At 68.0% G+C, this 183,384-nt stretch carries 177 protein-coding genes, 3 tRNA genes and 1 other RNA gene (1 of these 181 running past the window's edge); 79 read left to right on the top strand and 102 right to left on the bottom strand.

Annotation, left to right across the window (positions count from 1 at the left end):
- Positions 1–207: 207 nt before the first annotated feature.
- The 7 genes from ACFCV3_RS07165 to ssd form a co-directional block, all read right to left on the bottom strand.
- Positions 208–588: an Rv3654c family TadE-like protein gene (locus tag ACFCV3_RS07165; protein ID WP_376027009.1), complete on the bottom strand. Its 381-nt coding sequence runs from the start codon at positions 586–588 to the stop codon at positions 208–210.
- 71 nt (positions 589–659) lie between these two features.
- Entirely contained in the window at positions 660–1,010 is a 351-nt protein-coding gene (locus tag ACFCV3_RS07160; protein WP_376027006.1) for a TadE family type IV pilus minor pilin, read from the bottom strand.
- A gap of 69 nt (positions 1,011–1,079) precedes the next feature.
- A complete protein-coding gene (locus ACFCV3_RS07155; RefSeq protein WP_376027003.1) occupies positions 1,080–1,313 on the bottom strand; it encodes a DUF4244 domain-containing protein in 234 nt (77 codons plus the stop codon).
- Between the two features lie 105 nt (positions 1,314–1,418).
- Positions 1,419–2,132 carry a type II secretion system F family protein gene (locus ACFCV3_RS07150; RefSeq protein WP_376027001.1) on the bottom strand — a complete coding sequence of 238 codons (714 nt, stop codon included), beginning with the start codon at positions 2,130–2,132 and terminating at the stop codon, positions 1,419–1,421.
- Positions 2,129–2,917 carry a type II secretion system F family protein gene (locus ACFCV3_RS07145; protein WP_376026999.1) on the bottom strand — a complete coding sequence of 263 codons (789 nt, stop codon included), beginning with the start codon at positions 2,915–2,917 and terminating at the stop codon, positions 2,129–2,131. The genes ACFCV3_RS07150 and ACFCV3_RS07145 overlap by 4 nt, the downstream gene beginning before the upstream one ends.
- An 18-nt stretch (positions 2,918–2,935) precedes the next feature.
- A complete protein-coding gene (locus ACFCV3_RS07140; RefSeq protein WP_376026997.1) occupies positions 2,936–4,093 on the bottom strand; it encodes a TadA family conjugal transfer-associated ATPase in 1,158 nt (385 codons plus the stop codon).
- Positions 4,090–5,157 carry a septum site-determining protein Ssd gene (ssd, locus tag ACFCV3_RS07135; protein ID WP_376026995.1) on the bottom strand — a complete coding sequence of 356 codons (1,068 nt, stop codon included), beginning with the start codon at positions 5,155–5,157 and terminating at the stop codon, positions 4,090–4,092. Before ssd ends, ACFCV3_RS07140 begins: the two co-directional genes overlap by 4 nt.
- 208 nt (positions 5,158–5,365) lie before the next feature.
- Here ssd and ACFCV3_RS07130 point away from each other — a divergent pair, with 208 nt between their 5' ends.
- Positions 5,366–7,099: a glycosyl hydrolase family 18 protein gene (locus ACFCV3_RS07130; RefSeq protein WP_376026992.1), complete on the top strand. Its 1,734-nt coding sequence runs from the start codon at positions 5,366–5,368 to the stop codon at positions 7,097–7,099.
- A gap of 28 nt (positions 7,100–7,127) precedes the next feature.
- A complete protein-coding gene (locus ACFCV3_RS07125) occupies positions 7,128–8,669 on the top strand; it encodes a cellulose binding domain-containing protein (RefSeq protein WP_376026989.1) in 1,542 nt (513 codons plus the stop codon).
- A 46-nt stretch (positions 8,670–8,715) separates the two neighbouring features.
- On the opposite strand, the gene ACFCV3_RS07120 is transcribed toward ACFCV3_RS07125, so the two are convergent.
- The gene (locus ACFCV3_RS07120) at positions 8,716–9,603 is read right to left on the bottom strand and encodes a LysR family transcriptional regulator (protein WP_376026986.1); all 888 of its coding nucleotides are present in this window, start codon (positions 9,601–9,603) and stop codon (positions 8,716–8,718) included.
- A gap of 71 nt (positions 9,604–9,674) precedes the next feature.
- Between ACFCV3_RS07120 and ACFCV3_RS07115 the strand changes: the two genes are divergently transcribed.
- The 4 genes from ACFCV3_RS07115 to ACFCV3_RS07100 all read left to right on the top strand — a co-directional run bounded on the left by ACFCV3_RS07115 (position 9,675) and on the right by ACFCV3_RS07100 (position 13,860).
- Complete coding sequence (locus ACFCV3_RS07115) at positions 9,675–10,874, top strand: MFS transporter (RefSeq protein ID WP_376026985.1); 1,200 nt, start codon at positions 9,675–9,677, stop codon at positions 10,872–10,874.
- Complete coding sequence (locus tag ACFCV3_RS07110; RefSeq protein ID WP_376026983.1) at positions 10,871–11,320, top strand: aminoacyl-tRNA deacylase; 450 nt, start codon at positions 10,871–10,873, stop codon at positions 11,318–11,320. Before ACFCV3_RS07115 ends, ACFCV3_RS07110 begins: the two co-directional genes overlap by 4 nt.
- 84 nt (positions 11,321–11,404) lie before the next feature.
- Positions 11,405–12,799 carry an MFS transporter gene (locus ACFCV3_RS07105; protein ID WP_376026980.1) on the top strand — a complete coding sequence of 465 codons (1,395 nt, stop codon included), beginning with the start codon at positions 11,405–11,407 and terminating at the stop codon, positions 12,797–12,799.
- The gene (locus tag ACFCV3_RS07100) at positions 12,796–13,860 is read left to right on the top strand and encodes an FAD-dependent monooxygenase (protein ID WP_376026977.1); all 1,065 of its coding nucleotides are present in this window, start codon (positions 12,796–12,798) and stop codon (positions 13,858–13,860) included. Before ACFCV3_RS07105 ends, ACFCV3_RS07100 begins: the two co-directional genes overlap by 4 nt.
- On the opposite strand, the gene ACFCV3_RS07095 is transcribed toward ACFCV3_RS07100, so the two are convergent.
- Together ACFCV3_RS07095 and ACFCV3_RS07090 are read right to left on the bottom strand one after the other, a co-directional pair.
- Entirely contained in the window at positions 13,849–14,766 is a 918-nt protein-coding gene (locus tag ACFCV3_RS07095) for a helix-turn-helix domain-containing protein (RefSeq protein WP_376026974.1), read from the bottom strand. The genes ACFCV3_RS07100 and ACFCV3_RS07095 overlap by 12 nt on opposite strands.
- Positions 14,766–16,448 (bottom strand): chitinase, encoded by a 1,683-nt coding sequence (locus tag ACFCV3_RS07090; protein WP_376026972.1) that lies wholly within the window; start codon positions 16,446–16,448, stop codon positions 14,766–14,768. Before ACFCV3_RS07090 ends, ACFCV3_RS07095 begins: the two co-directional genes overlap by 1 nt.
- 484 nt (positions 16,449–16,932) lie before the next feature.
- Between ACFCV3_RS07090 and ACFCV3_RS07085 the strand changes: the two genes are divergently transcribed.
- Entirely contained in the window at positions 16,933–17,757 is an 825-nt protein-coding gene (locus ACFCV3_RS07085) for an HAD family hydrolase (RefSeq protein WP_376026969.1), read from the top strand.
- 289 nt (positions 17,758–18,046) lie between these two features.
- On the opposite strand, the gene ACFCV3_RS07080 is transcribed toward ACFCV3_RS07085, so the two are convergent.
- Entirely contained in the window at positions 18,047–18,820 is a 774-nt protein-coding gene (locus ACFCV3_RS07080; protein ID WP_376026968.1) for a cell filamentation protein Fic, read from the bottom strand.
- A 24-nt stretch (positions 18,821–18,844) separates the two neighbouring features.
- On the opposite strand from ACFCV3_RS07080, the gene ACFCV3_RS07075 reads away from it, so the two are divergent.
- The 4 genes from ACFCV3_RS07075 to ACFCV3_RS07060 all read left to right on the top strand — a co-directional run bounded on the left by ACFCV3_RS07075 (position 18,845) and on the right by ACFCV3_RS07060 (position 24,653).
- Complete coding sequence (locus tag ACFCV3_RS07075) at positions 18,845–20,881, top strand: CDP-glycerol glycerophosphotransferase family protein (protein WP_376026965.1); 2,037 nt, start codon at positions 18,845–18,847, stop codon at positions 20,879–20,881.
- Between the two features lie 93 nt (positions 20,882–20,974).
- A complete protein-coding gene (argS, locus tag ACFCV3_RS07070) occupies positions 20,975–22,642 on the top strand; it encodes an arginine--tRNA ligase (RefSeq protein WP_376028692.1) in 1,668 nt (555 codons plus the stop codon).
- A gap of 20 nt (positions 22,643–22,662) precedes the next feature.
- A complete protein-coding gene (locus ACFCV3_RS07065) occupies positions 22,663–23,691 on the top strand; it encodes an alpha/beta hydrolase-fold protein (RefSeq protein WP_376026963.1) in 1,029 nt (342 codons plus the stop codon).
- A complete protein-coding gene (locus ACFCV3_RS07060) occupies positions 23,688–24,653 on the top strand; it encodes a GNAT family N-acetyltransferase (protein ID WP_376026962.1) in 966 nt (321 codons plus the stop codon). Before ACFCV3_RS07065 ends, ACFCV3_RS07060 begins: the two co-directional genes overlap by 4 nt.
- Here ACFCV3_RS07060 and ACFCV3_RS07055 read toward each other — a convergent pair.
- On the bottom strand, positions 24,552–26,051 hold the full coding sequence (locus tag ACFCV3_RS07055) for an MFS transporter (RefSeq protein ID WP_376026959.1): 1,500 nt from the start codon (positions 26,049–26,051) through the stop codon (positions 24,552–24,554). The genes ACFCV3_RS07060 and ACFCV3_RS07055 overlap by 102 nt on opposite strands.
- A gap of 125 nt (positions 26,052–26,176) precedes the next feature.
- On the opposite strand from ACFCV3_RS07055, the gene ACFCV3_RS07050 reads away from it, so the two are divergent.
- Positions 26,177–26,755: a TetR/AcrR family transcriptional regulator gene (locus ACFCV3_RS07050; protein WP_376026956.1), complete on the top strand. Its 579-nt coding sequence runs from the start codon at positions 26,177–26,179 to the stop codon at positions 26,753–26,755.
- On the opposite strand, the gene ACFCV3_RS07045 is transcribed toward ACFCV3_RS07050, so the two are convergent.
- Together ACFCV3_RS07045 and ACFCV3_RS07040 are read right to left on the bottom strand one after the other, a co-directional pair.
- A complete protein-coding gene (locus tag ACFCV3_RS07045) occupies positions 26,736–27,251 on the bottom strand; it encodes a dTDP-4-dehydrorhamnose 3,5-epimerase family protein (RefSeq protein WP_376026953.1) in 516 nt (171 codons plus the stop codon). The genes ACFCV3_RS07050 and ACFCV3_RS07045 overlap by 20 nt on opposite strands.
- Positions 27,248–28,468, bottom strand: a complete 1,221-nt coding sequence (locus ACFCV3_RS07040) for a DUF2786 domain-containing protein (RefSeq protein WP_376026950.1) — start codon at positions 28,466–28,468, stop codon at positions 27,248–27,250. Before ACFCV3_RS07040 ends, ACFCV3_RS07045 begins: the two co-directional genes overlap by 4 nt.
- A gap of 167 nt (positions 28,469–28,635) precedes the next feature.
- Between ACFCV3_RS07040 and ACFCV3_RS07035 the strand changes: the two genes are divergently transcribed.
- Positions 28,636–30,006 carry an FAD-binding oxidoreductase gene (locus ACFCV3_RS07035; protein ID WP_376026948.1) on the top strand — a complete coding sequence of 457 codons (1,371 nt, stop codon included), beginning with the start codon at positions 28,636–28,638 and terminating at the stop codon, positions 30,004–30,006.
- On the opposite strand, the gene ACFCV3_RS07030 is transcribed toward ACFCV3_RS07035, so the two are convergent.
- From ACFCV3_RS07030 to ACFCV3_RS07015, 4 genes are read right to left on the bottom strand one after another with little or no spacing between them, the layout of a single operon-like run.
- Positions 30,003–30,743 (bottom strand): SDR family NAD(P)-dependent oxidoreductase, encoded by a 741-nt coding sequence (locus ACFCV3_RS07030; RefSeq protein WP_376026945.1) that lies wholly within the window; start codon positions 30,741–30,743, stop codon positions 30,003–30,005. The two genes, ACFCV3_RS07035 and ACFCV3_RS07030, sit on opposite strands and share 4 nt — an antisense overlap.
- The gene (locus ACFCV3_RS07025) at positions 30,736–31,977 is read right to left on the bottom strand and encodes an AMP-binding protein (protein WP_376026943.1); all 1,242 of its coding nucleotides are present in this window, start codon (positions 31,975–31,977) and stop codon (positions 30,736–30,738) included. The genes ACFCV3_RS07030 and ACFCV3_RS07025 overlap by 8 nt, the downstream gene beginning before the upstream one ends.
- Positions 31,974–32,225, bottom strand: a complete 252-nt coding sequence (locus ACFCV3_RS07020; protein WP_132412838.1) for an acyl carrier protein — start codon at positions 32,223–32,225, stop codon at positions 31,974–31,976. Before ACFCV3_RS07020 ends, ACFCV3_RS07025 begins: the two co-directional genes overlap by 4 nt.
- A gap of 42 nt (positions 32,226–32,267) precedes the next feature.
- The gene (locus ACFCV3_RS07015; protein WP_376026941.1) at positions 32,268–32,426 is read right to left on the bottom strand and encodes a hypothetical protein; all 159 of its coding nucleotides are present in this window, start codon (positions 32,424–32,426) and stop codon (positions 32,268–32,270) included.
- A 104-nt stretch (positions 32,427–32,530) separates the two neighbouring features.
- On the opposite strand from ACFCV3_RS07015, the gene ACFCV3_RS07010 reads away from it, so the two are divergent.
- Positions 32,531–35,170, top strand: coding sequence for a hypothetical protein (locus tag ACFCV3_RS07010; RefSeq protein WP_376026940.1), 2,640 nt, complete (start codon positions 32,531–32,533; stop codon positions 35,168–35,170).
- Here the strand turns inward: ACFCV3_RS07010 and ACFCV3_RS07005 are convergent.
- The gene (locus ACFCV3_RS07005; RefSeq protein WP_376026937.1) at positions 35,167–36,732 is read right to left on the bottom strand and encodes a glycoside hydrolase family 10 protein; all 1,566 of its coding nucleotides are present in this window, start codon (positions 36,730–36,732) and stop codon (positions 35,167–35,169) included. The two genes, ACFCV3_RS07010 and ACFCV3_RS07005, sit on opposite strands and share 4 nt — an antisense overlap.
- A gap of 84 nt (positions 36,733–36,816) precedes the next feature.
- Between ACFCV3_RS07005 and ACFCV3_RS07000 the strand changes: the two genes are divergently transcribed.
- From ACFCV3_RS07000 to ACFCV3_RS06990, 3 genes are all read left to right on the top strand, one after another.
- Positions 36,817–37,305: a GNAT family N-acetyltransferase gene (locus tag ACFCV3_RS07000; protein WP_376026935.1), complete on the top strand. Its 489-nt coding sequence runs from the start codon at positions 36,817–36,819 to the stop codon at positions 37,303–37,305.
- Positions 37,302–38,354 carry a pseudaminic acid synthase gene (pseI, locus tag ACFCV3_RS06995; RefSeq protein ID WP_376026933.1) on the top strand — a complete coding sequence of 351 codons (1,053 nt, stop codon included), beginning with the start codon at positions 37,302–37,304 and terminating at the stop codon, positions 38,352–38,354. The genes ACFCV3_RS07000 and pseI overlap by 4 nt, the downstream gene beginning before the upstream one ends.
- Before the next feature lie 98 nt (positions 38,355–38,452).
- Positions 38,453–39,844, top strand: a complete 1,392-nt coding sequence (locus tag ACFCV3_RS06990) for a class I SAM-dependent methyltransferase (protein ID WP_376026931.1) — start codon at positions 38,453–38,455, stop codon at positions 39,842–39,844.
- Here the strand turns inward: ACFCV3_RS06990 and ACFCV3_RS06985 are convergent, their stop codons facing one another.
- The 4 genes from ACFCV3_RS06985 to ACFCV3_RS06970 are packed head-to-tail and all read right to left on the bottom strand — an operon-like array spanning position 39,845 to position 45,592.
- Positions 39,845–41,683, bottom strand: coding sequence for a hypothetical protein (locus tag ACFCV3_RS06985; protein WP_376026928.1), 1,839 nt, complete (start codon positions 41,681–41,683; stop codon positions 39,845–39,847).
- Positions 41,676–42,497, bottom strand: coding sequence for a hypothetical protein (locus ACFCV3_RS06980; protein ID WP_376026926.1), 822 nt, complete (start codon positions 42,495–42,497; stop codon positions 41,676–41,678). Before ACFCV3_RS06980 ends, ACFCV3_RS06985 begins: the two co-directional genes overlap by 8 nt.
- Positions 42,498–44,792 (bottom strand): glycosyltransferase, encoded by a 2,295-nt coding sequence (locus ACFCV3_RS06975; RefSeq protein WP_376026924.1) that lies wholly within the window; start codon positions 44,790–44,792, stop codon positions 42,498–42,500.
- Between the two features lie 47 nt (positions 44,793–44,839).
- Positions 44,840–45,592, bottom strand: coding sequence for an N-acetyltransferase (locus ACFCV3_RS06970; RefSeq protein WP_376026923.1), 753 nt, complete (start codon positions 45,590–45,592; stop codon positions 44,840–44,842).
- Between the two features lie 42 nt (positions 45,593–45,634).
- Here ACFCV3_RS06970 and ACFCV3_RS06965 point away from each other — a divergent pair, with 42 nt between their 5' ends.
- Together ACFCV3_RS06965 and ACFCV3_RS06960 are read left to right on the top strand one after the other, a co-directional pair.
- Positions 45,635–47,932, top strand: coding sequence for a hypothetical protein (locus ACFCV3_RS06965; protein WP_376026921.1), 2,298 nt, complete (start codon positions 45,635–45,637; stop codon positions 47,930–47,932).
- Between the two features lie 38 nt (positions 47,933–47,970).
- Complete coding sequence (locus tag ACFCV3_RS06960; protein WP_376026919.1) at positions 47,971–50,157, top strand: hypothetical protein; 2,187 nt, start codon at positions 47,971–47,973, stop codon at positions 50,155–50,157.
- On the opposite strand, the gene ACFCV3_RS06955 is transcribed toward ACFCV3_RS06960, so the two are convergent.
- Positions 50,142–51,149, bottom strand: a complete 1,008-nt coding sequence (locus ACFCV3_RS06955; RefSeq protein WP_376026917.1) for a PseG/SpsG family protein — start codon at positions 51,147–51,149, stop codon at positions 50,142–50,144. The two genes, ACFCV3_RS06960 and ACFCV3_RS06955, sit on opposite strands and share 16 nt — an antisense overlap.
- A 99-nt stretch (positions 51,150–51,248) precedes the next feature.
- Between ACFCV3_RS06955 and pseB the strand changes: the two genes are divergently transcribed.
- From pseB to ACFCV3_RS06905, 10 genes are all read left to right on the top strand, one after another.
- Positions 51,249–52,232: a UDP-N-acetylglucosamine 4,6-dehydratase (inverting) gene (gene pseB, locus ACFCV3_RS06950; protein ID WP_376026914.1), complete on the top strand. Its 984-nt coding sequence runs from the start codon at positions 51,249–51,251 to the stop codon at positions 52,230–52,232.
- Positions 52,232–53,356 (top strand): DegT/DnrJ/EryC1/StrS family aminotransferase, encoded by a 1,125-nt coding sequence (locus tag ACFCV3_RS06945; protein ID WP_376026912.1) that lies wholly within the window; start codon positions 52,232–52,234, stop codon positions 53,354–53,356. Before pseB ends, ACFCV3_RS06945 begins: the two co-directional genes overlap by 1 nt.
- A 10-nt stretch (positions 53,357–53,366) precedes the next feature.
- Positions 53,367–54,899: a hypothetical protein gene (locus tag ACFCV3_RS06940; RefSeq protein WP_376026909.1), complete on the top strand. Its 1,533-nt coding sequence runs from the start codon at positions 53,367–53,369 to the stop codon at positions 54,897–54,899.
- Positions 54,899–55,714: a hypothetical protein gene (locus ACFCV3_RS06935; protein WP_376026906.1), complete on the top strand. Its 816-nt coding sequence runs from the start codon at positions 54,899–54,901 to the stop codon at positions 55,712–55,714. The genes ACFCV3_RS06940 and ACFCV3_RS06935 overlap by 1 nt, the downstream gene beginning before the upstream one ends.
- A complete protein-coding gene (locus tag ACFCV3_RS06930; protein WP_376026905.1) occupies positions 55,702–56,439 on the top strand; it encodes a cytidylyltransferase domain-containing protein in 738 nt (245 codons plus the stop codon). The genes ACFCV3_RS06935 and ACFCV3_RS06930 overlap by 13 nt, the downstream gene beginning before the upstream one ends.
- A 38-nt stretch (positions 56,440–56,477) precedes the next feature.
- Positions 56,478–57,293: a class I SAM-dependent methyltransferase gene (locus tag ACFCV3_RS06925; RefSeq protein ID WP_376026903.1), complete on the top strand. Its 816-nt coding sequence runs from the start codon at positions 56,478–56,480 to the stop codon at positions 57,291–57,293.
- A 65-nt stretch (positions 57,294–57,358) separates the two neighbouring features.
- Entirely contained in the window at positions 57,359–57,700 is a 342-nt protein-coding gene (locus ACFCV3_RS06920) for a DUF485 domain-containing protein (protein ID WP_376026900.1), read from the top strand.
- A gap of 11 nt (positions 57,701–57,711) precedes the next feature.
- On the top strand, positions 57,712–59,343 hold the full coding sequence (locus ACFCV3_RS06915; protein WP_376028690.1) for a cation acetate symporter: 1,632 nt from the start codon (positions 57,712–57,714) through the stop codon (positions 59,341–59,343).
- Positions 59,344–59,534: 191 nt separating this feature from the next.
- Positions 59,535–63,113, top strand: coding sequence for a discoidin domain-containing protein (locus tag ACFCV3_RS06910; RefSeq protein WP_376026898.1), 3,579 nt, complete (start codon positions 59,535–59,537; stop codon positions 63,111–63,113).
- A 157-nt stretch (positions 63,114–63,270) separates the two neighbouring features.
- Positions 63,271–63,738 (top strand): hypothetical protein, encoded by a 468-nt coding sequence (locus ACFCV3_RS06905; protein ID WP_376026895.1) that lies wholly within the window; start codon positions 63,271–63,273, stop codon positions 63,736–63,738.
- Between the two features lie 305 nt (positions 63,739–64,043).
- On the opposite strand, the gene ACFCV3_RS06900 is transcribed toward ACFCV3_RS06905, so the two are convergent.
- From ACFCV3_RS06900 to ACFCV3_RS06870, 7 genes are all read right to left on the bottom strand, one after another.
- Positions 64,044–65,021: an ArsR/SmtB family transcription factor gene (locus ACFCV3_RS06900; protein ID WP_376026892.1), complete on the bottom strand. Its 978-nt coding sequence runs from the start codon at positions 65,019–65,021 to the stop codon at positions 64,044–64,046.
- Positions 65,022–65,252: 231 nt separating this feature from the next.
- Complete coding sequence (locus ACFCV3_RS06895; RefSeq protein WP_376026889.1) at positions 65,253–65,675, bottom strand: MarR family winged helix-turn-helix transcriptional regulator; 423 nt, start codon at positions 65,673–65,675, stop codon at positions 65,253–65,255.
- Positions 65,676–65,740: 65 nt separating this feature from the next.
- Complete coding sequence (locus ACFCV3_RS06890; protein ID WP_376026886.1) at positions 65,741–66,181, bottom strand: hypothetical protein; 441 nt, start codon at positions 66,179–66,181, stop codon at positions 65,741–65,743.
- Complete coding sequence (locus ACFCV3_RS06885) at positions 66,178–66,825, bottom strand: hypothetical protein (protein WP_376026885.1); 648 nt, start codon at positions 66,823–66,825, stop codon at positions 66,178–66,180. Before ACFCV3_RS06885 ends, ACFCV3_RS06890 begins: the two co-directional genes overlap by 4 nt.
- A 58-nt stretch (positions 66,826–66,883) precedes the next feature.
- Entirely contained in the window at positions 66,884–68,818 is a 1,935-nt protein-coding gene (gene acs, locus ACFCV3_RS06880; protein WP_376028688.1) for an acetate--CoA ligase, read from the bottom strand.
- A gap of 219 nt (positions 68,819–69,037) precedes the next feature.
- Positions 69,038–69,658, bottom strand: a complete 621-nt coding sequence (locus tag ACFCV3_RS06875) for a hypothetical protein (RefSeq protein ID WP_376026883.1) — start codon at positions 69,656–69,658, stop codon at positions 69,038–69,040.
- A 26-nt stretch (positions 69,659–69,684) separates the two neighbouring features.
- Positions 69,685–70,038, bottom strand: coding sequence for a winged helix-turn-helix transcriptional regulator (locus ACFCV3_RS06870; RefSeq protein ID WP_376026881.1), 354 nt, complete (start codon positions 70,036–70,038; stop codon positions 69,685–69,687).
- 51 nt (positions 70,039–70,089) lie between these two features.
- Here ACFCV3_RS06870 and ACFCV3_RS06865 point away from each other — a divergent pair, with 51 nt between their 5' ends.
- Entirely contained in the window at positions 70,090–70,701 is a 612-nt protein-coding gene (locus ACFCV3_RS06865; protein ID WP_376026879.1) for an NAD(P)-dependent oxidoreductase, read from the top strand.
- A 45-nt stretch (positions 70,702–70,746) separates the two neighbouring features.
- Positions 70,747–71,409 carry a sugar isomerase domain-containing protein gene (locus tag ACFCV3_RS06860; protein WP_376026877.1) on the top strand — a complete coding sequence of 221 codons (663 nt, stop codon included), beginning with the start codon at positions 70,747–70,749 and terminating at the stop codon, positions 71,407–71,409.
- 188 nt (positions 71,410–71,597) lie between these two features.
- Here ACFCV3_RS06860 and ACFCV3_RS06855 read toward each other — a convergent pair whose 3' ends face one another.
- A complete protein-coding gene (locus ACFCV3_RS06855; RefSeq protein WP_376026874.1) occupies positions 71,598–72,356 on the bottom strand; it encodes a GntR family transcriptional regulator in 759 nt (252 codons plus the stop codon).
- A 190-nt stretch (positions 72,357–72,546) separates the two neighbouring features.
- On the opposite strand from ACFCV3_RS06855, the gene ACFCV3_RS06850 reads away from it, so the two are divergent.
- From ACFCV3_RS06850 to ACFCV3_RS06835, 4 genes are all read left to right on the top strand, one after another.
- Positions 72,547–73,500 (top strand): glutathione S-transferase family protein, encoded by a 954-nt coding sequence (locus ACFCV3_RS06850; RefSeq protein ID WP_376026871.1) that lies wholly within the window; start codon positions 72,547–72,549, stop codon positions 73,498–73,500.
- A 65-nt stretch (positions 73,501–73,565) separates the two neighbouring features.
- The gene (gene nhaA, locus ACFCV3_RS06845) at positions 73,566–74,753 is read left to right on the top strand and encodes a Na+/H+ antiporter NhaA (protein WP_376026868.1); all 1,188 of its coding nucleotides are present in this window, start codon (positions 73,566–73,568) and stop codon (positions 74,751–74,753) included.
- Positions 74,754–74,784: 31 nt separating this feature from the next.
- Positions 74,785–75,177 carry a phage holin family protein gene (locus ACFCV3_RS06840; RefSeq protein ID WP_376026866.1) on the top strand — a complete coding sequence of 131 codons (393 nt, stop codon included), beginning with the start codon at positions 74,785–74,787 and terminating at the stop codon, positions 75,175–75,177.
- 113 nt (positions 75,178–75,290) lie between these two features.
- Positions 75,291–76,079: an alpha/beta fold hydrolase gene (locus tag ACFCV3_RS06835; protein WP_376026864.1), complete on the top strand. Its 789-nt coding sequence runs from the start codon at positions 75,291–75,293 to the stop codon at positions 76,077–76,079.
- Here ACFCV3_RS06835 and ACFCV3_RS06830 read toward each other — a convergent pair.
- Genes ACFCV3_RS06830 through nth form a run of 6 tightly spaced genes read right to left on the bottom strand, consistent with a single transcriptional unit; the run spans position 76,072 to position 80,520 of the window.
- Positions 76,072–76,683, bottom strand: a complete 612-nt coding sequence (locus tag ACFCV3_RS06830) for a hypothetical protein (RefSeq protein ID WP_376026863.1) — start codon at positions 76,681–76,683, stop codon at positions 76,072–76,074. The two genes, ACFCV3_RS06835 and ACFCV3_RS06830, sit on opposite strands and share 8 nt — an antisense overlap.
- A gap of 1 nt (position 76,684) precedes the next feature.
- The gene (locus tag ACFCV3_RS06825; RefSeq protein ID WP_376026860.1) at positions 76,685–77,179 is read right to left on the bottom strand and encodes a SigE family RNA polymerase sigma factor; all 495 of its coding nucleotides are present in this window, start codon (positions 77,177–77,179) and stop codon (positions 76,685–76,687) included.
- A 50-nt stretch (positions 77,180–77,229) separates the two neighbouring features.
- Positions 77,230–78,402, bottom strand: a complete 1,173-nt coding sequence (locus tag ACFCV3_RS06820) for a MarP family serine protease (RefSeq protein ID WP_376026858.1) — start codon at positions 78,400–78,402, stop codon at positions 77,230–77,232.
- Entirely contained in the window at positions 78,399–79,169 is a 771-nt protein-coding gene (locus ACFCV3_RS06815; protein ID WP_376026856.1) for an NUDIX hydrolase, read from the bottom strand. The genes ACFCV3_RS06820 and ACFCV3_RS06815 overlap by 4 nt, the downstream gene beginning before the upstream one ends.
- Positions 79,166–79,732 (bottom strand): TlpA family protein disulfide reductase, encoded by a 567-nt coding sequence (locus tag ACFCV3_RS06810; RefSeq protein ID WP_376026854.1) that lies wholly within the window; start codon positions 79,730–79,732, stop codon positions 79,166–79,168. Before ACFCV3_RS06810 ends, ACFCV3_RS06815 begins: the two co-directional genes overlap by 4 nt.
- Positions 79,729–80,520: an endonuclease III gene (gene nth, locus ACFCV3_RS06805; RefSeq protein ID WP_376026852.1), complete on the bottom strand. Its 792-nt coding sequence runs from the start codon at positions 80,518–80,520 to the stop codon at positions 79,729–79,731. Before nth ends, ACFCV3_RS06810 begins: the two co-directional genes overlap by 4 nt.
- A gap of 134 nt (positions 80,521–80,654) precedes the next feature.
- Between nth and ACFCV3_RS06800 the strand changes: the two genes are divergently transcribed.
- Complete coding sequence (locus tag ACFCV3_RS06800; RefSeq protein ID WP_355466031.1) at positions 80,655–81,332, top strand: Crp/Fnr family transcriptional regulator; 678 nt, start codon at positions 80,655–80,657, stop codon at positions 81,330–81,332.
- On the opposite strand, the gene ACFCV3_RS06795 is transcribed toward ACFCV3_RS06800, so the two are convergent.
- The 4 genes from ACFCV3_RS06795 to ACFCV3_RS06780 form a co-directional block, all read right to left on the bottom strand.
- Positions 81,329–82,108: an MBL fold metallo-hydrolase gene (locus ACFCV3_RS06795; RefSeq protein WP_376026849.1), complete on the bottom strand. Its 780-nt coding sequence runs from the start codon at positions 82,106–82,108 to the stop codon at positions 81,329–81,331. The genes ACFCV3_RS06800 and ACFCV3_RS06795 overlap by 4 nt on opposite strands.
- On the bottom strand, positions 82,105–82,950 hold the full coding sequence (locus ACFCV3_RS06790; RefSeq protein ID WP_376026848.1) for an NUDIX hydrolase: 846 nt from the start codon (positions 82,948–82,950) through the stop codon (positions 82,105–82,107). The genes ACFCV3_RS06795 and ACFCV3_RS06790 overlap by 4 nt, the downstream gene beginning before the upstream one ends.
- Before the next feature lie 133 nt (positions 82,951–83,083).
- On the bottom strand, positions 83,084–83,542 hold the full coding sequence (locus ACFCV3_RS06785) for a RidA family protein (protein ID WP_376026846.1): 459 nt from the start codon (positions 83,540–83,542) through the stop codon (positions 83,084–83,086).
- The gene (locus tag ACFCV3_RS06780; protein WP_132413438.1) at positions 83,539–83,700 is read right to left on the bottom strand and encodes a DUF4177 domain-containing protein; all 162 of its coding nucleotides are present in this window, start codon (positions 83,698–83,700) and stop codon (positions 83,539–83,541) included. The genes ACFCV3_RS06785 and ACFCV3_RS06780 overlap by 4 nt, the downstream gene beginning before the upstream one ends.
- Before the next feature lie 61 nt (positions 83,701–83,761).
- Here ACFCV3_RS06780 and ACFCV3_RS06775 point away from each other — a divergent pair, with 61 nt between their 5' ends.
- The 4 genes from ACFCV3_RS06775 (at position 83,762) to ACFCV3_RS06760 (ending at position 90,915) form a co-directional block, all read left to right on the top strand.
- Positions 83,762–84,712, top strand: a complete 951-nt coding sequence (locus tag ACFCV3_RS06775) for an ArsA-related P-loop ATPase (RefSeq protein ID WP_376026844.1) — start codon at positions 83,762–83,764, stop codon at positions 84,710–84,712.
- 112 nt (positions 84,713–84,824) lie between these two features.
- Positions 84,825–85,940, top strand: a complete 1,116-nt coding sequence (locus ACFCV3_RS06770) for an ArsA family ATPase (RefSeq protein WP_376026843.1) — start codon at positions 84,825–84,827, stop codon at positions 85,938–85,940.
- 87 nt (positions 85,941–86,027) lie between these two features.
- The gene (gene lon, locus ACFCV3_RS06765) at positions 86,028–88,379 is read left to right on the top strand and encodes an endopeptidase La (RefSeq protein ID WP_376026840.1); all 2,352 of its coding nucleotides are present in this window, start codon (positions 86,028–86,030) and stop codon (positions 88,377–88,379) included.
- A gap of 133 nt (positions 88,380–88,512) precedes the next feature.
- Complete coding sequence (locus tag ACFCV3_RS06760) at positions 88,513–90,915, top strand: penicillin-binding protein (protein ID WP_376026837.1); 2,403 nt, start codon at positions 88,513–88,515, stop codon at positions 90,913–90,915.
- On the opposite strand, the gene ACFCV3_RS06755 is transcribed toward ACFCV3_RS06760, so the two are convergent.
- Entirely contained in the window at positions 90,912–91,379 is a 468-nt protein-coding gene (locus ACFCV3_RS06755) for a GatB/YqeY domain-containing protein (protein WP_376026836.1), read from the bottom strand. The two genes, ACFCV3_RS06760 and ACFCV3_RS06755, sit on opposite strands and share 4 nt — an antisense overlap.
- 26 nt (positions 91,380–91,405) lie before the next feature.
- Between ACFCV3_RS06755 and ACFCV3_RS06750 the strand changes: the two genes are divergently transcribed.
- The 9 genes from ACFCV3_RS06750 to ACFCV3_RS06710 all read left to right on the top strand — a co-directional run bounded on the left by ACFCV3_RS06750 (position 91,406) and on the right by ACFCV3_RS06710 (position 96,941).
- Entirely contained in the window at positions 91,406–92,374 is a 969-nt protein-coding gene (locus ACFCV3_RS06750; RefSeq protein ID WP_376026833.1) for a metallophosphoesterase, read from the top strand.
- 8 nt (positions 92,375–92,382) lie between these two features.
- A tRNA-Pro gene (locus ACFCV3_RS06745) sits at positions 92,383–92,459 on the top strand.
- A 62-nt stretch (positions 92,460–92,521) separates the two neighbouring features.
- Complete coding sequence (locus tag ACFCV3_RS06740; RefSeq protein ID WP_376026832.1) at positions 92,522–92,872, top strand: hypothetical protein; 351 nt, start codon at positions 92,522–92,524, stop codon at positions 92,870–92,872.
- Positions 92,859–93,482 carry a lipoyl(octanoyl) transferase LipB gene (gene lipB / locus ACFCV3_RS06735; protein WP_376026831.1) on the top strand — a complete coding sequence of 208 codons (624 nt, stop codon included), beginning with the start codon at positions 92,859–92,861 and terminating at the stop codon, positions 93,480–93,482. The genes ACFCV3_RS06740 and lipB overlap by 14 nt, the downstream gene beginning before the upstream one ends.
- 18 nt (positions 93,483–93,500) lie before the next feature.
- A complete protein-coding gene (locus ACFCV3_RS06730) occupies positions 93,501–93,893 on the top strand; it encodes a hypothetical protein (RefSeq protein ID WP_376026828.1) in 393 nt (130 codons plus the stop codon).
- On the top strand, positions 93,886–94,587 hold the full coding sequence (locus tag ACFCV3_RS06725; RefSeq protein WP_376026827.1) for a carbohydrate-binding family 9-like protein: 702 nt from the start codon (positions 93,886–93,888) through the stop codon (positions 94,585–94,587). The genes ACFCV3_RS06730 and ACFCV3_RS06725 overlap by 8 nt, the downstream gene beginning before the upstream one ends.
- A 47-nt stretch (positions 94,588–94,634) precedes the next feature.
- Complete coding sequence (locus ACFCV3_RS06720; RefSeq protein ID WP_376026825.1) at positions 94,635–95,537, top strand: hypothetical protein; 903 nt, start codon at positions 94,635–94,637, stop codon at positions 95,535–95,537.
- Between the two features lie 10 nt (positions 95,538–95,547).
- Positions 95,548–96,309, top strand: coding sequence for a CoA transferase subunit A (locus ACFCV3_RS06715; RefSeq protein WP_132413459.1), 762 nt, complete (start codon positions 95,548–95,550; stop codon positions 96,307–96,309).
- Between the two features lie 2 nt (positions 96,310–96,311).
- On the top strand, positions 96,312–96,941 hold the full coding sequence (locus tag ACFCV3_RS06710) for a CoA transferase subunit B (protein WP_376026824.1): 630 nt from the start codon (positions 96,312–96,314) through the stop codon (positions 96,939–96,941).
- A 189-nt stretch (positions 96,942–97,130) separates the two neighbouring features.
- Here ACFCV3_RS06710 and ACFCV3_RS06705 read toward each other — a convergent pair whose 3' ends face one another.
- The gene (locus tag ACFCV3_RS06705; RefSeq protein WP_376026822.1) at positions 97,131–98,345 is read right to left on the bottom strand and encodes an alpha/beta hydrolase family protein; all 1,215 of its coding nucleotides are present in this window, start codon (positions 98,343–98,345) and stop codon (positions 97,131–97,133) included.
- A gap of 87 nt (positions 98,346–98,432) precedes the next feature.
- Between ACFCV3_RS06705 and ACFCV3_RS06700 the strand changes: the two genes are divergently transcribed.
- The gene (locus ACFCV3_RS06700) at positions 98,433–99,314 is read left to right on the top strand and encodes a carbohydrate kinase family protein (RefSeq protein WP_376026819.1); all 882 of its coding nucleotides are present in this window, start codon (positions 98,433–98,435) and stop codon (positions 99,312–99,314) included.
- Between the two features lie 81 nt (positions 99,315–99,395).
- Here ACFCV3_RS06700 and ACFCV3_RS06695 read toward each other — a convergent pair whose 3' ends face one another.
- Complete coding sequence (locus ACFCV3_RS06695) at positions 99,396–100,091, bottom strand: NUDIX domain-containing protein (RefSeq protein WP_376026817.1); 696 nt, start codon at positions 100,089–100,091, stop codon at positions 99,396–99,398.
- Positions 100,092–100,166: 75 nt separating this feature from the next.
- On the opposite strand from ACFCV3_RS06695, the gene ACFCV3_RS06690 reads away from it, so the two are divergent.
- From ACFCV3_RS06690 to ACFCV3_RS06680, 3 genes are all read left to right on the top strand, one after another.
- On the top strand, positions 100,167–101,153 hold the full coding sequence (locus tag ACFCV3_RS06690) for an SPFH domain-containing protein (RefSeq protein ID WP_376026815.1): 987 nt from the start codon (positions 100,167–100,169) through the stop codon (positions 101,151–101,153).
- A gap of 1 nt (position 101,154) precedes the next feature.
- Positions 101,155–102,015 carry a hypothetical protein gene (locus ACFCV3_RS06685; RefSeq protein WP_376026814.1) on the top strand — a complete coding sequence of 287 codons (861 nt, stop codon included), beginning with the start codon at positions 101,155–101,157 and terminating at the stop codon, positions 102,013–102,015.
- Between the two features lie 165 nt (positions 102,016–102,180).
- Positions 102,181–104,109 (top strand): CocE/NonD family hydrolase, encoded by a 1,929-nt coding sequence (locus ACFCV3_RS06680; RefSeq protein ID WP_376026812.1) that lies wholly within the window; start codon positions 102,181–102,183, stop codon positions 104,107–104,109.
- A gap of 98 nt (positions 104,110–104,207) precedes the next feature.
- On the opposite strand, the gene ACFCV3_RS06675 is transcribed toward ACFCV3_RS06680, so the two are convergent.
- Genes ACFCV3_RS06675 through ACFCV3_RS06610 form a run of 14 tightly spaced genes read right to left on the bottom strand, consistent with a single transcriptional unit; the run spans position 104,208 to position 119,154 of the window.
- Complete coding sequence (locus ACFCV3_RS06675; RefSeq protein ID WP_376026810.1) at positions 104,208–105,371, bottom strand: glycosyltransferase; 1,164 nt, start codon at positions 105,369–105,371, stop codon at positions 104,208–104,210.
- Positions 105,361–106,815, bottom strand: coding sequence for a glycosyltransferase (locus tag ACFCV3_RS06670; protein ID WP_376026809.1), 1,455 nt, complete (start codon positions 106,813–106,815; stop codon positions 105,361–105,363). Before ACFCV3_RS06670 ends, ACFCV3_RS06675 begins: the two co-directional genes overlap by 11 nt.
- Positions 106,816–106,862: 47 nt before the next feature.
- The gene (locus ACFCV3_RS06665; RefSeq protein WP_376026807.1) at positions 106,863–108,164 is read right to left on the bottom strand and encodes a nucleotide sugar dehydrogenase; all 1,302 of its coding nucleotides are present in this window, start codon (positions 108,162–108,164) and stop codon (positions 106,863–106,865) included.
- 25 nt (positions 108,165–108,189) lie between these two features.
- On the bottom strand, positions 108,190–109,323 hold the full coding sequence (locus tag ACFCV3_RS06660; protein ID WP_376026806.1) for an acyltransferase family protein: 1,134 nt from the start codon (positions 109,321–109,323) through the stop codon (positions 108,190–108,192).
- A 9-nt stretch (positions 109,324–109,332) separates the two neighbouring features.
- The gene (gene wecB, locus ACFCV3_RS06655; protein ID WP_376026804.1) at positions 109,333–110,385 is read right to left on the bottom strand and encodes a non-hydrolyzing UDP-N-acetylglucosamine 2-epimerase; all 1,053 of its coding nucleotides are present in this window, start codon (positions 110,383–110,385) and stop codon (positions 109,333–109,335) included.
- Positions 110,382–111,377 carry a Gfo/Idh/MocA family protein gene (locus tag ACFCV3_RS06650; RefSeq protein ID WP_376026801.1) on the bottom strand — a complete coding sequence of 332 codons (996 nt, stop codon included), beginning with the start codon at positions 111,375–111,377 and terminating at the stop codon, positions 110,382–110,384. Before ACFCV3_RS06650 ends, wecB begins: the two co-directional genes overlap by 4 nt.
- A 1-nt stretch (position 111,378) precedes the next feature.
- Complete coding sequence (locus ACFCV3_RS06645; RefSeq protein ID WP_376028686.1) at positions 111,379–112,470, bottom strand: DegT/DnrJ/EryC1/StrS family aminotransferase; 1,092 nt, start codon at positions 112,468–112,470, stop codon at positions 111,379–111,381.
- Positions 112,467–113,078, bottom strand: a complete 612-nt coding sequence (locus ACFCV3_RS06640) for a DapH/DapD/GlmU-related protein (protein ID WP_376026800.1) — start codon at positions 113,076–113,078, stop codon at positions 112,467–112,469. Before ACFCV3_RS06640 ends, ACFCV3_RS06645 begins: the two co-directional genes overlap by 4 nt.
- Positions 113,075–114,244: a hypothetical protein gene (locus tag ACFCV3_RS06635; RefSeq protein ID WP_376026797.1), complete on the bottom strand. Its 1,170-nt coding sequence runs from the start codon at positions 114,242–114,244 to the stop codon at positions 113,075–113,077. Before ACFCV3_RS06635 ends, ACFCV3_RS06640 begins: the two co-directional genes overlap by 4 nt.
- 10 nt (positions 114,245–114,254) lie before the next feature.
- Positions 114,255–115,046 (bottom strand): hypothetical protein, encoded by a 792-nt coding sequence (locus tag ACFCV3_RS06630; protein WP_376026794.1) that lies wholly within the window; start codon positions 115,044–115,046, stop codon positions 114,255–114,257.
- Positions 115,043–116,374, bottom strand: coding sequence for a glycosyltransferase (locus ACFCV3_RS06625; protein WP_376026791.1), 1,332 nt, complete (start codon positions 116,372–116,374; stop codon positions 115,043–115,045). Before ACFCV3_RS06625 ends, ACFCV3_RS06630 begins: the two co-directional genes overlap by 4 nt.
- Before the next feature lie 17 nt (positions 116,375–116,391).
- Positions 116,392–117,480: a glycosyltransferase family 4 protein gene (locus tag ACFCV3_RS06620; protein ID WP_376026789.1), complete on the bottom strand. Its 1,089-nt coding sequence runs from the start codon at positions 117,478–117,480 to the stop codon at positions 116,392–116,394.
- Positions 117,481–117,482: 2 nt separating this feature from the next.
- Positions 117,483–118,271: an ABC transporter ATP-binding protein gene (locus ACFCV3_RS06615; RefSeq protein WP_376026786.1), complete on the bottom strand. Its 789-nt coding sequence runs from the start codon at positions 118,269–118,271 to the stop codon at positions 117,483–117,485.
- Positions 118,272–118,287: 16 nt separating this feature from the next.
- Positions 118,288–119,154 carry an ABC transporter permease gene (locus tag ACFCV3_RS06610; protein WP_376026784.1) on the bottom strand — a complete coding sequence of 289 codons (867 nt, stop codon included), beginning with the start codon at positions 119,152–119,154 and terminating at the stop codon, positions 118,288–118,290.
- A 979-nt stretch (positions 119,155–120,133) separates the two neighbouring features.
- Between ACFCV3_RS06610 and ACFCV3_RS06605 the strand changes: the two genes are divergently transcribed.
- Positions 120,134–121,123: a helix-turn-helix domain-containing protein gene (locus ACFCV3_RS06605; RefSeq protein WP_376026781.1), complete on the top strand. Its 990-nt coding sequence runs from the start codon at positions 120,134–120,136 to the stop codon at positions 121,121–121,123.
- On the opposite strand, the gene ACFCV3_RS06600 is transcribed toward ACFCV3_RS06605, so the two are convergent.
- The 3 genes from ACFCV3_RS06600 to ACFCV3_RS06590 are packed head-to-tail and all read right to left on the bottom strand — an operon-like array spanning position 121,118 to position 125,254.
- Positions 121,118–122,878, bottom strand: a complete 1,761-nt coding sequence (locus tag ACFCV3_RS06600) for a glycoside hydrolase domain-containing protein (RefSeq protein ID WP_376026779.1) — start codon at positions 122,876–122,878, stop codon at positions 121,118–121,120. The two genes, ACFCV3_RS06605 and ACFCV3_RS06600, sit on opposite strands and share 6 nt — an antisense overlap.
- Before the next feature lie 4 nt (positions 122,879–122,882).
- Positions 122,883–123,989 (bottom strand): aspartate-semialdehyde dehydrogenase, encoded by a 1,107-nt coding sequence (locus ACFCV3_RS06595; protein WP_376026776.1) that lies wholly within the window; start codon positions 123,987–123,989, stop codon positions 122,883–122,885.
- Entirely contained in the window at positions 123,986–125,254 is a 1,269-nt protein-coding gene (locus ACFCV3_RS06590; protein WP_376026773.1) for an aspartate kinase, read from the bottom strand. The genes ACFCV3_RS06595 and ACFCV3_RS06590 overlap by 4 nt, the downstream gene beginning before the upstream one ends.
- Before the next feature lie 233 nt (positions 125,255–125,487).
- Here ACFCV3_RS06590 and ACFCV3_RS06585 point away from each other — a divergent pair, with 233 nt between their 5' ends.
- A complete protein-coding gene (locus ACFCV3_RS06585; protein WP_376026771.1) occupies positions 125,488–125,814 on the top strand; it encodes an ArsR/SmtB family transcription factor in 327 nt (108 codons plus the stop codon).
- An 87-nt stretch (positions 125,815–125,901) separates the two neighbouring features.
- Positions 125,902–126,498: a dihydrofolate reductase family protein gene (locus ACFCV3_RS06580; RefSeq protein ID WP_376026770.1), complete on the top strand. Its 597-nt coding sequence runs from the start codon at positions 125,902–125,904 to the stop codon at positions 126,496–126,498.
- Here ACFCV3_RS06580 and ACFCV3_RS06575 read toward each other — a convergent pair.
- Positions 126,384–127,592 (bottom strand): MFS transporter, encoded by a 1,209-nt coding sequence (locus ACFCV3_RS06575; protein ID WP_376026767.1) that lies wholly within the window; start codon positions 127,590–127,592, stop codon positions 126,384–126,386. The genes ACFCV3_RS06580 and ACFCV3_RS06575 overlap by 115 nt on opposite strands.
- 80 nt (positions 127,593–127,672) lie before the next feature.
- Here ACFCV3_RS06575 and dinB point away from each other — a divergent pair, with 80 nt between their 5' ends.
- Positions 127,673–128,872, top strand: coding sequence for a DNA polymerase IV (gene dinB / locus ACFCV3_RS06570; RefSeq protein ID WP_376026766.1), 1,200 nt, complete (start codon positions 127,673–127,675; stop codon positions 128,870–128,872).
- On the opposite strand, the gene ACFCV3_RS06565 is transcribed toward dinB, so the two are convergent.
- The 6 genes from ACFCV3_RS06565 to ACFCV3_RS06540 form a co-directional block, all read right to left on the bottom strand.
- Entirely contained in the window at positions 128,873–129,523 is a 651-nt protein-coding gene (locus tag ACFCV3_RS06565; protein ID WP_376026763.1) for a hypothetical protein, read from the bottom strand.
- 28 nt (positions 129,524–129,551) lie between these two features.
- Positions 129,552–130,196 (bottom strand): DUF5063 domain-containing protein, encoded by a 645-nt coding sequence (locus ACFCV3_RS06560; protein ID WP_132175992.1) that lies wholly within the window; start codon positions 130,194–130,196, stop codon positions 129,552–129,554.
- Positions 130,189–130,788: a recombination mediator RecR gene (gene recR, locus ACFCV3_RS06555; RefSeq protein WP_132415977.1), complete on the bottom strand. Its 600-nt coding sequence runs from the start codon at positions 130,786–130,788 to the stop codon at positions 130,189–130,191. Before recR ends, ACFCV3_RS06560 begins: the two co-directional genes overlap by 8 nt.
- A 1-nt stretch (position 130,789) precedes the next feature.
- The gene (locus tag ACFCV3_RS06550; protein ID WP_376026760.1) at positions 130,790–131,215 is read right to left on the bottom strand and encodes a YbaB/EbfC family nucleoid-associated protein; all 426 of its coding nucleotides are present in this window, start codon (positions 131,213–131,215) and stop codon (positions 130,790–130,792) included.
- A gap of 195 nt (positions 131,216–131,410) precedes the next feature.
- Positions 131,411–132,040, bottom strand: a complete 630-nt coding sequence (locus ACFCV3_RS06545) for a LysE family translocator (RefSeq protein WP_376026759.1) — start codon at positions 132,038–132,040, stop codon at positions 131,411–131,413.
- A gap of 30 nt (positions 132,041–132,070) precedes the next feature.
- Positions 132,071–135,040 (bottom strand): DNA polymerase III subunit gamma and tau, encoded by a 2,970-nt coding sequence (locus ACFCV3_RS06540; RefSeq protein ID WP_376026756.1) that lies wholly within the window; start codon positions 135,038–135,040, stop codon positions 132,071–132,073.
- An 87-nt stretch (positions 135,041–135,127) separates the two neighbouring features.
- On the opposite strand from ACFCV3_RS06540, the gene ACFCV3_RS06535 reads away from it, so the two are divergent.
- Complete coding sequence (locus tag ACFCV3_RS06535) at positions 135,128–135,943, top strand: aminoglycoside 6-adenylyltransferase (RefSeq protein WP_376026754.1); 816 nt, start codon at positions 135,128–135,130, stop codon at positions 135,941–135,943.
- 1,118 nt (positions 135,944–137,061) lie between these two features.
- Here ACFCV3_RS06535 and ACFCV3_RS06530 read toward each other — a convergent pair.
- Entirely contained in the window at positions 137,062–138,687 is a 1,626-nt protein-coding gene (locus ACFCV3_RS06530; RefSeq protein WP_376026753.1) for a long-chain fatty acid--CoA ligase, read from the bottom strand.
- 117 nt (positions 138,688–138,804) lie between these two features.
- On the opposite strand from ACFCV3_RS06530, the gene ACFCV3_RS06525 reads away from it, so the two are divergent.
- The 3 genes from ACFCV3_RS06525 to ACFCV3_RS06515 are packed head-to-tail and all read left to right on the top strand — an operon-like array spanning position 138,805 to position 140,546.
- Positions 138,805–139,284, top strand: a complete 480-nt coding sequence (locus ACFCV3_RS06525) for a MarR family winged helix-turn-helix transcriptional regulator (protein ID WP_376026751.1) — start codon at positions 138,805–138,807, stop codon at positions 139,282–139,284.
- A gap of 2 nt (positions 139,285–139,286) precedes the next feature.
- On the top strand, positions 139,287–139,685 hold the full coding sequence (locus ACFCV3_RS06520) for an SRPBCC family protein (RefSeq protein WP_376026749.1): 399 nt from the start codon (positions 139,287–139,289) through the stop codon (positions 139,683–139,685).
- A 9-nt stretch (positions 139,686–139,694) separates the two neighbouring features.
- On the top strand, positions 139,695–140,546 hold the full coding sequence (locus ACFCV3_RS06515) for an alpha/beta fold hydrolase (protein WP_376026746.1): 852 nt from the start codon (positions 139,695–139,697) through the stop codon (positions 140,544–140,546).
- Here ACFCV3_RS06515 and nadE read toward each other — a convergent pair.
- A complete protein-coding gene (nadE, locus tag ACFCV3_RS06510; RefSeq protein ID WP_376026743.1) occupies positions 140,539–141,357 on the bottom strand; it encodes an ammonia-dependent NAD(+) synthetase in 819 nt (272 codons plus the stop codon). The two genes, ACFCV3_RS06515 and nadE, sit on opposite strands and share 8 nt — an antisense overlap.
- 38 nt (positions 141,358–141,395) lie before the next feature.
- Positions 141,396–141,492: signal recognition particle sRNA small type (gene ffs, locus ACFCV3_RS06505), an RNA gene on the bottom strand.
- A gap of 106 nt (positions 141,493–141,598) precedes the next feature.
- On the opposite strand from ffs, the gene ACFCV3_RS06500 reads away from it, so the two are divergent.
- The 3 genes from ACFCV3_RS06500 (at position 141,599) to ACFCV3_RS06490 (ending at position 143,237) form a co-directional block, all read left to right on the top strand.
- Positions 141,599–142,411: a TIGR03620 family F420-dependent LLM class oxidoreductase gene (locus tag ACFCV3_RS06500; RefSeq protein ID WP_376026740.1), complete on the top strand. Its 813-nt coding sequence runs from the start codon at positions 141,599–141,601 to the stop codon at positions 142,409–142,411.
- A 39-nt stretch (positions 142,412–142,450) separates the two neighbouring features.
- Positions 142,451–142,538: transfer RNA gene (locus ACFCV3_RS06495), tRNA-Ser, on the top strand.
- 360 nt (positions 142,539–142,898) lie between these two features.
- The gene (locus tag ACFCV3_RS06490) at positions 142,899–143,237 is read left to right on the top strand and encodes a hypothetical protein (protein ID WP_376026738.1); all 339 of its coding nucleotides are present in this window, start codon (positions 142,899–142,901) and stop codon (positions 143,235–143,237) included.
- Positions 143,238–143,267: 30 nt separating this feature from the next.
- Here ACFCV3_RS06490 and ACFCV3_RS06485 read toward each other — a convergent pair whose 3' ends face one another.
- The 3 genes from ACFCV3_RS06485 to ACFCV3_RS06475 all read right to left on the bottom strand — a co-directional run bounded on the left by ACFCV3_RS06485 (position 143,268) and on the right by ACFCV3_RS06475 (position 144,871).
- Complete coding sequence (locus ACFCV3_RS06485; protein WP_376026736.1) at positions 143,268–143,669, bottom strand: VOC family protein; 402 nt, start codon at positions 143,667–143,669, stop codon at positions 143,268–143,270.
- Positions 143,670–143,685: 16 nt separating this feature from the next.
- A complete protein-coding gene (locus ACFCV3_RS06480; protein ID WP_376026734.1) occupies positions 143,686–144,075 on the bottom strand; it encodes a hypothetical protein in 390 nt (129 codons plus the stop codon).
- 73 nt (positions 144,076–144,148) lie between these two features.
- On the bottom strand, positions 144,149–144,871 hold the full coding sequence (locus tag ACFCV3_RS06475) for an SDR family oxidoreductase (protein ID WP_376026732.1): 723 nt from the start codon (positions 144,869–144,871) through the stop codon (positions 144,149–144,151).
- An 86-nt stretch (positions 144,872–144,957) separates the two neighbouring features.
- On the opposite strand from ACFCV3_RS06475, the gene ACFCV3_RS06470 reads away from it, so the two are divergent.
- Positions 144,958–145,584, top strand: a complete 627-nt coding sequence (locus ACFCV3_RS06470) for a VOC family protein (protein ID WP_376026730.1) — start codon at positions 144,958–144,960, stop codon at positions 145,582–145,584.
- Positions 145,585–145,828: 244 nt separating this feature from the next.
- Complete coding sequence (locus tag ACFCV3_RS06465; RefSeq protein WP_376026728.1) at positions 145,829–146,644, top strand: nitroreductase/quinone reductase family protein; 816 nt, start codon at positions 145,829–145,831, stop codon at positions 146,642–146,644.
- On the opposite strand, the gene ACFCV3_RS06460 is transcribed toward ACFCV3_RS06465, so the two are convergent.
- The 8 genes from ACFCV3_RS06460 to ACFCV3_RS06425 form a co-directional block, all read right to left on the bottom strand.
- Positions 146,635–147,384 carry a class I SAM-dependent methyltransferase gene (locus ACFCV3_RS06460; RefSeq protein WP_376026725.1) on the bottom strand — a complete coding sequence of 250 codons (750 nt, stop codon included), beginning with the start codon at positions 147,382–147,384 and terminating at the stop codon, positions 146,635–146,637. The two genes, ACFCV3_RS06465 and ACFCV3_RS06460, sit on opposite strands and share 10 nt — an antisense overlap.
- The gene (locus tag ACFCV3_RS06455) at positions 147,377–147,952 is read right to left on the bottom strand and encodes a hypothetical protein (protein ID WP_376026723.1); all 576 of its coding nucleotides are present in this window, start codon (positions 147,950–147,952) and stop codon (positions 147,377–147,379) included. Before ACFCV3_RS06455 ends, ACFCV3_RS06460 begins: the two co-directional genes overlap by 8 nt.
- Before the next feature lie 287 nt (positions 147,953–148,239).
- Positions 148,240–149,145: a carbohydrate ABC transporter permease gene (locus ACFCV3_RS06450; protein ID WP_376026721.1), complete on the bottom strand. Its 906-nt coding sequence runs from the start codon at positions 149,143–149,145 to the stop codon at positions 148,240–148,242.
- Positions 149,138–150,076 (bottom strand): carbohydrate ABC transporter permease, encoded by a 939-nt coding sequence (locus ACFCV3_RS06445; RefSeq protein ID WP_376026719.1) that lies wholly within the window; start codon positions 150,074–150,076, stop codon positions 149,138–149,140. The genes ACFCV3_RS06450 and ACFCV3_RS06445 overlap by 8 nt, the downstream gene beginning before the upstream one ends.
- The gene (locus ACFCV3_RS06440; RefSeq protein ID WP_376026717.1) at positions 150,073–151,353 is read right to left on the bottom strand and encodes an extracellular solute-binding protein; all 1,281 of its coding nucleotides are present in this window, start codon (positions 151,351–151,353) and stop codon (positions 150,073–150,075) included. Before ACFCV3_RS06440 ends, ACFCV3_RS06445 begins: the two co-directional genes overlap by 4 nt.
- Before the next feature lie 133 nt (positions 151,354–151,486).
- A complete protein-coding gene (locus ACFCV3_RS06435) occupies positions 151,487–152,530 on the bottom strand; it encodes a hypothetical protein (protein ID WP_376026714.1) in 1,044 nt (347 codons plus the stop codon).
- Entirely contained in the window at positions 152,527–152,952 is a 426-nt protein-coding gene (locus ACFCV3_RS06430) for a hypothetical protein (RefSeq protein ID WP_376026712.1), read from the bottom strand. Before ACFCV3_RS06430 ends, ACFCV3_RS06435 begins: the two co-directional genes overlap by 4 nt.
- Entirely contained in the window at positions 152,927–154,015 is a 1,089-nt protein-coding gene (locus ACFCV3_RS06425) for a substrate-binding domain-containing protein (RefSeq protein ID WP_376026711.1), read from the bottom strand. Before ACFCV3_RS06425 ends, ACFCV3_RS06430 begins: the two co-directional genes overlap by 26 nt.
- A gap of 89 nt (positions 154,016–154,104) precedes the next feature.
- Here ACFCV3_RS06425 and ACFCV3_RS06420 point away from each other — a divergent pair, with 89 nt between their 5' ends.
- Both ACFCV3_RS06420 and ACFCV3_RS06415 read left to right on the top strand, forming a co-directional pair.
- Positions 154,105–154,740 (top strand): DUF624 domain-containing protein, encoded by a 636-nt coding sequence (locus ACFCV3_RS06420; RefSeq protein WP_376026708.1) that lies wholly within the window; start codon positions 154,105–154,107, stop codon positions 154,738–154,740.
- Between the two features lie 59 nt (positions 154,741–154,799).
- Positions 154,800–156,230: an MFS transporter gene (locus ACFCV3_RS06415; RefSeq protein ID WP_376026705.1), complete on the top strand. Its 1,431-nt coding sequence runs from the start codon at positions 154,800–154,802 to the stop codon at positions 156,228–156,230.
- Here ACFCV3_RS06415 and ACFCV3_RS06410 read toward each other — a convergent pair.
- Complete coding sequence (locus ACFCV3_RS06410; RefSeq protein ID WP_376026702.1) at positions 156,183–156,629, bottom strand: hypothetical protein; 447 nt, start codon at positions 156,627–156,629, stop codon at positions 156,183–156,185. The genes ACFCV3_RS06415 and ACFCV3_RS06410 overlap by 48 nt on opposite strands.
- Positions 156,630–156,770: 141 nt before the next feature.
- Between ACFCV3_RS06410 and ACFCV3_RS06405 the strand changes: the two genes are divergently transcribed.
- On the top strand, positions 156,771–159,221 hold the full coding sequence (locus tag ACFCV3_RS06405) for a Tex family protein (protein WP_376026699.1): 2,451 nt from the start codon (positions 156,771–156,773) through the stop codon (positions 159,219–159,221).
- A gap of 126 nt (positions 159,222–159,347) precedes the next feature.
- Complete coding sequence (locus tag ACFCV3_RS06400) at positions 159,348–159,863, top strand: carboxymuconolactone decarboxylase family protein (RefSeq protein WP_376026697.1); 516 nt, start codon at positions 159,348–159,350, stop codon at positions 159,861–159,863.
- 245 nt (positions 159,864–160,108) lie between these two features.
- On the opposite strand, the gene ACFCV3_RS06395 is transcribed toward ACFCV3_RS06400, so the two are convergent.
- The 4 genes from ACFCV3_RS06395 to ACFCV3_RS06380 are packed head-to-tail and all read right to left on the bottom strand — an operon-like array spanning position 160,109 to position 163,848.
- On the bottom strand, positions 160,109–161,485 hold the full coding sequence (locus tag ACFCV3_RS06395) for a purine-cytosine permease family protein (RefSeq protein ID WP_376026694.1): 1,377 nt from the start codon (positions 161,483–161,485) through the stop codon (positions 160,109–160,111).
- A gap of 9 nt (positions 161,486–161,494) precedes the next feature.
- Positions 161,495–162,484: a hypothetical protein gene (locus ACFCV3_RS06390; protein WP_376026692.1), complete on the bottom strand. Its 990-nt coding sequence runs from the start codon at positions 162,482–162,484 to the stop codon at positions 161,495–161,497.
- 11 nt (positions 162,485–162,495) lie between these two features.
- Positions 162,496–163,011, bottom strand: coding sequence for a SigE family RNA polymerase sigma factor (locus ACFCV3_RS06385; RefSeq protein ID WP_376026689.1), 516 nt, complete (start codon positions 163,009–163,011; stop codon positions 162,496–162,498).
- Positions 163,012–163,071: 60 nt separating this feature from the next.
- Positions 163,072–163,848, bottom strand: a complete 777-nt coding sequence (locus ACFCV3_RS06380) for a GNAT family N-acetyltransferase (RefSeq protein WP_376026686.1) — start codon at positions 163,846–163,848, stop codon at positions 163,072–163,074.
- 116 nt (positions 163,849–163,964) lie between these two features.
- On the opposite strand from ACFCV3_RS06380, the gene ACFCV3_RS06375 reads away from it, so the two are divergent.
- The gene (locus ACFCV3_RS06375) at positions 163,965–165,161 is read left to right on the top strand and encodes an MFS transporter (RefSeq protein ID WP_376026684.1); all 1,197 of its coding nucleotides are present in this window, start codon (positions 163,965–163,967) and stop codon (positions 165,159–165,161) included.
- Here ACFCV3_RS06375 and ACFCV3_RS06370 read toward each other — a convergent pair.
- On the bottom strand, positions 165,118–165,534 hold the full coding sequence (locus tag ACFCV3_RS06370) for a winged helix-turn-helix transcriptional regulator (RefSeq protein WP_376026682.1): 417 nt from the start codon (positions 165,532–165,534) through the stop codon (positions 165,118–165,120). The two genes, ACFCV3_RS06375 and ACFCV3_RS06370, sit on opposite strands and share 44 nt — an antisense overlap.
- 67 nt (positions 165,535–165,601) lie before the next feature.
- On the opposite strand from ACFCV3_RS06370, the gene ACFCV3_RS06365 reads away from it, so the two are divergent.
- The 4 genes from ACFCV3_RS06365 to ACFCV3_RS06350 all read left to right on the top strand — a co-directional run bounded on the left by ACFCV3_RS06365 (position 165,602) and on the right by ACFCV3_RS06350 (position 169,052).
- Positions 165,602–166,993 carry an MFS transporter gene (locus ACFCV3_RS06365; RefSeq protein WP_376026679.1) on the top strand — a complete coding sequence of 464 codons (1,392 nt, stop codon included), beginning with the start codon at positions 165,602–165,604 and terminating at the stop codon, positions 166,991–166,993.
- Between the two features lie 281 nt (positions 166,994–167,274).
- On the top strand, positions 167,275–167,469 hold the full coding sequence (locus tag ACFCV3_RS06360) for a hypothetical protein (RefSeq protein ID WP_132410862.1): 195 nt from the start codon (positions 167,275–167,277) through the stop codon (positions 167,467–167,469).
- Positions 167,466–167,783 (top strand): hypothetical protein, encoded by a 318-nt coding sequence (locus ACFCV3_RS06355; RefSeq protein WP_376026676.1) that lies wholly within the window; start codon positions 167,466–167,468, stop codon positions 167,781–167,783. Before ACFCV3_RS06360 ends, ACFCV3_RS06355 begins: the two co-directional genes overlap by 4 nt.
- Positions 167,784–168,194: 411 nt before the next feature.
- Positions 168,195–169,052, top strand: coding sequence for an aminoglycoside phosphotransferase family protein (locus tag ACFCV3_RS06350; RefSeq protein WP_376026673.1), 858 nt, complete (start codon positions 168,195–168,197; stop codon positions 169,050–169,052).
- On the opposite strand, the gene ACFCV3_RS06345 is transcribed toward ACFCV3_RS06350, so the two are convergent.
- Together ACFCV3_RS06345 and ACFCV3_RS06340 are read right to left on the bottom strand one after the other, a co-directional pair.
- Complete coding sequence (locus ACFCV3_RS06345) at positions 169,053–170,471, bottom strand: alpha/beta hydrolase (protein WP_376026670.1); 1,419 nt, start codon at positions 170,469–170,471, stop codon at positions 169,053–169,055. It abuts the gene before it with no gap.
- Between the two features lie 25 nt (positions 170,472–170,496).
- Positions 170,497–170,859, bottom strand: coding sequence for a nuclear transport factor 2 family protein (locus tag ACFCV3_RS06340; protein WP_376026667.1), 363 nt, complete (start codon positions 170,857–170,859; stop codon positions 170,497–170,499).
- Between the two features lie 110 nt (positions 170,860–170,969).
- Here ACFCV3_RS06340 and ACFCV3_RS06335 point away from each other — a divergent pair, with 110 nt between their 5' ends.
- Positions 170,970–171,752: a helix-turn-helix domain-containing protein gene (locus ACFCV3_RS06335; protein WP_376026665.1), complete on the top strand. Its 783-nt coding sequence runs from the start codon at positions 170,970–170,972 to the stop codon at positions 171,750–171,752.
- A gap of 143 nt (positions 171,753–171,895) precedes the next feature.
- Here ACFCV3_RS06335 and ACFCV3_RS06330 read toward each other — a convergent pair whose 3' ends face one another.
- Both ACFCV3_RS06330 and ACFCV3_RS06325 read right to left on the bottom strand, forming a co-directional pair.
- Entirely contained in the window at positions 171,896–172,855 is a 960-nt protein-coding gene (locus ACFCV3_RS06330; RefSeq protein WP_376026663.1) for a hypothetical protein, read from the bottom strand.
- Positions 172,855–173,370, bottom strand: a complete 516-nt coding sequence (locus ACFCV3_RS06325) for a SigE family RNA polymerase sigma factor (protein ID WP_376026662.1) — start codon at positions 173,368–173,370, stop codon at positions 172,855–172,857. The genes ACFCV3_RS06330 and ACFCV3_RS06325 overlap by 1 nt, the downstream gene beginning before the upstream one ends.
- Positions 173,371–173,541: 171 nt before the next feature.
- Here ACFCV3_RS06325 and ACFCV3_RS06320 point away from each other — a divergent pair, with 171 nt between their 5' ends.
- Positions 173,542–174,717: a hypothetical protein gene (locus ACFCV3_RS06320; RefSeq protein ID WP_376026660.1), complete on the top strand. Its 1,176-nt coding sequence runs from the start codon at positions 173,542–173,544 to the stop codon at positions 174,715–174,717.
- A 57-nt stretch (positions 174,718–174,774) separates the two neighbouring features.
- Here ACFCV3_RS06320 and ACFCV3_RS06315 read toward each other — a convergent pair whose 3' ends face one another.
- The 5 genes from ACFCV3_RS06315 to ACFCV3_RS06295 form a co-directional block, all read right to left on the bottom strand.
- The gene (locus ACFCV3_RS06315) at positions 174,775–175,254 is read right to left on the bottom strand and encodes a hypothetical protein (RefSeq protein WP_376026657.1); all 480 of its coding nucleotides are present in this window, start codon (positions 175,252–175,254) and stop codon (positions 174,775–174,777) included.
- Between the two features lie 72 nt (positions 175,255–175,326).
- Positions 175,327–175,773 carry a hypothetical protein gene (locus ACFCV3_RS06310; RefSeq protein ID WP_376026655.1) on the bottom strand — a complete coding sequence of 149 codons (447 nt, stop codon included), beginning with the start codon at positions 175,771–175,773 and terminating at the stop codon, positions 175,327–175,329.
- Entirely contained in the window at positions 175,770–176,282 is a 513-nt protein-coding gene (locus ACFCV3_RS06305; RefSeq protein ID WP_376026654.1) for a SigE family RNA polymerase sigma factor, read from the bottom strand. The genes ACFCV3_RS06310 and ACFCV3_RS06305 overlap by 4 nt, the downstream gene beginning before the upstream one ends.
- Before the next feature lie 271 nt (positions 176,283–176,553).
- Positions 176,554–177,885, bottom strand: coding sequence for a diguanylate cyclase (locus tag ACFCV3_RS06300; protein ID WP_376026651.1), 1,332 nt, complete (start codon positions 177,883–177,885; stop codon positions 176,554–176,556).
- Positions 177,886–178,137: 252 nt separating this feature from the next.
- Complete coding sequence (locus tag ACFCV3_RS06295; protein ID WP_376026649.1) at positions 178,138–179,685, bottom strand: helicase HerA-like domain-containing protein; 1,548 nt, start codon at positions 179,683–179,685, stop codon at positions 178,138–178,140.
- 138 nt (positions 179,686–179,823) lie between these two features.
- Between ACFCV3_RS06295 and ACFCV3_RS06290 the strand changes: the two genes are divergently transcribed.
- A complete protein-coding gene (locus ACFCV3_RS06290) occupies positions 179,824–180,117 on the top strand; it encodes a type II toxin-antitoxin system VapB family antitoxin (RefSeq protein ID WP_132409342.1) in 294 nt (97 codons plus the stop codon).
- A gap of 5 nt (positions 180,118–180,122) precedes the next feature.
- A complete protein-coding gene (locus tag ACFCV3_RS06285) occupies positions 180,123–180,686 on the top strand; it encodes a LytR C-terminal domain-containing protein (RefSeq protein WP_376026646.1) in 564 nt (187 codons plus the stop codon).
- Positions 180,687–180,736: 50 nt separating this feature from the next.
- Here the strand turns inward: ACFCV3_RS06285 and ACFCV3_RS06280 are convergent, their stop codons facing one another.
- The 4 genes from ACFCV3_RS06280 to ACFCV3_RS06265 all read right to left on the bottom strand — a co-directional run.
- A complete protein-coding gene (locus tag ACFCV3_RS06280) occupies positions 180,737–182,248 on the bottom strand; it encodes a potassium/proton antiporter (protein WP_376026645.1) in 1,512 nt (503 codons plus the stop codon).
- A gap of 102 nt (positions 182,249–182,350) precedes the next feature.
- Positions 182,351–182,441: transfer RNA gene (locus ACFCV3_RS06275), tRNA-Ser, on the bottom strand.
- 13 nt (positions 182,442–182,454) lie between these two features.
- Complete coding sequence (locus ACFCV3_RS06270) at positions 182,455–182,883, bottom strand: nucleoside deaminase (protein ID WP_376028684.1); 429 nt, start codon at positions 182,881–182,883, stop codon at positions 182,455–182,457.
- 31 nt (positions 182,884–182,914) lie between these two features.
- Positions 182,915–183,384 carry the 3' portion of a tRNA adenosine deaminase-associated protein gene (locus ACFCV3_RS06265; protein WP_376026642.1) on the bottom strand. 28 nt of this gene lie beyond the right edge of the window, so the window shows 470 of its 498 coding nt (coding positions 29–498); its start codon lies off the right edge, out of view; its stop codon occupies positions 182,915–182,917.

Genomic DNA, 183,384 nt, shown 5'->3' with positions numbered 1-183,384 from the left:
CGGGAGGTGGTGGTGAGGGTTGGGGTGGGGAGGGGATGGGCGGGAGCAGGTCGAGGCGGCGGTGGATGGGCCGGTGGCTGGTTGGGGCCGGTGGTTAGGGGATTCGGCCTGCCCGGGAGGTGGTGGTGAGGGTTGGGGTGGGGAGGGGATGGGCGGGAGCAGGTCGAGGCGGCGGTGGATGGGCCGGTGGCTGGTTGGGGCCGGTGGTTAGGGGATTCGGCCTGCCCGGGAGGTGGTGGTGAGGGTTGGGGTGGGGAGGAAGGGGAGGGGGATGGGGAGGGAGACCTGGATGGTGATGTCGGTGGGGGTTGGGGTGCAGGTGGTGAGGGTGACTTTGTTGGCGGTGGCTGTTTGGGCGGCGGTGGTGCAGGGGGCGGAGGTTAGGGAGTTGGCGGCGCTGAGGGCGGTCAGGTCGGCTGCGGCGGCGAGTTGGTGGCGGGCGGTGGAGATGGTGGCCCAGAGGATGGCGGCGGCGAGGGCGGTGCTGAGTAGGAGGCAGGCGGTGAGGACGTGGATGGTGCCGCTGCCTCGGTCGGAGCGTGTGTGCCGGGGTGGGTGGCTTGGGGCGGGGCGCCTGCGAGAGCGCATCCCGCCGCTTCGCGCGAGGGGTCGGTGTCGCGTAGTGAGATGTGGGCTGCGGATGTGCGGGTGGTGGTCGGTCATGGGGTGGGTTCGGGGTGGAGGGTGGCTTGTGCGGATTGGGTGGGGGTGGGGAGGAACGGGAGGAAGGGTCGGGGGGTGGCTTTGACGGTTACTTGGATGGTGGGGGTTGTTTGGTAGGTGACGGTTGCGGTGGGTGGGGTGATTTGGCGGATGAGGGATTGGAGGTCGGCGGGGGCGTCGCCGCGGGCCAGGGCTCGGGCTATGTCTCGGGAGGCGTCGATGCATTGGAGGTGGGTGGTGATGATGCCGATGCACCAGATGCCTGCCAGGACGAGGGTTAGGAGGAAGGGGAGGGCCAGTGCGGTTTCGGTGGTGATGGATCCGCGTTGTGAGGTGGTGCGAGACATGGGGATCCCATCGGTTCGCCGGGGAAGGGGGGCCGGCCGCCGGAGGGGTGGGCGGCCGGCCGCGGGGAGTTAGAGCTCTAGGCCTTCTACGCCGGCGAGTTTGAGGGCGTAGTTGATGAGGGACTTGAGGGCGTTCATCATGACGTCGGACTTGAGGAGGGCGACGAGGATGCCGCCCAGGCCGCAGGCGGCGACGATGGTGACGGCGTACTCGGCGGTGGCGGCGCCGCGCTCGGAACGGGTGCGGAAGCGGCGGAGCGCGGTGGGGCGGGTGCGGCGGGCCGGGGTGCTGGGCTGGGACATCGGGGGCCTCCTGGGTTGATGTTCTTGCCAAGAAGATGCAGCCGTGGAACGTATTGGTGGCAAAGAATTTTCGGGCCTGTGGACAAGTAGTTGCCTCGGGCATCTTTAAGGATTCGTGAGGTACGGAACCAAAGCGTCGGCGATGGTGGGGACGATCGAGAGCAGGACGAAGGCAGGCAGGAAGCAGAGGCCTAGCGGGAGGGCTGAGCGGGACTCGATGGTTCGGGCGTGCTGGTCGGCGGCGTGGTGCTGGGCTTGGCGGGTGTCGTTGGCGAGTCGTTCGAGGGTTCGGGACAGGGGTGCGCCGGAGGTGAGGGAGCGGTCGATGGCGCGGGCCACGGCAGCGCAGGGTGGTTCGGTGCGGAGGAGGGCCCAAGCGTCTTGGGGATCGGCACCGAGGGTTAGGCGATGGGCGATCTCGGCCAGGAGGTCACCGAGCGGGCCATGGATGGCGGCGGCGACTGTGGTCAAGGCTTGTTGGGGTGGACGGCCTGCTCGTAGGCAGGCGGCTAGGAGTTCGATGGTCAGGGGTAGGTCGTTGGCGATGGATGCGCGGCGACGTTTGGTGGCGGCGGGTTCCAGGCGGGAGAGCGTTCGCGGGATCAGGTAGTACGCAGCCACAGCCGGCAGCAGTCCCCACGGTGGGTTGAGGAGTACGAGCACGGCACAGGCGGCTGCTGCGGCGACGAGTCGGTGGGCTCGGGGTGAGCGAGGCCGCGCGGCTTTGGTGGGTTCTAGGCGGCGGAGGTCGGCTGGGGTGCGGAACAGCAGGCTGACGCAGAGAGCAGCTGCGACGGCCGCTAGGAAGGTAGTTGTCATGGGCAAGGGGTTTGAGTTGCCAGGCGGGCGGTCCACTGCAGGCCCAGCGCGGTGAGAGTGAGGCCGCCGGTGAGGCATAGCCAGCCGGGCGGCGTTGCGGTGAGGAACGTCAGGGGGTGCGCGCCTAACGAGTAGCCGAGGGCGATTCCGAAGAGCGGGAGGGCGGCGAGGATGCGGGCTGAGGCGCGGGCACCGGCCAGGCCGGCTGCGGTCTGGCGGTGGATGGCTTCGTCGCCGCGGAGGGAGTCGGCGAGGCGCTCGGTGAGGGACGCGAAGGCGGCACCGGACTCCTCGGCTACGCGCCAGGTGGCGGCGAGGGCGCGAATGCCTTCGCTGCCTGGGGATTGGGCGGCTAGCTCGAGGGCTGTTGGGACGTCGCCGCCCAGCTTGGCTGCAGCGTGGGCTGGATGGAGGTCGGGCGCGATGGTGGCGGCACCGCCCAGCGCGTCGATGGGTGGACGGCCCGCTGCTAGGTCGGCGGCTAGGACGTCCAGGGCTTCGATGACGGTGGTACGGCGGGTTGTGGCGGCTGCCTGTCGTCGGTGTTGCTCTCGCTGGAGCCAGGCGAGGGTGGTGATGACGGCGAGTGCCGCAGTGGAGAAGAAGACTGGTGGCCCAACGGTGAGCAGGACGAGTGCGGCCACTGGGACTAGCAGGAGCTTGCGACGACCGCCGGAGAGTGGGCGAGGCACTGCAGCGGTCAAACGCCGCAAGGGGTTGAGCGGCAGCGGGAACAGGAGGTGGAGGGCCAACAGAAAGCAGAGGGTGGCGAGCAAACGGTTCATGCGACTCCTTGGGCGGGGCTAGGCGGCTTTAGGGGTCGGGTGGGTGAAGCGGGTGGCGGCGGGGTGGAGGGTTGGTGGGCCTACCAGGGGGAAGTCGACTGCTGGGCGGGTGATGACTTCGCCGGTGGGGAGGCGGTCCAGGACGTGGATCGAGGTGAGGCGGCGGAGGCCAGCAGAAGTGCGGGTCAGGTGGAGGACGGCTTGCAGGGCTGAGGCGAGTTGACTGTGGATGGCTTCGCGCGGGAGACCGGCCAGCGCACCCAGCGCTTCGATGCGCGCCGGTACGTCGGACGGCGAGTTGGCGTGGATCGTGCCGCACCCGCCTTCGTGGCCGGTGTTGAGTGCCGTGAGGAGGTCGACGACTTCGGCGCCACGGACTTCACCGACGATCAGGCGATCCGGACGCATCCGGAGGGCTTGGCGAACCAGGTCGCGGAGGGAGATCTCGCCATTGCCCTCGACATTGGGTGGCCGCGCTTCGAGCCGAACGACGTGCGGGTGATCCGGGCGGAGTTCGCTGGCGTCTTCGACCACCAGGAGGCGCTCGCTGGGATCGGTAGCGGACAGGAGTGCGCTCAGTAGAGTGGTTTTGCCAGTGCCGGTGCCGCCGCTGATGAGGAAGGCGAGACGGGAGACGAGCAGGTCCCGGAGGAGCGCGGCGCCTTCGGGTGGGAGAGATCCGGCCTCCACGAGAGAGTCCAGAGTGAAGACCTTGCGGGCCGGAACTCGCAACGACAGGCAGGTGCCCGGGGCTGCGATCGGTGCCAGGACAGCGTGGAAGCGAGTGCCGTCCTGGAGCCGTACGTCGACGTACGGCGTGGCGTCGTCGAGACGTCGACCGGCGGCAGCGGCCAGCCGGGTGGCGAGGCGACGGATTGCGGCGTCGTCGCCGGTGTGCACGAAGACGCGCTCCAGACCGGAGCCTCGATCGATGTAGACCTCGTCCGGGCCGTTGACGAGGATGTCGGTGATCCCTGGTTCGGCGAGGAGACTGTCGAGTGGGCCGGCCCCCAAAGCCTCACGGTGCAAGGCAGCAACGACCGCGAGGACGGTTGAGTCGCCGTACACGCCGCCGTCGGCACGCAGCGCGGCGGCAACCCGCGCCGGGGTCGGTTCACCGCCGCTGACCGCGAGGCGATCGCGCACGCGGTCGAGAAGAGCTCCGGAGATGATCATGCGACCGGGGCGAAGAGATCGAGAAGCATGCCGGCAGCCCGGGCCAGCGACCCTCGCGGATTGGGGTCGAAGCGGCCCTGGTCCATGGCGGCGGAGAGATCCCGCTCATCGGCAAAACTAGTTGCTAACGGCAACCCAAGATGGAGCGCGGCCTCGACAGCAGGGACAGCTGGACGACGGGTCTCGCGAGCGATGACGCGGAGATCCCCCGCGACCTCCGCGAGCGGACCGGCCAGGCGTTTGGCAGCGGCCAGTGAGCGGATGTCGCACGGAACGACCAGCAGAGTCGCGGTTGCCCGGACGAAGGCTTCCTCGACCGCAGGATCGGGTCGGCGCGGCAGGTCGAGGACCACCAGGTCGTTGCTGCACTGGGCGGCATTGAGAACCGACCGCATCGTCTCCGGCGGTAGCGCGGTGACATCGGAGCGATCCCAGGACAGCACCGGAAGACCGCTCGCGGTCGGTAATACCGAGCGGAGCGCGGCGGCGCTCACTCGGCCTGCAGCGTTGAGGAGCTCAGGCCAGCGCTGACCGGGATCACGTTCGATGCCGAGGGCAAGCTCTATGCCACCGCCCAGTGGATCACCGTCGATCAGCATGGTACGCAGGCCACGACGATTGCCGGACAGGGCGACAGCCGCCGCCATGGTGGTGGCGCCCGCTCCCCCGCAGCCACCGACGAAGGCCAGCGTGACAGCAGATCGGACGCCGCCATCCAAGGTGTCAACCAACCGCCCGGACAAGGCGGCCTCGTCGGCAGGGAGCCGGAACACCGCATCCGCGCCGACCTCGAAGGCATGGCGATACAGCTCATCCGTGCCCGGTCCGGCTCCGGCCAGTACGACGCCGGTACGTCGTACTGGCGTGGTGCGGGCCAGCCCCGCGACCAGGTCATCGCCGACGATCACCAGCGGGCAGGCGTGCCAGCTGCGTCGCAGCGCATGCAGATCGCGCTCGACAAGCGGCGTGATCGAGGCCGCCGCGGCCAGCCGGAGCAGGTCGTCGAGCAGTCGTTCGTTGGTAGTTGCCATGAGCACCGATGGGGGAAGCGCTGTGCGGTCCATGCCAAGAAGATGCAGCGGACGCAAGCGTTCCGAACGACCCATCACGCACCTGTGGACAACAGCGTTGTCGGCTTTCCGCCAGCAGCGGGTATCCGCCACAGTGAGCCCGCGACCAACTCGGCGGAAACAGTTACCGTTCCTTTCGAAGTGTCTTTAACTAAATTTCACCGGACGCTTTTTCCCCGCCCCAGTTCCGGAGGACCGCCCCATGAGTCGATTGCGTTTTCTCACCGCTACGGCCGCAGTAGCCGCCACCGCCTTGGTCACTGCCGCCGGCGTCTCGCTCGCGAGTGCCGAGCTGCCATCCGCCGCCCCGGCCGCGCAGGCCGATGTGATGGCACCGGCCGCGGCCGGCGGCGTCAAGACCGCCTACTTCACCCAGTGGGGGATCTACGCCAACGGGTTCTACCCGAAGAACCTGCTCACCACCGGCGCCGCCGCCAAGCTGGACTTCCTGAACTACGCGTTCGCGAACATCCACCCGACCAACCACACCTGCTTCATGGCCAACAAGGCCGCGTCGCAGGACGAGAACAACCCGAACGCCGGTGACGGCGCGGGTGACGCGTTCGCCGACTACGGCAAGTCCTACGGTGCCGACATCAGCGTCGACGGAGTCGGCGACGTCTGGAACCAGCCGATCCAGGGCAACTTCAACCAGCTGAAGAAGCTGAAGGCCAAAGCGCCGAACCTGAAGATCCTGATCTCGATCGGGGGCTGGACATACTCGAAGTACTTCTCCGACGCCGCCTCCAGCGACGCCAAGCGGAAGACCTTCGTCACCTCCTGCCTGAACATGTTCATCAAGGGTGACCTGCCGATGATCGACGGCTTCGGCGGTCCGGGCAGTGCGGCGAACATCTTCGACGGTATCGACCTCGACTGGGAGTACCCCGGCTCGCCGAACGGCCATGTGGGCAACCACCACAGCCCTGCGGACAAGCAGAACTTCACCCTGCTGCTGGCCGAGTTCCGGTCGCAACTGAACGCACTCGGCAGTGCCAACGGCAAGCGCTACTACCTGACCGCCGCCACACCGGCCGGGCAGGACAAGATCGCCACGATCGAGACCGACAAGATCGGGCAGTACCTCGACTACAACAACGTGATGACGTACGACATGCACGGTGGCTGGGACGCCACTGGTCCGACAAACTTCCAGGACCCGCTGTACCAGGCACCGAACGACCCGAGTAACCCCATCCCACCGGGTACGGCGAAGTACTCCGTCGACGGTGCGATCAAAGCCTGGACCACCGGTGACCCGGCGTACGGCATCCCCGGTGGGTTCCCGGCGAACAAGCTGACCATCGGCTACCCGTTCTACTACCGCGGCTGGAAGGGCGTGCCCAGCACGGCCAACGGCAAGTACCAGACCGCGACCGGACCGGCCGACGGGCATGCGCTGAGTGGCAACGTTCCGGGCGTCTCCTTCTACAAGGAACTCACCGGCTTCGTCGACAACCCATCGGCGACCTTCTGGGACGAGACCACCAAGTCGTCGTGGTTCTACCAGGGCGGCACGTTCTGGACCGGTGACAACGCCCAGTCGATCAAGGCGAAGGCGGACTACGCGCACTGCAACGGTCTGGCCGGCGCAATGATGTATTCGATGGAGGCGCTCGACCCTGGTGTCACGCTCTTCAACCACGTCGTGAACGCGGTCAACGCGGACACTCCGGGCTGCAGCGGCCCCACGCCGACGCCCACCCCTACTCCCACCCCGACGCCGACACCCACGCCGACGCCGACGCCGACCCCGACACCCACGCCGACCCCGACTCCGACGCCCCCGACGGCCACCCCGTGGGCGCCCAACACGTCGTACGCAACCGGTGCACTGGTGAGCTACAACGGCCTTACCTACAAGTGCATCCAGGGCCACACGTCCCTGACCGGTTGGGAGCCGCCGAACGTCCCCGCACTCTGGGGCAAGGTCTGATCACGTCCCGCCCTCTGATCGGAGCAACATGAAACGCATCTCGATGGCGATCGCAGCCATCACCGCAGTAGTACTCGCACTCCTCGTCGCACCGGCCGCCAACGCGGCCGGAGTCATTGCGACCTTCACGAAGGTGTCTGACTGGGGCAGCGGCTTCGAGGGCAAGGTCACCATCAAGAACGACACCACGAGTTCACTGAGCACCTGGTCGGTCGCACTCGACTTCCCGTCGGGCTACTCGATCTCAAGCTCGTGGGACGCGACCCGGAGCAGCAGCGGGCAGACTCACACGTTCACTCCGCCCGGCTGGGCCGGACCGTTAGCACCCGGTGCCAGCGTCTCGTTCGGCTTCAACGGCAGCCCGGGCAACTTCCCCGGTCTGGCCGCCTGCCGGCTGAACGGTGGCTCCTGCTCCGGCGGTGGCCCGATCACTCTCCCTGGTGCACCGAGCGGACTGTCCGGTACGTCGACCGCCTCGACCGTCAGCCTGTCCTGGTCCGCGGCCAGTGGTGCAGCCAGCTACAACATCTACCGCAACGGCGCCAAGGTCGGTACGTCGACCGGTACGGCGTACACGGACTCCGGTCTGACCGCCAGCACCAGCTACAGCTACCAGGTGAGCGGTCAGAACAGTGCAGGCGAAGGCGCGAAGACCGGGTCGATCTCGGTCACCACCAAGGCCGGTACCGACCCGGTCGGCAGTCGGCGGGCAGCGCCGTACCTGTACATGGGCTGGGGTGACCCGCCCAACCCGCAGACCGTCATGAATGCCACCGGCATCAAGTGGTTCACCATGGCGTTCATCCTGTCGTCCGGCGGCTGCAACCCGGCCTGGGACGGCACCCGACCGCTGCAGGGCAGTGCGGACGCCAATGCGATCGCACAGATCCGTGCGGCCGGCGGCGACATCGTGCCGTCGATCGGTGGCTGGAGCGGTAACAAGCTCGGCCCGAACTGCAGTACGCCGGAAGCCCTGGCCGGCGCGTACCAGAAGGTCATCGACGCCTACGGCCTGAAGGCGATCGACGTCGACATCGAGAACTCCGACGAGTTCGAGAACGAGGTCGTCCAGGACCGCATCCTGAACGCGCTCAAGATCGTCAAGCAGAACAACCCGGGGATCCAGACGATCCTCACCTTCGGTACGTCGACCACCGGCCCGAACTTCTGGGGTAACCGGCTGATCGAGCGGTCCGCGGCGCTGAACGCGAACATCGACGTCTTCACGCTGATGCCCTTCGACTTCGGCAGCTCGAACATCTACAACGACACCGTCGGTGCGTCGACGGGTCTGAACAACAAGCTGAAGGCCGTCTTCGGCTGGACCACCGCCCAGGCCTACGCGCACCAGGGCATCTCCGGGATGAACGGTCTGTCCGACCAGCAGGAGATGACGACGACGGCAACCTGGCAGAACATCACCAACTGGTCCAAGTCGAACGGCCTGGCCAGGCTGGCGTTCTGGTCCGTGAACCGGGACCGTGGCTGCGCAGGCGGCGGCGTGGTCTCCAACTGCAGTGGAATCGCCCAGCCCGACTGGGAGTTCACCCGCATCACTGCAGGCTTCTGACAGTCGGTACGGCGGGTGCTCGGTCAGGGGCACCCGCCGTACTGACTCAGGTCGAAATGACTGGGCGGGACCGGACGAACGCCCGGAACCGCTCAGCTGCTGGTGTCAGCTGCGCCCGGAGTCGCCAGGTCATCCCGATCTCGCGGCGTGACTGGACTCCGGCCAGCGGCACCGCCACCGCGCCGCTGTCACTACCGCGGACCGCACTCGACGGCAGCACTGCCACTCCGAGCCCAGCACCGACCAGACTGTCGATCGTGTTCAGGTCAGTGGCCTCGAACGCCAGCCGTGGAGAGAAGCCGGCGGCACGACACAGCTCGTCGCTGATCCGCCGAAACCCGAAGCCTGGTTGCAGACCGACGAAAGGCTCGTCCGCGGCCGCAGCCAGCTCTACGCGACGCCGGGTCGCCAGCGGGTGTCCTGGCGGCACATGCAGTGCCAGCCGTTGCTGTTCGAGCGGGTGCCAGCCGAAACGCTCCGGATCCGGTCTGGGCGCCGTGAGGCCGATATCCGCATCACCACTCTCGAGGTCCTCGACGATGCCGGTCGACGGCCCCTGCCGCAGTGCGAACTCAGCACTCGGACCCACCGCCCGGTACGCCTTCAGCAGGTCCGGCAGCAGACTCGTAGCCACCGAGTGCAGGAACGCCAGCCGCACGATCCCCGACTCCGGATCGAGCAGTGCACCGATCCGGAGCTGGGCGCTGTCGACCGCCGCAGTCCCCGCCCGGGCCGCCTCCAGCACGATCCGGCCATATGGATTCAGGCGCAGCCCGCGGTGCTCGCGCTCGAACAGCGGTACGCCGAACGCCTCCTCGACGCGGCGCAGCGACCGGGACAGATTGGGCTGACTGGTACCCAACGCCGTCGCCGCCGCTGTCAGATGTTCGGTCTCCGCAAGGACGGTGAACCAGCGCAGATCCTCGACATGCATACGGATATCGTATCTATTTCCGCTGAGATCGACATTTTACGTATCACTTGGATCGTGGCACCGTCGAAGTCATGCACCAATCTGTCGCAGTCGGCTACCGGCCCGGAGAGGCGGCGTACCGCAGGCTCTCAGTGGCACTGTTCGCAGCCGGGCTGGCGACCTTCGCACTCCTCTACAGCACGCAACCACTGCTCCCTGAGCTGTCCGAGCACTTCCACGTCTCTCCCAGCCAGAGCGCGTTCAGTGTGTCGTTCGCAACATTCGGCCTCGGTCTGGCCCTCCTGGTGGTCGGACCAGTGTCGGAGAGGATCGGCCGAACCACTCTGATGCGTTGGTCAGTCGCAGGTACTGCTGTCTTCGCACTGCTCACCGCGTTCGCTCCCACCTGGCATGCGCTGCTCGCACTGCGCGGCCTGCAAGGGATCGCAATGGCGGGACTGCCGGCAGTAGCGATGGCCTACCTGCGCGAGGAGGTGCATGCCGACAGCCATGCACGCGCCAGCGGGCTCTACATCGCCGGTACGGCGGTCGGTGGCATGTCCGGCCGACTAGTCGCCGGCGGTCTGTCCGACCTCGGCGGTTGGCGGGTCGGTGCCGCCGGAATCGCCGTACTGGGACTCCTCTGCGCCGGAGTCGTGTGGTGGCTGCTGCCGTCCTCGCAGAACTTCCGCCCTGGGTCGGCACATCCGTTCTCCGGCCGGATCCTGCGAGACCCCGCACTGCTTGCCCTGTACGGAATCGCGGCCACTGCGGTCGGCGCATTCGTCGCGGTCTACAACGGCGCAGTGTTCCGGTTGTCGGGTGAGCCCTACCTCCTGAGCGCCGGCGCGTCCGGACTGGTGTTCTGCGTCTACCTGCTCGGATCAGCCGGTTCCGCAGGCGCCGGGTTGCTGGCTGACCGCTTCGGACGACGGGCCGTCGTACCGGTGGGGTGTCTGGTCACCTTGGCCGGAGTCGCGATCACTCTGGCCGCACCACTGCCACTCATCGTGCTCGGGCTCGCAGTGCTGACAGCAGGGTTCTTCGCGATACACGGAGTGGCCAGTGGATGGGTACCAGCCCGAGCACACTTAGCAGGTATCGGAACCGGCCAGGCCTCGAGCATGTACCTGTTCTCCTTCTACCTCGGCTCATCCGTCTTCGGAGGTCTAGCCGGTACGGCGTGGAGTCGCGCCGGCTGGAGTGGAGTCGCGCTGGAGGCCGGAGTGCTGTTCGCAATCGCTCTGGTGTTGTCCCTGGCCCTGAAGGCTGTTCCTAGACTGGACAGGTGACCAAGGCAACGGATGCGGCAGACCAGCTCGGGCTGAGCTACGAAATGACCCAGCACGGACCGGTGAACTCACTGGAGGAGGCAGCCGCGGCAAGGGAGATCGAACCGGCCCGGCTGATCAAGACGATCGTAGTGCGGCTGGCTGACGACGACTACCGCTTCGTTCTCGTCCCCGGCGACCGTGAGATCGCGTGGCCGAAGCTGCGCACGCTGCTCGGCGTCAAGCGGATGTCGATGCCGGACAAGGACACCGCCTTCGCCGTCACCGGCTATCTCCGCGGCACGATCACTCCGCTGGGCAGCACGCACGCCTGGCCGGTGATCGCCGACGAGCGGATCACCGGCACCATCTCGATCGGCGGCGGTGACTTCGGCACCGGTCTCACTGTGGACGCCGATGAGCTCGCCAAAGCCCTCAACGCCACCGTCGCCGACGTGACCGACTGAACCATCCGGGGTGGGTGAAAGCCCACCCCGACAGGGGCTGTAGAGCCATCCTCCGGAACACGGATCCCGGGTTGGCTGGACGGCATGACGACAACCCTGGATCCTCCTGTCCGCGTCGGGAAGGCAGCAGTCTGGGCTCTCGGCCTGCTGGCCGCCGCCACCGGCACCCTGGAGTCGGTGGTGACACCGACGCTCCCGCTACTGCAACGCGAGCTGTCGATGAGTCCGTCCCAGGGGGCGTTGCTCAGCATCACCATGCTGATCACGGGCGCCATCATCACGCCCATTGCCGGCAACCTCGGTGACCGGCACGGCGGGAAGTGGGTGCTGGTCCGGCTGATGGCGGTGGTGGCGGCCGGTGGCCTGGTGTCTTCGCTGGCGCCGAACCTGCCGGTGCTGCTGCTCGGCCAGGTGCTGGAGGGCGCCATGGTCGGCGCGATGCCACTCTCGTTCATCCTGGTCCGCAAGCACCTCCCGGCCGGAGAGTCCGCAGTGGCCATCGGGGTGGTCAGCGGAATGTTCGTCGGCGGCGGAATGCTGGGCACCCTGATGGCCGGTCCGATCGCGGAGGGGCTGTCGCGGCACTGGATGTTCGCGATCCCGACGATCGCGGTCGTCATCACGACCCTGCTCGTGCACTGGCTGATGCCGAACGATCCGCCGGCCCGCTCGGACGCCCGGATCGACTGGCCCGGCGTGGTGCTGCTGAGCGGCATTCTGGTGACGCTCATGGCCGGGCTCAAAGTCGCGCCCGACGCCCTCGACAAGCCGCTCCTGTTCGGCGCCCTCGTCGCACTGCTGGCCGCACTGGTGACCGGATGGATCCGCGTCGAACGCCGCTCCCCCGCGCCGATGGTCGATCTGCGGCTGTTTTCGAAACCTGCACTGTGGAGCTCCTACGTGATCACCTTCGCCGTCTGCGTCGGCACCGCGTCGGCGACCTACCTCGTGCCGCAGCTGTTCGACGTGTCCGCGGCCGGGTACGGCTTCGGGGCAAGCTCCACTGACATCGGCCGGTACCTGTTGCCCAGCGCCATCGCGGCGGCGGTCAGCGGTCCGCTCGGTGGGATCGCAGTACGGCGTTTCGGCGCGAGCGCCGTGCTCGGCACCGGAATCGCCGTCATGACGACCGCACTGTTCGCCCTGGCGTTCGTCCACACCGAGGTCTGGCACCTCGTCGTCGGCAAGGCACTGATCGCCCTGGCCAGTGGTGTCTGCATTACGGCGATGGTCATCAAGACCGCTGACTCCGTCGACCAGGACAACACCGGTATCGCCACCAGCCTCGTACTGGTGACCCGCGTGCTCGGCTTCGCCGCCGGCGTACAGGTCAGCGGAGCCGTCCTCTCCGCCGGGAGGCTGTCCGGGACGCAGATCCCGGCTGAATCGGCCTACAGCACGGGCTTCGTCATCGCCGCCACCGTCACCGCACTGTCTCTGCTGGTCATCCGCACTATGCGCAAGGGAGTCACCGTATGAAGGCCCTGATCTCCGGAGCGAGTATCGCCGGTCCCGCGCTGGCGTACTGGCTCAACCGATACGGCTACGAAGTCACGGTGGTGGAGAAGGCGAGCGCTCCACGCGGCGGTGGCTACCCCATCGACATCCGCGGCCCCGCACTGGAAGTCGTCCGGCGGATGGGGATCCTCCCGCAACTAGAGGACGCACGGATCGACCTGCGGCGGCTCACCTTCCTCAACGAGGACGGCAGCACGATCGCCTCGGTCGATCCGCACGCCCTCGCCGGCAGCGATGCCGGACAGGACCTCGAGGTACGGCGCGGAGACCTGACCCAAGCCTTGTACGCCGCGGTCCGTGACGACGTGGAGTTCGTATTCGGCGACTCTGTCGTGTCACTCGACCAGTCCGGCCACGGAGTCGACGTCGCGTTCGCCAGTGGTGGCACACGCACGTTCGACCTGGTGTTCGGCGCAGATGGTCTGCACTCACGGACCCGGGCGCTCGTGTTCGGTCCGGAAGAGCAGTTCCAGCACTACCTCGGGTACTGCTTCGCCGGGTTCACTATGCCCAACTCTTTCGGCCTGAGAGATGAGGTCGTCATGTGGAACACCCCAGGCAGAGCTGCGGCCGTCTATGCCGTCGGCGACGACGAGGTGCACGCCCTGCTGACCGTCGCGCAGTCACAACCACGGGCTGACCTGATCGCCGAGACCTTCGGCGACGCAGGCTGGGAGGTGCCACAGATGCTCACCGCACTCCGCGACGCGGATGATCTGTTCGTCGACACCGTCAGCCAGATCCGGATGCCGCAGTGGTCCAGAGGCAACGTCGCATTGGTGGGCGACGCCGCCTACGCACCGTCGTTTCTGACTGGGCAGGGCACCAGCCTGGCGCTGGTCGGCGCGTACAGGCTCGCGCACTCCGTAGCCAACGAGGGTCTCGCCGCGTACGAAAGCAGGACACGCGAGTTCGTGACGGCCAACCAGGGCAAGATCGGTGTGGGGGACGCCAAGCTGATCCCCACCACCAGTCAGGCTTTGGAACAGCGCAACGCGATGCTGCGCAACTTAAACCAGTAGGCCTCGCTGTCCGGCGCGGAGGCCTGCTTGGAACCGAGTGGTGGCGTCGAGTGCCCGGAGAATGCGCTGCATGCGTCGTTCGACGGTCCGCTGAGCGACTCCGAGTCGCCGGGCGATGGCTTGGTCCGTCAGCCCGGCAGCGGCCAGCGAGAGCAGTTGCTGGTCCTCGAAGCTCAGCGGCCCGTCCGAAGGCGTCGGGGACAGCGGACTGCCCTGGTGCCAGAGCAGCTCGAAGAGCCGGAGCAGTCCGTCGAGCAGACTCGACGGACCGAGCTCAACGATCACGTCGTGGCTGGTCGGCAGTAACGCCATCCGGCGATCGACGACCAGCATCTTGAGCGGTACGTCGCGCAGCATCCGGCAACCGGTGGAACGGGCCGCCACCAGATCAGTCGGCTCGGACAGCGAGTCCATGTCGAAGATCGTCCGATACGTGACCCCGTGCGCCCTACGCGCCTCGACCGGCACGACGACGTACGGCGGCCGGTCCAACACGAGTACTTCGTCCTGGGCGCACTGCTGTGCCTGGTAGAACCGCTGCGCGACCGCCTCGGCGCCACGGATCACCGTGAACGCATCATGGCGAGCTCTGAACTCGGCAGTCAGCACGGAAGCACCAACTCGGGCTTCCACGATGGCTGCCTGTTTCCTGAGTGCCAGCAGCTCGACTGCTGCCTCGGGGACCGCTGGGAAGTAGCGGGCCGGCCTCCCCGGCATGCGGGAGGCCAGACCGAGAGACAGCAGCGATCGGAGGTGCCGGGCGATCCGTGTGGCCGGCCAGCCGGTGTCGTTCGCCAGGTCTGTCGTTGTGGATTCCGGGCGGGCCAGAAGCGCCCGGTAGAGCTGCTCGTCCTCCGAGCAGACACCGAGCGCTTCCAGCACCGGAGCGGGGCGGTAGTTGTGCATCAGGGCAGGGCGTGGACGTGGGCGCCGACTTGGTTGGCGAACTGGTTGCCGTTCAGCGCGTCCCAGTTGGTCGACCAGGTCATCGCACCGCGCAGCGTCGGCCAGGTGGTGCTCGGTTTGAAGCTGCCGCAGTTCGTCCCACGCGCCAGGCAGTCCAGGGCGTTGTTGACGATCGTCGGCGAGACGTAGCCACTACCGGCGCCCCGCGGCGACGCAGGCAGGCCCAGACCGACCTGGTCGGGGCGCAGGCCGTTCTGCAGCATGATGCAGGCCTGTGCCGTGATGAAGTCGACCGAACCCTGTGAGTACACCTGTCCGTTGCAGCCGTTCATCGCACCGGAGTTGTAGTACTGCACGTTGACGATGGTCAGGATGTCCTTGATCGCCAGCGCCAGCTTGAAGTACTCGAACGTCGTCGCCTGCATGTCGATCGTCTGCGGCGCCATGGTGATGATGAGACCGCTGCCGAACTGGCTCTGCAGACTGCGCAGCGCCTGACCCATGTACTGCGCGTTGACGCCGTTCTCGAGGTCGATGTCGATCCCGTCGAAGCCATACTCCCGCAGTACCGTCAGGGCGGTCGAGGCGAAGTTGGCCGCAGCAGTCGCGTTACCGACCGAGATCGTGCCGCGCTCACCACCGACCGACAGGATGACCTTCTTCCCGGCAGCCTTCTTCGCGGCGATGTCGGACTTGAACTGCGCCACGGTGTACCCGTTCAGCCCCGCACTGTCGAGGGTGAAGGTGATCCCACCCGGCCGAGCGGCATCCGCATCAGCGAACGCAACCGCGATCAGGTCGTACGCCGCCGGTACGTCGGAGATCTTCTGGACGGTGGCACCGTTGTTGAAGTTCTGCCAGTACCCCGTCAGCACGTGCTGGGGCAGGCTCCCACCCGGGTTGGTCGGCCCGGTGGTCGTCGTACCGGAGGCAGACGCGCCGTACGGCGAGCAGTTGCCGCTGGGGTCACACGCCCGCACCTTGAAGCTGTACGTCGTCGCCTGGGTCAGCCCGGTCGCCGTCCAGCTGGTGGCGTTGCCAACGCTCTGCGGAGCCTCACCACCCCGTACGACGTCGTAGTGGTCAATGCCGTTCGCATCTGTCGCAGCGGACCAGTTGAGCTGCAACGAACTGGACGTCGGGCTGCCGACAGCCAGTCCACCCGGAGTGGACGGCGGAGTGGTGTCCGGAGTACCGCCCGGGCCATCCAGTACGACGTCATCCGCGCCGAACGGCGGTAGTCCGTACCAACCGTGCAGGTAGATGGTCACCGACGTGGCCGAGGCGCTCGTGGTGAAGGGGACAGTCAGCTGGCTCCAGGAGCTGCTGGTCGTCCAGGTCGAAGCTCCCCCGTCCACACCGAGGTAGACGTTTGACCCGGTCACCCAGGCCGACAGCGTGTACGCCGTACTGGGGCGGACCGAGATTGTCTGGCTGCAGCGTCCGGTGGCGGAACCGCTGGGAGCCGACTGCAGTCCGTAGGAACCGGAGTGGGCGGTGCTGGTGACACTGCCGGCGGCGCACTGCCAGCCGGAGAGGGTGCCGGACTCGAAGGAGCCGTTGACGACGAGGTTGGTGGCGGCATGTCCGGTCGCTGGGACCAGGACGAGGCCCGTGAGGGCGAGGACAAGAGCGATCAGGCTGAAGACCAGTGCCTGGGGGCGGGGTGCAGGCGGTTTCATGATTAGAAACTGTGGCTGCGTAACTACATTGTCAAGACCCTGCATAAAGTGAACGCGCTCTCACGCTCACGAAAATGAAAAATATACAGATTCTGTACAGTGGAACGTCCTCCGGGCGAGACCGCCCAGAACGGAACTCCCGAAAGTTTCAGAGCACCTGGAGGAGGAAAGGCGACGGCCCCCGGCGGGGGGGTGACCGGGGGCCGTCTTCGGCCACGGGCTCGGGGGGAGGAGCCGGGGGCCGTTCAGGAGGCGACAGTCTGCCACTGTCAGGAGGTATGTACCCCCCGAGTCCGGACCTCACACATCTCAGTTCTGTTGCAACCGAGCGCGCTGATTCCGGGCGTCACGGCCGGTGAACCGACCGTTGCGACCAGTACCACTGTCACACTACTCAACAGTCTAACGGGAGAGTCGCCAACACAAAAGCCCGGGTCGCTCGGCGTTTCTCCCCAGCGTGAGTCACCGGCCTATCCTCGACCTCATGGAGCACGCCGAACCGCCCTCTGAGACCGCCCGATCGGCCGCCTTCTTCGATCTGGACAAGACCATCATCGCGCGCTCGAGCACGCTCGCTTTCTCCCGGCCGTTCTACGCCGGCGGGCTGATCAACCGGCGGGCCGTATTACGCAGTGTGTACGCGCAGTTCGTCTACCTGCTCGGTGGCGCCGACCACGACCAGATGGAGCGGATGCGCGAGTACCTGTCGGCGATGTGCACCGGGTGGGACGTCGGGACCGTGAAGGCGATCGTCGCCGACACCCTGCACCACATCGTCACGCCAATGATCTTCGAGGAGGCCGTCGAGCTGATCGACCAGCACCACGCGGCCGGCCGGGACGTGGTGATCGTCTCGTCGTCCGGCGCCGAGGTGGTCGAGCCGATCGGGGCGATGCTCGGCGCCGACAAGGTGATCGCCACCCGGATGGTAGTTGCCGATGGCAAGTACACCGGCGTGATCGAGGAATACGCCTACGGGCCGCACAAGGCGACCGCGATCCAGGCGCTGGCCGCGACCGAGGGTTACGACCTGGCCGCCAGCTACGCCTACTCCGACTCGATCACCGACGAGCCGATGCTGGCCGCGGTCGGGCACCCGTTCGCCGTCAACCCGGACAAGGCCCTGCGCCGGCTCGCGCTGTCGCGAGACTGGCCGGTGCTGGATTTCAGCGAGCCGGTGGGCCTCACCGAGCGTTCCCGGCTGAAGGATGTACGGCGTCCCGCCCTGGCCGCCGGCGTGGTCGCGGGGATCGCCGCCGGGGCCTTCCTGCTGGCATCCAGGCGGCGCGGCAGATCATCGGCGGAGTAACCCAAAGCTGAAGTTTGCTTCATTCTTCTCAACTCCATGAACACCGCACATCCCCTTCACAGGAAGGGATTTCAGGAGTACAAAGGAAGCACAAAGGATCTTCGGATCCGGTAGAGATTGCACGGCAGTCAGGCACCCACGCGGCGACCAGCCCATCCCAACCGGGCAGCGCGACCCAGGCCAGTCCTGTGGCGGCAGACAGGTGCACGCATGGTAACCAGGTTGACGTGCCAGCGACGGCGCTCTCCCCGTGAGAGCGCCGTTCGCATGTGTCAGCACTGCAAAAGATTCAGCCCGCCAGCGGTGACCGCTCGGCCCCCAGGGCAACGACTTCGCAGGACCGGAGCAACCAATCCCGGACGCCGACCAGACCTCGCGCTGTGTAGTCGTTGAGGGCCGGCACATAGGTTGCCGACAACTCCCAGTGACCAAGCTCCGGGACCGTGACCGCGACCGGATCGATGCCTCGGGCAACTAAAAGGGCGCGCTCCGCGGCCCGGGCGACCAGTCCGTTGGCGGTCGGGAAGGGGCGCAGTACGGCGAGCTCGGCGTGCACGATCGCGGCGACCACCAGGCCCGGCGCCTTGGACGGCCGGCTCAGCGCCTTGCCCAGCGCGCTCAACCGCTCCCACATCTCGTCCGCGGGCGGTGCCGGTGGCAGTCCGGGGATGTCGTCCGGCACTGGCTCCCGGCTGGTCCGCAAATGGCCCAGTGTCGGCTCCGGGCCCAGATCGGCCCCGGCCAACTGGTGCAGTCTGGTCCAGACCTGGACCGGTGCGGTGTCCACCTGTGGCGCGAGGCGCATCAGCTCACCGGTGATCCGGACCGCTCCGGCGACCAACGGGTCGGTACTGCCCGCCCGCGCCTCGTCCAGCGTCGCCGGACTGCCCGCCAGCGCTGCCGACGCGTGCGCGCCCCGCAGCAACGCCTCGGCGGTCATGTCCGCGCCCACCTTGCGCAGCCCTCTGTCCCGGAGCAGTACGTCGACCGCATCCCGCGCCGCACGTGCCGCCGAGCCCACCCCCTCCAGACCAGCGAGTGGCTCGAACACATCTGTTGTCATACCTGCAGCCTAGGATGACTTGGCATGGCGCTCGGTACCGTCCCCAAGTTCAGCATCGTGGTCCCCTGCCATGCCTCCCGGGCGTGGCTGCGGCCCTGCTTGGACTCGGTGCTCAGCCAGTCCTTCACCGATTTCGAGGTGCTCGGCGTCGACGACGCGGATGCCGACGGCTCCGGCCGGATCCTGGACGAGTACGCCGCCGCCGATCCGCGGGTGCACGTGCTGCACCTGGAGGAGAACGTCGGGCTCGGTCCGGCCCGGAATGCCGGGCTGAAGGAGTGCCGCGGCGAGTACGTGCTGTTCCTGGACGCCGACGACCTGTACCTGCCCGGCTCGCTGGCAGCGATCGCCCGCCGGATCGACGACACCGGGCAGCCGGACATCGTGATGTTCGACTACGAGCGGATCTTCTGGGACGGGCGGCTGGTCGGCAACCAGCGGCACGACGCCTTCGCCCGGGAGGGCGCCGGGGTCTTCACCGCGGCGGAGCGGCCGATCTTCCTCACCTTCCTGGAGATCGTCTGGAACAAGGCCTACCGACGCGACTTCCTCACTCGGCACGGCTTCGCCTTCACCGCCGGCTTCTACGAGGACGCGCCCTGGACGTACTCCACAATGCTGACCGCGGAGCGGATCGCCACCCTGGACCGGGTGGTGGTGCACTACCGCCAGCACCGCACCGGGGGCAACATCCACGCCACCAGCGGCCGCCGGCAGTGGGACATCTTCGACCAGTACGACCGGGTGCACGCGTTCATCCAGTCCGATCCGGAGCTGGCCGGCTGGCGCCGGTTCGCCTTCGACCGGTCGCTCGACCACATCCTCGCCGTACTGGCCAAGCCGGAGCGGATCGCTCCTGAGGACCGCGCCGACTTCTTCCATGCGGCCCATGCGTTCGCCAAGCGGTGGAAGCCCGAGGACTACACGATTGACCGCAGCAGGCGCGGGTTCCGGCGCTGGCAGCTCATCTACGACGACTACGCGACGTACTCGACGCTCAAAGTGACCGGGAAGATGCTGCAGATCCCGAGTCCGCGCAAGACCACCGACAAGCTGCTGCACCGCGCCAAACTCGACCCGAACCTCGCCGTGTACGCCGCCTGCCGCTGCACCCGGTATGCGTGCAACCCACGCGCCATCTACGAGAGGGCGGCCGAGCTGGCGCCACAGGTCCGCGGGGTCTGGGTGATCGAGGCGGAGCACCTGGCAGACATCCCGGAGGGCGTCGAGTACGTCGTCGCGGGGTCACCGGCGTACCAGAAGCTGCTCGCGCGAGGGACGTACTTCGTCAACAACGCGGACTGGCCGAAGGACGTGCAGAAGCGCTCCGGGCAGGTCCATCTGCAGACTCAGCACGGCACACCGCTCAAGAGGCTGACCACTCGGCCGGACTTCCATCAGGTGGACCACTGGGACTTCAACCTGTCCTCGAACCGGTACTCCTCCGAGATCTGGGAGCGCACCTACCCGTCGTACTTCGAAGAGCTCGAGTACGGGTACCCGCGCAACGACCGGCTGCTGACCGCGACGCTGGCGGAGGTCCGGGCGGTCAGGGCGAGGCTCGGGCTGAACGACTCACAGCTGGTGCTGCTGGACGCGCGTGAGGAGTCACACTTCGACCTGGGCCGGCTGGACGACGCGGTGGTTCTCGATGTGAACGCGGGGCCGCGTGTTGACGACCTGATGCTGGCGGCCGACGTCCTGATCGCGGACTACTCGCCCCTCACCTTCGACTACGCGAACCTGGACCGTCCGATCGTGCTGCTGATCGACGGGCCGCCTCGGGACGCCTACTTCGATCTCACCGAGTTCCCGCCCGGCGTGGTCGCCCGGTCGGCGGAGGAGCTGCTCACCGCGTTCCGCAGTGGTGCTTTTGCCGCACCAGAGGCCGCCAAGCACCGGCAGCTGTTCCGGGAGCGCTTCTGCGAGTACGACGACGGCCGGGCCGGCGAGCGCGTCGTACGGCGGGTGTTTCTGGGCGAGAACGACGTACCGGCGATCACTCCGCTGGCCGAGCGGTCGCCGGCACCGTCGGCGTACTGGAGCTCTCTTCATGCATAATGGCTGACATGACGCGACGACGACAGACTGTCTGAACACCTCAGCTTCCCTGTTCACGTCTGTCGTTCTGAAGGACTTCTGATGTCCGTTGTGTTGTCTGCGCTTGCCTCCAGACTCATCCATGCCTCCACCGCCGCCTTCGGTATCACGCTCGATCCGGAGCTGCGGTCGGCGACCAAACCTGAGTTCGGCCACTACCAGACCAATCTGGCGTTGCGGCTCGGCAACCAGCTCAGCCTGCCGCCGCGGGAGGTTGCCGCACGCCTGCTCGCTGCACTCAAGGTCGATGATCTGTGCGAGACACCTGCGATCGCAGGGCCCGGTTTCGTCAACCTGACCTTGCGGTCCGACGTGCTGGCAGCGGCGGTGAACTCCCGTACGGCGTTCGCGCCGCGGGGCGAACGCGTCGTCGTCGACTACTCGCAGCCGAACGTGGCCAAGCAGATGCACGTCGGTCATCTGCGGTCGACCGTGATCGGGGACGCCGTCTGCAACGTGCTGCAGTACGTCGGCTACGAGGTGATCCGGCAGAACCACGTCGGCGACTGGGGCACGCAGTACGGGATGATGATCGAGCAGCTGCTCGAAGAGGGTCTGGACCCGGAAACCCTTGATTTGCAGGGATTGCAGGAGCTGTACGAGCGGAGCCGGCGGCACTTCGACAGTGACGGTGACTTCGCCGATCTGTCCCGGCTGCGGGTCGTCGCGCTGCAGACCGGTGATCCGGCGACGCGGGCGAGCTGGCAGCGGATGGTGGACGTCAGTCTGGCCGATTTCGAGCAGGTGTATGCCCGGCTTGGCTCGGCGCTGACCCGGGATGATGTGGTCGGCGAGAGCGCGTACAACGACGACCTGCCGGTGATTGTGGACGAGCTCGAACGGGACGGTCTGCTGACGGAGTCCGAGGGGGCGTCCTGCGCGTTCCTGCCGGGGTTCGTCGGACGCGACGGTCAGCCGCTGCCGGTGATCGTGCGGAAGTCCGACGGCGGCTTCGGCTACAGCGCTACCGACCTGGCTGCGATCCGGCACCGGGTGAAGACCTTGCAGGCCAAGCGGATCGTGTATGTCGTCGACCATCGGCAGGCGCTGCATTTCGACATGATCTTCACGCTGGCGCGGGCGGCCGGGTGGTTGCCGCCGACAACGACCTCCGAACACGTCAGCTTCGGCACTGTGCTCGGTCCGGGCGGCAAGCCGTTCAAGACCAGAGCCGGTGGCACGGTCAAGCTGACCACGCTGCTCGACGAGGCGGTCGAGCGGGCGGATGCACTGCTGGTTGACAAGACCGGTATGGACCGCGCTGCAACTGCGGTGGCCGTTGGCATCGGTGCGGTGAAGTACGCCGACCTGTCCAGCGACCGGGGTAACGACTACGTGTTCGATCTGGACCGGATGGTCGCCATGACGGGTAATACCGGTCCCTACCTGCAGTACGCGCACGCACGGCTGACTCGGCTGCTCACGAAGGCCGAGAGCACAGGCGGCGAGGTGACCGTGCTGGAGCACCCGGTGGAGCAGCGGTTGGCGCTGCTGCTGACTGGCTTCGACGACATCGTGCTGCAGGTTGCGGAGACGCTGCAGCCGCATCGGCTGTGTACCTATCTGTACGACCTGGCCGCCGCGTTGTCTGTGTTCTACGAACAGTGTCCAGTGTTGAGGGGTGAAAACCGGAGCAGCCGGATCGCGCTGTGCGCGGCGACCCGGCAGGTGTTGCAGGATGGGCTAGGTCTACTAGGTATCGCGGCACCGGACGCGATGTGACTGTCTGAAGGGGGTTGTCGATGCTGCCGTGGTCGATCGACTGGGCGGGAAGACTGGAGCAGAGGACCTACGACAGTGCGTTGCTGCGGGGGAACCCACTGGGTGACCCGCACGAGCGTCCGGTGCTGGTCTACCTGCCACCCGGGTACAACGAGTCCGACCAGCGCTACCCGGTCGTCTACGTGACCATGGGCTACACCGGTCACCTCGGGATGTTCTTCAACCGCATGGCCTTCCGGCAGCCCTACCCGGAGCTACTGGACGCCATGTTCGCGGTCGGCGACGTTCCGCCGGCCATCGTGGTGTTCGTCGACACCTGGACCCGGTTGGGCGGCAGTCAGAGCCTCGACTCCCCCGGTGCCGGCCAGTACCTGTCCTACGTGTGCGACGAGATCGTGCCGTGGGTGGACGCGTCGTACCGGACCATCGCGGACCGCGACCACCGGGCTATGACTGGTAAGTCCAGTGGTGGCTACACCGCCATGGTGATGCCTCTGATGCGGCCGGACGTTTTCGGAGCCATGGCGACGCATGCTGGTGATGCGAGCTTCGAGCTCAGCTACCGCAGCGACTTCCCCAGAATCGCCCGCATTCTGCGGGACAAGTACGACAGCGACATCCAGAACTTCCTGAAGGACGCCGCTGGGCGAGCGGGCCGGCTGCAGAACGAGGACATCGAGCTCTACGAGATCTACGGCGTCTCCTCGGCGTTCTCGGCCGAGCCGGATGGGACCGTGCTGCTGCCGTTCAACGACCTCGGCGAGGTGATCCCCGAGGTCTGGGAGCGCTGGCTGGCACTGGATCCGGTCGAGATGCTCAAGCAGCCGCAGTACGCCGACGCCGCGCGCACGATGCGCGCCATCTGGATCGACGCCGGCCGCGGCGACGAGTACTACCTCGACCTGGGTGCGACCGCGTTCCACCGCGGGCTGCAGGCGATCGGCGTACCGGAGGAGAAGGTGCACTTCGAGCTGTTCGACGGCAAGCACGGCGGTATCGAGTACCGGTACCCGATGGCTGTCCGCTGGCTCTGCGAGCAGCTCCAGTGAGCTGGCCCGAGGGGATCGTCGCCCGGCCGATCACCACGGGCGACGTACAGGCCTGGGCCGATCTGCTCGCCGCCCGCGAGCTGGTCGACCAGGGCGGCGAGAACTACGAAGCCGCTGACCTCCTGGAGGAGCTGTCCGATCCACACCTCGACACCGAGCAGGCCACGATCGCTCTGTGGTCCGGCGAGCAGATGGTCGGCTACGCCAAGCTCCACCCGCGTACGTCGGTCGTTGACGTGGACCGGGTCGACGTCGAAGGCACTGTGCATCCGGACTGGCGCCGGCGTGGTGTCGGCGCTGCTCTGATGCGCTGGACCATCCGGGGTGCGAGTGAGCAGCACACTGCGACGTTTCCGGACTACCCCGGTGAGGTTCGGGCCAGTGCGAAGAGCACTCACGACGGCACGATCGCCATGCTGCGCGGGCTGGGCTTCGAGGAGAGCCGCTACTTCTTCGACATGAAGCGAGCGCTGGACACACCAGTGCAGACCGTCACAGCAAATGGCCTTCGGCTGGTGCCGTTCGACCCCGCACTGGACGAGGAGTTGCGAGCGGCGCATAACGAGGCCTTTCGGGACCACTGGGCTGCGCTGCCGCGCGATCCCGAGTCCTGGAAGACCCATGTCACCGGGTCGCGGTCGTTCCGGCCGGAGCTGTCGTACGTCGTGCTGGACGGTGACACGGTGGCGGCGTACGCGCTCGGCTACGAATGGGCCGCCGACACCGAGGCGACCGGCGTACGGGAGGTGTACGTCGGTCAGGTCGGCACACGGCGTGAGTACCGCGGACGTGGGTTGGCCCGGGCCGCCCTGGCGAAGGTGCTCGCCGAGGGTGCCCGGGCCGGCTACCAGCGGGCGTCTTTAGGTGTGGACGCCAACAACCCCACTGGTGCCCTCGGTCTCTACGAGAGCCTTGGCTTCAGCGTCCACAGCAAGTGGATCACCTTCAGCCTCGGGCTCTGAGCGGCGCAGCCAGGTCCACGGCTTCACGCTGATCACGATCATCGCGAGGCTCAGTACGGCGTACACGGCGGCACCGAGGAAGGCCGCGTGCACGCCATCGGTCAGTACGGCGCGGGGCGTCGTACCGGCGGAGCTACGGCTCGCCGTACCGAAGACTGTGACGAGGATGCCGAGGCCTAGTGCACCGCCGACCTGCTGGACGACGTTCAGCAGGCCCGATGCGGCTCCGGAGTCTTCCGGTGCCACGTTGGCGATGGCCCGGCCGACCAGCGGGATGAAGAGCATGCCGGCGCCGAGTCCGAACAGGACCATCGGTCCGACCACGTTGGCGAGGTAGGTGCTGGACGCGTCGAGCTGGGTCAGCCAGATCGTGCCGGCCGTGATCAGCAGCGAGCCGATGAGCATCAGACGCCCGCCGTCGATCCGGTTGAGCACCTTCGGGACGACGCGCGACGCGGCGAAGAGCAGACCGGTCATCGGCAGGAACGCCAGCCCGGCCGCCAGCGGGCTCAGCTCGAGCACACCCTGCAGGAACTGGGTCAGGAAGAAGAACATCCCGAACATCGTGCCGACCACCAACAGCATGGTCAGGTACGACGCCGAGCGGGATGCGTTCCGGAAGAGTCGCAGCGGGACGATCGGGTGGCTGACGCGACGCTCGATCAGCACGAAGGCGACCAGCAGGACCACACCGGCAGTGAACGCGGCGATCGCCTCGGGGGCGGTCCACCCGATATCGGCGACGCGGATGAACCCGTAGACGACCGCCGTGATGCCGACTGTCGAGGTCACGGCACCGGCGATGTCGAACCGGCCGGTCTCGCGCTCGGTCTCCGTCAGCACCTTGCGGGCCGCGATGATCAGGCCGATACCGATCGGGACGTTGATGATGAGGCCCCAGCGCCACGACGCCCAGTCGGTCAGCATGCCGCCGAGGACCAGACCGACACTGCCACCGCCGGACGAGACCAGGCTGTAGTAGCCCAGGGCCTTCATCCGCTCAGGGCCTTCGCGGTAGGTGAGCATCATCAGGGTCAGAGCGGCCGGTGCTGCGATGGCGCCACCGACGCCCTGCAGGACTCGTGCGGTGAGGAGGAGCTCGGCGTTCGGGGCGAGGCCGCCGAGCAGGGAGGCGAGGGTGAAGACGCTGACACCGGCGATGAAGACCCGGCGGCGACCGAGCAGGTCGCCGGCGCGGGCGCCGAGCAGGAGCAGACCGCCGAAGGCCAGGGCGTAGGCGTTCTGCACCCAGGACAGGCTGGACGGACTGAAGTCGAGGGCGTGCTGGATCTTGGGCATTGCGATGTTCACCACGGTCGCATCCAGGATCACCATCAGCTGGGTGACCAGGATGACCGCGAGAACAATCCCGGGTCGCCGGGTGGTCGTGCCTGACATATTGCTCCTTACCCCGGAGGGGCTACAGTTGAGGGAGGAAGTGGAGCGTTCCTCCGTTTCACAATACGGAGGCCTCCTCCGCTTTGCAAGCGATATTCTCTGCGAACTTTCTGGAGGGAGGTTCGATGGCATCGACACCGCTGCCCAGCACGCGGCCGACCCGCGCGGACGCGGCCCGGAACTACGACCTCCTGGTCTCGGCGGCCCGGCAGACGTTCGCCGAGCACGGCACCGACACGTCGCTGGAGGAGATCGCCCGCCGGGCCGGCGTCGGCATCGGCACCCTCTACCGTCGCTTCCCGAACCGGACGGCTCTGCTCGAGGCCGTGTACGTCGACGAGATCCAGTCGGTCTGCGATCGGGCGTACGACTTCGATCGGGAGCTGCCGCCGTTCGAGGCACTGGCCGCCTGGCTGCGCAGCTTCCTCGGCTACGGGCTGTCCAAGAAGACCTTGGCCGCGGAGCTCATCGAGGCGTTGGGCAAGGACTCCGCGTTCTTCAAGGTCTGTAAGACCAACGTCCAGGACGCCGGCGAGCTGCTGCTGTCCAAGGCGAAGGCCAGCGGTGACGTTCGGCCCGAGCTCGAGCTGACCGACATCATGCGCCTGGTCGGCGGGATCAACATGGGTCGCGACATCGAGCCGGAGCAGGCGATGCGGCTGCTCGACATCGTGCTCTGCGGCCTCAGGCCTGCTGCGTCCTGACCTCGGCCAGCGCCGGGCTCGCGGCGTCCCGCTCGGTGTAGCTGAGCTCGATCGCCGGCCAGTGGATCGCCAGCTCCGGATCGAACGGGTTGACCGCGATCCGCTCCGGTGACCACGGCTCGTTCACGAGGAAGTTGTAGACCGTGTGCGGAGCGATGGTGCAGAACGAGTTGCCGAGACCGCGCGGGACGTACAGCGCATCCCCAGGCCCGAGCTCGAACGTCTCGACCTGCCCGGTCGGCAGCTCGACGATCGCCACGAACACCCGGCCGGCCGACGGCGACAGGTACTTGTCCCACGGCTCCGCGTGGATCCCGCGCAGGATCCCGGCCCGCTCGAAGTACGTGACGTTGTGCTGGACGACGTCGTACGGCGGTATCCCGGCGGTGGCGAGTTTGTCGCGGTGGAAGCTCTCCTCGAACCAGCCGTCGGCGTTCGGCTGGAGGTCGAGCTCGATCCGCAGCAGGCCTTCGATCGAGGTCTCGTGGACCTTCATCGGCGGACCTGACGGCGCGCCTCGAGCTGCGCCTGGTCGGCCGCGCTCAGCCCGGCCTGCCAGCCTGCACCGTTCGTGATCCGCGTCCGCCGGGTCGTGGTGTTCGGGAACAGCTTGGTGAACAAGGCCTCTACCTGCTCCTCACGACGCGTCAGCACCGGCAGCAGCCGATCCGCATCCACTGCCGGTACGGCGGCCTGGGTCGCCTCCGTCGCGGCCTGCAGCCGCTCGCCGATCCGCTGCGCGTAAGCCATCAGGAACGACTGCCGGAACGACCTGGTCCGGGACTCGCCGTACCGGCCGATGTGCTTGCCGGAGGCAATCATTGCGCGATTCGCCTGCACCAGCACGGAGGTGGCGAGGATCTCGGTGAGCTGCAGGTCGAGGTCGGCACCGATCACAGTGACCACGGCGAGTTGCTCGATCATGACCGTGCGGCAACGGTTCGCCGTGGCGACCGAACCGACCAGCTGCGCCTTGGCCGACACGTACGGCGTGTCCAGCCAGATCCGCCGGGCGGCCGAGTCGTCCGGGATCTCGACCGCAGGATCCGCCTCGACCAGCGCCCGGTCCAGCGCGAACTTGGCCATCAGCTCCTGCGCCTTGCCGGACAACGCTTCTGCCTCGTCCGGGAACTCGGTCGCCTCCGCCTTCGCGAGCAGGCTGCGGATCCGCGAGAGCATCTTCGCGTTCGCCGGGACCGCGGGTCGGTCGCCGAAGCTTCGCCGTACCGTCGTGCCTGGTGCTGGGAACAGCCGGGCCAGCGGCGGCAGCGTCTGCAGGAAGCCGGCCAGGGCGAGCGTGTGCCGCAGCGCGAGGTAGCGCCCGATGCGTTGGCCCGTGCCCCAGGCGGTCAGGTCGAGCGCTGTGTACGGCGGCTCGATGCCGAGGTCGATGAGTTGGTCGAGCCAGCGCGGATCGATCATGTCGTCGCGATAGCTGCGGTGTTCGGTCGCGATCGCGGCCAGCAGGAGTGGCTCGACCCCCGGGTCGAACTCGCGACGGCCGTGCTGGATGACGTCGGCCGGCGTCCAGCCACGCTCCCAGGTGGTCCGCAACAGGCCGTTCAGGAAGCCGAGCAGCACGCGATCCACCTGCGCCTGGTCGCGTTCGTCGTACGCACCCAGGCGGGCCAGCTCGAGGTCGGCGCGATCGTCGTGCACGGCAACGATCGCGGCCGCCATCGGCAGCAGGCGCAGGATTTCGTCGTCACTCACGCGGTCGAGTCTGACACCGTCCGGAGCCGCACCCAAACGGATCCCATACAGCCTGTGGATAACCTGGCGCCGGTCCCGAATCCGCGCGAAGATCTGCCCTAAAGGACCTCCGCCCCGACGGGTCCGCCAACTTAGCCTGGCGGCAAGACCAATGGGGGAGGAATGCAATGACTCAGCTCGCGGAGTTCAGCATCAGTGGGACGGTGCTGACACCAGGACAGGACGGGTACGACGACGCGCGGCGACTGTGGAACGCGCAGCACGACCGGCGACCGGCAGTGATCGCTCAGGTGCGGAGCGCCGAGGACGTCGCGGCCGCGGTGCGGTACGGGGTGGAGAACGGTCTGGAGATCGCGGTCCGCGGCGGTGCGCACAGTGTCTCCGGGGCGTCGTCGGTCGACGACGGTCTGATGATCGACCTCAGCGGTCTGAACGCAGTGACGGTCGACGCCGAGGCCCGGCGGGCCAGAGTCGGTGGCGGTGCGCTGCTCAGCGACCTGGACGCGGCCACGCAGGCCCACGGCCTCGCTGTACCGGCCGGGATGATCAGCCACACCGGAGTGGGTGGTCTGACGCTCGGTGGCGGCATGGGCTGGCTCACGCGCAAGCACGGGCTCACCATCGACAACCTGGAGTCCGTGCAGATCGTGACAGCGGACGGCAGCATTCTGCGCGCCGCCGAGGACGAGAACCCGGATCTGTTCTGGGGCGTCCGTGGTGGCGGCGGAAACCTCGGAGTGGTCACCGAGTTCGAGTTCCGGCTGCACGAGGCCGGGCCGATGATCCACTACGGCCTGCTGTTCTGGACGGCCGACCAGGGCGCCGACGTACTGCGGCTGGCCCGTGACCTCTACCCGACGCTGTCGGAAGACGTGAACATCGTCATCGCGGGTCTGAACGCGCCGCCGGCACCGTTTGTCCCGGAGGCACTGCACTTCGCACCTGGCTTCGGTCTGGTGGTTGTCGGCTTCGGCTCACCCGAGGAGCACGCGGAGGTGCTGGACCGGATCCGCACTGCGCTGCCGCCGTCGTTCGAGTTCGCTACGCCGATGCCGTACGTCGCCCTGCAGCAGTCACTGGACGAGCCGAACGCGTGGGGGCGCTACGCGTACGAGAAGGGCTCCTACCTCGAAGAGCTGTCGGACGGCGCTATCGAGGTGATTACGCGGGAGTTCCCGAAGAAGACCTCGCCGCTGTCGGTGACGCTCATGTACCGGCTCGACCGTGCGTACTCAGCGGTCGACGACGACGCTACTGCCTTTGGTGGCAAGCGCATCGACCAGTTCGCCGTGTTCATCGTCGGCCTGGCCCCGGTGCCGGAGCTGTACGAGGCCGACCAGCAGTGGACCCGGTCGTTCTGGGCGGCGTTGCAGCCGTACACGGCTGGAATCGGCAGCTACGTCAACGGTATGACGGAGGCCGAGGACGAGCGGATCAAGGCGACGTACGGGCCCAAGTACGAGCGGCTGCAGCAGATCAAGGCGAAGTACGACCCGGACAACGTGTTCCGGCGCAACCAGAACATCAAGCCTGCTTAGATCGACGCGGCTCCGTCGATGACCAGCACCTGACCGTTGATGTTGGTGTTGTCCAGCAACAGCATCCGGACCACGGGGACGACGTCCTCCGGTTCGGTCAGGTGACCGGTCGGAGTACGGCGGACGATCTGGTCCAGCTGGGTCTGTCCAAGCACTGCTGACATATCGGAGGCGAAGAAACCCGGCGCTACGGCGTTGGCCAGGACGCGGCCACCCAGCTCACGAGCGAGTGAGCGGGTGGCCGCGTCCATGCCGCCCTTGGTTGCCGAGTAGGCCACCAGGCCTGGGTAGCCGCGCTGCGCGCAGATCGAGGTGACGTTGACGATCCGGCCCTTCAGGCCCTTGGCGAGCATCCGGCGCAGTACGAACCGGGTGAGGACCAGCGGTGCGGTCAGATTGGTCTGGATGATGTCCTCGAGCCGCTCCGGGCTGGTGTGGACGTGCAGTGAGTCCTGACCGATCGCTGCGTTGTTCACCAGGCCGTCGACCGGGCCGAGTGTCGACTCCACGGTCTTCACAAACGCTTGTACTGCTGGGGAGTCGTTGATGTCGACAGAACCGGCGTACAGCTGGTCTGGGTACTTCGACGCGAGTGCGGTGAGCTCTGGGGTCACTGTGCGGGCGAAGGCGGCCACCTTGATCCCTGCGGCGAGCAGGTCGGTGACGATCGCCAGGCCGAGGCCGCGGGAACCACCCGAGACCAGCACGACCGACGCGGGCGGTACGGACTCAGACATCGCTTTTCAGCGTCTCCTTCTGCGGGATCTCGTCCAGGAACTTGATCCGCCGCGGTACGCCGTAGTCCGGCAGCCGGCTCGAGCACCACTGCACCAGATCGGCGTCGGTGATCGGGCCGAGCGACTGGTTCGACACCACCTCGGCCGCGACCATCCGGCCGACCAGTGGGGCCTTGCGGGCGAACACCCGGGCCCAGGAGACACCTGGGTGTCCCATGAGCACGTTGCGGACGACGCCGGCCGACACCTTCGAGCCGCCGACGTTGATCTCGTCGGTGTCGAGACGGCCGGTGATGAGCACCCGGTCGCCGTCGTACTCGATCCGGTCGCCGGTGTGCACGGCACCGACCAGTCCGGCGCCGTGGTGCGGTGAGCGGATCACCAGCTCGTCGCCTTCCACCGACAGCATCGGGCGGTCGGGATCGGGCGTGCGCTGCAGCCACTCGCGCGGGAAGCCGGCCTTGCCGTCGTGCACCACGATCGAGGCGCCGACCTCGGAGGACGCGTAGATCCAGGAGATCCGGGCCTTTGGGAAGAGGTCGCGCAACTGATCGAGGATCGGCTGGTCGACAGGCTCACCGCCGAGCGTGATCTGCTCCAGCGGTACGGCGGCCAGGGCCTCGGAGTCGCGGTAGATCGCCTGCCGCCAGAAGGTCGGCGTACCGGAGGCTGCTGTGACGCCGTGCTGGGCGGCGGTCAGAGGCCAGTCCTCCAGTTCGTGTGGCTCGACTACGACCAAGCCCTGGTCTCGCTGCGTCAAAGAGATCGTGACGACCTGCCACCACGCGTAGGTGCCGGGCGAGTAGGGCAGCAGCCAGGTACGCGGCGGCTGGTCGGCGGTCACAGTGGTGAGTGACTCAAGCGTGTGACCGATGCGCTTCGGGCGGCCGGTCGAACCAGAGGTGAGCAGCCAGGCACGGCCTGACTCCTCCACCCGCTTCAGCCGGGCCGGAGTGACGTCACCGCCAGGCAGGACGATCGAGAAGCCACTCTCACCGAGCTCTTCGCGCATGTACTCGTCGACACGTGAGCTGGTGGCGACCAGGAGCTCAGTGCCGTGCACTGCATGGTGTCTGAGGGCCGCTAGCGCGTCAGCGCCGTTGTCGACCAGGACTGCGGCCGGGGAGGGCAGTTGTGGGAGCTTGTGCAGCGTCCGCCAGGTCAGGCTCTTGCCGGTGACGACCACGGTGTTGTCGTCACCGATCAGTGCGGTGGTCCGGCGCCGCGTAGTCACGCCGTCTGGAGTTGTTCGATGAAGTCCAGTACGTCGCCGACGGTGGCGATCCGGCGCAGCCCGGGGGCATCGAAGTTCAGCTCGTCCCCCAGCTCGTCCTCCACCCGGAGAGCGAGCTCGGAGAAGTCCAGCGACCGGAATCCGATCGTGCGCAGCTCGGCACCGTCGTCGGCCGGTAACGACCTGCCCTGTGCGGTCATCACCTCACCCATCAACTCCCGGACCCTGTCCCGCGCGACCGAACTCATGACCCCAGAGCCTAGCCGGTCGTGGCCGGGCCGCCGAGGGTGTCATGTCGGATCCGCGGGGTTGCGGCGGAGGGCTGCTTTGAGCCGCTTCATCCGGCTGGAGATCTCCCAGCCGATCAGCGCGATCAGTGGGCTCGCGGCCGCGATCGCGGCGAGCAGAACCTCCTCGACCGGCAGGCCGGCGATGTGGAGGACGACCATGGGACCTCCCGGATGCTGCGAGACCTGGGAGGTTACTGAGTGTAAAGGCGATCGTGCCGGTGGTAAACGGCTCAGCGGTCCGATGACATGCCTAGACTCTCCGGGTGACCGCAGCTGGCGAGGGGGACCCGAAGACCGCACCCGAGGCGGTCACGCAGGAACTGCCGGCTGTTCCGGCTGCCCCGGAGGGCAAGGCGGATGCCGAAAAGGGCAAGCCCGAGGGCAAACCGGCTGCGGATGCCGCCGAGAAGCCGGCCGGGGCTGCGACTCCTCCTGCCGCTCCTTCCCCGAAGAAGCGGTTCTGGCGGCGGCGGGGTGAGCGGCGTCGTGGTGGGCGCGGGATGGGTGTTGCTGGGCTGGCGAGTCTGCCGGTGCTGCCGTTGGCGTGGTTCGTGGGGTTGCAGGAGCATCCGGTGTGGATGCCGATCGCGTACCTGGCGTACTTCCTCGTGGTGATCGCCATCCCGGGGACCATGTTCTGGCGGCGGCTGACCGGCGGGACCGGGTGGTTCGCCGTGGACGCTGTCCTGGGGACCGCGTTCGGGCTTGCGGTCGAGGCACTGGTGTACCCGATCGGAATGCTGTTCAGCATGCCGTTTGCGGCGTTGCTGATGCCCGCACTGGCAATCGGCATCTTCCGTGCGCTCCCCCGCACCCCACGAGCCCAGCGACCGACACCATGGTGGGCGACTGCGGGTGTGATGGTCGCAGTCGGTGCAGCAGGCGCGTGGTTCGTCCGGACGGGCTCACAGCTCATCCCACTGCACGGACCAGCCGCCCTCCGGCCGAACTCCGACGCGCCCCGTAACCTCGCCATCGCTGGTGAGCTGACCCACCACTTCCCCCCAAGACTCCCGTACGCCGATGGCCGGTGGCTGACCGGCCACTGGGCGGCGTACGACCACATCGCGTCATCGCACTGGATCACGACCATTCCACTCGACGTACTGACGCATCGGATGGTCCCGTTCGCGTGGATCCTCCTGACGGTTGTCGGCGCGGCCGCTGTCGGCATGGTGCTGACCGGTCGCGCAGTCGCCGCACCGATCGCGGCCGGACTGACAGTGGCAGCTGGCGAACTCACCTCTTGGCCGTGGGCAGTCTCGGACCGAGTCTTCTCGGACGGGCCGTTCGCACTCGGTCAGCTGACCAATCCGCCGCAGGCGTTCTCGACTGTGCTGCTGCTACCGCTCATCGCAGTCACCGCCCTACTGCTGCGCCGCCAGCCCGGACGCGCGCCTCGTGCACACGTCTTCCGGTTGCTGGTCGTGGCCGCCGTACTGATCGCTGCGCTTGCTCTCACCAAGGCGACCACACTGCCCGTGTACGGCGCCGGTCTGGCCGCCGCCTGGGTCTACCTGACTGTCCGCAGGGGTCGACTCAACCTACGCGGACTGCTGCTCGGTCTGGGTGTCGCTGCGGCCTACGTGCTCACCTTCTTCGTCGTACTGCGTGGCACCGAGTCCAGCGTCCTCTTCGACCCGGGCCGCACGTTCGACTGGCTGGCTGACCGGATGGGTGGAGGCAGTGCGGTTGCGGTGATTGCGGCAGTGGTCGTCCTCGGCTGGGTGATGCCTGCCGTCGGCGCTCTGTTGATCAGGAGCCGCGTACGCCGCGACCCACTACCGGTGTTCCTGATAGTCGGTCTACTCGCCGCAGTGGCCGCCGCGTCCCTCCTGTACGACGAGGGCGGCGCACAGCTCTTCTTCGTCCGCACCGGCTTCCTGTACGGCGTTTTGCTGGCCACGTGGGGCCTTAGTTCGTTGGAGCGCAAGCAGTACTGGATTGCCGCGGTCGCACTGCTCATCGGGGCAGCGGCGATCTACTGGGGCCGCTATCGCTCCCCTGACTCCTGCACTTCGACCAACTGCTTCGGCCAGGGACTGGCAGTCGCACTGGTGATCGCAGCACTCGGCATCGGACTCTTCGGGCTGATTCTGCGCGGCTCCCGCCGTACCTGGGCTGTCATCGCGGTCGCCGTCCTGCTGGGGACCACGGTGTCCCCGACCTTGGTGTCGGTGCGCGAGTTCGCCACCCCGTCACTGACGGAGTACGAGTCGATCGCACCGGGCGGCATCGAGGCGGCCCGTTTCATTCGCCGCAACTCCGGCTCCAACGACCGGATCGCCACCAACGTGCACTGCCACAAACCCAGCACCACGCGCTGCCTGGCCGGCTCCTACTGGATCGCCGGTTACGCCGAACGCCGCGTCCTGGTCCAGGGCTGGGCCTACCGCACCCGCGTTGACGACACCTACCCCGGCAAGCCGCAGAGCGACTACTGGGACCAGGAGAAGCTCCGCCTCAACGACGAGGTCTTCACCAACCCCACCCGCGAGCTCCTCGAGACACTGCGCACCAAGTACGGCGTCCAGTGGCTCCTGCTCGACGACCGCGTCACCCAGCCCCCGAAGAATCTCGACCGCCTCACCGACCTCCGCTTCGAACTGGGCAACGTCCGCGTCTACCAGCTCTACCCGCCGCCCCCAGCCAACAGCCCGTTCCCGACTCCCACGCCGACTCCGTCGTTCCCGACCGGGACTCCGGGATTCCCTAGCGGCACACCGGGCTTCCCCAGCCCGACACCGACCTTCCCGACGTTCCCGAGTCTGCAGCCGAGCGGCACGCTCCCGACACAGCAGCCCAGCAGCCCCTTCACTCCGAGCCAGCCCATCCCGAGTGGGACGCTGCCGACCGGCAACGCCTCCACTCCGAACTTCACGCCTAGCTCACCTGGCGTCTAGCGCAGGCTGATGGTGGGGATGGCGATGCTCTGGTTCGACAGGCGGTCCAGAGCGGTGACTGTGTAGAGGTAGCGCGTGCCTGGGGTTGCTGTGGTGTCCAGGAAGGACTGCGAGCGGGTGGTGGTCAGCAGGTTGCGGGCGTCGTTGTCGGGGCAGTGGTCCCCGGCCAGGAGCTCGCGACGATAGACGGCGTACGACGTGCTGTCGGGTGAGGTGGGGCGCCACTTCAGCTGGACGCCCGCGGTGGTGCGGGTCGCGTGGACTGCGTGGGGCGGGAGTGGGGCGCGCGAGTCCAGCGCGGGCATGGCGGGGATGAGTGCTGGGCGCGTGTACCAGGTGTTGTTGAGGAGAGTGGTCGCGCCGAGGCGGTCCGCGCGGACGTCCTTGGCGGAGAAGAAGATGTTGCCCTTGACCTCGGGGATCGTGCTGACGAAGGTCATGTGGTCGCTGAGCTCCGCCGGGTCTGCCCAGTCCGGTGACTGCGTCGACGTACCGACCTTGTAGGTCGCTTCGCCGATGTAGAGGTGCACGTCGGTGCCGCGGACCTGCTCGGCCCACCAGGGGACGATCTTGTTGTAGTCCGCCGGTGCGAAGCCGCCGGCCCAGTAGACCTGCGGAACGATGTAGTCGATCCACTCCTCACGCACCCAGCGACGGGTGTCCGCGGCCAGGTCGTCGTACGTCTGCACGCCCGCAGTGGTGTCGGTGCCTTCCGGGTCGGTCGCCTTGTTGCGCCAGACGGCGAAGGGCGAGATGCCGAACTTCACCCACGGCTTCTCAGCCTTGATGCGCCCCTGGATCTCCTGGATCAGCAGATTGATGTTGTTGCGACGCCACTCGGCCAGGGTCGGGATGCCACCGCCGTACTGCACGTACGTCGCCGCGTCGTCGAAGACCTGACCAGCCACCGGGTACGGGTAGAAGTAGTCGTCGAAGTGGACACCGTCGATGTCGTAGTTCGACACCGCGTCCATGATCGCGTCCTCGACCAGCTTGCGTGCTGCTGGGATGCCGGGGTTGTAGTAGAGCTTCCCGCCGTACGTGACGACCCATTCCGGGTGCTGACGCGCCGGGTGGGTCGGGAGCAGGGCGTTGATGTCCGTGCCCATCGACAGCCGGTACGGGTTGAACCAGGCGTGCAGCTCGAGGTTGCGCTTGTGCGCCTCAGCCACCGCGAACTTCAGCGGGTCGTAGCCGGGGTCACCACCCTGGGCGCCGGTCAGGTACCGCGACCAGGGCTCCACCTTGGACGGCCAGAACGCGTCAGCGGTCGGCCGCACCTGCAGTACGACGGCGTTGTGCTTCTGGCGGACCGCATCGTCCAGCCAGCCGGTCAGCTCGGCCTGTTGCTGTGCTGCGGTCAGACCGGTCTTCGACGGCCAGTCGATGTTCACCACCGACGAGATCCAGGTTGCGCGGAACTGCCGCAGCGGTGTGGTCGAGCTGGGCGCACAGCGAGCGTCGTCGGACGGCGCCGGCGCGGCGGACGCCGTACTGACTACTCCGCCCAGTAACAGACCTGCGGTGGCACCGAGTACGCCCATGGCACGCCAGACTCTCATGTCACTCTCCGACAATCGCAACAGATGAAGTGGAAAGATGTTTACACATCGGGACGCTGGTGAGAAGACGCTAGGTTAGGGGTCATGTTGCGGGCCGCCACTGACGACGATGTCGACACTATCCGGCGGTTGCGGAACCAGCAGGCCAATCGGGACGTGAGCATCACCTCGCACGAGATCGGTGCGGCCGAGCACGCGGCGTGGTGGGCCAAGGCCTCGGTGGATCCGGCGCGGCGAGTGCTGATCTATGTCCGGGACGGCAGCACCGCCGGGGTGGTCAACTTCTTCGACCTCCACGGCACGACCGGATCATGGGGATTCTTCCTCGATGCGGACGGGCTGGCCGAGCGCGGCGAGACGCTGCCGGCCTGGATCGAGGTGATGCGCGAGGCGACGACGTACGCGTTCGACGAGCTCGGGCTCGACCTGCTGACCGGCGAAGTGCTCGAACACAACACCGTCGTCCGGCAGATGAACCGGCGGTTCCGGTTCGTCGAGGGGGCGGCCGAGCAGCGGGGCGCGGTGACTGTCATCCCGATCAGTCTGCGGCGCGAGGACCGGAGGAAGAAGTGAAGGACACCATCTCGATCGGTGGAGTGCCGGTTGGGCCCGAGCATCAGCCGTTCGTCATCGCGGAGATGTCGGGGAACCACAACGGCGATCTCGAGCGGGCCAAGGACATCGTCCGGGCAGTCGCCGAGTCCGGCGCGCAGGCGTTGAAGCTGCAGACCTACACCGCCGACACGATGACCCTCGACGTCGATCTGCCCGCCTTCCGGCTGCCGGTCGAGCACGAACTGTGGAGCGAGGCGCGGCTCTACGACCTCTACGAAGAGGCGCACACCCCGTGGGCCTGGCACGAACCGATCTTCGAGCTGGCCACGTCGCTCGGGCTGGTCGCGTTCTCGTCCGCCTTCGACCCGACGGCGATCGACTTCCTCGAGAAGCTGAACGTTCCGGCGTACAAGGTCGCGTCGAACGAGATCGGCGACCTGCCGCTCGTCCAGGGCATGGCCGAGACCGGCAAGCCGATCATCATCTCCACCGGCTCCGCCACCCTCACCGACATCGACGCCGCCGTCCGCGCCGCGCGGGCCACCGGCAACGAACAGATCATCGTCCTGTCCTGTACGGCGAGCTATCCGGCACCGCCCGAGCAGTCCAATCTGCGCGCCATCCCGGTCCTGCGCGACGCCCTCGACGTCCAGGTCGGTCTCTCCGACCACACCATGGGCATCGGCGCCGCCATCGCCGCCGTCGCCCTCGGCGCCACCGTCATCGAGAAGCACGTCACCCTCAAACGCGAGGACGGCGGTGTCGACTCGGCCTTTTCCTTGCAGCCCGAGGAGCTCGAAGCACTCGTCGAGAACACCCGAGTCGCCCAGCTGGCCCTCGGCCGCCCGGTCATCGGCCCCAAGGAAGCCGAGCAGAACGTGCTGCGCTTCCGCCGTTCCCTCTATGTCACCCAAGACGTCTCCGCCGGCGCCCCGGTCACCGGTGAAAACGTGCGCTCCATCCGCCCCGCCGGAGGCCTCGCCCCACACCTCTTCCCCGAGGTTGAAGGCCGCCCGTTCCGCGTCGATGCGAAGGCCGGTACGCCGCTCACCTGGGATCTGCTGTGACCGAGTACTTGTTGTTTCCGGGGCGGCATCATGTTCTGACTCGGTTTCAGGGGGAGTTTCTGCGGGAGGCGGCGCGGGGGCGGACGGTGGTTTGGGCGGTGACGTCGGCCAATCACCGGACTACCAAGCGGAATCCGGTGGGGTTCGATCGGCGGGAGGCGGCGATCGAGCGGTTCAGCGTGCTGGAGGGGATTCGGTCGTTGGTGGTCGGGGTGGTGGATACGCCGCCGACGGATGAGTTTGCCGAGGTGACCGTGAAGGCTATTGAGGCCGGGACGGATGATCTCGTGCGATTGACGCCGGAGAACACGGTGGTGGCTTGTTCCACGCCTGAGGTGAGCAAGTTGTACGAACTGCTCGGGTTCGAGGTGGTCGGGGTTGAGCCCGAGGGGGTGGTGCGGCCTTGGGACGTACTGCTGATGGTTGCTGCAGGCAATGATGAATGGCGCACGGTGGCGCATCCGGCGACGGTGGATGTGTTCGAGCGGTATGCGCTGGATGCGCATGTGCAGCGGTGTGTGAACGATCCGGTGGTGGGCGACGACGGTGGGCTCACCACGACGCGGGATTACAAGACGTACGCCGATGCGTTCGAGACTGCGGCGGATCGGAAATGGCAGCAGATCAAGGAATTCGTCCGGCCGGGGCGGATTCTGGATATCGGGTGTGCGACCGGGGCGACGTTGCAGTTGGTGGATGCGGATCCGCGATTTCATGAGTCGGATCTGATCGGGGTCGAGGTCGCGCGGCATTTGTACGCCGAATGCGAGCACAAGAAGGAACAAGGGCTCTTCCGGAATCCCAATGTGTACTTCTACCAACGGAACATGCTGGGCTCGGCGGTCTTCCCCGTACGGTCGATCGACACGACGCTGACGCTCGCGTTGACCCACGAGATCTGGTCGTACGCCGACGGGTCGCGGACCGAGACCGTGCAGCGGTTCGCGGATGCGTTGTACGCGCACACCGCGCCGGACGGTGTCTGGATCAACTCCGATGTCTGCGGACCGGCCGAGCCCGACCGTTCCGTCGTACTGGAGCTGGACGACAGCGACGGGCTCAACCCTTCCGAGCCGGTGGAACTCGAGTCGCTCGACGAACCGGCGGCGTACGTCGGTCAGCTGTCGACGCGGGCGCGCTTCTTCCAGTTCGCGCAGGACTTCCGGCGGAATGCGAAGGTGCGGTTCGAGTACGCCGTACGGGGTGATCGGCTGGTACTGCGGTTGGCCGACGCGATGGACTTCCTGACGCGCAAGGACTATGTGGACAACTGGTTGAGCGAAACGCACGAGCAGTTCTGCGGGCTCGACTTCGCTGGGTGGTCAGCGGTGGCGGAGCGCGCCGGATTCCACCTCGACCCGTCGTCGAAGGCGTGGCGCAACGACTGGGTCATCGACAACCGCATCGACCCAGTCGCCTCGATCACCAGCCCCGCGGGCGAACCGATCGACTGGCCTGACACCCACCAGCTCCTCATCGCCCGCCGCTGATCAGCGGGGTGGGCGGAGTTTGTTGAGGTGTTTGTGGAGGGTTCGTTTGGCCTTGCTTGCCAGTTTGCGGGGGTTGCGGATCTGGGCGGCGCGGGCGACGGTGCGGGCCAGGGCGTAGGAGCGGGAGCGGTGGAGTTTGTTGCGGTCCGCGGTGGCCTTCTGGACCTGGGTGCGGAGTTCGCGGATGCGGTTCTCGCGGGTTTTGAGGGCCTTGTTGCGGAAGCCGAGGGTGCGTTCGAGGCCGAAGACGTGACCTTGGAGTTCGTGGAGTTCGAGGCGGGCGCGGTCGGCGTCGGCGAGGGCCGTGCGGAGGTCGGGCTGGGTGTGCTCGCGCGGGTCCAGTACGGCGGACAGCGCGGCGGCCAACTGCTTGCCCCAGGCAATTTGTTCGGCGACGGCGGATTCGACGTGCGGGGCGGTTGCCGGGGTCGGGTCGACCGGGGGTACGCCGGACATCGACAGCCAGGTCGAGACCAGGTCGTCGCCGACCATCCACGGCGGCCAGGGGTGGCGGCGGTGGGCGTCGACCAGGCGCTTGTGGAAGCGTAGCCAGGCGGCTGCGAGCAGGTCGTGCTTGTCGACGCGCTCGGGGGCGACCCAGCCGGAGATCCCGAACGCGAAGGTGTCCCCGTCGACGACGATGTCGTCCCAGCGCAGCAGCACCCGCGAGCTCGTCGCCCACTCCCCCAGCGCCGCAGCAACCTTCCGGAACCCCGGCACATCCTCAGCCGCAGCCAACCGGAACAACACAGTTTCCACCGTCTCACCGCCGGGGATCTCCGTCGGCACGACCATCGGGTCGAAGAGCAGCTGCGAGTCCTCCGCCGGCCTGGCGAGGCCTACGGCCTCTTGGAAGGAACTGGCGGATGCGACTGCTCTTCCGGGGGAGGCGGTGAGAGAGGGTGCGTCCATCGGCCCGCTACCGGGGGCTGGGGTGAGAGTGGTGGTCCAGCCGGTGGGGGTGGGGGTGGCTTTGAGGGTGGTGGGGCCGGATTGGGTGTAGAGGGTGTGGGGGGTGGGGGTGTTGCAGATGGCTAGCCAGGTGGTGGGGATGGCGGGTAGGAGGCCGGCTCGGGCTGCGGACTCGACTGGCTCGGTGGGTGAGGTTAGGAGGGGGGTGTCTACGGACTCGAGGGCCTCGACGGCTAGGCGGGTGGGGAGGTGGCCGGGGCGGGCGGTGGCGGCGGCTTCTACGGATACGAGGGTGTGGGAGGAGAAGTCGGCGTACAGCTGGGCCGGCCAGGGGAGGGCGGCTTGGAACTGGTCGACTGAGACTGGGCGGGTCGGGTCGTCGTGGAGGGGGACCCATTCGTCGTCGCCGTGGCGGAGGTGGGGTGGGCGGCGGTCCAGGAGGTTCAGGAGGGCGAACTCGTTGTGTAGGCCGAGTACGACGACGGCGTCCGGTGCGGTGAGGGCTTGTAGCGCGGCGAGGCGCTCGGTCCAGGTCAGGTGCTCGCTGTCGTAGCCGAGGACGCGGTCCAGGCCGTCTGCCGCGATGACTACCTCGAAAGGCGCCACGCCGTCTGTCGCCACCTCGAACAGAGTGGGCTGCACAGCAGCGGCAGTCCGCAGGCCGTCCAGTGCACCGGCGACCACGTGCAGGCAGGGGCCGAAGGTTTCGGTCAGTTGCTCGGCGTCGGAGACGGAGCGGACCAGGATGGTGACGTCGGCCGAGTGTGCGAGCACGGACTCGATCAGGAGCGGGGAGTGCGGCCCGAGAATCAGCGTCCGGCGGTTGGCCGGGATCACGTCGGTCAGGAGCGCAGCGAGCACCGGCTGACGCGTCGTGTGATCGGTCCAGGGCTGCATCTCACCACGGACCACCAGAACCTCAGACACGCTCTCTCCAATCGAACAGCATCCGCAGTTCCGCGGCCGGCATCATCCAGTCCTTGCCGAGCTCCAGGTCCGTGGTCGCTCGCGCCGCCTCCAGGTCGATCGACGGACCGACCATCTCCGGCCACAGTCGCTCGATCCGGCTCTGCCCACCGAACAGGGGGTTCTCACCGTCCATCTCCATCGGGTCGCCGTACACGGCTGGTTCGCAGCCGGCGGCGACGCCGTAGAAGATGGCGGTGGAGAGCCGGTTGGCCGCAACCCGCTTGTGTTTGCGCAGCTCGGCCAGTTGCTTGTAGAGAAACTGCTTGTCGGTCCCCTCGTAGGAGAACCCACGCCGTCCGAACGACACCACCCGGAAGCCGGCGTCCTCGTAGTACTGGCGTACTTCGGGCCGCTCGTACTCCGTGTAGTACAGGCTGAACGTCACCGGACCGGGCTCGGTCTCGCGGATCTCGTCGATCAGCCGTTGGTGGTCGCCGTGGATCTTGCCGCCCTCCCAGCCATGGAAGAGGAACCACAGCGTGCCCTCACGCTCTTCCTCAACAGGAGGGGGCACCAGATCGAGCAAGTACAGGAACGGCGCACCGATGCTGTGGTAGTTCCGCCGCCCGAGCGCGTGGCCGCGCCGCCGTGGCGCATCGCTCCAGGTGAACCGCCAGGCGCCGTCGAAGAACTCGTGCACCGGATTCCAGCCGCAGCCGATGTTCCAGCCGTGCTGCAGGTATCCACGCAGCCGCGGCGGCTGGTCGTACTCCAGGCCGGCATAGCGCGCCAGAATGTGCGCCTGCCCGTAGTAGTGGTTGTGGTGGTGCATTCAGCGCACCTCCACGTGCAGAGTGCCTGCATGCGGCCGTACGGCGAGCGAGTGCGTGCCACTGCGGACCACCAGCGGCAGCCGGCTGCACAGGAAGGGCTCGCACTGTACGGCGTGGGCCGAGCCGTCCTGCGCGACCGCGAACAGGATCCAGTCGGCCAGCGAGGCAGTCGGGTCCACCGACACGCGTCGCTCAACCGTCGGGTCGACAACAGGCACCAGCGCATCCAGCTCGACCACAGCGGACCAGCCGTCGTCCGAGAAGCTCCGCCGCGCCAGCACTTCCACGTAGTCGTCGGTCCCCGGCAGGAAGCGCCGCCACGCGAACGACACCTCACCCCAGTCCGGTCCACGGGCGACCAACATGTTGCCCGCAGCAACTACAGCTGTTGCGGCGAACCGGATCGGCGACTCGTGCAGGTTGACGTAGCCGCCGGTGGAGCGGGTTATCGTGACCACCCGGCCGCGCTCGGCGTGCGACATCGCGCGGTCGCCGGCCGTCCACAGCAGCAGCTTCTCCTCACCGGCCGGACCGCGGAGCCGGAAGGCCCGCGTGGTCCGCTGGCTGAACGGGTCGTCCGGATTGGTCTCCGCGAGGATCGGTCCGATCGGCAGCCACGCGGTGAAGTCGCGCCCGTCCACCTTGATCGGCACCTGCTCCTCACCACCCGACACCGGCCGCGTGACGAACAACGAAGGCTCATCGAACGACGACCGCCCGTGCAGCACGAGCGCGTCCGGCGTGTGCTCGATCGACGTCAACCGGCAGGGATCGGACAGCCGCCGTACGGCGAAGCACCCGTCCTTGCCTGGACCAGGCTGAACCCAACTGGTCGGGGAGATCCACGCACCGGGCGGCCAGCCCGGACTGCCCGCAGCCTGGCCGCGGAGCCGGTCCCGGCGCCGCAACCGCCCCAACTTCAGCTGTACGTCGAAATGCGCCGGACCGGCCGTGCACCGGGCCAGGAGCTCCTCATCGAGCACCACCTCGAATCCGACGCGACTGGTGTCCCCGTGCAGGTCAGTGGCGTCGTACCGGCGGACGTGCAGCGGATACGGCAGTCCGGCGATCACCAGGTCGATGCGGAGGCTGGACGACTCACAGATCGCCAGATGCTTGATCTCGGCGGTGCCCTTGACGGACAGCTTGCCGTCGACCCAACTGACCTCGCGGACGCTTGTCGCCAGCGTCAGGTCCTGCTCAGCCACCCGGTACAGCTCCGGCGACACGGCGCCGTCGTACAGGCCCGGGTAGTTGTAGACGTACTGCTTGCGCTTCCGCGGGCGCGGGAGGACGCGGGCACCGCCGCGCAGTCCGCCCTCCTCACGGAAGATCGCGAGCCGCCGCAGCAGGTCGACGTCTCCCGCGCGCAGTGCAGCGTGCTGGATCCGGTCGTAGCGGTGTGCACGCTCCAACGCAGCCGGGTCCAGCCGGTCGAGCAGACTGCCGGCCAGGTCGACCAGCGCCTGCTCCTCACCATCCGGGACCGCACCGAACGCCATCATCAGCGTCAGGAGGTCGATCTGGGTGAAGTGTGCGTGCAGTTTGCTCCGGATCGCCGGCAGCGCGTTGTCGGCCAGGTCCATCACCAGTCCGGCCGAGGTGACTCGGTCCTGGAGGTTGCCCAGCTGGAACTTCTGCTGGGTGATCGACTCGCCGGACTCCCGCTCGCGCCAGTAGTAGACCGGTGCGGCGACGGTGTCGACGGTGACGGCGTCCAGGTGCGCCTGCAGGGTGACCGGGTAGTCCTCGTACCGGATGGCGGGGAACTCGTAGCCGTGCTCGTCCCAGAAGGACCGCCGGTAGACCTTGTTCCAGACCATCCGGTCCAGGACCAGGTCGGGCACCTCGGAGACGTGGGTGGCGAACCGGTCCCGCATGAACGGCTGCCGGTGCAGCCAGGACGGCCGGACGCCGGAGCTGTTGTTGAACCGCCGCGCGTTACCGCCGGCGAAGTCGGAGCCGGTCCGGTCGAGCGCGCGGACGAGCTTCTGGAAGCCGTGCCGGGTGACCAGGTCGTCGCTGTCGACGAAGGTCAGGTACTCACCCTGCGCATGCCGGACGCCGGTGTTCCGCGCCGGTCCGAGACCGGCGTTGTCCTGCTGCACGATCCGGAACCGGGAGTCCCGGGTGCAGAAGTCCTTCGCGATCACCGCACTGTCGTCGGGAGACCCGTCGTCGACCAGGATCGCCTCGAAATCGGTCCAGGTCTGCCGGGCGATCGAGTCCAGACAGTCGCCGATGTACTCCCCGACGTTGTAGAAGGGCACCACCACGCTCAGCCGAGGCGACACTCCGGCGGTACTCCCCTCGTGCGGGAGGTGCGCCCAGGCCGCGCACCTTACGTAGCGGCAACGAGGTGAACGGTGAGGAGGTTATGCACCGGTTCGAAGCCGTAACGCGCCCAGATGCGCTGGATTCCGGTCTGGTGCGCTTGGGTGGAGACCACCAGGCGGCGTGTGGTGGCCGCATCCTCGATGGCTGACAGCAGGTGCGCGTACCGGCCGCGGCCCTGCTCAGCCGGTACGACGCCGGCCAGCTGGATCTCGGTCCAGGAGCGCTGCTCGTCGATGGAGGCCAGCGCGAGCACCCGCCGGTCCGGACCGCGGAGGACGACCGCACCGGCCTCCCGGATCCGCCGCCGGGCCCACTCCTGCCGCCCGGCCAGTGCGACGGCCCGGTCGAACATCGGGTTCGCGCAGTAGTGGTTCCCGGAGTCACCGAAGATGTCGGCGACCACGTCATCGACCAGTACGTCGTCCGCCGCCGGCTCGAGTTTGGCCGTGAAACCGGCCAGTGGTGCCGGCCGTCGGCCCTTGCCGGCCGGGAGCGACCAGTACACGACGGTGTCGGCCAGGAGCGCGTTCCGCGGCCCGCCGGACAGTGCGGCGAACCAGGTGGTCTCCCGCGCCGGATACCGCAGTACGACGACGTCGGCCGTCGACCGTTCCACCGCAGCAAGCACCTCGGCGAGTGGCGTCCCGGCCGAGGCAGACACCGACATGCGGTCGATCGAAACACCGAACCGCTTGGCCGCGTCCACCGATGGGCGGATGCTCAGCTCACCGGACTCGAGCGCTTCGTACCAACTCATAGGAGTTGGCAGCTTAGCGAATGAGTGCCTAGGGTGGCGCGGGTGCCGACCCTCACAGTGGGCACGTCGGCACGTCCGACCGCCCGCCCCAGTCGGCGGACCGCCGTGAACCAACTCGCAAAAGCATCAGCCGGTGCTGCTCTGGCCGTGCTGGTGATCTGGCTGATGGCCGGAGCCACCTCCGCCGACAGCGTCTTCGCCCTAGTGCGTTTCTGGCTGCTCGGGATCACCCTGCCCGGTGTTGTGCTGTGGCGGCTCGGGAGTCCGTTCCGGCACAACCTGGTCGAGGACCTCGCGGCCGGCTCGCTGGTCGGTGTCTCCGCGCTGCTGCTCATCTACATGGGTGTCTCACCACTCGGTCTGCAGCGGTGGGCCTGGCTGTGGGCACTCCCGGTCGTGGTGGCCGCATTCGCCGTACCGGGTTGGCGCCGTCGGGTGCTGAGTCGGGTCGAGCGCCCGGTGAGCCCGCTGACTGCCTGGTTGCTCGCCACTGCCTGCGCTCTGCCGGTGTACGCGATCGCACGGCCGCGGAACGTCGCACCAGCGCCGTACACGGATCCGGCGTACAACAACCCGGACATGGCGTACCAGCAGGCTCTGGCGGCCAGTGCGAAGTACGACTTCCCGCTGCAGGCGTCGTACGTGCACGGCGAGCAGATGGACTACCACTACTTCTTCCACCAGTTCACTGCGGCCGTGAACTGGGCTACCGGGGTCGACCTGACCGATCTGATCTACACGATCGGCTGGATCCCCCTGACGCTCGCCGCCTGCGCACTGGTGTTCGTACTGACCGACCGCTTCGCACCGGGCTCTCGCTGGGCCGGTCCGCTCGCCGTCGCGGTCGCCGCGATCGGTGGCACCGTGAACGTGTACCCCGGCTTCACGCTGCCGCAGGAGAGTCTGACCGCCTATCTCTGGGGCAGTCCGACGCAGAACCTCGGCAGTGGGCTGACCGTGCTGCTGGCAATCGTGATCGTCGACATTCTGCGCGGCCGCAACAGCCGCAGTACCTGGCTGATCGGTCTGCTCGTCGCGGCGGCCGCCTCCGGCTCCAAGGCAACGATCCTGCCGCTGGTCCTCTGCGGTCTCGGGCTGGTCGTGGCCGTCCGCCTCTGCCAGCGCCGAATCGCTCGGCGCGCGGTGGTGATGGCGGTAGCGGTGACCAGCGTAATCCTGACCGCGATCGTGGTGGTCTTCGGTAACCACTCGACCGGACTGTCGCTCCGGCCGTGGATCACTTTCGCCAAGATCGGTGTCTACCCGTTCATCGCTTGGCAGCGCGAGTGGGATACCGGCGACTACGACCACAGCTCGATGTGGATCAGTGCGATCGTCACCTGCCTGGCCTGGCTGCTCGGTACCGCCGGACTGGTCGTTCTGGCCGGTACGGCGAAGCGCTGGATGCGTGACGCCGGGATGATCTTCCTGATCGGGGTGTCGGTCGCGGGCTTCTGCGGAATGGCTCTGACCGACCAGTCCGGTTCCAGCCAGATGTACTTTCACCGGACCGCCGTACCGATCATCGCCGTACTGGCTGCGCTCGGTGCGCACATGCTGGTGTTCACCATCCGCAGAGCGAGGTGGCTCGTACTCGGGTCAGTCCTGGGTGGCATGGCGGCGACTGTGGTCGCACGTCGGATTATCCGGGCACTGCCGAGTGACGCCGTGCTGTTCCGTCGGGAGGACGGCACACTGACCGGACTGGTCCTGCCATGGGTCCTGACGATCGGACTGCTCGCACTGGTCGGTGTCATCGCGGCACTCTGGTTGCGGACCGGTCGCGTCGTACTGGCCTCCTTCGTGCTGGCAGCTATGGGTGCAGGTCTTTACTTACCACTGCGCGCGCTGCCGAGCATGGATGAGCCAAAGCCGACGGCAGCAGTTGCCGAGGACACGCTGTTGGGACCGTCGGCCACCCAGCTGGCCGCAGCGCGGTGGTTGCGCGACCACACGACCCCCGACGAATTGATTGCCACCAACGCCCATTGCGCACGCAAGAGCGCGCTGGGCTGTGACGCCCGGCACTTCTGGATCGCCGGACTCAGCGAACGGCACGTCCTGATCGAGGGCTGGGCCTACACGAACACGATCAACGACCAGGTCGTCACCACTGCCCTGAACCCGAACATCCTCCCGTTCTGGGACCAGGACAAGCTCGCCGAGAACGACCGCGTCTTCGTCGCGCCGACGCGTGACAACCTGCAGGAGGTGCGCACCAAGTACGGCGTCCGCTGGCTGTACGCCGACCCCGCGCAGACCGCTGTGTCGCCGGAACTGGAGGCGCTGGCAACGGTCCGGTTCCGGGCTCCGGATGCTGTCGTCTACGAACTCGGGTAACCCTGTGTAAACGCTGCAATTCACTCTAGGGTGTGCCCATGCGCGCACGGGCACGGCGGCGGGGGCCGCGAACGGCGGGGCCGTCCCTGACGGGATTGCTGGCAGGTGTTGCTGTCGGCATCCTCGGGATCGGGTTGTTGCTGCAGCACTCCACTTTCTTCGAGGTCGGCCGGTTCGTGCTGTTCACCTCGCTCGGCGTCGCCCTGCCCGGCTTCGCGCTGTGGCGGCTGATCGGCAACTACAGCCGCAACCTGGTCGAGGACCTGGCCGGCGGCTTCGCAGTCGGCACTGCAGGACAGATCGTGGTCTATCTGGCCGCTGCGTCGATCGGGCTGCAGGCGTGGTCCTGGGTGTGGGGTCCGGTCGTGCTCGTGCTGTCCTTCCTGGACAGCGACGTCCGGGCGCGGGTCTGGCGACGGGTGGCGCAACCACTCCGGCCGTTGCAGGCGTGGCTGTTCGCCCTGTCGACCACCGTCGTCGTTCTGATCGTCTACCGGCGCGGTCCGGGTCAGTTCCTGCCTGCCTACACCGATCCGCTCCGCTCGTACCCCGATCTGGCCTTCCAGCAGGCAGTGGCCGCCAGCGCGAAGTACGACGTACCGGTCTCGACGCTGTGGCTCGGTGGCGAGCCGATGAAGTACCACTCCTTCTACCACCAGTCGACGGCTGCTACTGCGTGGGCGACGCGGATCGACCTGACCGACCTCATCCACTCCCTGACCTGGCTGCCGTTGTTCCTGGCCGGGTGCGGGCTGGTCTTCGCGCTGACCAGCCGGTTCGCGCCGACGGCCGAGACCGGTGCCACGTGGGCCGGGCCGCTCGCCGTACTGATCGCGGGACTGGGCGGTGCGATGCAGCCGCTCGCGCATGCTGGTTTTGGTGGCGTGTCCACGGCTGTGGCGGCGTACCTGAGTCCTACGCAGAACCTGGGCGTCATGATCGCTCTCGCGCTCTGTGTGGTGGCCGTCGATCTGCTGCGGGCTGAGCCGCCGCGGAGCCGGTGGGTGCTGCTGGTGTTGCTCGCATTGGTTGCTTCGGGCTCGAAGTCGACGATCCTGCCGCTGGCAGGCCTGGGGTTCGCCTTCGCGTTCGTGCAGGCAGGCATGGCGCGGAAGAGCAATCGGACCGCGCTGCTCGGTGGTCTGCTGTGTTTCGTCGTGTTCATCGCTGCAGTGCTGACCATCTTCGGCGGGACCACCTGGGGCACGGAGATCAAACCGTTCAAGGTCTTCAGCCAGTTGTCGTCCTCACCGCTCGCGACACTGCTGAGCTGGGGGCTCGCGGTCTGCGGGATGTGGTTCCTCGGGCGGAAATGGCGTGACGTCGGGACGGCGTTCCTGATGGGATTCGCGGTGGCCGGACTGATCGGCACGCTGCTGACTGCGCAGTCCGGGATCAGCCAGCTGTACTTCCTCCGTACGGCGTTTCCGGCGATCGCGGTGCTCGCCTGTGTCGGACTGGCCAATCTGGTGGGCCAGCTGGGTGACCGGCGCGGTGTGGTGCTGGTGGGGATCGCCGGGGCACTCAGCTTGGCCGGGCTCGCGGTTGCCCGTTCCGAAGCCGCCGGTCTGGCCGGCGTCAAGGGTCCGTGGCTGTGGATGCTGGCTGTGCTTCTGATCGTCGGAGTGGTCGTCGGGCTTGGCTGGAAGGTGTTCCGCCGACCGGGGAACGTTGGAGTCGCGATGGTGGCCGCCGCGGTGGCTGCGTGCATGATCGGTGCAGTGCTTGTGCCACTGCAGGCGTTTGTGTCGGACAGCGCGTCGAACCTGGTCTACGCCAAGGTCTCCCGTGGTGGCGCGACCGCGGCCGAGGCAGGAGCTGCACGCTGGTTGCGGCGGAACACTCAGCCAGGCGAGCTGATCGCGACCAACGCGCACTGCATCATCCAGCGCGAGAACGTGTGCGACAGCCGGCACTTCTGGCTCGCCGCACTGTCCGAGCGACCGGTGCTGGTCGAGGGCTGGTCCTATTCGAACCAGGCCAACCGGATCGCTCTCGAGACCAACTCGAACCCGAGCCTGATCCCGTACTGGGACAGCAGCAAGCTGGCCACCAACGACACCGCCTTCAAGTCACCGTCGGCCGACGTCATCCAGCGACTGCGGAACGCCGGGGTGCGCTACCTGTTCGCCGACCGCCGGGCCGGAGCGGTGTCACCGAAGCTCGCGGAGTTCGTCAGCATCCGGCACGCGACCCTCGACGTGACGATCTACGAGATCAAGTGAAGCAGTGCGTCAGCCACGCGGACGCGCCCCTGACCGTCGACCATCCGCCACCCCGCGGCCGCAAGGCGCGCTCGCTCGGCCGAGTCGGTCAGCAACCGCTTCAGCACGGCAGCCGCGGCAGTCGGATCCGCCTGCAGGTCTGAGAGCACTCCGACACCAGCCGCCGTACCGGTGGCAATCGCTCGCTCGTAGCCCATTACCTGGTTGTCCACGACGCACACCAACCCCGCGGTCGCGCCAAGGCACAACAGCTCCCAGGTCGACGTACCGGACGCACTGATGGTCACATCCGCCTCCCGCACCGCTTTGGCGAGCTGATCGGTCGGACCGATCACCATCACCTGCTCTGACACCGCAGCAACCTGTGCGGCCAACTCAGGAGTCGGAGCAACCACAGTGGCCTCGAACGGCACACCGGTCGCGACCAGTGCTCGTGTCACCGCCGGCCCGGCACCAAAAGCATCCGTCCCACCGAAAAACGCAAACACCTTCGGTACGGCGACCTCCCGCGGCGCAGGTGGTTCGGACGGCCGCAGCGCGCGGATCTCATCCCGGATCAGCACGTAGTCGAGTCCCGCGAGCCGCACGGTCCCGGGCGGCAGGACGGGGTGGTCCAGCTCGGCTGCCAGGTTCTGATCGACCAGAACATCGGCCTCGGCGCCCCGGAAGTCCCCGTCCACAATCGCGAGTGTCGGCAACCCACTGGAACGGACCGCCGAATAGACAGCCCCGTCGAGGTCGTACGAGTCGAACACGACGGCGTCGTACCGGGTGAGCAGGGTGACGTGGTCAGCCGGTGTCCAGACGGCAGGGAGCATGGTGATGCCGCGGGCGGCGAGCTGGGTTGCTGCCCAGGGGACGGTGTGGGCGTCGCAGATGAAGTCGACGGTGAGCCCGCGGCGCTGTAGCTCTTCGGCGAGGGCGAGGCAGCGCATCACATGCCCGATCCCCCGTGTCGGCCCGACATCACACCGCACACCGACTTGTCTCACGCACAGACCGTATCCAAGTGGATTGAAAGGGTTCCTAACCGGGCAGCTATTGTTTCGGAGCGGCAACCGCTACCGTCCGTCAGAAGGAGCCTGCTCGACGTGTCCATCCTCACCGGCTCCGACATTCTTGTCACCGGCGGCACCGGGTCGTTCGGCCGGGCGTTCGTGCGGCACGCGCTGGAGCGGCTCAATCCGCGCCGGATCATCGTTTTCAGTCGCGACGAGCTGAAGCAGTGGGAGGTCCGCCAGCTGTTCGGGGACGACTCGCGGCTGCGGTTCTTCCTCGGTGATGTTCGCGACCGGGCCCGGCTGCTGCGGGCCATGCACCGGGTGGACTACGTGGTGCACGCGGCGGCGCTGAAGCAGGTCGACAGTGGTGAGTACAACCCGTGGGAGTTCGTCCAGACGAACGTGATCGGCTCACAGAACGTGATCGAGGCGTCGATCGACTCCGGGGTCAAGCGGGTGGTTGCCCTGTCGACCGACAAGGCGTCCAGCCCGATTAATCTGTACGGCGCGACCAAGCTGACCGCGGACAAGTTGTTCATCAACGGCAACCACTATGCGGCGGCGTACGACACCAGGTTCGCCGTGGTGCGGTACGGGAACGTGATGGGCAGCCGCGGGTCGATCATCCCGAAGTTCCGGGCGCTGCACGCGGCTGGGCAGTCGCTGCCGATCACCGATCTGCGCTGCACGCGGTTCCTGATCACGCTGCCGCAGGCGGTCGAGTTCGTGGTCGACTCGTTCGAGCTGATGACCGGTGGTGAGCTGTACGTGCCGCGGATCCCGTCGATGAAGGTGACCGACCTGGCCGAGGCGATCGCGCCCGGCGCGGCCATGCACGACGTCGGGCTGCGCCCCGGCGAGAAGCTGCACGAGGAGATGATCAGCCCCGAGGAGGGCCGGCGGGTGCTCGCGATCGGCAACCGCTTCGTCCTGCAGCCCGACCTGGCGACCTGGGGCTACATTCCGCCGGAGGGCGGCGTACAGCTCGACGAGGGTTTCCATTACTCGTCGAACACCAACGACCAGTGGTACACGATCGAGGAGATTCAGAAGATCCTCGAGGTGGATCACTAGTGCTTCCGTACGGTCGGCAGTCGATCTCTGCTGCGGATATCGCGGCAGTGACGGCTGTGCTGCAGGGGGATTGGCTCACGACCGGGCCGGCGGTCGCTGCGTTCGAGGAGGCGGTCTCGCGGCTGTCGGGTGGGCATCGAGCGGTCAGCTGTACGTCGGGGACCGCGGCACTGCACATCGCGTACGCCGCGCTCGGAGTCGGGCCTGGTGATGAGGTCGTGACGACTCCGATGACGTTCGTCGCGACTGCGTCCTGCGCGGCCCTTCTGGGTGCTCGGATTGTTTTCGCCGACGTGGATCCGGACACCGCGCTGATTGATCCGGCAGCAGTTGAGGCGGTGGTGACCGAGCGGACCAAGGTGATCGCGGCGGTCGACTACGCCGGGCAGGCTGCGGATTATGCGGCGCTGCAGCCGCTGGCCGACGCGGTGGGCGCGCGGACGGTAGCGGACGCGGCGCACTCGATCGGCGGGAGCGCCGGCGGGCGGCCGGTCGGGGATCTCGCTGACGTGACGACGATGTCGTTCTTCCCGACCAAGAATCTGACCACCGGTGAGGGTGGTGCGGTGGTCTGCAAGGACCCGGCGGTGGGGCAGCGGGCGCACGAGTTCCACTTCATCGGGCTCGTGCGGGACCCGTCGCGGTTCGAGATCGTGGACGAAGGGCCGTGGCACCAGGAGGTGCACGAGTACGGCGTGAACTACCGGCTGACCGATCTCGGCGCGGCGCTGGGGCTCTCTCAGCTCTCGCGGCTGAGCGCGTTCAAGACTCGACGGGCGGAGATCACTGCGCGCTACAACGAGGCGCTCGGTGGGGTGGACGGACTGCGTACGCCGGTGCAGCGGGCGGGGGTCGATCCCGCGTGGCATCTCTATCCGGTGCGGGTGCTCGACGGGCGCCGGCGGGAGATCTTCGAGGGAATGCGGGCCGCCGGCATCGGTGTCCAGGTGAACTACATCCCCGTCTACTGGCATCCTGTCTTCGCACGGCAGGGATACTCCCGCGGCCTGTGCCCGAACGCGGAGGCCTTCTACGCCGAGGAGCTCTCCCTCCCGCTCTACCCGGACCTCACCGACAACGACGTCGACCGGGTGATCGAGACCCTCACAGGACTGGTTGGCTAACGTGACTGAAGTGACCCGATCGAATCTGGTCGGTGGAGAGATGCTCAACTGGTCGGATCTCCATCCGGCCGACAGCCGTCCCGCTGTCTCCGGACCAGCCGCCGCAGCCGTACTCGCCGCCGCTCTCAAGCCCGGCGACACCGTGCTGATCGCCGGCCCCCACAGCCACAGCCTGTACGCCGACGTCGCGGCGCAGGCCGAGTCGATCGACATCCTGGTCCGCTCGGCACCGGATGCCGAGGAGCTCGCCGAGACGCTCACCCACGCCAAGACCCAGGTCTACTGCGGTTCGCTGGACCGCTTCGAGACAGACGAGGCATACGACCTGATCGTCGCGCTGGACGGGTTGGAGCGGTTGGTCGGCCCAGACACTTCCTCGCTGCCGTGGTCGGACGCGCTGGCCAAGCTGACAACCCGCCTGGCACCCGACGGACGGTTGTTGCTCGGCGCAACAAATAGCTTCAGCGTCAACCGAATGATCCAGCCGGACATCACCGCCGCCCTCCCAAGAGACGAGGACTGGGGGCGCGCGGTAGGCGACACCGCACCCGCCGGCCTCGCACCCCTCGAAGCCGCGCTGCGCGCGGCCGGGGTGGAGGTGGAGAAAGGGCGGAGCGAGCGGGAGGTGGAGTCGCCCCCGAGCGGCGCGAGTGTGAGCGGCGCGGAGGTGAGTGGCGCCAGCGCGGGGGTGAGTGGCGCGGGTGCGAGGGGCGCAGAGGTGGGCGCGGGCGCGAGGGGCGGGGGTTTGAGTGGGCTCCGGGTGGGCGACCTTCCCGCTCGTATCTACGGTTTGTATCCGTCACTGGGTGAGGCCGAAGTTCTGGTGGGCGACAGCCGGCAGTTGACGGCGGCGGGTGCTGCTCGGGTTGTTGCTGGGCGCAACTGTGGGCCTACGTTGATGGATCCGTATCGGGTGGTGATGGATGCGGGGCGGGCTGGTTTGCTGGTGGAGTTGGCGCCGGCTTGGTACGTGGTGGTTGGGGTTGAGTTGCCGGTTGAGTCCGCCGAGGGTGAGTTGGTGGAGGAGCGGTTGCTCGCGGCGTTGCGGGTGGACGATCAGTTGGCGTTGCGGCGGGAGGTTGTGGCGTACGTCGACTGGTTGCGGACGGCAACCACGACGGGCGCTCCGGATCACGTGATTGTGGAGGGGGCGTCGTACCGGCTGTTCCACGAAGGGGCTGACGGGACGGTTGAGGAGCATCTGGCGCGGTTTGCTCGGCGGGCGCTGGAAGGTGGCTCTAGGCAACCTTGGCCTGCTGGAGGTAGCGCGCAGGATCTGACTGCTCGGCTGGCTTCGATGGTTGGGATCACGCTGGCACCGGACACCAGTCCGGAGCTGATCAGGCCGCTCGGGAGTGCTGAGCAGCTCGCCACGGTTGCGCGGCTGGCGGATGAGTTGGCGCATGCGAGCGCGCGGGCGGTGTTGTTCGAGGGGACTGTGAGTGGGATCCGGCGGTCGGTGCCGTATCGGCTCGGGCACGCGATGCTGAATCCGGCGCGGGTGGTCCGGCGCCGGTTGAAGCGCGTGCTGCGGAGGCGCTGATGCATCACGCGAACCACTTCTACGGGCACGCCGACGTGATGGCGTCGTACGCCGGTCTCCGCAAGCCGCCGCGGATCTGGGGCTACCTGCAGCACGGGTGGAACATCCTGGACGGCTTCGCCCATGGCACGAACTTCGCGCCGGGGATGCCGAAGTATGTCTGGACCGACAGCGTGCGCAGGCGGGGTCAGTCGATGGGACTGCGCAACTACTCGGTGATCGGTTCGGTCTGGCTGTATCTGCTGAAGAACCACCCGAAGCTGGCAACACAGGACAAGAAGGCCAAGGGCACGCTCTTCTACCCGTTCCACGGCTGGGAAGGCCAGAACGTACTCGGCGACCACGGCCGGATCGTTGCCTCGATCAACGAGCACGAGACCGGCCCGGTGACCGTCTGCCTGTACTGGAACGAGTACCAGCAGCCCGCCATCCGCAAGGTGTACGCCGACGCCGGCTTCCGCGTCATCACCCATGGCTACCGCGGTCTGCACTGGCGCAAGACCGACGCCGACTTCCTGGTCAAACAACTGCGCGAGCTCCGCAACCACACCCGCGTCGCCTCCAACCGGCTCAGCTCCGCCGTCCTGTACGGCGCCTCGATCGGCCTGCAGCCCGGTGTGTACGGCGACCCGATGGTCCTGGAGAACGAGCACCCGTCCTTCGGCGGGCAGGCCCGGATCAAACGCCTCTGGCCCGAACTCGACCAGCCGTTCGTCCCGGCGGCGGTCGCCAAGGAGTTCACCGACACCGAACTGGGCGTCGACCACGTCGTCTGCCCAGCGGAGATCCGGGAGCTGTTCCGATGGAACGACTGAAGGTCGGCATCGTCACCCAGGTCCGCGTGACGAGTTCACGACTACCGGCCAAGGTGCTGCTCACCGCAGGCGGGCAGTCCTTCCTCGAACACCACCTGGACCGGCTGCGGCAGACCGGTCTCCCGGTGATCGTGGCCACCACCACGAACTACCACGACGACGTCATCCTCGAGGTTGCCAAGCACGCGGGCGTCCCGGTCTACCGGGGCTCGGAGGACGACGTACTGAGCCGGTTCGCCGGCGCCGCCCGCGCGCACGAGCTGGACGGCCTGGTCCGGGTCACGTCGGATTGCCCCCTGATCGACCCGGAGATCATCTCCGCCGCCGTCGACCGCTGGCGGTCCGAGAAGGACCTCGACCTCTACATCTCGAACTGCCTGGAGCGCACCTACCCGCGCGGCATGGACTACGAGGTCTTCTCCGCGAAACGCCTGTACGACGCGGAGGCCCACGCGACGCTGTCCGCGGACCGCGAGCACGTCACCCCGTACCTGCACCAGAACCGGTCCGGCGAGATGCGCCTGCTGAACCTCCCGTGGGCCGGCGGCGGAGCGTCGTACCGGCTCTGCCTGGACACTCCGGACGACTGGAAGTTGCTCGACGCCCTCTTCGAGGAACACGGCGCGACCAGCCTGAACTGTGCCGAACTGGTCGAGATTCTGGACACGCACCCCGAACTGGCCACGCTCAACGCCCACATCGAGCAGAAGAAGCTCGGCGAGTAGCGACACGCATTCGGGCGGCTACGGCATGATTTACCGTGATGAGCACCGATGATCCAGCACCCGGCCCCTCCGACGCGGCACGCGCCACGTCGTTCGGGGCCGTCGCGGCCGCGTACGACGCGGGCCGGCCGACCTTCCCGGTCGACGCGCTGACCTGGATCCTCGGTCCGGGGCGCGGGCTGCAGGTGCTCGACCTGGGCGCCGGTACCGGCAAGCTGGCCGCGGTCGCGGCGTCGCTCGGGCACGATGTGGTGGCCGTCGACCCCTCCGAGGAGATGCTGTCGGTCTGCCGGAAGCGGCCCGGGATCGACACCATGGTCGGCGCGGCCGAGTCCATCCCGCTCGCGCACGCCTCGGTGGACGCGGTCATCGTCGGGCAGGCGTTCCACTGGTTCGACCACGCCCGGGCGCTGCCCGAGATCGCCCGGATCCTGCGCCCGAACGGCGTACTGGGCCTGCTCTGGAACAACGCCGACGTCGTGGTGCCATGGGTGCGCCGGATGATGCAGGCGATCCAGGGCCCCGACAGCCACGGCACCGACAAGTTCGACCCGGTGCCGACGCTGCTCCAGTCGGACATGTTCGACGGGGTGGAAACCGCCCGGTTCCGGCACTGGCAGGATCTGGATCGGCACAACCTGAAGCAGCTTGCGGAGTCGCACTCCCGGATCGCGATGCTGACCGGCTCCCGCCGCGAGACGGTGCTGGAGCAGGTCGACGCGATCTACGACGCCAGCGCGCGTCCGCCCGAGCCGCTCCGGATGCCGTACTTCACCGAGTGCTACCGGACCCGGCCGAGCGACCTGGCGAACTACCGCCGCACCCTCGACGCGCCGGTCGCGCCGCGTCTGTAGAAACATTTTGATTGCGGACACGCCCGATAAGTCACAAAACACCTACTTACGGCTAACGTGCACGCATGGACGAGGATGTCGTGCGCGAGCGGGATGCCCGCGCCTACGAGGCCGTGCACGACGCGGCCGACTTCACCGAGCTGAAACGACGGTACAAGAACTTCGTGGTGCCGTGGACGATCGCCTTCATGGCGTGGTACCTGGCCTACGTGGCCTGTAACAACTGGGCCCGCGACTTCATGAAGACGCAGGTGGTCGGCCACATCAACGTCGCACTGGTCTTCGGCCTGCTGCAGTTCGTGTCGACCTTCGTGATCGCCGCCCTCTACGGGCGGTTCGCGAACCGCAAGCTCGATCCGCTGGCCGCCGGCCTGAACGCCAAGTACAAGAGGGAGCGCCGCCGGTGAACTTCGTACCGATGCTGATTCCTCTCGCCGACGGTGAGCCCGGCAACCGCGTGCTCACCATCTCGCTGTTCTCGGCGGTTGTTGCCGTGACGCTGTACATCACCTGGTGGGCGTCCCGGCAGAACAAGACCGCCGCCGACTACTACGCCGGTGGCCGCAACTTCAGCGGCGCCCAGAACGGCCTCGCCGTCGCCGGTGACTACATGTCAGCGGCATCCTTCCTCGGTATCTCCGGCTCGATCGCCCTCTACGGGTACGACGGCTTCCTCTACTCGATCGGGTTCCTGGTGGCCTGGCTGGTGGCGCTGCTGCTGGTCGCCGAGCTGCTGCGGAACTCCGGCCGGTTCACGATGGCCGACCAGCTGGCCTTCCGGATGAAGCAGAAGCCGGTCCGGACCGCGGCCGCCACCTCCACGATCGTGGTCTCGATCTTCTACCTGCTGGCCCAGATGGTCGGCGCCGGTTCGCTGGTCGGGCTGCTGCTCGGGGTGAAGAGCGAGGGCGTGAAGGCCGGCGTGATCGTCCTGGTCGGCGCACTGATGATCATCTACGTGACGATCGGCGGGATGAAGGGCACCACCTGGGTGCAGATCGTGAAGGCCGTGCTGCTGATGACCGGCACCGTGCTGATCACCTTCCTGGTGATGCTCAAGTTCGACTTCAACCTGTCCAAGCTCCTGGGCGCGGCAGCGGCGAACTCGGGTAAGGGCGAAGCGTTCCTGCAGCCGGGGCTGCTCTACGGCAAGGACCTGGTCGGGCAGATCGACTTCTTGTCGCTCGGTCTCGCCCTGGTCCTCGGTACGGCGGGGCTCCCGCACATCCTGATCCGCTTCTACACCGTGCCGGACTCGCGCTCCGCGCGTCGGTCGGTGCAGTGGGCGATCGGCCTGATCGGCGCCTTCTACCTGATGACGCTGGCCCTCGGCTTCGGCGCCGCGGCGCTGCTGAACACCGCCAAGGGTTCGCCGGTCGAGGCCTCCAAGGGGAACATCGCCTCGCCGAGCCTGGCCGAGGTGGTCGGCGGTGGTGCCGGTTCGGTCGGCGGCTCTATCCTGCTGGCCCTGATCGCGGCGGTCGCCTTCGCCACGATCCTGGCCGTGGTCGCGGGGCTGACGCTGACCTCGGCGTCCTCGTTCGCCCACGACCTGTACGCCAACGTGATCGCGAAGACGAAGCCGTCGGAGAAGAGCGAGCTGCGGGTCGCGCGGTTCGCGGCGATCGGGATCGGTGCGGTCGCGATCGCACTGGCGATCCCGGCGCAGAAGCTGAACATCGCGTTCCTGGTGGCACTGGCCTTCGCGGTGGCCGCCTCGGCGAACCTGCCGTCATTGCTGTTCAACCTGTTCTGGAAGCGGTTCAACACGTCCGGCGCGGTCTGGAGCATCTACGGCGGCCTCATCTCCGCGGTCGTCCTGGTGGCCTTCTCACCGGTGGTGTCGGGGAAGCCGACGTCGATGTTCACCGGCGCGGACTTCGCCTGGTTCCCGCTGTCGAACCCGGGCATCGTGTCGATCCCGCTCGGCTTCCTGTGCGGTGTGCTCGGCACCTACCTCGGCAAGGACCGGTCCTCCGAGGCCCGCTACACCGAGCTCTCCGTCCGCGCGCTCACCGGCGCCGGCGCGGAAGGTGCCACCAAGCACTGATCTCACTCTCAGAGGGCCGGTCCGCATTCGCGGGCCGGCCCTTTTGGGTTTTTCTCGAACCGTTGACGCTCTCGTAGCGCTGCCGTAACAATGAGCCAGCGCTACGCAAGAAGTTGGCAAACCTACGAAAGTTCCGAACTCTCGCGTGGTCGCTGCTCCGTTGCGTTCTCCACCGCCCATCAGGAGAGGCCATGCGAATTCCCCGCTGGCGGTTACTCACCGCCTTGCTTGCCGCGACACTCGCGACAGGTGCGTTAGTCCCTCAGAGTCCTTCCGCGAGCGCCGCCGTACTGGCCGGTCCCAACCTCGCGGCCGGTAAGACTGCCGCCGCGAGCACCGTGACCCAGAACTACGTCGCGTCGAACGTGACGGACGGCAACCAGGGCACCTACTGGGAGAGTGCCAACAACGCCTTCCCGCAGTGGGTGCAGGTCGATCTCGGCTCGTCGATCGCCACCAACCAGGTCGTGCTCAAACTGCCGACCGCCGGCTGGGGCGCCCGCAACCAGACCATCGCAGTCCAGGGCAGTACCGACGGACAGAACTTCAACGACCTGTCCGCGGCCGCCTCCCGGGCCTTCAACCCGCCGACCAACACGGTCACCGTCGACTACGGCAACGCGACCGTGCGGTACGTCCGGATCCGCGTCACCGCGAACACCGGCTGGCCGGCCGGGCAGCTGTCCGAGCTCGAGGTCTACGGCCCGGTCACCGGCGACACACAGGCACCCACCGCCCCGGGGGGCCTGTCCTTCACCGAGCCCGGCGCCGGCCAGATCCGGCTCGCCTGGGCCGCGTCCACCGACAACGTCGGAGTGACCGGGTACGACGTGTACGCCAACGGCCAGCTGCGGACCAGCGTGGCCGGGAACGTACTGACCTACACGGACAACCAGCCGACCAGTACGACGATCTCGTACTTCGTCCGGGCGAAAGATGCCGCTGGCAACCAGTCCGGCAACAGCAACACCGTCACCCGGAACGGCAGTCAGGGTCCCGGCAGCAACCTCGCGCTGGGGAAGCCGATCACCGCGTCCGGGTTCGTGCACACGTTCGTCGCGACGAACGCGAACGACGACAACGTGACGACGTACTGGGAAGGCAACGCCAACCCAGCCACGCTGACCACCCAGCTCGGCGCCAACGCCGATCTCAGTTCGATCGTGATCCGGCTCAACCCGGACTCGGCATGGGGCCCGCGGACGCAGACCTTCTCGATCCTCGGCCGCGAACAGAGCTCGTCGACGTTCAGCACGATCGTCGCGAGTGCGTCGTACAACTTCAGTCCGTCGTCGGGGAACCTGGTGACCATCCCGGTCAGTGCCCGGGTGGCCGACGTACGGCTGAACTTCACCGCGAACACGGGTGCACCGGCCGGTCAGGTCGCCGAGTTCCAGGTGATGGGTGCACCGGCGCCGAACCCGGATCTCACGCTGGGTGCTTTGGCCTGGACGCCGACCTCGCCGGTCGAGACGGACACGATCACCGTGCGCGGGACAGTCAGCAACACGGGCTCGGCTGCTTCTGGTGCGACCGATGTGAACTTCTACCTCGGTACGACGAAGGTCGGTACGGCGGCTGTCGGGGCTATCGCGGCTGGTGGGTCGACCACGGTGAGTGCGTCGATCGGTGCGCGGGACGCGGGCAGTTACACGCTGAGCGCGAAGGTCGATGAAGCGAACACGGTCATTGAGCAGAACGACGCGAACAACTCGGCCTCGGCGTCGAGCGCGCTCGTGGTGACTCCGGTTGCCAGCTCGGACCTGATCGCGTCGGCGGTCAACTGGACATCGAACAACCCGTCCGCGGGGAACAGCGTCGCCTTCTCGGTGGTGCTGAAGAACCAGGGCAGTATCGCCACTGCATCGGGGGCGCACGGGATCACGCTGACACTGCTGAACGGGAGCTCGACTGTTGCGACATTGACCGGTTCGTACAACGGTTCGCTGGCGGCGGGTGCTTCCACCTCGGCCATTGCCCTGGGCAACTGGACGGCCGCGAACGGGCGGTACACCGCGCGCGTCGTACTGGCGGATGACGCGAACGAACTGCCGGTGAAGCGGACCAACAACACCAGCGAGCGACCGTTCTTCGTGGGTCGCGGCGCGAACATGCCGTACGACCACCTCGAGGCCGAGGACGCCTCGGTGGGTGGCGGCGCGCAGGTGATCGGGCCGAACCGGACCATCGGCGACCTCGCCGGTGAGGCCTCCGGCCGGCGTGCGGTCACGCTGAACGCCAACGGCTCGTACGTCGAGTTCACCACCCGCGCGTCGACGAACACCCTGGTCACCCGGTTCTCCATCCCGGACTCGGCCGGTGGGGGCGGGATCAACTCCACGATCAACGTGTACGTGAACGGCACGTTCCACAAGGCGTTGCCGCTGACGTCGAAGTACTCCTGGCTTTACGGGTCGGAGTCCGGACCGAGCAACTCACCGGGCGCGGGACCGGCTCGGCACATCTATGACGAAGCGAGCATCATGCTCGACTCGACCGTGCCCGCGGGATCCAAGATCAAGCTGCAGAAGGATCCGGCGAACTCGACGACGTACTCGATCGACTTCGTCGACACCGAGCAGGTGGCGCCAATTGGCAACCCTGGCGCGGGCTTCGTGACGCCGGCCGGGTTCAGTCAGCAGGATGTGCAGGCCGCGATCGACCGAGTACGGCAGGACGCCACGCTGCAGGGTGTGTATCTGCCGGCCGGTGAGTACCCGACGTCGTCGAAGTTCAACGTGTACGGCAAGGCTGTGCGGATCGTCGGTGCGGGGCCGTGGTTCACACGGTTCGTCGCACCGCAGACGCAGACGAACACCGACATCGGGTTCGGAGCACAGTCGTCGGCGAACGGGTCGACGTTCAGCGGGTTCTCGTACTTCGGGAACTACGACAGCCGCAACGACGGTCCGGGCAAGGTCTTCGACTTCAACGGCACCGCGAACATGACCATCGACAACATCTGGGTCGAACACCAGATGTGTCTCTACTGGGGTGCCAACACCGACAATTCGACGATCAAGAACTCCCGGATCCGGAACATGTTTGCCGACGGCATCAACATGACCAACGGCTCGGCCGGCAACACCGTCAGCAACAACGACGCCCGGTCCACCGGGGACGACAGTTTCGCCCTCTTCAACGCCATCGACGGTGGCGGCGGCGAGGTCCGGGACAACGTCTTCGAGAACCTGTCCGCAACACTGACCTGGCGGGCCGCCGGCTTCGCGGTCTACGGCGGTACGAACAACGTCTTCCGCAACCTGTACGCCGCGGACATGCTGACGTACCCCGGCGTCACGATCAGCTCGCTCGACTTCGGCATCCCGATGAACGGCTTCGGCGCCACCCCACCGACCCGCTTCGAGAACGTGTCACTGGTCCGCTCCGGCGGCCACTTCTGGGGCAACCAGACCTTCCCGGCGCTGTGGATCTTCTCGGCCTCCAAGGTCTACCAGGGGATCCGCGTGAGTGATCTGGACATCGTCGATCCGACCTACAGCGGCATCATGTTCCAGACCAACTACGTCGGCGGTCAGCCCCAGTTCCCGGTCGCGGACACCGTCTTCACCAACACCACCATCACCGGAGCCCGTAAGTCCGGCGACGCCTTCGACGCCAAGTCCGGCTTCGGCCTCTGGGCCAACGAACTCCCCGAACCCGGCCAAGGCCCCGCCGTCGGCAACGTCACCTTCAACAACCTCACCCTGTCCAACAACGCAGTAGACATCCGCAACACCACCACAACCTTCACCATCACCCGCAACTAACCGCCCCCGGAGGGGCTTCCCTGCAAGCCCCTCCATCTGCCCCGATCTGCCCCACGATGCCCCGGTGTCGCGGGGCAGATCCCCTTGCACCACATGCAAAAGTCGCTGGGTGCCGACCCACGTGTTCGTAGACGAAAGCAAGTCCAGGGGCTTCTTGATGGCTGCCGCCTACTGTCCGGCCGGCGACGTCGCCGTCCACCGCAAAGCCCTCAGGAACCTACTGCTGCCCGGCCAGGAGCGCTTGCACTTCAACCACGAGCGGCCGCCGCGCCGCAAGCAGATCATCGGCGTCATCATGAGCTTCAACCTGGCGGTCGATCTCTACGCAGCGGATCGCGACACCCTGACGAACCGTCGTCGGTGCCTGGAAGCGATCGTCCGGGACTGCGCAGGCTCGTCCGAGCGACTCGTGATCGAGATGGACGAGTCGGCCTGTGACCACGACCGTCGCCTGCTACGCGAAGCCACCCACCGGTTCGGCTGCCACGAAACTCTGCGCTGGGACGTGCTGGTCGCCAAAGCAGATCCGCTGCTCTGGGTACCGGACGCAGTCGCTTGGTGCTGGACACGTGGCGGCGAGTGGAAACAGGCGGTCGCGCCGTTCTGCCAGGTGCGCGAGCTGTAGAAAGCGCGAAACCCGGCTCGTCCACCGTCCGGTGAGCTGCCGGGTCCACTTCCGAGGGACTCGTGTCCCCCGGCATCAACAACTGTAGCGGATTCGCCGCCGTGCGGAAGAGTATTTTCCAATCTGCCCCTGGATGCCCCTGGATGCCCCGAGCCGTGCCCCTGGATGCCCCGGGAAACCCCTGGAATCCCCGCCCAGAAAGCGCGAGACCCGGCACGCCCACCGTCCGGTAGGCTTCCGGGTCCACTTCCGGGGGACTCGTGTCCCTCGGCGACTTCACTTTAGCGGGCGCGGCGTACGGCGTACTAGCTGTTTTGGGTGAGGAGGGTTTGGGCGGTGGGGGTCAGGGAGTGCAGGGAGGTGCCTTGGGAGCGGTGGGTGGTGATGAGGGCGGCGGCTCGGAGGATTCGGGTGTGTTCGGAGGTGGAGGCGAGGGAGATGCGGACTCGGCGGGCGAGTTGGGTGGTGCTGGCGGGGGTGGTGAGGGAGCGGAGTACGGCGGCTCGGGTTCGGCCCAGGAGGGCGGCGAGGGTGTCGGTGTCGGGGTTGTGGGGTTCGGCGGCGGGGGCGTCGGCGCAGGGGTAGATGAGGATGGGGCGGCGGCGGGGGTCGTCGTCGACCATGCACTCGGCGATCAGGGGTGAGGGGTAGAGCTGGAGGCCGCGGCCGCGGAGGTGGACGTCGAGGTTCTGGTTGGCGCGCCGGGTGTGGACACTGAGTACCGGGGCAGACCACTCGACGTCGGAATGCAGGGTGGTGAGCAGGGCCTCGATACCGCCGTTCATCAGAGTGTGCGCGCGCTGAGCGAGATCACCGGCGTACCGGCGGCCCAGCTCGTCGGAGGATTGCGCGAGGACGTTCTGGTGGAAGTCCACGATCGCGGTTCCGAGGGCTTGGCGGGCGGCGGGCTGGCCGGAGCGCAGGCCGTGCAGGTAGGGGTCGGGGTCGCGGGGGAAGCGTTCGTCGAGCTCCTCGCGGAAGACCTCTGCGGGGGTTTCGGAGAGCAGTTCGGCGGCCGACTTCACGCCTGGTGTCGAGACCGTCGGCGTGAGGAAGTCGGGGAACCACCCGCTCGGGGCGATCAGCTTGAACAGCGGCCGCATCGAGGGTGACACCAGCGGGGCCGCCGCCTGCCGCCACCGGAGCGCAGCCGGCGGGAGGTTGTCCCGCGCCGCGGGAGCGCTGAGCGCCCGCGCCGCCAGCGCCGCCTCCCACAAGGGCTCCGGCTCCGCCGGGAACACCACCCGCCCCAGGTCCGCCGCGCTGAAATGAATCCGGATCATACCAGAATTCTGCCCCGCCCCCGCCCCACCGACCAGACCTTCACCCCCACCCGAATCCCCCCTTCGGCCATCGCCGAATTCGTCTACTCCGCCCACCTGACTATCCGCAGTCCCCGCCCACCCCGCAGCGCCTCATTTCACTGGCTAGGCACCCAAATTGTGGGTTCTACACCCGTAATTTGAGTGCCTAACCCTCGAGATGAGTGCCTAGCCAGCCAAATCGGAGTGGGGTCAGAGGTCGCGGGCGATGCGGTCTAGGAGGTCGCCGGCTTGGAGGACGCGGGCGCGTTCGTCGGGGTCGAGGCGGTGCAGGAGTTTGTCGAGTTCCTCGGCGGCCTGGCGGCCGGAGTCGGCGACGGTGGTGGCGCCGGCTTCGGTGAGGACGACGGCGGTGGCGCGGCCGTCGACGGGGTCGGGTTCGCGGCGGACCAGGCCGGCTTCTTCCAGGGCCGCGACCGTGGTGGTGGCGGTGGGCTGGGAGCAGGGCACGCGGGCGGCGATCTCGCCGATCCGGATCGGTTGTTCGTCGGCGATCAGCATCAGGGCGAGGAACTGGGTCGGGTGCAGGACGGCACTTCGGCTCCGGCGCAGGTACCGGACGATCCGGTGCATGCTCACCAGCAGTTGCAGGGTCTCCTGCTCCAACGCGATCACCTCCGACGAGAGAAGCTAGATCCTGGCACACCGGGCGGCGTTCTCCTACGGCCCAGTGGTGAACGTCATAGGTGGGTTGCGAGCACCCCGAGTGCGAAGGCGAACCCGGCCAGCCCGAGCATGGTGGTGGCGAGGACGATCAACCGGCGTTGCAGGACGGGAACCTCGGCGGCGGTGGCGAAGACCCGGGCCGGCCAGTGCTTCCAGGAGACGTACCAGAAGATGGCCGTTGCCATCAGCAACAGCAGGCCCTTGACCGCATGGATCCACCAGTGACCCGAGTCGAACAGCAGCAACCCCAGCCCGCTCAGCGCGATCGCCGCGATCAGCCCGACCACTTTCCACCGGTTGCCGGAGGCAATCACCGTGGTGAGCGCCTCCCGGCCGGCCGCGTCCGGACCGAAGTACCGCTTGAGCTTCGGCTGGACGACGAACAACGAGTACGCCATCCCGCCGACCCAGGCTGCGGCCAGCCCGGCGTGGATGATCGCGACGAGGGCGGTCATCGCGGCGGCTGCGCGAAGGCCTGGAACGGCAGCAACCCGACCAGCTGCACGAGTTTGCCCAGTGTCTCGACGATCGCGTCCGGCTTGGTCCGCCCGAAGATCGGGTGCTCCATCGCCAGCAGATCGTCCCCGACCACCGCCCAGGTGTGCAGCTTCTGCTTCCGCATGAACTGCATCAGCTCCGGGTGCAGGAAGTACGCCGCGACGTTCGGATCGGTGTCGATCAGCTTGTACCACCGGTTGAACTTCCGGTCCGGCGTCTGCGGTTCCGGATAAGGATCGACGTCGAAGGCCGGGTCGGTACTCGACGCAATCTGGAAGAACGGCAACGCCATCGGCAGCTTCACCACCCACACCGAGTCGATGGTGACTGCGTCGAGAGTATTGATCTCCTTGTTCGTCCACGCATCATGAACATGCGTGACCTGGGGCCGCCGATGGAAGTCGAACGCCACGAACGGCACCTGGTTGAACACCCCGTCGACGGCCCCGAACGCGATCCGCTGATCCCCCCGCTCCGTGAACGGCAACACCCGCCACGCATCCGCCAGCTCCGGCGCATCCGCCCGGAACCGCCACCCCCACTGCTGGGCCAGCCCCCACCGCTCTTGGTTCGTCTGCTCGATCCGCTTCGCTTCCAGCACACCAAAACACTAAGGCCCCAGGAGGTCCTGGGGCCTTAACGCGTCGTACGGCGGCGGGTCAGTCCTCGTCGGACTTGCCGGCCTCCAGGTTGGTCTTGATCAGGTCCATGACCGAGGAGTCGGCGAGAGTGGTGACATCGCCGACCTCGCGGTTCTCGGCGACGTCGCGGAGGAGGCGGCGCATGATCTTGCCGGAACGGGTCTTCGGGAGCTCGGCCACGACCATGATCTGGCGGGGCTTGGCGATCGGGCCGATCTCCTTGGCGACGTGGTTGCGGAGCTCCTGGACGACATCGGGTCCGCCGTCGCCGGCCTCGGAGCGGAGGATCACGAAGGCGGCGATGGCCTGGCCGGTGGTCGGGTCGGAGGCGCCGACGACGGCGGCTTCGGCGACCTTCGGGTGCGAGACCAGGGCGGACTCGATCTCGGTCGTGGACAGGCGGTGACCGGACACGTTCATCACGTCGTCGACCCGGCCGAGCAGCCAGATGTCGCCGTCCTCGTCCTTCTTGGCACCGTCACCGGCGAAGTAGACGCCCGGCCAGCGCGACCAGTAGGTGTCCTTGAAGCGCTGGTCGTCGCCCCACAGGGTGCGCAGCATGGACGGCCACGGCTTGTCGATGATCAGGTAACCACCGGATCCGTTCGGCACCGGCTTGCCGGCGTCGTCGACGACGTCCACGCTGACACCCGGGATCGCCTTCATCGCCGCACCCGGCTTACCGGCGGTCACGCCGGGCAGCGGGGAGATCATGTGCATACCGGTCTCGGTCTGCCACCAGGTGTCCACGACCGGCGCCTTGCTGCCGCCGATGTTCTCGCGGTACCAGATGTAGGCCTCCGGGTTGATCGGCTCGCCGACCGACCCGATCACGCGCAGGGTGGAGAGGTCGAACTTCGCCGGGATCTCCTTGCCCCACTTCATGAACGTGCGGATCGCGGTCGGAGCGCAGTACAGGATGGAGACCTTGTACTTCTGCACGATCTCCCACCAACGGCCCTGGTGCGGGGTGTCCGGCGTACCTTCGTACAGCACGGACGTGGTCGCGTTCGCGAGAGCGCCGTACACGATGTAGCTGTGTCCGGTGACCCAGCCGATGTCGGCCGCGGTCCAGTAGACGTCGGTGTCCGGCTTGAGGTCGAAGACACCCCACTGCGTGTACGACGTCCCGACCAGGTAGCCGCCGGTCGTGTGCAGAATGCCCTTCGGCTTGCCCGTGCTGCCGGACGTGTACATCACGTACAGCGGGTGTTCGGCGTCGAACGCCTCCGGGGTGTGCTCGGTCGACTGCTTGCCGACGAAGTCCTCCCACCACAGGTCGCGACCGTCGACCATGGCGGTCTCCTGGCCGGTGCGGTTCACCACGAGCACGTTGCGCACGTCGGGGCAGTCGACCAGTGCGGCGTCCACCGCGGGCTTCAGCGCGGCCGGCGCACCGCGGCGGTAGCCACCGTCGGAGGTGATCACGACGCGCGCGTCGCAGTCGGTGATCCGGTCCTTCAGGGCCTCGGAGGAGAAACCGCCGAAGATGACCGTGTGCGGGGCGCCGATCCGGGCGCAGGCGAGCATCGCCACGACGGTCTCGGGGATCATCGGCATGTAGATCGCGACGATGTCCCCGGCCTGGACGTTCAGCTCGAGCAGCGCGTTGGCCGCCTGGCTGACCTGGTCCTTGAGCTGGGCATAGGTGATCTCGCGGGTGTCACCGGGTTCACCCTCGAAGTAGTAGGCGACCTTGTCGCCGAGGCCGTTCTCCACGTGCCGGTCGACACAGTTGTACGCCGCGTTCAGCTTGCCGTCGGCGTACCACTTCGCGAACGGCGGGTTGCTCCAGTCCAGCGTCTCGGTCGGCTCGACGGCCCACGTGATCCGCTTGGCCTGCTCCGCCCAGAACCCCTCGAAGTCGGCCTCGGCACGCTCGTACGCATCCGCCTTCAGGTTCGCGTTCGCCGCGAGCTCGGCCGGCGGCTCGAACCGACGCTCCTCGTGCATCAGGTTCGACAGGGCTTCACCCTGGGGTGATTCTGCATTCGTCACGTCGACGACTCCTCATCGCTGGCTTCGGCGCGCTGGAGCGCCCGCCCCCTTTCTACCAACGCAAAGCCGTGCGCGGAACCTTGGTATCGCCGAGCAGTCCTCCTCCTGCGCCGAACAGAACCCCCGCCGGGCCAGGCGGTCAGAAGGCCAGTACGGCGGGTGGTCTGCGACCGCTCAGCGCGAAAGCAGCGCGTGATCGGCCGCTTTCGCCGCGGCGAGGATGGTCGCGCGCCGATTGGCAGCCTTCATATCGGTTTCGCCCTGCTGGCGAGCACAGCAGTCCTGGCCGCTCAGACTCAGGGTGATCAGCGCGTTCGACCGGCGGAATTTCACCTTGGTGCTCTCCCTGCCGTCGTCGTACTTCTGCGTCGCGATGAAGGCGGCCTCGCCGATCCCGGGCACCTCCTGCACCGCGTAGCCGGACTTGCGATCGGCGTCGAGTTGGCCGCCGTACTGGATCGCTACGGCTGGGGCTCCGCCCGACTCGGCGGTGGTGATCTCCGCCCGGATCGTCAGTTGCCGCTTGACCGGCCCCTTCTGGTACGACGACCAGAAGTGCGCTCGTGGCTGCTTGTACGTCCACTGGCAGTACTTGTACGTGACGAGGAAGTTCCAGGTCTTCTCCTCGGCCGGCCCCAGCTCCGGCCCGACATCCGTGATGCGGCGCGCCGTCTCGCGGGGCAGGAGCTCGCAGGAGTTCAGGTCCTTGGCGTACTTGGCCTCCGGCTCGGGCTGGCAGGCCGCGAGCAGGGCGACGGCAATGAGTGCCACAGCGAGCCTCGACAGGAGCGGCATGCGCGCAGGCTAGGCGCTCCCCGGGGTCAGGATTCGCGGGCGTCGAGCAGCTCGTCCCAGTGCTCGGAACTCCAGTCGCAGATGACATAGAGCTGCTTGAGCAGGCCGTGGCCGAGATCCGTGAGCTCGTAGGTGACCCGCCGTACGGGCGTTGTTTCTTCGGTACGGCGAACGAAACCGTCCCGCTCGAGTGCGCGCAGTGACTGGGTCAGCACCTTCGGGGTGACGCGGGCCAGCGGGACGCGGAGTTCGGAGTACCGGCGCGGGCCGTCCTCGAGGCATCGGATCACCAGAGCGGACCACTTGTCCGGGCCGATCCGGAACGGGAGCAGGGTCGACGGACAGATCTCGTCGAACATGTCCGCGCGCAACGCCTCCATGCCTTTCAGAGTATCCAATGGGTAACCAGGGCGCTTTCTACAGTCGCCGGCATGAGAATCATGGTGATCGGCGCCCGTGGGCGCGCGGGCAAGGCAGCAGTCTCCGAGGCGGTACGGCGGGGTCACGAGGTGACGGCGGTTGCACGTTCTGGCGGCGATGGTCTGGTTGCCGGTGATGTGACGGACGTGGATCGGATTGCCGAGTTGGCGGCGGGGCAGGACGCGGTGATCGCCGCGGTGTACGACGGTGGGTCGGATCCGACCGCGTTCTTCCCGGCGGCTGCAACCGCGCTGGCCGACGGGCTGTCGAAGGCGGGTGTCGAGCGGCTGGTGTGGGTCGGGTTGTCAACGATCCTGCCGACCGCGGACGGCACGCTGCTGATGGACACTCCTGGGTATCCGAACGAGCACCGGTCGTTCTTCCTGGCTCACCAGGCAGCACTCGATGTCTTCCAGGCCTCGCCACTCGACTGGGTCTCGGTGGCACCGACCGGCGACTTCAACCACGCTGCGCCGGCCCGGACGGGCAGCTATCGGGTCGCGACGGCGTCCGCGAGCGATCTCATCTCGTACGCCGATCTCGCGATCGCGCTCGTGGACGAGGTCGACCGGCCGCAGCACCACCGCACGGCCATCGGGGTCGTCCCGGAGCAAGTGGTCTAGTTCGACTGCTCGCCGAGGCCCCGGATCGGCGGTAGGTTCGCGCGCATGAGCGGGGCTTCGGAGTACATGCAGCAAGCGCTGGCGATCGCCCACCGCGCGGCCGAGACCCAGACCGGAGCGATCCAGGTCGCCGCCACCCTGGTCGTCGAGGCGATGACCAGCGGCCACCGGTTCTGGGTCTTCGGAACCGGCCACAGCCACCTGATCGCCGAGGAAATCTACGGCCGCGCCGGCGGCCTGGCCGACGTCCGGGCGATCCTCGAACCAGGCCTGATGCTGCACGAAGGCCTCGCCAAGAGTTCGCTGCTCGAACGGCTCCCCGGACTGGCCGACGTACTCCTGCAAACCAACGACATCGAGGCCGGCGACGTCGTCCTGATCGCCTCCAACTCAGGACGAAACGCCGTACCCGTCGAGTTCGCGCTCGGCGTCCGGGCCCGCGGCGCCCACGTCATCGCCCTCACCTCAATGGCCCACACCACCGCAGTCACCTCCCGAGCCCCCACCGGCCAGCGCCTCTTCGAAACCGCCGACGTAGTCATCGACAACTGCGGCACCCCCGGCGACGCCCTCATCACAGTCCCCACCACCCCCGAACGAACCGGCGCCACCTCCACCATGATCGGCGCCATGCTCGTCCAAGCTTTGACAGTAGAAATCGTCACCCGCCTGGAGAAACCCAACGTCCTCCGCAGCCTGAACGCTTGAGGCGTGACGGGGAATGTTCCTCCGCGGGACCGCTCATTCGTCGTGCATGCTCGGCCAGCTGACGATGTGCGGACCTGCAGGCCATCACAAATGGTCGCCGAACCTGCACCTGAGGCGTGGGCGGGGCGGCGACTGACAGTTGTGATGGCGTGGCGGTCCGCGGCGTCGCAGGCTGGGGAGGAAAACCTCTACGTGGCTCGGTAGGCGACCGTGATGTCGTAGCGGTCGGAGCGGTAGGTGCTGCGGCCGAATTCGATGACTTCGCCGGAGGCGGTGCGGGGGGCCGAGGTGATGATGAGGCAGGGGGTGGTGGGGGCGATCTCCAGGAGTTCGGCGTCGTCGCCTTCGGGTGGGGCGGCGACGATGGAGGCGGAGACCATGCCCAGGGCTACGCCCCAGCGTTCGGCGAGGATGCCGTAGAGGGAGTTCTGGGCGAGGTCGACGTCTTCGAGGCCGGGGTAGCGGCGCAGCGAGAGGGCGGTGCGCTCGATGGCCATGGGCTCGCCGTCGGCGGTGCGGAGGCGGACCAGGTGCAGGACGGGGGTGCCGATGGGCTCTTCCAGCTCGCGGGCCAGGGCGTCGGCGGCGGCGTCGACGCGGTGCTCGAGGACCTTGGCGCCGGGGGTGATGCCGCGGGCGACCATGTCCTGGCTGAAGGAGGAGGCGAGCATCCGGGACGGGCGCGGCTCGGCGACGAAGGTGCCGCCGCCGGGGCGCCGGGCGGCGAGTCCTTCGGCGACCACGCGGTCGACCTCCTGGCGCACTGTCATCCGGGCCACGCCGAAGCGCTCGGCCAGGACGCGCTCCGAGGGGAGCACCGTGCCGACGGCCAGCGAGCGGGTGAGGTTCTCCAGGATCTCGCGAATCTGGTCACCCTTGGGCCGGTCGGGCCGCAGCTCCGTGGGGAGATCGGCGAGGTCGCCGGGGTTGTTCCGTGGGCGGGCCATGAGCTCAGTATCCCTGGAATTCTGGCCGGCAAACCGGTTGCCGGGGGCGCTGACCGCGAACGTCGTGCCGATCGATCGGGTGCTTGCAGAACCGCCGCGACGGCGCTGTCGCGGTGGACCAATGTCAGCCCGACTGTAACCGCTGCCACCGACTCACGGCCAGTGACGAGTCAGGGGTAGTTTTAACGTTATGCGTCGCGCACAGTTCGTGAACGAAAGCGGATCGAACGGCGAGTGGAAGCGGCAGGGGAACCGGTTCACCGACCGGATCAGCCGGGCCTCCACCTCGTCCCCCGGCGAAGGCCCGGACGCGGAAGGCCGGTGGCCGGTCGAGCCCGGGCGGTACCGCCTGATCGTCAGCCTGGCCTGTCCGTGGGCACACCGATCAGTGATCGTACGGCGCCTGCTCGGGCTCGAGGATGCGATCAGCCTGGCCGTCGTCGACCCGGTCCGCGACGAGAAGGGCTGGCGGTTCACGCTCGATCCGGACGACCGGGACCCGGTCCTCGGCATCCAGTACCTGTCCGAGGCCTACCTCCGCACAGACCCGTCGTACGACGGCCGTGTGACTGTGCCCGCGATCGTCGACACCGTGACCGGGCTGGTCGTCACGAACGACTATCCGCAGATCACGCTGGACCTCTCGACCGAGTGGTTCGACCATCACCGCGAAGACGCGCCGCAACTGATTCCAGCGGACCGCGCCGAGATGGATCAGCTGATCGACGAGATCTACCGCGATGTGAACAACGGCGTGTACCGCTGTGGGTTCGCCACCGGCCAGGAGGCGTACGAGGCCGCGTACGACGCTCTGTTCGCGCGGCTCGACGTACTCGAGGAGCGGCTGCAGGACCGCGACTATCTGCTCGGCGACACGCTCAGCGAGGTCGACGTCAGGCTGTTCACCACGTTGGTGCGGTTCGATGCGGTGTACCACGGTCACTTCAAGTGCAACCGGAACAAGCTGACCGAGTTCCCCAACCTGTGGGCGTACGCGCGCCGGCTCTACCAGCGCGAAGGTTTCGGGGAGACGGTCGACTTCGACCAGATCAAACGGCACTACTACGTGACACACAACACCATCAATCCCACCGGAATCGTGCCGAAGGGACCGGACCCGCGCGGCTGGACCCACGTAGACTGACGCCTGGTGTGCCGGGAAGTCTGGTCGGCGATGAGTCGACCGACCCCACCAGCCGAAGGGCCCCGATGAGCACCCGACGCGTCTTCCCGAACCTGCTCGGCCGCGAGCGCGACTTCGTCGCGGACACTCTGCGCACCGAGACGACCGGCGGAATGCTGCTGCTCTGTGCCGCGGTGGTCGCGTTGATCTGGGCGAATTCGCCGTGGCAGGACGCGTACCACCACCTGCGGGACCTGCAGCTCGGACCGCTCACGGTCGAGTCGTGGGCCTCCGACGGCGCGCTCACGCTGTTCTTCTACCTGGCCGGCGTCGAGCTCAAGCGGGAGCTGGTGGTCGGCTCGCTGTCGAAGGTCAGCGAAGCCGTCGTACCGGTGGTCGCGGCGATCAGCGGAATGGTGCTCCCGGCAATCATCTATCTCGCCTTCAACCTCAGGAACGGCAAACCCGAGGGCTGGGCGGTGCCGACGGCAACGGATATCGCGTTCGCGCTGGCGGTGCTGGCGATCGTCGGCTCGTCCCTGCCGAGTGCGCTCCGCGCCTTCCTGCTCACCCTCGCGGTGGTCGACGACTTCGGCGCGATCCTGGTGATCGCGGTCTTCTTCAGCCACGGATTCCGCCTGCTGCCACTGCTCGCGGCCGCCGCCCTGATCGTGGTCTGGTACGTCCTCCAGCGCTACCGGATCCGTACGCCGTTCCTGTACATCCCGATCGCGATCGCGGCCTGGTGGTTCATGCACGAGTCCGGGATCCACGCGACGATCGCCGGTGTCGCGCTCGGGTTCGTCACCCGGGTGGTCGCCGATCCGGGCGAGGAGCACGCACCGGCCGAGCGCATCGAGCATCGGCTACGGCCGTGGTCGGCGGGCGTCGCCGTACCGGTGTTCGCGTTGTTCGCGGCCGGGGTGACCTTGAGCGGCGGCGCGATCGGTGAGCTGATGACCGACCCGGTCGCGATCGGGATTGCCGCGGGACTGCTGTTCGGTAAGGCGATCGGGGTCTTCGGCGGGTCGTGGCTGACCGCGCGCTTCACCCGCGCCGAGCTGAACTCCGACCTCGAATGGCGGGACGTCGCCGCCGTCTCGGTGCTGGCCGGAATCGGGTTCACCGTTGCGCTGCTGATCGCGCAGCTCGCGTTCGCCGGTGATGTCGCGCAGGTCGAGCGCGCGAAGGCCGCCGTACTGATCGCCTCTGTGCTGGCGGCACTTCTCGCTTCGGTGTTACTCGTCCGTCGCAACCGCCGGTACGCACGGTAGTGTCGGAGCACGGACGCACGGAAGGAGCACCATGAGCGTGGACGAGCCCACGGTCGGTCAGCTGGTCGCGAAGGCCAGCAAGGATCTGTCCGACCTGGTCCGCAGCGAGGTCGAGCTGGCCAAGACCGAGCTCAAGAAGACCGCGGTCGCGGCCGGGACCGGTGCCGGAATGTTCGGTGGTGCGGCCTTCCTGGGGTTGCTCGCGATCGTCCTGCTGTCCATCGCACTGGGCTATGCCTTCGTGGCGATCGGCCTGCACCCGGCGCTGGCGTTCGTGGCCGCCGCTGTGGTCTATCTGCTGATCGCGGCCGTGCTGGTGCTGCTCGGCAAGCGCGCGCTCGGGAAGGCGAAGGGCCCGGAGCGGGCGATCGAGACCTCGAAGGAGTCGGTCGAGGTGCTCAAGGCGATCGGCAAGGGCGACTGAGCCCGGCGGGTGTCGTCGACCTGCTGGTCGACGGGCCTTGGTCGCACTCGCTGGTCGCGGCCAACGGGGCGCGGTTCCACGTCGCCGAGTGCGGAGCGGCCGATGATCCGCTCGTGCTCTTCCTGCACGGGTTCCCGGAGTTCTGGTGGGCCTGGCGGCATCAGCTCCCGGTCGTCGCGGCGGCGGGCTATCGCGCGGTCGCGATGGACCTGCGCGGGTACGGCGCGAGTGACAAGACACCTCGTGGTTACGACCCCTACACCGCGGCCGCTGACGTCTCGGGCGTGATCCGCTCACTCGGCGCCACCGATGCGGTGATCGTCGGCCACGGCTGGGGTGGCTTCATCGGCTGGTCGGCCGCCGTTCTGGCACCGCGTCAGGTCCGCGCGCTCGCGGCCGTGTCGGCCCCACATCCGTTGCTGCTGGCGCGATCCGGGCAACGGCGTGCACTAGCTCGTACGGCGTGGTTCCAGCTCCCCGTGCTGCCCGAACGACGGTTGCTCGCGCAGGACGGCGTACATATCGAGCAACTGCTCCGCGATTGGGCGGCACCGGGTGGTTCGTTCCCGGATGCGGAGGCGTCGCGGCGGTATCGCGCCGCGCTGCAGGTGTGGCCGGCACCGCATTGTGCGCTCGAGTACCACCGCTGGTTCGCCCGATCCCGCTTCCGCCCCGACGGCCGGAAGTATTCGGCCCGCATGCGCACGCCGGTCGCCGTACCGGTGCTGCAGATCAACGGAGCGCAGGACCCGGCCGTCTCCCCCACCGCAACGACGCCGCCGGAGTTGGTGACGGCGCAACTGCGGCACGAGCTGATCACTCCCGCCGGTCACTTCCCCCACGAGGAGACCCCGGACCTGTTCAACACCCAGCTCCTGGACTGGCTCAGCGCCATCAGCTGACGCTGACGCTGAAGGACTTGAAGGTCGTGCAGCCGTAGGTGATGGTGACCTTGATCGTCCGCCGCGACTTTTCCTGCCTGATCGGGAGGACCATCACCTCGGCAACATCCCTGGGGCAGGCCGACGGGTTGCCTTCGGCCCAGGCCACCGATGGCAGATCGCGCAGGTCCTCGGTGATCTGCTGCCGTTCGGCCGCATCGGGGACGATCGCCACCGAGGCTTCGGTCTGCAACCGATCGGACCGTAGCGGCGGACTGCTTCTGGGACCCGATGTGGCGTCGTAGAGGCGGACGGCCTTCCAGCCTCCAGCCGGTTCGTGCTCTTGGGCGATCCGGCGGACCGCCATCGCCCAGAGAGCCGCATCCGACGCATGTGCGACCGATGCACCCGGTGGCGTCGAGGCGGCCACGGGCGGCGGCTGCTCGGAGTGCCGAATGGTGGACACGCTGCCGGCCACGACTGCCAGTACGGCGGCCGCTGCGACCAGCACCGGCACGAGCGGCCGGCGCTTCGTTGCTTTGGGCAAGCTGTTGGTATCCGCCTCGTGGTCGGCGAAGGTCTCCCGGAGGAGGTCGCCGAGCTGGTCGTCGGTGAGCTTGGGCATATCAGTCTTCCTCCTCGGTGGAGAGATGGTCGCGCAGGTTGGCCAGGGCCCGGGATGCGTTCGACCGGACCGTGCCGGCGGCAACACCGAGGATCCCGGCGATCTGGTCGTCGGCCAGGTCCTCGTAGTACCGGAGGACCAGTACGGCGCGTTGCTGCTTCGGCAGAGTCGTCAGCAACTGCCAGGTCGCGTCCTTCAGCGCCTGGCGGGAGCCGATGTCCTCGTCGGACGGTCTGTCGACCGGTTCGGCGAGTGGGACCTCGCGGTTCTTGAGGATCCGGCGCCAGCTCAGGAACTCGTTGACCACCATCGTCCGCAGGTAGGCCTCGGGATGGTCCAGGCCGCTGATCCGGTCCCAGCGCCGGTGCGCCCGGGCGAGCACGGTCTGCACCAGGTCCTCGGCGCTGTGCAGGTTCCCGGTCAGCATCAGGCCGAGGCGGATCAGCCGACGCTCGGTCGCGCGCACCAGCTCGTCGTACGTCACCGTTCCGTCCATGGTTGCCGTCACACTCCTCGAACGCGGCGGCAGGGCGGATCTGCTGCGTCTCAGGTGCAGGTTTTTGTGGAAACCTCTTGCGTGGCGGTCGAGCCCTCGCGGGCGTCGTCGGCGACCTGCTCGGCGGTCAGCACGTAGCCGGTGCGGTTGTCCTCGACCGACGCCGCGAAGACCACGCCGTACACGGTGCCCTTCGAGGACAGCAGCGGGCCGCCGGAGTTGCCCGGGCGGACCGAGGCCCAGATCGAGAAGGCCTGCCGGGTGACCGTGCGGTCGCCGTAGATGTCGGGGCCGCGCAGCCGCTCCTCGGAGCGGATCCGGGCCGGCTCGGAGTCGAAGGGACCGTTCTCCGGGTAGCCGAGGACGACGGCCGGGTCGTCGGCCTTCGCGGTGAAGTCGAACTGCAGCGGCTTGATCTCCAGCTTCGGCACGTAGAGGACGGCGATATCGACCTCGGGATCGAACAGTACGACGTTCGCCTCGTAGGACTTGCCGTTCACCTCGACCTGCGGTGCGCTGACGCCGGCGACCACGTGCGCGTTCGTCATCACGCGTTGCGGGGCGTAGACGAAGCCACTGCCCTCCAGACCGCGCGAGCAGTTGGCCACGCCGGTGACCTTGGCGATCCGGCTGTAGGCCTGGCGGACCGCGGGCTGCCGGGCGATCGCGCTGTCCGGCGGCTGCGTGTCGCGGATCCGCTCCGGCACGAACGGGTCGAGGAAGCGCGGGAACAGGTCGGTGTTCACCACGTCGTTGAAGGCCTGCAGCGCCTTGTCGGCGCCGGCCGGCAGCACCTGGTCGACCTTGGCCAGCACCGCGGAACCACGGACCGCGGACGTGACGCTGGGGATTCGCGCACCGCTGACCGCGACGCCGAGCACCCAGGAAACGATCAGCACCGAGGCGGCGGCCAGTACGGCGCCGCCGAGCGCGTCGACCGCCTTGACCGGGCTCCAGGAGATCTTGTTGCGCAGCTTCGACCCGACGATGGCGCCGACCGTCCGGCCGATCGAGGCCAGGATCACCACCAGGACCAGGGCGGCGAACGACACCGAGACGCTCGGTGAGAAGTTGTCCAGCACCCGCGGTACGCCCCAGACGCCGATCGCGGCGCCGCCGAGCAGCCCGAGGGTGGCACACGCACCCAGCACGAATCCTTCGATGTACCCCGAGATCGCCACCAGCAGGGTGACGACCAGCAGCGCCCAGTCGAGGTTGCTCACTCCACGTCCTCCGGATCGTTCCCGTCCGTCCGGCCGAGGTCGTGCTCGATGGCGGTCATCCGCCGCACGTCCTCCGACCGGCGGCCCTCGCTCCGCCAGGCCGCCTCCACCAGTCGGTCGGGTAAAGGTACGACGTTCGAGGGGTCCCAGTCGCGCGCCCAGCCGCCGAGCATCAGCAATTTGTCCAGCAGCCCGGCGGTAAATCCCCAGACGAACAGGTCACCGACCAGGAAGGCCGGCCCGGTGAACCCGGATGGGTGCCGGCAGGTGACCCGGAGCGCCGGGTCGGCCAGCGTCTGCACCGGGACGGTCAGCACCGAGGCCACCTCGGCCGGATCCACCACAGCCACCGGGGACGGCGTCCGCCACCAGGCCAGCACCGGCGACACGCCGAAGTTGCTGACCGGAACCCAGAGCGCGGGCCAGATCGCGAACGGTACGACGCCGGCCGGATCCAGCCCGGTCTCCTCCCAGGCCTCGCGCAGCGCCGTCCGGATCAGCCCGGTCTCGCCGGTACCGTCCTCGGGATCGACGCCGCCGCCCGGGAAGGCGATCTGACCGGCATGTTTGCGCATCGTCCAGGACCGCTCGGTGAGCAGCACCTCGGGACCGTCGTTGCCTTCGGCAAGCAGGATCAGGACGGCCGAGCTCCGCACCGACGGGTCGTCGGGCGGCAGGAAGCGGGACAGGACGTTCGGGTCGACGTCCGCGGAGGCCTTCGCCAGTGGGTGCAGCCAGTCCGGGATCTGCAGGTCGTCGAACGTCACAGCTCGACCCCCAGCCGCTCCCGCACCAGCTGGTCGAGCTGCTGCTGCGAGGTCAGCACGCCGTTGTGCAGGGTGAACCTGCCGTCCTTGTCGACGAACACCGTGACCGGCGGGCCGGTGACCTTGAACGTCTTCCGCACCTGTTTGTCCAGGTCCACCACGTGCGGGTAGCTCAACTCGCGGTCGAGCGCGAACTTCACCGCCAGCTCGGGGCGCGGGTCGGCGTAGTCGATCCCGAGGATCCGCAGTTTGCCCGCCGCCTTCTTCTGCAACTCCGCCAGGTACGGCGCTTCGTCGCGGCACGGCGGACACCACTGGGCCCACACGTTGATCACCAGCGGCCCCCGCAGATCGGCGAGCCGGACATCCGGTCCACTGCCGAGACAGGGCAGGCTGATATCCGGCAGGCCGTTGCTCACCGGCGGCCGGGACTCGGTCGGTGGGCAGGCAACCAGCTTGTCGGCTCCGGGAACCGCGGTCCGCCCGGCGCCCGGCGTACTGGCTTGTGGTCCGCAGCCCGCCAGCACCGTGAGCAGAACGGCGGCCGCCAGCGCGCGCCTCACGCGGCCGGGACCTTCACCAGCTTCGCGGCGGACTCGTAGTCGGTCGGACCGGCGCCGTACGACGGGCACCACTGGGCGATCGGGCAGGCGCCGCAGGCGGGCTTCTTCGCGTGACAGCGGCGGCGGCCGTGGAAGATCAGCCGGTGCGAGAGCATCGTCCAGTCCTTCTTCGGGAAGAGGGCGCCGACGATGTGCTCGACCTTGACCGGGTCCTCCTCCTCGGTCCAGCCGAATCGGCGGACCAGGCGGCCGAAGTGCGTGTCGACGGTGATCCCGGGGACGTCGAAGGCGTTGCCGAGGACGACATTCGCGGTCTTGCGACCGGTGCCAGGGAGCTTCACCAGCTCCTCGAGCTTGCCGGGGACGACCCCGTCGTACTCGTCGACGAGGACCTGGCCGAGCTTCATCACGCTGTTCGTCTTGGCGCGGAAGAAGCCGGTCGGCTTCAGGATCGCCTCCATCTCCTCGCGGTCGGCCTCGGCCATCGCCTGGGCGGTCGGATACTTCGCGAAGAGCGTCGGGGTGACCTTGTTGACCATCACGTCGGTGGTCTGGGCCGACAGGATGGTGGCCACGAGCAACTCGAGCGGAGTCGTGAAATCGAGCTCACAGTGCGCGTCCGGATACGTATCGGTGAGCACTTTGTGCATCTTCCGGGCCCGCCGGACGAGCTGGCTGGACGTCTCACCGGTGAACACCGGAGGTTTGCGAGGTAGCTTCAGCGTCACCGTCTCCAACGCCCCGGGGACGGGGTGTACGACGGGTTCCGCGACACGCTGGGATGGCATGCAGGCCAGCCTACGTGGCGGGGCCGACACTGGAGGGGCTACGGTTTTGGGGCGAGCGGGTGGATACGCTCATCTCGCCGGGTGGGGTGATCCCCCGTCCGTAGTCGTGGTCGAAGGTCCTAGGAGGCCCCAAAGTGGATGCCACAGTGATCAAGCAGGCGCCGCTGTTCAGTCAGCTCGACGACGAGGCAGCCGACGCGCTGGCCGCGTCGATGACGGAAAGCCGGCTGCGCCGTGGCCAGGTGCTGTTCCACGAGGGCGACTCCGGGGACCGGCTGTTCATCGTCGTCGAGGGCAAGGTCAAGCTCGGCCGCACCTCCGCCGACGGCCGGGAGAACCTGCTCGCCGTCCTCGGCCCGGGCCAGATGTTCGGCGAACTGTCGCTGTTCGACCCCGGACCGCGCTCGTCCACCGTCACCGCCGTCACCGACGCGTCGATGATGTCCCTGACCCACGACGAGCTCCTGCGCTGGCTGGCCGGCCGCCCCGAGGTGGCCCGCGGCCTGCTCCTGCAGCTCGCCTCCCGCCTGCGCAAGGTCTCCGACGTCGTCGCCGACCTCGTCTTCTCCGACGTCCCCGGCCGCGTCGCCAAGGCCCTCCTGGACCTGGCCAGCCGCTTCGGCCGCACTGCCGACGACGGCGTCCACGTCCACCACGACCTCACCCAGGAGGAGCTGGCCCAACTCGTCGGCGCCTCCCGCGAAACGGTCAACAAGGCCCTCGCCGACTTCGCCTCCCGAGGCTGGGTCCGCCTGGAGCCCCGCTCCGTCGTACTCCTCGACGTGGACCGGCTGCAGCGCCGCGCCCGCTAGCTCTCGTTCAGGTAGTCCAGCTGGGCCCGCACGGAACGTTCCGCGGCGGGCCAGAGGCTGTGGTCGACGTCTGCGTAGACGTGCTCGACGACGGCCTCCGCTGTGGTGTGCCCGGCGGCGAGTGCTTGGCGGACTTGTTCGAGGCGGTCTTTGCGGTGGTTTAGGTAGTGCGTCAGGACCTTGCCGGGGTCGGTGATGACTGGGCCGTGGCCGGGGAGGAGGCGTTCCAGGCCGGCGGCGGAGTTGGTGAAGGCGAGGAGTTTTTCGAGGGAGTCGAGGTAGGGGGCCAGGGCGCCGTCGGGGTGGGCTACGACGGAGGTGCCGCGGCCGAGGACGGTGTCGCCGGTGAGAAGGGAGCCGTCCTGGGGGAGCCAGAAGCAGACGGAGTCGAGGGTGTGGCCGGGGGTGGGGAGGACTTCGACGCGGAGGCCGTCCGCGGTGATGACGTCGCCTTCGGCGAGGCCGTGGGCCGGGTCGGTGGGGAGGCGGAAGGCGGGGTCGACGGCGCGGACGCCGCAGCCGGCCTGGTTGGCGAACCAGGCGGCGCCTTCGGTGTGATCAGGGTGCTGGTGGGTGAGCAGTACGACGGCTACGTCGCCGGCTGCGTCCAGTACGGCGCGGAGGTGGTCCTCGAGAAGGGGGCCGGGATCGACCACCACGGATTGGGTGGCACCCGGAGCGCGGAGGATCCAGGTGTTTGTGCCCTCGAGCGTCATGGGCCCCGGGTTCGGCGCCAGGACGCGGGTTGCGTAGTCGGTGACTCGTTCGGCGGTCACGGCATCTCCAGGGCGGTGTTCTCGAGGTACGCGAGGTCGGCTTCGATCCGCAGGGTCGGCATGATCACGGGGATTTCACGGTCGCCGACTGCGGCCAGGGCGGATGCGACGTCGCCGTACGGCGTGAGGTCGGCACAGCTGAGGTACGTCGGGGGAAGCATCAGGACCGAGCCCGCATCGGCGGCCGCGACCGCGTCGGCGGGGCGGAGCCAGGCGACCTGGTCGGACTCGCTGGTGACGTCGCGGGTGATCTGGCCGGGCGGGAGGGCGGCGACGAAGAAGGCGGTGTCGTAGCGCTTCGGTTCGAACTCGGGGGTGATCCAGTGCGCCCAGGCGCCGAGCAGGTCGGCGCGCAGGACCAGGCCGCGGCGGTGCAGGAAGTCCGCGAAGCCGAGCGAGCGGGTCTCCAGGGCGACCCGGTCGGCCTCCCAGTCGTCCCCGCTGGTGTCTGCGACCACGGTCTTGTCGGACGGGCCGGCCAGGAGTACGCCGGACTCCTCGAAGGTCTCGCGTACGGCGGCAGCGACGTACGCGGAGGCTGTTTCCGGGGAGCACCCGAGCCGGGCCGCGAACCACGATGGCGGCGGACCGGACCACGAGTCGGCGACGGTCGCGTCGGTCGGGTCGACCCGGCCGCCCGGAAAGACCGTCATACCGGCCGCGAAGGCCATCGACAGCTGCCGGCGGAGCAGGTAGACCTCCGGCCCGGCGGGGGTGTCGCGGAGCAGGATCACGGTCGAGGCAGGGCGTGGTTCGGACGGAGTTCGCGCTTCCCGGACGTGGGTCAGAGCCGCCTCGGCCATCCGGCCGGTCAGCGGCTCTGACCTCAGATCGCGGACCACGTGCTCAGCCTCCAACTACTCAGCCCTCATTTCACTGGCCGGCCACCGAAATTGGGGGTTCTACACCGTTAACCACGGTGGAGAACCCCCAAACTCAGTGCCTAGCCAGCCAAATTGCGGTGGTGGGGCGGGGTCAGACCTCGACGATGAGTTCTACCTCGACGGGGGCGTCGAGGGGGAGGACCGGTACGCCGACGGCGCTCCGGGCGTGCTGACCGATCTCACCGAAGACGGCGCCGAACAGTTCCGAGGCGCCGTTGGCGACCTGGGGCTGGCCGGTGAACTCCGGGGTGGAGGCGATGAAGGCGACGGCCTTGACGATCCGCTTGATGTTCGCCAGGTCGCCGATCTCGGCCTTGACCGCGGCCAGGGCGTTCAGCGCGCACTGCTGCGCGCATTCGCTCGCGACCTCGGGGGTGACGGCGTCGCCGACCTTGCCGGTGGCGATCAGGGTGCCGTCCCGCAGCGGCAGCTGACCGGACGTGTAGACCAGGTTGCCGGTCCGGACGGCCGGGACGTAGGCGGCGACCGGCTTGGCCACCTCCGGCAGCTTCAGGCCGAGTTCGGCCAGCTTCTCCTCGGGGTGGCTCACTTGGACTCGATCTCCCGCTTGAAATAGGCGACCAGGTTCTCCGGGTTCATCCCGGGGACGACCTGGACCAGCTCCCAGCCGTCCTGGCCGAAGTTGTCCAGGATCTCCTTGGTCGAGTGGACCAGCAGCGGCGCGGTGAAGTACTCGAACTTCTTCATGAGGGCGACTCTAACGGCAGCGGGAGCGGTGTGCCGTGGGCCACGTCCTACTCTGGTCTCTATGGCGCGACTCCATGTGGTCACCGGCAAAGGAGGCACCGGGAAGACGACCGTTGCCGCCGCCATGGCGCTCGCGCTGGCCGGACAGGGTCAGCGGGTGCTGCTGGTCGAGGTCGAGGGCCGCCAGGGCATCGCCCAGCTCTTCGACGTACCGCCCCTCCCGTACGTCGAACGCAAGATCGCGACCGGGGTCGGGGGCGGCGAGGTGTTCGCGCTCGCGGTGGATGCCGAGGCCGCGCTGCTCGAGTACCTCGACATGTACTACCACCTGGGTCGCGCCGGGAAGGCGCTCGACAAGGTGGGGGCGATCGACTTCGTGACCACGATCGCGCCCGGGCTGCGGGACGTACTGCTGACCGGGAAGGTCTACGAGGCGACCCGGCGCAAGGCGCACGGGAAGCTCGCGTACGACGCGGTCGTGCTGGACGCTCCGCCGACCGGGCGGATCGGGTCGTTCCTGAACGTGAACCACGAGGTCGCCAACCTGGCCAAGGTCGGGCCGATCCGGAACCAGGCGGACGCGATCATGGGGATGCTGCGGTCGGACGTGACGCGTATCCACCTGGTCACGCTGCTGGAGGAGATGCCGGTCCAGGAAACGCTGGACGCGGTCGAGCAGCTGGAGGCGCTGGATCTGCGGATCGGTTCTGTAGTCGTCAACATGGTTCGGAACAGTCCGTTGGACGATGAGGCGCTTGCCCTTGCGGTGAAGGAGAAAATCCCCGCCACCGAGCTGAGCAAGGGACTGCGGTCGGCGGGTGTTGCCGTGCGCAAGGAGTTGGTGGCGACGCTGGCGGCAGAGGCGCGGGATCACGCAGTGCGGGTCGGGCTGGAGCGCGAGAACCGCGACCGGATAGATGCCTTAGGCAAGCAGGTCACCGAGCTGATGCTGCAGCCGGAAGGAATCGATCACGGGACGTTGATCGACATCGCCGAGGAGTTCCGCGCATGAGCGGGGGCGGAGGGGTTTCGAGCGCCGACCGGACGAGCACCAGGAGCGCGAGCTGGATGCGTGGAGCCGGGCGGATCGTCCCCCCACCCACCACCCCCGAGGGGATCGCGCGATGAGTGCACTGGATCTGGATGCGTTGATCGACGACCCCGGTACGCGGATTATCGTCACCTGCGGGTCCGGTGGGGTCGGGAAGACTACGACCGCGGCGGCGCTTGGGTTGCGGGCGGCGGAGCGGGGGCGGAAGGTCGTCGTACTGACGATTGATCCGGCTCGGCGGTTGGCGCAGTCGCTCGGGCTCACCGAGTTGGACAACACGCCTCGGGCGGTCGCCGGGGTGGGGGGTGACGGGCGGCTGGACGCGATGATGCTGGACATGAAGCGGACCTTCGACGAGGTCGTGCTCGCGCATGCGACGCCGGAGAAGGCCGAGCAGATCCTGGCGAACCCGTTCTACCTGGCGTTGTCGTCGTCGTTCGCGGGGACGCAGGAGTACATGGCGATGGAGAAGCTCGGTCAGCTGCACAAGCAGGCCGAGGCGTCCGGCGACTGGGACCTGATCGTCGTGGACACCCCGCCGTCGCGGTCCGCGCTGGACTTCCTGGATGCGCCGGAGCGGCTCGCGTCGCTGCTCGAGGGCCGCTTCCTGCGGCTGCTGCTGGCGCCGGCCAAGGGACCGTTCCGGCTGATGTCGACGGCGGTGAACATGGCGATGTCGGTGATGAACAAGGTCCTCGGCGCGCAGGTGCTGACCGACGTGCAGACGTTCGTGGCCGCCTTCGACACGCTCTTCGGCGGGTTCCGGGCGCGTGCCGACAAGACGGTCGCGCTGCTCCGGGAGCCGCACACGGCCTTCCTCGTGGTCGCGGCTCCGCAGAACGACGCGCTCCGGGAGGCGTCGTACTTCACCGAGCGGTTGCGCGCGGAGAACATGCCGCTGGCCGGCGTCGTACTGAATCGGGTGACGAACTCGGACGCCACGGATCTGTCGGCCGAGCGGTCGCTGGCGGCCGCAGAGAAGCTGGAGGAGGCGGACAAGTCGCCGCTGACAGCCGCGCTGCTCCGGCTGCACGCGGACAAGATGCAGCAGGTGGTCGCCGACCACAAACGCGCCGACCGCTTCAAGCGCGGCCACCGCTCGATCCCGACCGTCGAGGTACCGGCCCTGGCCGACGACGTCCACGATCTCACCGGTCTACGCCAGATCGGCGACCTGCTCACAGCCTGATTTCACCGTCAGCGAACGGCGGGAATGCCCAGGTGGGGCCACTGGTTGAGCCTGTCAGACTCAATCTTTGGATAAGGGTGTGACAGCGTGACCGATACGTTGAATCTTCCGGTTCTGCCGCTGGACGACATCGTCGTTCTCCCGGGAATGGTCGTGCCGGTCCGCCTCGCCGACAGCGAGGCGCGAGCGGCCATCGATGCCGCACAGGCCTCGGGCCAGGACCAGGTGTTGCTGGTACCGCGGCTGGACGGGAAATATGCCAAGGCCGGGACGCTCGGCGAGATCGAGCAGATCGGCCGGCTGCCGGGCGGAGCCCAGGCAGCAGTGATCCGCGGTACGGCGCGGGTCCTGATCGGCGCCGGGACCACCGGTCCAGGTGCCGCCCTCTGGGTCGGCGCGACCCAGCTGCACGAGATCACCGACGCGCGGTCGGCCGAGCTGGCCCGCGACTACAAGTCCCTCACTACCTCCGTGCTGGAGCGCCGTGGCGCCTGGCAGGTCATCGACTCGGTGAAGCAGGTGAACGACCCTGCGGAGCTGTCCGACCTGGCCGGCTACGCGTCGTACCTGAGCAACGAGCAGAAGTCCGAGCTGCTGGAGAACGCCAACGTCTCCGAGCGGCTGGAGAAGCTGATCGGCTGGGTGAAGGACCACCTGGCCGAGCTCGAGGTCTCCGAGACGATCCAGAAGGACGTCCAGGAGGGCATGGAGAAGCAGCAGCGGGAGTTCCTGCTGCGCCAGCAGATGGCCGCCATCCGCAAGGAGCTGGCCGAGCTGGACGGCAAGGCCGAGTCGGAGGAAGAGGACTACCGGGCCCGCGTCGAGGCCGCTGACCTGCCGGAGCACGTGGCCAAGGCCGCGCTGGCTGAGGTCGACAAGCTCGAGCGGACGTCGGACCAGTCCCCGGAGGTCGGCTGGATCCGCACGTGGCTCGACACCGTGCTCGAGGTTCCGTGGAACGAGCGGACCGAGGACGGATACGACCTGCGCGAGGCACGCGCCGTGCTGGATGCGGACCACGCTGGTCTGGACGACGTCAAGGAGCGCATCACCGAGTACCTGGCTGTACGGCGTCGCCGTGCGGACCGCGGTCTGGGTGTCGTCGGCGGTCGCCGCAGTGGCGCCGTGCTGGCGCTGGTCGGGCCTCCTGGTGTGGGTAAGACCTCGCTGGGTGAGTCCGTGGCGCGAGCCATGGGCCGCAAGTTCGTCCGGGTCGCGCTGGGTGGCGTCCGGGACGAGGCCGAGATCCGCGGGCACCGGCGGACGTACGTCGGCGCGCTGCCGGGCCGGATCGTCCGGGCCATCACCGAGGCCGGTTCGATGAACCCCGTGGTGCTGCTGGACGAGATCGACAAGGTGGGTGCGGACTACCGGGGCGACCCGACCGCTGCCCTGCTGGAGGTCCTCGACCCGGCGCAGAACCACACCTTCCGGGATCACTACCTGGAGGTCGAGCTGGACCTGTCCGACGTGGTCTTCCTGGCCACGGCGAACGTGCTGGACTCGATCCCCGGTCCGCTGCTGGACCGGATGGAGCTGGTGCAGCTCGACGGGTACACCGAGGAGGAGAAGGTCACCATCGCCCGTGACCACCTGCTTCCGCGACAGCTGGAGCGGGCGGGCCTGACGGCGGACGAGGTCTCCCTGGAGGAGTCGGCGCTGCGGTTGCTGGCCGGCGAGTACACGCGAGAGGCCGGCGTACGGCAGCTCGAGCGGTCCATTGCTCGGGTACTGCGGAAGGTGACCTCGAAGATCGCTCTCGGAGAAGAGGTCGGTGCGCTGACCATCGCCGACAAGGATCTGAAGGGCTACCTGGGCTCACCGCGGTTCACACCGGAGTCTGCGGAGCGTACGTCGCTCCCCGGCGTCGCGACTGGATTGGCGGTGACCGGTGCGGGTGGTGACGTGCTCTTCGTGGAGGCGTCGCTGGCCGACAAGGAGACCGGCGCGACCGGAGTCACGTTGACCGGGCAGTTGGGTGACGTGATGAAGGAGTCGGCGCAGATCGCTCTGTCGTACCTGCGCTCGCACGGTGCGGAGCTGGGGCTGCCGGTCGGCGATCTGGCCGAGCGGAACGCCCACATCCACGTACCGGCCGGTGCAGTCCCGAAGGATGGACCTTCGGCCGGTGTGACGATGACGACGGCGCTGGCCTCGCTGCTCTCCGGACGGCCGGTCCGGTCGGAGGTCGCGATGACCGGTGAGGTGTCGCTGACCGGGCGGGTCCTCCCGATCGGTGGCGTGAAGCAGAAGCTGCTCGCCGCACACCGGGCCGGGTTGACCACGATCCTGATCCCGAAGCGCAACGAGCCCGACCTGGACGACGTCCCGGAGTCGGTGCTGGCGGAGCTGACCGTGCACCCGGTGAGCGACGTACGGGAAGTGCTGGATCTGGCGCTGGAACCGGCACAGGTGAACGCGCGGCAGTACGCCGCCTGAGACCGCCGTACCGATGAGGGCCCGAGCAGCTGCTCGGGCCCTCCTTCTTTAGGATGAACTTTGTCCAGAGACAGTGATGCAATTCACATCGCCAGCGGTAATCCGAAATGCCGGTCACGTAGTCTCTATAACCATGCGCGTCAGGGAGAAGGGCGACCGTGGGGTCGTCCAGTCGGTGGTTCTGTTCCTCGGAGTGAGTGTGCTGTCGGGCGCGCTGGCAGCAGGTCTGGCAATGCCGTTGGCGGGGCTGGCCGGGTTCACGACGGAGAAGACGTCGGAGACCCTGCAGGACCTGCCGCAGCAGTTCGACGAGGTGCCGCTCAAGCAGAAGAGCACCATCCGGGCAGCCGACGGGTCCGTGATCGCGACCCTCGCGGACAAGAACCGGGTCCCGGTCAAACTCAGCCAGATCGCGCCGATCATGCAGAAGGCGATCGTCGCGATCGAGGACGACCGCTACTTCGAGCACGGCGCCCTCGACCTCAAGGGCACCCTGCGCGCCCTCGCGGTGAACCAGACCGAGGGCTCGGTCCAGCAGGGTGGTTCGAGTATCACCCAGCAGTTCATCAAGATGAGCCTGATCGAGAAGGCGAACACCCCGGCCGAGGTCGAGGCCGCCACCGCCGCCACCCCGCAGCGCAAGATCGCCGAGCTCCGGTACGCGATCGCCGCCGAGAAGGAGTTCTCGAAGAACGAGATCCTCGAGAAGTACCTGAACCTGGCGAACTTCGGTGACGGCGCCTGGGGCATCCAGTCGGCCGCGCAGCACTACTTCCGCGTCGACGCCAAGGACCTGAACCTGGCCCAGGCCGCGATGCTGGCCGGCATGGTGAAGAGCCCCACCGCCTACGACCCGACCAACAACATGAAGCGCTCCAAGGACCGCCGCGACGTGGTCATCCGCCGGATGCTCGAGCTCAAGGTCATCTCCGTCAACCAGGCCAACCTGGCCCTGAAGACCCCAGTGATCAACCCGGCCATCGTCCGGAAGAACCAGATCGGCTGCGGCAACTCGCCGTACCCGTTCTACTGCGAGTACATCGTCGCGCAGCTCAAGGAGAACCCGGCCTTCGGCAAGACCCCGAAGGACCGCGCCAACTACCTGAAGACCGCCGGCCTGACGATCCGGACGTCACTCGACCCGAAGATCCAGGCCGCCGCGCAGAAGTCGATCGACGAGCACACCAAGCCGGACGACCAGGCGATCGCCGCGATCACGATCGTCGAGCCGGGCACCGGTCTGGTGAAGGCGATGGTGCAGAGCAAGAAGTACGGCAACGGCAAGAACCGGACGTCGTACAACTACAACGTCGAGAAGTCGTACGCCGGTGGGTTCGGTGGTTTCCAGAACGGTTCGACGATGAAGGCCTTCACGATCGCCGCGGCGATCCAGAAGGGCTACTCGATCAACTACAAGATCAACTCGCCGAGCCCGCTGCACATGGGCGGCCAGAAGTTCAGCACCTGTAACGGCACCGCCGGGGTCGAGGACAGCTACAGCCCGACGAACTCCACGCAGAACGTGCCGGACCCGACCATGATCCAGGCGGCGCAGAAGTCGACCAACACCTACTTCCTGCAGCTGTCCCAGAAGGTCGGCCTGTGCCCGATCGCGACCCTGCTGAAGTCCCTGGGGATGTACAACGCCCAGGACGGCGAGCCGCTGGAGCAGGTCCCGTCGATGACACTCGGCGTCGGCTACATCACCCCGCTGCAGCTCTCGAGCGCGTACGCCGCCTTCGCGGCCCGCGGCAAGTACTGCACGCCGTGGCTGGTCACCTCGGTCCGCGACGCGGCCGGCAAGTCGCTGAAGGTCCCGGTCCAGGACTGCAAGCAGGTCCTGCCCGAGACGGTGGCCGACGGGGTCAACGAGGTGCTGCACCAGGTCATGGAGCCGGGCGGTACCGGTAACCGGCTGAAGTTCGGCAACAGCGACCTCGCCGGTAAGACCGGAACCATCCAGGAGGCCAAGGCCGTCTGGTACGCCGGTTACTCCAGCAGGCTCGCCAGCGCGGCCGTGGTGGCCGACGCGAACCCGCCGTACAAGCGCCTGTCCGGTCAGACCCTGGACGGTCGCGACATCAGCGACGCCTCGGGTTCGCAGACCGCGGGTCCGCTGTGGAAGACCGCGATGCAGAACGCACTGAGGGGCTACCCGACCACGCGCTTCACCGCACCGGACGAGAAGACCCAGCGCGGTAACAACGAAGAGCTCCCGTACGTCAACGGTATGAACCCCGACGACGCCGCGAACAAGCTCCGTCAGGCCGGCTTCGAGGCCCAGATCAGCCCCGAGCAGGTCAACTCCGAGGAAGCGGCCGGCACCGTCGCCTACACCGACCCGCGGCGCCGCGACGGCGCCCCGGCCGGTTCCACCGTCACCGTCTTCGTCTCGAACGGCAGCCGGGGTAACAACAACCAGGGCAACAACGAGAACGAGAACAACAACGAAGACCAGGGCCCAGGGAACAACCAGCCTGGCGGTGGCGGTACCCCGGGGTGCCAGCCCTGGGATCCCAAGTTCCCCAACTGCTAGGCGCCGAGCTGGCGCTTCACCTCGCTGGAGACGGCGCCGCCGTCGGCCTTGCCTTTGACCTTGGGCTGGAGGGCGCCCATCACCTTGCCGATACCGCGCGGGCCGAGCTCGGCGGCACCCGTGGCGGCGATGGTTTCGGTCACCAGGGCGGCGATCTCTTCGGCGGTGAGCTGCTCGGGGAGGTACTCGGCCAGGATGTCCGCCTCGGCCTGCTCCTTCTCGGCCAGTTCGGTGCGGCCGGCGTCGCGGTAGGCGATCACGGACTCGCGGCGCTTCTTGGCCTCGGAACCGAGGACGTCGAGGATCTCGGCGTCGGAGAGCTCGCGGGCCTCCTTACCGGCGACCTCGGCCTTGGTGACCGCGGTGAGCGCCATCCGCAGGGTGGACTTGCGGATCTCGTCGCGCGCCTTGAGAGCGGCGGTCATGTCGTCGTGCAGGCGCTGTTTCATTCCGGAGTTGGACATAGCAGAGATTGTGGCAGGCTGGGTAAATGAGTTTGCGCAGGATTGCCGGTACGACGCTGAAGGCCACGGCTGCGGTGGGGGCTGTGGGGGCTGTGGGGGCGGCGTGTGTGGCGTATGCGGCGCTGGTCGAGGTGCGGTGGTTCACGCTGCGCAGGGTGACGGTTCCGGTGCTGGCCGAAGGTGCGGCGCCGTTGAAGGTGCTGCATCTGTCGGACCTGCACCTGATGCCGACGCAGGCGAAGAAGATCGGCTGGGTGAACGACCTGGCCGCGCTCGAGCCGGATCTGATCGTGAACACCGGCGACAACCTGTCGCATGAGGATTCGGTGCCGCCGCTGCTGCGTGCGCTCGGTGATCTGCTCGATCTTCCTGGTGTCTTCGTGTTCGGCTCCAACGACTACTGGAAGCCGCACTTCAAGAACCCGGGCAAGTATCTGCTGCCCGCCAACAAGCAGCGCCACAAGCCGCATGGCCCCGATCTCCCGTTCGAGGAGATGCGCCGCGCGTTCACCGACGCCGGCTGGGCCGACCTGAACAACGCGAAGACCAGCCTCAAGGTGAACGGTCTGCGCCTCGACTTCGCCGGCACCGACGACCCACACATCAAGCGCGATCGGTACGGCGTGATCGCGGGCGAGGTGGACCCGTCGGCCGACCTCTCGATCGGGGTCACGCACGCGCCGTACCAGCGGGTGCTGAACGCGTTCGTCGACGACGGCTATCCCCTGGTGCTCGCCGGTCACACCCACGGCGGTCAGCTCGCGGTGCCGTTCTACGGCGCCCTGGTGACGAACTGCGACCTCGACGCCTCCCGTGTCAAAGGCCTGTCCACCTGGGGCAGCAGCGACCGCCAAGCGGCTCTCCACGTGTCGGCCGGGCTCGGGACTTCGCCGTACGCGCCGGTCCGGTTCGCCTGCCGTCCGGAAGCGACATTGCTCACGTTGGTCCCGCGGGTAAACCCGATTTCGTCCAGCCGCCCGGCGCATGTAAGCTAACGGCGATTCGGGCTGTGGCGCAGCTTGGTAGCGCGCTTCGTTCGGGACGAAGAGGTCGCAGGTTCAAATCCTGTCAGCCCGACCACGAGATTCAGGGTCAGTCACTCCGGTGACTGGCCCTCAGTCTTTTCTGCGGAGGTGCCGGTCGTGAAACCAAGGGTCGTCGGGCCGATCGTGCTCGGGCTCTGGGTGGCGTGGATCGTCGTACCGATCCTGCTGAGCTTCCTCGACGACTGGAGTGCCTTCCGCATCGTGATGCTGCTGTTCGCTCCGTGGGCGGCGGTGCCGGCACATTGGCGCCGGCGGGTGCCGCTCGGCCCGGCGCTGCAGATCTTCGGCATCCTTCTGCTGCTGCTCCTCCCCCTCGGCGGCATCCTCGGGCAGGTGCCGATCCTGGCGTACGTGAAGCTCGTCGCGCCGGTCGCCGTCCTGCCCCTGGTCTGGCTGTCGAACCGGCGCTGGGCCGCCGACCTACGCTTGCAGGGTGCAGCGAGTTGATCTGGGTGAGGTCGAGTACGACGTCGCGGGCAAGCAAATGCAGGAGTGGGTCGAGGAGCGGCAGACCGGAGCAGCCGAGGACCGGCTGTTCCTGCTGAGTCATCCGCCGGTGATCACATATGGCTCGCGGACAGTGCCGAGTGATCTGCCCGTTCAGGGGATTCAGACGGTGGCGGTCGATCGCGGCGGGTTTGCGACGTACCACGGACCCGGACAGCTGGTCGGTTACCTGGTGATCGACGTGAAGCGGCGTGGTGTCGTGGATGTCGTGCGCTGGGTGGAGGACGGGCTGGTCGAGGCACTCGGGTCGCTCGGCTTCCCGCTGGTACGGCGGGAGACGCCGAAGGGGGCGAGCAGCCTCGTCGGGGTGTGGACCGCGGACGGGCGGAAGTTGTGCTCGATCGGGATGCGGATCCGCAAGGGTGTGACCAGCCACGGGTTCTCGGTGAACGTCGCCCCGGACATGTCGGTGTTTCACACGTTCACGACCTGTGGGCTGCACGACGTGACGATGGTTTCGCTGGCCGAGCTCGCCGCGGAGAACGGCGTACCGGTGCCGAGCGACGCGGCGGTGCGGGATGCCATCGCACACTCCCTCGGGGCGGCCTGAGCCCGCTACTGTGCGGCTATGGACGACAAGCCACCGTTGCCGCCGCCCTTGATCCTGGCGGTCGTCGGGCTGCTCTGCGGCTTCGCGACGATCGGCCTGGTGTGGGCCAGTGAGCGGGGCTGTGAGCGCTTCCGCGACAGCGCGAACTGCGGTGCGCTCGGGCTGCCCCTGCTGCTGGTGATCGTCGTCGTGACGATCGTGCTCAGCGGGATCGCGTTGAGCCGGCTCGCGATGCCGCATCCGCGGCTGGTCGCGTTCCTCGGCGTCGCGTTCATGCTGGCCGTTGTCCTGGCCTTCCTGACCGGCAGCCTGTCCTCGCCGTGGACGCTCGCCGTCATCCCGGTGCTCACCGCCGTCACGTTCCTGCTCGCCAACCTGGTCGCCCACCTCCTGGAGCGCGCTGATGCCTGATCTGCCCGTCTACGACTGCCCGCGGACGCCGACCGCCCCGAACCTCGACGGCACGCTGACCGATCCCGCCTGGGAGCTCGCGCCGTGGACGACCGACTTCGTCCAGATCCTCGGCGAGGGCCCGGGCCCGCGGTTCCGGACCCAGGCGAAGCTGATGTACGACGACGACTACCTGTACGTCGGCGGCAAGCTCGAGGAGCCGCACCTCTGGGCGACGATGAGCGAGCACAACAGCCGGCTGTACTTCGAGAACAACTTCGAGATCTTCCTCGACCCCGACGGTGACGGCGCGAACTACTACGAGTTCGAGATCAACCCGCTCGGCACGATCTGGGAGCTCACCCTCACCAAGCCGTACGACGAGGGCGGTGAGGCGATCGATCCGACCAACCTGCCGGGTCTGCGCACCGCGATCCACCTCGACGGCACGCTGAACGACCCGTCCGACACCGACATGGGCTGGACGGTGGAGATCGCCGTACCGTGGGTGGACCTCGCCGAGTGGACGAAGACCAAGCCGGCCGCGCCGGAGCCCGGCGACGAGTGGCGGATGAACCTGATGCGTTGCCAGTGGCCGCATGCGATCGCCGGCAACAGCTACGTGAAGGGCGCCGAGAGCGAGTTCTGGGTCTGGTCACCGCAGTACGTCGCCAACATGCACTACCCACCGCGGTGGGGCGTCCTGCGCTTCTGACACACCCGGCTGTGCGTCACTTGGGCGCAGCGGTAACAATGAGCTACGTGGAGTTCGGGGGCGGGGTCGTCAGCGCGGTCGAACGCGCCTGCGACACAGATCTGAGAACGGCACTTCGCTTGGTGGCCCGTTACTCGCGGTACTGGTGGTCACGCGGTCTGGAGGACGAGGCGGCCGCAGCGGCCGAGCGGGTCCTCAGCATGCTCGGCCGGACGGTCCCGGTCGGGCTGGACGAGGAGTACCTGCTCGCCGTCATCCACGGCGCCGCGTCGGCGGAGCAGGAGCAGATCGAGCTGGCACAGCAGATCGTGGACGCCACGGCAGGACCGTTCCGGTACTCCGCGACCGTGCTGCTGTGGTGTCTCGTCTTCGGCCCGTTCGAGCCGGCTGAGGTCGTCGAGGACGTGCTGAAGCGCAACGAGAGCGGTGAAGCCTGGGCGCGGGCCGCCGTCGAGCTGTGCCGCGGCTACCCCGGACTGACCCGAGCTACCGAGGAGGAGGCCGCACAAGCCCTCCGTACGGCGCTGGGCCGGTTCCGGATGCTTGAGGACGACTGGGGGACGTTCCTGGCGCTCAGCGCGCTCCAGCAGTCGGTAGGTGCGCCGCTGGAGCTGACCACCGAGGCGCTCGAGCTGGCGGAACGACTCGGGCTCGACGAACAGGTCGGCGTACTGCTGTGCCGGCGTGGTGACCTGTACCGAGTGCAGGGGAAGCTGGACGCTGCCCGCCACGACTACAGCATGGCGCTGGTGCTCGGCGAGCGCGCTGAGCTGCCAGAGACCGTTGCGGCGGCGCACCTCGGGCTGGCCCGCGCTGCCCGGTGCTGCGGGCATCCGCAGACCGCGCAGGCGCACCTGAGCGCCGTACTGGAACTGCCTGACTTGGAAGACGCTCACTATGAGGCGCGTCACGAGCTAGCGGCACTAGAGCAGGTGTCGGCGACCGCTTAGAGTCGTCGGCATGGACAAGACCTACGAGTCGCCGCAGGCCGCGGTCGCCGACATCGAGGACGGCGCGAGCCTCGCGGTCGGCGGTTTCGGGCTGTGTGGCAATCCCATGCACCTGATCAGCGCCCTGCACGACAAGGGGGTGAGCGGGCTCAGCGTGGTGTCGAACAACTGCGGTGTCGACGACTGGGGCCTGGGCATCCTGCTCGCGGACAAGCGGATCGCGAAGATGACCTCGTCGTACGTCGGGGAGAACAAGGAGTTCGCCCGGCAGTTCCTGTCCGGTGAGCTGGAGGTCGAGCTGACCCCGCAGGGCACGCTGGCCGAGAAGCTCCGGGCCGGCGGCTGCGGGATCGCGGCGTTCTTCACGCTGGCCGGGGTCGGCACCCAGGTCGCGGAGGGCGGGCTGCCGCAGAAGTACAACACCGACGGCACGGTGGCGAAAGCCTCGGCGCCGAAGGAGACCCGCGAGATCAACGGGACGACGTACGTGCTGGAGGACTCGATCACCACGGACTTCGGGCTGGTGCACGCACTGCGCGGTGACACCCACGGGAACCTGGTCTTCGACCGGAGTGCGCGGAACTTCAACCCGCTGGCCGCAATGGCCGGAAGAGTGACGATCGCGACTGTTGAAGAACTGGTCCAGCCTGGTGAGCTGGACCCGGACTCGATCCACCTGCCGGGTGTCTACGTCCAGCGAGTGGTTGCCGTCGGCAAGGACATTGAGAAGCGGATCGAGAAGCGCACCGTTCAACCTCGTAAGGAGGCGTGACCATGCCGTTGACGCGTGAGCAGATGGCGGCGCGGGCCGCGGCCGAGCTCGAGGACGGTTCGTACGTGAACCTCGGGATCGGGCTGCCGACCTTGGTGCCGAACTACATCCCGGACGGCGTCACCGTCGTACTGCAGTCGGAGAACGGGATCCTCGGTGTCGGGCCGTATCCGGCCGACGGGGATGAGGACCCGGACCTGATCAACGCCGGCAAGGAAACCGTGACGACGTTGCCGGGGGCCAGCTTCTTCGACTCGTCGCTGTCGTTCGGGATGATCCGCGGCGGCGCGATCGACGCGGCGATCCTGGGCGCGATGCAGGTCTCGGCTACCGGCGACCTGTCGAACTGGATGATCCCCGGCAAGATGGTCAAGGGGATGGGCGGCGCGATGGACCTGGTGCACGGTGCCAAGAAGGTGATCGTGCTGATGGAGCACGTCGCCAAGGACGGTTCGCACAAGATCCTGACCGAGTGCGACCTGCCCTACACCGGGCGCGGAGTCGTCGACCGGATCATCACGGATCTCGCCGTACTGGATGTCACCGAGGACGGGCTCCGGCTGGTCGAGCTGGCCGACGGTGTGACTTTTGAGGAGCTGCAGGAGAAGACCGGGGCTCCGATCAAGCAGTAGAAGTCATTAGATCTGGGGACGCGACGGAGGAGTCGACACGGCGAACCTTGAACTCGTCAGCGAGTTCAAGGAGGCCGGATCGTGAAGTACCTGGATCGAGCACTGCGCAGCATGCGGCACCTGGAGGTACGGCGCTCTGTGCTGCCGACGGACGGGCCTTATGCCGAGGCCAAGGAGTACTGCCTGAGCTCAGCTGACAAAGGTGGTCTCGGGGAGGGCGTGACGCCACACCCCGTACTGCGGGCGCTGCCGCAGGTGCTGGTCGAAGAACGCGGGGATGTAGGTGCGGAGTGCGCGTAGGACGGCGTCGGGGTCGGCGGAGCCGATCGTGTTCGCGATCAGCTCCGGCGGGACGGTGAAGAAGCGCTGGAACCACGGGATCAGTACCTGGTAGTCGACGAAGCTGTAGTGCCGCCCGTCGGGGAAGTTGAGGTCGCGCTGCCAGCCGGTCGAGTTCTCCCAGAACATCCGCCAGGACGGCTCGGTGTGGTGGTTCATCGGCCCACCGCCCGGCCCGGTCCCGCCGGTGCCGAACAGCAGGAACGGTCGGTCGGTGCCGTGCTTGACGGTCGGTGCTGATACCGGGTCGGGGTAGCCGTAACCGAGCTCGCCGTCGAGGTCGATCCCCGCGCCCACCCGCCGGTCGACGTCCATCACGTCAGCCGCGGTGATCCCGCCGGCCGAGTGCCCGAAGGCGCCGATGTGGCGGAGGTCGAGGATCTGGCCGAGCCCGTCGGGGAGCCGTCGCTGCTCGGCGTCCGGGTTGTGTCCGTTGGCGAGCTTCGTGAGTTGGTCGAGCACGAACCGTACGTCGGCCACTCGGGTCGTGCGGGCGGTGAGCGCGTACCCGGTGGCGGGCAGGGTCTGCACCGCCAACCGTCCGCCGGGGAACTCGACAGCCGCCACCTCATACGTGTGGTCGACGGTCACGACGACGTACCCCCGGCTCGCCAGCTCGGCAACCATCACCGAGGCCAGCCCCCTGGGTACGCCGAACCCCGGTGAGAACACGACCACGGGGTAGCGCCCCCGCCGTACCGGAGCCATCAGCAGCCCGTGACTGCGAGCCCCCACCCAGTCCACCCTCCCCACCGGCTGCCGCAACGCACCCGCCGCCCCCTCCCCAAAAACCTCAGCCGTCCCGCGCGGCAGATACACGGCCCGCTCCCCCACCCCACGCGCCGGATACCAAACACTCACCATCAACTCCCGCCGCCGCCCCGAAACCCACGGATCCGCCCGCCCAGAATCCACCAGATGCAGCTCCGTGGTGCCGACCCGGAACGGCCCGCTCGGCCGTGGAAACCGCAGGGGGATCGACTGGGCAACCGCCGTACTGGGAGTTGCGATAGGGGCGAGGAGGACGGCGCCACCGACGCCGAAAAGAGTTCGTCTGGTCAGCATGTATCCAGGCTCTCGCCGTACCCCTCTGCGCTTCGAGTGGCGGAAGGCATCTGTTGGGGTGGACGAAAGTCGGGTATGACGGGTGGGGTGGAGCTGGAAGTGTTGGTGGTGGGCGGTGCTGGGGTCGACACGATCGTGCGGGTGCCTGGGTTGGCTCTGGGTGACCGGGAGACGGTGTGGGTCGAACCGATCGAGACGTATGTGGGGCACACGGGGCATGGGGTTGCGCTGGGGTGTCAGCTGCTGGGGGTGCCGGCGGGGCTGGCGGATGTGATCGGGGACGACGACGAGGGGTTCCGGATCCGGCAGTTGTACTGGGATCTGCAGATGCCGCTGTACTTCGTGCAGCATCCGAACGGGACCCGGCGGTCGGTCAACCTGGTCACCCCGGACGGGGAGCGGCTGGCGTTCTACGACGGGCGGCATCCGGCGGGGATGCGGGTGGATCCGGAGCTGTGGCGGCCGGGGATGTCGCATGCCCGGCACGTGCATGTGTCGATCATGGATTTCGCTCGGCACGCGCTACCGGACGCGCTCGCCGCGGAGCGGACGATCTCGACCGACCTGCACGACTGGGACGGGCGCAACGACTACCACCGGGATTTCGCGACCGCAGCGGACATCGTGTTCGTGTCGGCCAGTGCGTTACCGGACGACGCGGTGAGTTGGATCTTTGGGCACGGCCGCGCGCAGGTGGTCGTCGTACTGGCCGGAGCTGATGGGAGTTATCTGCATCTCCCCGGTGAGCCGCCGAAGCACATCCCGGCACTCGAACTCCCGGACCGGCCGGTCGTCGACACGAACGGCGCCGGGGATGCCTATGTCGCGGCGTTCCTGGCGCGCTGGCTGGACGGAGTCAGCTGGTACGACGCCGCCCGGGCCGGCGCGATCGCCGGGGCCTGGGCCTGCGGCTCACCCGGCACCCACACCGACCTCATCACCGCCGAGGAGCTCGCCAAGCGCGCCTAGGCCGCACGAAGGACAGGAGGTCCTGGCCTCATCCGGGGAGGTGGCGCTGTGCGTGAGCGGCGCCGGAGGGGGTGAGGGCGACTACCTGCTGTCGTTAGTGCGGGTCATTGGTGGGTGGAGGGTGGTGGCGGGGCCGCGGTGGAAGAGTTGGGCGGGGCGGCCGCCGTCTCGGGTTGTGGTGGTGCCGACAGGTTCTACGAAGCCGGGGGTTTTCGTCACCTTGCGGTGGAAGTTGCGGGGGTCGAGCGGGGTGCCCCAGACGGCTTCGTAGATGGTGCGGAGTTCGGAGATGGTGAACTCACCGGGACAGAAGGCGGCGGCCAGCGGGGAGTACTCGAGTTTGGCTCGGGCCCGTTCGACGGCGTCGGTGAGGATCTGGTGGTGGTCGAAGGCCAGGTGGGCCGGGTCGGCGAGCAGGTCCGAAGCGGGGACCCAGCTGGCGGATTCGGCGTCGGTGCCGGCGACCGGAGTGGGTAGGTCGGGGACGAGGGCCAGGTAAGCGACGCTGACGACTCGGCCGCGGGGGTCCCGGCGAGGGGCGCCGTACGTCGCTATCTGTTCGAGGTGGATGCGGTCGGTCGCCAGGCCGGTTTCCTCGGTCAGTTCGCGGCGGGCGGTCTCTTCCAGGTCCTCGTTCTCCCGGACGAAGCCGCCCGGGAGGGCCCAGCGGCCCCGGTACGGCGCGATGCCGCGGCGGATCAGCAGCACCTGCAGGGCGCCGTCGCGGACGGTCAGGATGACCAGGTCGGTGGCGAGGCCCAGCGGCACGAAGTCCATGACGAACCACTCTAATCGTCACCTTGACGAGAAGTCACGCACCCCTTATCGTCAAAGTGACGACAAGGGAGAGACATGGCAGACATCACGCGGTTCCGCTTCATCAGTCACCTGCGGGCCAACCCGACCACCCACGTGCGGCACCTGCGCAACGGGAAGGTCGCCCACGACGGCGCCGGCCAGGCGTTCTGGTTCCGGGCGCTGAACTCCTCGCTGAGCGAGATCCCGGTCGACGACCGCGAGCAGCCGCTGCTGTTCCACGGGCGGACGCAGGACTTCCAGGACGTGGCAGTCCAGGCGACCGTCACCTACCGCGTGGTCGATCCGGGACTGGCCGCAACCCGGCTGGACTTCGGGATCGACCCCGACACCGGCCTGTGGCGGTCCACGCCGCTTGAGCAGCTCGGTGGACTACTCACCGAGCTCGCGCAGCAGACCGCGCTCGACCTGCTCGCCCGGATGAGCCTGACCGAGGCGCTCTCCGAGGGCATGACCCAGCTGCGGCGAGCGGTCGGCGCCGGGCTGCGGGAGGACCAGCGGCTCACCGGGCTCGGGATCGGTGTCGAGGATGTGCGGGTGGTCGCGGTCCGGGCCGAGCGGGATGTCGAGAAGGCCCTGCAGACACCCACTCGGGAGATGGTCCAGCAGGCTGCGGACAAGGCGACGTACGAACGGCGCGCGATGGCCGTCGAGCGCGAGCGTTCGATCGCGGAGAACGAACTGCAGAACCAGATCGAGCTCGCCCGTCGCGAGGAGCAGCTGGTCAACCAGCGCGGGCAGAACGAGCGCATGCGCGCCACCGAGGCGGCGGCTGCCGGTCAGATCGAGACGCAGGCGGCCGCGAGCCGGCAGCGTGCGCTGGCCGAGTCCGAGGCGGACGCCAAGCGGGTGATCGGCGCGGCCGAGGCTGCAGCGGAGAAGGCGATGCTCGAGGCGTACGCGGAGCTGGACCAGGGCACGATCCTGGCGCTGGCGATCAAGCAGGGCGCACTGCCGGAGATCGGCACCCTGAACCTGACACCAGACCTGCTCACCCCGCTGCTGACCAAGCTGACGGCCTGACATGCCACTGCCACCACGGGCGGTGATCGTGCACCGGGCGACCGAGCTCACCGAGCTGATCGCCCGGCACGGGACCCGGCAGCAGGCCGGCTTCTTCCTGGCCGGCCGCGGCCGGGACCTGGCCGAGCTGGACGCACGGCACCAGGCCCAGACGGACGCACTAGCCAAGGTTTCCGCCGCCATTCCGCTGGACTGGCGCCGTACTGTTGCCGAGCGCAACGATCTGGACCGGTTCGTCTTCGGACCGGAGGACGTGGTGATCGCGGTCGGCCAGGACGGGCTGGTCGCCAATGTGGCCAAGTACCTGGACAGCCAACCGGTCATCGGCATCAACCCGGAGCCGGCCCGCAACCCCGGCGTCCTCGTCCCGCACGAACCAACCGCGATCACCGAACTCCTCGCCGTACGGGAGATCGCGGAGCGCACCATGGTCGCCGCGACCACCGACGACGGGCAGCAGCTGATCGCCCTCAACGAGGTGTACGTCGGCCATCGGACGCACCAGTCCGCGCGGTACTGGCTGGGTTCGGAGCGGCAGTCGTCGTCCGGGATCCTGGTCGGTACCGGAACCGGCTCGACCGGCTGGTGCCGCTCGGCCTGGCAGGAACGCCGCAGCCCGCTCGCACTGCCGGGACCGATCGATCCCGCCCTGTGCTGGTTCGTCCGCGAGGCCTGGCCGTCACCGGCGACCGGCACCGACAACACCGAGGGCCTCCTGAAAGCGCCCGACACGTTGACCATCACCGCCGAGTCCGACCTGGTCGTCTTCGGTGACGGCATGGAGTCCGACACCCTGACGATCAGCTGGGGCCAACGGCTGGAGATCGGGGTCGCCGCCGTCAAACTGCACCTGGTCGTGTGATCGGGCCGAAGTATTACCCGTGCGTGCAAGCCCGGTGACCGACTGAGATGAAGTCTGTACTGACAACGATGGTCATCTGTGCTTAAGGTGCAGACCGATACCACGGCCCTTTCGAGGGGAGGGCCGTCGTGGATTCGACCCACCGCCCAAAGGGGAGAGACACGCATGCGCAGAACTCCGTTCCGGACCGGAACGATCCTGCTCGCAGCGGCCGCACTGATTCCGGCCGCCACCATCACAGCGACCGCGAAACCTGACAAGCCGTTCGTTCAGGGGACGCAGACCGTCGCCGCCTATGACTACGACAACGCGATCCACGAGCGGATCGCGGTCGACGTCCCGAACACGGACAACGACGAGAACGGCGTCACCGACCAGATCACCGTGGACATCATCCGTCCGGGTGAGGCCGCGCAGGCCGGGATCGACGTACCGGTCATCATCCAGGCGTCGCCGTACTACGCCGGTGACCCGGCCACCTACTTCGACGCCAACGGGATCCGGCAGGTGTACGGCACCTGGCTGGACAACTACTTCGTGCCGCGCGGGTACGCCGTCGCGTTCGTCGACATGCCGGGGACGAACCGGTCCACCGGCTGTACCGACGTCGGCGGTGACTTCGAGGTGCTCGGCACCAAGGCCGTCATCGACTGGCTGAACAACCGGGTTCCCGGCTACAACCCGGACGGCAGCAAGGCGAAGGCCGACTGGTCCACCGGCAAGGCCGGCATGATCGGTACGTCGTGGAACGGAACGATCGCGAACTCCGTGGCCAGCACCGGCGTCCGTGGCCTGGAGACGATCGTCCCGATCGCGGCGATCTCCAGCTGGTACGACTACACCCGCAGCTTCGGGGTGCCGTTCTACGACGCGTACATGGAATTCCTGTACGACTACGTCAGCAACGACAAGACGCCGCGCTGTGTCGCGCTGACCGACGAAGTCGAGCAGGACTCCGACACCCGGACCGGTAGCTACAGCAAGTTCTGGGACCCGCGGAACTACCGGCTGGACGCGAGTAAGGTGCACGCCTCCGTCTTCGCGATCCACGGTCTGGACGACGAGAACGTGAAGACCCGGCACTACGGCGAGTGGTGGGACGAGATCGCCAAGCGCAACGTGCCGCGGAAGATCTTCCTGCACCAGGGCGTGCACCTGGACGGGTTCAGCTTCCGGGACGCGTACGTGAACCAGTTGCACCCGTGGTTCGACTACTGGCTGCAGGGCCTGAAGAACGACGTGATGAAGCAACCGCAGGCCACCATCATGCGGGAGGACGGCAGCTACACGACCGAGGCCAAGTGGCCGGCGGCCGGTGTCCGGCAGACCAAGCTGAACCTCGGCAAGGCGGCCGGTGCCAAGGCCGGCGGACTGTCGATCGCGGCCGCCTCGGGCGACCCGATCAGCTTCACCGGGACGGCCGACGAGTCCACGGACGCCGTCGTACTGGACCCGACCACGCCGAAGCCCAACCGTGCCGTGTTCCTCAGCGACACGCTGGACAAGGCGGTCCGGATCAGCGGGACCGGCAAGGTGACGGTCCGGGTCCAGTCGAACCGGGCCGCGGCCGGCATCAAGGCGAGGATCGTCGACTACGGTACGGCGACCCGGTTCAGGAACGTCACGAACGTGCCGAACACCCGCGTCTGCTGGGGTGACGGCAATACCCTCGACACCGGTTGCTACGCCCAGACCCAGGTGAACACCGCGGTCTCGGACGCGGCCGTCGTCGTCCGGACGCTCGCCGACGTCGGGCACTACAAGTCACTGAACCGCAAGGAGTCGCTGAAGTCGGGCAAGTGGTACGACCTGACGTTCGAGCTGAACGCCGACGACGTCGTCTTCGGCGCCGGTCACCGCCTCGGCCTCGTCCTGACGGTCGAGCCGGACAACCCCTCGATCCCGTTCACGGGTGCCACCCTCACCCTGGACCCGACCCGCTCGTACCTGACCCTCCCGCTCACCGGCTACACCCAGTCGCTGGCGACCCCGGGAGCCCCGCAGGCCCGAGTCCAGGCCAGTGATCTGGCCCAGCCGGAGCCGGAGAAGGACCCGGTCAAGCTGATGGAGCAGATGGTGGAAGCCTCCCGCTGACCCCCATTTGGCTGGCTAGGCACTGAAATCGGGGGTTCTACACCGTTAACCACGGTGTAGAACCCCCGATTTGCCTGGCTAGGCAGCGAAATTGCGGACTAGAGCTCCGAGTAGGCCTTCACGAGGACTTCGGAGTCGTGTTCCCAGTTGAGTTCGTCGGCGGCTTCGCGGATGCCGCCGGTGTAGACGGGGTAGGTCTCGATCAGGGCCCGTACGGCGGCCGTCAGGGAAACGGGGTCGCCGGGCGTGTAGAGGGTGCCGAGTTTGTGCGCGGTGACGACAGCACGCAGTTCGGGGAGGTCGGCGGCGACGACCGGTACGCCGGCCCGGACGGCGTGGAAGAGTTTGTTGGGGAGCGCAAGGCGGTGGTTCTCGCAGGTGTTGGTCAGCGTGACCAGCGAGATCCCGTACGAGCGCAACGTGTCGTCGACCTCGTCGATGGAACGCTCGGCCACGACCTCGACCGGGCCCAGATCCAAGCGGTAGTTGGGATCCACCGACCCCATCAGCACGGTCCGGAACGGCGCCAGCTGCCGAGCTGCACCGACCACCGTCGGAAGGTCACGGCCCGCGCCCACGCGACCGGCGTACAGGAGCCCCTCGGGACGCTCGAGCGGCGGCGGGACGAAGTCGGCCTTCGGGAAGGTGTTCCGGATGACACGGACGTCCTTCAGGCCGCGGTCGCGCAGCCGTACGGCGATGCCGTCGGAGACCGTGAAGACGAGGCGCGCCTTCGCGGCCAGCTCGCCCTCGAACTTGCGGCCACGCGCTCGCCAGAACGGCGTCGGGCGGCCAGGCAGGGCGCGATCGAACCACAACTCGTGGCTGTCGTAGACCAGCACGGCCTGCCAGCGCTCGGCGTACTCGGCGGCAAGCTCGAGGGTGTTGAAGTCATGAGCGTGTACGACGTCGAACGGTCCGGCCTCGGCCACCCGGGGTGCCGCAGCGAGCCGCCACTGCTTCTCGGTGCGCAACCGGTGCTCGGGGAGCAGCAGCCAGCGCCCGAAGCGCTTGGCCAGCACCTTCGGCCCACGCCGCCCGTGGCCGACCGCCAGCCCGCCTCCACCGGCGCGCAGGCCGGAGGAACGCGACACCGACTCGACCGTGATGCCGGGGCCGATCTCGAAGCCGTCGGGGACGTCCCGCCCGATGATGTGAATCGTGTGCCCAGCATCCGCCAGCGCGGTCGCCTCGCGAAGGATTCGCGAGTCCCCGGCAATCGGAGACTGCGCAATCATCAATACCCGCATGTCACCTGCCACCGAGGAAAGGTAGCAGCGCCGCGACCGCACTGCGGCCATCGTGCAGGTCACGAACGTACTGCGGTCCGCGATCGGCCAGCTTCCGCGACGTCTCCCGCTCAGTCACCAGACGCTCGATCACCGCACCGAGATCGCCTGGGGTGGCCTCGGCAATCGGCAGCTCGGCCGGCAGCTGCGCCCGCACCCGGTCCGCGATGTGCCCCACGGTGACCCGCCCGGCGGCCATCGCCTCACACGCCAGTACGCCGTACGAGCCGAGCATCAGCTGGTCGACCACCAGATCGGCGTCCTTCACCAGCGCGGACAGCTCGGCGTGCCGCACACCCTCGACCCGCTGGTACTTGATCAGCCCGCGGGCATCCAGCTCGGTCAACACCGGGTCGACGTACGCAGAACCCTTCAGAGCGCTGCTAGACGGCGCATGCAGCACCACCGGCACCTCACGCTCCAGCACGGGACGGTCCGACGCCAGTGCGTCCACATCGACCGTCAGGGGCAACCAGGTGCCGTTGTCGACGAACTCCAGCAGGTCCGGCGTCGTCACGAACACAGGACCCTCGTACGACGCCAGGTGGCGCCGCAGCGCGTCATTCGCCGCCTGCAACCGCTTGGTGAAGTCGTCGTCGGCGTTCTGGAACGGCGAATACGCGAAAAGCTCGCGGTGCTTGGCCGGATCGCGGATCTCCGAGCCATGGAAGATCACACCGTGCTTGATACCGGCCCGGTCCAGCGCTGGCGCGTCACTCGTCCACGGCTGCCCGGGGCGCTGGCCGAACAACGGCTTACCGGCCTCGAACAACACATGGGTGACCTCAGCCAGCACGTACGCCGTGAGCTCCCACTGCCAGCGCAGATCCGACTTGTACTGCTCAGCCGTCGCACTGCGGTGCACAGCGAACTCGAACTTCGCATCAGTCGTGTTGAGCGCCTCTGCGGCCAGCCCTGGCACCGCACGCTCCAAAGCGTTCGCCCACAGCCAGGCCTGACCGGCACTGTTCACCGGGCCGATCAGCAAACGCCGGGCATGTGTCCGGACGCGAGCGGGTGCCCGCTTCACATCAGCGTCTCGGGAGACCTTCAGCGTGCGCTTCTGCAGCTTCGCGCGGTCGGCAGCACGGGTGGCGACGGCCAGCATCGCCGGGTCCTGTGCGTACAAGACATCCGGCTGCAGACGGTCGATCAGCCCACCGAAGGTGAGTTCCAGCTGCTGTGCCTGGGAGGCACGCGGCCGTCCATCGAACTTCAGCACCTTCAACCAGGCGCGTCGGAGCAACTGCCGGGCACGGCCGACGCGGCCGTGGGCCACATCTGCCTTGAACTCCATCAGTGCGACCTTGTGCCGGTCTCCGGCCTGCGGCTCGCGCAGCGGGACATGCACGACCAGGGCGCCGTCGACGAACTCCTTCGAGGGCTCCCTGGTGGCCGAAGGCCGGAGCACAGTCACCTGTGCACCGGCCTCGGAATGTACTACTGCCCAAAGGTCGGGCTGGGTCACTGCCGGACGGACCTTCCGATCACGATCCGACGGACGCCGGCCCACTTGGCGGCGTCGGTCTTGTCGCGACCGTCCACCAGCACCGTGACACCGGGCAGGTCGGCCGGCGACAGCTCGGCGTACTCGGCGTGGTCGGCCTGCAGCACGGCCGCGTCCACCGGCGTGCCCAGCGCGTACGGCGTGAAGCCGAGCTTGGTGAGCTCCTCGTCGGTGTACATCGGGTCGTGCACGAAGACCTCGGCGCCGCGGCCCTTGAGCGCGTCGACGGCCGGGAAGACACCGGAGAACGCGGTCTCCTTGACGCCACCACGGTACGACGCACCGAGGACGACCACCTTGGCGCCCTTGAGCTCGCCGTACGCGCCCTCGAGCAGGCCGATGGTGTAGTCCGGCATGCCGGCGTTCGCCTCGCGGGCGGCGCGGACGACGGTCGCCTCCGGGTCGGTCCACAGGTAGAGCCGCGGGTAGACCGGGATGCAGTGGCCGCCGACGGCGATGCCGGGACGGTGGATGTGGCTGTAGGGCTGCGAGTTCGACGCGTCGATCACCTGGGTGACGTCGATACCGTTCTGGCCGGCGAACCGGGCGAACTGGTTCGCGAGGCCGATGTTGACGTCGCGGTAGGTGGTCTCGGCCAGCTTCGCCAGCTCGGCGGCCTCGGCGGAACCGAGGTCCCAGACGCCGTTGCCCCGCTCGAGATCCGGACGCTCGTCGAAGTCCAGGACGGCCTCGTAGAACTCGGTGGCGCGCTTCGCACCCTCGTCGGACAGACCGCCGACCAGCTTCGGGTACTTGCGCAGGTCCGCGAAGACGCGGCCGGTGAGGACGCGCTCCGGGGAGAACACCAGGTGGAAGTCGGTGCCCTCGGTCAGGCCGGAGATCTCCTCCAGCATCGGCTTCCAGCGGTTCCGGGTGGTACCGACCGGCAGCGTGGTCTCGTAGGAGACCAGGGTGCCCGGGGTGAGGTGCTCGGCCAGCGAACGGGTCGCGTTCTCCATCCAGCCGAACTCCGGCTCACCGGTCTTCTCGTCCACGAACAGCGGCACCACGATCACGACGGCGTCGCTGTTCGGGATCGCGTCCGCGTAGTCGGTGGTCGCCCGCAGGCGGCCGTCGGCCACGGTCTCGGCGAGCAGCTCCTGCAGGTGGTCCTCACCCGGGAACGGCTCCTGGCCGGCGTTCACCAGCTCGACGAACTTCTCGTTGATGTCGACACCGACGACCTGGTGGCCCTTCGAAGCGAACTGGACCGCCAACGGCAGACCGATCTTGCCCAAGGCAATTACACTGACGCGCACACTGACTCCACTAGATAGTGATTCTTCAACGGGAGCCTCGTAGCTTGAGTTCCAGCGGGTGCTCGACGAACTTGTAGAGCAGCCACGAGGCAAGGATCGATACGGCGCCGACGCCGGCGTACCAGGTCAGGTTCAACCACGAAACAGGCTCGCTGCTTCCATGGAGTTCCCTGATCCCGTACAGCACGGTGGCATGCACCAGATAGAAGGAGTACGACCACTGGCCGAGTGCGACCAATGGCTTGCTCCGAAGGAGGGACCGGCCCCCGCGCAGGTCCCGGGCAGCGACGACCAGGATCAGGAAGCCGTAGAGGAGAGTGAGAATCTCCTTCTGCAGCAGGCTGATCTCGGTACCGAACGGCACCTTGCCCGGGTGCCGGAAGGTGTAGGTGAGGACGACCAGACCGATAGCGATCGCTGCATACCCTGTCCAGGCGGGCAGCCGGGTGGTCCAGCCGGAGCGCAAGGCGATCGCGACCGCGACACCGACCACGAAGGCCACCGCGTGCAGTAGCGGCGGGGGGAGCGTCGGCAGATCCACCCAGTTGTACTGCGTCAGCCGGTAGCCGCCGGCGATGACGACGGCAGCCGCCGCGAGGACGAGCGCTCCGGTCAGCTTCAGCTTGGCCGTGACCCGGTGCAGGAACGGGAAGAACGCGTAGAAGAACGCCTCGATCGACAACGTCCAGGACGCCGGATTGCCGCCGTACAGGATGCCGGGGTTGTTCGACCAGCCGTTCAGCAGGAACAGCGAGAGCACGATCGCGGTGACCGAGACCGGCTTGATCCAGAACATGTTGTCCGGCGGATCGAACCGGTAGAACACGAACAGCGCCGGAATCAGCGCGACCACATGGGCCGGGACGATCCGGGCGAACCGGCGGCGGTAGAACGTGCCGGCCGTCGTACCGGGCCGGGCCGACCAGGTCAGGACGAACCCCGAGAGCACGAAGAAGAACGTCACCCCGGAGGTGCCGAGCTTCAGGAACTCGCGGATCGGCAGCGGGGCCAGATAGCCCATGTGGTGGGTGAAGACGAAGAACGCCGCCCACCAGCGCAGGCCGGTAAGCGACTCAATACGAGCAACTGCCGAGGGCGAGGCCGCCGCCGGCTCAGAAGTTTTCTGGGCGGGCGGCTGCACCACGTCCTCGGCAGCCATCGACATGTTCTACTCGGCGAGCGTGGCGACCACGCGACCGGCCGCGTGACCGTCGCCGTACGGCATCGGGCGCTCGCCCGTCGGCGCCGTCCGAGCAGCCAGCTCGGGCAGCTTGCTCACGTCGGAGGTCAGCACGTTCCAGCCGGACTCGACGGTCTCGACCCACTCGGTCTCGGGGCGCAGCGTGGTGCACACGCGGCCGAGCAGGAAGGCCTCCTTCTGCAGACCACCGGAGTCGGTGACCACACCGGCCGAACCGATGACGGCCTGGACCATCTCCGGGTAGGCCAGCGGCTCGCGGACGTGCAGCGAACCGTCCGGACGCTCCAGCTTGATGCCGTGCTCGGCACACTTCGCGACCAGCCGCGGGTGCGCCAGCAGCACCACCGGGTGCCCGGCGTTCGCCAGGCCCTCGATGATGCCGGACAGGTGCTCCGGGTCGTCGGTGTTGTCGGGCCGGTGGATCGTCGCGACCAGGTACTCACCCTGCTTGAACGGCAGGTCGAGCGGCTTGTCCTGTACGGCGTCGCGCACGCGGAAGCAGACGTCGGTCATGACGTCGCCGACCAGGCGCGACTTGTCCTTCAGACCCTCGTTGGCCAGGTGGTCCATCGCCACCTGGGTCGGGGCCAGCAGGATGTCGGACGCGTGGTCGGTCAGCACGCGGTTGTGCTCCTCCGGCATCCGCCGGTTGAACGACCGCAGACCGGCCTCCAGGTGCGCGACCGGGAGATGCATCTTCACTGCCGACAGCGCACCGGCCAGCGTCGAGTTGGTGTCGCCGTAGACGAGCACCCAGTCCGGCTTGTGCTCGTCCAGTACGGCGTCCATCGCGGACAGCATCGCGCCGGTCTGCACACCGTGGCTGCCGGACCCGATGCCCAGGTGGACATCCGGAGCCGGGATCCGCAGATCGGCGAAGAACACGTCGGACATGTTCTTGTCGTAGTGCTGACCGGTGTGGACGATCACGTGCTCGTGGTCGGTCGCCGCGAACGCCTCGGCGATCGGGGCGAGCTTCACGAACTGGGGACGCGCCCCGACAACGCTCAGGACCTTCACGACGCGGCGACCTTGATGGTGCGGTCCTCGGCGGCCGACTGGATGACAGCCTCGGCGACGGCGACGGTCGTCAGACCCTGCTGCAACGTGACGATGTCGGCTTCCTTGCCCAGGACGGCGTCCCGGAAGGCCTCGTGCTCGGTACGCAGCGGCTCGGGCTTGCTGATCGCGTAGCGGATCATGTCGCCCTCGCTGACGCCACGGAAGTGCGCGACGTCGTCCCACGCCGTGGCGACCGTGCCGTTGGCGTGGAAGGTCAGGTCGGCGGTCAGGGTGTCGGCGATGAAGGCGCCCTTCTCACCGGTGACGACGGTGAGCCGCTCCTTCATCGGGGACAGCCAGTTGACCAGGTGGCTGGTGACGGTGCCGTCGGCCAGCTTGCCGGTGACGGCGATCAGGTCCTCGTACTCACGGCCGGACTTGTGCGCGCTCTGCGCGGACACCGTGACGAACGGGGACTGCGTCACCCACGCGGTCAGGTCGATGTCGTGCGTGGCCAGGTCCAGGACGACGCCGACGTCGGCGATGCGGGCCGGGAACGGGCCCTGCCGGCGGGTGGTGATCTGGTAGATGTCGCCCAGCTCGCCGGCCTCGAGGCGGACCCGGAGCGCCTGCAGCGCCGGGTTGTACCGCTCGATGTGACCGACCGCGCCGACCAGGCCGGCGGTCTCGAACGCCTTGGCAATCTCGGTCGCCTCGGCCGACGAACCGGCCAGCGGCTTCTCGATCATCGCGTGCACGCCGGCCTCGGCCAGCGCCTTGGCGATCTCGGCGTGGTACTGGGTCGGGACCGCGACCATGCAGTAGTCGATGCCTTCGGCAATCAACTGCTCGATGCTCTCGTGCACCGGACGACCGCCGGCGACACCGAACTTGTCACCGCCCGGGTCCGCGACGGCGACCAGGTCGACACCGTCCAGGGAAGCCAGCACGCGGGCGTGGTGACGCCCCATCATGCCGAGGCCGATCAGGCCTGCCTTCAGGTTCGCCATCTCACGCACCAGCCTTCGCCACGGTGTTCACCGCGGCCACGATCCGGTTCAGGTCGTCCTCGGACAGCGACGGGTGGACCGGCAGCGAGAGCACCTCGGCCGCGGCCTTCTCGGTCTCCGGCAGGTCCAGCTCACGCTGGAACGACGGGAGCCGGTGGTTCGGGATCGGGTAGTACACGCCGCAGCCGACGCCGTACTCGGTGCGCAGCGCGTTCGCGAAACCGTCGCGGTCCTCGGTGACGCGGATCGTGTACTGGTGGTACACGTGGCTGGCCTCGTCGGCCACCGCCGGGACGCCGACACCGGCCAGGTTCGCGTCCAGGAAGGCCGCGTTCTCCTGCCGCTGCTTGGTCCAGCCGCCGACCTTGGTCAGCTGCACGCGGCCGATGGCGGCGTGCAGGTCGGTCATCCGGTTGTTCAGGCCGACGACCTCGTTCTCGTACTGCTTGAGCATGCCCTGGTTGCGGTACAGGCGCATCTGCCGCTCGAGGTGCTCGTTGGCGACCGAGTTCATGCCGCCCTCACCCGACGTCATGTTCTTGGTCGGGTAGAGGCTGAACATCGCGAAGTCGCCGAAGGTGCCGACCGGGGCGCCGTTCCAGGTCGCGCCGTGGGCCTGCGCGGCGTCCTCGTAGATCGCGATGCCGTGCTTGTCGGCGATGGCCTGCAGCGCGGTCATGTTGGCCGGGTGACCGAACAGGTGCACCGGCATGACGGCCTTGGTCTTCTCGGTGATCGCGGCCTCGACCGCGGCCGGGTCCAGGCAGAAGTACGTCGGCTCGATGTCGACGAAGACCGGGGTCGCCCCGGTCAGCGCGACGCTGTTGGCGGTCGCGGCGAAGGTGAAGGACGGGACGATGACCTCGTCACCCGGTCCGACCCCCGCGGCCAGCAGGCCCAGGTGCAGGCCCGAGGTGCCGGAGTTCGTCGCGACGCACGCCCGGCCGGAGACCAGCGCTGCGCCGAACTCCTGCTCGAACGCCGCCACCTCAGGACCCTGGGCGAGCATGCCGGACTGCATGACACGGTCGACAGCCTCGCGCTCCTCCTTCCCGATGATCGGCTTCGCGGCCGGAATCGGCTGCACCATCAGTTCTCCTCCTGTGCTTCATCGGCCGGCCGCAGCCGCCCGTCGGTTTCGATGTAGAGCTCGCCCGTGTTCGGGCACTTCCACTCGCCGTCCCCGACAGCGAGCAGCGGTACGCCGGCCTTGCCGACCCACTTGAGATGGCGTGCCGGAACCCCGGCGACCAGCGAGAAGTCCGGAACGTCCTTGACCACCACAGCACCGGCGGCGACAGTCGCCCAGCGGCCGACGGTGACCGGCGCCACACAGGTGCTGCGCGCACCGAGCGAGCAGCCTTCCTTCAGTGTCACGCCGACCGGCTCCCAGTCGTGCCCGGACTTCGGCGTACCGTCCGGGTTCACCGCGCGCGGGAAGTAGTCGTTGGTCAGCACTACGGCCGGGCCGATGAACACGCCGTCCTCGAGCGAGGCCGGCTCGTACACCAGGGCGTAGTTCTGGATCTTGCAGTTGTCGCCGATCTGGACCCCGGTCCCGACATAGGCGCCGCGGCCAACGATGCAGTTCTTCCCCAGCACCGCGTTCTCGCGGACCTGGGCCAGGTGCCAGACCGACGATCCGTCGCCGATCTGGGCGCGCTCGTCGACGTCGGCCGACGGGGCGATGCGGGTGGTCACAGGGTCTCCTTAACAGTCAGCCACTGGCTGAGGACTTCGGCTGCGCGACGACCGTCGTGCAGCTCCGCCGCGAACTCGGGCCCGGCCGCCGCCTGCGCGGCGGCGGTCTCCCGGTCGGCGACGAGATCGCTGACGACGTCACTCAGCGTGTCGTCGTCCGCCTCCACGATCGGTACCTCTCGCCCAGTCAGACTACGCACCCGCGAGCGCAGGTCCGAACCGACGTACGAGACGACGATCCTCCCGGCCGCGAGGGCCTCGGCCGCGGCAACGCCGTACAGGCCGATTCCCAGCTGGTCTACAACGATGTCAGCGGCGCCGATCACGCTCGGCATCTCCGCATGCGGAACGTCGGTGATGCGCCGGTACTCGATCAGTCCGCGCTCGTGCAGCCCGGTCAGGACCTCGTCGATCCGGGCCGTGCCCTTGAGCTTCGCGCTGGACGGGACGTGCACGACGACCGGGCGCTCGCCGGTGAAGAGCGGGCGCGCCGCCTGGGCCCACGGCGCCGGGTCGATGACCACCGGCAACCACTGGGCCTGCGGGACGTCGATGAGCAGATCCGGGGTGGAGACGAAGACCGGTACGCCGAGGCTCTCGACCAGCTCGGCATGCCGCTTGGCCTGGATCTCGAGCTTGCCGGTGAGCTCGTCACCTGGGGTGAACGGCGAAAACCGCTCGCGGGCCGCGTGCCGGCTGGGCAGCCGGATGTCGGACCCGTGGAACAGCAGAGCGACGTTGACCCCGGCCTCCCGCAGTACGGCGATATCCGCGGCTGCGTCGGGATGGCCGCCGTACCCGAGGAGAGGCCGCAGGGACTCCACCAGGACGTGGGTGTAGCTGCCCAGAACGTGCTCGCGCTGGGCACGAGCCCAGCGCGACTGGTTCCACCAGGCCTGCGGTACGCCGTAGTCGTCGGCGAACCGGAAGGCCGCCGAGCGATGCAGGGCGAACGCATCGGCCGCGACCCCGGGGATCGTGCGGGCCGCGCGGGCCCACTGATAGCCCTGACCGGCGGAGTTGGTCGGTCCGACCAGCAGCCGCACCGGGGTCGTGGCCACCGGCGGAAAGGCCGGCAGTGTTGCGTAGGTGTAGCGCAGACCACGCAGACGTGCCCGAACCGCCTTCGCGGTCCGGGCAACTGGCGTCGGCAGATGGCCCGTCATGGTCATGACCTCAGTGACCTGCCGGGACCTTGAGCTGGTCGAGCTCGCGGCGAGCGGCCGGCAGACCGAGCACGACCGGCCGGTCCGGCCGCTCCTGCCCGAGGTGCCAGCCGGCCCAGATCGCGTTCGCGTCCAGGGCGATGACCACATCGGCCTGCGCCAGGAACTCGCGCACGTCGGGACGGCTCTGGACCCGCTTCCAGTAGGCCTTGCTGAGGTTCTTGCTGGTCCGCGAGGTCCGCACGAACTTCACCGGACCGATCTTGTTCGCGGCCCGGCCGACCTTGCGGCGGACCTTCCGGTAGCGCCAGCGCACCGCCTGCTTGACCCGGGCCGTCCCCCACGGCATCGGCTCCGGGCGCTTCTTCGGGAGGTGTCCGTGCCCATGACCATGGCCGTGACCGCGGTCGTGGCTGTGCTCGGCCTCTCCGTCGTGCGGCTCGGCCGCGGCCGGCGTCACGGTGTCACCGGTAACGGACTTCGGATCCGAGACCGACTCCGGCGCGATCACCGCGTCCGGCGACTCGTCGAACTCGTCGCCGTCGTCCTCGCCGTCGGTGTCGTCCTCGTCGTCGTACTCGTCCTCGTCGTACTCGTCGTACGCGTCCTCGGGGGTCGGCATCCGGCCCGGGCCGATCAGCGTGAACGTGTTGACCTTGTCGTCGACGACGTCGATCGGCGGCAGCCAGCCGATCACGTCCAGGACGAGGTCGTCACCGCCCCCGAGGTCCTCGCGGATGGTGTCGAAGTAGTCCGGCTTCAGCCGCTTGGTGCTCATCAGCACAACCTTCTGCTGACTCATGCGTGCACCTCGCTCTTCTTCTTGACTGCGTCGGCGAGTGCTTCGATCCGCGGGTCCATGACCAGGTCCCGCCGGTAGCCGGCGCCGAACTCGCGCGCCTTCTGGCGGATCCCCTCGTCGGCCGTCCGGGCCGCGTGGGCGGCCTCGATCAGCGCCGCCGCGATGGCCTCCGGCGTCACGTCGGTGACCGGGAACCAGAGCGGATGACCACGCAGTACGTCGGACGCCGCGTTCTCGGGGTCGTGGACGGAGACGACCGGCAACCCGGTCGCCAGGTACTCGAAGACCTTGCCGCTGGTCACGTACTTGCCCTTGCCCAGCATCAGCAGCTGGACGTCGAACTCGTCGTACGCCTTGGCGATCTCGGCCTTGCCGACCGGGCCCTCGTAGCTGACGCCCTCGTCGGCACCCGAGTTGATCGCGGCCAGCATGTCCGGCCGCGGCACCGCGTAGTACCCGAGGTAGCCGTGGATCTTGGCCTTCGCGCCGGCCAGCTCCTCGGACTGCTCGACGGCGATCTTCCAGCCGTCGACGAAGTCCTGCAGCGGCACCTTCGGCGACACCGTGCCGACGTATCCGAAGGTCAGCGGGCGGTCGGTGACCGGGCCGCGGTCGTGCGTGTCCGGCACCAGCTCCGGGTCGAAGCCGTTGGCCACGACGTGCATCTTGTCCGCCTGCTCCGGGTAGAGCTCGACGTGCCACTCCTTGATCGGGTCGTTGACGAACCAGACCTCCTGAGCGGCGTCGACCAGCTTCTTCTCCCACTTCGCGGCCCGGCTGTTCGGTTCGTGCAGCCGGTTACCGCTGAAGACGTCGAGCAGCCACGCGTCGCGGTAGTCCATCACGTAAGGCACATTCGCCTTCTCGTGCAGGTGGTACGCCGCCGTGAACGCGACATGCGGGTTCGCCGTCGCGACCGTGAGGTCGACCGGGTTCTCCGCGTGGATGCGGTCCGCCGCCTCCTCGATCACCGAACGCCACGGGCCGTAGCCGTGCTCCGGGAACGGGATCAGGTCCTGCTTGTTGCGCCACTTGCTCCACAGTCGTGGATTGCGGGCCCGGGCCTTGGGCCAGCGACGCAGGTCGGTCTCCATGACCGGCCAGTCGAACGGCACCCGGACCACCTCCACGGAGGGGTCGACCCGGTCCTCAAGGGTCTTGTCGGCACCGGTGAAGCGGTAGAAGGTCTCGCGCTCGGCCGTCAGCACCGTCACCTTCCAGCCGAGCGCGGCGAACCGGTTCGCGGTTGCCAGCGCCCGGTACACACCGCCACCCCGGCACGGGGGGAACCCCCAGGCGACGTACAACATGTGTGGGCGGTCCGTCATGCCCGTCCTCTCAGAAGTCATGCTCTCAGCAGATTGAGTATCGCGTCGGCCAATTCGTCGTACGGCGTCGTGGTGGGCAGATTGGCGGCTGCCCACTCGATCGCGTGATCACGCAGTTTCTCCAGCTCGCCGGGATCCGCGGACCAGCGCCGCAGAGTGTCCGACGCCTCGGCCACCGAGTCCACCAGGACTCCGCCACCGGACTCCTCGATCACCCGGGTCTGCCGCGGCAGCCGGGTGGACAGCACTGGGAGACCGCTGGCCAGGTACTCGTAGATCTTCGACGGCATCGCTTCCACGAACGCCGGGGTCGGCTGCAGCATGGCCAGGCTGGCCCAGGCACCCTGGGTCAGCCGCCAGGCGTCAGCCGGTGGCTGGCGGCCGTGCAGGCGAACCCGCCCGGCCAGATCGGCCCGGTTGATCCGGACCTCGAGCTCGTCGCGGTCGCTCGGGGCCACCGGACCGATCAGGTCCAGCGACCAGTCCGGGGCCGCGGCGACCGTCTCGACCATGTCGAACAGTCCACGGCTGGCGCGCAGGTCCCCGACGTACACCGCGCGCGGCGTGCCCGTGGGCGGCGTCGGCGCGAGGAAGGGGACATAGGGAAAGTTCTGCACGACCAGGCGTTGTTTCGCCTCGTGCGGGGCAAGATGGGAATCGGCGACAACCGTCAGGTCGGCGCCGGCCGCCAGCTTCGAGCTGGCCCGGACGATCATCCGGGCCGGCAGTCCGGCCGGCCCCTTCGCCCAGGCCCGGTCGGCCAGCAGGCGGGTGTAGTCCTCGTGGATGTCGGCGACCATCTTGCGGCGCCGCAACGTGGTGACGAGCCGGGTGATCGGGATCATGTCCGGATCGACCGTCATCACCACCTTGGCCTTGGTCCGCCACGGCAGCACCGCTGTCCGGGCCAGCCGCTGGACCAGGTTGCCCCGCGGACCGGCGTGCACGACAGCGCCTGCCGGACCACCCTCGGGCTCACCGAGGCCCCACAGCTCGACACTGAGGTCGCGGTGCTGCAGGGCCGCGGTGATCTTGTGCAGACGCGCATCGGCGACGTCGTGGCCGGTCGTGATGATGCCCACGTCCGGCGCTGTCCTGCGAGACATCGTCAGAGGTCCTCGCGCGAAACAGCCTTGGTGGCATCGACCTTGAGGAACCGGGTGTACTCGTCGATGACCTCCTTGGGCTCGCCGCGCATCATCACCTTGCCCTTGTCGATCCAGATGCAGTCGTTGCAGAGCTCGCGGACACTGCTCATCGCGTGGCTGACCAGGAACATGGTCCGGCTGTTGGTCGCCAGTTCCTTCATCTTGTCGGCGGCCTTGGTCTTGAACTTGGCGTCACCGGCCGACAGCGCCTCGTCGATCATCAGGATGTCGGGGTCCATGTGCACGGCGACCGCGAAGGCGACCCGCGCGAACATGCCGGACGAGTACGTCCGCATCGGCATCTCCATGAACCCTTTTTCGAGCTCGGCGAAGGCCTCGATGTCCTCGAATCGCTCCTGGACCTGCTTGCGGGTCAGACCCGCCGCGAGCCCACCGAGGGTGACGTTCTCCTTGCCGGACAGCTGGGCGTTGAAGCCCACCCCCAGCGACAGCAGCGTGCTGACCCGGCCGTGCACCTCGATCCGGCCCGAGGTCGGCGGCAGGATGCCGGCGATCGCCCGCAGCAGCGTCGACTTACCGGCGCCGTTGGCCCCGATGATGCCGATCGCGCTGCCGTGTGCGACGTCGAAGGAGACGTTCTGAACGGCCTTGACCTCGCGGACCGCACGCTCGCCACGGCCGAACCGGACGATCGCGGTCTTGAAGGTCGGCACCCGCTCGAACGTGGTCCGGTAGGTGATGGAGACGTCCTGGACCTTGACGGCGGGACTTGCGTCGACGTTTGACATGGTCTTCTTCTCGGCTTCAGAGACGGACAGCGAACTCACGCTCCCTCGACATGAAGAACAACGAACCGACCAGGAACGCTGCCACGGCCCAGATCACGGCGCCGATCCACAGCTTGAGGTCCGGCATCTCGGCGCGGACCAGCAGGTCGGTCCAGCCGCCCAGGAGGGAGTACAAGGGGTTGTACTGGATGTAGGCCTCCAGCTTCTTCGGCGCCTGCTCGGCGAACCAGAGCACCGGGGACAGGTACAGCCAGATCCGCATGAAGTACGGCAGGAAGCTGGCGGTGTCGCGGAAGTACACCTGCAGTGCCGCGAAGATCATGCTCATCCCGGCCGCGAACATCGTCAGCAGAATCAGGAACACCGGCGCCAGCAGCATCACCCAGTGCAGCGGCTGCCGGGTGAGCAGGTGGATGACGGCGTACACGCCCATCGTCGGCAGGAAGCGGAAGAACGCCGTCCGCAAGGCCGACAGCGGGAGCAGCATCCGGGGGAAGGCCATGTTCATCAGCAGCTTGCCGCCGCCGACGACACTCCCGGCGCCGGTCGTGACCGCACCCTGGAAGTAGTAGAAGGCGAACAGACCGCCACACATATGCGCGAAGACCGCGCCGGAATCAGCGCGGCCGGCATTGCCCGCGATGATGTCGGTGAGCAGGTAGTAGACCCCCGCGAGCAGCAGCGGGTTGATGACCAGCCAGATCTGCCCGAAGAAGGTGTTGGTGTTGGCCGCCCGGATTCCGCTCCGCGACATCTCTGCCGCGAAGACCCGGCGTTCCCAGAGTGCCTTGAAGTACGGGCGCAAGGGCGGCAAGCCGGCCTTGTGTGGTTCGTACACATGCACCGACGGGTTGAATGCCTCGTCGACGCTAGTCGCGTTCATTCAGGCGACGCCTCTCTCTGCCATGAAGTCCTGTCCACGTTTCAGCCGCTGGTGTTCGTTTGACCGGGCCACGCAGACCGGGAAGAGAGTAGCGGATCGGCTCCGGCGCCGATGACACAACGGTCCTCCAGTGTGAGCAACGACGTACGCACGGCTACCGACGTCGCGCCCGATCGAACCGGCCATCCAGGCTGCGGCCGGCGTCGATCGTTATCCGGAATATACATTTGACGGCTCACCGGCACCAAAACGCCTTCCAGCGCATGGAAATGACGCGCACCCGATGCTCGTCAGCAGCTGTGGCGAACACCAGTGAACAAGGTCAAATCCGTGTCAATTCACACGGTACGACGTCCGGCGCGGCCGGGAAGTTGGCCACCCGCCCGGTGGCGGGGTCCCAGGGGTGCCTTGTGGCCGGGGCGAGCCGGGCGGTGGACACTGGGTCCCCGCTTCGCCATGGACAGCCTCACCATCCACGGAGCACCGCTCGGCACCACCTGGGACCTCACACAGGGCACGATGACCAGGGCGGCGGTCATCGCGCCAGAGGCCACACAGGACGGAGATGCTGATCGCATGGGACTCCCGTTCTCATCGGCCTCACGATGGGGATGCACAGTTTGTACACCCGTCGGCACAGCCGGTGATGGCACGGGAGTGCGAGGGCACCGATACGCCGGGATCGAGACCCAACCGAAACGGGCTCCGCTGACGGAACAGCGAACAACCGCCAGAATTGGAACAGCAGCCCGGCGGCGCTCAGGTGGTCCGTCGCCGGGCTGCTGGACCTCAATTCTCGCTCACAACTGCGCGGAAATGGTGGCCGGATGGTGACACGGCACAAGAATGCTGACAGGACAACAAATATCGCTGCCTGCATTCAACAGGACACGGACAGTGCGGACCGCACTGAGGTGCCCATCTCGGACTGGAGAGGCGGTAGCGGACGGTGACGGCTTTCGGAAGGGAGGGACGAGTCGTGGGCAGCTCGGACACGGAGCGTGCCGACCACTTGCGGGTGCTCGGACTCAGCGACGACGAGATCAAGGTCTACCAGCATCTGCTGCGGACCGGCCCCTCGTCGGTCACCGAGCTGGACGACGGCGTCCCGGACCGCTCGGCGGCGATCGACACCGTGCTCGGTGGGCTGGTCCAGGCGGGCCTGGCCCGCCGGTCCGGGTCCGACCACTCCCGCTTCCTGCCCGTGCCTCCGGACGCCGGTCTGGAGGCCATGACGCTGCGCCGGGAGTCCGAGCTGAAGCAGGCCCGGATCGAGGTCCTGAACGCGTACGACGAGTTCCGCCGTACCGTGCACAACGAGTCGACCACGCACCTGATCGAGGTGGTCACCGGCAGCGCGATCGTCGAGCGGATCCACCAGATCAAGGGCAGCGCGCAGCGCGAGATCCTGGCCATCGACTCCCCGCCGTACTACATCGGCGGACCGAACCAGGAGGAGATCGAGCAGCTCAGCCGCGGGGTCGCCTACCGGGTCGTGTACTCACCGGAGTCGGTCGAGGTGCCCGGCTACCTGACCGAGAACATCCTGCCGTGTGTCGAAGCCGGCGAGCAGGCCCGCGTGCTGCCCGACGTACCGGCCAAGCTGACCATCATCGACGGCTCGATGGCGTTCGTGTCGATGTCGGTGCGCGACACCGACGTGAACCGGTCGCTGCTGATCATCCGGCCGAGCAGCCTGCTGACCGCACTGATCGGCATGTTCGAGTTGTGCTGGCGCAACGCCCTGCCGCTGCACGCCTCGGTGGGCACGGAGGACGACCGGCTGGAGCCGATCGAACGCCGGCTGCTGGCCCTGCTCGCAACCGGCGCTGCCGACGACACCATCGCCCGCACGCTCGGGATCAGCCGCCGCACGTTCTTCCGCTACCTGGAGAGGCTGATGAACCGCACCGGCGCCAGCACGCGCTTCCAGCTCGCCCTGCACGCCGCCCGGGAGAACTGGCTATGACGCCGAGATAGCCAGCGCAAGCTTGAGACGGGCCTGCTCGTAGGCGTTGCCCTGCTGGGGGAACAAGACGCGTGGCCCGGCCTCGTCCAGGACGGCCGGGACGATCTGCTCAACGACGTGATCGACGAGCAGGTCGAGACCACGTTCGCGCGCCATCGTGAGGTACAGGTGGTCCTGGATCCCGCGGCGGAAGTTGGCGAGCTGGATGGTGGAGATCGGCCCGGCGATCCCCCGGTCCTGGTCGGGGTAGATGCGGTCCTCCCCCGGATACATCAGGACGCCGTCGCCGTTGGCCCACCAGCCGCGCCTGTTGTGGAACGTGACCGGATCCACCCAGACGTTCTGGTTCCGCTCGCGACCCGGCAGCACCTGCCGGTTGTGCCGCCAGTGGTTGGTGTGCCAGTAGAAGTACGTCGGGACGTCGTGCTTGAACGCCGCCCAGAGGTTGGCGCGCGGGTCAGTGGCCGGCGATTCGATCACCACCGAGCCGATATTCGGTCGCTGGCCGTTGTAGAACCACATGTCCCGGCCCTCGGCGCGAAGCACCTTCGCCACGGCACCGTCGTACAGGTCGGCAACCGTCGCCCAGATGTCGATCGCCTTGTCGGGACCGTCCAGTACGGCGTCGTAGGCGTGCGTGGTGAAGATCGGCAGCGGCGCTCCCGATGCCCGCACTGCCGCGGACAAGGAGCGGATGTACTCGAACTCTTCGGCGCCGGGCTCATCAGGCATGTAGAGGAAGGTCTGCTTGCCTGGCAGGTTCTGCGCCAGCCAGTCGGTCCACAGCGGCGCGCTGGCCTGCGCCTTCTCCGGAGTGTCGAAGTCAGGCCCCGGGCCGTAGAAAGTGCGTGGGAGAAGGTTGTTCCCGACGCCTTCACCAGGGCCCTCGTAGCCGTTCGCCCTGGTGAAGTCCGTGCCGGTGAATCGCGAGCGGGCGGCAGTGGCCTTCGCAATGTCGTAGCCGTCCACGAACTCGACCCGATGGCGATGGGCGAAGCGATGGAACACCGGGTCGAGATTGCGGCCGTACCGCAGTTCGACCTGTGAGCCCTCGTAGTAGAACATCGCGTTGATGCTGTTCTGATCGGGCAGCGTGAACGGAAAGACCGTCAGCTCGACCGGCACCACCCGGAGCTGACGGTCGGCCTCGACCTCGATCTGACCGCGGTAGATCCCCGCCGGCGCCCGTCGCGGAATGTAGATGTCGAACCAGAAGGCCTGGTTCGTCGCGGCCGGTACGGCGAGCGGGAAACCACCCTGCGCCGCATTCTCCGGGACGAGCTGCACCGGCTTGTTGCCCAGCACATCCGGCGGTTCGGCCGGGGAGTCGCGCAGGTAGATCCAGTCCGCGTTGGACTTCTCGCGAATGCTCATACAGCGCTCGGAGAAGACCTGGATCTGACGACCGATCGTGTACGTCGGATCCGCGGCCGGCGGCGCGTACCGGATCACGCCGGGGCCACCCACCTGCCGCAGTACCGGCAGCCGAACCGACAGCGCACCGATACCAGCCGCGCCGGCCTCCGCAACAAGCTGGAACGCAACCACCTCGTTGCGCGCACCGAAAACCCGGGCAGTGCGACCATCCCAAGCGCTGTTGCCCTGCTTGTTCGGATTCGCAAGGTCGTCGGCCTCAACCTTCTCGCCGTCGTTCACCGCCCACAACGCAGCAAGCGGCTCAGCGGCCGGCTTCACTGTCAGAGGCACGACCGCGGACAGACTCCCCGCAAGCAGCGACCGACGGGAGAAGGTCACGTCCTTAACCCTTCGCGGGAGCGAACTCCTTGGCGACTACCTCGGCGATCTGGGCGGTGTTCAGGGCGGCACCCTTGCGCAGGTTGTCGCCGCAGACGAACAGCTCCAGGGCGTTCGGGTCGTCGAGCGACTTGCGCACCCGGCCGACCCAGGTCGGGTCGGTGCCGACGACATCGGCCGGGGTCGGGAACTCACCCTCGGCCGGGTTGTCGAACAGCAGCACGCCGGGCGCGTCCCGCAGGACCTCGCGGGCCTCGTCGGCGTCGACCTCGTGGGCGAACCGTGCGTGCACCGACAACGAGTGCGTGGTCACCACCGGCACCCGGACACAGGTCGCGGAGACCTTGAGGTCGGGCAGGCCGAGGATCTTGCGGGACTCGTTGCGGACCTTCAGCTCCTCCGAGCTCCAGCCGCCGTCCTTGAGCGACCCGGCGAACGGCACCACGTTCAGCGCCAGCGGCGCCGGGAACGGGCCGAGGCCGTTGCCGACAACCCGCCGTACGTCGCCTGGTGTCTTGCCCAGCTCGCGATTGCCGGCCACCTTGGTCAGCTGGTCGTAGAGGGTGTCGATGCCCTCCTGACCGGCTCCGGAGGCCGCCTGGTACGACGCGACCACCAGCTGCTCGAGCTCGTAGCGGTGGTGCAGTGCGCCCATCGCGACGATCATCGACAGCGTCGTGCAGTTCGGGTTCGAGATGATGCCCTTGGGGCGGTTGCGGGCCGCCTCGGCGTTCACCTCGGGGACCACCAGCGGGACGTCCGGGTCCATCCGGAACGCGCCCGAGTTGTCCACCACCACGGCACCGGCCGCGGCCGCGATCGGTGCCCAGTGCGCCGACACCTCGTCCGGTACGTCGAACATCGCGACGTCGATCCCGTCGAAGGCGGCCTCGCTGATCGCGACCACCTCGACCTCTTCGCCGCGGACCAACAGCTGCTTACCTGCGGAGCGCTCGGAGGCGATCAGCCGGATCTCACCCCAGACGTTCTCCCGGGTCGAGAGCAGGGTCAGCATCACCGTGCCGACGGCGCCGGTCGCACCGACCACCGCCAGCGATGGCAGACCCGTCCGGTCCTCGATCGTGTTCTCCACAGCGCTCACAGGGGTCACCGTCCAGTTCCTCCGTACACGACAGCCTGGGTGTGCTCGTCGTCCAGATCGAATGCAGTGTGCGCCGCGGTCACGGCAGCGTCCACCAGGTTCTCGTCCACCACCACCGAGATCCGGATCTCCGAGGTGGAGATCATCTCGATGTTCACGCCCGCGTCGGCGAGCGCGGAGAAGAACTTCGCGGAAACGCCCGGGTGCGACCGCATGCCGACCCCGACCACCGAGACCTTGCCGATCTGGTCGTCGTACAGCAGCTGCTCGTAGCCGACCTCGTCCTTCATCCGGGCCAGCGCGGACATCGCCCGGGCGCCGTCGACCCGCGGCAGCGTGAAGGAGATGTCGGTGCGGTTGGTCGCGACCGCCGAGACGTTCTGCACGATCATGTCGATGTTGGTCTCGGCACCGGCGACGGTCTGGAAGATCCGGGCCGCCTCACCCGGCTTGTCCGGTACGCCGACCACCGTGATCTTGGCCTCGTTGCGGTCCTGGACCACGCCGGAGATGATCGCCTGTTCCATCTGTTCGAGTTCCTTCGCATCGACAACCCAGGTGCCTTCCTTCTGCGAGAAGGAGGAACGCACATGAACGGGGACGTTGTAGCGCCGCGCGTACTCCACGCAGCGCAGGTGCAGCACCTTCGCGCCACACGCGGCCATCTCGAGCATCTCCTCGTAGGAGATCTTCGGGATGTGCTTGGCGGCCGGCACGATCCGCGGATCCGCGGTGAAGATGCCGTCGACGTCGGTGTAGATCTCGCAGTAGTCGGCCTCCAGCGCGGCGGCCAGCGCGACCGCGGTGGTGTCGGAGGCACCGCGGCCCATCGTGGTGACGTCCTTGGTGTCCTGCGCCACTCCCTGGAACCCGGCCACGATCGCGACGTGTCCTTCGCCCAGGGCCTCCTCGATCCGGCCCGGGGTGATGTCGATGATCCGGGCGTTCCCGTGCGCGGACGTGGTGATCACGCCGGCCTGCGAGCCGGTGAAACTGCGCGCCTCGTACCCGAGGTTCGCGATCGCCATCGCCAGCAGGGCGGCCGAGATCCGCTCACCCGAGGTGAGCAGCATGTCGAGCTCGCGCGGCGGCGGCAGTGGCGAGACCTGCTTGGCCAGGTCCATCAGCTCGTCGGTGGTGTCCCCCATGGCCGAGATGACGACGACCACGTCGTTGCCGGCCTTCTTCGTAGCGACGATTCTCTGCGCCACACGCTTGATGCAATCGGCGTCGGCGACCGAAGAACCGCCGTACTTGTGCACGACGCGTCCCACAGCTGTGTCTCCTCAAAACCACTGGTTGCGGTACGCCGTGCGGCACTGCACGAGGCGTAGTCTCAGGCGTCATTCTAGCCGTGACCTCGCCGTTGCCTACCGGCTGACCAGACCTCGGGCCGATGCTACGGGCAATCGCCGGGGTACCGGGAGGTTCGGCGGCGCAGACCCGGAGCCGCCGGAAGGCCTCCCGCCGAGTGGACCACTTGTTCATATAAGTCATCACTGAAACAATGGCCGGCGTGCACGCGTTCGACATCCTCGGCGACCCGGTCCGGCGCCGCATCCTGGAGCTGCTGGCCGACGGCGAACTGCCGGCCGGCAGCATCGCCGCGACCATCAACGCGGAGTTCGGGATCAGCCAGCCGGCCGTGTCCCAGCATCTGCGGGTGCTGCGCGACAACGGATTCGCCACCGTGACAGTGGCCGGGACCCGGCGCCTGTACGCCGTCGCCCCCGAACCGCTGCGCGAGATCGACGGCTGGCTGGACCGCTACCGGAAGTTCTGGGACAACCGGCTGGACGCCCTGGAGACCGAGATCCGTCGCGGCCGCCGCTGAAGGTGTCCGCCGCTGAAGCGCAAGAAAACCGAAACCTTCCGCCCGCTGTCTGCATCGAGGATGTAGACGACCAAGGAGGGGGCACGGATGCGAGCGATCATTGCCAACCTGTGCATGTCGGAGGACGGGATCGTGGACCGGCCGGAGCGCTGGCTACCAGCACCGGCACTCGGGGGTGTGATCGACGAACTGACTGCCGGCGCGAACACCGTGCTGCTCGGCCGCCGTACCTATGAGCAGTACGCCGGATCGGTCGCGGGACTGCGGTCGGTCCGCAAGCTCGTGCTCGCGTCGACCCCGGTGGCGTACCAGCCGCACAGCGAAGTTCTGAAGGGCGATCCGCGCCGGGTGCTGGCCGCACTCAAGCAGGTGCCGGGTCCGGACCTGCATGTGATCGGCAGCCTCAGTCTGATCCGCTCACTGCTGCGGTGGCGGCTGCTGGACGATGTGACGTTGCAGATCCACCCGGTCCGGGCCGGGCAGGGCACTGCGCTGGACCGGCGCTCCTTCAAGCTCATCTCTCTGTGCGCGGGACTCTCCGGCACCCTCGAGGCGGGCTACAAGGTGCACTACGCGGCGACCGGAGCGCTCTCGAGCGTGGAGTCGGCCGGCCGATGGGGAGGTACCCGCAGGACCGCGACAGTGCCGAGCACCCCGAGGACTGCCATCAGGGCCCACGCGTAACGGACACCGAAGGTCTCCACGACCACACCGCCGACGGCCGAACCGGCCGCGGAGCCGAGCATCCCGCCGCTGAGCACCCAGCCGAACATCTCGGTCCGGGCAGCGGCCGGGGTGATCGCGCCGAGCCGCTCGTACAGCGCACCGACCGTCGGCGCGATCAGGCAGCCGGACGCGAACAGCCCGATCGCGAGCGCGACCACCGAGGCAGTCGCGAAGAAACAGCCGGCGATGAGCACGGTGAAGACCAGCATCCGCTTCCAGACGTAGGAATCGCGCCCGCCTGGTAGCGCACCGCCGACGAGTCCGCCGATCAGGCTGCCGAGCGCGGCCACGGTCTCGAGAATGCCGGCGATCAGCCGATTGCCGTGCTCGTCCGCGAAGGCGACGATGCCGAGTGACATCGCCGCGAAGCCCGTCACCATGCAGGCGAACGCGATCACCAATGGCAGCCGGTGGCGATGCCACAGCAGCTCCCGGGCCGTGACTCGCTTACTCCCGACCGCCACTTCGGTGGCCGTGGATTGCTGCTTCAGCCCGAACCACCAGATCGCTGCGGCAGCCAGAACCGCACAGGACAGCAGACCGGCTCGCGGACTCGCGATGCTGACGATGACTGCGCCGAGCATCGGCCCGACGACGAACAGCAGCTCAGTGGCTGACGCATCGAGGGCGTAGAGCACCCGGAGCCGGCCGCCTTGCACCAACCGCGGCCAGGCGGCCCGAGAGGTCGACGCAACCGGGGCCACGCAGAGTCCGGCCAGGGCAGCGGCCACCGGCAGCACCCGGAACCAGCTGTAGGGCAGCAGGGCGGTCACCGCCATCATCAGTGCCCACGCCATCCCGGTGATGATGACGACCCTGCGCGCGCCCCTGCGGTCGGCCATCCGGGCCCACACGACGCTGGCGACCGCCGTACCGATGGAGTAGGCACCTGCGACCACACCGGCCCAGCCGAAGTTGCCGGAGGCGTCCTTGGCCAGGAACGCCAGCGGGACCATCGTCGCCATCACCGGCATCCGGGCAGTCAGCGCTGCGGCGAGCAGCGTCATCACACCAGGGGTTCGCCAGAGGTCGCGGTACGCGGTCAGGTCCATAGGGATGATTCTGTCCTGACATAGTCGTCCGGCGCGTCGGGATTTCTCCCTATCTTGATCCTCGGAGAGTATGCGAACATATGTTCGTGACGGCGGATGCGGCGACGATCCTGCATGCCGACCTCGACGCCTTCTACGCGTCGGTCGAGCAGCGGGACGACCCGCGCCTGCGCGGCCGGCCGGTGATCGTCGGCGCCGGGGTCGTGCTCGCCTGCAGCTACGAGGCCAAGGCGCTCGGTGTGCGGACGGCGATGAACGGCGGCCAGGCGCTCCGGCGCTGCCCGCACGCGATCGTCGTCGAGCCGCGGATGTCGGCGTACTCGGAGGCCAGCAAGGCGGTCTTCAAGGTGTTCGAGGACACCACCCCGCTGGTCGAAGGGCTGTCGATCGACGAGGCGTTCCTCGACGTCGGCGGCCTGGCGAAGATCTCCGGTACGCCGATGGAGATCGCGCGCCGGCTGCGTGCCGAGGTGCTTTCGCGGGTCGGGCTGCCGATCACGGTCGGAGTGGCGCGGACGAAGTTCCTGGCGAAGGTGGCGAGTGGGGTCGCCAAACCGGACGGGCTGCTCGTGGTGCCCCCGGCGTACGAGCTGGAGTTCCTGCATCCGCTGGATGTTTCGCGGTTGTGGGGTGTGGGCGAGGTGACCGCGGAGAAGCTGCGGACGCGCGGTCTGACGAAGGTCGGTGACGTGGCCCAACTACCGGAGGCCGCGCTGGTCGCGATGCTCGGGCGGGCCTCCGGGCGGCACCTGCATGCGCTCGCCCACAACCGCGATCCGCGGCCGATCGAGGTCGGGCGACGACGACGATCGATCGGTTCGCAACGCGCACTCGGGCGATCGCGGAAGTCGCCGGCCACACTGGACGCCGTACTGGCCGGGCTCGTCGATCGAGTGACCCGCCGGATGCGGTCGGCCGGCCGGTCCGGGCGCACCGTCACCCTTCGGCTCCGCTTCGACGACTTCACCCGCGCCACCCGGTCCCACACGTTGCCTCAGGCAACAGACCAGACCCGCGCCGTCCTCGTCACCGCCCGCGCCCTGCTCGCCGCCGCCCAGCCTCTGATCAGCACCCAGGGCCTCACCATGATCGGCATCTCGGTCGGCAACCTCGAGAACGAAGCAGCCCAGCAACTCGCCCTCCCCTTCGACAAAGCCGCCAACAACGAACTGGACACCGCCCTGGACCAGGTGAAGGACAAGTTCGGCACCAACGCCATCACCCGCGGCGTCCTCCTCGGCCGGGACCAAGGCCTCACCATGCCGATGCTGCCGGACTGATCAGGAGCGGGGGTAGCCGATTTCGGCGATGCCTTCGGCCAGGTCGGGGAGGCGGCGTTCGCGGTTGAGGGAGGTGACGACGTACTCGGTCAGGGGCATCAGGGCGTAGATGTGGCGGATGGGCTCGATGTCGAGCTCGACGCCGAAGTAGTCCTCGGCGAAGGACAGGTATGCCTCCGGGCGGCCGTCGGCCAGGAGCTCGAACAGGTAGTTCGCGCCATCGCTGTTCGCCTCCACCGGGCCGGATTGCCAGGCGTCGTCGGTAGTCGTCCGCCAGAAACACACGGTCGCGCGCGGGACGCCCTCGTCGCAGAACGCCGGTTCGTCGCGGGCCGCATGGAAGACGTCGGGGACGCCGTCCAACAGGCCCGGCCAGACCTTCATGCCGTTGGCGTACGGCGACATCGGCGACTCGTGGTCGAACCCGTACGCGAAGGCGCCCTCGGGGGAGAACACGATCGAGTACTCGTTCCCCGAGCCGTCCCGCATCAAGGCGGCTTCCTCGGTCTCCGACCAGCGCGCGTCGAACGCGAAGAACGGCAGGATGTCGTCGTCACCGCCGAGCACCAGATCGAGGACGGCGAGCGCGCGACTGACCCGGCGGACCGCCCCGATATCGGGCAGTCGCCGGATCACTTCGTAGACGGACATCCGGTCATTGTTCCCGATGTCCCGCGGATTACCGGCGCTGAACGGCTTCCTCGGCGACCTCGACCAGCTCGCGGTCGGTGGCCTCGGTCTCCGGGTCGTGGGCCGGCTCCAGCCGGTCGTGCGCGATCAGCGACTGGATCGCCCGCAGGACGGCACTCGCGGCCGCACCCCAGGTGGAGACGTAGGAGAACTGCCACCACCACAGCGCCTCGACGATCCGGCCCTCTTCGTAGTGCGCCAGGCCGTGCACGAGGTCGGTCGCGATCGCGGTCAGGTCGTCGGAGAGCCGGTTCACCGTGATCTCCGGCGGTGCGGCGTACGGGTCGAAGACCTCGGCGTACTCGTCGAGGCCCTCGAAGAGCACCGCCAGCCGGTCCCGCATCGCGTCCAGGTCCGGATCCGGGCCTGCGTCGGACTCGAAGCGCTCCTCCGGGACGAAGTCCTCGAAGGCACCCAGCCGGCCGCCGGCCAGCAGCAGCTGGCTGACCTCGAGCAGCAGGTACGGCAACGAGGCGAGCCCCTCGTCCACACCGTCCTCGTCCGGCTGCGCGGCGATGTCGCGCACCGAGATCAGGAAGCTCTGCACCTGGTCGGCGATCTGCTCCGCGAACTCGGTCAGGTCGTCCGAGCCGATGCTCAGCGTGCGCTCTGCCATATCGGTTGATTCAGTCATCGATCGATCGTCGCCCTTCAAACGCCCGTCCGAGTGTGACCTCGTCGGCGTACTCGAGGTCACCGCCTACTGGAAGTCCACTAGCCAATCGGGTCACGCGCAAGCCCATGGGCCGCAGCAACCGGCTCAGGTACGTCGCCGTCGCCTCACCCTCGAGGTTCGGATCGGTGGCGAGGATGATCTCCATGATCTCCCCACCGGCCAGCCGCTGCAGCAGTTCCTTGATCCGCAGCTCGTCCGGCCCGATCCCCTCGATCGGCGAGATCGCCCCGCCGAGCACGTGGTAGCGGCCGCGGAACTCCCGGGTCCGCTCGATCGCGACCACGTCCTTGGCCTCTTCGACCACGCAGATCAGACTCAGGTCGCGGCGCGGGTCCCGGCAGATCCGGCACTGCGGCTCCTCCGCGACATTGCCGCAGATCTCGCAGAACTTGACCTTCTCCTTCACCTGCACCAGCACATGCGCCAGCCGCCGTACGTCGGTCTCGTCGGACGCCAGCAGGTGGAACGCGATCCGCTGGGCGGACTTAGGACCGACTCCCGGCAACCGGCCGAGCTCGTCGATGAGGTCCTGAACGGCCCCCTCGTACACGTCAGGCCGGGTTCTGGCCGGGCGGACCGGACGGGTGGCTGAAGCCGATGCTGCCGCCCGGGAGCTGCGGGCCTGCCGTGTCACCAGGCACCGTGTCGCCGCCAAAACCGGGCAGGCCACCGGCCAGCGGGCCCATCGCCTGGGCGGCGGCGGCCTTCGCGTTCTCCGAGGCGTCCCGGACCGCGGCCACGATCAGATCGGCCAGCGTCTCGGTGTCTTCGGGGTCGACGGCTTCCTTCTTGATGTCCAGACGGAGCAGCTCACCCGTCCCCGACACCACGGCAGCCACCAGACCGCCACCCGCGGACCCCTCGACCTCCTGGGTTTCCAGGTCGGCCTGGGCCTTCATCAGCTGGTCCTGCATGGCCTGAGCCTGCGCAAGCAGGTTGGACATGTCGAAACCGCCAGCACCGCCACCGTCGAACACGCGATCTCCTCGTCGAGCCGCCACCGAATTCCCACCAACCCTAGCCGGTCGCCCCGACAACCCTTGGATCCCCCGGAAACCGACCAGTCTCCCCAAGTTTTCCACAGGGGTGTGAACATCTCCGTCCACACCCCTGTGGAACTTGTGAAAACCCGCGCTGGTTATCCACAGATGCTGTGCACACCCGGTGGACAATCAGCGCTGCAGCGCCAGCCGGGCACCGAGTCCGATGAACAATCCACCCGTGGTCGCATCGAGCCGCCGCCGGGCCTTCTCCCGGGTCCGCAGCCAGCCTCCGATCCGCCCGGCGGTCACCCCGACCGCCCCGTCCACCAGGAACTCGAGCGCGACCAGCACCGCCCCGAGGATCGCGAACTGCACCCACAGTGCCCCACGCGCCGGGTCCACGAACTGCGGCAGGAACGCCAGCGTGAACGTCACCATCTTCGGGTTGATCAGATTGGTCAGCAGCCCCATCGAGTACGCCCGCCGACCGGACACCCCGGCCCGCTCCGCACTCTCGTCGAAGCCCTTGCCCCGATTGCGGATCATCTGGATCCCCATGAACACCAGATAGGCGCCACCCACGATCCGCGTCACCGTGAAGGCAGCCGGCACCGCGGCGAACAACGCGACCAGCCCGGCCGCCGCCAACGCCACATGAATGATCTCGCTGGTGGCAACCCCAGCCGTGGCCAGCACCCCGGCCCGAGCACCACCCCGGATCCCACACCCCAGCACGAACAACATGTCCGGCCCCGGAACCACCATCGCCAGCAACGTGGTCAGAACGAACGCAACAAAGACCTGCTCATCGATAGGCACCCCACGATGCTCACACGACGAGGTGTCGCCTCACCTGGATCCGTTGGTCTCCTCGAGGATGATCTCTGCGCCCAGCGTGTCCCGCAGCAGATCGGTGTGCGAACGCGAGTCCTCCTCGAGCACCACATCGTCCTCACCAATAGCGTCCGCCTCTTCCTCCGGCGTCAACGCCTTCACCTCAGCCACCGGCGCAGCCGCACTGCGCCGAGCCTGCTCAGCCGCCACCGCAGCCACAGCCGCCCGCCGCTTACTAGCAGCCTGCTGTGCCCGATCCCCCTCGCCAGCAGCCGCCGCTTCAGCCGGTGCCTGTGCCGGTGCCGCCGATGTGCTCTGCTCCCACGCCTCGGGCTCCGGTACGTCGTACTCCGGGTCCGGCGGCGGCTCCTGCAAAGCAACAGCGCCCGCCTCGTCCCCCCAGCTCCCCGAACGAGCAGCACCAGCTCCGACGCCACCCGCCGGCCGGGCCACAACCTCCGCAGTTCCACTCTTCGCAGCTACTGCTGCGGGGGCCGATGAGACACCGCTGCCGGGTCTCCCGACCGATCCGCCAGCAGGCGAACTGCCGACAGCATCAACCGGAGCGCTTGGCCCAGGAGCGCTGCCACCGCTTGCTCCAGCCGCTGGGGCACCGGCCGACGCGCCGGATCCGCCACTGGGCGGGGCACCGGTTCCACCAGGCGCAGGCGAATTCGCTCCACCCTGCGGCCCACCAGCACGCGGCGCCGCGACGCCACCACCGCCCGCACCGGGATCAGCGGACGGGTCAACCACAGCCTCGATCCGCCGGTTCAGCCCGATCGTGTCGATCATGGCCTCCCGCAGAATCTCGTCACTCCCGGACCGCGCAAAACTCTCCCGCGCCCCGGCATTCACCATCCCCAGCGTCAACGTCTGATCGTCGACCGCGATGACCTGCGAATTCTGGCTCAGCATGATCCACGCGAACCGCCGCTTGGCCTTCACAGCCTCCAGCACCTGAGGCCACAACCGCCGAACATCCGCCAGCCCCACAGCCCCCACCGAAGGCGACCCCACCGGCGCACTAGGCCCAGCAGCCGGAGCCGCCACCGGCGGCGGACTCACCCCCGCCGACTCATCCCCCCAAGCCCCCTGCCGCCCACCGGCCACACCACCCGCAGCCGCAGCACCGCGCGAAGCCCCGCCCCCACCAGCACCGCCAACCGCTCCACCCGCAGAACCACCGTCAGCGCCACCAACCGCGCCCGGCGCACCACCCGCAGCACCTGTCCCGCCGCCAGCACCGCCCGCAGCACCCGATCCACTGCCACCAGCACCTGGGGCACCACCCACGGCGTCTGCTCCGCCTGAGACACCGCCAGCACCAGCCGGTGCCCCACCCCCAGCACCTACTCCACCGCCAACACCGCCCGCGGCACCCGCCGCAGCGTCTGCCCCACCTGGCGCACCGCCTGCGGCACCTGCGACACCGCCAGCACCAGCCGGTGCCCCACCCCCAGCACCTACTCCACCGCCACCACCGCCCGCGGCACCCGCCGAACCGCCTGCGGCACCTGCCGCTCCGCCCGCGGCGTCAGCCGCGCGACCCATGTCACTCCCCGCACCCGTTCCAGCTGCACCAGGCCCACTCACCGAACTCCCGGCGGCAGCGGCGGGACGTGGCACCGCAGCACCCGCCGCATGGCCGCCCGCCGGACCACCGGCTACCTGACCACGGTCACCCGTGCCAGCGTCCGCCGTACCGGAGGTTGCCTGCCCACCGGCCGCCGCGCGAGCGGCAGCTCGGCTAGCGGCAGCGTCGGGGGCCGGGTCAGACCCGACATACCCACCGCCGTCCGCCGCAGCAGGGACCCCCATGGACAGACGGCGCTCCATACGATCGAGGCGAGCCTGAATCCCGTTCGTAGAGTCATCCGCCCCCGGCAGCAGCACCTTCGCGCAGATCAGCTCAAGCTGCAGCCGCGGAGCCGTCGCCCCACGCATCTCCAACAGCCCCGCCGCAACAATGTCCGCAGCGCGCGTCAGCTCAGCAGCGCCGATCCCAGCAGCCTGCGTCTGGAGACGCTCGCCCTGATCCTCAGCAGCCTCGATCAGCCCGGAGAGCACCGCATTCGGCACCGCGGACAGCACCACAAGATCCCGCAACCGCCGCAACAGATCCTCGGCGAACCGCTTCGGATCCTGCCCGGTCTCGATCACCTTCTCGACCGTCTCGAACACGGCCCTGCTGTCATGCGCCGCAAACCCGTCAACACACGCATCCAGCAGCGAATCCGGCGTGAACCCGAGCAGCGCAACCGCCAACTCGTACGTCACCCCATCCGGCCCCGCCCCACCGATCAACTGATCAAGCACACTCAGCGAGTCACGCACCGACCCCGCCCCCGCACGCACCACCAGCGGCAGCGCGGCGGCCTCGATCGCGACCCCCTCGGCCTCGCACAGTGTCGCCATGTAGTCGCCGAGCGCCTTCGGCGGCACCAACCGGAACGGATAGTGGTGCGTCCGGGACCGGATCGTCCCGATCACCTTGTCGGGCTCGGTGGTGGCGAAGATGAACTTCAGGTGCGGCGGTGGCTCCTCGACCAGCTTCAGCAGGGCGTTGAAGCCCTGCGTGGTCACCATGTGCGCCTCGTCGATGATGTAGATCTTGTAGCGGCTCTCGACCGGCGCGAAGAACGCCCGCTCGCGCAGATCCCGCGCGTCGTCGACACCACCGTGCGACGCGGCGTCGATCTCGATCACGTCGATACTGCCCGGCCCGCCGCGAGCCAGGTCGGTGCAGGACTTGCAGACCCCGCACGGCTCGGCGATCGGGCCCTTCTCGCAGTTGATCGCACGAGCCAGGATCCGGGCGCTGGTGGTCTTGCCACACCCGCGCGGCCCGGAGAACAAGTAGGCGTGGTTGACCCGGTTGTTGCTCAGCGCGTTCCGCAGTGGCGCGGTGACGTGATCCTGGCCGATGACCTCGGCGAACGTCTCCGGGCGATACCGGCGGTACAACGCAAGGGGTGCTTCCACGCCGCAACCCTAGCGCCGCCCGCCGACAAAACCACCGCCGCCCGGATCGGATCCGCGCGCCGGTGCCGGCCCGCCTAGGGTGAGCGGATGGGCTCCGGCGACGAGCGGTACGACGTGATGATCCAGCGCGCCCAGGAGCGCCTCCCGGCCGACGACCGGGTCCTGGCCGTCTACCTGATCGGCAGTTACGGCACCGGCACCGAGGACCGCTTCAGCGACCTGGACGTACACCTGGTGGTGACGGACGCGAGCATCAGCTGGTTCGAGCAGCACTGGGACGACGTACTGCACGAGATCGCCGGCCCGACCGTCTTCACCGACCGCCTCCCCGGACTCGCCGGCGGTCTCGGCATCACGCCGGACTGGCTGCACGTGGACCTGATCGCGCACCCACTCGCCTCGTTCGACCGCTTCCAGTACGACGGCGTCCGGGTACTGTTCGACCGCGACGGCACCCTGTTCCCCGACGGCGATCAGCCGGCCGAGCACGGTCGCCCGGGAACGCCGTACTGGCCCGAACACGTGGTCCCGATGTTCTTCTACTTCCTCGGCAACCTGGTCACCGTCCTCGGCCGCGACGAACGCGTCGTCGCCAACCAAGGCATCGGCGTGGTCCGCGACCTCCTGATCCGGCTGATGCTCGCCGAGCGCGGAGTCCGCCGTACCAGCGGCGCCAAACGCCTCAACGCCCTGCTCTCCACCGAACAACGCACAACCCTGGAAGCCGTCCCACCAGCCGGCTACCACCCAGCCGACATCATCGCCGCCAACCAGTACCTCTGCCGCGAAATGCTCCACCGCGGCCAAGCCCTGGCCCAGCTAACCGGCACCCCCTGGCCCACCGACTTCATCGACGCCACCCTCACCCACCTCCACCACCACCTCGGCGTCCCCTTCACCTGACCCAGTACGACGCTGAGCACGCCTCAACCACTTGCCCAGCCACCAGGTAGTCGACGGGTGCTCAAGGTGCCGCCCGCGAGGAGGCCTATCAGCTGACCTGCCGCGGTGGTGAAAGACAGCAGCAGTCGCCTCCAACTGGAGAGCGAAACCTCCCGAAGGCTCCAGCTAGCCGCCCACGGCCGAGTCGCACGCACAACTGCCGATCATCGAGTGAAGCCACCGTGCGGAGGCGAGCATGGTGAGCGAGGCGGGCCGCCGACACCGTCCAACTCCGGGCGGGTGGTCCGGTTCACGCTCAGCCGGTCCTGCCTGACCGGCCCGGGAGCAGGTTGATCAGTGGCACAGGTCCGCCCCGGCCACGGTCCCCACCAGGACCACCAGGTGCACCAGGCGCACGGGGCGCAGCAGGCGCGGGCGAAGCCACCGTGGCGAGTGCGGGGAGTGTGCGGTCGACTGGAACCTGCGTGTCGTGGGCAATCGATTGCCAGCAGCACGGTCCGCACAGTCGGCGACGGACCAGCCGCCGGCTGGGCGCGAGCGAAGCCGCCGTGCCCGGCGACCACGTACCACCCACACGTCGAGCAGGGCGTAATACCCACATCGAGCAGGAGAGTTCCCGTTCGGCGGGTGGACCTATCGCGTGGCGGGTGGGCTAGGTGCATGCGGTTGGCACACCCACCGCCAGGTGGGCCAGCCCATCAGATGGGTGCAAGCGGAGAGCACGGTGCGCGGAAAGCACGGTGCGCGGAAAGCACGGTGCGCGGAAAGCACCGTGGGCGAAGAGCACCGTGGGCGGAAAGCACCGTGGGCGGAAAGCACCGTGGGCGGAAAGCACCGTGGGCGGAAAGCACCGTGGGCGGAAAGCACCGTGGGCGGAGAGGGCGGTGGGCGGAGAGGGCGGTGGGCTGATTGGAGCCGGCCCACAGCTACTGGTCCGCCCTGACCCGCTGGCACTGGTCGGGCCTGACCCGCTGGCACTGGTCGGGCCTGACCCGCTGGCACTGGTCGGGCCTGACCCGCAGGCACCGGTCGGGACTGGCCCGCTGGTAGTGGTCGGGATTGCGCCGCAGGCAGATGGGGCTCCCGCTGTTCGCGGGAGCCCTTGCTGGGATGGGGTGTTACTCGAGGTGGTAGTTGGCGAAGCGGGTTCGGAGGTCTTTCTTGGAGAACTTGCCGACTGAGGTCTTGGGGACCTCTTCGATGAACTCGACCGCGTCCGGGAGCCACCACTTGGCGACCTGGGGGCGGAGGTAGTCGAGGATCTCGTCGCCGGTGACCGAGGCGCCCTCCTGCAGGACTACGCAGGCCAAGGGGCGCTCGTCCCACTTCGGGTGGGGGACGCCGATGACGGCGGCTTCCTTGACGTCGGGGTGGGCCATCAGTAGGTTCTCCAGCTCGACGGAGCTGATCCACTCGCCGCCGGACTTCACCAGGTCCTTGGTCCGGTCGACCAGCCGGACCGATCCGAACTTGTCGATCGCCGCCACGTCGCCGGTCTTCATCCAGCCGTCCTCGGTGTTGAGGACGACGCCGGCGTCGGGCCGGTAGTAGTCGGCCGCGATCCAGGGGCCGCGGACCTGCAGCTCACCGGTGGCTTCGTCGTCCCAGGGCAGTGGGGTGATCGAGCCGGGCTCGACGATCCGCACCTCGACGCCGGGGATCGGGACGCCTTGCCGGGCGCGCAAGTGGGCCTGCTCCTCCTCGGGGAGGTGTGCATATCGCGGGGGCACGTGAGCGGCGGTCGCGACCGGACTGGTCTCGGTCATCCCCCAGGCCTGCAGGATCGGCTTGCCGAGCTTGGCCCGGAACGCCTCGGACAGCGCCAGCGGCACCGCGGAACCACCGCACGGGATCCGGCGCAGCTTGGGCAGCTCGACCCCGTCCAGCAGCGGCAGCAACCCCTGCCAGATGGTCGGAACCCCGGCCGCCAGCGTGACGTCCTGCTCCTTCATCAACTTGAGGATCCCTGCCGGGCTCATGTCCGGCCCCGGGAAGACCAGGCTCGCGCCGGCCATCGGCGCCGCGTGCGCCAGACCCCAGGCGTTCGCGTGGAACATCGGCACGACCGGCATCACGGTGTCCGTCTCGGCCAGGCCGATCGCGGAGTTCGTCAGGACGCCGATCGAGTGCAGCCAGGTCGAGCGGTGCGAATAGACGACACCCTTCGGATTCCCCGTCGTACCGCTCGTGTAGCACATGGCGGCTGCCTGGTTCTCGTCCTCGACGTGGAACTCGACCGGCTCGGCCGCGGCCAGCAGCTCCTCGTAGTCGTGGAACCGCGGGTCGTCCGGTAGCTCCACACCGGGTGCACCGGCGGGCAGATCGTCCATCACGACGATGTGTCTGAGCAGTGGGAGACGGTCGAGCAGCGGCAGGAACAACCCCAGCAGCGAGCGGTCGACGAAGACGACCTCATCCTCGGCATGATTGGCGATGTACACGATCTGGTCGGGGAAGAGTCTGATGTTGAGCGTGTGCAGCACCCGGCCGGTGCACGGGGCCGCGAAGTACAGCTCGAGGTGGCGCCCGGAATTCCAGGCGAAGGTGCCGACCCGGCCGTCCGCGGTGATCCCGAGCGTGTCCAGCACCCCGCCCAGGCGTCTGGTCCGCGCGGCCCACTCGCCGTACGTCGTTGTCGTCGGCGCCGGCCCGCCGGTGTGCACGGTCCGGTCCGGGTAGAACTGCTCGGCCCGGAGAAAAATGGTGTCCAGGGACAGCTGGTAGTCCTGCATCAGACCCTTCATGCAGACACTGTGCCAGTCCCGATGTCGCGTTGACCATGACCTCAGCAGGACTTTTTCCGGCACTCTTCCTGCATCCAGATAGATGACATGACATACGTGTCGTGTAATCTATTAAGCATGAAGGTTCTGGAGGAGCTGCGTTATCTCGTGCTGGCGATCCAGCGCGAGGGCAACCGGCTGCTCGCCGCGGAGCTGCGCCCGCTGGGGATCACGCCCTCACAGGCCGAGGTTCTACGGGTCCTGCGCGACCACGGTCCACTCACGCTGAACGCACTGGGCGGACTGCTGGTCTGCGAGACAGGCAACAGTCCCAGTCGTCTCGTGGACCGCCTCGTTGCCCAGGGCCTGGTGCAGCGCAGCGTCGACAAGGTGGACCGGCGCTACCTCGCGCTGAGCCTGACCGCCCAGGGCCGCGCGCTGCACCGCCGCATCGTCACCGCGGAGAACCGGCTGCACCGGACCATCGACAGCCTGGTCGCCGACCGCGAGCTCAGCGAGACGATCGCTACCCTCCGCGCCGTCGCCGACGGCTTCCCCGCCGGCGCCGCCCTGGCCCGTCGGCGCGACCCCGCCCACGCACTCGCCCAGGAGAGATAGACATGGAGCAAGCCACCGACACCATCCCAGCCGGGCCGACCGCCATCCGGCACCTCCTCCTGGACGCCCTGACCCTCCCGGAGTGGAACGAGGCCTTCCTCGCCATCGACGGCCCGCCCTCGGCAGCACAGGGCGCCCACTACGCGCTGCGCGTGCGCCCCGGCCTGTCCGGCGAGCTGCACTACACGGCCGTCGAGGCGGACCGGATCGAGATCACCTGGCAGGTCCCCGGCTTCCGCGAGGTCGGCACCTGGACCATCGGCCCGGACAGCAAGGTCACCCACACCTTCGAGCAGACGGGCCCACTCGCCACGGTCCTGCGCCCGGCGTACCGCAACATCGCCACCATCCGCCTGGCCCGCCTCGCCAACCGCCTCCGCGAGCTCGCCCACAGCGCCTAGGCTCCGCACATGCTCATCGAGGTCCGCGGAACCAGGCTGTACGTCGACCGCCGCGGTGCCGCGGATGCGCCACCACTGCTCTTCCTGCACGGCGGCCCGGGATCCGGCTCGTACGACTTCCTCTTCTTCCAGGGCGACCGGCTGGCCGAGCGGCTGCAGGTGATCGGCGTGGACCAGCGCGGCGTCCAGCAGTCCGACCCACTCACCGCACCGATCACCGAGCTCGATCTGCTCGCGGACTTCGAGGCCCTCCGCGAGACACTCGGCGTGGAGAGCTGGTCGATTCTCGGCCACTCGTTTGGCGGCCGCCTGGCACTCCGGTACGCCGTTGCACACCCGGACACCGTCACGAAGGTCGTCTTCGAAAACCCGGCCTGGGACGTGCGGCTGAACTCCGAGACGTTGATCCGCGCAGCACAGCGCATCGCGCCCGCCGTACAGCTTCTGCCGCATGAAGGCCCCGCGACCAAGCAGATGCGGGACGACCGGATCGCGCTCCTGCATGAGCTGGGCGACCGCCGGATGGAGATCTACCTCGGCCCCGACACCAAGGAGCTGGTCCTCCCCGCCGACACCGAGATCCCTGACGAGCTGCACGCTCGCTCCGGCCGCTTCTCCGAGGTCATCACCCAGACTCCGGAGTTCCTCGAGTCGTTGTTGCCACTACTCGCGCAGATCACCCAGCCGGCTTTGCTGATCAAGGGCGCGCATGACCCGGTCACCAGCCCGGAGGAGATCGCCCGGTACCAGGCCGACGTACCGGACGGGACCTATTACTCCGCGGCGACTGCCGGGCATTTCGTGCATGCCGAGGCGGCGGACGCCTACACGCGAGTGGTGACGGACTTCGTCCTCAGCTGAAAGCGAGCGGTACGACGCGCTTGTGCGCCGTCCGGCGGTGGGTCGCGATGATCGTGCTCGCGGCCTTCTCGTCAACCTCACGACCCTCGAGGAAGTCGTCGATCTGGTCGTACGTAACGCCGAGAACCAGCTCGTCGGGGACACCCGGGTTGTTGGTCTCGAGGTCCGCGGTCGGCACCTTGCCGGTGATCTCCGGGGCCGCGCCGAGACGCGCGCCGACCTCGCGCACGCGGCGCTTGGTCAGCCCCGAGAGCGGCGTCAGGTCGCACGCGCCATCGCCGTACTTGGTGAAGAAGCCCATCACGGCCTCGGCCGCGTGGTCCGTCCCGACCACCAGACCGCCGCGCGCGCCGGCCACCGTGTACTGCGCGATCATCCGCTGCCGCGCCTTGACGTTGCCGACGTGGAAGTCCTCGCGCTCCCCGAACCCGGCGTGCCGCACCGACTCGACCATGGCATCGGTGGCCGGCTTCACGTCGACCACGAGCGTCTCGTCGGGCCGGATGAACTCCAGTGAGCGCTGTGCATCCGCCTCGTCGGCCTGAACGCCGTACGGAAGCCGCATCGCGATGAAAGTCGCCTGACCACCCTCACCGCGGACCCGCTCGACCGCGAGCTGGCACAGCCGCCCCGCGGTCGCGGAGTCGACGCCGCCGCTGATGCCCAGCACGTACGACGTCGCGCCCGTCCGGCGGAGCTGGTCGGCGAGAAACTCGACCCGGCGCTCGATCTCGGTCTCCGGATCGAACGACGCCGGCACACCCAGCTCGGCGATGATCAGTTCCTGCAGGTAGCGGCGCTCGTCGCTCATCGGGGCTCCCTCACGGGCCTGGTGTGATCGGGCCTGGACATGAGGATTCCCCGCGCACCCGGAAGAGCTCACTTACCCTTGCTGCCTTCCGGCCCTGGGGGAGTTGGGCGAGATACCGCCACGCGGGGAACCGTCAACGAGTGTACGGGATGCCGTCCCCCGACCGGGAATCGGGCCGCCGGTTCCACGCTGTCAGCGAACACCCTCGCGCTCCGGGCCGGGACCACCCCAAGCTGAGTACGTGACAGATCATCAATTCGGCCGGTTCGGGATCTCGACCGGCCTGGACAGCAGCCCGTCCTCGCTCGCCGCCGCCCGGACCGCCGAGGAACTCGGCTACCCGGCGATCTGGCTGTCCGGCGGTCCGCTGCCCGGACTGCAGACGGTCGCCGATCTGATCGCCGCCACGAACTCGATCAAGTTCATCACCGGTGTCCTGGCGGTCGTGAAGTACCCAGCCGCCGAGGTGGCAGCGACGTACGCCGCCCTGGAATCGACCGGCCGCTTCACCGTCGGCCTGGGCGGAGCGCACGGACCACGTCCGATCGAACGACTCACGGCGTACCTGGAGGAGCTCGAGGTCCCCGTCGAGCACCGGGTCCTCGCCGCCCTCGGCCCACGGATGCTGGAGCTCGCCCGCGACCACTCCGCCGGCGCGTTCCCGTTCCTCATCACCCCTGCGTACACCGCCGAGGCACGCAAGACGCTCGGGCCGGACAAGCTGCTCGCCGTGAGCCATCTCGTCGTACTGGAGTCAGACCCGGACAAGGCGCGGGCGATCGCCCGGGACACGATCAGCTTCTTCCCGACGATTCCCGCGTACGCCGCCTCGTTCGAACGCCAGGGGTTCAGCCAGGCCGACCAAGCCGAGCTACCGGACCACATGGTCGACGCCCTGGCCGCCTGGGGCACCCCCGCCGACATCAAGGCCAAGCTCTCCGAACACCTGGCCGCCGGCGCGGACCACGTCGCCATCAACGTGATCACCGGCATCACCGGCCCCCAGCCCACCGACCAGTGGCGAGCCCTGGCCCCCGCCCTGCTCGCCCCCTGATTTCCACAACTCCCGTCCCCTCGCGTATCCTCTCCGCTTGGAGGATTCGCCTAGAGGCCTAGGGCGCACGCTTGGAAAGCGTGTTGGGGGCAACCCCTCACGAGTTCGAATCTCGTATCCTCCGCCACTCTGAGAAGTGGCCACCCGACTGGTGTTTCCGCTGGTCAGCGCACTATGTGGTCACCCCCAGGGGCTGAACAAGGGAAGGGCCGGTCACCTAGGTGACCGGCCCTTCTTCAGTGCAGGGCCTCTCGGCAGTCGATATTCGGTACGGGTGCGGTACGGGCAGAGAGATGCCAGCGACAACCTCTACCGTTCGGGACGCATTCAGCGGACGGGCGCAAGCCTGCTCGGGGGACATCTCCTTGGAGGAGTATCGATGAAGGCCGGCATTCTGAGGGCAGCGGTAGGAGTCGTAGCGGTGGGGACGGGGCGCTGATGGCGGCCCGCTGTCTGAACAATCTGACCAGCCGTCAGACTGGGCACCATGTCTGACCAGCAGCCGACCCAGATGCCCAATGTGCCTCAGGGGTACGTGCCACCGCAGGCCCAGGAGCTCACTGTCGGCTACCGGCGAGGGGCCGTCATTCTCCTCTGGCTCGCGATCATCATCGCGGTCTTCATGGTGGTTGCGTTCGTGACGAGCGTTGTCTTCCTTGTCCAAGCGGACGCGGACACGAGCAAGGCCGCCTTGGGCTACATCGCCATCGTTCTCTGGGTCGCGATCGGCGCCGCGGTCCCGGTCCTGCTCGCGGTCGGCATCCCCGGCGTGGTCATGACGAGGCGTGTGCGGCGGCATCGCCAGGCGGGGATCACAACTTGGTAAGACCCGCTTGACCTGCTGTAAGTAGCGGTGTCAGCGGCACAGGCAGAAGGGGTTGCCGGCAGGGTCGAGCATGACCCGGACGTGCTCCTGCGGCTGATCCTCGGCGAGAGTCGCGCCTGCCTCGAGCGCCCACGCGACGGCCTCGTCGAGGTCGTCCACTCCGATGTCGAGGTGCACCGTCGCGCGCTGGCCGCCCGGCCTACTCGGCCAGACCGGCCGCTCGTACTCCTCGTCGGACTCGATGTTGATGCCCAGCAGCGTTCTGTCCGGATCGCCCTCGGGCGGATGGAGCTGGACCCAACCGCCCTTCGGCCCCTCATCGGCGATCCGCCAGCCGAGCAGGCGCTCGTAGAACCTGGCCAACTCCCGGGCATGCGGAGCCGGTGCCGCCGTGATCGTGACGGCCCCAATCCGCATCCGCGGTCGCGTCATACGAAGACCATACCGGTCAGCTGTTGAAGGACTTGATGGCCGAGCAGTGGCGCCAGTCGGAGCCCCAGCGGAAACAGAGCTTGCCCTTCAGCGGGACGTCCTCCGCCCAGATCAGCGCGCAACTCGAAGCACCGTCACCGGTGCCATAGTCGTTGCAGAGGATGTGGTCCCCGCCTGGATTGCCCTCCCGCCAGACGTCGAGCACGGCGGTGTAGTTGTCGTTGAACCTGTCGGTGACGTAGACGTGGTTCGCAGCATCGCTGAAGCTCGCCTCGCCACCGTTGTGCCCGTTGTAGAACACCGGCCCCCAGGACATGTTGTTCGCGAACGCCAGCACCGGCGTGCCGACGACCAGGCCCAGCGCGCCAACGATCGCGACCGTCATGCGCGCGATGGACTTCCTCATCCGGTGCTCCCTATGTCAACCCGTCAAATGATCCCCGGCATGCTAGGCCCCGCAGCCCGGCACGTCGAGACCCTCAGCACTTGCCTGCTAGGTGGTCGGCGAAGGTGATGCCGCCGTACGGCGGGCCTGGGACCTGCGCGGCGCCGGCGGCGAACGCACGGAAGGCCTTGCCGGGGACACGGACCCGGACGATCGGCCGGCGGGAGCTGCGAGCAGCCTTCCAGAGGCGGGCCAGGTCGGGTACGGCGTGGGATTCGGGACCGCCGATGTCGGGGGCGCGGCCGGGGATGGGGTTGGCGACCAGTTCGGTGAGGCGGGTGGCGACGTCCTCGGTGGCTATCGGCTGCAGCGGGACTGCCGGGGCGAAGAGGGCTGGGAGTTTCAAGGCGAAGACTTGTTCCACGAGGTCGTGGAACTGGGTGGCACGCAGGATCGTGTGCGCGGGGTGGGCCTCGACCAGGTGCTCGGCCTCGAGTTTGTAGCGGTAGTAGGAGAGCGGGATCTGGTCGATGCCGACGATCGACATGTAGATCACGTGCGTGGTGGGTGGTGTGGCGTTGAGAAGGTTGCGGGTCTGCTGCACGTCCCGGCGCCCTTGACCGGTGGCCAGGTGGAGCACGAGGTCAACCCCGTCGATGGCGGCCGCAACGCCGTCGCCGGTGGTCAGGTCGCCGGTCACCACCCCGGGGCCGGTACGGCGGCTCAGCACACGGACCGTGTTGCCGGCAGCACGAAGCTGGTCGACCGTCGGCCGGCCGAGCCGCCCGGTGCCGCCGGTGACGAGGAGCGTCTTCATTCGGATGTCCTTTCCTTGACCAACCCTGATGAACGTATAGACCCGCGAGAGCCCAGCCGTGTGACATCGCTGTTAGGTTCGCAGGTATGGGCGATCGGGTAACGGCCGGCGAGTTCCATTCGGCCGAAGGGGTTGAGGACTGGCGGTCGGTCTATCACTTGGTTTCGGCGCACTTCCCGACCGAGTCGCTGACGGACGGTACGGCGTTCGTAGGCGCGATCGAGCGGGTTGCCGGGGAAGGTGCCGAGTACCTCGCGGTCGACCTGCGGGCCGCGGGGGTGACGGTCTCGTTGGGGCGGCGGGATGCTGGGTTGGCACGACGGATCTCCGGGGCGGCCGCGGAGCTTGGGCTACGGGCCGACCCGACGGTCGTGCAGGTCGTCAATGTGAACGCGGATGCGTTGGTGGGTGCCGAGGTGCTGCCGTTCTGGCGGGCGGTGCTGGGGTACGGACAGATCGGGGACGACTATCTGTTCGACCCGTTGCGCCGCGGGCCTGCGGTGGGGTTCCAGCAGATGGATGTCGCGCGGGTCGGGCGCAATCGGATTCACGTGGATGTGGCGGTAGGGCACGACCAGGCTGAGACACGGGTGACGGCGGCCCTGGCTGCGGGTGGGCGGCTGGTCTCGGATGCACATGCGCCGAAGTGGTGGGTCCTGGCCGATGCCGAGGGCAACGAAGTGTGCGTGGCTACGTGGATGGGGCGCGACTAGGCGGACCTGCAGGCCATCACAATTGCTCGTCGTCGGGGTGCCCAGGCGGGGTTGCGTCAGGGTGAAAGGGATTGTGATGGCCTGGCGGTCCGTCTAAGGTGTACGACGTGACTACCGGGTCGGCTCTACGCCATGCACGAGTTGGGTTCCCGGTCGCTCTCTGAGCGCCGAAGGGGCCGCCCGCGGGCCGCCCTCATCTTTTCTCTCACCGCACCAGCGCAGTATCCCCAACCGAGAGAAGAGAATGCCGAACCCTTTTACCGATGCACTGATCACTGAGTTCCGCGCGAACGACGGCAAGCTGAGCGGGCCGTTCCCCGACGGAAGAATGTTGCTCCTGACAACGACCGGGCGTCGGTCCGGGCGCGAGCACACCGCCGTCATCGGGTATTACCCGGACGGCGATCGCGTCCTGGTCGTCGGCTCGGCCGGCGGCTCCGACAAACACCCCGACTGGTACCTCAACCTGCTCGCCAACCCCGAGGTCACCGTCGAGACCGGCCTGTTCACCTACCAGGCAGACGCCGTACCGCTCGCCGGGACCGAGCGGGACGACGTGTTCGCCCGGCTCGTCGAGGCGGACCAGGGCTGGGGTGAGTACCAGGCCGGTACGACGCGGACGATCCCCGTGGTCGCCCTTACCCAGAAGCAGATCGGGCCGCCGCGCGGGGGCGGTTCGTTCGCGGATCTGCTGGTCCGGATCCATACCGCGTTCCGGCGGGAGCTCGCGTTGATCCGCGAGGAGGTTGCAACGTCCGGTACGGCGGGGATCGGTGCGCAGCTTCGGGTCAACTGCCTCACGCTGTGCCAGGGCCTGCACCATCACCACACCGGCGAATCCGGCGGCATCTTCCCGGGACTGCTTCAGCAGCACCCCGAGCTGGCGGACGAGATCGCCGTACTGCAGGCAGAACACGACCAACTCGCCGTACACCTGGAGGAGTTGGAGAAGCTCCTCACCACACCGCAGCCCAACCTGCTCCCCGAGATCGACCGCATCGTGGCTCTCCTCACGGCCCACCTCGACCGTGAGGAGGCCGCGCTGCTGTCCTACTTGTGAGCCAGCAGGGCATAGGCGTTCGGCAAGCGACCCGACCAGGCAGCAGCCGTGTGCCCGTCGCCCGGTCGCCAGAACGGCTCGGCGTACTCCTCCAGTACGTCGAGCCGCAGCCCGGCGCGCGTGATCGCGGTGACGATCTGACCCAGCGTCCACTGCCATTCGCGCGCGCCATTGCCGGGGAACGTGTCGTTCACATGGGACTCCGCGAAGTAGCTGCGGTCCGAACGAACCCGCGGCTCGTCCTCGTCCCACGACCACAGCGGCACCGCCGGATGCGCCTCATACACGAACAGGCTGCCCCCAGGCCGCAGCACCCGCGCCGCATCCCGCGCCCACGCGTCCAGATCGCGCATCCAGATCACCGCGCCCTTGCCGGTGTAAACCAGGTCCGCACACCCATCCCGCACCGGCACGCCGGGAACCTCAGCAGCAACGTACCGACACGGTACGCCGACCTCCACCGCCCGCCGCTGCGCCGCCCCCGCCGCCACCACGCTGTAGTCGATCCCAACCACAGCCCGCGCCCCCGCACGCACAAGCGCAGGATCGTCCACCCCATGCCCACTCTGAAAGTGCACAACAGTCGGACCGCCGGCCAGCACCGCCCCCAACAACTCAAGCTCCCGCGGAAACAGCTCCCACCCACCACGCGCCCCTTCGAGCAGCTCGTCGTACTCCCGAACATGCTTCTCCGAAGCCCGCTCCCAGACCGCCCGGTTACCCCGCACCGCCTCATCCATCCGAAGAGTCTGTCAGCGCATCAAACACCTCGCGAACGAAATACGTATCCGCCAACGCATCGTGGATCGCATAGGCGGACTGGTCGACCCCGACCAGCGCCGCCATCTCCTCCACCGACGAGGTCACCGGCATCCGCGTCCGCCCGAGCAGCTGGCTGATCACACAAACCAGCCGAAAGTCCCACGGCACATCAGCCGCATCCAGGGGAACCAGCCCGTGCAGATGCATCAGATGCAGTACGTCGTTCGCATCCATCCAGGGCGCCGCGCCAACCCACACCGGCTGATCCGCGGTGAGCTCGACCATCAACTCGGCAATCTCGCGCCCGGTCGCGACGTCCTGCGAGGATCCGTGTGACTCCGGGTGCCGATCGAAACGGCTGATCGTCAACGCCTGCTCGGTGGCGCCCGAGAGATCCAGCTCGGCCAGCGGGACGAAGCGGTTGTACGCCGTCTCGCGGCCGTCGTCCTCGCGGCGGATCACCGCGAGCTGCCAGATCTGGCGCCCACCCGGCAGCCACGGCTCACGAACGCTGGTGGTCTCGAGATCTACGAAGAGGATCGGCATGCGACCAGTCTGACGAGCCGTTCCGACAGGTTTCACTACTCAGCGTCATCGTGACGCTGCGTGACGTGACGATTTCTGGAAGATCGGCTCGTGTGGAAGAAATCGTTCGGGGAAACGGCGAAAAAACCGTACGGAGGTGTAACGGACGGCGGACTGTGACGATAAACGGGTGAGCGTGCCGGTGGGGGGCCAGCGGAACGCTCCGGTGCTTCTTCGGGATCGCCGGATTGTGGGGGGAACTCACAGGTGCTCACCCGGGGCGGGGTGAGCACCTGTTTGAGTTTTACCTAGCCCTTGATGCCGACGTTCGCCATGCCTTCGATGAAGCGCTTCTGGGCGAAGACGAACAGAACGATCATCGGCAGGGTCGCGAGCGCCGTACCGGCCATCAGGTAGGGCCACTGGATCTCGCCCGGGTTCTGGGCGAAGATCGCCAGCCCCAGCTGGAGTGGGCGCATCTCGTCCGAGGTGGTGATCATCAGTGGCCAGAGGAAGCCGTTCCAGGCGGCCTCGATCTGGAAGACCGCGATGGTGATCAGGGCCGGCTTGATCAGCGGCGTCATGATCCGCCAGAAGATGCCGAACTCACCGAGACCGTCGACGCGGGCCGCCTGGGCGAGCTCGTCCGGCAGCGAGACGAAGAACTGCCGGGCCAGGAAGGTGAAGAACGGCGCGGCGCCGAGCGGGATGATGAGTCCCCACCAGGAGTTCAGCCAGCCGATACCGCCCTGGCCGAGGATGTTGTTGCCACCGAACAGCGGGACCGACTTCACGATCATGAACAGCGGTACCAGGATGATCTGGAACGGCACCAGCAGCAGCACGATGAAGTAGCCGAGCATGAACTTGCCGCCCTTCAGCGGCAGCTTCGCCAGCGCGTATCCGGCCGTCGTACAGACCACCAGGGTGAACGCCGTCTCGCCGATGGCGATCAGCGCGCTGTTGCGGAAGTAGCGCAGGAACGGCGCGGTCTGCATCGCCTCGGTGAAGTTGCTCCACCGCAGCTCACCAGGCAGCCACGAGAACTTGCTGATCTCCAGTTCGCTCTTGAACGCCGTCAGCACCATCCACAGGAACGGCGTGATCATCAGCACCGCACCGATGACCAGAACGACGTACAGGAGAATCCGGCCGGGCCCCACCGAGGACGGCTTTCTGGACGAGGCGACGGCCGGCAACGTGGCGCTAGTCATTGGTGTCCGCCTTCTGCAGGACGCGCCCGGCCGTGATGAAGATCGCGATGACGATCATCATGATCACGGTCTCAGCAGACGCGTAGCCAAGTTTGAGGTCCTGGAATGCGTTCTGATAAATGTCGAGCACCAGTACGCGCGTCTCACTACCGGGCCCGCCACGCGTCATCACGTAGACCAGGTCGAAGACCTGGAAGGTGCCGACGATCGAGGTGATCAGCACGAAGAACTGCACCGGGCCCAGCGCCGGCAGCGTCACGTTGCGGAACTTCTGCCACCGCGAGGCGCCGTCGATGTCCGCAGACTCCAGCAGGTCACGGGAAACCCCCTGCAACGCGGCCAGGTAGATGATGATCTTGGTGCCGAGGCCCTGCCAGATACCGACCACCATCAGCGACCCCAGCGCTGTACCGGGGTCGGCCAGCCAGCGGTTCGGCGCGAAGCCGAACAGGCTGAGGAATCCGTTCGCCAGACCGGAGCCCGGGTTGTAGATCCACAGCCAGATGGTCGCCACCGCGACCGTCGCGGTGACGGTCGGGATGTAGAACGCGGTCCGGAAGAAGCCGATCCCGCGGATCTTCTGGTTCAGCCCGATCGCGACCGCGAGCGAGATCGCCATCGAGATCGGGATCACCACCAGCGCGTACAGCACGGTGTGCCACAGCGAGGCCAGGAAGTCGACGTCGCGGAACAGCTCGGTGTAGTTGCCGAATCCGACCCACGACCAGGTGTCACCGAAGCTGTAGTCGGTCAGGCTCAGTACCAGTACGGCGATCACCGGAATGACGATGAAGATGCCGGAATGCAACAGCGCCGGCGCCAGCAGGGTCCAACCGGTCCGGACCTGGCTGCGGGTCAGTGTGCCCTTGTCCTTGGCGACAACAGGCTTGGCCGAGGTGGCCGGCGCCGGGCGCTCGAGGGTTGTGCTCATCGGCTCTGTCCTGCCAGGTTGTGCAGCACTTTGGCGGGGTCCTTCTGACCGAGGACCGCCTGGGTGAGCTGGATGTCGAAGTTGCCTCGCATCTCCAGCCAGTTGGAGGGGACCTCGTTCTCGTTCGCGGCCTTGTCCAGTCCCTCGGCGACGAACTTGCTCAGCGGGTTCGACTTCGCCTGCGGCGAGTTGGCCGCGTCCTTGTACGCCGGGAGCTTCCGGTTCAGCTTGGCCATCGCGTCCAGCGTCTCCGGCTTGGTCAGCGACTGGATGAACGACCAGGCCGCCTGCTTGTGCCGGCTGCGGGAACCGATGGAGGCCAGATCGCCACCCATGTACTCGATCTCCTTGCCGCTGTTGAAGCGGAAGAACTTCAGGTCGTCGCAGTTCTTCTGTCCGATCCCCTTGCCACCGTCCGAACAGTCGACCGCGCCCTTGACGATGCCCATCGCCGCTTCACCGCTGAAGACCAGCGGCTGCTGCGCAGGGTTCTGCTGGCCGTACGGCTGAACGTTGTTGATCATCGACTTGATCCAGGTCAGGGTTTCCAGACCGGCCGGGTTGTCGAAGTTCGGCTCACCGCCGATGTAGAGCGGCGTACCGGTGGAGGCCAGGAACGTGGTGAAGGACTGCCGGAAGCCGGGCGCGGTGTCCATGTCGAAGCCGCTGCGCACGATCGTGCCGTTCTTGTCCCGCTTGGTCAGCTTCTCGGCCGCAGCTTTGAGTTCTGACATCGAAGCAGGCGGCTTCTCGGGATCCAGCCCCGCCTCGATGAACGCGCTCTTGCGCAGGGCGGCCGCACGGGCGTCCGCGAGCAGCGGGTAGCCGTACATCCGGCCGTCGTAGGTGACCGCCGGGATCAGCGCGGCCAGGCTCTTCTCCCGGATCACGTCCGGGGTCAGGCCGAAGTCGCCGAGGTCGGCGAAGATCCGCTTGGACGCGAACGGCTGGATCCAGCCGACGCCGGTGACCATCACGTCGTACGGGTAACCCGCCGCGATCGAGGTCGACATCTTCTCGTTGAGGTTGTTGTACGTCGCGAAGTCCGGCTCGACCTTCATCTTCGGATAGGCCTTGTGGAAGTCGTCGATGACCTTCTGGAACTGTTGCCGCCCCTCGTTGCTGGGCGGGAACGACGGGAGCAGCACCCGCAGCGTCCCAGTGGCCTCGGCCGGCGGAACGCCGTCCGTGCTCTTGTCGATCACCCCGCTGCCACAACTGCTGACCACGACGGCAAGGGCCGTGACCAGCAACGTCAGTCCCACGGAACGTCTCACAGGGGAACTCCTTCGCATCAAGTGCAGCGAAAGTATGGGAAAGGGCTTTCCTCGTCAAGACCTCAGGCTTCGAATGATCACTATCGATCAGTTCCGGAACCAGAGCGATCACAGTTCCGTGCGGTGAACCGAATCAGCGCTGGATTTCCGGGCTGCGTTCCGGCGTCGAATCGGTCCCCGAGCGCCGCGAACCCATCTGGTCCTCGCTCAACCGGCTCACCGAACCGAGCGGCTCGGACCCGGAACGACTGGCATGTACGGCGGTCGCCAGATCGGACGGGAGTTCGGCCTGACCGTTCGATCGCCCCTGCTCGGTTGCCACCCCACGCTCCACCCGAGCCTCCGGCGCCGGCTGCCCCCACTCACGGCTGAGCGCCCTGACCTCGTCGATACCGGCCTGGGCCCCGGCGCCACCCGCCAGCGCGGACTCCCGCCGCCGCTTCTCCTTGTCGGGCTCGGCCTTCAGATCCTTCAGACCGGAGAACGACGGCTTCATCGCCGCCTCGATCCGCCCGATCGCCGCTTCCCGTTCTTGTTCCGGGATCTTGCCCGGCAGATCGGAGTTCTCGTAGAGCATCTCGGCCGCGGTCCGAAACTTCTCCGCCGGGTTGACCACGGCAAGCCGGCGGACAACTTCGGACGGCTCGACACCGGTGTTCCGCCCGATCCCTTCGGTGAAGCGGCGTGCGGCGGGCGTGTAGTGGTCGTACGACGAGTGCGCCTCGGCGGTCTTGATCCCGGGAGCGATCTCCTCGAGCCCGAGCTCGTCGATGTACTCGTTGAGATTGTCGTAACTGTGGACCTCGGTGATGCCCTCTTCGAGAGCCTGCTCCGGGAGATTCTGGAACGCCTTCTTGCCGTCGGCGTGCTCGGTCCCCTCGGCGGCGAGCGCGTGCGTGTTCTCGTGATGAACGGTCTTGATCGCTTCACGATAGGAGCGAAGCGTCGCCGGATCCTGATTGTGGACCCGGGCGTTCTGGAACATGTCCTTGAGCGGGGCCGTCACCAACCGGTCGGAGTAGTTGATGGTGTGGTCCCAGCTGACCGACCCGCGAATCTTCCTGCTCGGATCGGTAGCACCGACCTTGCCGTTCCACGAGGAGTGGTGGGCACCGGAGACTCTGACGGCAGCCCGGGCCTGCTCCGCCATCAGCTCCGAGTAGGTCGTGACCTTCATTCGGCGTCGGGCTCCAGCGCCTCGGCCAGCATCAGCAGCGAGCCGTTCAGCTCGATGATGGCGTTCCGCTCGCGCTCGGGTGCGGTGTCGGCGATCCGGCCGATGGCTTCGATCCCGGCGTGCGCTCGCGCGATCCGCTCGGCCGGCGTACCGCTGTCGTCACTGGCCTCGAGGTGGACGCGGATCGCCTCGTTCATGGCGTCCGACCAGGGCTCCTCGTCCCTCGCACTGTGGCTCTCCTGCACGATCGACTCGATCGACGCGACCATATTGTCGGCGTCGCGCCGGTCGGCCGGATCGTCGATCGTGGCGGCCAGCTCCTTCAGGCGAGCGATGTCGCTCGGCAGGCTCGGCGGCAGGGTCGCCTCGTGGAGGAGGGCCCACACCTTGTCCCGCTCAGCTCTGAACTGCTCGTAGTCCATGCGCTGAATCTACCGTTTGCGCACCGCACGAGGACCGGAGATTGAGCGCCGGAAGTAGTGACAAATGCTGCACCGGACCCTGGCTGGACTGCAGTTTGCGCAGCAGCAGGTCGCAGGCGGTCTCACCGAGGGCGAACTTGGGTGGGCAGACGGCAGTCAGCGGCACGACCGCGAGCGCCGCGGTGACATCGTTGTACACGACAACGGCCAGGTCCTCGGGGACGCGGAGGCCGCGCTCCATGGCCCGTTCGACCAGGCGGGCGGCGTGTTCGTCGGAGTGGATCAGGACGGCGCGGGAGCCGAAGGCTTCGCATTCGATCAGGAAGGCGTCGAGCTGGGCAAGGGAGTGCGGGTCGTCGCCGGTCTGCGGGAGCTCGCGCTCCGACACGTAGATGTCGACACCCAGCGTGTCGACTGCCTCTTCGAGCCCGCGCCGCAGCCAGTACGCCGTCACTGTCGGCTGCAGGCTGACCGCGATCCGGCGGTGGCCGAGCTGGGCGAAATGGCGCAGGGCGAGCATGGCGCCGTACGCGTGATCGGTGCGCACGTGGTCGTACTCGCGACCCACCTCCGGGAATCCGAAGGCCCGCTCCATCAGCACCAGTGGTACGTCGATCTCGTCCAGGCGGGTGCCGATCCGGTGCGCGTCAGCGTCGCCGTACGCGGTGCTGAGCAGCAGGCCGGCGACGCCGATACCGAGCACCTTCTCGATCCGCTCGAGCTCGACGTCGGCGTCGTAGCCGGAGACGCCGAGGACCAGGCGCGCGCCGTACCGGGCCGCGGTCGCCTCGGCGCCGCGGATCACGTCGGTGTAGTACGTCGAGGCGCTCGGGACCACGATGCCGATCGTCAGGCGGTCGCCGGCCGAGGTCTGGTCGGCGGGGCCGGCGCCGATCGCGCCACCGTGCACCCGGCGGAGCAGCCCGGCTCCGTCGAGCTCGGCGAGATCCCGGCGTACTGTGATCGCGGAAACGCCCAGCTCGGCGACCAGCTCGGCCACCCGGAGCCTGCCGTGGCGGCGCAGGCTCCGCAGGATCAGCTCATGGCGCTCCTGTGCAAGCATGCGGCCCCCTTTGATCTCGGATGATTGTTTGTGATCATACGATCAAATGGGGCCTATCCCGAACGCGCGGTGAAACGAGAGGCGAACCAGTGGAACAGGCCGGCGGCCGGACCAACGCAGTGTTGGCGAAACTGACAGTGGTCGGCGATCTGCTCCTGCTGCAGCTGACCTTCCTGGTGCTGAGCGCCGGAATCATCACCCTGTTCCCGGCGGCGTTCGCGCTGCAGCGGGTGCTGCCCGAGGCGATCAGCCAGGAGCGGACCGGGCTGATGCGGTTGTACTTCCGTGAGTTCCGCTGGGCCTTCAAGCGGTTCTGGATGTCCGGATTCGGCCTGTACGTCGGCGGTGTGATGCTCGCCTTCGGTCTGGCGTTCTGGGCGAATTCCAGCGGACCGGTGCGGATTTTCGCGCTCGCGATCCTGATCCCGCTGACCGGAATGATCATCGGGCTCTATCTGAGCGGGCTGGCGGTACTGCGCGATGCCGGCACCGACGCGACCATGAAGACCGTGTTCCGGCAGGCCAACCTGTTCCTGCTCCGGCGGTCACTGGCGGTGGCCGGCGGTGTGGTCGGCCTGCTCACCTGGTTCGCGCTGGCGTCACAGGTGCCGACACTGCTCGTGATCGGGTCCGGACTGGTCCCGGCGCTCATCGCCTACTGGCTGGGTGGCGGGCAGCGCCGTACGGAGTCTGAAGAAAAAGATTCGGGCGACGTGTCAATCTGAGCCCCTCCGGTTCGACGTAAGGGTGTAAAGGCCCTCTCGAAGACCTCAAGGAGACTCAGATGTACGCGACGACCGACACCCTGGCGACCACGCCGGCCACGCAGGGCGGCCGCTCGCGTTGGCTCGCTCTCTACACGCTGTGCGCGGGCATGTTGATGATCGTGCTCGACGTCACCGTGGTGAACGTGGCGCTGCCGGCCATCCAGGACGACCTCGGCTTCACCAGCTCCTCGCTGGCGTGGGTGGTGAACGCCTACCTGATCGCGTTCGGCGGACTGCTACTGCTGGCCGGGCGGCTGGGTGACCTGCTCGGGCGCCGGAACATCTTCATCGCCGGACTGGTCGTTTTCACCGTCGCCTCCGTGCTGTGCGGGCTGGCGTCCTCGCAGGAGGTGCTGGTGATCGCACGGTTCATCCAGGGCATCGGTGGCGCGCTCACCTCCGCGGTCATCCTCGGGATGATCGTCACGCTGTTCCCCGAGCCGCGTGAGCAGGCCAAGGCGATCGGGATGTACGCCTTCGTCGCCTCGGCCGGTGGCTCGATCGGTCTGCTCGCGGGTGGCGTCCTGACCCAGGCGATCAGCTGGCACTGGATCTTCTTCGTGAACCTGCCGATCGGCATCCTGACCGTCGCACTGGCCGTGAAGCTGATCGAGAAGGACCAGGGCCTCGGCATGGGCCGCGGAACCGACGTACCGGGCGCTGTCCTGATCACTGCGGCGCTGATGCTCGGTGTGTTCACCATCGTGAAGCCGGCCGCGGAGCTGGGCTGGACGGCCGGTCGGACCGTCGCACTGGGTCTGCTGACGATCACTCTGCTGATCTGCTTCGTGGTCCGTGAGGCGACCGCAGCCAACCCGCTGGTGCCGCTGCGCATCTTCCGCTCCCGCAACCTCTCCGGCGCCAACCTGGTGCAGGCACTCTCCGCCTCCGGGATGTTCGGCATCTTCTTCCTCGGCTCGCTCTACCTGCAGCGAGTGCTCGGGTACGACGCTCTGGAGATCGGACTGGCGTTCCTGCCGACCACCGTGGTGATGGGCCTGCTCTCGGTCCGCTACTCCGAGAAGCTGGTCACCCGCTTCGGCCCCCGCCGCCCCCTGATCGCCGGGCTGCTGCTCGTCACCGCCGGACTCGTCCTCTTCACCCAGGCCCCGGTCGACGGCAACTACGTCGTACACGTCCTGCCCGTACTCACCCTGCTCGGCCTCGGCGGCGGCATCGCCTTCCCCGCCCTGATGGGCCTGTCGATGGCCGACGTACAGCCCGAGGACGCCGGCCTGGCCTCCGGCCTCATCGGCACCATGGGCGAAGTAGGCGCCGCCCTCGGCCTGGCCGTCCTCGCCACCCTCGCCGCCACCCACACCACCGGCAGCACCCCGCTCGACGCCCTCACCAACGGCTACCGCTTCTCCTTCGCCGTAGCCGCCGGCATCGTCGCCGTCTCAGTCCTCATCGCCTACTTCTTCATGCGCCCCGCCAAGACCAAGTAAGCACGACTCAACCAGCCGGCGCACCCGCTCACGGGTGCGTCGGCTGCGGCCTATCAGAGACACAACTACGGCGACTACGGCCAGGGCTGCGGCGATGAGCGCGCTCGGGGTGCGGTCGAGGAAGAAGCGCAGCAGGAGGAAGGCGGCGCAGCCGACGAGGAGGATGACCAGGGCGCTGCCGAGCACGGGGCGATCACGTTCGATCGCGCTCGCCCAGGGGCGGTATCGCGTGGGAGCGATGACGTCGGGGAGCAACAGGACGAGGAACAGCGCCGCGGTCAGGATGCTCTCCAGGTCCGGGCGCACGATGGCCCGGAGCGTGAAGACCGCGATCATGCAGAGCAGGAAGACGCGCATCGCCGTCGAAGGTGGTCGCAGGCTGCGTTCGCTGGTACTCACAGGTTCCTCCCAAGCCGATGATCGCACGGGGTTGTCCACAGGGTGGGGTGGCGGGTTTCGGGGTGGGGGGTGGGATGGGGAAGGATATGGGGGTGCGGGTCTTGGGCTCGCTGGTTCGGTTGTCGGTGAAGGGGAAGCAACGTGGTGGTGCAGTCGATCGAGCAGCGGATCGCCGAAGAGCTGGAGGTCCGCGAGAACCAGGTGCGGGCAGCGGTGGCGCTGCTGGACGAGGGCTCGACGGTCCCGTTCATCGCGCGGTACCGCAAGGAGGTCACCGGGGAGCTCGACGATGCGCAGCTGCGCACGCTCGAGGAGCGCCTGCGGTACTTGCGGGAGCTGGAGGAGCGCCGGCAGACCGTGCTGGAGTCGATCGAGAGCCAGGGCAAGCTGGACGACGCGCTGAAGGCGTCGATCCTGGCGGCGGACACGAAGTCGCGGCTCGAGGACATCTACCTGCCGTTCAAGCCGAAACGCCGGACGAAGGCGATGATCGCCCGGGAGAACGGCCTCGAGCCGCTCGCCGACGGGCTGATGGCCGACCCGACCGTCGAGCCGGTTGCGGCCGCGGCAGTGTTTGTGACGGCCGACGTACCGGATGCGCAGGCCGCGCTGGACGGTGCGCGGGCGATCCTGGTCGAGCGGTTCGCGGAGGACGCCGACCTGATCGGTGCGCTGCGCGAGCGGCTGTGGACGCAGGGCCGGCTGGCGTCGGTCGTGCGCGAGGGCAAGGAGACCGAAGGGGCGAAGTTCTCGGACTACTTCGAGTTCGACGAGCCGTTCACGAAGATGCCGTCGCACCGGATTCTCGCCATGTTCCGTGGTGAGAAGGAGGACGTGCTGACGCTGAACATCGAGCCCCTGCCGGCCGGCGTCGAGGCGGACGGCCCGACCGAGTACGAGACCACCATCGCCCGCAAGGTCGGCGTGGAGAACGCGGGCCGCGCGGCCGACAAGTGGCTGATCGAGACGGTCCGCTGGGCCTGGCGGACCAAGATCCTCGTGCACCTCGGCATCGACCTGCGGATGCGGCTGCGCCAGCTCGCCGAGGAAGAGGCGATCCGGGTCTTCGCGTCCAACCTGCGCGACCTGCTGCTGGCCGCCCCGGCCGGCACCCGCGCGACGATGGGCCTCGACCCCGGCTTCCGGACCGGCGTGAAGGTCGCCGTCGTCGACGCGACCGGCAAGGTCGTGAACACCGGCGTCATCTACCCGCACGTCCCGCAGAACCAGTGGGACAAGTCGATCGCCACCCTGGCCGCGCTGGCCGCCGCGCACAACGTCGAGTTGATTGCCATCGGCAACGGTACGGCGTCACGCGAGACCGACAAGCTGGCCGCGGAGCTGATCGCCAAGCACCCGGAGCTCAAGCTCACCAAGGCCGTCGTCTCCGAGGCCGGCGCGTCGGTCTACTCGGCCTCGGCGTTCGCGTCGGCGGAGCTGCCCGGGATGGACGTGTCGCTGCGTGGCGCGGTCTCGATCGCGCGCCGCCTGCAGGACCCGCTGGCCGAGCTGGTGAAGATCGACCCGAAGTCGATCGGCGTCGGGCAGTACCAGCACGACCTCGCCGAGAACGCCTTGTCCCGTTCGCTGGACGCGGTCGTCGAGGACTGTGTGAACGCGGTCGGCGTCGACCTCAACACCGCGTCCGCGCCGCTGCTCACCAGGGTCTCCGGAATCACCCAGGGCCTGGCCGACAACATCGTCCAGCACCGCGACGTACACGGTCCGTTCGCCTCCCGAACCGCGTTGAAGGATGTCGCGCGACTCGGCCCGAAGGCGTTCGAGCAGGCGGCCGGCTTCCTCCGGATCCCCGGCGGCGACGACCCGCTGGACTCCTCCAGCGTGCACCCCGAGGCCTACCCCGTCGTACGGCGAATCCTGGACGCGACCGGTACCGACGTGAAGTCGCTGATCGGGTCGGCCGAATTGAAGCGGCTGAACGCGGCGGACTTCGTCGACGACATGTTCGGGCTGCCGACGGTCACCGACATCCTCGCTGAGCTGGAGAAGCCCGGCCGAGACCCGCGGCCGGCGTTCAAGACCGCCGTCTTCGCCGAGGGTGTCGACAAGATCGCCGACCTGAAGCCCGGGATGAAGCTGGAGGGTCAGGTCACCAACGTGGCCGCCTTCGGCGCGTTCATCGACATCGGCGTCCACCAGGACGGCCTGGCACACGTCTCGGCGCTGTCGAAGAACTTCGTCAAGGACCCGAGCGAGGTGGTGAAGGTCGGCGACATCGTCACCGTCAAGGTGCTCGAGGTCGACATCCCCCGCCAGCGCATCTCCCTCACCCTCCGCCTCGACGACGAGGTAGGCGGCGCCCGCACCTCCGGCGGCGGCCAGGGCCAGAACCGCGGCGGCGGACAAGGCGGCGGCCGAGGCCCCAGCGGTGGTGGCGGCCGAGGCCCGGGCAGTGGCGGCAGTGGCGGTCGCGGACCCGGCGGCGGTCAGGGTGGCGGCGGTCGCGGCCCGGGTGGACGCGGTGGCCAAGGCGGCCGCGGCCCGGCCCAAGGCGCCCCGAAGGCCGACACCCCGATGGACGAAGGCTCCCTCGCCGACGCCTTCCGCAAGGCCGGCTTCACCGTCCGCTGACCTCGACCAACAGTCGGGGGTTGACCCACCAGGCCGTGGGCTTGAACAGGTAATGCCTTGTTCAAGCCCACGAGATCCTGTTCAAGCCCACGGTTGCCGGCGGTTGCGGGTGGCTAGGCTGCAGGAATGGCGCGGATCGGATATGCGGACCCTGACGACCTGACCGGCGAACTGAAGGACTGGTACGACCGGTTGCCGCCGAATCCGCGGATGTTCCTCACACTGGCACTGGCCCCAGGCACCGCAGACCTGTTCATGAAGCTCGGTACGGCGATCCACGACACTCTCGAACTCCCGGAACGACTGGTCGAGATCGACGCGGCCGTGGTCACCCAGGTAGCCGGATCGGCGTACCTGCTCAAACGCCATCACCCACCCGCCAACACCCTGACCACCGTCGAGCGCAACGCCCTCCTGGCCGGCGCCGGCCCAGACGACATCGAGTCGTTCGACGACCGGGACCGCGCTGTCCACCGGTTCGTCAAAGCCCTCATCGACAGCCCCCGCGTCGACGACACCACCTTCGCCGACGCCCAACTCGAACTGTCGGATCGCGAACTGGTCGAACTCATCCAAACGCACGGCTACTACTGGATGCTCGCCCAACTCGACTGCACCCTACGACTAGCCGACAACCCCTAACCACCCCGCCCGCACGCCACGCGCTCAGCAACTGCGGTCTGTGCGGTACTGCTCCGGTGACTGAAGGCGTGGTTGCTGCGCGCAACCAACTGCCCGGCGTCTGAGGGTTTGACGGGCCATGGTTGCGGCCCGGGGCATTTGACTCGTGGGCATGCGGCTCGTGGCAGAGAAGTCGTCGTGGTTACCGGCCTGGGGTTCTGCGGGGTGGGGCGGACCTGTCGTTGTCCGTGCAACTTGCCCACATGTTAGCCCGGGATGGTTTGGGGTGGGGGGTTCGAGGTGCGGCGGGCCCAGGGGAGGTAGAGGGCGGTGGTGATGAGGAGGCCGACGATCCAGGAGATGTCGGCGCCGCCCAGCAGGTTGGTTACTGGGCCGGTGTAGAGCTTTTGGGCGAGGAAAGGGATCTGGGCGACGATCCCCGCGCAGTAGGAGACGAGGGCGACGGCGTTCCAGGCGCCGTAGCGGGCGGTGGGGTCGTAGAGGGCTGGGATGTCTACTCGTTCGCGGGAGATCAGGTAGTAGTCGGTCAGGTTGATGGCGCTCCAGGGGGTGAAGACCATCAGCAGGACCAGGACGAAGTTCTTGAAGTTGTCGAGGAAGTCCTTCGAGGCGAAGAGCGCGATCAGGACCGAGACGAGCAGAAAGCCGACTGTGTACGCCGATCGCGCGGCGGGGCCGATGCGGGTGGCTCGGTTGAAGGCGGTGACTGTGGTGAGCAGGGTCATCGAACCGCCGTAGGCGTTGAGGCAGTTGACGGCTAGTTTGCCGATGACGATGACCAGGTAGATGAGGATGGCGACGGGGCCGGCCAGCGAGCCGAGGTAGCCGACCTGGTTGGCGAGGAAGCCGGCGCCGCCCGCAGCGACCAGGGCGCCCAAAGTCATCGACCACTGCGAACCGATCACGCTGCCCAGAAAGGTCGCGAGGAAGGTATGGCGTTCCGGCGTGTCCGCCGGCAGGTAGCGGGAGTAGTCGGCGACATAAGGGCCGAAGGTCAGCTGCCAGCCGGCGCCGAGGGAGATCGCGAGCAGGAACGACACCCAGTCGAACGGCTTGGCTCCGAACAACGCGCCGACATCAACCGTCACCAGCAACCGGATGCCCAGGTAGGTGAAGCCGAGGACCCCGCACACAGTCGCGATCCGGCCCAGCAGGTGGATCCAGCGATAGCCGAGGGTCGCAACCACTGCGGTCAAACAGCCGAAGAGCACGATGCCGACAGCGGCCGGGCCGACGTGCAGGATCTTGTTGATCGCCTGCCCGGCGAGTACGGTCCCGGTCGCGGCAAACCCGAGGTACATCACCACGACGAGCACCAGCGGTACGACGGCGCCGTACACGCCGAATTGCGCACGGCTGGAGATCATTTGTGGCAACCCGAGCCGTGGGCCCTGCGCGGAGTGCAGGGCCATCACGATGCCGCCGAACACGTTGCCGAGCAGCAGGCCGACGATCGCCCACAGTGCGTCGGCGCCGAAGACCACCGCCAGCGCACCGTCGACAACCGCCGTGACCTGCATGTTCGCGCCGAACCACAAGGTGAACTGGCTGATCGGTGTCCCGTGCCGCTCGGCGGCTGGGACGACATCGATACTCCGCTGCTCGATCACCGAACCCGTCATACCGAGATGCTAGCTAGAAAGAACCTCGACGCTGCCGTCCTTGTGGTGAGCCTGGATCTTCAGGCCGAGTCCGGAGGGCATGGTGTTCAGCCAGGCCACTGCGTACCAGCTGTCGCGGACCGGGACCTCGTGCCGAAGGGTGCCGGTAGTGCCGACCTGTTCGAAGGTGACTCGGACGATGTCGGACGACAGGCGGCCGGCGGAACTGTAGAGCTGGGTGCACTTGCCACCCGAGCAGCTCCCGCTCATGCCGGACCGGAAGGCCTCCTGGAAGCTGAGCTGCTTGACGGGCCCCCGGACGATGGTGGAGTTGAGATGCACGCCCGCCTCGCGGTGCGGCTCCTCCGGCACCGCGGTGCACTTGACGGTGCTGCGGCCGGAGGGCGACATCGCCAGCACGGAGCTCGCCCGTCCGGGGTCCACGTCCGAGGCCAGGACCCGCCACTTGGTCAGGTCGGTCCAGAAGCCCACCGAGCAGTTGCGCAGCAGACCAGCGGGCGTGGTCGGAACCGGATCGCGCCGTGCGGCCGCGACCAGTGCCGCCGACGGCTTGTCGCCGCCGGGAACCATGCAGACCGCCGCCTGATCGCCCCGCTTCAGGTCGAACAGAGCAATCCGGCCGGCCCACCACCTCGGGTTGGGCCTGAGCGGTCGCTTGACCTCCGGGTAGCGCAGGGCGCATCGGCGGTTCGCCTCCGCAATGGACAGCTCGACGCCAGTACCGGCCTCACCGCGCGGTACGCCGGGCACTGCGGAGAAGTCGGCGCTGGTCTCGCCCGCAACCTCCGGAGCCGGATCGGAGGCCGCCGGGCCAGGCAGCAGGGTCGCACCGAGCGCCACCACAGCCACGGCGGCGATCGCGCCGCCACCGCCCAAGAGACGGCGGGTACGGCGGCTGCGGCGGCCGCGGGTGAGCATGGCGTGCGGGTCGATCGGGGCCAGTGGGTCGTTGGCGGCGAGGCGTTCGAGCTCGGCGCCGACGACGCGTTCGTCGTCCATGGGGTTCTCCTTCACGCAGGCCTGCCGATCCGGCGGACCTGGTCGATGGCGGTTCGGAGAGTGTCGAGACCACGCGCCGCCTGGCTCTTCACGGTGCCCTCCGAGCAGCCCAGGATCTGGGCGGTCTGCTCGACGGACAGGTCCTCGTAGTACCTCAGGACCACGCAGGCACGCTGCCGCGGGGCGAGCGTCGCAAGGGCCGTGAGGACCTCGTCGCGATCGGCGTGCCCGACGGCCGGGTCGTCGTACGACGAACTCCGGTCGGTCGGCAGGTCAGCGGTCGGCACTTCCCGGCGCCAGGGGCGCCGGCCGCTGTCCAGGGCCGCGTTGACGACCGTACGGCGAGCGTAGGCGAGCGGGTTCCCGTCGCGATCGACCTTGGCCCACGACCGGTACAGCTTGCACAAAGCGTCCTGTACGACGTCGTCGGCGCGATGCCAGTCGCCACACACCAGGAACGCGGTCCGCCGCAGCGACGCACTCGCCGCCGCCACGAACTCGACGTACTCCTGATCCCGGTCCACCATCGGCCCTCCACTCTCCTCTGTCCCCCTCAATACGAGAAGGCAGGAGAACGAGGTTGCACCTCAGCGCAGGTCGGCGAGGTGCCCGCCCGGATCACCGAGATGTACGGCGGTCGCCTGCGGCGCATAGCCCACCCGGCGGTAGACCCGATCGGCCCCGTCGTCGCCCGGAGTCAGCCAGGCGAGCGTGGCCCCGGCCTGCTCGAAGGCGAACTGGGTCGCGTACGCCGTCGCAATCCCGGCAAGGCCCTGCTGACGGTGACTGTGGATCGTGCCGACCCCCGCTACCTCGGTCACTCCGTCGGCCACCGCGGTCCACGCAGCCGTGGCAGCCGGCACCCCGTTCACCCGGACAAGCACCGCACCGCCGTCACCGAGCACCGGCTGATAGGTGAAGCCGACACCCTCAGCCTCATAAGCATCCGCGGAGACTGCGTTCGCGTCGGCCTGATCCGCGCCGGAGCTCACCAACTGAACCGTCACCCCGGCAGGCAGGTCCGGCTGCACCAGATCCTCAGGCTCGACGACCAGCAGCGGCGGCCGGGAGACGATCGTCATCCCGTTGGTCTCCAGCTCCTCGGCGAGTCCCGGGTTCGCCTCCTCGATCAGCTCGGCGCTCAACCAGCGTCCCTCAGCCGCGAACGCCTTCCGCAGGATCGTCACCGATTCCCGGACCTCGTCCGGATCGAACGGCGTACCGGGCTCGGCCGCGACCATCGTCGACAGGTACCACGCGTCCTCGTCGTGCAAGAGCCCCACCAACGGCCCGACGACGATCTGCCGGCGCGACCTGCCCAAGCCGCTCAACTGTGCTCGCGCGATCCGCGCCCCGATCTGCATACCGTCGACCCTAGTGCGTCGGTCCGACAGCACTCGACCGCATTTCGGCCAGCAGAACCAGCCCGAGCAGGTTTCCCGGTACGTTCTCCAGGTTGGCGATATAGGCTTTCCGGTTTGTGAACAGCGACTTCCGGCGGTTGTGGATCAGCAGCGGGGTCTCCGGCATCGGTTCCTGGCTGCTCGTGGTCGCCCTGCCGGTCCAGGTGTTCACGTTGACCGGCTCGGCGGCCGCCACCGGGCTGACCTTGGCCCTGGAAGCCCTGCCCCCACTCCTGCTCGGCCCCTGGGCCGGATCCCTGCTGGACCGATGGGACCTGTCCCGGGCCCTGTGGATCGCCGACCTGGTCAGCGCGGTCGCCGTCGCAGCGATCCTCTTCGCAGACAAAGACCGAATCTGGCTGATCTACGCAGCCATCCTGGTCGAGAGCGCAGCCGTCACAGTGTTTCGCCCAGCCTCCCGTGCGCTGATCCCCGCAGTCGTCGGAACCGGCCCAGAACTGGCCAAAGCCAACGCGATCACGGCCACGACCGCCAGCACCATCCGCCTGGCCGCACCACCCCTCGGCGCCCTCCTCCTGGCCGGCCCCGGCATGACCACGGTCCTACTCATCGACATCGCCAGCTATTTGTTGTCAGCGGCAATCATCTCGACAGTCCGCGCCTACCCGCGAACCTCCAGCGGCGGCGTGCGCCAAGGCATCCGGTACGTCGTTCGGCACCGGGCCCTGCGCGGAGTTCTGCTCGGCCAAACGCTCTTCCTGACCGCGAACGCCGGCCTGACCGCTCTCCTGGTCCCGTTCACCGTGGAGCGACTCCACGCCCCCGGCGCGACGATCGGCTACCTCATCTCTGGCCTCGGCGCCGGCTACCTGCTCGGCGCCGCACTCAGCTCGAAAGCCCAGTCCTGGCTAGGAATCCGCGAACTCCTGGCTGCAACCCAACTCGCCACCGCCACCGCATTCTTCCTGCTCGTCAACGCACCGAACGTCACCTCAGCGATCGGCGCCGCAGTCCTGATCGGCCTCCCCGGCAGCATCCTGCTGATCACCGCCGAGACCGCCATCCAGCGGACCGCGCCGGCCGAGATGCTCGCCCGGATCGGCGCTCTCTTCTTCGCGGCCGACTCGCTCGCCCTCATCATCGGCGCCCTCGCCGCCCCGGCCGTCACGCTGCTGATCGGACTACCGTTGACACTCAACGCGGTTGCGGGGTTCGCCGTGATTGCGGGCGCGCTGACACTGCTCGCCGTACCGGGTCATCCCGCCGCGTTCACTCGGAGGCCGCAGCCGCGTCGTACCGGGCTCGGGACGTAGCGATCTCGACCTGGTGCGTCTCGGTCCACGTGACCAACGACTGGATGGTGGCGTGCAAGGTGACGCCGAGCGGCGTGAGCTCGTAGTCGACGCGTGGCGGCACGACCGGATAGACGGTCCGCTTGACCAGACCGTCGCGCTCCAACTGGCGCAGGGTGACGGTCAGCATCCGCTGGCTGATCCCGTCGATCGTCTTCTTCAGTTCGGTGAACCGCATCGACTGGTCGTCGAGCAGCGCGATCACCAGCAGCGACCACTTGTCGCCGATCCGGTCCAGGATCTGCCGGACGTCGCAGTCCTCCCGGGTGTCCCACTGGAAGGCCTCCTCGGTGCAGCAGGAGTGCCTCGGTTCCTTTGAAGTGCCTTCTTCCATAGTTCCCGATAGTTCCTGATGATGGGGTCAGTTACAAGAGAGAACCGTCAATCACCTGGGAGTTTTCGTGTCGTCAACCGTCACCCCGGACCGGCTCACCGGCCGGTCCTGGGCCGTTCTGTTCGTGCTCTGCGGCGCGATCTTCCTCGAGGGCATCGACGTCTCGATGATGGGTGTCGCGCTGCCCTCCATCCGCGCCGAGCTCGGCCTGAGCACCGGCGAACTGCAGTGGGTCGTCAGCGCCTACGCGCTCAGCTACGGCGGGTTCGTCCTGCTCGGCGGCCGCGCCGCCGACCTCCTCGGACGCCGCCGGATGTTCGTCGGCTGGCTCGTCGTGTTCCTACTGTTCAGCGGCCTCGGCGGGTTCGCCACCGAAGGCTGGGTGCTGATCCTGGCCCGCTTCGCCACCGGCGTCGCGGCGGCCTTCATGACCCCGGCCGGCCTGTCGATCATCACGACCACCTATCCGGAAGGACCGCAACGCAACAAGGCACTGCTCGTGTACGCCGGTACGGCGGCCGGCGGCTTCTCGCTCGGCATGGTCACCGGCGGACTGCTCACCACGATCGACTGGCGCTGGGTCTTCTTCGCGCCAGTACTGGTCTCAGCGGTGATCCTGGCCGCAGCCATCGCCCTGATCCCACGGGACGCCCAACGGCCGGCCAAGCGCGGCGGCTTCGACCTGGCCGGTGCCTTCACGCTGACCGGCGCGATGCTGCTTCTCGTCGCCGCCGTCGTCCGCGCACCGGACGTGGCCATGGCCCAGACCTTGGTGACTGCAGTCGCCGGTACGGCGCTCCTGGCCGCCTTCATCGCCATTGAGCGGCGAGTGTCCAGCCCGCTCGTCCGGCTGGGCCTGCTCCGCAACGGCTCGCTGATCCGGGCCAACCTCGGCGCGATCCTGCTGGTCGGCTCGTTCGTCGGCTTCCAGTTCATCACCGTCCTCTACCTGCAGGAGCTGCGCGGGTGGTCGGAGTGGAAGACCGGGCTGGCGCTGATGATCATCGGGATCGACGCCGTCCTGGCCCCGACCCTGACGCCCTGGCTGGTCAATCGCTTCGGGAACGCGCGAGTGGTGCTCGGCGGCTTCGCGCTCGCCACCCTCGCCTACGTGGCCTTCCTGCCCCTGGGTACGACGTTCGCCGCGATGCTGCCGACGTTCCTGCTGCTCGGTCTCGGGTTCGCGCTGGCGTACGGGCCGTTGACGATCGCGGCCACCGACCGGGTCGCCGAGGACGAGCAAGGACTGGCCAGTGGCGTGCTGACCACCTCCTTCCAGTTCGGGGCCGCACTCGGGCTCGCCGTGGTGGCCGCCGTACTGGCTGCATCGGACGACCTGACGATCGATGCCTTCCGCAACGGTCTGCTGGTGCCACTGGGCGCAGCCGCGCTCGGGGCGCTGGTCGCGCTCGGCGGATTGCGGCCAGCGGTGCGTAATCAATTGGCCGCGAAGGGTTAGCAGGAGGTACGACATTTCTACCTGGTTCGAAACGTCGGCCCGGCTGCCGAATCGTTATTGGTAAATCCGTGCAAACATTCTTGACAGGTCATTACCAACCGCCGATAAGCAGCCGGGCGGACCGCTCTGACCAGGGGATTCGTAGGGTTTCCCTACTCTCCGTCAAGGCTCTGTAAAGGTCCCTGCGGAAGTATTCCTGCGGCGGCGCCCATGAGGTGTTCTTTACTCAGCACCGGACAAAGCCGTCCGGGGCGCCGACCGAGACTGCCGAAGGACCGCTGATGACCGAGACGCTGGAATCCCCCACCACCCACTTCCGGGTGCGGGTCTGGTTCGGCGCTCACCCGATCGCGGACCACACCGCCACAGCGGAGCAGGCAGCGCAGTACGAGGAAGCCATGCAGCGGCGTTTCGCCTCCCTCCGGGTGACGAGCGAGCCGGTGCCGGCGGACGTTGTGGCAGGGCCGGGTCAATGACGACCCGGCCGACGCTGCTCGGATATGTGCGGGCCGACGCGCTGAGTTGCGCGGAGGAGCTGGCCGCGGCGACGGATTCCCTCGCCGCCTTCGCCAGCGCCGAGGGATTCACCCTCGGCACGGTCTACACCGAGCGCGACACGGCCGAATCCGCGGCGTTCCACGCACTGCTCGAGGAGGTGAAGCGGTCCGACGTACGGGCGGTTGTCGTGCCCGCGATGCACCACCTCGGATCGGTCGGCACCCCGGCTGCCATGCGGCAGCACCTCGAGTTCCACCAGGCACATGTCTGGGCCGTGGATTCGAAGGCATAACTGCACACAGACAAGCGGAGCTGACGTCTTGACCCCTGCATCGGCGTCGGTTCCGCTCTCCACCTCCACAGCTGCACCGGGAATGCCCGGGCGGTAGTGGACCACCAAGGCCCCACCGGCTGCTACCGGTGGGGCCTTGTCGATGTCGGCGAAGGTTCGATCGGCGTCAAGTTTTTTCGGCCTTCCGCGTGGGTCGAGGTGTGCTCGCGGCCGGAGTGGGGTACCACTAGGGGCGTCCCGCGGTTCAGTCAGTGTCATTCGGGCATGGGTGAGACTCACCGAGCCGCGAGTTCTCCCACTGAGGGGCGGGAGAACGACCGGCCCCGGCGGGCGCATCCCAGGTGCGCCCGCCGAGCTCGGGTCGGACGAAAATAGCCTGCTCAGTGGGAGCCTGCCGCCTACGCTGCACGCATGATCAAGGTCCCGGACGGCTTCCGCCAGATGCCACGGTGGTGGCATGAGGGCACGACCTGGCTGGATGCGCTCCCAAACCTGGTGAGCACGCAGTGCGCGACCTGGGACCTGCAACCCGACGGTCCGCTCGCCTGGGGCTCGAACGCGCTGGTCATCCCTGTACGCCGCGGCTCCGACGAGTTCGCCCTCCGCATGACACCACCCGGGCCCGGGATCGACGAGCACGTGCAGGCGCTGCGCTGGTGGGACGGCCGCGGGATGGTCCTCCTGTACGACGCCGCCCCCGCCGCGGGCGCGATGCTGCTGGAGCGGCTGTCGACGCCGCTCTCGACCCGACCGCTCGACGAGGCGATGGCCGTACTCGGCCGGATGATGCGGCGACTCGCCGTACCGCCGCACCCCGAGGCGCTCTCCACCGGCGAGATCATGCGGCAGCGGCCGGCCGTCATGGAGAGGCAGTGGGAGGAGCTCGGCCGGCCGTTCGATGTCGGCTTCCTGCGCGCGGCACTGGAGATCGCGCCCCAGCTGACCGAGCCGGCAATGGATCTCTCGGTCAACGGCGACCTCCATGTCCACCAGGTGCTCGCCGGCACGCGCGAGCCGTGGGTGACGGTCGATCCGATGCTGTACCGCGGTGACATCGAGTACGACCTCGGCCGGGTGCTGTGGACGCAACTCGACGAGATGGCCGAGATCCCGCCGTACTTCGAACTCGTCGTCCAGGAGGCGGGCCTGGTCCGGGACCGGGCCCGCCACTGGACGATCTTCCGTGCGGTCGACTACTGGCTCTGGGGCCTGAACAACGGTCTCACCGAAGACCCCGTCCGCTGCGAGCGGCTCCTCAAAGCGCTCTAGTCAGCGGCAGGCGTTCTTCGCGGGCAGGGTGCCCTTGAGGAAGTACGCCGTGATGTGGGTGCGGGCGCATTCGGAGTTGAGGTACGCCGTGTGGCCGTGGGCCTCGGCGATGAACAGGTGGCTGTTGTCGATCTGACGGGCCAGGCCGCGGGCGGCCGAGACCGGCGTGGACGGGTCGTTGGTCGACGACGCGATCAGGATCGGCTGTACTCCGCGCACCGGGGTGCGCTGCCACGGGTTGCTCGGCGGGATCGGCCAGCCGGAGCAGGCGGCCGCCATGATCCAGCCCTCGACGGCAGCACCGACGCGCGGAGCGACGGCCTTGGCGAGAGCCATCCGGGCGCGGGCGTCGGCGTACCCCTTGAGCTCGCCGGGCAGGTCCATGCAGGACACGGCCGCGTACGCCGTCTCCTGGTAGCCGATGTAGCTGGAGCCGAAGCCGGAGCCGTCACCCTTGGCCGCCTTGGCGAGCGCGCCGGCGAGGCCGGTCCAGTCGGCGCCGAACATCTCGAGCTTCGGCAGCAGCGCGGGCAGCGCCATCCGCATCACGTCGCCGTTGACCGGTCCGGTCGGGCTGGTCAGCGGGGTCTTGTCGGCCTTCACGACCGTCTTGTCCCAGAGCGCGCCGACGTCCTGCCCGTGCAGCTCACAGGCCGCGTCCGCGGCACACCAGTCGATGAACGCGTTGAACTCGCTCTCCATCGACTTGGCCTCTTCGAGCATGAACCGCCGCGACCCCTGCGAGTGGTCGATGATCCCATCGATCAGCATCCGGTCGACCCGGTGCGGGAACATCTGCGCATACATCGTGCCGAGGAACGAGCCGTACGACATCCCGAAGAAGCTGAGTTTGCGCTCCCCCAGCGCAGCCCGGATCGCGTCGATGTCGCGCGCCACGGTCCGGGTGTCCAGGTTCCGCATCAGATCGCCGTGCTGCTTGAGGCACTGCTCACCGGTAGCCCGGCTGGACGCGACCATCGCGTCGTACTGCGCCTGGTTCTTCGGGAACACCGGTACGCCGGGGCGCAGTACCGGGCCGCAGTTCAGCTGGCTGCTCTGCCCGGTACCGCGGGGGTCGAAGCTGACCAGGTCGTAGTTGTCCCGCAGCGGACCGAGGAACGCGTCGGCCAGCCCGGCCTCGAAGATCGAGCCACCGGCGCCGCCCGGGCCGCCCGGATTGAAGACGAGCGACCCGCGCTTGTGCGCCTGGTCCTTGGCCGGCACCTTCACGACGAAGACGTTCGTCATCGGGCCGGACGGCTTCGACCAGTTCAGCGGCACCTTCAGCGTCGCGCACTGCTCGACCGCCCCCGGCTTGCATTCCTTCCACTGCAGCCCCACCGCGGCCGCCGTACCCGCCGGAACGACCCCGGCGAGCAGCACCCCCGCACCAAGCACCCCACTCAGCTTTTTCCACATGTGCGCAACTTACGACGCTCCAGGTTCAGTGCTCCGGAGCGAAGTCGTGGAAGCCGATCAGATGGGTGATCAGGCCGTCGTCGTCGACCCGGACGATGTCGGTACCGCCTGCAACCGGGTCCTGACCCTCCGCCTTCAGATGCCAGGTCCAGCGCCGGTAAATGTGGTGGTCGTCGATCTCGCCGACCCGGACGAAGGACAGGCCGGGGAACATCTGCTGGGCGGCACCGATCAGCTTGTTGAGCTCGTCATGGCCGTGCGTCTCGAAGCTCGGGTCGACGAAGGTCGAGGTCTCGGTCCAGGTCGCCGCGATCAGTTCGGCCCGGCGATCGGCGTCGGGCTCGTTCCAAGTGGCGAAGTACTGGTCGGCGAGAGTCTGGGTGGTCATCGTTTCCTCCTGGTTGGTTCGGATGACCAGAACTTTGCCGCGACCGACGGCGTACTGGCGATGACGTCGGAGGTAATGGCGTGCGCTACGCCGCCAGCTACCGTCGGGGTATGACAGAGACGTTCCAGCGCCCGGTCGGTGAGTTGCTGCGCGGCTGGCGCGAGCATCGGCGGCTGAGTCAGCTCGATCTCGCGAACCGGGTCGAGGTGTCCACCCGGCACGTCAGCTTCGTCGAGACCGGGCGGTCGCAGCCGAGCCGGGAGATGGTGCTGCGGCTGGCGGAGCATCTCGACGTACCGCTGCGGGACCGCAACCAGCTCCTGCTGGCCGGTGGATACGCGCCGATCTACAGCGAGTCGTCACTGCACTCGCCGGCCATGCTGGCGATCCGGACCACGTTGCGCCGGCTGCTCGAGGCGCATCAGCCCTATCCCGCACTCGTGGTCGACCGCTGGTGGAACATCGTCGAGGCCAACACCGGGATCAAGATCTTCACCACCGACGTCGACGAAACGTTGCTCAAGGCACCAATCAACGCCCTCCGGCTGGTCCTGCATCCAGATGGACTGGCGAGCCGGATCACCAACCTGGCCGACGTCCGCGCCTCCGCACTGGCCAGCCTACAACGCCAGATCGTCAGCACCGCCGACCCCGAACTCCAGGACCTGTACGACGAACTGCGCGGCTACTCGACCGACGATCAGCCGGCGCACCCCGGGCCGGCCGAGGTCGTCGTACCGTTCGATCTGACCTATCAAGGCGAGCGCCTCTCGCTGCTCACCACAATCGCAACCTTCGGCACCCCACTCGACGTCACCGTCTCCGAACTGATGATCGAGTCGTTCTACCCCGCCGACGAAGCCACCGCCAACCTACTGCGGGAGCTGGCATAGCAAAACGGCCTCGCTCCGGCAGCGGGGGGAGGGTGCCGGAGCGAGGCCGCTCGGTGGAGCCGGCCGTGAGCTGGCCGACAAATTGCTGGTCACCGGCGAGGAGGGGGTTCCGCCCACCACCTGCTCGCCGGTGACCGGCTGCCCTACCGGCCTGAGGAGGGGTGGCCGGTCGGGAAGGTGGTCGGGAAGCTCGGCGTCGGGACGCTGGGCTTCGGGGTCGGGAAGGTCGGCTTGGTGGTCGGGATCGACGGCTTGCTCTGCGGGTACTTGCCCGGGTCGACCGTGATCTTGACGCCACCGGAGACCTTGACGGTCGGGACGGCCGGCTTCGGCGCGTTCGGCTTCGGCGCGGGCACCGACGGCTTACCCGGCTTCGACGGCAGCGACGGAGCGGTGGTCGGGACGCCGTGCACACAGTCCGGCAGGCTCGGCTTGCCCGGCAGCGACGGCTTGCTCGTCGGGAGCGTGGGCTTACCCGGCAGCGACGGCTTCGTCGTCGGCAGGGTCGGCTTGCTCGGCAGCGAGGGCTTGCTCGTCGGCAGCGTCGGCTTGCCCGGCAACGACGGCTTCGTCGTCGGGAGCGTCGGCTTGGTGGTCGGGAGCGTCGGCTTCGTCGTCGGGAAGGACGGCTTACCACCCGGCAGCGACGGCTTGGCCGTCGGGATGCTGGGCTTGGCCGGCAGGGTCGGCTTGGCCGGGAGCGTGGGCTTGCTCGGCAGCGTCGGCTTGGTGGTCGGCACCGAGGGCTGCTGGTTCGGGTCGATCGTCTTGCTGACCGTCACCACTGGCAGCTTCGGCTTGGCCGGCAGGTTGGGCTTGCTGGGCAGGCAAGTGGGGTCCACCGTCGGCTTCGGGGTGTCGACCGGCACCGCGACCGGCGGCGGCTTCGGTGCACCGGTGAACAGGTTCTTGACCGGGGCCGGTCCCCCGACCGCGGCGGACACCGTTGCCACGGTTCCGGCCAGGGCGGTGACACCCGCCGCGGCCAGACCGCGCCGTACCCACGCGAGCCGCTTGCCGCGCCGCATCAGGTCACCCGCGTTCGGGGTGAACGGGTCCACGTCGTACTCGAGAGCGCTGCGTACCCGCTGCTCGTCACTCATCAGTTTCCTCCACTTACGCTGTCGATCAGGTCGGGTGCCAGACGCAACTTGGCCAGCGCCCGGGAGGACGTCGACTTGACGGTCCCGGGAGCCATACCGAGCAGCTCGGCAGTCTCGGCCTCGGAGAGATCCTGCGAGTAGCGCAGCGCGACGACGGCTCTCTCCCGAACAGTCAGACCGGCCAAGGCCGAGAGCACGGCCTCTCTGGTCTGCACCTGCTGGGCGAAGTCCGCTACCGCTCGCTGGTCCCAATCGTTCTCAACCGGATCACTGGGTACTTCGTTGTTCCAGCGCCGGCGGGCCTGGGTGAGGAACCGGTTGACCAGCACCCGACGGACATAGCGCAGTTGATCGCCGTCCAATCGGTGCCATTTCGGATACGACCGCATCAACGCCTGCTGCACCAGGTCCTCGGCGTTGTGCCGATCGCCGCAGAGCATCTCCGCGAAGCGGAGCAGCGGGGTTGACTGGGTCTGCACGAAGCGCTCGAAATCGGCGTCCGCGGTCCGGGTCATCGAATCTCCTCTGCCTCTGTCACACCGGTCCAAACCCTCTGAGTGACCGACTAGGTTCTGTTCGTCACCAACTTCTTCGAAGGAATTTATTCACAGGCTGTACAGAGGAGAGGTTTCTTTGTCACATTGGAGCCGTCTGCAGTGACTTCACCGCCCCGGAGGTCTCGCGCCATGCGTATCACTCGAAGGACGAAGCTCGCAGCTTGTCTCGTCACAGCTGTCACACTCTTGACGATCAGCCTCCCGAGCTCGGCCGCCCCAGAGCCCATCAGCAACTCCAGCAACGTCCGGTACGACGGCAACCGGATCATCCTCGGCGACGCACCGGCCGCGATCGGTTCCGCCGAGATCAAGCAGCGCTCGGGCCTCGCCGAGCTCACCCCGGTCCGGTTCGCCGCACCGACCTCAGCAGTCGTCGCCAACTACAGCACCGGTACGCCGGACGGCTCGTCGGCAGAGGTCGACGTACGGGCTTGGGTCAACGACCGCTGGTCGGAGTGGACCCCAGCCACAGCCGGTACGCCGACCGCACTGCCTGGCGCGAGCGACCAGGTGCAGCTGCGGATCATCGTCAGCGCACCCCCGACCGGCGCGCAGCCGTGGGTCGCCGACGCGACGGTGCTGCCGACCGACAAGGTCGCGCCCAGCGGGATGGCCATCCAGGCCGCGCCTCTCAAGTCGCGCGTCTTCGCAACCCGCGAAGGACTCGTCGGCGGGACGACGGCCAACGGGCACGTGATCGTCAACCGCGACCACTTCGTCGCGCTGCCCTCACGTCGCGGCCTGGCCAGCAACGGTTCCGGCAACTACTCGGTCAAGGTCTGTACGGCGTCGCGATGCGCGTTCGAGCCGGTGTGGGACGTCGGCCCGTGGAACACCAAGGACGACTACTGGAACCCGAGCGCCACTCGCGAGATGTGGAAGGACCTGCCGCAGGGCAAGCCCGAGGCGCAGGCTGCGTACCAGGACGGGTACAACGGCGGGAAGGACCAGTTCGGCCGCACGGTCGCGAACCCGGCCGGCATCGACCTCGCCGACGGCACCTTCTGGGACGCGCTCGCGTTGACCAACAACGCCTGGGTCGACGTCACCTATCTGTGGACCGGCGACGGCGGCCGCGGCACGGTGTCGATCACGTCCGGCTACCTGAACATCCGCAACTCGGCCAGCTCCACCGGAGCGGTCGTCGGCATGGCCGGCAAGTCGGCGCAGGTCACTGTCGAGTGCCAGACCACCGGGCAGAGCGTCACCGGTTCCCAGGGCACCAGCAATGTCTGGCTCCGCGTCCACCCCGGCATGTACGTCGCCAAGGCATGGGTCTCGGCCGGAACCTTCGGCGCCTGCTAAACGCACTGAGGCGCCGGGCATCCGCTCTCGGATCGCCCGGCGCTTCGTTGTTCCGGCTTACTTGCCGGGTGACTGACTCGGTCGCGGCGCCTTGGACGGCGTCGGGTAGGACGGCGGCGAGCTCGGCGTCTCGGTCGGGGTCACCTGGCCCGGTCGCGGCGCCTTGGACGGCGTCGGCGCCATGGTCGGCGTCCGCGGCGGCTCGAGCGGACTCGGTGTCGGCCAGCTGCTCGGCGTCCTTGTCGGAGTCGGCGTCGGCGCGTAGCTCGGCCCCTTGCTCGGCGTCCGCGCCGGGTCGGCCGGGCTGGGCGTCGGCGCGTTGCTCGGCGTTGCCGTCGGGTACGGCGTCGACGGGACGCTCGGACTCGGCGTCGGCGCGTAGCTCGGCGTCGGGGGCGGTGTCGGCGTACCGCCACCGTCGCCACCACCGCTGCGTGCCATCGCCGTCCCGCCGACCGCCAGCAGCACCACCACTGCGGCAGCCACTCCGCCGAGCACGATCCGAGTCGTCCGCCGCTTCCGACCTACTTCGTCCATTAGTTGCCCTCCACCACCATTTCGTCGTTCGGTCGGGCTGAAGGACGCGACCGGGTGCCGAAAAGGTTCTGCTCAGGCAGGACTTCCCGACGGCGACGGCGGCGTGGGCACCTTGCTGGGCGTGTTGACGGGGATTTTGGACGGCGTCCGCTGGGGTGTCGGCGGCGGCGTGTGCGGTGATCCCAGCGTGGGTCCGCCCCCCGGTGTCTGCGTTGGCGTAGCCGTCGGCGTCGGCATCGGCGGCGACGACGGCGTGGCCTTCGGTGTCGGGCTCGGCGTCACCACCGGCGCCGGTGGCCCAGCAGGCTCCGGCGCGGCGCCGGGCGCGAGCCCGATCATGATTCCCGCGGTGGCCAGGCCGGCGACGGCAACCGCCACCACGCCACCCGCCATCCCGCGAACCGTCCGTCGCCGACGCGCCCCCGCGATCACCCGCGCCGGGTCGAGCGGCGCGACACCACCATCCGGGGCCAGCACGACCCGGAGCTCTTCTTCGGTCACCGACCGGTCGTCGTTCATCGCGTCACCCCACTCAGTTCCGGCGCAGCTCGCAGCTTGTCGAGAGCCCGGGCATTCGCACTCTTCACCGTGCCGAGCGCGATCCCGAGCACCGAGGCCGTCTCCCGCTCGGTCAGATCCTCGACATAACGCAGTACGACGATCGCCCGCTCCCGACGGGTCAACGTGGCCAGCGCAGCCCCGACCGTCACCCGCCGATCGACCGCCCCGGACTGATCCTCCACTGGCGTGTCGACGAACAGCAGGTCGAGCTCGGCCGTGGCCCCGCTCGGCCGCTCGCGCCACGGGCGACGCCGTACCCAGGACAGGTGCTGGTTGACCACCGCCTGCCGGACATACGCGAACGGATCGGCGAGCTCGATCCGCTCCCACCGCAGGTAGGCCTTCTCCAACGCGTTCTGCACCAGGTCCTCGGCCAGAGTCGCATCACCACACAGCATCCGGGCGAAGTGCACCAACCGCCCCGACCTGGCCAGCACAAACGCCGTGAAGTCGTCATCACGACTCATGAGCTCTCCGTCCACAGTGGTCACCCCTGAGGACGCCCTCCCACCCCAAAAGGTTCTGCCACCTCCCCAAGAACTTCGAGCCCGCCCCCCAGAGCAGCGGACCCACCTTTGGGCGCGAAGGGATGGTGAGTGGGCCGCCCTCATCAACGGATATCCGTTCCTGTTGCCCCTTCTCAGGTCGTATACGGGGAGAGAACGGGCAACGCGAGGGGATATCAGTCCGTGTTGTCGCCGGTACGGCGGGGGCGGATCGGGGTGGGATGGGGTTGGGTTAAGTGCGGTCGGTGGGGGCGGCTGCGCCGGTGGCGACTGGGCGGGGGTGGGGCTTGGGGGTGGTGAGGACCGAGAGGTCGGCGGCGAGGCGGACGCGGTTGCGGCCGGCGGCCTTGGCGGCGTACATGGCGCGGTCGGCTTGCAGCAGGAGGTCGTGGACGGTGGTGCCGTCGGCGGGGTAGACCGAGACGCCGATGGAGACCGTCAGGTGGAAGGTGTCCGGATCCAGGTCGGGGTCGTCGAGGACGCCGGCACACATCGCGGCCAGCGGGCTCCCCGCCACCGCATTGCGCAGCCGGTCTGCCGTCACCGTGGCCTCGTCGATCCCGGTGTCGGGCAGCGCGATCACGAACTCCTCGCCACCGAACCGGCCGATCACGTCCTTGGCCCGGATCGCACTGCGCAGGATCGTCGCGACCGCCCGCAGCGCCTCGTCGCCGACCAGGTGACCGTGCCGGTCGTTGACCTGCTTGAAGTGGTCGATGTCGATCAGCAGCACGGCCATGTGCTCGCCCTGGGTGCGGGCGCCGCGCAGCATCTCCTCGGTCTGCCGTCGCCACCAGTCGACCCGGGTCAGACTGGTCTTCGGATCGGTCTGTGCCTCCGACTCCAGCTGGCCGAGCAGCAGCGCGCGCTGCGCGGTCAACGTGATCGGGATGGCCACGAACGCGAACCATGGGCTGATCAAACAGGCCCCGGCCAGCAGACAGCCGAACATCGCAGCGGTCGCGTCGATACAGAGGTCGTCGATCCCGCCGACCGTCTCCTGGCGGCTGCTGCCCGGCACGATCAGCGAGATGGCCAGACCGCAGAGCAGCGTGTCGGTGGCGACGAACGTGATCGCGGTCAGCACCATCGCCGCGACCAGCGCCAACTCACTCCCGCCGAACAGGTCGCGGCCCGAACCGAACACCTCATGTGCGGCGCCGACGGCGAGCACGTGCACCGAGGTCGAGAAGGCCCACCGGTACGGGATGCACTTACCGGCCCGGATCCGCCACCAGATCCGCAGCAGCACCACGACCAGGATCGCCAGCGCCGGATGCAGGATGATCGCGGCCGCGATCATCCAGGCCGGGGCGAGGTCCTTGTGCAGGGCGCCACCACGCCGGCGCCGGTTCTCCACCCGGCGAGCACCCTCGACCGCGATCAGGGCCGACAGCGTCACCGCGGCCACCACGTCCAGCCCGTGCCAGCTCGGCAACTCGGTGAACGTCTGAACGCCGTACCCGAGGGCGCCGAAGTCGACGAGCACGACGACAACGAACGCCGGGACCGACAGGGTCCACAGCGCCCATTTCCGTACCGATCGCCTACTCTGCGCAACCATTACCCCCACGGTACGACGAGTGAGCGTCTCGTCCCAATCCGCGACGGAGCGGCCTGGATGACAATGTGGAAACGATGATCAGTGCCGACCGATTCAGTCGTTTGATCAATCATCAAACGCGAAAAACCTTTATATCGCTCGGTTTTCCGGCGGACCGGAAGGTCTCGAAAAGGTTTCCGGGCTGAACCTGGAAGGACCGCAGGATCGGCGGCCGGGTCCGCTCAGCGGACCCGGCTCATTGCGTGAGACTGATTACCGCCGGCGACGAGCGGCACCGAACAGGCCGCGCACGATCTCCCGGCCCGCCGTCCGCGCGAACTGCTTGAAGGCCGACGAACCGATGACCTGCTCGACCATCGACTTCTCCGGCTTCGGCGCCCGGCCGCGCGGGGCCGGCTGCTCCTGCGGCTGCTGCTTGGCCTGCTCCTCGGCCTCGGCTTGCTCGGCGCCGGCCTGGACCTTCTTGGCGAGGACCTCGTACGCCGACTCCCGGTCGAGCACCTGCGAGTACTTCGCGTTGTTCGGTGAAGCCTGGACGGATGCGGTCAGCTGGTCGGCGGCAGCCGGCGCCATCAGCGACAGCGGTGCGCGCAACCGGGTCCAGGCGACCGGCGTCGGCGCGCCCTTCTCGTTCATCACCGTCACGATCGCCTCGCCGATCCCGAGCTGGGTGAGCACCTCGCCGAGGTCGTATGCCGAGTTCGGGAACGTCGACACGGTCGCCTTCAACGCCTTGGCGTCGTTCGGCGTGTGTGCGCGCAGCTGGTGCTGGACCCGCGAACCGAGCTGGGCGAGGACGTCGTCCGGCACGTCCTTCGGGGTCTGGGTGACGAAGAAGACGCCGACACCCTTCGAGCGGATCAGCCGGACGGTCTGCGCGATCGAGTCCAGGAACGCCTTCGAGGCGTCGTTGAACAGCAGGTGCGCCTCGTCGAAGAAGAAGACCAGCTTCGGCTTGTCCACGTCGCCGACCTCGGGCAGGTCGTGGAACAGGTCGGCCAGCAGCCACATCAGGAACGTCGAGAACAACGCCGGCCGGTCCTGCAGGTTCGGCAGCTCGAGCAGCGAGATCAGGCCCTTGCCGTCGCGCTGCTGCAGCAGGTCGGCGGTGTCGAACTCGGGCTCCCCGAAGAACGCCTCGGCGCCTTGGTCCGCGAACCCGATCAGCGCCCGCAGGATCACCCCGGCGGTCGCGGCCGACAGCCCGCCCAGGTCCTTCAGGTCGGCCTTGCCCTCGTCACTGGTCAGGTGCGTGATGACCGCCCGCAGGTCCTTCAGGTCGAGGAGCGTCAGGCCCTGCTTGTCGGCGTAGTGGAAGATCAGCCCGAGCGACGACTCCTGGACGTCGTTCAGCCCGAGCACCTTCGACAGCAACACCGGCCCGAACGACGTGACGGTCGCCCGGATCGGGATCCCGGTGCCCTGACCGCCGAGTGCGTAGAACTCGGTCGGGAAGCCGGTCGCGGTCCACTCCTGACCGATGGTCTGCGTCCGGGCCAGCAACTTCTCGTTGCTCTCACCCGGCTGCGAGATCCCGGACAGGTCGCCCTTGATGTCCGCGGCGAACACCGCGACCCCGGCCGCCGACAACTGCTCGGCCATCAGCTGCAGCGTCTTTGTCTTACCGGTACCGGTCGCACCGGCCACCAGACCGTGCCGGTTCACCATCGACAACGGGATGCGGACTGCTGACTCCGGTTTCGGTTCCCCGTCGACCAGCAGCGCACCGAGCTCGATCGCCGCCCCCTCGAACGCGTACCCCTGCTTGACGGTCTCGGCGACGTCGCCTGTCTCGGTCATGGCCGCATGCTATTACCTCAGGATCTACAACCTGGGTATGACGTACAACTCATCCAAAAGGTTGATCCTCGGTTCCGGACTGTTCCGGTGACGTTGCCGACCTCTCACTCGGCCCCTGACAACGCTAGACTTCGGGGGGTGATCTTCAAGCGTGTCGGGGAGGAAAGGCCGTACCCGGAGCACGGGCTCAAGCCGAAGGACTGGTCGTCGCTGCCACCACGGCAGGTGCGGCTGGACCAGCTGGTGACGACCAAGGGCACGCTCGACCTCAATGCACTGCTCGACGAGGACTCGACGTTCTACGGCGATCTGTTCGCCCACGTCGTCGAATGGAGGGGTGAGATGTTCCTCGAGGACGGTTTGCACCGCGCGCTGCGAGCGGCACTGCAGCAGCGGCTGGTTCTGCACGCCCGGGTTCTGGTCGTGGACTGATCACGATGACCGCCCTCTACCCCCAGCCGCGCCCGCACGCGCGGATCCACTGGCGCACGCCCATCACCATGGTCGTCCTGCTGGCGATCCTGGTCGGCGGCGCCTGGTGGGGCTGGAACTCGCTGATCAACACCAGCGCCGGCCCGACCTGCGTCGAGCAGCAGCTCGAGAACAACCGCCTGGTCCCCAAGCAGGTCTCGGTGAACGTCTACAACGGCGGCGCCAAGGCCGGCACCGCGGCCAAGGTCGCCGACCTCCTGCGCAAGCGCGGCTTCCACGTCGCCAAGGTCGCCAACGAGCCCAAGGGCGACAAGGTCGACACCGTGGAGCTCCGCGGCCACGCCACCAACTCCCCCGAGCTCCAACTGGTAGCCGGCCAACTCGCCCAGAAGGCCGCCCCCGTGGCCGACAGCCGCGACAGCCACACCGTCGACCTGGTCGTAGGCACCAAGTACACCAAGCTCAACGCCAAGGGCCTGGCCTCGATCACCGTCCCCGCCGGCACCTCCGTCTGCCTCCCCGTCATCTACACCCCCCAGCCCATCCCCAAGGGCCAAAACCCGAACTGACCCCGGCGACGGGCACTCGACCGGCTGACCGCATCCCGCTCGGGGTGCGGTCAGTGGTTTTCGCGGCCTCGTTCGCCGAACCAGCCGGCTAGGCGGCCGGCTCGGGAGATGGCTCGGAGGCGGCGGGCGGTTTGGTCGCGGAGGGGGCTGGGGGCGACGACGAGGAGGGCGTCGCCGGCGCGGAGGACGGTGCGGCGGTCGGGGACGAAGGCTTCGTCGCCGCGGATGATCAGGGAGACCGAGACGCCGGCGGGGAGGCGGAGTTCGGCGATCTCGACGCCGGCCAGGCGGGATTCGCTGGGGACGTGGACCTGGAGCATGTCGGCGCCGAGGGACTCCAGCGGGGCGACGTCGATCTCGACCTCGAAGGAGGCGTTCTCGTCGAGGACGCGGAGTTTGCGGGCCAGCCAGGGCAGGGAGGGGCCTTGGAGGAGGGTGAAGAACAGGACCAGGACGAAGACGATGTCGAAGATCCTGGTGGCCTGCGGGACACCTTCGGCCAGTGGGATGGTGGCCAGGACGATCGGTACGGCGCCGCGCAGGCCGGCCCAGGAGATGAAGGCCTGCTCTCGCCAGGGCACTTTGAACGGGGTTGCCGACACGACGACCGCGAGCAGGCGGCCGACGACCGTGACAGCGGTCCCGATCACGAGGGCGACCAGGACGTCGTTCAGGCTGATGCGGCCGGGTGAGGCGAGCAGGCCGAGCATGACGAACAGGCCGATCTGTGCCAGCCAGGCCAGGCCGTCGACGAACGAGCGGGTCGCCATCCGGTGCGGGAGCTCGGCCTTCCCGAGGACGAGCGAGGTCACGTAGACCGCGGCGAACCCCGAGACGTGGAGCAGGACGGTGCCACCGGCGTACGAGATGATCGCGAGCGAGACGACCGCGAGCGGGTACAGACCGGCGGAGCCGAGGGCGACCCGGCGGATCAGGCCGACGCTGATCCAGCCGATCACGAACCCGAACAGCGCGCCGACCACCAACTCGTAGAACACCAGGCCGGTGAAGTACAGCCAGCCGTGCTCGCTCGTGGCGCCCGTGCTGACCAAGGTGACGAGCAGGACGGTCGGGGCGTCGTTCAGCCCGGATTCCGCCTCCAGAGCGCCCCTCAACCGCGGTCTGATCGGAACCCGACGCAGTACCGAGAAGACCGCGGCCGCGTCGGTCGGCGACGTGACAGCACCGATCAGTACGGCGATCTGCCAGTCCAGCCCGAGGACGTAGTGCGCGATGCAGGCCACGACGCCGACGCTGATCGCGACCCCGACCGTGGCCAGTACGAGCCCGAGTGGCATCACCGGGCGGACTTCGTTCCACCGGGTGGTCAGGCCACCCTCGATCAGGATGATCACCAGCGCCGCGAACCCGAGCGCATGGGCGAGCTGGGCGTCCTCGAAGTGGATGTGCCCCGGCCCGGACTCACCGAGCAGCAGGCCCATCCCGAGGTAGATGAGCAGCGACGGGAGGCCCAGCCGCCCGGACAGGCGGACAGCGACCACCGCAACCAGGAGCACCACGGCTCCGGCCAACAGGATCTGGTCGAGCTCTGCCACGTCCACGGATGGGGGCCTTTCAGTCGATCTCAGGTCCCGAGAGACGAAAACCCTGACGCATCACACAGCATCAGGGTCTTCGGTCCTACGTCCATCCCGGAAGATGGTTGGCGGTGGCGGAGGGATTTGAACCCTCGGATGGGGGGTACCCATCACGCGCTTTCGAGGCGCGCTCCTTCGGCCGCTCGGACACGCCACCGCCGCAGAGGCTATCAAGACCTGTGCCCGGAAAAGAAATCGCGGAGCCGGGCACCGGCCACATCGGCCATCACGCCGCCGAAGACCTCGGGCCGGTGGTTGAGCCGGCGGTCCCGGACGACGTCCCACAACGACCCCACGGCACCCGCCTTCTCGTCGTACGCCGCGAAGATCAGCCGCTCGACCCGGGACAGCACGATCGCGCCCGCGCACATCGTGCAGGGCTCGAGGGTGACCACGAGCGTGCAGCCGGTCAGCCGCCATTCGCCGACGTGCCGGGCGGCCGCGCGCAGCGCCAGCACCTCGGCATGCGCGGTCGGGTCCCCGGTGGTCTCGCGCTCGTTGTGCCCGCGACCGATCACCTCACCTGAAGCGTCGACCACCAGAGCACCGATCGGTACGTCGGGCAGCGCGAGCTCGGCCTCGTCCAGGGCGACCGCCATCAGCCGGGACCACTCGCGCTGCAGTGCCGGGCTAACCAAGAGCTTCGATCGCCTCGTGGAACTGGTTGCCGAACCCCAGCGCATCCGCGACTTCCTCGAGCATCTCCTCGGGGAGGAGGTCGATGTCGTCGCACAGGGCCCCGAGATCCATCGCGCTCATCCCGAGATCCGCGACGATCGTCAGGTCACCGGCCGGGACCTGCTCGTCGTCGTCATCGGCCAGCGGGATGTCCAGCTCGTCGACGACCTGCTTGGCCAGTGGCCACTCGGTCGCCGCGGTCACGTCGGAGATCAGGAACCGCGCCCGGCCGCTGTCCAGCCGGATCAGGACGAAGAAGTCCTCGTCGACCGAGATCATCCCGAGGACACCGGCCTCCCCTGGGTACCGGCGCAGCCCGGAAACCACCGCGGACAGGTCGGGCTCCCCGCGCAGCACCAGCGGGGTGACGGTCCATACGCCGTCCTCGGTGTAGGCGGCGACAGCGAAGTCGAGGTCGGTGG

The sequence above is a fragment of the Kribbella sp. NPDC056345 genome (assembly GCF_042262745.1).
Classification (GTDB): domain Bacteria; phylum Actinomycetota; class Actinomycetes; order Propionibacteriales; family Kribbellaceae; genus Kribbella.
The sequence above is the reverse complement of the archived record's forward strand: the minus strand, read 5'-3'. Positions and strand labels throughout refer to the sequence as shown.

Bases quoted from the DNA above. Each gene is read 5' to 3' on its own strand.
- ACFCV3_RS07165 (WP_376027009.1), bottom strand. From the start codon at position 588: ATGCGCTCTCGCAGGCGCCCCGCCCCAAGCCACCCACCCCGGCACACA.
- ACFCV3_RS07160 (WP_376027006.1), bottom strand. From the start codon at position 1,010: ATGTCTCGCACCACCTCACAACGCGGATCCATCACCACCGAAACCGCA.
- ACFCV3_RS07155 (WP_376027003.1), bottom strand. From the start codon at position 1,313: ATGTCCCAGCCCAGCACCCCGGCCCGCCGCACCCGCCCCACCGCGCTC.
- ACFCV3_RS07150 (WP_376027001.1), bottom strand. From the start codon at position 2,132: ATGACAACTACCTTCCTAGCGGCCGTCGCAGCTGCTCTCTGCGTCAGC.
- ACFCV3_RS07145 (WP_376026999.1), bottom strand. From the start codon at position 2,917: ATGAACCGTTTGCTCGCCACCCTCTGCTTTCTGTTGGCCCTCCACCTC.
- ACFCV3_RS07140 (WP_376026997.1), bottom strand. From the start codon at position 4,093: ATGATCATCTCCGGAGCTCTTCTCGACCGCGTGCGCGATCGCCTCGCG.
- ssd (WP_376026995.1), bottom strand. From the start codon at position 5,157: ATGGACCGCACAGCGCTTCCCCCATCGGTGCTCATGGCAACTACCAAC.
- ACFCV3_RS07130 (WP_376026992.1), top strand. From the start codon at position 5,366: ATGAGTCGATTGCGTTTTCTCACCGCTACGGCCGCAGTAGCCGCCACC.
- ACFCV3_RS07125 (WP_376026989.1), top strand. From the start codon at position 7,128: ATGAAACGCATCTCGATGGCGATCGCAGCCATCACCGCAGTAGTACTC.
- ACFCV3_RS07120 (WP_376026986.1), bottom strand. From the start codon at position 9,603: ATGCATGTCGAGGATCTGCGCTGGTTCACCGTCCTTGCGGAGACCGAA.
- ACFCV3_RS07115 (WP_376026985.1), top strand. From the start codon at position 9,675: ATGCACCAATCTGTCGCAGTCGGCTACCGGCCCGGAGAGGCGGCGTAC.
- ACFCV3_RS07105 (WP_376026980.1), top strand. From the start codon at position 11,405: ATGACGACAACCCTGGATCCTCCTGTCCGCGTCGGGAAGGCAGCAGTC.
- ACFCV3_RS07100 (WP_376026977.1), top strand. From the start codon at position 12,796: ATGAAGGCCCTGATCTCCGGAGCGAGTATCGCCGGTCCCGCGCTGGCG.
- ACFCV3_RS07095 (WP_376026974.1), bottom strand. From the start codon at position 14,766: ATGCACAACTACCGCCCCGCTCCGGTGCTGGAAGCGCTCGGTGTCTGC.
- ACFCV3_RS07090 (WP_376026972.1), bottom strand. From the start codon at position 16,448: ATGAAACCGCCTGCACCCCGCCCCCAGGCACTGGTCTTCAGCCTGATC.
- ACFCV3_RS07085 (WP_376026969.1), top strand. From the start codon at position 16,933: ATGGAGCACGCCGAACCGCCCTCTGAGACCGCCCGATCGGCCGCCTTC.
- ACFCV3_RS07080 (WP_376026968.1), bottom strand. From the start codon at position 18,820: ATGACAACAGATGTGTTCGAGCCACTCGCTGGTCTGGAGGGGGTGGGC.
- ACFCV3_RS07075 (WP_376026965.1), top strand. From the start codon at position 18,845: ATGGCGCTCGGTACCGTCCCCAAGTTCAGCATCGTGGTCCCCTGCCAT.
- ACFCV3_RS07065 (WP_376026963.1), top strand. From the start codon at position 22,663: ATGCTGCCGTGGTCGATCGACTGGGCGGGAAGACTGGAGCAGAGGACC.
- ACFCV3_RS07055 (WP_376026959.1), bottom strand. From the start codon at position 26,051: ATGTCAGGCACGACCACCCGGCGACCCGGGATTGTTCTCGCGGTCATC.
- ACFCV3_RS07050 (WP_376026956.1), top strand. From the start codon at position 26,177: ATGGCATCGACACCGCTGCCCAGCACGCGGCCGACCCGCGCGGACGCG.
- ACFCV3_RS07045 (WP_376026953.1), bottom strand. From the start codon at position 27,251: ATGAAGGTCCACGAGACCTCGATCGAAGGCCTGCTGCGGATCGAGCTC.
- ACFCV3_RS07035 (WP_376026948.1), top strand. From the start codon at position 28,636: ATGACTCAGCTCGCGGAGTTCAGCATCAGTGGGACGGTGCTGACACCA.
- ACFCV3_RS07030 (WP_376026945.1), bottom strand. From the start codon at position 30,743: ATGTCTGAGTCCGTACCGCCCGCGTCGGTCGTGCTGGTCTCGGGTGGT.
- ACFCV3_RS07020 (WP_132412838.1), bottom strand. From the start codon at position 32,225: ATGAGTTCGGTCGCGCGGGACAGGGTCCGGGAGTTGATGGGTGAGGTG.
- ACFCV3_RS07015 (WP_376026941.1), bottom strand. From the start codon at position 32,426: ATGGTCGTCCTCCACATCGCCGGCCTGCCGGTCGAGGAGGTTCTGCTC.
- ACFCV3_RS07005 (WP_376026937.1), bottom strand. From the start codon at position 36,732: ATGAGAGTCTGGCGTGCCATGGGCGTACTCGGTGCCACCGCAGGTCTG.
- ACFCV3_RS07000 (WP_376026935.1), top strand. From the start codon at position 36,817: ATGTTGCGGGCCGCCACTGACGACGATGTCGACACTATCCGGCGGTTG.
- ACFCV3_RS06980 (WP_376026926.1), bottom strand. From the start codon at position 42,497: ATGCACCACCACAACCACTACTACGGGCAGGCGCACATTCTGGCGCGC.
- ACFCV3_RS06970 (WP_376026923.1), bottom strand. From the start codon at position 45,592: ATGAGTTGGTACGAAGCGCTCGAGTCCGGTGAGCTGAGCATCCGCCCA.
- ACFCV3_RS06960 (WP_376026919.1), top strand. From the start codon at position 47,971: ATGCGCGCACGGGCACGGCGGCGGGGGCCGCGAACGGCGGGGCCGTCC.
- ACFCV3_RS06935 (WP_376026906.1), top strand. From the start codon at position 54,899: ATGCATCACGCGAACCACTTCTACGGGCACGCCGACGTGATGGCGTCG.
- ACFCV3_RS06930 (WP_376026905.1), top strand. From the start codon at position 55,702: ATGGAACGACTGAAGGTCGGCATCGTCACCCAGGTCCGCGTGACGAGT.
- ACFCV3_RS06925 (WP_376026903.1), top strand. From the start codon at position 56,478: ATGAGCACCGATGATCCAGCACCCGGCCCCTCCGACGCGGCACGCGCC.
- ACFCV3_RS06920 (WP_376026900.1), top strand. From the start codon at position 57,359: ATGGACGAGGATGTCGTGCGCGAGCGGGATGCCCGCGCCTACGAGGCC.
- ACFCV3_RS06915 (WP_376028690.1), top strand. From the start codon at position 57,712: ATGCTGATTCCTCTCGCCGACGGTGAGCCCGGCAACCGCGTGCTCACC.
- ACFCV3_RS06910 (WP_376026898.1), top strand. From the start codon at position 59,535: ATGCGAATTCCCCGCTGGCGGTTACTCACCGCCTTGCTTGCCGCGACA.
- ACFCV3_RS06905 (WP_376026895.1), top strand. From the start codon at position 63,271: ATGGCTGCCGCCTACTGTCCGGCCGGCGACGTCGCCGTCCACCGCAAA.
- ACFCV3_RS06900 (WP_376026892.1), bottom strand. From the start codon at position 65,021: ATGATCCGGATTCATTTCAGCGCGGCGGACCTGGGGCGGGTGGTGTTC.
- ACFCV3_RS06890 (WP_376026886.1), bottom strand. From the start codon at position 66,181: ATGACCGCCCTCGTCGCGATCATCCACGCCGGGCTGGCCGCAGCCTGG.
- acs (WP_376028688.1), bottom strand. From the start codon at position 68,818: ATGCACGAGGAGCGTCGGTTCGAGCCGCCGGCCGAGCTCGCGGCGAAC.
- ACFCV3_RS06875 (WP_376026883.1), bottom strand. From the start codon at position 69,658: ATGCCGCTCCTGTCGAGGCTCGCTGTGGCACTCATTGCCGTCGCCCTG.
- ACFCV3_RS06870 (WP_376026881.1), bottom strand. From the start codon at position 70,038: ATGGAGGCGTTGCGCGCGGACATGTTCGACGAGATCTGTCCGTCGACC.
- ACFCV3_RS06865 (WP_376026879.1), top strand. From the start codon at position 70,090: ATGAGAATCATGGTGATCGGCGCCCGTGGGCGCGCGGGCAAGGCAGCA.
- ACFCV3_RS06860 (WP_376026877.1), top strand. From the start codon at position 70,747: ATGAGCGGGGCTTCGGAGTACATGCAGCAAGCGCTGGCGATCGCCCAC.
- ACFCV3_RS06855 (WP_376026874.1), bottom strand. From the start codon at position 72,356: ATGGCCCGCCCACGGAACAACCCCGGCGACCTCGCCGATCTCCCCACG.
- ACFCV3_RS06850 (WP_376026871.1), top strand. From the start codon at position 72,547: ATGCGTCGCGCACAGTTCGTGAACGAAAGCGGATCGAACGGCGAGTGG.
- nhaA (WP_376026868.1), top strand. From the start codon at position 73,566: ATGAGCACCCGACGCGTCTTCCCGAACCTGCTCGGCCGCGAGCGCGAC.
- ACFCV3_RS06840 (WP_376026866.1), top strand. From the start codon at position 74,785: ATGAGCGTGGACGAGCCCACGGTCGGTCAGCTGGTCGCGAAGGCCAGC.
- ACFCV3_RS06830 (WP_376026863.1), bottom strand. From the start codon at position 76,683: ATGCCCAAGCTCACCGACGACCAGCTCGGCGACCTCCTCCGGGAGACC.
- ACFCV3_RS06825 (WP_376026860.1), bottom strand. From the start codon at position 77,179: ATGGACGGAACGGTGACGTACGACGAGCTGGTGCGCGCGACCGAGCGT.
- nth (WP_376026852.1), bottom strand. From the start codon at position 80,520: ATGCCATCCCAGCGTGTCGCGGAACCCGTCGTACACCCCGTCCCCGGG.
- ACFCV3_RS06780 (WP_132413438.1), bottom strand. From the start codon at position 83,700: ATGAAGAAGTTCGAGTACTTCACCGCGCCGCTGCTGGTCCACTCGACC.
- ACFCV3_RS06775 (WP_376026844.1), top strand. From the start codon at position 83,762: ATGGCGCGACTCCATGTGGTCACCGGCAAAGGAGGCACCGGGAAGACG.
- ACFCV3_RS06770 (WP_376026843.1), top strand. From the start codon at position 84,825: ATGAGTGCACTGGATCTGGATGCGTTGATCGACGACCCCGGTACGCGG.
- ACFCV3_RS06760 (WP_376026837.1), top strand. From the start codon at position 88,513: ATGCGCGTCAGGGAGAAGGGCGACCGTGGGGTCGTCCAGTCGGTGGTT.
- ACFCV3_RS06755 (WP_376026836.1), bottom strand. From the start codon at position 91,379: ATGTCCAACTCCGGAATGAAACAGCGCCTGCACGACGACATGACCGCC.
- ACFCV3_RS06750 (WP_376026833.1), top strand. From the start codon at position 91,406: ATGAGTTTGCGCAGGATTGCCGGTACGACGCTGAAGGCCACGGCTGCG.
- ACFCV3_RS06730 (WP_376026828.1), top strand. From the start codon at position 93,501: ATGGACGACAAGCCACCGTTGCCGCCGCCCTTGATCCTGGCGGTCGTC.
- ACFCV3_RS06725 (WP_376026827.1), top strand. From the start codon at position 93,886: ATGCCTGATCTGCCCGTCTACGACTGCCCGCGGACGCCGACCGCCCCG.
- ACFCV3_RS06715 (WP_132413459.1), top strand. From the start codon at position 95,548: ATGGACAAGACCTACGAGTCGCCGCAGGCCGCGGTCGCCGACATCGAG.
- ACFCV3_RS06710 (WP_376026824.1), top strand. From the start codon at position 96,312: ATGCCGTTGACGCGTGAGCAGATGGCGGCGCGGGCCGCGGCCGAGCTC.
- ACFCV3_RS06705 (WP_376026822.1), bottom strand. From the start codon at position 98,345: ATGCTGACCAGACGAACTCTTTTCGGCGTCGGTGGCGCCGTCCTCCTC.
- ACFCV3_RS06695 (WP_376026817.1), bottom strand. From the start codon at position 100,091: ATGGACTTCGTGCCGCTGGGCCTCGCCACCGACCTGGTCATCCTGACC.
- ACFCV3_RS06690 (WP_376026815.1), top strand. From the start codon at position 100,167: ATGGCAGACATCACGCGGTTCCGCTTCATCAGTCACCTGCGGGCCAAC.
- ACFCV3_RS06685 (WP_376026814.1), top strand. From the start codon at position 101,155: ATGCCACTGCCACCACGGGCGGTGATCGTGCACCGGGCGACCGAGCTC.
- ACFCV3_RS06680 (WP_376026812.1), top strand. From the start codon at position 102,181: ATGCGCAGAACTCCGTTCCGGACCGGAACGATCCTGCTCGCAGCGGCC.
- ACFCV3_RS06660 (WP_376026806.1), bottom strand. From the start codon at position 109,323: ATGGCTGCCGAGGACGTGGTGCAGCCGCCCGCCCAGAAAACTTCTGAG.
- ACFCV3_RS06650 (WP_376026801.1), bottom strand. From the start codon at position 111,377: ATGGCGAACCTGAAGGCAGGCCTGATCGGCCTCGGCATGATGGGGCGT.
- ACFCV3_RS06635 (WP_376026797.1), bottom strand. From the start codon at position 114,244: ATGACGGGCCATCTGCCGACGCCAGTTGCCCGGACCGCGAAGGCGGTT.
- ACFCV3_RS06630 (WP_376026794.1), bottom strand. From the start codon at position 115,046: ATGAGTCAGCAGAAGGTTGTGCTGATGAGCACCAAGCGGCTGAAGCCG.
- ACFCV3_RS06625 (WP_376026791.1), bottom strand. From the start codon at position 116,374: ATGACGGACCGCCCACACATGTTGTACGTCGCCTGGGGGTTCCCCCCG.
- ACFCV3_RS06620 (WP_376026789.1), bottom strand. From the start codon at position 117,480: ATGTCTCGCAGGACAGCGCCGGACGTGGGCATCATCACGACCGGCCAC.
- ACFCV3_RS06615 (WP_376026786.1), bottom strand. From the start codon at position 118,271: ATGTCAAACGTCGACGCAAGTCCCGCCGTCAAGGTCCAGGACGTCTCC.
- ACFCV3_RS06610 (WP_376026784.1), bottom strand. From the start codon at position 119,154: ATGAACGCGACTAGCGTCGACGAGGCATTCAACCCGTCGGTGCATGTG.
- ACFCV3_RS06585 (WP_376026771.1), top strand. From the start codon at position 125,488: ATGGCCGGCGTGCACGCGTTCGACATCCTCGGCGACCCGGTCCGGCGC.
- ACFCV3_RS06580 (WP_376026770.1), top strand. From the start codon at position 125,902: ATGCGAGCGATCATTGCCAACCTGTGCATGTCGGAGGACGGGATCGTG.
- ACFCV3_RS06575 (WP_376026767.1), bottom strand. From the start codon at position 127,592: ATGGACCTGACCGCGTACCGCGACCTCTGGCGAACCCCTGGTGTGATG.
- dinB (WP_376026766.1), top strand. From the start codon at position 127,673: ATGTTCGTGACGGCGGATGCGGCGACGATCCTGCATGCCGACCTCGAC.
- ACFCV3_RS06565 (WP_376026763.1), bottom strand. From the start codon at position 129,523: ATGTCCGTCTACGAAGTGATCCGGCGACTGCCCGATATCGGGGCGGTC.
- ACFCV3_RS06560 (WP_132175992.1), bottom strand. From the start codon at position 130,196: ATGACTGAATCAACCGATATGGCAGAGCGCACGCTGAGCATCGGCTCG.
- ACFCV3_RS06535 (WP_376026754.1), top strand. From the start codon at position 135,128: ATGGGCTCCGGCGACGAGCGGTACGACGTGATGATCCAGCGCGCCCAG.
- ACFCV3_RS06530 (WP_376026753.1), bottom strand. From the start codon at position 138,687: ATGAAGGGTCTGATGCAGGACTACCAGCTGTCCCTGGACACCATTTTT.
- ACFCV3_RS06525 (WP_376026751.1), top strand. From the start codon at position 138,805: ATGAAGGTTCTGGAGGAGCTGCGTTATCTCGTGCTGGCGATCCAGCGC.
- ACFCV3_RS06520 (WP_376026749.1), top strand. From the start codon at position 139,287: ATGGAGCAAGCCACCGACACCATCCCAGCCGGGCCGACCGCCATCCGG.
- ACFCV3_RS06515 (WP_376026746.1), top strand. From the start codon at position 139,695: ATGCTCATCGAGGTCCGCGGAACCAGGCTGTACGTCGACCGCCGCGGT.
- nadE (WP_376026743.1), bottom strand. From the start codon at position 141,357: ATGAGCGACGAGCGCCGCTACCTGCAGGAACTGATCATCGCCGAGCTG.
- ACFCV3_RS06490 (WP_376026738.1), top strand. From the start codon at position 142,899: ATGTCTGACCAGCAGCCGACCCAGATGCCCAATGTGCCTCAGGGGTAC.
- ACFCV3_RS06485 (WP_376026736.1), bottom strand. From the start codon at position 143,669: ATGACGCGACCGCGGATGCGGATTGGGGCCGTCACGATCACGGCGGCA.
- ACFCV3_RS06480 (WP_376026734.1), bottom strand. From the start codon at position 144,075: ATGAGGAAGTCCATCGCGCGCATGACGGTCGCGATCGTTGGCGCGCTG.
- ACFCV3_RS06475 (WP_376026732.1), bottom strand. From the start codon at position 144,871: ATGAAGACGCTCCTCGTCACCGGCGGCACCGGGCGGCTCGGCCGGCCG.
- ACFCV3_RS06470 (WP_376026730.1), top strand. From the start codon at position 144,958: ATGGGCGATCGGGTAACGGCCGGCGAGTTCCATTCGGCCGAAGGGGTT.
- ACFCV3_RS06465 (WP_376026728.1), top strand. From the start codon at position 145,829: ATGCCGAACCCTTTTACCGATGCACTGATCACTGAGTTCCGCGCGAAC.
- ACFCV3_RS06460 (WP_376026725.1), bottom strand. From the start codon at position 147,384: ATGGATGAGGCGGTGCGGGGTAACCGGGCGGTCTGGGAGCGGGCTTCG.
- ACFCV3_RS06455 (WP_376026723.1), bottom strand. From the start codon at position 147,952: ATGCCGATCCTCTTCGTAGATCTCGAGACCACCAGCGTTCGTGAGCCG.
- ACFCV3_RS06450 (WP_376026721.1), bottom strand. From the start codon at position 149,145: ATGACTAGCGCCACGTTGCCGGCCGTCGCCTCGTCCAGAAAGCCGTCC.
- ACFCV3_RS06445 (WP_376026719.1), bottom strand. From the start codon at position 150,076: ATGAGCACAACCCTCGAGCGCCCGGCGCCGGCCACCTCGGCCAAGCCT.
- ACFCV3_RS06435 (WP_376026714.1), bottom strand. From the start codon at position 152,530: ATGAAGGTCACGACCTACTCGGAGCTGATGGCGGAGCAGGCCCGGGCT.
- ACFCV3_RS06430 (WP_376026712.1), bottom strand. From the start codon at position 152,952: ATGGACTACGAGCAGTTCAGAGCTGAGCGGGACAAGGTGTGGGCCCTC.
- ACFCV3_RS06425 (WP_376026711.1), bottom strand. From the start codon at position 154,015: ATGCTTGCACAGGAGCGCCATGAGCTGATCCTGCGGAGCCTGCGCCGC.
- ACFCV3_RS06415 (WP_376026705.1), top strand. From the start codon at position 154,800: ATGTACGCGACGACCGACACCCTGGCGACCACGCCGGCCACGCAGGGC.
- ACFCV3_RS06400 (WP_376026697.1), top strand. From the start codon at position 159,348: ATGGCGCGGATCGGATATGCGGACCCTGACGACCTGACCGGCGAACTG.
- ACFCV3_RS06395 (WP_376026694.1), bottom strand. From the start codon at position 161,485: ATGACGGGTTCGGTGATCGAGCAGCGGAGTATCGATGTCGTCCCAGCC.
- ACFCV3_RS06390 (WP_376026692.1), bottom strand. From the start codon at position 162,484: ATGGACGACGAACGCGTCGTCGGCGCCGAGCTCGAACGCCTCGCCGCC.
- ACFCV3_RS06385 (WP_376026689.1), bottom strand. From the start codon at position 163,011: ATGGTGGACCGGGATCAGGAGTACGTCGAGTTCGTGGCGGCGGCGAGT.
- ACFCV3_RS06380 (WP_376026686.1), bottom strand. From the start codon at position 163,848: ATGCAGATCGGGGCGCGGATCGCGCGAGCACAGTTGAGCGGCTTGGGC.
- ACFCV3_RS06370 (WP_376026682.1), bottom strand. From the start codon at position 165,534: ATGGAAGAAGGCACTTCAAAGGAACCGAGGCACTCCTGCTGCACCGAG.
- ACFCV3_RS06360 (WP_132410862.1), top strand. From the start codon at position 167,275: ATGACCGAGACGCTGGAATCCCCCACCACCCACTTCCGGGTGCGGGTC.
- ACFCV3_RS06355 (WP_376026676.1), top strand. From the start codon at position 167,466: ATGACGACCCGGCCGACGCTGCTCGGATATGTGCGGGCCGACGCGCTG.
- ACFCV3_RS06350 (WP_376026673.1), top strand. From the start codon at position 168,195: ATGATCAAGGTCCCGGACGGCTTCCGCCAGATGCCACGGTGGTGGCAT.
- ACFCV3_RS06345 (WP_376026670.1), bottom strand. From the start codon at position 170,471: ATGTGGAAAAAGCTGAGTGGGGTGCTTGGTGCGGGGGTGCTGCTCGCC.
- ACFCV3_RS06340 (WP_376026667.1), bottom strand. From the start codon at position 170,859: ATGACCACCCAGACTCTCGCCGACCAGTACTTCGCCACTTGGAACGAG.
- ACFCV3_RS06335 (WP_376026665.1), top strand. From the start codon at position 170,970: ATGACAGAGACGTTCCAGCGCCCGGTCGGTGAGTTGCTGCGCGGCTGG.
- ACFCV3_RS06330 (WP_376026663.1), bottom strand. From the start codon at position 172,855: ATGAGTGACGAGCAGCGGGTACGCAGCGCTCTCGAGTACGACGTGGAC.
- ACFCV3_RS06325 (WP_376026662.1), bottom strand. From the start codon at position 173,370: ATGACCCGGACCGCGGACGCCGATTTCGAGCGCTTCGTGCAGACCCAG.
- ACFCV3_RS06320 (WP_376026660.1), top strand. From the start codon at position 173,542: ATGCGTATCACTCGAAGGACGAAGCTCGCAGCTTGTCTCGTCACAGCT.
- ACFCV3_RS06315 (WP_376026657.1), bottom strand. From the start codon at position 175,254: ATGGACGAAGTAGGTCGGAAGCGGCGGACGACTCGGATCGTGCTCGGC.
- ACFCV3_RS06310 (WP_376026655.1), bottom strand. From the start codon at position 175,773: ATGAACGACGACCGGTCGGTGACCGAAGAAGAGCTCCGGGTCGTGCTG.
- ACFCV3_RS06305 (WP_376026654.1), bottom strand. From the start codon at position 176,282: ATGAGTCGTGATGACGACTTCACGGCGTTTGTGCTGGCCAGGTCGGGG.
- ACFCV3_RS06300 (WP_376026651.1), bottom strand. From the start codon at position 177,885: ATGGTTGCGCAGAGTAGGCGATCGGTACGGAAATGGGCGCTGTGGACC.
- ACFCV3_RS06295 (WP_376026649.1), bottom strand. From the start codon at position 179,685: ATGACCGAGACAGGCGACGTCGCCGAGACCGTCAAGCAGGGGTACGCG.
- ACFCV3_RS06285 (WP_376026646.1), top strand. From the start codon at position 180,123: ATGACCGCCCTCTACCCCCAGCCGCGCCCGCACGCGCGGATCCACTGG.
- ACFCV3_RS06270 (WP_376028684.1), bottom strand. From the start codon at position 182,883: ATGGCGGTCGCCCTGGACGAGGCCGAGCTCGCGCTGCCCGACGTACCG.